Annotated in this window: 156 protein-coding genes, 4 tRNA genes and 1 riboswitch (1 of these 161 only partly in view); of the genes, 73 read left to right on the top strand and 87 right to left on the bottom strand. The window is 71.7% G+C overall.

The genetic code is table 11. The features are described from left to right. Nucleotides 1-116: 116 nt before the first annotated feature. A complete protein-coding gene (locus AB0F70_RS06175; RefSeq protein WP_357444723.1) occupies nucleotides 117-665 on the top strand; it encodes an MGMT family protein in 549 nt (182 codons plus the stop codon). 215 nt (nucleotides 666-880) lie between these two features. Here the strand turns inward: AB0F70_RS06175 and AB0F70_RS06170 are convergent, their stop codons facing one another. Beyond that, nucleotides 881-3,211 carry a hypothetical protein gene (locus AB0F70_RS06170; RefSeq protein WP_357444720.1) on the bottom strand — a complete coding sequence of 777 codons (2,331 nt, stop codon included), beginning with the start codon at nucleotides 3,209-3,211 and terminating at the stop codon, nucleotides 881-883. Nucleotides 3,212-3,386: 175 nt separating this feature from the next. Between AB0F70_RS06170 and AB0F70_RS06165 the strand changes: the two genes are divergently transcribed. Next, a complete protein-coding gene (locus tag AB0F70_RS06165) occupies nucleotides 3,387-6,038 on the top strand; it encodes a DEAD/DEAH box helicase (protein WP_357444717.1) in 2,652 nt (883 codons plus the stop codon). Between the two features lie 74 nt (nucleotides 6,039-6,112). On the opposite strand, the gene AB0F70_RS06160 is transcribed toward AB0F70_RS06165, so the two are convergent. The 9 genes from AB0F70_RS06160 to AB0F70_RS06120 all read right to left on the bottom strand — a co-directional run bounded on the left by AB0F70_RS06160 (nucleotide 6,113) and on the right by AB0F70_RS06120 (nucleotide 12,444). Next, a complete protein-coding gene (locus AB0F70_RS06160) occupies nucleotides 6,113-6,346 on the bottom strand; it encodes a helix-turn-helix transcriptional regulator (RefSeq protein WP_357444714.1) in 234 nt (77 codons plus the stop codon). Nucleotides 6,347-6,349: 3 nt separating this feature from the next. Next, a complete protein-coding gene (locus tag AB0F70_RS06155) occupies nucleotides 6,350-7,216 on the bottom strand; it encodes an ABC transporter permease (protein WP_357444711.1) in 867 nt (288 codons plus the stop codon). Continuing rightward, complete coding sequence (locus AB0F70_RS06150; protein WP_357444709.1) at nucleotides 7,213-8,196, bottom strand: ABC transporter ATP-binding protein; 984 nt, start codon at nucleotides 8,194-8,196, stop codon at nucleotides 7,213-7,215. The genes AB0F70_RS06155 and AB0F70_RS06150 overlap by 4 nt, the downstream gene beginning before the upstream one ends. 54 nt (nucleotides 8,197-8,250) lie before the next feature. Next, on the bottom strand, nucleotides 8,251-8,640 hold the full coding sequence (locus AB0F70_RS06145) for an Rv3654c family TadE-like protein (RefSeq protein WP_357444706.1): 390 nt from the start codon (nucleotides 8,638-8,640) through the stop codon (nucleotides 8,251-8,253). Further along, complete coding sequence (locus tag AB0F70_RS06140; protein ID WP_357444703.1) at nucleotides 8,637-8,981, bottom strand: TadE family type IV pilus minor pilin; 345 nt, start codon at nucleotides 8,979-8,981, stop codon at nucleotides 8,637-8,639. Before AB0F70_RS06140 ends, AB0F70_RS06145 begins: the two co-directional genes overlap by 4 nt. A gap of 3 nt (nucleotides 8,982-8,984) precedes the next feature. Continuing rightward, nucleotides 8,985-9,206, bottom strand: a complete 222-nt coding sequence (locus tag AB0F70_RS06135; RefSeq protein WP_357444700.1) for a DUF4244 domain-containing protein — start codon at nucleotides 9,204-9,206, stop codon at nucleotides 8,985-8,987. Between the two features lie 150 nt (nucleotides 9,207-9,356). Next, complete coding sequence (locus AB0F70_RS06130; RefSeq protein WP_357444697.1) at nucleotides 9,357-10,505, bottom strand: type II secretion system F family protein; 1,149 nt, start codon at nucleotides 10,503-10,505, stop codon at nucleotides 9,357-9,359. Further along, the gene (locus AB0F70_RS06125) at nucleotides 10,499-11,659 is read right to left on the bottom strand and encodes a TadA family conjugal transfer-associated ATPase (protein ID WP_357444694.1); all 1,161 of its coding nucleotides are present in this window, start codon (nucleotides 11,657-11,659) and stop codon (nucleotides 10,499-10,501) included. Before AB0F70_RS06125 ends, AB0F70_RS06130 begins: the two co-directional genes overlap by 7 nt. Further along, nucleotides 11,656-12,444, bottom strand: a complete 789-nt coding sequence (locus AB0F70_RS06120; RefSeq protein WP_357444691.1) for a pilus assembly protein FlpE — start codon at nucleotides 12,442-12,444, stop codon at nucleotides 11,656-11,658. Before AB0F70_RS06120 ends, AB0F70_RS06125 begins: the two co-directional genes overlap by 4 nt. A gap of 290 nt (nucleotides 12,445-12,734) precedes the next feature. Between AB0F70_RS06120 and AB0F70_RS06115 the strand changes: the two genes are divergently transcribed. After that, a complete protein-coding gene (locus AB0F70_RS06115) occupies nucleotides 12,735-13,565 on the top strand; it encodes an HAD family hydrolase (RefSeq protein WP_357444688.1) in 831 nt (276 codons plus the stop codon). Nucleotides 13,566-14,106: 541 nt separating this feature from the next. Here the strand turns inward: AB0F70_RS06115 and AB0F70_RS06110 are convergent. Next, nucleotides 14,107-15,198, bottom strand: a complete 1,092-nt coding sequence (locus tag AB0F70_RS06110; RefSeq protein WP_357444686.1) for an NADH:flavin oxidoreductase/NADH oxidase — start codon at nucleotides 15,196-15,198, stop codon at nucleotides 14,107-14,109. Between the two features lie 193 nt (nucleotides 15,199-15,391). Between AB0F70_RS06110 and acs the strand changes: the two genes are divergently transcribed. The 10 genes from acs (at nucleotide 15,392) to AB0F70_RS06060 (ending at nucleotide 28,561) form a co-directional block, all read left to right on the top strand. Beyond that, nucleotides 15,392-17,422, top strand: a complete 2,031-nt coding sequence (gene acs, locus AB0F70_RS06105; RefSeq protein ID WP_357444683.1) for an acetate--CoA ligase — start codon at nucleotides 15,392-15,394, stop codon at nucleotides 17,420-17,422. A gap of 105 nt (nucleotides 17,423-17,527) precedes the next feature. After that, nucleotides 17,528-18,535, top strand: coding sequence for a mycothiol synthase (gene mshD / locus AB0F70_RS06100; RefSeq protein WP_357444680.1), 1,008 nt, complete (start codon nucleotides 17,528-17,530; stop codon nucleotides 18,533-18,535). Nucleotides 18,536-18,823: 288 nt separating this feature from the next. Next, on the top strand, nucleotides 18,824-21,076 hold the full coding sequence (locus tag AB0F70_RS06095; RefSeq protein ID WP_357444752.1) for an RNA degradosome polyphosphate kinase: 2,253 nt from the start codon (nucleotides 18,824-18,826) through the stop codon (nucleotides 21,074-21,076). Nucleotides 21,077-21,093: 17 nt separating this feature from the next. Then, complete coding sequence (locus AB0F70_RS06090; protein ID WP_357444676.1) at nucleotides 21,094-22,107, top strand: NUDIX hydrolase; 1,014 nt, start codon at nucleotides 21,094-21,096, stop codon at nucleotides 22,105-22,107. Nucleotides 22,108-22,190: 83 nt separating this feature from the next. After that, nucleotides 22,191-22,790, top strand: coding sequence for a hypothetical protein (locus AB0F70_RS06085; protein WP_357444749.1), 600 nt, complete (start codon nucleotides 22,191-22,193; stop codon nucleotides 22,788-22,790). Nucleotides 22,791-23,124: 334 nt separating this feature from the next. Next, complete coding sequence (locus AB0F70_RS06080; RefSeq protein ID WP_116673298.1) at nucleotides 23,125-23,742, top strand: DUF47 family protein; 618 nt, start codon at nucleotides 23,125-23,127, stop codon at nucleotides 23,740-23,742. A gap of 1 nt (nucleotide 23,743) precedes the next feature. Beyond that, nucleotides 23,744-24,748, top strand: a complete 1,005-nt coding sequence (locus AB0F70_RS06075; protein WP_357444672.1) for an inorganic phosphate transporter — start codon at nucleotides 23,744-23,746, stop codon at nucleotides 24,746-24,748. 52 nt (nucleotides 24,749-24,800) lie between these two features. Next, nucleotides 24,801-26,243: a sugar porter family MFS transporter gene (locus AB0F70_RS06070; protein WP_357444669.1), complete on the top strand. Its 1,443-nt coding sequence runs from the start codon at nucleotides 24,801-24,803 to the stop codon at nucleotides 26,241-26,243. Nucleotides 26,244-26,444: 201 nt separating this feature from the next. After that, nucleotides 26,445-26,948, top strand: coding sequence for a MarR family winged helix-turn-helix transcriptional regulator (locus AB0F70_RS06065; protein ID WP_357444666.1), 504 nt, complete (start codon nucleotides 26,445-26,447; stop codon nucleotides 26,946-26,948). Continuing rightward, nucleotides 26,945-28,561 (top strand): MDR family MFS transporter, encoded by a 1,617-nt coding sequence (locus AB0F70_RS06060; protein WP_357444663.1) that lies wholly within the window; start codon nucleotides 26,945-26,947, stop codon nucleotides 28,559-28,561. Before AB0F70_RS06065 ends, AB0F70_RS06060 begins: the two co-directional genes overlap by 4 nt. A 66-nt stretch (nucleotides 28,562-28,627) precedes the next feature. On the opposite strand, the gene AB0F70_RS06055 is transcribed toward AB0F70_RS06060, so the two are convergent. Then, nucleotides 28,628-29,641: a zinc-binding dehydrogenase gene (locus AB0F70_RS06055; RefSeq protein WP_357444660.1), complete on the bottom strand. Its 1,014-nt coding sequence runs from the start codon at nucleotides 29,639-29,641 to the stop codon at nucleotides 28,628-28,630. Between the two features lie 118 nt (nucleotides 29,642-29,759). On the opposite strand from AB0F70_RS06055, the gene AB0F70_RS06050 reads away from it, so the two are divergent. After that, on the top strand, nucleotides 29,760-30,713 hold the full coding sequence (locus AB0F70_RS06050; protein ID WP_357444657.1) for a LacI family DNA-binding transcriptional regulator: 954 nt from the start codon (nucleotides 29,760-29,762) through the stop codon (nucleotides 30,711-30,713). Nucleotides 30,714-30,792: 79 nt separating this feature from the next. After that, nucleotides 30,793-31,350 (top strand): MarR family winged helix-turn-helix transcriptional regulator, encoded by a 558-nt coding sequence (locus AB0F70_RS06045; RefSeq protein WP_357444654.1) that lies wholly within the window; start codon nucleotides 30,793-30,795, stop codon nucleotides 31,348-31,350. A gap of 15 nt (nucleotides 31,351-31,365) precedes the next feature. Here the strand turns inward: AB0F70_RS06045 and msrB are convergent, their stop codons facing one another. Beyond that, nucleotides 31,366-31,764: a peptide-methionine (R)-S-oxide reductase MsrB gene (gene msrB / locus AB0F70_RS06040; RefSeq protein ID WP_357444651.1), complete on the bottom strand. Its 399-nt coding sequence runs from the start codon at nucleotides 31,762-31,764 to the stop codon at nucleotides 31,366-31,368. 145 nt (nucleotides 31,765-31,909) lie between these two features. Next, nucleotides 31,910-33,427, bottom strand: coding sequence for a DEAD/DEAH box helicase (locus tag AB0F70_RS06035; protein ID WP_357444648.1), 1,518 nt, complete (start codon nucleotides 33,425-33,427; stop codon nucleotides 31,910-31,912). A 192-nt stretch (nucleotides 33,428-33,619) separates the two neighbouring features. Between AB0F70_RS06035 and AB0F70_RS06030 the strand changes: the two genes are divergently transcribed. Next, a complete protein-coding gene (locus AB0F70_RS06030) occupies nucleotides 33,620-34,387 on the top strand; it encodes a M50 family metallopeptidase (RefSeq protein ID WP_357444645.1) in 768 nt (255 codons plus the stop codon). Between the two features lie 135 nt (nucleotides 34,388-34,522). Here the strand turns inward: AB0F70_RS06030 and AB0F70_RS06025 are convergent, their stop codons facing one another. After that, nucleotides 34,523-34,807, bottom strand: coding sequence for an iron-sulfur cluster biosynthesis family protein (locus AB0F70_RS06025; protein WP_116677444.1), 285 nt, complete (start codon nucleotides 34,805-34,807; stop codon nucleotides 34,523-34,525). Between the two features lie 222 nt (nucleotides 34,808-35,029). Between AB0F70_RS06025 and AB0F70_RS06020 the strand changes: the two genes are divergently transcribed. From AB0F70_RS06020 to AB0F70_RS06000, 5 genes are all read left to right on the top strand, one after another. Next, a tRNA-Lys gene (locus tag AB0F70_RS06020) sits at nucleotides 35,030-35,105 on the top strand. Between the two features lie 109 nt (nucleotides 35,106-35,214). Next, complete coding sequence (locus AB0F70_RS06015) at nucleotides 35,215-35,544, top strand: metalloregulator ArsR/SmtB family transcription factor (RefSeq protein WP_357444642.1); 330 nt, start codon at nucleotides 35,215-35,217, stop codon at nucleotides 35,542-35,544. Continuing rightward, nucleotides 35,541-36,017 carry an SRPBCC domain-containing protein gene (locus tag AB0F70_RS06010; RefSeq protein WP_357444639.1) on the top strand — a complete coding sequence of 159 codons (477 nt, stop codon included), beginning with the start codon at nucleotides 35,541-35,543 and terminating at the stop codon, nucleotides 36,015-36,017. The genes AB0F70_RS06015 and AB0F70_RS06010 overlap by 4 nt, the downstream gene beginning before the upstream one ends. Nucleotides 36,018-36,052: 35 nt before the next feature. After that, nucleotides 36,053-36,277: a TrmH family RNA methyltransferase gene (locus AB0F70_RS06005; RefSeq protein ID WP_357444636.1), complete on the top strand. Its 225-nt coding sequence runs from the start codon at nucleotides 36,053-36,055 to the stop codon at nucleotides 36,275-36,277. 79 nt (nucleotides 36,278-36,356) lie between these two features. Next, complete coding sequence (locus tag AB0F70_RS06000) at nucleotides 36,357-37,805, top strand: FAD-binding protein (protein WP_357444633.1); 1,449 nt, start codon at nucleotides 36,357-36,359, stop codon at nucleotides 37,803-37,805. Here the strand turns inward: AB0F70_RS06000 and AB0F70_RS05995 are convergent. Then, entirely contained in the window at nucleotides 37,780-38,274 is a 495-nt protein-coding gene (locus tag AB0F70_RS05995; RefSeq protein ID WP_357444630.1) for a hypothetical protein, read from the bottom strand. The genes AB0F70_RS06000 and AB0F70_RS05995 overlap by 26 nt on opposite strands. Before the next feature lie 190 nt (nucleotides 38,275-38,464). On the opposite strand from AB0F70_RS05995, the gene AB0F70_RS05990 reads away from it, so the two are divergent. Further along, entirely contained in the window at nucleotides 38,465-39,313 is an 849-nt protein-coding gene (locus tag AB0F70_RS05990; RefSeq protein ID WP_357444627.1) for a glycerophosphodiester phosphodiesterase, read from the top strand. Between the two features lie 56 nt (nucleotides 39,314-39,369). On the opposite strand, the gene AB0F70_RS05985 is transcribed toward AB0F70_RS05990, so the two are convergent. Further along, nucleotides 39,370-39,981, bottom strand: coding sequence for an antibiotic biosynthesis monooxygenase (locus tag AB0F70_RS05985; RefSeq protein ID WP_357444624.1), 612 nt, complete (start codon nucleotides 39,979-39,981; stop codon nucleotides 39,370-39,372). A 412-nt stretch (nucleotides 39,982-40,393) separates the two neighbouring features. On the opposite strand from AB0F70_RS05985, the gene AB0F70_RS05980 reads away from it, so the two are divergent. Continuing rightward, entirely contained in the window at nucleotides 40,394-41,770 is a 1,377-nt protein-coding gene (locus AB0F70_RS05980; protein ID WP_357444621.1) for a M15 family metallopeptidase, read from the top strand. A gap of 95 nt (nucleotides 41,771-41,865) precedes the next feature. Here the strand turns inward: AB0F70_RS05980 and AB0F70_RS05975 are convergent, their stop codons facing one another. Further along, nucleotides 41,866-42,210: a metallopeptidase family protein gene (locus AB0F70_RS05975; RefSeq protein WP_357444746.1), complete on the bottom strand. Its 345-nt coding sequence runs from the start codon at nucleotides 42,208-42,210 to the stop codon at nucleotides 41,866-41,868. Nucleotides 42,211-42,310: 100 nt separating this feature from the next. Between AB0F70_RS05975 and AB0F70_RS05970 the strand changes: the two genes are divergently transcribed. The 3 genes from AB0F70_RS05970 to AB0F70_RS05960 all read left to right on the top strand — a co-directional run bounded on the left by AB0F70_RS05970 (nucleotide 42,311) and on the right by AB0F70_RS05960 (nucleotide 42,728). Beyond that, a tRNA-Glu gene (locus AB0F70_RS05970) sits at nucleotides 42,311-42,383 on the top strand. Between the two features lie 144 nt (nucleotides 42,384-42,527). Beyond that, nucleotides 42,528-42,601 (top strand) — tRNA-Asp (locus tag AB0F70_RS05965). A 54-nt stretch (nucleotides 42,602-42,655) separates the two neighbouring features. Further along, nucleotides 42,656-42,728 (top strand) — tRNA-Phe (locus AB0F70_RS05960). Nucleotides 42,729-42,849: 121 nt separating this feature from the next. On the opposite strand, the gene AB0F70_RS05955 is transcribed toward AB0F70_RS05960, so the two are convergent. Next, nucleotides 42,850-43,092 (bottom strand): hypothetical protein, encoded by a 243-nt coding sequence (locus AB0F70_RS05955; RefSeq protein WP_357444618.1) that lies wholly within the window; start codon nucleotides 43,090-43,092, stop codon nucleotides 42,850-42,852. Between the two features lie 230 nt (nucleotides 43,093-43,322). Here AB0F70_RS05955 and AB0F70_RS05950 point away from each other — a divergent pair, with 230 nt between their 5' ends. Continuing rightward, nucleotides 43,323-43,775, top strand: coding sequence for a phage holin family protein (locus AB0F70_RS05950; RefSeq protein ID WP_357444615.1), 453 nt, complete (start codon nucleotides 43,323-43,325; stop codon nucleotides 43,773-43,775). Then, nucleotides 43,772-44,095, top strand: a complete 324-nt coding sequence (locus tag AB0F70_RS05945; RefSeq protein ID WP_357444612.1) for a DUF3618 domain-containing protein — start codon at nucleotides 43,772-43,774, stop codon at nucleotides 44,093-44,095. The genes AB0F70_RS05950 and AB0F70_RS05945 overlap by 4 nt, the downstream gene beginning before the upstream one ends. 64 nt (nucleotides 44,096-44,159) lie before the next feature. Here AB0F70_RS05945 and AB0F70_RS05940 read toward each other — a convergent pair whose 3' ends face one another. Beyond that, complete coding sequence (locus AB0F70_RS05940; protein ID WP_108495333.1) at nucleotides 44,160-44,369, bottom strand: BldC family transcriptional regulator; 210 nt, start codon at nucleotides 44,367-44,369, stop codon at nucleotides 44,160-44,162. A 595-nt stretch (nucleotides 44,370-44,964) separates the two neighbouring features. Here AB0F70_RS05940 and AB0F70_RS05935 point away from each other — a divergent pair. Next, nucleotides 44,965-45,183, top strand: coding sequence for a DUF3073 domain-containing protein (locus AB0F70_RS05935; RefSeq protein WP_357444607.1), 219 nt, complete (start codon nucleotides 44,965-44,967; stop codon nucleotides 45,181-45,183). A gap of 63 nt (nucleotides 45,184-45,246) precedes the next feature. On the opposite strand, the gene purM is transcribed toward AB0F70_RS05935, so the two are convergent. The 9 genes from purM to AB0F70_RS05890 form a co-directional block, all read right to left on the bottom strand. Continuing rightward, complete coding sequence (gene purM / locus AB0F70_RS05930) at nucleotides 45,247-46,353, bottom strand: phosphoribosylformylglycinamidine cyclo-ligase (RefSeq protein WP_357444604.1); 1,107 nt, start codon at nucleotides 46,351-46,353, stop codon at nucleotides 45,247-45,249. A gap of 59 nt (nucleotides 46,354-46,412) precedes the next feature. Continuing rightward, nucleotides 46,413-47,960 carry an amidophosphoribosyltransferase gene (gene purF, locus AB0F70_RS05925; RefSeq protein ID WP_357444601.1) on the bottom strand — a complete coding sequence of 516 codons (1,548 nt, stop codon included), beginning with the start codon at nucleotides 47,958-47,960 and terminating at the stop codon, nucleotides 46,413-46,415. Nucleotides 47,961-48,048: 88 nt separating this feature from the next. After that, nucleotides 48,049-48,348, bottom strand: coding sequence for a hypothetical protein (locus AB0F70_RS05920; RefSeq protein WP_357444598.1), 300 nt, complete (start codon nucleotides 48,346-48,348; stop codon nucleotides 48,049-48,051). 75 nt (nucleotides 48,349-48,423) lie between these two features. After that, on the bottom strand, nucleotides 48,424-52,977 hold the full coding sequence (locus AB0F70_RS05915) for an ExeM/NucH family extracellular endonuclease (protein ID WP_357444595.1): 4,554 nt from the start codon (nucleotides 52,975-52,977) through the stop codon (nucleotides 48,424-48,426). 351 nt (nucleotides 52,978-53,328) lie between these two features. Beyond that, nucleotides 53,329-53,745, bottom strand: coding sequence for a sterol carrier family protein (locus AB0F70_RS05910; protein WP_357444592.1), 417 nt, complete (start codon nucleotides 53,743-53,745; stop codon nucleotides 53,329-53,331). A 97-nt stretch (nucleotides 53,746-53,842) separates the two neighbouring features. Further along, complete coding sequence (locus AB0F70_RS05905; protein WP_357444589.1) at nucleotides 53,843-55,942, bottom strand: RNB domain-containing ribonuclease; 2,100 nt, start codon at nucleotides 55,940-55,942, stop codon at nucleotides 53,843-53,845. 84 nt (nucleotides 55,943-56,026) lie between these two features. Then, nucleotides 56,027-56,986 (bottom strand): endonuclease/exonuclease/phosphatase family protein, encoded by a 960-nt coding sequence (locus AB0F70_RS05900; RefSeq protein WP_357444586.1) that lies wholly within the window; start codon nucleotides 56,984-56,986, stop codon nucleotides 56,027-56,029. Nucleotides 56,987-57,110: 124 nt separating this feature from the next. Further along, on the bottom strand, nucleotides 57,111-59,450 hold the full coding sequence (purL, locus tag AB0F70_RS05895) for a phosphoribosylformylglycinamidine synthase subunit PurL (protein ID WP_357444583.1): 2,340 nt from the start codon (nucleotides 59,448-59,450) through the stop codon (nucleotides 57,111-57,113). Between the two features lie 93 nt (nucleotides 59,451-59,543). After that, a complete protein-coding gene (locus AB0F70_RS05890; RefSeq protein WP_357444580.1) occupies nucleotides 59,544-60,434 on the bottom strand; it encodes a glycoside hydrolase family 16 protein in 891 nt (296 codons plus the stop codon). 226 nt (nucleotides 60,435-60,660) lie between these two features. Between AB0F70_RS05890 and AB0F70_RS05885 the strand changes: the two genes are divergently transcribed. Together AB0F70_RS05885 and AB0F70_RS05880 are read left to right on the top strand one after the other, a co-directional pair. Beyond that, nucleotides 60,661-60,792 (top strand): hypothetical protein, encoded by a 132-nt coding sequence (locus AB0F70_RS05885; protein ID WP_357444577.1) that lies wholly within the window; start codon nucleotides 60,661-60,663, stop codon nucleotides 60,790-60,792. After that, nucleotides 60,756-61,580: an EamA family transporter gene (locus AB0F70_RS05880; protein ID WP_357444574.1), complete on the top strand. Its 825-nt coding sequence runs from the start codon at nucleotides 60,756-60,758 to the stop codon at nucleotides 61,578-61,580. Before AB0F70_RS05885 ends, AB0F70_RS05880 begins: the two co-directional genes overlap by 37 nt. On the opposite strand, the gene AB0F70_RS05875 is transcribed toward AB0F70_RS05880, so the two are convergent. Beyond that, nucleotides 61,581-62,693, bottom strand: coding sequence for a GNAT family N-acetyltransferase (locus AB0F70_RS05875; RefSeq protein ID WP_357444571.1), 1,113 nt, complete (start codon nucleotides 62,691-62,693; stop codon nucleotides 61,581-61,583). Next, a complete protein-coding gene (locus tag AB0F70_RS05870) occupies nucleotides 62,690-63,064 on the bottom strand; it encodes a hypothetical protein (RefSeq protein ID WP_357444568.1) in 375 nt (124 codons plus the stop codon). Before AB0F70_RS05870 ends, AB0F70_RS05875 begins: the two co-directional genes overlap by 4 nt. Between AB0F70_RS05870 and AB0F70_RS05865 the strand changes: the two genes are divergently transcribed. The 3 genes from AB0F70_RS05865 to AB0F70_RS05855 all read left to right on the top strand — a co-directional run bounded on the left by AB0F70_RS05865 (nucleotide 63,063) and on the right by AB0F70_RS05855 (nucleotide 66,278). After that, nucleotides 63,063-64,400, top strand: a complete 1,338-nt coding sequence (locus tag AB0F70_RS05865; RefSeq protein WP_357444565.1) for a histidine kinase — start codon at nucleotides 63,063-63,065, stop codon at nucleotides 64,398-64,400. The two genes, AB0F70_RS05870 and AB0F70_RS05865, sit on opposite strands and share 2 nt — an antisense overlap. Further along, nucleotides 64,397-65,047 (top strand): response regulator transcription factor, encoded by a 651-nt coding sequence (locus AB0F70_RS05860; protein WP_357444562.1) that lies wholly within the window; start codon nucleotides 64,397-64,399, stop codon nucleotides 65,045-65,047. Before AB0F70_RS05865 ends, AB0F70_RS05860 begins: the two co-directional genes overlap by 4 nt. A 106-nt stretch (nucleotides 65,048-65,153) precedes the next feature. Then, nucleotides 65,154-66,278 carry a hypothetical protein gene (locus AB0F70_RS05855; protein WP_357444559.1) on the top strand — a complete coding sequence of 375 codons (1,125 nt, stop codon included), beginning with the start codon at nucleotides 65,154-65,156 and terminating at the stop codon, nucleotides 66,276-66,278. On the opposite strand, the gene AB0F70_RS05850 is transcribed toward AB0F70_RS05855, so the two are convergent. Beyond that, nucleotides 66,244-66,900: a hypothetical protein gene (locus AB0F70_RS05850; protein ID WP_357444556.1), complete on the bottom strand. Its 657-nt coding sequence runs from the start codon at nucleotides 66,898-66,900 to the stop codon at nucleotides 66,244-66,246. The two genes, AB0F70_RS05855 and AB0F70_RS05850, sit on opposite strands and share 35 nt — an antisense overlap. Before the next feature lie 95 nt (nucleotides 66,901-66,995). Here AB0F70_RS05850 and AB0F70_RS05845 point away from each other — a divergent pair, with 95 nt between their 5' ends. Then, nucleotides 66,996-67,871 (top strand): DUF2599 domain-containing protein, encoded by an 876-nt coding sequence (locus AB0F70_RS05845; RefSeq protein WP_357444553.1) that lies wholly within the window; start codon nucleotides 66,996-66,998, stop codon nucleotides 67,869-67,871. 276 nt (nucleotides 67,872-68,147) lie between these two features. Next, nucleotides 68,148-68,450, top strand: coding sequence for a hypothetical protein (locus AB0F70_RS05840; protein WP_357444550.1), 303 nt, complete (start codon nucleotides 68,148-68,150; stop codon nucleotides 68,448-68,450). 92 nt (nucleotides 68,451-68,542) lie between these two features. Here AB0F70_RS05840 and AB0F70_RS05835 read toward each other — a convergent pair whose 3' ends face one another. Beyond that, nucleotides 68,543-70,657, bottom strand: coding sequence for an acyl-CoA dehydrogenase (locus AB0F70_RS05835; RefSeq protein WP_357444547.1), 2,115 nt, complete (start codon nucleotides 70,655-70,657; stop codon nucleotides 68,543-68,545). Nucleotides 70,658-70,740: 83 nt separating this feature from the next. Then, nucleotides 70,741-71,481 (bottom strand): TetR/AcrR family transcriptional regulator, encoded by a 741-nt coding sequence (locus tag AB0F70_RS05830; RefSeq protein WP_357444544.1) that lies wholly within the window; start codon nucleotides 71,479-71,481, stop codon nucleotides 70,741-70,743. Nucleotides 71,482-71,666: 185 nt separating this feature from the next. On the opposite strand from AB0F70_RS05830, the gene AB0F70_RS05825 reads away from it, so the two are divergent. The 3 genes from AB0F70_RS05825 to AB0F70_RS05815 are packed head-to-tail and all read left to right on the top strand — an operon-like array spanning nucleotide 71,667 to nucleotide 75,323. Next, nucleotides 71,667-72,989, top strand: a complete 1,323-nt coding sequence (locus AB0F70_RS05825) for an acetyl-CoA C-acetyltransferase (RefSeq protein WP_357444541.1) — start codon at nucleotides 71,667-71,669, stop codon at nucleotides 72,987-72,989. Nucleotides 72,990-73,017: 28 nt separating this feature from the next. Next, nucleotides 73,018-74,385: a 3-oxoacyl-ACP reductase gene (locus AB0F70_RS05820; protein ID WP_357444538.1), complete on the top strand. Its 1,368-nt coding sequence runs from the start codon at nucleotides 73,018-73,020 to the stop codon at nucleotides 74,383-74,385. Next, nucleotides 74,382-75,323 (top strand): MaoC/PaaZ C-terminal domain-containing protein, encoded by a 942-nt coding sequence (locus tag AB0F70_RS05815; protein WP_357444535.1) that lies wholly within the window; start codon nucleotides 74,382-74,384, stop codon nucleotides 75,321-75,323. The genes AB0F70_RS05820 and AB0F70_RS05815 overlap by 4 nt, the downstream gene beginning before the upstream one ends. A gap of 36 nt (nucleotides 75,324-75,359) precedes the next feature. On the opposite strand, the gene AB0F70_RS05810 is transcribed toward AB0F70_RS05815, so the two are convergent. Next, the gene (locus tag AB0F70_RS05810) at nucleotides 75,360-76,223 is read right to left on the bottom strand and encodes an alpha/beta hydrolase (RefSeq protein WP_357444532.1); all 864 of its coding nucleotides are present in this window, start codon (nucleotides 76,221-76,223) and stop codon (nucleotides 75,360-75,362) included. Between the two features lie 62 nt (nucleotides 76,224-76,285). On the opposite strand from AB0F70_RS05810, the gene AB0F70_RS05805 reads away from it, so the two are divergent. The 3 genes from AB0F70_RS05805 (at nucleotide 76,286) to AB0F70_RS05795 (ending at nucleotide 78,573) form a co-directional block, all read left to right on the top strand. Further along, complete coding sequence (locus tag AB0F70_RS05805; protein ID WP_357444529.1) at nucleotides 76,286-77,287, top strand: helix-turn-helix domain-containing protein; 1,002 nt, start codon at nucleotides 76,286-76,288, stop codon at nucleotides 77,285-77,287. Nucleotides 77,288-77,314: 27 nt separating this feature from the next. Continuing rightward, nucleotides 77,315-78,211, top strand: coding sequence for an LLM class flavin-dependent oxidoreductase (locus AB0F70_RS05800; protein ID WP_357444526.1), 897 nt, complete (start codon nucleotides 77,315-77,317; stop codon nucleotides 78,209-78,211). 122 nt (nucleotides 78,212-78,333) lie between these two features. Beyond that, nucleotides 78,334-78,573 carry a hypothetical protein gene (locus AB0F70_RS05795; protein WP_357444523.1) on the top strand — a complete coding sequence of 80 codons (240 nt, stop codon included), beginning with the start codon at nucleotides 78,334-78,336 and terminating at the stop codon, nucleotides 78,571-78,573. Between the two features lie 81 nt (nucleotides 78,574-78,654). On the opposite strand, the gene AB0F70_RS05790 is transcribed toward AB0F70_RS05795, so the two are convergent. Next, entirely contained in the window at nucleotides 78,655-79,452 is a 798-nt protein-coding gene (locus tag AB0F70_RS05790) for a hypothetical protein (protein ID WP_357444521.1), read from the bottom strand. Between the two features lie 212 nt (nucleotides 79,453-79,664). On the opposite strand from AB0F70_RS05790, the gene AB0F70_RS05785 reads away from it, so the two are divergent. Continuing rightward, nucleotides 79,665-81,176 carry an amidase gene (locus AB0F70_RS05785; protein ID WP_357444518.1) on the top strand — a complete coding sequence of 504 codons (1,512 nt, stop codon included), beginning with the start codon at nucleotides 79,665-79,667 and terminating at the stop codon, nucleotides 81,174-81,176. Nucleotides 81,177-81,190: 14 nt separating this feature from the next. Here the strand turns inward: AB0F70_RS05785 and AB0F70_RS05780 are convergent, their stop codons facing one another. Next, on the bottom strand, nucleotides 81,191-82,612 hold the full coding sequence (locus AB0F70_RS05780) for an aminotransferase class V-fold PLP-dependent enzyme (RefSeq protein ID WP_357444515.1): 1,422 nt from the start codon (nucleotides 82,610-82,612) through the stop codon (nucleotides 81,191-81,193). A 31-nt stretch (nucleotides 82,613-82,643) separates the two neighbouring features. Continuing rightward, a riboswitch (SAM riboswitch) is annotated at nucleotides 82,644-82,757 on the bottom strand. Nucleotides 82,758-82,801: 44 nt separating this feature from the next. Further along, nucleotides 82,802-83,596 (bottom strand): aminoglycoside phosphotransferase family protein, encoded by a 795-nt coding sequence (locus tag AB0F70_RS05775; protein ID WP_357444512.1) that lies wholly within the window; start codon nucleotides 83,594-83,596, stop codon nucleotides 82,802-82,804. Nucleotides 83,597-83,867: 271 nt separating this feature from the next. Here AB0F70_RS05775 and AB0F70_RS05770 point away from each other — a divergent pair, with 271 nt between their 5' ends. Continuing rightward, nucleotides 83,868-84,317 (top strand): rhodanese-like domain-containing protein, encoded by a 450-nt coding sequence (locus AB0F70_RS05770; protein WP_357444509.1) that lies wholly within the window; start codon nucleotides 83,868-83,870, stop codon nucleotides 84,315-84,317. Beyond that, on the top strand, nucleotides 84,314-85,579 hold the full coding sequence (locus AB0F70_RS05765; RefSeq protein WP_357444506.1) for an O-succinylhomoserine sulfhydrylase: 1,266 nt from the start codon (nucleotides 84,314-84,316) through the stop codon (nucleotides 85,577-85,579). Before AB0F70_RS05770 ends, AB0F70_RS05765 begins: the two co-directional genes overlap by 4 nt. A gap of 146 nt (nucleotides 85,580-85,725) precedes the next feature. On the opposite strand, the gene AB0F70_RS05760 is transcribed toward AB0F70_RS05765, so the two are convergent. Further along, the gene (locus tag AB0F70_RS05760; protein WP_357444503.1) at nucleotides 85,726-88,212 is read right to left on the bottom strand and encodes a glycoside hydrolase family 3 N-terminal domain-containing protein; all 2,487 of its coding nucleotides are present in this window, start codon (nucleotides 88,210-88,212) and stop codon (nucleotides 85,726-85,728) included. Between the two features lie 123 nt (nucleotides 88,213-88,335). On the opposite strand from AB0F70_RS05760, the gene AB0F70_RS05755 reads away from it, so the two are divergent. Next, complete coding sequence (locus tag AB0F70_RS05755; RefSeq protein WP_357444743.1) at nucleotides 88,336-89,145, top strand: MBL fold metallo-hydrolase; 810 nt, start codon at nucleotides 88,336-88,338, stop codon at nucleotides 89,143-89,145. A 44-nt stretch (nucleotides 89,146-89,189) separates the two neighbouring features. On the opposite strand, the gene AB0F70_RS05750 is transcribed toward AB0F70_RS05755, so the two are convergent. The 6 genes from AB0F70_RS05750 to AB0F70_RS05725 all read right to left on the bottom strand — a co-directional run bounded on the left by AB0F70_RS05750 (nucleotide 89,190) and on the right by AB0F70_RS05725 (nucleotide 95,304). Next, nucleotides 89,190-90,332 (bottom strand): GNAT family N-acetyltransferase, encoded by a 1,143-nt coding sequence (locus AB0F70_RS05750; RefSeq protein WP_357444500.1) that lies wholly within the window; start codon nucleotides 90,330-90,332, stop codon nucleotides 89,190-89,192. 27 nt (nucleotides 90,333-90,359) lie between these two features. Next, on the bottom strand, nucleotides 90,360-91,109 hold the full coding sequence (purQ, locus tag AB0F70_RS05745) for a phosphoribosylformylglycinamidine synthase subunit PurQ (RefSeq protein ID WP_357444497.1): 750 nt from the start codon (nucleotides 91,107-91,109) through the stop codon (nucleotides 90,360-90,362). Continuing rightward, nucleotides 91,109-91,405: a phosphoribosylformylglycinamidine synthase subunit PurS gene (gene purS / locus AB0F70_RS05740; RefSeq protein ID WP_357444494.1), complete on the bottom strand. Its 297-nt coding sequence runs from the start codon at nucleotides 91,403-91,405 to the stop codon at nucleotides 91,109-91,111. The genes purQ and purS overlap by 1 nt, the downstream gene beginning before the upstream one ends. Nucleotides 91,406-91,509: 104 nt before the next feature. Further along, nucleotides 91,510-92,268, bottom strand: coding sequence for an alpha/beta hydrolase (locus tag AB0F70_RS05735; protein ID WP_357444491.1), 759 nt, complete (start codon nucleotides 92,266-92,268; stop codon nucleotides 91,510-91,512). A gap of 143 nt (nucleotides 92,269-92,411) precedes the next feature. Next, entirely contained in the window at nucleotides 92,412-93,965 is a 1,554-nt protein-coding gene (locus AB0F70_RS05730; RefSeq protein WP_357444488.1) for a glycoside hydrolase family 6 protein, read from the bottom strand. A 226-nt stretch (nucleotides 93,966-94,191) separates the two neighbouring features. Beyond that, complete coding sequence (locus tag AB0F70_RS05725; RefSeq protein ID WP_357444740.1) at nucleotides 94,192-95,304, bottom strand: LacI family DNA-binding transcriptional regulator; 1,113 nt, start codon at nucleotides 95,302-95,304, stop codon at nucleotides 94,192-94,194. 63 nt (nucleotides 95,305-95,367) lie between these two features. On the opposite strand from AB0F70_RS05725, the gene AB0F70_RS05720 reads away from it, so the two are divergent. Both AB0F70_RS05720 and AB0F70_RS05715 read left to right on the top strand, forming a co-directional pair. After that, complete coding sequence (locus tag AB0F70_RS05720) at nucleotides 95,368-97,686, top strand: substrate-binding domain-containing protein (RefSeq protein WP_357444485.1); 2,319 nt, start codon at nucleotides 95,368-95,370, stop codon at nucleotides 97,684-97,686. A gap of 168 nt (nucleotides 97,687-97,854) precedes the next feature. Further along, nucleotides 97,855-99,276, top strand: a complete 1,422-nt coding sequence (locus AB0F70_RS05715; RefSeq protein WP_357444482.1) for a ricin-type beta-trefoil lectin domain protein — start codon at nucleotides 97,855-97,857, stop codon at nucleotides 99,274-99,276. An 84-nt stretch (nucleotides 99,277-99,360) separates the two neighbouring features. On the opposite strand, the gene purD is transcribed toward AB0F70_RS05715, so the two are convergent. The 3 genes from purD to AB0F70_RS05700 all read right to left on the bottom strand — a co-directional run bounded on the left by purD (nucleotide 99,361) and on the right by AB0F70_RS05700 (nucleotide 102,490). Then, on the bottom strand, nucleotides 99,361-100,647 hold the full coding sequence (purD, locus tag AB0F70_RS05710) for a phosphoribosylamine--glycine ligase (protein ID WP_357444479.1): 1,287 nt from the start codon (nucleotides 100,645-100,647) through the stop codon (nucleotides 99,361-99,363). A 31-nt stretch (nucleotides 100,648-100,678) separates the two neighbouring features. Continuing rightward, entirely contained in the window at nucleotides 100,679-101,971 is a 1,293-nt protein-coding gene (locus AB0F70_RS05705; RefSeq protein ID WP_357444476.1) for an adenylosuccinate synthase, read from the bottom strand. A gap of 75 nt (nucleotides 101,972-102,046) precedes the next feature. Then, entirely contained in the window at nucleotides 102,047-102,490 is a 444-nt protein-coding gene (locus tag AB0F70_RS05700) for a DUF3151 domain-containing protein (RefSeq protein ID WP_357444473.1), read from the bottom strand. 140 nt (nucleotides 102,491-102,630) lie between these two features. Here AB0F70_RS05700 and AB0F70_RS05695 point away from each other — a divergent pair, with 140 nt between their 5' ends. Then, nucleotides 102,631-103,035, top strand: a complete 405-nt coding sequence (locus AB0F70_RS05695; protein ID WP_357444470.1) for an STAS domain-containing protein — start codon at nucleotides 102,631-102,633, stop codon at nucleotides 103,033-103,035. 101 nt (nucleotides 103,036-103,136) lie between these two features. On the opposite strand, the gene AB0F70_RS05690 is transcribed toward AB0F70_RS05695, so the two are convergent. Beyond that, on the bottom strand, nucleotides 103,137-105,491 hold the full coding sequence (locus tag AB0F70_RS05690) for a SpoIIE family protein phosphatase (protein ID WP_357444467.1): 2,355 nt from the start codon (nucleotides 105,489-105,491) through the stop codon (nucleotides 103,137-103,139). Between the two features lie 258 nt (nucleotides 105,492-105,749). On the opposite strand from AB0F70_RS05690, the gene AB0F70_RS05685 reads away from it, so the two are divergent. Beyond that, nucleotides 105,750-106,208: an STAS domain-containing protein gene (locus AB0F70_RS05685; RefSeq protein WP_357444464.1), complete on the top strand. Its 459-nt coding sequence runs from the start codon at nucleotides 105,750-105,752 to the stop codon at nucleotides 106,206-106,208. A 93-nt stretch (nucleotides 106,209-106,301) separates the two neighbouring features. Here AB0F70_RS05685 and fbaA read toward each other — a convergent pair whose 3' ends face one another. From fbaA to AB0F70_RS05660, 5 genes are all read right to left on the bottom strand, one after another. Continuing rightward, the gene (fbaA, locus tag AB0F70_RS05680; protein ID WP_357444461.1) at nucleotides 106,302-107,321 is read right to left on the bottom strand and encodes a class II fructose-bisphosphate aldolase; all 1,020 of its coding nucleotides are present in this window, start codon (nucleotides 107,319-107,321) and stop codon (nucleotides 106,302-106,304) included. A gap of 279 nt (nucleotides 107,322-107,600) precedes the next feature. Then, entirely contained in the window at nucleotides 107,601-108,224 is a 624-nt protein-coding gene (locus AB0F70_RS05675; RefSeq protein ID WP_357444458.1) for a TrmH family RNA methyltransferase, read from the bottom strand. Then, nucleotides 108,224-109,000, bottom strand: a complete 777-nt coding sequence (locus AB0F70_RS05670) for an HAD-IIA family hydrolase (protein ID WP_357444455.1) — start codon at nucleotides 108,998-109,000, stop codon at nucleotides 108,224-108,226. The genes AB0F70_RS05675 and AB0F70_RS05670 overlap by 1 nt, the downstream gene beginning before the upstream one ends. Before the next feature lie 93 nt (nucleotides 109,001-109,093). Further along, nucleotides 109,094-109,402, bottom strand: coding sequence for a hypothetical protein (locus tag AB0F70_RS05665; RefSeq protein WP_357444452.1), 309 nt, complete (start codon nucleotides 109,400-109,402; stop codon nucleotides 109,094-109,096). After that, nucleotides 109,399-110,289, bottom strand: coding sequence for an HAD family hydrolase (locus AB0F70_RS05660; RefSeq protein WP_357444449.1), 891 nt, complete (start codon nucleotides 110,287-110,289; stop codon nucleotides 109,399-109,401). The genes AB0F70_RS05665 and AB0F70_RS05660 overlap by 4 nt, the downstream gene beginning before the upstream one ends. Before the next feature lie 152 nt (nucleotides 110,290-110,441). Here AB0F70_RS05660 and AB0F70_RS05655 point away from each other — a divergent pair, with 152 nt between their 5' ends. Genes AB0F70_RS05655 through AB0F70_RS05640 form a run of 4 tightly spaced genes read left to right on the top strand, consistent with a single transcriptional unit; the run spans nucleotide 110,442 to nucleotide 112,210 of the window. Next, nucleotides 110,442-110,642, top strand: coding sequence for a hypothetical protein (locus tag AB0F70_RS05655; protein WP_357444755.1), 201 nt, complete (start codon nucleotides 110,442-110,444; stop codon nucleotides 110,640-110,642). Then, complete coding sequence (locus AB0F70_RS05650; RefSeq protein WP_357444737.1) at nucleotides 110,558-111,160, top strand: DUF6879 family protein; 603 nt, start codon at nucleotides 110,558-110,560, stop codon at nucleotides 111,158-111,160. Before AB0F70_RS05655 ends, AB0F70_RS05650 begins: the two co-directional genes overlap by 85 nt. Nucleotide 111,161: 1 nt before the next feature. Then, complete coding sequence (locus tag AB0F70_RS05645) at nucleotides 111,162-111,986, top strand: helix-turn-helix transcriptional regulator (RefSeq protein ID WP_357444446.1); 825 nt, start codon at nucleotides 111,162-111,164, stop codon at nucleotides 111,984-111,986. Next, nucleotides 111,983-112,210 (top strand): hypothetical protein, encoded by a 228-nt coding sequence (locus AB0F70_RS05640; protein ID WP_357444734.1) that lies wholly within the window; start codon nucleotides 111,983-111,985, stop codon nucleotides 112,208-112,210. The genes AB0F70_RS05645 and AB0F70_RS05640 overlap by 4 nt, the downstream gene beginning before the upstream one ends. 17 nt (nucleotides 112,211-112,227) lie before the next feature. Here the strand turns inward: AB0F70_RS05640 and AB0F70_RS05635 are convergent, their stop codons facing one another. Both AB0F70_RS05635 and pyrE read right to left on the bottom strand, forming a co-directional pair. Next, nucleotides 112,228-112,956 carry a hypothetical protein gene (locus AB0F70_RS05635; RefSeq protein WP_357444443.1) on the bottom strand — a complete coding sequence of 243 codons (729 nt, stop codon included), beginning with the start codon at nucleotides 112,954-112,956 and terminating at the stop codon, nucleotides 112,228-112,230. A gap of 129 nt (nucleotides 112,957-113,085) precedes the next feature. Beyond that, the gene (pyrE, locus tag AB0F70_RS05630; protein WP_357444440.1) at nucleotides 113,086-113,661 is read right to left on the bottom strand and encodes an orotate phosphoribosyltransferase; all 576 of its coding nucleotides are present in this window, start codon (nucleotides 113,659-113,661) and stop codon (nucleotides 113,086-113,088) included. 65 nt (nucleotides 113,662-113,726) lie between these two features. On the opposite strand from pyrE, the gene AB0F70_RS05625 reads away from it, so the two are divergent. Next, complete coding sequence (locus AB0F70_RS05625) at nucleotides 113,727-114,782, top strand: magnesium and cobalt transport protein CorA (RefSeq protein ID WP_357444437.1); 1,056 nt, start codon at nucleotides 113,727-113,729, stop codon at nucleotides 114,780-114,782. A gap of 55 nt (nucleotides 114,783-114,837) precedes the next feature. On the opposite strand, the gene AB0F70_RS05620 is transcribed toward AB0F70_RS05625, so the two are convergent. From AB0F70_RS05620 to AB0F70_RS05605, 4 genes are read right to left on the bottom strand one after another with little or no spacing between them, the layout of a single operon-like run. Next, nucleotides 114,838-115,614, bottom strand: coding sequence for an SDR family NAD(P)-dependent oxidoreductase (locus AB0F70_RS05620; RefSeq protein WP_357444434.1), 777 nt, complete (start codon nucleotides 115,612-115,614; stop codon nucleotides 114,838-114,840). Between the two features lie 9 nt (nucleotides 115,615-115,623). Continuing rightward, on the bottom strand, nucleotides 115,624-117,126 hold the full coding sequence (locus tag AB0F70_RS05615; protein ID WP_357444431.1) for a tripartite tricarboxylate transporter permease: 1,503 nt from the start codon (nucleotides 117,124-117,126) through the stop codon (nucleotides 115,624-115,626). Next, nucleotides 117,119-117,724, bottom strand: a complete 606-nt coding sequence (locus AB0F70_RS05610) for a tripartite tricarboxylate transporter TctB family protein (protein WP_357444428.1) — start codon at nucleotides 117,722-117,724, stop codon at nucleotides 117,119-117,121. The genes AB0F70_RS05615 and AB0F70_RS05610 overlap by 8 nt, the downstream gene beginning before the upstream one ends. Next, entirely contained in the window at nucleotides 117,721-118,725 is a 1,005-nt protein-coding gene (locus AB0F70_RS05605; protein ID WP_357444425.1) for a tripartite tricarboxylate transporter substrate-binding protein, read from the bottom strand. Before AB0F70_RS05605 ends, AB0F70_RS05610 begins: the two co-directional genes overlap by 4 nt. 208 nt (nucleotides 118,726-118,933) lie before the next feature. Here AB0F70_RS05605 and AB0F70_RS05600 point away from each other — a divergent pair, with 208 nt between their 5' ends. Continuing rightward, nucleotides 118,934-120,289, top strand: coding sequence for an ATP-binding protein (locus AB0F70_RS05600; protein WP_357444422.1), 1,356 nt, complete (start codon nucleotides 118,934-118,936; stop codon nucleotides 120,287-120,289). Then, nucleotides 120,286-120,975 (top strand): response regulator, encoded by a 690-nt coding sequence (locus AB0F70_RS05595; RefSeq protein ID WP_357444419.1) that lies wholly within the window; start codon nucleotides 120,286-120,288, stop codon nucleotides 120,973-120,975. The genes AB0F70_RS05600 and AB0F70_RS05595 overlap by 4 nt, the downstream gene beginning before the upstream one ends. 13 nt (nucleotides 120,976-120,988) lie before the next feature. Here AB0F70_RS05595 and AB0F70_RS05590 read toward each other — a convergent pair whose 3' ends face one another. From AB0F70_RS05590 to AB0F70_RS05555, 8 genes are all read right to left on the bottom strand, one after another. After that, the gene (locus AB0F70_RS05590; protein ID WP_357444416.1) at nucleotides 120,989-121,408 is read right to left on the bottom strand and encodes a rhodanese-like domain-containing protein; all 420 of its coding nucleotides are present in this window, start codon (nucleotides 121,406-121,408) and stop codon (nucleotides 120,989-120,991) included. Between the two features lie 187 nt (nucleotides 121,409-121,595). Continuing rightward, nucleotides 121,596-122,600, bottom strand: a complete 1,005-nt coding sequence (locus AB0F70_RS05585) for a 2-oxoglutarate and iron-dependent oxygenase domain-containing protein (protein ID WP_357444413.1) — start codon at nucleotides 122,598-122,600, stop codon at nucleotides 121,596-121,598. Nucleotides 122,601-122,885: 285 nt separating this feature from the next. Next, nucleotides 122,886-123,563: a hypothetical protein gene (locus tag AB0F70_RS05580; protein ID WP_357444410.1), complete on the bottom strand. Its 678-nt coding sequence runs from the start codon at nucleotides 123,561-123,563 to the stop codon at nucleotides 122,886-122,888. 85 nt (nucleotides 123,564-123,648) lie between these two features. Beyond that, complete coding sequence (locus AB0F70_RS05575) at nucleotides 123,649-127,080, bottom strand: S8 family serine peptidase (protein ID WP_357444407.1); 3,432 nt, start codon at nucleotides 127,078-127,080, stop codon at nucleotides 123,649-123,651. Nucleotides 127,081-127,266: 186 nt separating this feature from the next. After that, the gene (locus tag AB0F70_RS05570; RefSeq protein WP_357444404.1) at nucleotides 127,267-130,701 is read right to left on the bottom strand and encodes a S8 family peptidase; all 3,435 of its coding nucleotides are present in this window, start codon (nucleotides 130,699-130,701) and stop codon (nucleotides 127,267-127,269) included. 91 nt (nucleotides 130,702-130,792) lie between these two features. Beyond that, complete coding sequence (locus AB0F70_RS05565) at nucleotides 130,793-133,333, bottom strand: dipeptide ABC transporter ATP-binding protein (RefSeq protein ID WP_357444401.1); 2,541 nt, start codon at nucleotides 133,331-133,333, stop codon at nucleotides 130,793-130,795. Next, nucleotides 133,330-134,277, bottom strand: coding sequence for an ABC transporter permease (locus tag AB0F70_RS05560; protein WP_357444398.1), 948 nt, complete (start codon nucleotides 134,275-134,277; stop codon nucleotides 133,330-133,332). Before AB0F70_RS05560 ends, AB0F70_RS05565 begins: the two co-directional genes overlap by 4 nt. Before the next feature lie 24 nt (nucleotides 134,278-134,301). After that, on the bottom strand, nucleotides 134,302-135,819 hold the full coding sequence (locus tag AB0F70_RS05555; protein WP_357444395.1) for an ABC transporter substrate-binding protein: 1,518 nt from the start codon (nucleotides 135,817-135,819) through the stop codon (nucleotides 134,302-134,304). 36 nt (nucleotides 135,820-135,855) lie between these two features. On the opposite strand from AB0F70_RS05555, the gene AB0F70_RS05550 reads away from it, so the two are divergent. After that, complete coding sequence (locus tag AB0F70_RS05550; RefSeq protein ID WP_357444392.1) at nucleotides 135,856-136,680, top strand: exodeoxyribonuclease III; 825 nt, start codon at nucleotides 135,856-135,858, stop codon at nucleotides 136,678-136,680. Nucleotides 136,681-136,825: 145 nt separating this feature from the next. Beyond that, a complete protein-coding gene (locus AB0F70_RS05545) occupies nucleotides 136,826-138,742 on the top strand; it encodes a septum formation family protein (protein ID WP_357444389.1) in 1,917 nt (638 codons plus the stop codon). Here the strand turns inward: AB0F70_RS05545 and AB0F70_RS05540 are convergent. Together AB0F70_RS05540 and clpB are read right to left on the bottom strand one after the other, a co-directional pair. After that, nucleotides 138,720-139,649, bottom strand: a complete 930-nt coding sequence (locus AB0F70_RS05540; protein ID WP_357444386.1) for a winged helix-turn-helix domain-containing protein — start codon at nucleotides 139,647-139,649, stop codon at nucleotides 138,720-138,722. The genes AB0F70_RS05545 and AB0F70_RS05540 overlap by 23 nt on opposite strands. 477 nt (nucleotides 139,650-140,126) lie before the next feature. Further along, nucleotides 140,127-142,754, bottom strand: a complete 2,628-nt coding sequence (gene clpB, locus AB0F70_RS05535; protein WP_357444383.1) for an ATP-dependent chaperone ClpB — start codon at nucleotides 142,752-142,754, stop codon at nucleotides 140,127-140,129. Nucleotides 142,755-142,873: 119 nt separating this feature from the next. On the opposite strand from clpB, the gene cpt reads away from it, so the two are divergent. Both cpt and AB0F70_RS05525 read left to right on the top strand, forming a co-directional pair. Further along, complete coding sequence (gene cpt / locus AB0F70_RS05530) at nucleotides 142,874-143,431, top strand: chloramphenicol phosphotransferase CPT (RefSeq protein ID WP_357444380.1); 558 nt, start codon at nucleotides 142,874-142,876, stop codon at nucleotides 143,429-143,431. Beyond that, nucleotides 143,415-144,215: a sulfite exporter TauE/SafE family protein gene (locus AB0F70_RS05525; protein WP_357444377.1), complete on the top strand. Its 801-nt coding sequence runs from the start codon at nucleotides 143,415-143,417 to the stop codon at nucleotides 144,213-144,215. Before cpt ends, AB0F70_RS05525 begins: the two co-directional genes overlap by 17 nt. Before the next feature lie 64 nt (nucleotides 144,216-144,279). Here the strand turns inward: AB0F70_RS05525 and AB0F70_RS05520 are convergent, their stop codons facing one another. Genes AB0F70_RS05520 through AB0F70_RS05510 form a run of 3 tightly spaced genes read right to left on the bottom strand, consistent with a single transcriptional unit; the run spans nucleotide 144,280 to nucleotide 148,261 of the window. Continuing rightward, on the bottom strand, nucleotides 144,280-145,734 hold the full coding sequence (locus AB0F70_RS05520) for a carboxyl transferase domain-containing protein (protein WP_357444374.1): 1,455 nt from the start codon (nucleotides 145,732-145,734) through the stop codon (nucleotides 144,280-144,282). Beyond that, a complete protein-coding gene (locus tag AB0F70_RS05515) occupies nucleotides 145,731-146,933 on the bottom strand; it encodes a CoA transferase (RefSeq protein WP_357444371.1) in 1,203 nt (400 codons plus the stop codon). The genes AB0F70_RS05520 and AB0F70_RS05515 overlap by 4 nt, the downstream gene beginning before the upstream one ends. 5 nt (nucleotides 146,934-146,938) lie before the next feature. Continuing rightward, nucleotides 146,939-148,261, bottom strand: coding sequence for an SLC13 family permease (locus tag AB0F70_RS05510; RefSeq protein WP_357444368.1), 1,323 nt, complete (start codon nucleotides 148,259-148,261; stop codon nucleotides 146,939-146,941). A gap of 106 nt (nucleotides 148,262-148,367) precedes the next feature. Between AB0F70_RS05510 and AB0F70_RS05505 the strand changes: the two genes are divergently transcribed. The 6 genes from AB0F70_RS05505 (at nucleotide 148,368) to AB0F70_RS05480 (ending at nucleotide 153,514) form a co-directional block, all read left to right on the top strand. Beyond that, on the top strand, nucleotides 148,368-149,096 hold the full coding sequence (locus AB0F70_RS05505; protein WP_357444365.1) for an FCD domain-containing protein: 729 nt from the start codon (nucleotides 148,368-148,370) through the stop codon (nucleotides 149,094-149,096). Next, nucleotides 149,093-149,857 (top strand): sulfite exporter TauE/SafE family protein, encoded by a 765-nt coding sequence (locus AB0F70_RS05500; RefSeq protein WP_357444362.1) that lies wholly within the window; start codon nucleotides 149,093-149,095, stop codon nucleotides 149,855-149,857. Before AB0F70_RS05505 ends, AB0F70_RS05500 begins: the two co-directional genes overlap by 4 nt. 72 nt (nucleotides 149,858-149,929) lie before the next feature. Further along, nucleotides 149,930-150,547, top strand: coding sequence for a helix-turn-helix domain-containing protein (locus tag AB0F70_RS05495; protein WP_357444359.1), 618 nt, complete (start codon nucleotides 149,930-149,932; stop codon nucleotides 150,545-150,547). Continuing rightward, nucleotides 150,544-151,830, top strand: a complete 1,287-nt coding sequence (locus tag AB0F70_RS05490; RefSeq protein ID WP_357444356.1) for an MFS transporter — start codon at nucleotides 150,544-150,546, stop codon at nucleotides 151,828-151,830. Before AB0F70_RS05495 ends, AB0F70_RS05490 begins: the two co-directional genes overlap by 4 nt. A gap of 91 nt (nucleotides 151,831-151,921) precedes the next feature. Next, nucleotides 151,922-152,884, top strand: coding sequence for an alpha/beta hydrolase (locus AB0F70_RS05485; RefSeq protein ID WP_357444353.1), 963 nt, complete (start codon nucleotides 151,922-151,924; stop codon nucleotides 152,882-152,884). Nucleotides 152,885-152,920: 36 nt separating this feature from the next. Continuing rightward, nucleotides 152,921-153,514: a GNAT family protein gene (locus tag AB0F70_RS05480; RefSeq protein WP_357444350.1), complete on the top strand. Its 594-nt coding sequence runs from the start codon at nucleotides 152,921-152,923 to the stop codon at nucleotides 153,512-153,514. A 41-nt stretch (nucleotides 153,515-153,555) separates the two neighbouring features. On the opposite strand, the gene AB0F70_RS05475 is transcribed toward AB0F70_RS05480, so the two are convergent. Further along, on the bottom strand, nucleotides 153,556-159,309 hold the full coding sequence (locus tag AB0F70_RS05475; RefSeq protein ID WP_357444347.1) for a hypothetical protein: 5,754 nt from the start codon (nucleotides 159,307-159,309) through the stop codon (nucleotides 153,556-153,558). A 149-nt stretch (nucleotides 159,310-159,458) separates the two neighbouring features. Between AB0F70_RS05475 and AB0F70_RS05470 the strand changes: the two genes are divergently transcribed. Both AB0F70_RS05470 and AB0F70_RS05465 read left to right on the top strand, forming a co-directional pair. After that, a complete protein-coding gene (locus tag AB0F70_RS05470; protein WP_357444344.1) occupies nucleotides 159,459-161,114 on the top strand; it encodes an AlkA N-terminal domain-containing protein in 1,656 nt (551 codons plus the stop codon). A gap of 25 nt (nucleotides 161,115-161,139) precedes the next feature. Continuing rightward, nucleotides 161,140-161,712: a methylated-DNA--[protein]-cysteine S-methyltransferase gene (locus AB0F70_RS05465; protein WP_357444341.1), complete on the top strand. Its 573-nt coding sequence runs from the start codon at nucleotides 161,140-161,142 to the stop codon at nucleotides 161,710-161,712. Between the two features lie 56 nt (nucleotides 161,713-161,768). Here the strand turns inward: AB0F70_RS05465 and AB0F70_RS05460 are convergent, their stop codons facing one another. The 3 genes from AB0F70_RS05460 to AB0F70_RS05450 form a co-directional block, all read right to left on the bottom strand. Next, nucleotides 161,769-162,698, bottom strand: coding sequence for a carbohydrate ABC transporter permease (locus tag AB0F70_RS05460; RefSeq protein WP_357444338.1), 930 nt, complete (start codon nucleotides 162,696-162,698; stop codon nucleotides 161,769-161,771). Continuing rightward, entirely contained in the window at nucleotides 162,695-163,681 is a 987-nt protein-coding gene (locus AB0F70_RS05455) for a sugar ABC transporter permease (protein ID WP_357444336.1), read from the bottom strand. Before AB0F70_RS05455 ends, AB0F70_RS05460 begins: the two co-directional genes overlap by 4 nt. Before the next feature lie 131 nt (nucleotides 163,682-163,812). Further along, entirely contained in the window at nucleotides 163,813-165,207 is a 1,395-nt protein-coding gene (locus AB0F70_RS05450; protein ID WP_357444332.1) for an ABC transporter substrate-binding protein, read from the bottom strand. A gap of 289 nt (nucleotides 165,208-165,496) precedes the next feature. Here AB0F70_RS05450 and map point away from each other — a divergent pair, with 289 nt between their 5' ends. Further along, nucleotides 165,497-166,276 (top strand): type I methionyl aminopeptidase, encoded by a 780-nt coding sequence (map, locus tag AB0F70_RS05445; RefSeq protein WP_357444329.1) that lies wholly within the window; start codon nucleotides 165,497-165,499, stop codon nucleotides 166,274-166,276. A gap of 106 nt (nucleotides 166,277-166,382) precedes the next feature. Here map and AB0F70_RS05440 read toward each other — a convergent pair whose 3' ends face one another. The 7 genes from AB0F70_RS05440 to AB0F70_RS05410 all read right to left on the bottom strand — a co-directional run bounded on the left by AB0F70_RS05440 (nucleotide 166,383) and on the right by AB0F70_RS05410 (nucleotide 176,808). Continuing rightward, on the bottom strand, nucleotides 166,383-167,234 hold the full coding sequence (locus tag AB0F70_RS05440) for an HAD family hydrolase (protein WP_357444326.1): 852 nt from the start codon (nucleotides 167,232-167,234) through the stop codon (nucleotides 166,383-166,385). 103 nt (nucleotides 167,235-167,337) lie between these two features. Beyond that, entirely contained in the window at nucleotides 167,338-168,141 is an 804-nt protein-coding gene (locus AB0F70_RS05435; protein ID WP_357444323.1) for an HAD family hydrolase, read from the bottom strand. 61 nt (nucleotides 168,142-168,202) lie between these two features. Continuing rightward, nucleotides 168,203-169,474 (bottom strand): serine--tRNA ligase, encoded by a 1,272-nt coding sequence (gene serS / locus AB0F70_RS05430; RefSeq protein ID WP_357444320.1) that lies wholly within the window; start codon nucleotides 169,472-169,474, stop codon nucleotides 168,203-168,205. Nucleotides 169,475-169,483: 9 nt separating this feature from the next. Continuing rightward, nucleotides 169,484-173,806, bottom strand: coding sequence for a hypothetical protein (locus tag AB0F70_RS05425; protein ID WP_357444317.1), 4,323 nt, complete (start codon nucleotides 173,804-173,806; stop codon nucleotides 169,484-169,486). A gap of 26 nt (nucleotides 173,807-173,832) precedes the next feature. After that, nucleotides 173,833-174,951: a diacylglycerol kinase family protein gene (locus AB0F70_RS05420; RefSeq protein ID WP_357444314.1), complete on the bottom strand. Its 1,119-nt coding sequence runs from the start codon at nucleotides 174,949-174,951 to the stop codon at nucleotides 173,833-173,835. Nucleotides 174,952-174,990: 39 nt separating this feature from the next. Then, complete coding sequence (locus AB0F70_RS05415; protein WP_357444731.1) at nucleotides 174,991-175,719, bottom strand: glycosyltransferase; 729 nt, start codon at nucleotides 175,717-175,719, stop codon at nucleotides 174,991-174,993. A gap of 264 nt (nucleotides 175,720-175,983) precedes the next feature. Beyond that, a complete protein-coding gene (locus AB0F70_RS05410) occupies nucleotides 175,984-176,808 on the bottom strand; it encodes a DUF5926 family protein (RefSeq protein WP_357444311.1) in 825 nt (274 codons plus the stop codon). Nucleotides 176,809-176,896: 88 nt separating this feature from the next. Here AB0F70_RS05410 and AB0F70_RS05405 point away from each other — a divergent pair, with 88 nt between their 5' ends. Further along, entirely contained in the window at nucleotides 176,897-178,237 is a 1,341-nt protein-coding gene (locus tag AB0F70_RS05405) for a CoA transferase (protein WP_357444308.1), read from the top strand. Between the two features lie 20 nt (nucleotides 178,238-178,257). Here the strand turns inward: AB0F70_RS05405 and AB0F70_RS05400 are convergent, their stop codons facing one another. The 3 genes from AB0F70_RS05400 to AB0F70_RS05390 all read right to left on the bottom strand — a co-directional run bounded on the left by AB0F70_RS05400 (nucleotide 178,258) and on the right by AB0F70_RS05390 (nucleotide 182,401). Beyond that, entirely contained in the window at nucleotides 178,258-179,115 is an 858-nt protein-coding gene (locus AB0F70_RS05400) for a hypothetical protein (RefSeq protein WP_357444305.1), read from the bottom strand. A 246-nt stretch (nucleotides 179,116-179,361) separates the two neighbouring features. Then, the gene (locus AB0F70_RS05395) at nucleotides 179,362-180,750 is read right to left on the bottom strand and encodes a hypothetical protein (protein ID WP_357444303.1); all 1,389 of its coding nucleotides are present in this window, start codon (nucleotides 180,748-180,750) and stop codon (nucleotides 179,362-179,364) included. A gap of 172 nt (nucleotides 180,751-180,922) precedes the next feature. Continuing rightward, entirely contained in the window at nucleotides 180,923-182,401 is a 1,479-nt protein-coding gene (locus tag AB0F70_RS05390) for a glutamyl-tRNA reductase (protein WP_357444300.1), read from the bottom strand. Between the two features lie 49 nt (nucleotides 182,402-182,450). Between AB0F70_RS05390 and hemE the strand changes: the two genes are divergently transcribed. Together hemE and AB0F70_RS05380 are read left to right on the top strand one after the other, a co-directional pair. Further along, a complete protein-coding gene (gene hemE / locus AB0F70_RS05385) occupies nucleotides 182,451-183,536 on the top strand; it encodes a uroporphyrinogen decarboxylase (protein WP_357444297.1) in 1,086 nt (361 codons plus the stop codon). Continuing rightward, nucleotides 183,533-184,361: the 5' portion of an FAD-dependent oxidoreductase gene (locus AB0F70_RS05380; RefSeq protein WP_357444294.1), read on the top strand. Its footprint extends 575 nt past the window's final position; only the first 829 of its 1,404 coding nucleotides appear in the window; it begins with the start codon at nucleotides 183,533-183,535; the stop codon falls past the right edge of the window. The genes hemE and AB0F70_RS05380 overlap by 4 nt, the downstream gene beginning before the upstream one ends.

The raw sequence follows: 184,361 nt of genomic DNA, 5'->3' as shown, positions 1-184,361 counted from the left end.
CAGGCCGACAGATCACTCCAAAGACAGCCCGGAGACGTCAGTCAGTGTCAGGGTCAGACCCGCTGAACGAGGCGAGTACATCATCAACGTCAGTGTGCCCGCCTATCGTGTGGCGCATGGACCGGAACAGGCTCGAGTTCGCGGTGATCCCGACCGCGATCGGTGAGTGCGCGCTCGTCTGGAACGAGGACGCGGAGATCGTCGGCTCGGCGCTGCCCCACGGCGGCGCCGAGCAGGTGCGGGGTGCCGTGCGCAGCTGGTACCCGGGCGCCGTCGAGGCCTCGCCCGCGGCGGTGGCACCGGCCGCCGCGGCGCTCGTCCGGCTGCTCGGCGACGGCGTCGGCGACCTCGCGGAGGTTCCCCTGAACATGAGCGCCGTGCCCGACTTCGACCGTCGGGTCTACGAGGTGGTACGCGCCATCCCCCCGGGCGAGACCCGCACGTACGGCGAGGTCGCGGCCGAGCTCGGCGCGCCCGGAGCCGCCCAGGCCGTCGGGCAGGCCATGGGCCGCAACCCGTTCCCGCCCATCGTGCCGTGCCACCGCGTGCTGGCAGCGGGCCGCCGTGTCGGCGGGTTCTCGGCGCGTGGCGGGCCCCGCACCAAGGTCCGGATGCTGGAGACGGAAGGCGTCTACCTGGAGCAGCCCACGCTCTTCGATCTCTGATCGGTCGAGCCCAGGTCGAACTGCTCGTGGCCGAGCCCGACCAGGCTCGGCGGTGGATCGGCCCGCGTGGTGTGACCGACGGGGTCCTGACCTCGTTCGCCGAACCGAACGGCCGGGTCAGCCGCTGACCTGGACCCCGGAGTGAACGGAGCGGCCGGCACGTCGAGGACGTGCCGGCCGCTCAGTGTGTCAACCGGCGGTGAGTGAGCCGGCTGTCAGCGGATGGGGCCGCTCAGCGGGCTGTAGACCGTCTTGTTCGCGTAGCCCGCGCGTGATCCGGTCACCACTACGGTCACCTGCTTGCCCCGGGCCGACGCCGGAACCCGGAACCGGTAGTAGGTGGCACCCGGCACCGCGACGCCCCCGACCTTCCACTGGTACCGCACGGTGGTCGGCAGCGGGGACCAGGTGCCGCGCACCGCCTGCAGCGTGTAGCCCACCTGCCGGGTGCCGCTGATCGTCGGACGCGGCGCCGAGAACGTGCCGACCTTCACCGGGTCGGTAGCGGGGCTCCGGACGCTCAGGGTCGCGTAGCCGTTCGCGGCGCCCGTGATGGTCACCGATGCCTTCTTGCCCGCCGCCGACGCCGGTACGGTCCACGTCCGCGACGTCGCCCCGGCGACGGCGGCGCCGTTCAGCCGCCACTGGTAGGTGACGGTCGTGGGCGTCGGGGTCCAGGGCCAGCGCTGCGCGGTGAGGGTCCGGCCCACCTGGGCGATGCCGTCGATCGAGGCCGGGCGGGACGTGACGAAGGTCAGCGGCCGCACCGTGACGGTCCGCTGGGTGCTCCATTCCGGAGCGCCAGGGTACGACTGGTACGTGAACGTCAGCGTCTTGGTACCAGCTCCGAGTGCGGGGCCGTCGAGCTCGAGCTCCTCGGTGCGCTCGTCGAACGCCGCGCCGCCGACGACCGTCGAGCCCGACTTCACCGTCACCTTGCCGTACGGGGTGACGGCGTCCTCGCTGAGCGTCACGGACGCCGTGGGCACGTCCCCGAACGTGTACGACGTCGGGCCGGTCACCGTGATGGCGGGCAGGGTGGGAGTCACGCCACCGCCCCCGACGTAGATGGAATAGCTCGTCGTCGAGCTGCGGTTGCCCGCCGCGTCGAGCGCCTCGACCGTCAGGTGGTTCGGCCCCCACCTGGTCGGCGTGACGTTGATGACCGTGTTCTCGGTGGCCGCGACCTCCTGCAGCTGGAGGTCCGAGCTGAGGCCGTACCGGTACTTGACGACATCGTCCGACGAGCTCTTGACGAGGAAGGACCCAAGCTCTCCCACCGCACCGCGCTCGGTGTTCTCGAGATAGAAGGCGTCACCGCCTACCAGTGGTGCCACCACGGGGGCCGCCGGAGCCTCGAGGTCGATGGCGAACGTGCAGGTGGCTGTCGGACTGACCAGGCCGCTGCTGTCCGTACCGAAGACCGACCAGATGTACCGGCCGCTCGTAAGCGTCTCGGACGGTACGTCGACGTAGTGCTCGCCGCTGCGCGGGGACGACTCAGAGCCCTCCCACACCGTGACATCGGGAGACTCCGCCCGGGTGATCCGGAACGTCGCGGTAACCGGGGCGCCCGACGGATTCTGGGGGTCGTTGCTGTTCGGGTCGGGATCCACGATGTGCGCCATGAGTCGCGGCGTTGTGATCCGGAGGATGGGTTCCTGGCTACATGACTCGTTCGAGCCCCGGTAACCGACCCTGAGATCCGTAGGCATGGCCGGCACTCTGTTGAAGCGGACCACGAGCTGGGCGCGCGGCTTGAACGAGTTCCAGCCGCACGACATGCACGTCTCGTCCGCCGCCCTCACGCCCGCCGTCACCGACGACCGGTTGTCCCGCGCGGCGTTGATCGCGAGCTGCGTCGCATCGAAGTCGAAGAAGCCCGTGTATCCGGGCGTCAGCCCGCACTCCGGCCAGTAGAACCTGATGTCGCCGACGCGTCGGTCCGCCGTCCAGGCGGTGGTACTCGCCCAGGTCGTGCCGGCCGAGATCCGGGGCACGTCGTAGAGCTCCAGGTGATTCGGCGTGCAATTTACGTCGTCAAGCCAGGCGTCGTCGCCGTACGCGAAGAGTTCGGCGGAGGTGATGTCCTGGGGCTCCAGGTCAGCGAGGTACTTGATTCCGTCGAACTGCCAGACGAGCCGCTGCACACCCGGCACAGCGCACCCCTCTGCGTACTCGGCGGGGTCGCAGTGACCGACCCACTGGGTACCGGTCCAGTTGTAGCTCGACGGACCGCCCTCGCGAAGAGCGGTCCAGGCAGTCGCCAGCCTCTCGACAGACGAATCGTTCGCCGTCGCCTCCAGCCGCATCCCGCCGTTCGGCTCCGCGAACACCTCCGCGCCGGCACCGGCCGCGCCGAGCACCTCGACGTCGTCGCCGCACGCCGAGGCGAGCTCCAGCGCGGCCGCTTCGCTCTCGGCCGCGCCGTCGCACTCGACCGCTGACGGTGGCGGTACCTCTGCGGACGCCGCGACCGTGGGTGTGACGAACCCCGCGAGCACCAACCCGACCGCTGTAGCTCCGGCTATCAGGGAGCGCTTCATCGTTTCCTCCTGCAGCAACCATTCGACCTGGCGTAACGGCGTGAACCTACCGGCGCGGCGGCGCACCAACCCGCCATTTCGCGGGTGAACTCGGCGGACTTGGGCAAGTTGGTACCGCACGCCACAGGCCGCTCGACCACATCTTGGGGATCAAGCCGGTGCGAGACTGTCCACCGTGTCCGACGCCTCCACCCATCCCCTCCTCGACGTGCTGCTCGCCGGTGGCGCGCGCGCCGAGCGGCTGACGGCGTCGCGCATCTTCCCGGAACGCACCGCCGAGCATGCCGACTGGCCGCGCTGGGCCGACGCCACGGTCGTGCAGGGGTACCGGAAGCTCGGCGTCGAGCGGCCGTGGACGCACCAGGCAGTCGCCGCCGACCTCGTCCACCAGGGCCGGCATACCGCCCTGGCCACCTCTACCGGATCAGGCAAGTCGCTGGCGTTCTGGCTCCCCGCGCTGTCCGCCGTCCGGACCGCTGCCGCTGCCGCCACGCTCGATCCCGGAAACATCGAGTCGGCGCACGTCCGCCCCACGACGATCTACCTCAGCCCCACGAAGGCCCTGGCCGCCGACCAGCTGAACGCGCTCGAACGCATCCTCGAAGCGGCGGGCACGCGCGACGTCCGCGTCGCGACGTGCGACGGCGACACCTCACGCGAGGAACGCTCCTGGGTGCAGGACCACGCCGACGTCGTCCTGACGAACCCCGACTTCCTCCACTACGCCCTCCTGCCGAACCATCGCCGCTGGTCACGCCTGCTCAAGGGGCTGCGCTACGTGGTGGTCGACGAGGGACACGCGTACCGCGGCGTCTTCGGCGCGCACGTCTCCCTGGTGCTGCGGCGGCTCGCGAGGCTCGCGGCGCGGTACGGGGAGGGTTCGCCGACGTTCGTCGTCGCCTCGGCCACGACCGCGCAGCCGGCGGTCAGCGCGGCCCGCCTCATCGGCGTCGCGCCCGACGACGTCACCGCCGTCACCGAGGACGCCTCACCCTCCGGGCGGCGCACCGTCGTGCTCTGGCAGCCGCCGGAGATCGTCGGCTGGCGGCCCGCCGCCGCCGACGGCGCGGACGGCGCAAGGGCGGACGCCGAACCCGAGACCGGCGGATCCCGGCGCGAGCTGTCCGTCGAGGAGCAGACATCGATGCGCCGGGTCGCCGTCGCAGAGCCCGACCCGTGGGCGCTGCCGGCCGACCCGGATCCGCGGCCGACCCCGGAACCCGACCCGGAGGCCGAGCCGGTGGCGACCGAGGCCCCGCCGGAGCATCCGCGCCGGTCCGCGACCTCGGAGGTCGCCGACCTGCTCGCCGACCTGTCCGCGGCCGGCGCTCGCACCCTCGCGTTCACCCGGTCCCGGCGCGGTGCGGAGTCGGTGGCTCAGCAGGCCCGTGACCACCTGCGGCATGCGGCCCCGGACGCCGCCCGGCGGATCGCGGCGTACCGCGGCGGCTACCTCCCGGAGGAGCGCCGCGAGCTGGAGCAGGCACTACGCACCGGCGACCTGCTCGGCCTCGCGACGACCAACGCACTCGAGCTCGGCGTGGACATCTCCGGCCTCGACGCGGTGCTGATCGCCGGCTGGCCTGGCACGCGGATGTCGCTCTGGCAGCAGGCGGGCCGCGCCGGGCGGGCGGGCGCGGACGGCCTTGTCGCGTTCGTCGCGCGCGAGGACCCGCTCGACACCTACCTCGTGACGCATCCAGAGGCGGTGTTCGACGCCCCGCTCGAGGCCACGGTGTTCGACCCCGCGAACCCGCACGTGCTCGCGCCGCACCTGTGCGCGGCGGCCCAGGAGGCACCGCTCCGGTCCGAGGACCTCGCGGCGTTCGGACACCCCGACCACGTCCGCGGGATCCTGGACGTGCTGGTCGCCCGGGGTGCGCTCCGGCGTCGGACGTCCGGGTGGTACTGGACGCACGCCCAGGGTGCCGCGGGCCTCACCGATCTGCGCGGGGCGGGCGGCACGCCGGTGCGTGTGGTGGAGCAGGGCACCGGCCGCATGCTCGGCACGGTCGACGCGGCGTCGGCGGACGGCCAGGTGCACGACGGCGCCGTCTACGTGCACCAGGGCACCACCTACGTGGTGGCGCACCTCGACCTGGCCGACCACACCGCCGTCGTGCAGCGGCGCAGGCTCGACTACGGCACGTGGTCCCGCTCGGTGATGTCAGTGTCCATCGAGGGCTGGGACGAGGTCGCCGAGGCGGCCGGCGACCCGGCCTCCGAGGGCGAGAGCGGGCGTGCGGACGGCCCGGGCCATGACCTGGTCACCCGGGAGTGGGGACCGATCACGTGGGGCCTCGGCCCGGTCGAGGTGACGTCGCAGGTGGTGAGCTTCCAGCGGCGGCGCGTCCCGGACATGCAGGTGCTGGGGACCGAACAGCTGGAGCTGCCCGAGCACACCCTCGGCACCGTCGCCGTCTGGTGGTCGGTGCCCGAGTTCGTGCTGCGGGCCGCCGACATCACCCCCGAGCAGGCGCCGGGTGCGCTGCACGCCGCCGAGCACGCCTCGATCGGCCTGCTGCCGCTGCTCGCGACGTGCGACCGGTGGGACCTCGGCGGGGTGTCGACGGAGCTGCACCCGGACACCGGCGAGGCGACGGTGTTCGTCTACGACGCCTATCCGGGCGGCGCCGGCTTCGCCGAGCGGGCCTACGACCTGGGCGCGACGTGGCTCCGGGCCACCCGTGACGCGATAGCTGCTTGCCCCTGCTCCGACGGGTGCCCGGCGTGCGTCCAGTCGCCGAAGTGCGGCTCCTACAACGCGCCGCTCGACAAGGCGGCGGCCGTACGCCTCCTGGACGCGGTGCTCTCGCACGCCCCCTGACCCCTGCTCGTGAGCGCGACCGTCGCGCCTGGAACGGACGCAAAAGGCGCGACGGTCGCGCTCACAGCCGACACCTACTCGCCGAGGCGTTTGAACGGGGCGGTCGAGAAGACCACCTCCACCGCAACCCCGAAGTACTGCGCGATCCGCAGCGCGAGGTGCAGCGACGGGCTGTACTCGCCACGTTCGAGATACCCGATGGTCTGGTAGTGCACCCCGAGATCCTCGGCGAGCTCCCGCCTGGAGACGCCGCGTTCGGCACGCAGCATCGCTATGCGGTTATGGACGATGTCGGACTGCTCTGCCACTACTCAGTACCCCTGGCTCATGTGACGCTCCCGTGCCGCCGCCACCGTGGAGCCCGACTCCCGACGAGCCATCCTGCGAAGCACGATCGGCGCGAGCACCATACCTACGACAGCCCAGACGCCGAGCACCGCGAACATCTCGAGCGTGCGCCACGACTCACCGACCTCCGCCGACGCCATGGCCTCCGGGAGCATCGCCGACCGGGCGCCCAGCCCGAGCCAGTAGTACGGGAACGCCTGCCCCACCCACTGCAGCCACTCGGGCAGTGCGGTGATCGGATAGAAGATCCCGGACGGGACGATGAGGAGCATCGACCCCAGGAACAGCAGCCCGGTCTGCGACGCCCGCTTGATCAGCGAGCCGAGCGCGACGCTGATCGGGACGGTGGCGACCATCCCGACGAGGAAGATCAGGATCAGCAGCACCCAGGTGCGCGCGTCCAGCCGCAGGTCCCCCGCGACGCTGAACGCCGGGATGACGAGCGCGACCAGGCTCGCCAGCGTGGTCAGCGCGAACATCAGAATCTTGCCGACGAGGTAGCCAACCATCCCGTTGGGCGTCGCCTTCGCCCGGAGGAGTGTGCCGTCCTCCCGGTCGACGGCGATCGTGCTGGCCGGTCCCGTCATCCCACCGAACCCGATCGACATGCCGACCAGGCCCGGCAGCACGCTGGCCCCCAGCGCGAACTCCGTGCCCGGCACGGTACTGCCCCGCATGAACAGCAGGACCACCAGATAGATGACCGGGAAGGCCAGCGTCCAGATGAGGTCGCCCGGTTCCCGCAAGGAGTACTTGGTCTCGAGCCAGCCCCTGGACAGCCCGGCGCGCACGGCCACCCATCGTGCGTCGGTTCGCGTAGTAGTGGTCATGACTGCACCTCCTCGGTCTGCCCGGACGGAGCCTGCTCGGGCTGGTTCGTCTCGGCGCGGTTCGTCTCGGGACTGTTCGTCTCGGCGCGGTGGACGAGCGACATGTACGTGTCCTCGAGGCTGGCCCGCTTGACCTCGAGATCCGTGATGTCCGGGTCGCGAGCCAGCAGCCCGCGGACAAAATTGGTGGGGTCTCCCTCGGTCACGGCGTGCACGTGGCGCCGCCCTTCGGACATCCAGCGCACCTCCGCCTGGGTGGTCAGCTCGCGGGCGAGCTGTTCCGCGGAACCGTTGGCGACGATGGTGCCCTCGTCGAGCACGAGGATCCGGTCGGCCAGCTTCTCGGCCTCGTCCAGGTCGTGCGTGGTGAGCAGGACCGTCGTGTTCTCGAAGTCGGCAAGGCGGTGCACCAGGTCGTGGAACTCCCGGCGGGCGTGCGGGTCGAAGCCCGCCGTCGGCTCGTCGAGAAAGACGAGCTCAGGGCGACCGACGATGCCGATCGCCACGTCCAGGCGGCGGCGCTGCCCACCGGACAGGTTCTGCACCTTCGCGTTGGCGTGCTCCGCGAGGCCGACCATACCGATCAGCTCCTCGACGTCCCACGGCCGCTTGACCTCGGGGGTCGAGTACGGGCCGTAGAACCGCGCGAGATACCCGAGCAGGTCCCGTACCCGCCACCGGCCGTGGTCCCGCCACGACTGGAGCACCACACCCAGCCGCGCACGCCATGCCTCGCCGGCGTGCGCCGGATCCTGTCCGAGTACCGACACCTCGCCGGCCGACCGCATGCGGAAGCCCTCGAGGATCTCGATGGTGGTGGTCTTGCCCGCGCCGTTGGGGCCGAGCAGGGCGAGGACCTCGCCCCGGTGCGCCTCGAACGAGACCCCCGTGAGCACGTCTTTCGTCCCGTATCGCATTCGTAGGTCGCGCACGTCGAGCGCCACATCGCCCGACGGCGGAGGTGGCTTCTGCGCACTCATCGCATCTTCCGTACTTCTCATAGCAGGAATACTACGAGTCGTACTGAACACATGTCACTCCATTTCCGCATCGGATTGGCCAGCATCACCCGCTCGAGGTCCGGCCCGTGCGCTTGCCCGTGCCTCGCCGAGCGCACCACCCGGGCCCGCCGCCGCCCGGGTCGCGACCACCCGCACCACGCCTCCGCCGAGCTCCTCGCAGGTGGCGACCGCCGCCCCGTTGCGCGCCACGGCGGTCCTCGCCGTCCCGCACGGATCAAAGCCGTCCCGCAGCGCGGTCGCGCCGGCGAGTGCGCCGAGATCCGCTGCGGTCTGTGCCGCCCCGCGCGCGTTCTGGGCAGCGCCGAGCGCGGCGATCCCGAACGCGAGCACCAGGACCGCCGCGATGACTCCGAGCACCAGTACCGTTCCGGCCCCGCGCTCGGAGCCCTGTTCGGCGCTCACGGTTCCACCCATGCCGTCGCCGCCCCCGTGGCCTGCAGCGTCCCCGACAGCCAGCCGCCTGCCACCGGCCGCGTCACGGTCACCCGTACCCATCCGCCCTCGTGCGCGAGCGCCAGCTCCGCCTCAGGACCGCCGACCCTGGCCACTACCGCACTCACCGCCGGCCCCTGCTCCCCGATCGCCAGCGCCCGCGCGCCCGCGCGGGCCGCGTCCATAGCGCGCATCTGCGCCGTGGACGCGGCCGCGAGGGTGAGCACGGCGACGAGCACGAGGACCACGACGGGTAGCCCGATGGCCAGCTCCGCCGTCACCGTGCCCCGCTCCGACTCACGCTCCGTCATGGGTCAGCCGATCGTGAGCGCCGACTGGACCAGCGACGTGAGCATCGACTTCACGTCTCCGCCCCTCAGGATGACCATCAGGACACCCGCGAATCCGGCCGCCGCGATCGTCGCGATGGCGTACTCAGCGGTAGCCAGCCCGCGCTCCGACTCACGGTCGTCGATCTCCGCCTGCGCCCGGTCGTCCGGTTCGGGGCAGGCCACCGCTGTCTTTGTCGTTGTCATGTCTTCTCCGTCTCCGCCCGTTTCCGGGCAACCCGGCCCGCACGCGGGCCATCTCTCCATGACCCGCGTAGCGGGTCCCGCCCGCCGTGCGGCGGACGGCATCGGCGCCCCTGAGCGCGCCGAAGCTTTTGATCCCTGCCTGACGTCGGCTCAGCCGGCGAGCAGGTCGATCCCGAGCGCCAGCAGTACGGGAACGAGGCCCACCAGCACGAACGCGGGGAGGTAGCAGGTGCCCAGCGGGAGCACGAGCCGCACCCCGAGCCGTGCGGCTGCGGTCCGCGCGTCGGCTCTCCGTTCGTGCCGTACCTCCTCACCGGCGGCCCGGAGTGCCTCGCCCGGTGCGGCGCCGTCCAGCCAGGCACCGCGCAGCGCCCGGACCATCGGGTCCAGCTCCCCGGAGACTCCGGTCCAGGCGCGTTCCCAGGCCGCTCCGAGCACGAGGGCGTGCCCGGCCCTGGTGAGCACCACCCCGTCGGCCCCACCGACAGCCGCGCCGGTGGCCTTCAGCGCCCGTGGCACGCCGGCCCCGGACCGCAGAGCGGCGGCCACCAGCTCCAGCACGACCTGGACGTCCACGCCTGGCGGGTCGGCACCGCAGGCAGCGGCCACGAGCCGGTCCGACCAGATCCGGCCGGCCACGAGCAGCGCCAGCCCCGCACCCACCGCCAGGCTGCCGATGCCGCCGTCCGTGGCAGTACCCACGGGGTCGGCGCCGAGTGCCCAGCCGAGGAGCCCGCCGACGATCGGCAGCCACATGAGCAGCCGCCCCGTCGTCCGGGGGCCGGCGAGGGCCGCTTCCCGCTCAGCTCTCGACTCGGCCTCCGCGACGAGCGTCCCTGCGACCTGTTCGAGGACCCGGCCGAGCGGCGCGCCGACGTCGAGCGCGAGCCGCGTCGCCGCGACCACCGCCACCGCATGCCGCGCGCCGAGCACCTGGGTGAGGCCGTCGACGTCGGGCACACCCGTGAGGTCCGCGCCCACGCCTACCGCGCGCGACCACGACGCCCCTGGCGACGCCCCCGCCCGCAGGAGCGCCACCACCTGCATCACCACCACCCGGACGTCACCGCCCGGGCCGCGTTCGGCTCGGAGCCTGCGGCCCTGTCGCGCCGCGGACGTCACGTCCCGCGCGGGCCCGACGCCGGCGAGCGTTCCGGTGCGGCCGTCGGTGTCCGGTTCAGCTCCTGGGGCCGGGGTGACGAGGACCTCGCGCACCCGGCGACCGCCGCGCGCCAGCACCAGCCAGGCACCGAGTGCGACGAGCAGCCCCACGCCGAGGGACTCCACGACGCTCACCACGGCCCGTACCTGCCCATCAGTTCGCGCCACGCGCCCGGCTCGACCGCACAGCCACCGTTGCCGTCCCATCGTGCGACCGTCCGGACCTCCAGCTCGCCGCTCGGGCCGCGACCCACCAGCCCGATCTCCGCCAGGTACCGAGCGCCGGTCGACCGACGGAGGTGCAGCACCACGTCCAAGGCGCCGGCGGCCTGCGCGGCCACCGCCTCACGGGTCATCCCCGCGAGGCCCGCGAGCGCCTCCAGCCGGGCGGGCACCACTGCCACGGCGTTGGCGTGCAGCGTCGCGAAGCCGCCGTCGTGCCCCGTGTTCATGGCCATGAGGACCTCGCGGACCTCGGCTCCGCGGCACTCGCCGAGCACTATGCGGTCCGGCCGCATGCGCAGCGCGTTTCGCACGAGGTCGGCGAGGTCCACGACGCCCGCCCCCTCGACGTTGGCGCGACGAGCGGCCAGGTGCACCACGTGCGGGTGCGTCGGCCGCAGCTCGCGGGCCTCCTCGACGGTCACCACGCGCTCGTCGTGGGGCACGAGGGAGAGCAGAGCCGCGAGCAGCGTGGTCTTTCCCGTGCCCGTGCCGCCGCTGATCAGTACGTTCGCTCGCCGCAGCACGAGGGCGCGCAGCAGGCAAGCCCACTGGCTCGGCAGGGCACCGGCGGCCACCAGCTCGTCGAGCGTGAACGCGCGGGTGCGCAGCACTCGCAGGGAGATCACCGCGCCGGCCTCGGCGAGCGGTTCCAGCACGGCGTGCAAGCGGGTGCCGTCCGGCAGGCGCGCGTCCACGGTGGGGCAGGCGTCGTCGAGCCGTTGGCCGCCGAGAGCGGCGAGCCGGACCGCCAGTCCTCGTACCGCGGCAGCCGTACCGAGGTTCACAGTGGCCTGCTCGAGGCCCACCCCCCTGTCGACCCATACGTCGTCCGGCCCGTTGACGAGCACGTCGGTGACGTCGGGTGCGTCGAGGAGTTCCTGCAGCGGCCCCGCTCCGGTGAGCTCGGCGCGGGCGGCGTGCTCCAGGTCCCGGAGCGCGTCGGACCCCAGCACTCGCCCGGAGTCCCGCACGGCGTCGCGGACGGCAGCTCCGGCACCGGTACGACCGGTCGCGAGGCGCGCGCGGACGTCGTCGAGCAGGGAGAGCTCAGCGACGGGCGCGTTCACAGTGCGCCCGCCACGTCGGCAGCGAACCTGCCGAGCGTGGCCCGGTGCGACATCGCCGGCCCCTCGCCCCGTTCGATCGCCCGGGCCAGCCCCGCGTCGCGACTCATCGCCGCCGCTACGGGCAGCCCCAGCGCGGCTGACACGTCTTCCTCGTCGACCGAGCCAGGCGCCGGACCCCGCACCACTACCCGCACATCGGGTACGCCCGCGCCCCGCAGCGCGTCGCGCACTCGCCCCGCGCCCATGATCGCGGGCAGCGTCAGCGGCACCACGAGCAGCGCCGTGTCGCAGCCGGCCAGCAGGGTGCGCACGGCCAGGCCGTCGCTGCCCGGCGCCTCGGCGGCGGCTCCCCTGCCCCGCCGGGTGGCCGAGCCCCAGGCGCCCGGCCGCGGCAGGTCGAGCACCAGGGACTCGCCCGCCCGCACCAGCCCGCGGCAGACGTCGAGCACCACGTCGTCCTCGGGCGGCGCGCCCGAGGCCGTACCGCTCAGCACCGGCACCGTGCCCCAGCGCGGCAGGGCGGCCACCACTCCAGCGCCCTCGACCTCCCCACGCGCCTCGACCAGGTCCGGCCAGCGGGCGCCGCGCCCGCCGTCAACCCCCAGAAGCAGGTCCGTGCCCGGTCCGTGCGCATCGAGGTCGACGAGCGTTGCTCGCTCCCCGCCCCGGCGCAGGCCGTGGGCCACGCACGCGGCCACGACTGACGCGCCCGCTCCACCACACGCGCCGACCACGCCGATCACACGCCCCGGCTCCGGCACCACGCCGCCCACTGTGCTGACCATCGCCGCCTCCTCTGTCCGGGCCGTCCCGGGCTTCCGCCGGGCAGGTGACCCCGTCCTCGCTCCGGGCTGACTGCCCGGGCTCCGGAATCAGGTTGGGCGTTCGGCCCCGGGCCGACGTGCCCCGGTCGGCTCGGCTGTGCACAGGTGGAGGGAATCCATGCTTGTGGTCGGGCTCGCTCCCCCGTCCCGTCGTGACCAGGGTCCGCAGGTCGGGCTGACGAGTTTCATCCGAACAGCGGCACGCGCCGCTGGTGGCCGCCCCGGACGGACGGCGCCGCTAGGCTCGTCGCGTGACCGAGCAGGTTCCCCAGATCGCCACCCGACCGACGTCGCGCGCCCCGCGTACGGCCGCGTTCTTCGATCTCGACAAGACGATCATCGCGACGAGCTCGTCGGCGGCGTTCTCCAAGCCGTTCCTGGCGGGCGGGCTGCTCTCGCACGCCGACGTGCTGCGCAGCGCCTACGCCCACTTCGTCTTCATGATCGGCAACGCCGACGCAGACCAGACCGAGCGGATGCGCTCACATCTGTCGTCGCTCGTGACCGGCTGGAACGTGGAAAAGGTCCGGCAGATAGTCACCGAGACGGTGCACGAGCTCATCGACCCGTACGTCTACGCGGAGGCGGTCGAGCTCATCGCCGAGCATCACGCGGCGGGCAGGGACGTGGTCGTGGTGTCGGCGTCGGCGGCCGTGCTGGTCGAGCCCATCGCCGCCGCTCTCGGCGCGGACCACGTGCTCTCCACCCAGATGACCGTCGCGGACGGGCGATTCACCGGCAAGATCGACTTCTACAACTACGGCGACAACAAGGCGGTGGGCATTCGCCGGCTCGCCGCGCGAGAGCAGTACGACCTCGCCGGAAGCTTCGCCTACTCCGACTCCATCACGGACGCCCCGATGCTGGCCGCCGTCGGCCACGCCTACGTGGTCAACCCGGACCGCGTCCTGAAGCGGCGCGCGGCCCAGTCCGGCTGGGGTGTCCTCGCGTTCACACGGCCGATCGCGCTGCGCCCGCGCATCGAGCCCGTCCCTGTCATCGCGGTGGTCGGCGTGGCGGTCGTGGGTGTCGCCGTCTGGCTGATCTGGCGCGCGGCCCGACGCCGGTCCCGACGCGGCTGAACGCCCGGGGCATGCGCCTCTGACGGCAGCGGCGACCGAGCGACGAGTCAAGGTCGTCCGGACCACCACATCAGGTCAAGCCATGGCAAGGCCAATTATTTTCGCGACCAATTGCCAACATGACAGGAATTGGCAATTGTGAAGATGAGTCCGCTCCGGTTGCTTTTGTTAGCCGAAGGCAGTGTGATTGTGTTCACAGCAAGCATTCAGGGCGGAAGGGACCGTGCTCTGGGTTCCGAAAGGGTGTTGACCCGATCGGACAGCAAGCGAAGAGCACGGTCACCCCGCCCAGCTGGTGAGAGCGACATCCGGCTTGAGGATGCTCCCGGACGTCGTACTCGTAGACCGAGATCTCGCCACCGCAGTGGCCGGGCCCTCGCACTTCCGGATCGCGAACGGAAATTGCGAGGAGCCCGGCCGCACGGCGAATCGTTTCGCGGAATGCACACTCGCTGAAAAAGAATCACCACGCTCACATTCCTCCCGGCGTTGAAACGCCGCAGGCACGGGAATCGCGTTCACCACACAGCCCCGCAGCAGGTCACCGCCACTGCCCGCGTGCATACTGCGGCTGCATTCCCACCCCGGACTCCACCGGCTGGACCCCGATCTTCGCGCCCAGGGTGTGCGCCGCTCGCAGCGGCCAGTACGGATCCCGCAGCGCCTCGCGACCGAGCATGACGGCGTCCGCCGATCCCTCCACGAGGATCTGCTCGGCCTGCACGGGATCGCTGATGAGCCCGACGGCACTCACCGGCAGCCCGGAGACCTCCCGTACGCGGCGCGCGTACGGGACCTGGTAACCCGGCCCGACGGCGATGTTCGCCGGTGCCGCGCCACCCGTCGACACGTCGATCAGGTCCGCACCCAGCGCGCCCAGTCGACCGGCGACCGCCGCGACGTCGTCGACCCCGAGGCCGTCGTCGCGCCAGTCCGTCGCGGACAGCCGCACCAGCACCGGCAGCTCGTCCGGCCAGACGGACCGCACCGCACCGACTGCCTCCTCGACGAGCCGCGAGCGCCCGGCCGGTGAGCCGCCGTACTCGTCGGTACGGGAGTTCGCGAGCGGCGACAGGAACTGGTGGAGCAGGTATCCGTGTGCCGCGTGCACCTCTACCGTGTCGAAACCCGCCTCGCGTGCGCGGCGCGCGGCCGCGGCGAACTGCTCAGGGATATCGGCCACCTGCTCGGCGGACATCTCCGCCGGGGTGTCGAGCCCGGGGAACGGTGCGGGCGACGGGGCGAGGGTCGGCCAGCCGCCGTCGGCCGCCGGCGCCGTGCCCTGCAGCGGGGACCAGGGGCGGAAGGTCGATGCCTTACGCCCCGCGTGCGCGAGCTGGATGCCGATGCGCGCCCCGCGTTCGTGCACGAAGTCGACTGTGCGCTTCCAGGCGACCGCCTGCTCGTCGTTCCAGATGCCCGTGTCCTGCGGCGAGATCCGACCCTCCGGCACGACGGCGGTCGCCTCGGTCAGCACCAGCCCGAACCCACCGGCCGCGCGACTGCCCAGGTGCACGAGGTGCCAGTCGTTCGGCATCCCGTCCGACGCGGAGTACTCGCACATCGGCGACAGCCATACCCGATTCGGGACCGACAGGTCGCGGAGGGTGATCGGTTCGAAGAGGAGGCTCACGCCAGCCTCCAACGTGGCCGGTCCCCGGGCCATTCCGGGTGCCATTCCGGGTGGCCCGACCGGTGTCTCAGGTGGTGACACCGGATTGTGAGGACTGTCACCGTCCGGGACTACACTCACCGACCAGAGAGACGTCAAGGCAGCGCCAAGCACCTGCCTGCAACGAACGCGAAGACGCGCACCGGAGGTCACCGTGACAGACACCAACCCGACGTCGGGCTCGGCAGCCAGCCCCAGCCTCGAGAACCTGCTGCACGAGACCCGGAGCTTCCCGCCCAGCGAGGAGTTCGCGGCTCAGGCGAACGCGAAGGCCGACATCTACGAGAAGGCGTCGGCGGACCGCCTCGAGTTCTGGGCCGAGCAGGCCCGGGAGCTCGTGACCTGGAAGACGCCGTTCACCGAGACCCTCGACTGGAGCGGCGCCCCTGTCGCGCGCTGGTTCGCGGACGGCACGCTGAACGCCGCGTACAACGCGGTGGACCGGCACGTCGAGGCGGGCAACGGCGACCGCGTCGCCATCCACTTCGAGGGCGAGCCCGGCGACACCCGCACGGTCACGTACGCCGACCTGCAGCAGGAGGTGTCCCGCGCGGCGAACGCCCTGACCACGCTCGGCGTGCAGACCGGCGACCGCGTGGTCATCTACCTGCCGATGCTCGTCGAGTCCGTGGTGGCCATGCTGGCCTGCGCCCGCATCGGTGCCGCGCACTCCGTGGTGTTCGGCGGCTTCTCGGCGGACGCCCTCCGTAGCCGCATCGCCGACGCGGAGGCCACGCTGGTCATCACCGCCGACGGCGGTTTCCGCCGCGGCGCGCCGTCGGCCCTCAAGCCCGCCGTCGACGACGCGCTCGCGCCCAAGGACGGCGCCGAGGCGACCACCGTCCAGAAGGTGCTCGTCGTCCAGCGCACCAAGCAGGATGTCGAGTGGGTAGAGGGCCGCGACGTGTGGTGGCACGAGGCGCTGGCCGCCGCCGACCCGGTGCACGAGCCCGTGGCCGTCGAGGCCGAGCACCCGCTGTTCATCCTGTACACGAGCGGCACGACCGGGAAGCCGAAGGGCATCCTGCACACCACCGGCGGCTACATCACGCAGACCGCGTACACCCACAAGAACGTCTTCGACCTCAAGCCGGAGACCGACGTCTACTGGTGCACTGCCGACGTCGGCTGGGTCACCGGCCACTCCTACGTGGTCTACGGGCCGCTCGTGAACGGCGCGACCCAGGTCCTGTACGAGGGCACGCCCGACACCCCGCACCGCGGGCGCTGGTGGGAGCTCATCGAGAAGTACAAGGTGTCGATCCTGTACACCGCGCCGACGGCGATCCGCACCTGCATGAAGTGGGGCGACGACATCCCCGGCGGGTTCGACCTCTCCTCCCTGCGCGTGCTCGGCTCGGTGGGCGAGCCCATCAACCCCGAGGCGTGGATGTGGTACCGCCGCGTCATCGGCGGCGACCGGACCCCGATCGTCGACACCTGGTGGCAGACCGAGACCGGCGCCATCATGATCAGCCCGCTCCCGGGCGTCACGGCGGCCAAGCCGGGTTCGGCCCAGGTCCCGCTGCCGGGCATCGTCGCGACGGTCGTCGACGACGAGGCAAAGCCCGTGCCCGACGGCGGTGGCGGCTACCTCGTGCTGTCCGAGCCGTGGCCGTCCATGCTCCGCGGCATCTGGGGCGACCTGGAGCGCTACAAGGAGACGTACTGGTCGCGGTTCGAGAACCTGTACTTCGCCGGTGACGGCGCCAAGAAGGACGACGACGGCGACATCTGGCTGCTGGGCCGCGTGGACGACGTCATGAACGTGTCCGGCCACCGACTGTCGACCACGGAGATCGAGTCGGCGCTCGTGTCGAACCCCATCGTGGCGGAGGCCGCCGTCGTCGGCGCGAACGACGAGACGACCGGACAGGCCGTCGTCGCGTTCGTGATCCTGCGCGGCACCCACGCGAGCCGGGCGTCGACGCAGGAGGGCGCGGCCGAGGTGCAGAAGGAGCTGCGCGACCACGTGGGCAAGGAGATCGGCCCGATCGCGAAGCCGAAGAAGATCCTCGTGGTGCAGGAGCTGCCCAAGACCCGGTCCGGCAAGATCATGCGCCGCCTGCTGCGCGACGTCGCCGAGGACCGGGCGGTGGGCGACGCCACCACCCTCGCCGACTCCTCGGTGATGGACCTGATCACGGCGGGCCTGGCCGCGCCGTCGGCCGCCTCGGAGGACTGACCCTCGTCCGCTGGTCGAGCCTGTCGAGGCCACGTTCTCGACAGGCTCGGCCAACGGCAAGAGACCTGGTCTCGACAAGTTCGACCAGCGGGAGAAGATGGGCGTATGCGTATCGCTGCCCCCATCGAGATCGGCCCGCTCGACGCCGACGCCCAGCAGGCCGTCCGAGACCTGGCGGCCGCAGCCGAGTCCCACGACGGCGTAGCGCCGCTCTCCGAGCAGCCGCTGCTCAACCTGGGGACGGACGCCGAGTGGATCACGCACGTCGTGGCCCACACCACGTCGGGCAGCACCATCGGCTACGTCCAGGTCGACCGCTCGGGCGAGACCGCGAGCGCCGAGCTGGTGATCCATCCGGAGCACCGGCTGGGCGGGCGAGGCCGCATGCTCCTCAAGACCGCCGAGCGTGACGCGACGCTCCCGTCCCGCTCGGGCGAGCCCGGCCAGCACGGCAAGCAGCTGCGTGTCTGGGCGCACGGTGACCTGGAGGCTGCCCGCGGCTTCGCCCGGGCGGCGGGCCTGCGCCCGGTGCGTGAGCTTCTCTTCCTCACCCGCCCAACCACCCCGACCCGCCCAACCACCCCAGCACGGCCCCTCGAGCAGCCCGCAGCGCCTGAGCTGCCCGCGGCGCCCGCCGGCTATCGCCTGCGCACGTTCCGCCCCGGGGTCGACGACGACGCCTGGCTCCGCGTCAACGCCCGCGCGTTCGCCACCCATCCGGAGCAGGGCCGGATGACCCTCGACGACCTGCGCGCGCGCCAGGCCGAGGAGTGGTTCGACCCCGAGGGCTTCTTCCTGCTGGTACCCGAGGGCGAGGACGCCGCCGAGGGTACGGCCGGCGCCGATCCGGCGGCATTCCAGTGGACCAAGGTCGAGCCGGGCGGGACGGACGGCGCCCGCGACGGCGAGATCTACGCCCTCGGTGTGGACCCGGACCACCAGGGCAAGGGCCTGGGCCGGCTGATGACGGATGTCGGGCTGGCGCACCTCGCACGTACCGGCGCGACGCGCGCCGTGCTGTACGTCGAAGGGGACAACACGCCCGCTCTCGCGACGTACGAACGGGCCGGGTTCACGCGGGCCGCCGTACACGTTCAGTATGCCCGCCCGTGACGAACGCTCTCCGAGAGCGTCACCCACTGTGTACCGAACGGTGACACCATGAACGACATGAAGGACAGCGCTGGGAACACCTCCGCCAGGACCAGGGACAAGAACGGCCGATTCATGAAGCAGAGCCCTCGTACGACAAGCACCGAGAGCATGAACGGTGGACCCGACGGACACCGGGACCGCCCGGGGAAGAGCGCCGACAGGCTGGCGACCGCCGAGGTGGCGGAGAAGACCAAGCAGGCCGCCGGGCCGTCGCCCCTGCCGGTAGGCGCCTCGGCGGAGGACATCATGGATCCGCACGCCGACGCGAGCCTGGCCGCGCACATCGCCGAGCACATCGCGGAGAGCCCGGAGGGGACCAGGCTGCTGGACCCCGTGCTCAGCGGGCCGCTGCCCGTCGACCGGTTCGCGGACCGCGAGCTGAGCTGGCTCGCCTTCAACCAGCGTGTGCTGGAGCTCGCGGAGGACCCGCGCATCCCGCTGCTGGAGCGCGTCCGCTTCCTGGCGATCTTCGCGTCCAACCTGGACGAGTTCTTCATGGTGCGAGTGGCCGGCCTGAAGCGCCGCATCGCTACGGGCATCGCCGTCACGAGTGCGTCCGGGCTCGGCCCGCGCCAAGCGCTGTCGCGTATCTCGGACGAGGCGCACAAACTCATGGAGCGCCACGCCCGCGTGTTCGAGAACGACGTGCAGCCCGCGCTGGCCGGCGAGGGCATCACCCTGGTGCACTGGGGTGAGCTCGACACCAAGGAGCAGGAGCGCCTGCACAAGTTCTTCCGCAAGCAGATCTTCCCGGTGCTCACCCCGCTCGCGGTGGACCCTGCCCACCCGTTCCCCTACATCTCCGGGCTGAGCCTGAACCTCGCAGTGGTGGTAGCGAACCCGGCGACGGGCAAGGAGCACTTCGCGCGCGTCAAGGTGCCGCCGCTGCTGCCGCGCTTCATCGCGGTGGACGCGTCGGGCAAGCCGCGGCGCCCCGGCACCAAGAAGGCCGACCCGCAGCGCGGACCGCTCTCGTTCGTGCCGCTCGAAGAGGTCATCGCGCAGCACCTCGACTACCTGTTCCCCGGTATGGAGGTGCGGGAGAACCACACGTTCCGCGTCACCCGCAACGAGGACGTGGACGTCGAGGAGGACGACGCCGAGAACCTCCTCCAGGCCATGGAGAAGGAGCTGCTCCGGCGCCGGTTCGGGCCGCCCGTACGCCTGGAGATCGCGAAGGACATCAGCCCGCGCATCCGCGACCTGATCGTCCGCGAGCTGGGGGTCAAGGACGAGGAGGTCTACGAGCTGCCCGCACTGCTGGACCTGACGGGCCTCAACCTCATCGCCGACCTCGACCTGACGTCGCTGCACTACCCGCCGTTCGTGCCCTCCACGCACCGCCACCTCGCGGAGGTCGAGAGCTCCAAGCCGACCGACGTGTTCGCCGCGATCCGTCGTCGGGACATCCTGCTGCACCACCCGTACGACAGCTTCTCGACGAGCGTGCAGACGTTCCTCGAACAGGCGGCCGCCGACCCGCACGTGCTGGCGATCAAGCAGACCCTGTACCGGACGTCGGGCGACTCGCCGATCGTGGACGCGCTGATCGACGCCGCCGAGGCCGGCAAGCAGGTACTGGCGCTGGTCGAGATCAAGGCGCGGTTCGACGAGGAGGCCAACATCTCCTGGGCGCGCAAGCTCGAGGAGGCGGGCGTGCACGTCGTCTACGGGATCGTGGGCCTCAAGACGCACTGCAAGCTGTCGCTCGTGGTGCGCCAGGAGCCGGACGGCTCACTGCTGCGCTACTGCCACGTCGGCACGGGCAACTACCACCCCAAGACGGCGCGCCTGTACACCGACCACGGCCTGCTGACCTGCAACTCGGACGTCGGCCAGGACCTGACCCGGCTCTTCAACCAGCTCTCCGGGTACGCCCCGAAGTCGACGTTCCACCGCCTCCTCGTGGCGCCCCGCGCCGTCCGCTCGGGCCTGGTGGAGCGCATCGAGCGCGAGGCCACCGCGGCCCGCGCCGGCCACGAGGCGTGGGTCAAGATGAAGATCAACTCGGTGGTCGACGAGACGGTGATCGACGCCCTCTACCGCGCCTCCCAGGCGGGGGTGCAGGTCGACCTCGTGGTGCGCGGCATCTGCGCGATCCGCGTGGGCGTGCCCGGGCTGAGCGAGAACATCCGGGTGCGCTCCATCCTGGGCCGCTTCCTCGAGCACTCACGGCTCTTCGCGTTCGCCAACTCGGTGGGCCCAGCCCTCGCCGAGGGGCCGGAGTCCGGCCCCGAGGTGTTCATCGGCTCGGCAGACCTGATGCACCGCAACCTCGACCGCCGGGTCGAGACGCTCATCCGGATCTCCGACCCGAACCACGTGGGCGAGCTGCTCGGCCTGCTGGACGAGTCCATGGCCGACACGACGGCGTCGTGGCACCTCCTGCCCGACGGCAGCTGGGAACGTCCGAGCCCGGGTGCGGAGAGCACCGGCCTCCGCGACCTGCAGGCGGTCCTGATCCAGCGGCAGCGCCGTCGGCTCGAGCCTGTCCGGTGACCGGACGGCGGTCCGTGGTGGGCACAGGTCCGACGACGGCGGCCTCCCCCGCCGCGGCTCTGCACACCCCGGTCGTCATGACCGCCGGGGGGCTCGTCTGGCGCCGTCGCTCCGGCGCGCTCCAGGTGCAGCTGGTGCACCGCCCGCGGTACGACGACTGGTCGTGGCCCAAGGGCAAGCTCGAGATCGGGGAGTCCTTCCAGGGCGCCGCGATCCGCGAGGTCGGTGAGGAGACGGGCAAGGAGATAGTGCTCGGCCGGCCCTTGCCGGGCCTCCAGTACCTGACTCCCGACGGCACGGTGAAGCGCGTGCACTACTGGGCGTCGCGCCGCGTCCGCAAGGGACGCGACAGCGCGTCGCTCACGGCGCGTGCTCCCCTGGCGCCGGTCGACCGGGACGAGGTCGACCGTACCGAGTGGTTCGACGTGGACGAGGCCGAGCAGCGCCTCACGCGGACGTCGGACCGGGGCCCGCTGAACGCCCTGGTCGCCGCCGAGTCCGAGGGTGTGCTGCAGACCCGGACGCTCGTCATCGCGCGGCACGGCCGGGCCGTTCCGCGCACCGGCTGGCACGGCGCGGAGCGGGACCGCCCGCTCACCCCGCTCGGGCACGGCCAGGCGGCGGCACTGGTCCCCGTGCTGGCGGCCTACGGCGTCGAGCACGTGATCAGCTCCCGGTGGGAGCGGTGCGCCACCACCATCGACCCGTACGTGAGGGCCGCGAGCCTGCGGCCGAGCTACAGCGAGTACCTCACCGAGGCCCAGCACGAGCGGTCACCGTCGCGCGTCGCGGCGACCGTGCGCGCCCTTCTGGAGGAGACCACCGAGTCCTCGGTCATCTGCACCCATCGCCCGGTCCTCCCGACAGTGCTCGACGTGCTGGGCAGGCACGCGTCGCGCGCGGTGGCGGACGGGCTGCCGTCGAGCGACCCGTTCCTCGAGCCCGGGGAGCTGCTCGTGGCGCACGTCGCCGACACCACCTCTGGACCCCTGGTGGTGGCCACCGAGAAGGTGACTCCGCTGGTCTGGTGACCGTGGTGGTGGACACACGTGCTACTTCGGGCGCACTATCGGTCACCATGAGCAGCGACAAACGACCGCCCAGACGGCCGGCCATGCTGGACCCCCGGGACGCCGACGCGCTTCCCGGGGAGGTGGACCCCGCGATGCGCGACGAGGTGGCGCACGCGACCGCACGCGCGCTGGTGGACCGGGCGCGCACCACCGAGGACCCGGCTGTGGTGCAACGGCTCATCCACCTGGTCGAGAACGAGGGCCTCGACACTGTGGCGGGCCTGTGGGCGGACGCCGCCGCCGTCTCGCTGCCCGGCGCGCTCTGGCGCCTCTACGTGCTGCGCGAGTGGGTGCGCCGCGACATGCCTACCGTCATGCTCCGGTATCGGCTGGGTGTGGAAGCCGCCCCGGTCCAGGAGGCCGTCGCGGGCGTCCCGAGCCCTCCGGAACCGGGCGACCTGCAGATCCTTGCCGACGCGGTGCTCTCCGGCGTCTTCACCGGCGACCTCGCCGTCGCCCTCGAACGGGCCGGCGCGTTCTGCCGCATCCTGTCGACCGGAGCCGCGTTCGACGCGGACTCCCGCGAGGTCGCCGACCCCACCGGCGCCACCCGGATGACCCGCAGTGCGAGCTCCCTGCTGCGCACCGCCGAGGAGCTGGAACGGGCCGGAGGCCTGTGGCGCACCGGCTCTCTCGAGTAGGCCGACAGCCTGTCAAGTGGCGTTCGCCCTCAGCGCTGTGACGTCAGACCCCCTTGGCAGATCCCCGCACGCGATTAGGATGGTGCAAGCGACGCCGGGCTGCGGATGCCCCGGGCTCCACCTCAAGCCGCTACGAGCGGCCCCGCGCCGAGAGGCGCTCCCGGTTCGGCGTCGCTCCAGCTTCCCTTCCCGGCCGACAACGCAGTCGACGGAATCCTGCCCGCACATCTGTGCCCTTTGTCACGGGCTACCAAAGCGCAACCTTGCAAATTGGCGATAGTCGGCAAGCGCTCTACGCTGAGCCTGTTCCAGAGCCCTTAGAACGGGAGCCCTCGTGCGCCTTACTCCGCGCGATACCAAGTACTTCGATCTTCTTGCCGACCTGGCCCAGCATCTGGTCCGGGGCTCGTCCCTCTTGGCGGAGCTGCTCGGTGCGGACCGGGCCGGACGGGAGAAGCTCGCCGACGAGATGCACGAGGTCGAACATCTCGCCGACGACGCTACGCACTCGATCATGCGCCGCCTGAACCAGACGTTCGTCACGCCGTTCGACCGCGAGGACATCTCCGGTCTGGCCTCGGCGCTGGACGACTGCATGGACGAGATGGACGAGGCAGCGGAGCTCATCGTCCTGTACAAGGTCGAAGGTCTGCCCGACCGCGTGTCCGAGCAGGTCCAGGTGCTCCAGCGGTGCGCGGAGCTCACGGCGGAGGCCATGCCACGCCTACGCTCGATGGACAAGCTCGCCGACTACTGGGTGGAGGTGAACCGCCTCGAGAACCAGGCGGACAAGCTGCACCGCAAGCTGCTCGCCCAGCTCTTCGACGACTTCGCCGGCGACCCGGTCCTGCTCATGAAGCTGAAGGAGATCGTGGAGGTTCTCGAGAACGCCGCGGACAGCTTCGAGAAGGTCGCGAACATGGTCGAGACCATCGCCCTCAAGGAGTCCTGAGTTGGAGGTCGCTCTCGTCGTCCTCGTGGTGGCGCTCGCCCTGAGCTTCGACTTCACCAACGGCTTCCACGACGCCGCCAACGCCATCGCGACGTCGGTGTCGACGCGGGCCCTGACCCCGCGGGTCGCGCTCGTCATGGCGGCAGTCATGAACTTCGCCGGAGCGTTGCTGGGCACGGAGGTCGCGGAGACGATCGCGACGTCGATCGTGAACCTCGAGGGCGCGGGCACGCACGCCGAGCTCGCCGTCGTGCTGTGCGCGCTGCTCGGGGCGATCGTGTGGAACCTGATCACGTGGTGGTTCGGCCTGCCGTCATCGTCCACGCACGCCCTGATCGGCGGACTCGTCGGCGCGGGCATCGCGGGCGGCATGAGCGTCTACTGGTCCGCGATCGTGGACAAGGTGGTCCTGCCCATGATCATCTCGCCGCTGGTGGGCTTCGGCCTCGCCTTCGCGGTGATGGTCGGCGTCATGTGGATCTTCCGCTACGCGGCACCGGCCAGGACGAACCGCCGCTTCCGGATCGCGCAGACGGCGTCGGCGGCCGCCATGGCGCTGGGCCACGGCCTGCAGGACGCGCAGAAGACGATGGGCGTCATCTACCTGGCCCTGCTGACCGTGGGCTGGGCCAACGCGGACCAGGGCATCCCCCTGTGGGTCAAGCTCTCCGCTGCGGCCGCCATCTCCGCGGGCACCTACTCGGGCGGCTGGCGGATCATGCGCACGCTCGGCCGCAGGATCATCGAGCTCGACCCCGCACGCGGCTTCGTCGCCGAGTCCGTCTCGGCCCTCGTGCTGTACGTCAACGCGTTCATGCTGCACGCACCCGTCTCCACGACGCACACCATCACCTCGGCGATCATGGGCGTCGGCGCCACCCGCAGGCTCTCCGCCGTGCGCTGGGGCGTCGCCAAGAACATCGCCGTCGCGTGGGTGCTCACCATCCCGGCCGCCGCCCTCGTGGCAGCGCTCGCGACGTGGGCGCTCTTCCCGTTCCTGACCTGATCAGGACGGCTCCCCGCGCGACTCGCACAGGGTGAGACTTAGCATCGATCGTATGAGCACCGCCTCCACGGCCCCGACTGCGGGCGCCAGATCAGCCCACCGCAAAGCAACGGCCCTCGCCATCGCCGCAGCGGTGGGCGGCTTCTTGTTCGGCTTCGACAGCTCCGTGATCAACGGCGCGGTGAACGCCATCGAAGGCCAGTTCTCCCTGGACCCCTCGGTCACCGGACTCGTGGTGGCCGTCGCGCTGCTCGGCTGCGCGCTCGGTGCGTGGGCCGGCGGGCGGCTGGCCGATCGCTGGGGCCGCACCCACGTCATGGTGCTCGGCGCGATCCTGTTCTTCGTGTCGTCGATCCTGTCCGCCATCGCGTTCTCCGCGTGGGACCTGGCCGTCTGGCGCTTCATGGCCGGCGTGGGCATCGGCATCGCGTCCGTGATCGCGCCCGCGTACATCGCGGAGATCGCGCCCGCTGCCATGCGGGGCCGCCTGGGCTCGCTGCAGCAGCTCGCGATCACCGTCGGTATCTTCGCCGCGCTGCTCTCGGACCAGATCCTCGCCGAGTCTGCCGGCGGCGCCGCCAACGTGCTCTGGCTCGGCTGGGAGGCCTGGCGCTGGATGTTCCTGGTGGCAGTGGTCCCGGCCGCCGTCTACGGCATCCTCGCGCTGCGCATCCCGGAGTCGCCGCGCTACCTCGCCGCCAAGGGGCGCGACGACGACGCGCGGGCCGTCCTGGCCAGCGTGCTGGGCCCCGACGAGGACGTCGACGACCGCCTCGCCCAGATCCACCACAGCATCGCGGTCGACGAGGCCAACACCAACCAGGCGTCGCTCCGCGGCAGCGCCCTCGGGCTCAAGCCGATCGTCTGGGTGGGCATCCTGCTGTCGGTGTTCCAGCAGTTCGTCGGCATCAACGTGATCTTCTACTACTCGAGCACGCTGTGGCAGGCCGTCGGGTTCGACGAGAGCCAGGCCTTCCTGGTCTCCACCATCACGTCGATCACCAACGTCGCGGTCACGTTCATCGCCATCGCCCTCATCGACAAGGTGGGCCGCCGCCCGCTGCTGCTCATCGGGTCGGCAGGCATGGCGGTGTCGCTGGGCCTCATGGCCATCGCGTTCACCCAGGCGACCGGCTCGGGCGACGACATCTCGCTCAGCGGCCCCTGGGGCGTCATCGCCCTGATCTGCGCCAACGCGTTCGTCGTCTTCTTCGGCGCCTCGTGGGGCCCGCTCGTCTGGGTGCTGCTCGGCGAGATGTTCCCCAACCGCATCCGGGCCGCCGCCCTGGGCGTCGCAGCGGCCATGCAGTGGATCGCCAACTTCGCCATCACCCTGACGTTCCCGCCGATGCTCGCCGCCTTCGGCGCCAGCGTCCCGTACCTGATGTACGCGGCCTTCGCGGCGCTGAGCTTCTTCTTCGTGCTCACCAAGGTGCCCGAGACCAAGGGCATGGAGCTCGAGGACATGGGCGAGGAGAGCCGCACCAGGGCCTGACCCGAGCGCACCACCCGGCCGACCGACGACGGCGCCGTCCCCACCACGTGGGGGCGGCGCCGTTCTCATGCCCCCGCCGCCCGTCCGACCGAGCGTGTCGCGCAGGTCACATACCGGCTGACCAGCCGACACCCGCAGAACGCTTGCGTTGGGCAACCAATCTTCATATAGTTGCTCTAAGCAATCAATTGTGAGGCACTGATGACTTCCCCACCCAGCCGGACGCCGTCCGGCACAGAAGTTCCGGCCGTCACCCTGATCTCCGCGCTCCAGAGTCTTTCGCGCGCCCAGCGGGAAGCGGCGGCACGCGTCGCTCACGAGCTCGACTGGCCCCGGTCCGGCGTCGCCGTGCTGCACCTGCTCGCCAAGTGCGGCCCGGCCTCCCTGACCGATCTCGCGGCGCACCTGCGCGTCGACCTCTCGGTAGCGAGCCGTCAGGTCAGCACGCTGGCCGACGCCGGATACGTGGTCCGCACGGTCGACGCCGAGGACCGCCGGGTGCGCACGGTCGAGCTGACCGACGCAGGGCGAGCCCTGGCGGCCGAGGCCGCCCAGCAGTACACGAACCTGATCGACCGGGCGTTCGCCGCCTGGTCGCCCGAAGACCTCGCCGAGGCGACCCGCACGCTGCACCGCCTCGTCGACACCATCAGTGCGGACACGGCGCACCGGAGAACACCCCAGAACCAGCAGGAGTTTGCATGACCAGCCCCACCACCCAGTCCACCGTGGTCGAGCCCGACCACCTCCAGGGCGAACCACCCGCCATGACGCACAGCGAGGTCCTCCGGGCCCTGTCCGGGATCCTGCTGGGCATGTTCGTCTCGGTCCTGGCGATGTCGGTGGTCTCGTCGTCGCTGCCGAAGATCATCACCGACCTCGACGGCAACCAGTCGGCCTTCACCTGGGTCGTCACCGCCACCCTGCTCACCTCGACGATCTCCACCCCGATCTGGGGCAAGCTCGCCGACCTCACGAACCGCAAGACGCTGATCCAGATAGCGCTGGTCATCTCCGTGCTCTCCGCGGCCGCCGCCGGGTTCGCGCAGGACACCGGCCAGCTCATCACCTTCCGCGCCTTCCAGGGCATCGGCGCCGGCGGTCTGCAGGCCCTGTCCGCCGTGCTCATCGCCGACATCATCAGCCCGCGTCAGCGCGGCAGGTACATGGGCCTCATGGGCTCGATCATGGGCATCGGCATGGTCGGCGGCCCGATCCTCGGCGGCTTCCTCACCGACGCCCTCAGCTGGCGCTGGAACTTCTTCGTTGGCCTGCCGTTCGCGGTGGCCTCGATCATCGTGCTGCAGATGACGCTCAAGCTCCCGAAGCGCCCGCGCGGCTCGGCGAGGATCGACATCATCGGCGCCACGCTGATCTCCGTCGGTATCGCCACCCTGCTGCTGTGGATCACGTTCGCCGGCACCGAGTTCGACTGGCTCTCCTGGCAGACGGCGGCCATGCTCGGCGGTTCCCTGCTGATCCTGGCGATCGCCGTGCTCGTGGAGCTGCGGGTCAAGAACCCGCTCATCCCGATGTACCTGTTCAAGAACCGCACGCTGGTGCTCTCTGTCATCGGATCGGTCTCCGTCGGCGTCGCGATGTTCGGCTCGTCGGTGTTCCTCAGCCAGTACATGCAGCTCTCGCGCGGCAAGACGCCTACCGAGTCGGGCCTGTACACGATCCCGATGGTCGTCGGCCTGTTCCTGTCGTCAACGGTCAGCGGACAGCTGATCTCCAAGACGGGCAGGTACAAGCCGTACATGGTGACCGGCGGCGTGCTCCTGACAGTCGGCCTGCTGCTCCTGTCGACGCTGGACTACCACACGTCGTTCGTCCTGGTCTCGATCTACCTGTTCATCCTCGGCGCGGGCGTCGGCCTGCTCATGCAGAACATGGTGCTGGCCACGCAGAACACGCTGCACATCAAGGACTCGGGCTCGGGTACGTCGACCGTGACGTTCTTCCGGTCGCTCGGCGGCGCCATCGGCGTCTCGGCGCTCGGCGCGATCCTGGGGCACAGCGTGAAGACCAGCCTGCAGGACGGCATCACCGAGATCGCCCCGCAGCTCGCGGAGCAGGGCATCGACCCGTCCGCTCTCGCCTCCGGGGGCGGCACCCTGCCCGACCTGGCGACACTCCCGCACATCCTGGTGGAGGTCGTCGAGAAGGCGTACGCGAACGGCATCGCGGACATCTTCCTCGCCGCCGTGCCGCTGGCCCTGATCGCGCTGCTCTGCGTCTCCCTCATCAAGGAGGTCCCGCTGGGCCACCGCTCGGGCATCGACCAGCTCAAGGACCTGGAACCCGCCGGGAACTGACCCGTTCGGTGGTCGAGCTTTGTCGAGACCCTCGGCAAAGCCCGACCACCGGTTCGACCCTCCGCGTCAGGGGATCGTGACCACCACCTTGTCGGCGGCGCCCGGCGTCGCCGCCGTCTCCAGGGCCCGCTGCGCGTCCTCGAACGCGAAGCGGTCGCTGATGATCACCGCGAACTTCTCCCAGTGGTCGGCGATCTCCTTGGTCACCTCGAAGATCTCCGTCGGGTACCCCATGGACGTCACGATGTTGACCTCCGCGTCGAGGATCGCGCCGAAGTCGACCTCGACGGGCTTCTTGTGGACGGCGACGACGCAGATCGTTGCGTGGTGCTTCGCGTTCGCCAGCGCCGTCTGGAGCACGATCGGGGCGCCTGCCGCGTCGAGGTAGACGTCGGTGCCCGCGCGCGGCTTGCCGAACGCCGTGACGCCCGCCCCGTGCAGCTCGGTGAGCCGGGTGGCCACGTCCTCCTCCGCGGAGTTGATGACGGCGTCGGCGCCGACGGCGAGAGCCTTCTCCAGGCGCGAGGGAAGCAGGTCGACCACGACGACGCTCGCGGCGCCGCTGAGCTTGAACCCGATGGTCGCGCCCAGCCCGATAGGGCCCGCGCCGAACACCACCACCTTGTCACCGGGCCGCACGCCTGTGCGGTTGACGGCGTGCCGGGCCACCGCCATCGGCTCGTTGAGGGCTGCGACGTCGAACGGCACCTCGTCCGGGATGATCGCGAGGCTCGTGCCGAGCACCGCGTTCTCGACCAGGAGGTACTCCGACAACGTGCCCTGCGGGCCGCCGCTGCCGATCATGCCGCTGCCCGGTGCGATCGGGTTGATCACCACGTGATCGCCGACGGCGAGGCCTTCCACCTCGGACCCGACCTCGACCACCTCGCCGGCGCCCTCGTGGCCGAGCGGCGTCTCGCCCTGCCGCGGCGGGATACCACCGATCGACACGTAGTAGCCGTCCGAGCCGCAGATGCCGCTCGCCCGCATCCGTACGAGCACGTCCTTGGGGCCGGCCGACGGTGTCGGCACCTCCTTGATCCCGGTGGTCCCAGGGCCTGTGACGATAACCGTCTTCATGGCGACGGCCTCCCTCCGTGTTGTCGTTCGCTCCCGATCCACTATGATCACTAAATCGAATTAGTGCAACGGGTGGGCCGCACAGGGCCGGCGCACCAGGCCAGAAGGGGAGCACCGGATGGGCACACGCCGGGTAACCATGCGGGACGTCGCCGAGGCCAGCGGGGTCTCGCCCGCCACCGTCAGCTTCGTGCTCAACGACGTCACCGAGCAGCACATCCTGCCGGCAACCCAGGAGCGCGTCCGGGCGGCGGCGCGGGAGCTCGGCTACGTGCCCCACGCCATCGCCAAGGCGCTGCGCGAGGGCAGCTCGCGCATAGTGCTGCTCGCCCTGCCGCAGGGCATCCGTGGCCCAGGCCTCGACGCCTACACCCGCGGTCTCGACGACGAGCTCGCCCGGCACGGTCACGTGCTCCTGGTGCGGCACGGGTCCCCGCTGCACGGTGGGCTCGAGTCGGTGGTCGCGTCGGTCGCGCCCCGCGCCGTCATCGACCTCTCGGGGCTGTACCAGCACGAGGCGGCGGACGCCGCTGCAGGCCCCGTCACCACCAACGACGGCGGCTGGGTCGACGGCCTGGCCGCGCACACCCTCGTCCAGCTCCTCCATCTGGTCCGCGCCGGGCACGCCTCCGTCGCGGTCGCCCTGCCCGAGGATCCGGGCTGGGCCCGCCTGGCCGCGGTACGGCTCGGCTTCGCCAGGCAGGCGTCCGTCCGGCTCGGCCTGGCCGAGCCGGTGGTCCTGACGGTCCCGCGGGACAAGGCGGCAGCGATCCAGGCGGTACGCGACCTCCGCCGCGATCACCCGGGCGTGAGCGCGGTGGCCGCGTTCGACGACGCGGTGGCGATGCAGCTGCTCGCCGCTCTGCACGGGCTCGGCGTCACGGTGCCGGACGAGCTCGCCGTGATCGGCTTCGACGCCGTCGAGTACGGCTCGTTCGCGACGCCCGCGCTCACCAGCGTGCACATCGACGCCGGGGCGTACGGCCAGCGCGCGGCACGCACCGTGCTCGGCCTCGAGCCGCCGGCCGATCCCCCGGCGGGCGCGACCGTCGTCGTGCGGGAGTCGGCCTGACCGGCCGCCGGTGAGCCACATCGGGGGATTTCGTGCCCGCGGACTGTGCGCCGAGGGCCTGACGCGTCATCATTGGCGGATGTTCCCGAGCACAGACAGGTCCAGCACGGACGCTCCCGACGACCAGGTCGCCGCCGGCAACGGTGCCGACGACGCGGTCGTCGACGGCGCGGTCGCTGATGACGGCACCGACCTGGGACCGTTCGAGGGTCTGGAGCGGGAGATCCGGCTGCTGATCCGCCGCGCGCAGTCCTCCGGGACGTCGATCGCACGCCGGGTCCATCCCGAGCTGGATGCCAGCGCGTACCCGCTCCTGGCACATGTCGCCGAACGGCCGGGCGCGCGGGGCTCGGACCTCGCCACCTTCTTCGGGGTCGGCCGTGCCACCGTGTCCCGGCAGCTCAGCCGTCTGGCCGAGCTCGGCCTCGTCGAACGGACGGTCGACCCGGAGGACAGCCGCGGACAGCGCATCACCCTCACGCCCGACGGCGCCGCCCGGCTGGACCGGGCGCGCTCCAGCCGGGTGGCGATGCTGGAGGGGGCACTGGCCACCTGGGAGACCGAAGAGGTCAGCCAGCTGGCCAGGCTCCTCAACCGCTACTCGGCGGACATCGTCGCGTGGAAGCAGAGCCACTGACCCGTCCGCCGGTGGTCAGCTCTCCTCGAACGTGAGGCTCACCGAGTTCATGCAGAACCGGTCGCCGGTCGGCGTCTGCGGCGCGTCGTCGAAGACGTGCCCCAGGTGCGAGCCGCACGCGGCGCAGCGCACCTCGGTGCGGACCATGCCGAGCGAACGATCCTCGATCAGCTCTACCGAGTCCCCCGCGAGCGGGCTGTAGAACGACGGCCAGCCGCAGTGCGAGTCGAACTTGGTGTCCGAGCGGAACAGCTCGGCGTCACACGCGCGACACCGGTAGACACCCGTGCGCTTCTCGTCGAGCAGCTCGCCCGTCCACGCCCGTTCAGTGCCCGCCCTCCGCAGCACCGCGTATTCCTCTGACGAGAGCTCCTTGCGCCACTCCTCGTCGGACTTCGAGACCTTGTACGTCATGTAGACACCTCCGCGCATACCAACCTTGCTCCGGCCCGCGGTGTTCCCACCCGGCTCGGAACAGGCGAGAGCCCCCGGGCCCTGACGGGTCCGGGGGCTCTGGCTACTGTAATGAACCGGCGTTATGAACCGGCGCTACGAGGCGTCAGCTCGCGGCCGAGGCGTTCGGGTTGCCCGCACCGCGGCCACGGCCGCCACGCCGACGGCTGCGGGGAGCACCCGCGGCGCCCGTCCGCGGGAAGTGGTCGGCTGCGGTACGTCCGCCGCCCGACGCCGGACGACCAGCACTGCGCTGGCCGGTCGACTGGCCGGCGCCCTGGCTGCGCGGCTGGCTCTGCCGGCCGCCACCCTGACCGCCGCCCTGACCACCGGTCTGACCGGTGCTCTGCGCGCCGGAGCGCGAGCGTCCACCCTGCTTGCGCGGCTGGCCCTGGCGACCCTGCGGCTGCGGGGCGGGCTCCACGTACTCCACGTACGGCGCGACCTCGCCGACCAGGCTGGTCACCGTCGCGTCGCCGGGACGGACGTCCTGCGGGCGGGCGGTGATCTTCGCCTTGCGGGTCAGGTCACGCACGTCGCTGCGCTCCTCGGGCAGCATGATGGTCACGACGTCGCCGCCGGAACCGGCACGCGCCGTCCGCCCTGAGCGGTGGAGGTACGCCTTGTGCTCTGCGGGCGGGTCCACGTGCACCACGAGCTCGACGTCGTCCACGTGGATGCCACGCGCGGCGATGTCCGTCGCGACGAGCACCCGGACCTCGCCGGACGAGAACGCGGCGAGGTTGCGCTCACGCGCGCCCTGGCCGAGGTTGCCGTGCAGGTCGACTGCGGGCACGCCCGCGGCGGTGAGCTGCTTGGCGAGCTTCTTGGCCTGGTGCTTGGTCCGCATGAAGAGGACGCGGCGGCCTTTGCCCTGTGCGAGCTGGTGCACCACGTTCTTCTTCACGTCCTTGTCGGCCACGGCAAGGATGTGGTGCGTCATCTGCGGGGGCGGCGCGGAGGCGTCGTCCACGGAGTGGGTGACCGGCTGGTTCAGGTAGCGCTTGACCAGCACGTCCACGCCGTTGTCCAGCGTGGCCGAGAACAGCAGGCGCTGGGTCTTCGCGGACGTCCGGTCCAGGATGCGCTTCACGCCGGGCAGGAACCCGAGGTCGGCCATGTGGTCGGCCTCGTCGAGCACGGTGATCTCGACGTCCTCGAGCGTGAGGTGCCGCTGGCCGAGCAGGTCCTCGAGCCGGCCGGGGCAGGCGATGACGATGTCGACGCCGGCGTTGAGCGCGGTGACCTGGCGCGACTGCGCCACGCCGCCGAAGATGGTGGTGGTCTTCAGACCCAGGGTCTGCGCCAGCGGAGCGATCGACTCGTCGATCTGGTTCGCGAGCTCACGCGTCGGGGCCAGGATCAGTGCGCGGGGGCGGCCCCCCGCACGGCGCGTCTGTCCGGCAGCGGCCGAACGAGCGCCGGACGTCGCGAGACGCGTCACGACCGGAAGGGCGAACGCGAGGGTCTTGCCGGAGCCGGTGCGGCCGCGGCCGAGCACGTCGCGACCGGCGAGGGAGTCCGGCAGGGACGCCGTCTGAATGGGGAACGGCGAAGTGATGCCGCGGTCTGTCAGAACGCGCAGGATGGGCGCGGGCAGACCGAGGTCGGCAAACGTAGTCAAAGGAGATGGGCCTCTCGGGCTCGGTGGCGGCGCGGATCGCGCCGGTTGTCCGCCGTGCTCTCACACCGGGCGGCGGGGTGCTAACCCGGGCCGGGGCCACGACGTCGGGCGGCTGAAGCCGCCCACGACCACCCACTATCTCACGTCATCGTCGCCGATGGCTGCGGCGAACGTCACGTTCCGTGTGGTTCTATGTGGCGCATGATTCCCGCAGCGACCAGCTCGGCCGGACCGTTCGCCGCCATCGGCGACGTGATCGGCACCATCTGGACCAACGCGGTCACCCCGGTGGACCCGCCGTCGAACCTGATGGTGCTCGGCATGTGCGCGGTCGCCCTGATCGTCGTCCTGTACAGGCCTCTGTGGCACGTGACGCGGCACGTCATCACCATCGCCCACGAGGCGTCGCACGGCCTCGGCGCCCTGCTCACGGGCCGCAAGCTCGAAGGCATCCGGCTGCACTCCGACACCTCCGGCCTGACCGTGTCGCGCGGCAAGCCGCGCGGTCCGGGCATGGTCATCACCGCGTTCGCCGGCTACGTGGGGCCGGGCCTCATCGGCCTCGGGGCCGCGTGGCTCCTCAAGCTCGGCTACGCCGTCGGGCTGCTGTGGCTGCTCGTGGTGCTCCTCGCGCTGCTGCTCCTGCAGATCCGTAACTGGTTCGGGCTCTGGTCGATCCTCGTCAGCGGCACCGCGCTCGTGTTCGTGACCTGGTTCCTGGAGCCCGAGGTGCAGAGCGCCGTCGCCTACGCGGTGACGTGGTTCCTCCTGCTCGGCGCGGTGCGCCCGGTGTTCGAGCTCCAGATCCAGCGCTCCCGCGGCCAGGCCCGGACGTCGGACGCCGACATGCTCGCTCGCCTGACCGGCGTCGGCGGCCTGTTCTGGGTGGCGATGTTCCTGCTCGTCACCCTGGGTGCGCTGGCGCTCGGCGGCGCGTGGATCCTCGGTGTCGCGCTCTGACGAGCTGCCGACCGCAAGAAGGTCCGCTCGTACCAAGCGATGGGGCCCAGAACTCACGTGAGTTCTGGGCCCCATCGCTTGGTACGAGCGGACTTCAACTTGCTTGGGTCGGCGCCCGGTCAGGGGCGCCAGGGGTCACGCCGTGGGCGTGAGCACAAATCCCGGGCCCTCAGCACCTGGGTCGGTGTCCAGGGTCAGCGTGTCCAGGGCAGGAGCAGCCTCCGCCTCGACGAACACGTTGGTGGCACCAGAGGCGTCGACGACCTGGTCGTCGGGCTGCGGGGCCGGAACCAGCGCGAGCTCGAAGTTGCCGGGCTGGCCGGACGCCTGCGCGATGCGCAGTCCGCCTTCGACCGGCACACCAGCCTGCTGAGCAAGGTCCTGGACGGCCGTACGGGCATTGTCGGTCACGGTGAGCACGTTGAGCTCCTCAGATTGGTTCTCCGCGGTCTCGTCCACCGAACCAAGCCCACCGGTACAACGCAAGCGTGAGACGCATTTAACCCGATATCTCCCGGTGGGTGAGACAGCGCGTGACAGACGCCACTTGAAGACGTACGGTGCCCCGCTCGGCGGCGTCTACGACCTCACCGCACCTGACCGGTAGGCTTTCTACTCGCGCCGCCCGGATGCCGGGCACGCGGGCCTCTAGCTCAACTGGCAGAGCAGCGGACTTTTAATCCGCGGGTTCCGGGTTCGATCCCCGGGGGGCCCACCATCGCGACAGCGACCAGTCCTTCTCCTTCCCGGCACGCCATGCCGCCTGCCTGCCCGGGCAAAACACTTAGCCCTTGCGCTAAGTGTTCTGCGCGCTAATATTTAGCCACATGGCTCAGCATTCAGCAGTGCTCGACGGCGTCTTCGTGGCCCTCGCGGACCCCACCAGGCGCGCGGTGGTCCGGCGGCTCGGTCGCGGGCCCGCGAGCGTCGGCGATCTCGCCAAGGACGCCCCGATGACGTTGCCCTCTTTCATGAAGCACGTGCGGGTGCTCGAGTCGAACGGCCTGATCCGCACCGCGAAGTCGGGCCGGGTACGCACCTGCGAGCTCAACAAGGAGCAGTTCGCGCTCGTCGAGGACTGGCTCGCCGAGCAGCGCAGGATCTGGACAGGCCGCACCGACCGCCTGGAGCAGTTCGTCACCGAGGAGAACGCATGAACCCCGAGCTCGACCTCAGCATCGACCGCATCATCCGCGCGCCCCGCAAGCAGGTGTGGGACGCCTGGACGCAGCCCGCCAAGCTGGCACAGTGGTGGATCCCCGCCCCTACCCACTGCCGCGTCGAGCGCCTCGACGTCCACGCCGGGGGCGGCTTCGTCACGCTGATGAGCGACGACGGCGAGGCGTTCGTCCCGCACCTGGACGCCTGCTTCCTCGCCGTCGACGAGTACGAGCGCCTGGTGTTCACCAACGCGATCAACAGCGAGTGGCGCCCGACGAGCCCGGCGCCGGTCCCGATGACCGCGGAGGTCGTCCTGCGGGACCACCCGGACGGCACCGACTACCGGGTCACCGTGCGGCACGGCGATCCGGCCGACCGCGCCCGGCACGCCGAGCTGGGCTTCGCCGAGGGCTGGGGCTCGACCACCGCCCAGCTCGCGCGGCTGGCCGAGGGCGACGCCGCGAACTGACGCCCAGCTCCGACATCCCGCTGTACCGCCGAGCGGTGCCGACCACGCGAGAGCGCTGGTCAGCACCGCTCTCGTCGTACCGCGAGGAAGCGCTGGCCAGGGTCGACACCCCGCGCGGGCACGAGCACCAGGGCGTGCCGGACGACGTGCTCGCGGACGTCGACGAGTGCGTCGAGATCCCGATGACCGGCTGGGGTGCGAGCCTGAATGTCGCGGTCGCGGGCAGCCTCGTCGTCTACCGGCTCGCGGGCCTGTCCTGACAGCTCGTCCACGGAATGCGCACCACCGTGCGCTCCGCGACCGGTACCGTGGACGCCCACCCGATGCTGAGGGGCTCACATGACACAGCTCGACCGCCGCACAACTCTGGCAGGCGCTGCCGTCGTCGCGTTCGATCCGATGACGTCACAGTGGCTCACCAGCTTCCCGGAGAACACCGGGGCGGTCCCGAGTCCTCGCCTCGACGGCGAGCTCGTCACGGACGACGCATCCCTCACCGAGGCGGCCACCGACTACGGGCACCTGGTCCACCGGCGCCCGCGTGCGGTGCTGCGGCCCGGTTCGGTCAGCGACGTCGTCACCGTGGTGCGCTTCGCGAACGAGCACGGCCTCACGGTCGCCGTGCGCGGGCAGGGCCACTCGACGTTCGGCCAGGCGCAGGCCGACTGCGGCATCGTCATCGACTCCCGCACGCTCGCCACGATCCACGAGATCAAGCCTGACCGGGCGGTGGTCGACGCCGGCGTGCAGTGGCTCGACCTGGTCCGCGCGGGCCTGGCCGTCGGCCTCGCGCCGCCCGTCACCACCGACTACCTCGGCCTCTCGGTCGGCGGCACGCTGTGCGTCGGTGGGATCGGTGGCACCTCGCAGCACTTCGGACTGCTCGTGGACAACACGTTCGAGCTCGAGGTGGTCACGGGCGACGGCCGGCTCGTCACGTGCTCCGCCGACCACGAGCGCGAGCTGTTCGAGGCGGTGCTCGGCGGGCTCGGCCAGTTCGCCGTCATCGTGCGCGCAACCGTCCGGCTCGTGCCGGCCCCGGCCATGGCCCGCGTCTACACGCTGACGTACCCGCAGGTCACCGACCTGACGGCCGCCCAGCGCACGGCCCTGGCCGACGGCCGCTTCGACTACCTGGAGGGTCAGCTCGTCCCCACCGACGACGACGGCTTCGTCTTCGTCCTGGAGGGCGGGGCCTGGTTCACGAGCGAGCCGCCCGACGACGACGCCCTGCTCGCCGGCCTCGCTCCCTCCGGCGTCGACGTCGCCGACCTGCCGTACCTCGAATGGCTGAACCGGATCTACGAGACCGTCGAGCAGATCGAGGCGCTCCGGCTGCCAGGGCCCTGGCTCAACCTGTTCGTCCCGGACTCGGCGACCGACGACGTGGTCACCGAGCTCCTGACCACCCTCACCCCCGCCGACGCCGGCGGCGTCGCCCTGCTCTACCCGACCACCCGGTCACTGATCACCCGCCCGCAGGTGATGGTCCCCGAGGGCCAGGTGTTCTTCCTGCTCGCGCTGCTCCGCGCGGTGAGCCCACCCGACGACGCCGAGGCGGAGCGCCTCATCGCCGAGAACGACGCGCTGTACGCCAAGGTCCGTGCCGTCGGCGGCACCAGCTACCCGGTGAACGCCCTGCGCCTGACCCCTGCCGACTGGCGCACCCACTACGGCGAGCGCTGGCCCGCCGTGCGCAGCGCCAAGGAGCGGTACGACCCCCGCCGGGTGCTCACGCCCGGTCAGGGCGTCTTCGAGGACGTCAGCAGAGCTCCTGGTACTCCTTGAGGCCCTCGACCGTCGAGGCGACGTCGAGCTCCACCTGCTCGCCCTCCGCCAGGTCGAGCGCCTCCTGCAGCTGCAGGAACGGCACCCGGATCTTCTCGACCGGGCCCCTGAACTCCTCGGGCACACGCGTCTCGAGCCGGCCGAGCTCCACCGCCGTCGCGTGCATCTGGTCGGCCGCCTGGCCGTCGAGCCCGTCGCTCGCGCCGACAAGGGCTGTGCCGATCCGCTCCTCGAGCGTTTTGTCGTTGTCGACGTACATCGCGGCGCACGCCTGATTCGCGTCCAGCGGCGCATCCGGGTCTGGCCGTGCGGAGGGTGCGGCGCTCACGCTGCCCGACGGCGAAGCGCTCGCCCCGGCGTCGGCATCGCCGTCGGCCGAGCAGCCGGCGAGCAGGACGAGCGTGGCGAGTGCGACAAGGGACCCGCGGGCCCGGAAGCCGGCCGGGGCGGTGATGACAGGTCGGACCATGGCGGACATGAAACCACCAGGCGCTGGGAATTCGCGCATCCGGCGGGTTTCGCCCGGGTGGCCGACACGGCGGTCTCAGGGCCGGGCGGTGAACTGTCCCGGAACACCTCCGGAATTCGCCCGCCTCCCACTGGGAAGCCGCGCGGGAGCGGCCTAGCGTTGAGAGCGAACCGCAGACCCGGAGGTCAGCATGGCCGTCGCCAGTCCCGCAGTCATCGCCCACCGCGGATACTCCGCGGTCGCCCCGCAGAACACGCTCGCCGCGGTCGAGGCCGCGTGCCGCGCGGGCGCGGACGCCGTCGAGATCGATCTTCAGCCCACCGCCGACGGCGTGGGCGCCGTGATCCACGACGAGACCGTCGACGCCACCACCGACGGCACGGGCAAGGTCTCCGCCCTGACCTCGCACGAGGTGCTCGGGCTCGACGCCGGCGCACGTTTCTCCCCCGCGTTCAGAGGACAGCGCGTGCCCACGCTCGCCGACGTGCTGGGCGTGCTCGCGCGGCACCCGGACACGGACCTGCTGCTGGAGCTCAAGGGCTCGTGGACCACGGAGCAGGTCGAGCGGGTCACCGCCACGATCGCCGACGCCGGGTTCGACCACCGCGTCCTCGTCCAGAGCTTCTGGCCGGGCACCGTGGCCACGGTGCGCGACGTCGCGCCGCACCTGCCGGGCGGCCTGCTCGTCTCGTTCGACCCGCCCGGGCTGCTGCGCCTCTGCGAGCGCCTTCGTGTGGTCGCCTGCAACCCGTCGGTCGCGACGGTCGCTGGCAGCCCGCGCCTGGTGTCCCGGCTGCACGCGGCCGGCCTGCGGGTCATGTCCTGGACGGCGAACGACCCCGCCGCGTGGACCACGCTCGTCGACACCGACGACGGCACGGGTGTCGACGCCGTCATCACCGACCGGCCGGAGCGGTTCGCCGGCTGGCTCGCCGGCCTGAACGCCCAGCAGGCCGCGCCACCGTTGCCGGGCCGGGGCGGGATCCGGTTGCGGCGGCGCAGGGTCCCGGCGCAGCGGGTCGTGGCCGGTACCGCCTGACGCCTGTCCCGTGCGGTGTGGGGCTCCGTCCGGTGCGGGGCTCCGTCCGGTGCGGGCTACGTCCGGTGCAGCCAGCCGTGCAGGCTGCGGGTCACCCACGGGAGCACCCAGTACGCCATGATCGGCGTCAGGATCAGCGTCGAGATCAGCACCTTGAGCACCAGCGCGACGTCGTCCCACCCGGGCACCAGGTAGGTGAACAGGGCGGTGAAGAGCAGGTTCACCGGGAAGAAGCCGAGCCAGATGCTCGTCGCCTGCTTCCACCGGGGCGGCACGACGACGGCTGCGACGTCGGCCGGCTCGTCAGTGCGTGTCGGGTCCTCGAACCAGCCCTCGATGCCCGTCCGCTGCTGGTAGCGCAGCTCCTCGACGAGGCCAGTGCCCTGCGCCAGCCAGTCCCGGCGTTCGGCGGACTGCTCCCAGGCGGCGAGCCGGTCTGCGTCGGCGAAGCGGTAGAGCATGTGCCAGTCGCGGGAGCCCTCGGCGGCGCGGATCCAGCCCGAGCCGAGAAAGCCGTCCCAGCGGTTGGCGAGGTTGACGCCCGACTGCACCCAGCGGGTGACCTCGGGGATGTGGTCGGGGTTGACGATGCGGTGGATGGACACGGTGACGGGTTGTCCGGCGGGGGTGGGCACGGATCCGTTCGCGGCCTGGTCGTGATGGGCCATGCTCGAAGTGTCACGCATGGCCCTGCGCCCTTCAATGTGAGCGCGCACACCCCAGGTTGTCGGCCCTTCACGTCCGCACCACCATCTGCGCCCAGTTTTTGTGAGGCACGCCTCCGCGGAGGGGGTTCCATAACTCTTGGACAGTCGTCCAGCATTGAATGTCGCCGCATGGAACCAACCCCCTGGCCTCCCGGCCTGGTTCCACGCGGCGACAGCCATGACCTCCGCGACCCGTCGCGCGCCGTGGCCAGACAGCAGCAGGCGCACCCGTCACCGTCCGCCAGAGGGATCAGCCCCTCACGGTGCCAGCGTGCCCAGCCGCAGAACGGAAGCTCAGCGTGCCCCAGACGCCGAACCCCGTCGCGCCCCGCACGGCGCGCCTTGTCCCTGTCCCCGAGCGTCAGGACCGTCCTTGACGCGCGGCGACCACGCACTCGTGCCCCGTCGTACGCGACGCCCGGGCACCCGCGGAGCACATGCGGCAGCCGTGCTGCCCTCGGGCCACCCCATGGTGCGCCGCTCGTCCTTCGCGATAGCCGCCGCACTCACCTCGGTCGCCCTGACCACCACAGCGGCGGTCAGCCTCACCGGGAACGACGGCGACGCCGTCGGCTCCGCGGGTAGCGCGGCAGCCCAGGGTGCCGCACAGGCCGGCCGTGTCGTCGTCGGCAGCGCGCTGGTCACCGACCCGGCGATGCGGTCAGCCTCCGAGAAGGCGACCGCCGTCCTGACCGACGCCGACTACGTGACCCGCGAGGGCGACCTCGACCGCAAGGAGCGCAAGCAGCTCCGGGCGGCCGCTCGGAACCTGCGGTCCATGCTGGAGCAGGCCGGCGTCGGCTCGGGTACCGGCTTCGCCGGTGCGCGGCAGGCGCCTGCGGCCTCCCGGGACGGCGGCCGTGCCCCGCTCGCCGAGCGTGCGGCGGACGTCCCCACCACCGGTGAGCCGACCGCGGACGCCTCCCCGAGCGCGGCTGCCACCGAGCCGACCAACCTGGCCGGCACCGTCACAGGGGTCGCACCGCTCAGCGTGCGGGGGACCACCGGGCGCCCCGTCCTCGACACCCCGCTCGCGGCCTCGGTCGACCTGACCGCGGGGGCTCAGCAGGCGGACGCCGGGACCGGCGCCGCCACGGCGACGCCGTCGGCCACCCGCATCGAGAAGGTGACGGCTTCGCTCCAGCGGCTCATCACGAAGGCCGACGGCGACGCGGTCGTGTCCGTCAAGGCGGGCCCGACGCCGGAGGAGATCGCCGCCGCGAAGAAGGCCGCCGAGGAGCGGCGCGAGGCCCGCGCGGCCCGCGCCGCCGAACGCGAGGCCGCCAGGGCCCGGGCGGCAGCCGCCGCCAGGGTCGCCGAGGCCAAGGAGATGGCCGAGGCCGCGCAGAGCTACGGCAACGGGCAGATCCCGTCGAGCGTGCTCTGCGGCCTGGGCTGGGCCCCGGACCAGCTGCTGCGGTGCGACGCCGCAGCAGAGCTCGAGAACCTGAACAGCGCCTTCCGTGCGGCGTTCGGCCGGAACCTGGACGTGACCGACGGGTACCGCTCCTACGCGGAGCAGCTGTCGGTCGCGGCGTCGAAGGGCGCCCTCGCGGCAGTGCCCGGCACCTCGAACCACGGTTGGGGGCAGGCGGTCGACCTGTCCGGCGGCATCGAGTCGTTCGGCACCACGGAACACGCCTGGATGGTCGCCAACGCCGGGAAGTACGGCTGGACGCACCCCGCCTGGGCCCAGGCTGGCGGCAGCAAGCCGGAAGCCTGGCACTGGGAGTACGGCACCTCGTACTGACCGGTGCGCACCAACCGGTGCGTACCGGCCCGTGCCACGAAGCCGGCCCCGCGAAGCTCAGCTCCTGTCGGAGCCGGCTCTCGGGGCCGGCTTCGTCATGCCCAGCCGAGCTCGTGGAGCCGTTCGTCGTCGATCCCGAAGTGGTGGGCGATCTCGTGGACCACCGTCACCGCCACCTCCTCGACGACGTCCTCACGCGTCGCGCAGAACGCGAGCGTCGGGTTGCGGAAGATGGTGATGCGGTCGGGGAGCGCGCCGGCGGCCCACATGTGGTCCCGCTCCGTGAGCGGCACTCCCTCGTAGAGCCCCAGCAGGTCCGGCTCGTCGGCGGGCGCGTCGTCCTCGACGAGCACCACCACGTTGTCCATCTGCGCCGCGAGATCCGGCGGAACGAGGTCCAACCCCTCGCTGACCGCTGCCTCGAAGTCCTCTCGCGTCATCTCCACCACGCACCCATCATCCCTGACCGGAGCCCGTCCGAGACCATTTGGTGGACGGTGCAGCGGGACCGCCGACCGACTGTAGACTTGCCAGGTCCCAGCCCCCATCGTCTAGCGGCCTAGGACCCCGCCCTTTCACGGCGGTAGCACGGGTTCGAATCCCGTTGGGGGTACGAAGGGGCTCGTCAGAGCCAAGTTCGAACCTTGTGAGGCAGGTCATCCGGCCGGAGTCCGAATCTGATTTCAGGTTCGGACCCCGGATGGGTTAAGGTTCTCACGGTTCGGAAAGAGCCCCCCGGATGCGGGTAAGCATCCAAGGCCCTGTAGCGCAGCTGGTTAGCGCGCCGCCCTGTCACGGCGGAGGTCGCGGGTTCAAGTCCCGTCAGGGTCGCGCGAGGTACGCCCGGGTTGTCGGTTGTCTCGACTATCCGGGCGTTCGCGCTAGGGCTCTGTAGCTCAGTTGGTAGAGCGTTCGACTGAAAATCGAAAGGTCACCGGATCGACGCCGGTCGGAGCCACCGCGAAAACCCCCGGAACCGTTGAGGTCCGGGGGTTCTTCATTTGTCTCGACCAGTCCGCGCACTCCCGACTCGAGATCCGGCGGTTCACCGCGCGCGGTGGTCGGCCCGGCGGGCGGGCTCAGCCGGAGTGGCGCTTCCGGATCGCGGCCCCTGCGACTGCCATCGCCGTCGCCAGCACGGCCACGATCATGGCCATCGTCAGGATCACCGCATCGTCCGGGAGCATCGGGCAGCCAGCAGGCGCATCGTCGTCAGGGCAGGTGCGCCAGGGCTGCAGCAAGTAGATGAACGACACCGCCGCTCCGATCACCGCGAGCGTCGAACCGCCAACGATCAACGCCAACGATGTTCGTGTCCTCATCCGGCGAGGGTAGGGCATGGCGAGGTTCGTGGTCGCTTTCCGGCGCGGTGAAGCGGTGATCGTCTTCAGGCAGTTCCAAGGCAATTCCTTTCAGTGAACGCCCATTCGCGCGCAGTTCCCTTCATCGCTTTTCCTCGGAGCCACGCCGCGCCAGGAATTGCCCCATGCGCACATGACCTGTTGAGTTGTCTTCAGCGGCGCAGTCCGAAAACGGCGGCACGGGAGGGCAGATGATCGAGAACGTGAAGATCGACAGCCAGACAGGGGCAGCAGGCGGCGCCCCGACAGGTACGCCGGAACCCGAGCGGCCCGCATCGCTGGGGAAGCTCGTCGAGCAGATCTCCGACCAGGCGTCCCGGCTCGTACGTGCGGAGATCGCGCTCGCCAAGGCGGAGCTGGCCGAGAAGGCGAAGAAGTCCGGCATCGGTATCGGACTACTGGTCTTCGCGCTACTGATCCTGGTCTACGCCGTGGGTGTGCTGCTCCTGGCCGCCGTGCACGGCCTGGGGACCGTGTGGCCGCTCTGGCTGTCCGCGCTCGCCATAGGCGGCTTCATGCTGCTCGTCACGGCCGTCCTGGCACTGGTGGGCGTGCAGCTCCTGAAGAAGGGCACCACCCCGCCGGAGAGCGTCCAGCGTGTGAAGGACGATATCGCGTCGATCAAGGAGGGGATGCACCGATGAGCACTCCGACAACACCGCCGCCCAGCAGCCATGAGCTCGAGGCCGAGGTTCTCCGCACCCGTGCGGAGCTCGCTGCGGCCATCGACGAGCTGACCACCCGCCTGAGCCCCAGCTATCAGGCCTCTCGTATCGCGCGCGAGGCCAAGCAGGCCGCCAGCGACGCCGGCGCGATGGCCACGGGCGCGTTCGGCAACAAGAATGGCCCGGCGCAAGATCCGCGCCGGGCCCGCAACGCCAAGCTCCTGATAGGAGCCACGCTAGTGGTAGTCCTCGGTACGGCAGTTGCCGTGACCGCTGTACTCAGGCGCGCGCGGGGCTGAGCTGGGGGGCAGCACCCGGCGCGCCTTCGTTCTGCTTGCCGACCAATCCGTCAACGACGCCTGACTAGTTGTCAGAGTCGCCCGAGCTGTCCGCTGCCGCACCGAGCAGCGCTCGTACCTCGGACTCCTTGTAGCGGCGGTGACCGCCAAGTGTCCGGATCGACGAGAGCTTTCCCGCTTTTGCCCAACGCGTTACTGTCTTGGGGTCAACACGGAACAAGCTCGCTACCTCGGCGGGCGTGAGCAGGACCTCGGATTCTCCGTGGATGGACATCCCCGCACCTCCTCCGGAACGGTGTCGGCCTGGCCGTACCAGGCGGTTGACGACACCCTCTCTTGCACCATTGTTAGCAGCAAACGGGATTTAGGCGACTTGGGGGAGCGGTTTATTTCCTCACTTTCTCCAGGCCTCGCCACGCGCGCCCGTTTCGGGCGTGTCTCGGACACGTGCGACACGCCAATGCCACTATCCGACCGCACCTCGTCGCCGCGTACGGCCGGTCGCGAGGGTAGGACCGGCCGACAACCGCCCGTCAGCCAGGAGTCGGTAAAGCGTCAGGGAAAGACGCCCCGGTCTCGCGAGCGGGAATCCGCCGGCAGGTGGCGCCGGTACTGACCAACGAGCGGCCATGGCAATGTGTCAGTCTGGTATCGGGAACGTATCAGTCAAGGCGGATGCCGGGTCCGAGCTGGGCGTCCGGGACGGGGTGATCCCAATGTCACATCAGGCGATCGGACGAATCACGTCCACGGACTGGAAGAAACGTCGTACCAGCATGTAACGTTGGAACCTGGACAGACGAAACGCTACGGGGCCGCACGTCCATGCACGGTGCCGCCCCGCTCCTACGTTGAGGGGGGTCGGAGCCATGGGCCGCGGCCGTCAGAAGGCTAAGCAGACCAAGGTTGCTCGCGAGCTGAAGTACTACAGCCCGGACACCAATTATCACGCCCTCGAGCAGGAGCTCAGCGGAGGCTCCCGCACGGATGTTGCGACTGCGACACAGTCGCGGTGGGACGCCCCGGAGGACGAGGAGTACGACAATAGGTACTCCGACTGGGTAGAGCAGGACGGCAACGCGCGTTAAAGGTGCCGGCGCCTTAGCGCCGGCACCGCGCTCAGCCTTAGATCAGGTCTCGGCTCCGCATCATCAGCGGTAGTCGTTCACGAGCCTGACAGCGCCGCCGGAAACACCCTTTGTCCCTGCGACCAGATCTTCCTGTGCCGCAGAGGCATCCAGGGTCTCGACGCTCCCGAGCGTCCACGCGGGCACGCCCAGCGTGGACAGGCGGGAGAGGGCCGCGGCGGCGCCGTCAGCGCCCACTACCGCCACCATGCCCACGCCCAGGTTGAGGGTGTTCTCCAGGTCGCGGTTCGGCACACCACCCAGATCGCGCACCATGCGGAACACCACCGGCACGTCCCAGGACGCACGGTCGACCGTGGCGACCAGCCCTGCGGGCAGCACGCGCGCCAGGTTCGCGGCGAGGCCGCCGCCGGTCACGTGCGTGAACGCGTGGACCTGTGCCGCCTCGTCCGCGGCAAGGGCCAGACAGTCGGTCGCATAGACGCGCGTCGGCTCCAGAAGCTCTTCGCCCAGTGTCCGGCCCAGGTCGTCCACGTGCCGGTCGAGCGACCAGCCCGCGTGCTTGATCACCGCGCGTACGAGGGAGTACCCGTTGGAGTGCAGACCGCTGGACGCCATGCCGATCAGCACGTCACCGGGCTGGACCCGGTCCGGGCCGAGGACCTTGTCGGCCTCCACGATGCCTGTGGCGGCCCCCGCGACGTCGTACTCGTCCGGCTTCAGGAGGCCGGGGTGCTCGGCGGTCTCGCCACCGACCAGCGCGGTGTCGGCCACCTCGCAGGCCTGCGCGATGCCGCGGACGATGTCCGCGATCCGCTCCGGCACCACCTTGCCCGTCGCGATGTAGTCGGTCATGAACAGGGGCTTGGCGCCGATCACGACGATGTCGTCCACGACCATGCCCACCAGGTCGAACCCGATGGTGTCGTGCTTGTCCATCGCCTGTGCGATAGCGACCTTGGTGCCGACGCCGTCGGTGGACGTCGCCAGCAGAGGTGCACGGTAGCCCTTGAACGCCGACAGGTCGTAGAGGCCGGCGAAGCCGCCCACGCCGCCGAGCACGGCCGGACCCTGCGTGCGGCGCACGGCGTCCTTCATGAGCTCGACGGCCTTGTCGCCCGCCTCGGTGTCGACGCCGGCGGCGGCGTAGGTCAGGCCTTCGGATGTCACTGGTGCTCCATGAGGGTGGTCGGGGCGGGTGAAGCGGTGTTGCTGGTGAAGCGGCGTGGTCACGGGTGTTCGAGCGCGGTCGAGCCGCCCCTGCTCACGGCGAGCTGCTTGAGCCCGTCCTCGGGCGGGCCGAGCGGCAGCTCCGCCTGCTCGAGCAGGTGCTTGCCGAGCTGGTCGTCCGGCGGCAGCTCGATCGGGTACTTGCCGGTGAAGCACGCGGCGCAGAGCTGCGAGCTGGGCTGCTCGGTCGCGGCGATCATGCCCTCGGTAGTGATGTAGCCGAGGCTGTCGGCGCCGAGGGACTGCCCGATCTCGTCGACCCCCAGGCCGTTCGCGATCAGTTCCGCACGCGACGCGAAGTCGATGCCGTAGAAGCAGGGCCACTTCACCGGCGGCGACGAGATGCGCACGTGCACCTCGGCGGCGCCCGCCTCGCGCAGCATCCGGATCAGTGCCCGCTGGGTGTTGCCGCGCACGATCGAGTCGTCCACGACCACGAGGCGCTTGCCCTTGATGACCTCGCGCAGCGGGTTGAGCTTCAGGCGGATGCCGAGCTGCCGCAGCGTGTCGGACGGCTGGATGAACGTGCGGCCCACGTACGCGTTCTTCGTGAGGCCCTGCCCGAACGGGATGCCGGACTCCGCCGCGTAGCCGACGGCGGCCGGCGTGCCGGACTCCGGCGTCGGGATGACGAGGTCGGCGTCCACGGGGTGCTCACGGGCCAGCTGGCGGCCCATCTCGACGCGCGCGGCGTGCACCGAGCGGCCGTTGATGGTGTTGTCGGGACGAGCCAGGTAGACGTACTCGAAGACGCAGGCGGCCCGCTCGACCTCAGCGAAGCGCACGGAGCGCATGCCGTCGGCGTCGATGCAGATCAGCTCGCCCGGCTCGACGTCGCGCACGTAGGACGCACCCACGATGTCCAGGGCAGGGGTCTCGCTGGCGACCACCCAGCCACGGTCGAGACGACCGAGGACGAGCGGGCGTACACCCTGCGGGTCGCGTGCCGCGTACAGGGTGTTCTCGTCCATGAAGACGAGGGAGAAGGCGCCGCGCAGACGCGGGAGCACCTCCAGCGCCGTGGCCTCAAGGGTGCGGTCCGCGTCGCCTGCGAACAGGGCGGTGATGAGCGCGGTGTCGGTAGTGTTGCCGCGGGCGAGCTCGCCGCGGCGCTGCGCGCCGTAGCGCTCGGCCACGAGGTTGACGAGGTCCGCCGAGTTGGTCAGGTTGCCGTTGTGGCCGAGGGCCACCGTGCCGGACGCCGTCGCGCCGAGCGTGGGCTGGGCGTTCTCCCAGGTCACGCCACCAGTGGTGGAGTAACGGCAGTGCCCGACGGCGATGTGGCCGGTCAGGGCGTTCAGGGCTGTCTCGTCGAAGACCTGGGAGACGAGTCCCATGTCCTTGTAGACGAGGATCTGCTCACCGTTGCTGGTGGCGATGCCCGCGGACTCCTGTCCGCGGTGCTGCAAGGCGTACAGACCGAAGTACGCGAGCTTGGCGACCTCCTCGCCGGGTGCCCAGACCCCGAAGACGCCGCATGCGTCCTGGGGGCCCTTCTCGCCGGGCATGAGGTCGTGGTTGAGTCGGCCATCTCCGCGCAGAGGCATGCCCCGAGTATCCCATGCGGTCGGATCGAAGTCGTCAGGCCGACCTGTGACCTCCGCGTCAGCGCCCTTCGGATCAGCGACCGCCGATTCAGCGACCGCGCAGGCTCCGGCGGTCCGCGATCACGGCGAACAGGCCGGCCAGCAGCGTGGTCACCATCGTGACGAAGCCGGTCAGCACCGTGACGTACACGCCGGGCTTCATCATTCCGGTGCCGGAGGGAGAGTTCACCAGATAGATGGACAGGCCCAGCCCGAGAACTATCCCGATCAGCGCGCCGGTCCAGAAGAACGCCTTGTACCGCGGAGCCCGGCGCACGCTGCCCGGATCGATGACGTCGCGCACCTCCACGTCGTCGGCGGAGTCGCTCGGTGCCTGTGTTTCACTCACGAAACCAGGGTACGCGCCGCCCGGAGTGCCGAGGTAGACAGCCGACCGGCTGTCTACCTCGGCGGAGGGAGTGGGTCAGTCGACCAGCTGCCAGGGGCTGCGCTTTCCGACGCCAGGGATCTGGAGGATCGTCGGGCGGGTCGCCTCGTAGACCGAGCCCTTGTAGGTCACCAGGTCGCCCCACCAGTAGAGCTTGAACGGCCGCCACGCGGGAGCGGCGGGCACCTCGGGCTCCGCTGCCTCGACGGTCAGCGGCAGTCGCGCGGTGGTGCCGGACGGCGATGCATGCACCAGGAGCTGGTACGCCCCGGGTGCCGTGCCTGCCGGGACGGTGACCGTCGCCGACGTCGCGCCGCCGGTGACCGTGCTGGTACCGAGCGAGACGCCGTCGGCCGCTGTGCCGCCCGACGGGACCAGGAAGGTCTCGACGGCGGTGTTCTGCGGGGAACCGAGCGAGGTCAGGTCCAGGCCGGACAGGCTGACGCCGGTCGAGGCACCAGCCTTGACCGTGCCCGGCAGGGTCGCGGTGACCGTGCGGGTGCGGGCAAAGCTCGGCGTGATCGGCGAGGAGCTCTTCAGGTACGAGATCCACGCCTCACGGTCGACCAGGCCCGAGTCCCGGCCGTCCGTACCCTCGGTGAAGGCCCGGAAGTTGTCGCCCCCGGAGACCAGGAACGAGAAGGTCGCCACGCGGTACTCGGCGGCCGGGTCCACCGGCGCACCGTTGATGGTGATCGACGAGACGTTGTCGCCCGGTGTCGCGTTCGGGTCGGCCGTCCGAGCCGTGTACGAGACGTTGTCCGACAGCCCCAGCGCCAGGAACGGGCGCGAGGGGCGGTTGCCGTTGGCGTCCGTCTGCCACTGCTGCTCCAGCAGCGCGTCGAGCTGTGCGCCGGTGAGCGTGATCGTCCACAGGTTGTTGACGAAAGGCAGCACCGCGTTGGCCTCGGCGTACGTGATCACGCCGTCCTCGCCGCGGTAGAGCTCGTTGCGCAGGCCGCCCGGGTTCACCACGCCGATGTCGGCGCCGCCCCGCTCCTCGGCGGCGAGCGACTCGCGCAGCGAGTTCGCCACCAGGTTGCCGAGCGCCGACTCCGACGAACGGTCGTCACGGTTGCCGCCGGTGTAGACGCCGTCCGTGTAGGAGCCGCCCGCGAACGCCGTCGTCACGTCGGCGGTCACCTCGCCGATCGGCTGCGCGCCGATCTCCTGAGCCTCGGCCAGCGCGGCGTCGACGATCGAGTCCACCTCGGCGACCGCCGGGTAGTCGGCGATGAGGTCGGCCGCCGGGGTGCTGGTGCGTGCGACGTTCTCGGCGGTGTAGCCGGTGACGTCGAACGTCGCCGTGTCCACCGTGAGGGAGACATGGCCCAGGAACTCGCCGTAGTTGCCGGTCTGGATGATCGGGCGGGTCTCCCCCGCCGCGCCCGGGACCGGAGCGTCCCACGCGTACTGCTTGTGCGTGTGGCCGGTGAAGATGGCCGCGATGCGCGGGTCGGTGTTCTGCACCAGGTCGGCGAAGGGGCCGCCGGCGGCGATCTCCTCCTCGAGCGTGGCACCGTCGGGCGTGCCCGCGCTGGCGCCGTCGTGCGCGAGGGCCACCACCACGTCGGCCTCGCCGTTCGCGGCGTCGCCGTCGAGCAGGTCGTCCGTGACGCGGTTGAGCGCCTCGACCGGGTCGCCGAACTCGAGGCCCTCGATACCCGTGGGCGTTACCAGCGTCGGAGTCTCCTGCGTGACGACACCGACGAAGCCGACGTCGACACCGTTCACCGCCACGACGTCGTACTCCGGCAGCGCGGGCTCGCCCGTCGCCTCGTCGAAGACGTTCGCGCCGAGGATGCTGAAGTCGGAGGCGGGCACCACACGACCGGTGAGATCCGCCATGCCCTGGTCGAACTCGTGGTTGCCGACCGCGGAGGTCTTCAGGCCCAGCGCGTTCAGCACGTCGAGGGTCGGCTGGTCCTGCTGCAGCGCGGACGCGAACAGCGAGGCGCCGATGTTGTCGCCGGCCGAGACGAAGGCCGTGCCCTCGGGGTTCTGCGCCCGGATCTCCTCCACCGTGCCCGCGAAGTTGACGGTGTTCTGGTCGATGCGGCCGTGGAAGTCGTTGATGGCAACGAGGTCCAGGTCGACCGAACCGGGCTCGGAGGCGCCCAGGTCGAGCCCGACGATCGCGGGGTCGTGGTCCGAGGACCGGAACGGCGTCTCGTCGTAGAGGATCGACGCGTTGTAGTTGTAGCGGCTGTACTCGTTCGCCACCGGCTCGTACGCGTTGATGTTCCAGATGTCGACGCCGGTGACCAGCTCCGCCGCTGCGGGCGAGGCCAGCTCGTGGTCGAGCGAGCCGACCATGCCACCGAAGTTGTAGGAGTACTCGCCGGTCTCAGCGGCGAGGTCGACGTAGCCGGCCTCGGCCAGGACGTGGATCGGGTCCTCGTGCTCGTAGGCGTTGAAGTCGCCCACCAGCAGGACCTTGTCCGTCCCGGCGGCCTGCGCCCGGGCGTCCGCGAAGGCGACGAGGTCGTTCGCCTGACGCACACGCGACTCGTTCGAGGCGCCCTGGCCGTCGCCCTGGTCGGCGTCGCCCGGCCACGGGCCTGCCGAGCCCTTCGACTTGAAGTGGTTCGACACCACGAGGAGGTCGTCGCCTGCGTCGGTCGCGCCGCCGGCGGGCTGGAAGACCTGCGCCAGCGGACGCCGGGCGTTGTCGAAGGCGTCGCCAGTCAGCAGGATGTGCGACTCGCCCACCGGCTCGGCAGAGGCCGTGCGGTAGATGAACGCGTTGCGGATCACGTCCTCGTCGGCCGGCACCTCGGCGGGCGAGGCCACGTAGGCCCACGTCCCCGCACCCGCGGCGGCGTTGAGCGCGTCCACCAGGTCCGACACCGCCTGGTCCCGGGACTTGTCCAGGAAGTAGCGCGAGTTCTCGACCTCGAGCAGCGAGACGACGTCCGCGCCGAGCGCGTTGATCGCCGCGACGATCTTGGTCTGCTGACGCTGCAGGTCCTCCTCCTCGGCCGCGCCGCGAACGTCGCAGCCGCCCGAGACGGTGACCGGGTCACCCGCACGGTCCGTGTAGTAGGTGCAACCCGTGAGCTCGTCACCCGTGGTGCTGAAGTAGTTCAGCACGTTGAACGTCGCGACCTGGAGGTCGCCACCCACCTCTGCGGGGGCGTCCTCGCGCGTGTCCTCGAACGTCGCGGGCTGCACGGCGTCGGCGACGTCGGGCGTCAGCTGCGACATCGGCTGGAAGCCCCACGCGTCGAACCGGTAGTCGAGGACCACCGGACGGGTGAACGTGACCCTGGCGCCCACGCGCAGCGGCGCACCGCCGGTCAGGTAGGGCAGCGGCTTCGACTTGTTGGCGGTCGAGTTGTAGTTCAGCGACGAGCCGTCGTCGAGGAGCACGCCGCGGGCCGCGTTGTCCGCGATCTGCGCGTCGTACTCCGCCGACCCGGGCCGGCCCGCCGTCGTGGGCTGCACGAGCGGGCTGTCACCGGCCGCGAGGCCGATCGTGCCGTAGTAGTTGGTGTCGTAGTTGTCCGTCACCGTGAAGGAGCCCTGCGGGGCGAGCAGCATGCCCTCGAAGGCCTCGCGGTCGGCGGCGGCAGCCGGCCAGGCGGTCACCGTCGGCTCGACCGTCGCGGGCTCGTTCAGCACTGCCCAGCCGCCCGACGGCGGGGTGAGCTCGGTCAGCCCGTTGTGCTCGGAGACCGCGCCGGTCACCTCCACGTGGTCGCCTGCCGAGAGGTCGGCGGCCGCCGCTGCGGAGAACACGAAGATGCCGTCCGACGCACCGGGCGTCGGGTCCTGGCCGCCACCCGTGCCGGCGGTCTGCACGTACAGGCCGTTGAACCCGCCGGTCGGGTAGACAGCGGTGACGACGCCACGGGTCGTCACCGTCTTGCCCACGAACGGTGAGGCGTCGCCGGTGCCCTGGATCTCGGCGATGGGGGTGACCTCGCCGGGCTCGGTCGGCACCGACGGGGTCGGGCTGGGCTCGGGCTCGGAACCCGCTCCGTTGACGGGGGTCACCTCGGTGGAGAACACGAAGTCCACCGAGTTGTCACCGGCGTCGCCGGTGCGCTCGAGGGACCCGGCCACGCCGGTGCCCTGGCCTGCCGGACCCTGAGCGGTCTCGAACGTGTCGGCGGTGCCGTAACCGAGCAGGTCGACGACGCCCGCGGCGCCCTCGGCCGGCACGGCGCCCTTCGCGGGCGTGACGGCGGTGGCCTGCGACGCGAGCGCCACCACGCCGGCCGTGCCGCTCGGGTTGAGGGTGCCGACGGCGTCGGGCGTGGGGAGCGGCTCGCCGTTCGCCGCGTTCGACGCGCCCTGCACGAGGTAGTGGCCGCCGGCGGCGATGGTGCCGCTCAACGCGGTGACGCCGGAGAACGTCGCGCCCGTCGCTGACTTGTACTGGACCGACCAGCCGTCGACGCTGACTGGCTCGTCGGTCGGGTTGTACAGCTCCACGAACTTGTTCCGGTACGGCTGGCCGGTGCTGCCACCGACGAGGTAGGCCTCGCTGATGACGACGTGCCCGGAGTCCGGGCCGTCGGCGGTGGCCGCGGGCGCGGCGAAGGCCGCCGTCGCGGGCACGGCAAGCGCTGCGGAGAGAGCCACTGCGACTGCGGCCCTTCCACGGTGGTGGGGGTGCGGTCGCGGGGACCGGAGCGTGGTGGGTCTCACGCTGACTCCTTCTGCAATAGCCGACCGAAGGCCGGGCTGGGAGTGCACTGCTGCTGGACGTCTTGTTCGGCGGCATCGCCGTGGCCGGGCGCGCATCAGTTGCGCGGGCGGTCCGGCACGAGTGCCACCAAACCAATCACTGCCTCGTGAACCAGCGGTTACGGCTGGACACCCGCGGGGAAAACTGGTGTCCCCGCACCGGGTGAACCCTGCCGCAACAGATACACGAGATCGACGCCGAGGCTAGCGGGTGTCACCGACATCCGTGAGCACGCGCGCCCCGGTTCACCCCGGAGCGACCGGGGACTCCGGCTCTCCGCCCACCCCGGACACGGCACGGCGCCCGACCGTCAGCGGCAGCAGGTCGGAGATGTCGGAGCGCTCGCCCGATGCGTGCACGCGGCCGTCCATGACGGCGTCCGCCCAGGTCACGGAGCCGGTAGCCAGGCCGAGCCAGGTGACAGGATCGGTCTCGACCACGTTGGGCGGCGTGCCGCGCGTGTGCCGTGGCCCGGCCACGGCCTGCACCGCGCCGGCGGGCGGCACGCGCACCTCCACGGAGTTTCCGGGAGCGGTGTCGGCCAGCTCCTCCAGCGTGAACCGGACGGCGGTCGTCACATCACGCCGGTCCGCCTCACCCCGTGCCCATGCGGCAACGGCGGTACGCCCGGCCGCCGGGTCCGTCCGGCGCCGCGGGGGCACTACCGCACCGCCAGGAGGTCGCCGAGCCGCATCGGGGCGGCAGCGGGCGCTGCATGCTTCATGGAGCCAGTATCACGGACCGCGGTGTCAGCAGGTGTCAGTAGCGGTAGACGTCCGAGCCAGGGCCCTCGACGGCGAGCAGGTCCGCCGCAACGACCATCGGCAGCTCGAGCGAGGCCACCGACGGGTAGTCCGCCACGCGCCCGGCGTCCGGGAACGCGTCCCCGCGTACCGCGGGTACGGGCTGCGACGGAGCCGCGAGGCGCCGGGGCGACCCTGCGTGCCGTGGCCAGGGCTCGGACAGCGGCATCTCGTCGCGGACCTGAGGGCGCACGGGCCGCCGCATGGGCGGGTAGGTGATGCCGTGACCCGGGTGCCGCGGAGCCGCCGCCTCCTCGCCGTCCGGCCGCGGCTGCGGGGTCGGCTGGGGATGCTGCGGGACCGGTCGGGGCCGGGGAGTCGGACGTGGCCCGGGGCTCGGGCTCGGCTGCGGAGCCGGCTCGGGGCTGGTCGCGAACGCGGGCTCGACGGTGGACCGGAGGACTCTCCCGTGGGCGGGCACCGGGCCGTCGGCCACGGGGACCGAGAAGGCCGCGGGATCCGCCGCACGTCGTGCCACACCGGCGGCCGAGCGCGGGCCGGTGGTGGAGCGCCGTCCGCCGCCGTCCCACGTGTCGGCCCTGCCCGCTGCGGTCCCGGTACTGGTTCCCGGATCGGCGACCGCGCCGTCGCCGAGCAGCGTGAACGTCACCCGGCGCTCGGACACGTCCGCCTCGGCGAGCTTGACCCGCACCTCGTCGCCCAGCGGGAGCCGCGGACCCGTCACCCGCGCGCGCACGGCGGGGTCGCGCAGCACCACCAGACCGCGCTGCATGTCCTTGGTGTCGTCCTCGACGTCGACCACCACGCCGTCGAACTCCTCGCCGAGCCGGTCGGCGAGGAGGGATGCCTCGACGATGTCCACGCACTCACGCTCGAACGACGCGGTCCGCCGGCCGGTCTCGGCCATCACGGCGGGCAGGTGCGGCAGTGCGTCGAGCACCCACCGCGGGACGGCGGTACCGGCAGAGATCGCGAGGCAGACCTCCGTCGCGTAACGGTCCACCAGGCGACGCAACGGCGCGGTGACGTGCGCGTAGTCGGCCGCGATGGCGGCGTGGCGCGTGTTCTCGGGCGTCGGGACGGGGGCGCCGTCGGGCCCTGGCATGCCGAATGCGACGTAGCCGGCACCACGGAACAGGGTCGTCGCCTCGTTGAGGAACGCCGCGTGCTCCGGGACCCGCGAGACGAGCGTCGGGACGAGGCGCGAGTACGGGACGTTGTCCGCCCAGTCGATCCCGAGCGCGCGGGCCGTGCGGTGCAGGCGGGCCACGTCGCGGGGGTCGGCCTCGGGAAGCGTGCGCAGGATGCCGACGCCCGCCTCGCGCATGAGATGGGCCGCCGCGATGCCCGTGAGCAGGGAGATCTGCGCGTTCCACTCCTCGACCGGCAGGTTGCGGCGGAACGAGAGCGTGTACGTGCCGTCCTCCCGCCGCTCCACCTCCTGCTCGGGCACCTCCAGCGAGACGCCGCCGCGCGCGGCCTCCAGCGACTGGCGCAGGCGCCCGACGTCGGCCAGCAGCTGCAGGGACTCGCTCGCCGTGCCCGCGTCGAGGGCCGACTGGACCTCCGCGTACGTGAGCCGTTCCCGGCTGCGCACCAGCACCCGCTCCAGCGAGGCGCCGGTGATGATGCCGCGCGCGTCCAGCGTGACCGTCCAGAGCACCGCCGGGCGGTCCTCCTCGGGCAGGAGGCTCGCCGCGCCCTCCGACAGGATCTTCGGGTGCAGCGGTGTCCGGGCGTCCGGACCGTAGACGGTCATGCCCCGCTTGCGCACCTCCATGTCGAGCGCGCCGCCGGGTGTCACGAAGGCGCCCAGGTCCGCGATCGCGTAGTGCACCACGTAGCCCTCGCCCGACTGCTCCACGTGCACCGCCTGGTCCAGGTCCTTGGAACCGGGCGGGTCGATGGTCACGAACTCGATGTCGCGGCGGTCGTTCCGGCCGACGGAGAGCTCCCGGTCGGCTGCGGCCCGAGCCTCCTCGAGAACGTCCTGCGGGAACATCGCGGGCAGGCCGACCTCGGCGCGGAGCGCCGCGAGGGCACTGCTCACGTCGTCGGGGGCGGCGGGCGCGAGGCGCATCTGACGAGTCGGCACATCTGCGAACATAGGCTGATTCCGCGCTCGCCGCGCGGTGTCGCTGTGTTGTCGGCCGTGCGGTCCGCCGCGCGGGCGGCCGTGCTACTCGACGACGACGGTGGCCAGGACCGCCCGATGGTCGGTGCCCGGCACCTGCATGGTGACGACGTCGGAGACCGGCATGTCCCGCTCCACCACCACGTGGTCCAGGGCGAACAGCGGGGGCACCTGCCTGCCCTCCGGCCAGGTCACGGTGGGTCCTGCACCCCACTCACGTGTGGCGTCGGAGAAGCGCGAGCCGAGCAGGTCACGGAACCCGGCGTGGTCGTACGTGGCGTTGAAGTCGCCGGCCAGGATCTGCGGTGCGTCGTCCGCGTGGACGTGCTCGGTGAGCTGGACCAGCTCGGTACGCCAGGCGGTGATGTCCGTGGGCATCGGCGGGTGCGGATGCACCACCGTGACGCGAACGTCGGTGCCGCCCACGCCGACGAGCGCCGACGGCATGGCGAAGCTCGTGCCGGGCAGCTCTTCCTCCTCGCTCAGCGGCGTGGCGGACCAGAGGCCGCTCCCCGCGGCGCTCTCGGCGGGCACCGTGAAGCTGTGCGGCAGCAGCTCGTCGAGGCCTGCGTCCGTCAGCGCCTCCTCGAAGGCGGGCGTCAGCTCCTGGACCGAGAGCACCTCGACGTGCTGGGACCTCACGAGGCCGACGACGCTCTCGGCGTCGGCCTGCCCGTACAGGACGTTGACCGTCATGACCCGGAGCGTGCCGGAGTTGGCAGGGTCGGCCGGCGACGACGTGCTCGGCGACACGAAGAAGGGCGCCAGCCAGTACACGTAGCCGGCCAGCGCGGCCGCGAGCAGCACCGCCAGCACCTTGCGCCGGGCGAAGAGCGCGACGATCAGCAACGGCAGCGTCGCCAGCGTCGCCCACGGCGTGAACGCCACGAGGTGCGGCAGCGGGACCACGCCGTCGAACGGCAGGAGCCGCGCGATGGCTATGAGGAGCAGGGGGATCGCGATGATCCAGAGCACTGACGAGATGAAGCCATGGACAAATCGCACTCCCGGACCATACCGGCAAACCGGTCTCGACAGGCTCGACCACCGTGGGCCGAGCCTGTCGAGACCTGGTACTCAGGCGCTCAGCCGCTACTCATATCGGCCGAGCCTGCGGTTCCGCTTCGGCTCAGCCGAAGATCCTCGGCAGCGTCCCCTCGAACGCCTCGCGGGCCTCGGCCAGCGGGATCTCGAACTGCCCCTCGATCACCACGGCGTCGCCGCCGGTGGTGCCGAGGCGGAGCACCGGCACGCCGGCGTCCTCGGCGAGGTGCGTCAGCTCGCCCTCGTGCTCGGGGTCGACCGCGAGGATCACACGCCCCGTCGACTCGGCGAACAGCGCCACGAACGGGTCAACCTTGTCGCGGCCGGTCACACCCTCGAGCGCGACCGACGCGCCGACGCCGAAGCGCAGCGACGCCTCGAGCAGCGCCTGGACCAGGCCGCCCTCGGACAGGTCGTGCGCGGCGGCGGCGAGGCCGGTCTTCCGCGCCTCCACGAGCGCGGAGGCCAGCGCCTTCTCGGCCGCCAGGTCCACGCGCGGCGGCAGGCCACCGAGGTGCGAGTGGACGACGTCGGCCCACGCCGAGCCGTCGAGCTCGTCCCGCGTGGTGCCGAGCAGGAGGAGCGACAGCCCCTCGGTCCGCCAGCCGGACGAGAGCGCCGTGCTGACGTCGTCGAGCACGCCCAGCACGCCCACCACGGGAGTGGGGTGGATCGACGAGTCGATCTGGCCGGGCTCGCCCGTGCCGTTGTAGAGCGAGACGTTGCCACCGGTCACCGGGACACCGAGCTCCTGGCAGGCGTCGGCGAGGCCCTCGATCGCCTCGACGAGCTGCCACATGGAGTCGGGGTGCTCCGGCGAGCCGAAGTTGAGGCAGTCCGTCACGGCGAGCGGCTCGGCGCCCGACGTGGCGACGTTGCGGTACGCCTCCGCGAGGGCCAGCGCGGCGCCCGTACGCGGGTCGAGCTTGCCGTAGCGGCCGTTGGCGTCGGTCGCGAGCGCGACACCAAGCCCGGTGGTCTCGTCGACACGGATGACGCCGCTGTCGTCGGGCTGGGCGAGCGCAGTGTTGCCCTGGACGAACCGGTCGTACTGGTTGGTCACCCACGCCTTGGAGGCGAGGTTGGGCGAAGCCAGCAGCGTCAGCGCGGTCTCCCGCAGCTCCTCGCCCGACGCCGGACGGGCGAGGCCCGCCGCCGCCGTCGAGTCGGCCTGGAGCGCGTCCTGCCACTCCGGACGCGCGTAGGGCCGGTGGTACACGGGCCCCTCGTGCGCCACGGTCTTCGGGTCGACGTCCACGATCCGCTGGCCGTGGTGGTCGATAGTGAGGCGGCCGGAGTCGTTGACCTCGCCGATGACGGCGGTCTCGACGTCCCACTTGCCGGTGATCGCGAGGAACGCGTCGAGCTGGTCCGGCCGGACGACGGCCATCATGCGCTCCTGCGACTCCGACATGAGGATCTCGCCGGCGTTCAGCGTGGGGTCGCGCAGGAGGACGTCGTCGAGCTCGACGTGCATGCCGCCGTCACCGTTGGAGGCGAGCTCCGAGGTGGCGCAGGAGATGCCGGCGGCGCCGAGGTCCTGGATACCCTCGACGACCTTGGCCGCGAACAGCTCCAGGCAGCACTCGATGAGCACCTTCTCCATGAAGGGGTCGCCCACCTGCACGCTCGGACGCTTGGCGGGAACGCCGTCCTCGAACGTCTCGGACGCGAGGATCGAGGCGCCGCCGATGCCGTCGCCGCCCGTGCGGGCGCCGAACAGCACCACCTTGTTGCCGAGGCCGGTGGCGTTGGCGAGGTGGATGTCCTCGTGCCGCAGCACGCCGAGGCAGAGCGCGTTGACCAGCGGGTTGCCCTGGTAGGAGCCGTCGAAGACGAGCTCGCCGCCGATGTTCGGCAGGCCGAGGGAGTTGCCGTAGCCGCCCACGCCCGAGACGACGCCGTGGACGACGCGCGCGGTGTCGGGGTGGTCGACGTCGCCGAACCGCAGCTGGTCCATGATCGCCACGGGGCGCGCACCCATCGAGATGATGTCGCGGACGATACCGCCCACACCGGTCGCGGCGCCCTGGTAGGGCTCCACGAACGACGGGTGGTTGTGCGACTCGACCTTGAAGGTGACTGCCCAGCCGTCGCCGATGTCGACGACGCCTGCGTTCTCACCGATGCCGACGAGGAGGTGCTCCTTCATCTCGTCGGTCACCTTCTCGCCGAACTTGCTCAGGTGCACCTTCGACGACTTGTAGGAGCAGTGTTCGCTCCACATCACCGAGTACATCGCGAGCTCGGCCGCTGTGGGGCGGCGGCCCAGGATGTCCTTGATGCGCTGGTACTCGTCCTCCTTGAGGCCGAGCTCTCCGTAGGGCTGCACCTCATCAGGGGTGGCCGCGGCGGTCTCCACCGTGTCCAGTCTCGGGACGGCGGGAGTCGTGCGGGAGGGTGCCTGGGACGCGGGCGCGGTCATGTAGTTCCTCGCGTGCGGGGTAGGTTTCTGGGCGCCGGAGCGCCCCGCCAGTCTACGACGGGTCGCGCACCGAGGCGGTCGCGGCCGGTGCGGTCAGAGCTGGGAGTCGTGGACGCGGACGTAGTCGACCACCATCTGCTGCGGGAACTGCGTGGTCCCGTCGGGGTAGCCGGGCCAGTTGCCGCCCACCGCGACGTTCAGCAGGAAGAAGAACGGCTGGTCGAAGACCCACTGGTTGCCGCCCGTGTCGGCGGTGGTGCGGGTCTGGTACACGGTGCTGTCCACCGACCAGGTGATCCGGCCGGGCGCCCAGTCGATCGCGAAGGTGTGGAAGTCGTCGGCGAAGGACCAGCCCTGCGGGTGCGTGTACGCCGCGCCGATGCCCGCGCCGCCGGAGTAGCCGGGCCCGTGCAGGGTGCCGTGCACCATGTGGGGCTCGTAGCCGACGTTCTCCATGATGTCGATCTCGCCCGAGTTGGGCCACGGGACGCCGTTGCCGATCTGGCCACCGAGCATCCAGAACGCCGGCCAGATGCCCTGGCCGCGCGGGATCTTGATCCGGGCCTCGAGGTGTCCGAACTTCGGCTGCACCTTGCCCTGTGTGGTCAGCCGGGCCGAGGTGTAACCGCCGTTACCGTCCCGGCGTGCGGTGATGACGAGGTTCCCGTTGCCGTCCAGCGCGGAGTTCTCACGAGAGCTGGTGTAGTTCTGCAGCTCGTTGTTGCCCCAGCCACCCGCGCCCGTCTCCAGGTTCCAGTTCGCGGCGTTCGGGGCGCTGCCCGCGGCGCCGTCGAACTCGTCGGACCAGCTCAGCGCGCCGACGGCGGCGGGAGCGGCGGGAGCGGCGGCGGACGCCGGCGCCGAACCGGCGTCGGGCGCCTTGGGCGCAGCCGCGGAGGCCACCAGCGACGCCGACAGGACGAGCGTCAGGACAGCGGCGGCCGTGGCCGTGGTGCGGATGGTGCGGTGTCTCGTGCTACGCATCGGACGCTCCTTCGCGAAGATGTGTTTCCGTCCGCCGCACACGGGCGGGACGGGCATGCGGCCGATCGCACCGGCATGGTGGGGCGACGTTACTTTTCACCCGGTGGATGGGACAAGATGGTGAAACTACGTAGCCGGGGCCGCTCACCGACCCTTCAGTCCTGCTGAACAGTCAGCCAGTGATATGCGATGGACGTGCAGGGTTGCTCCGATCGACGATGGCCGTATGCCCCTGCGCCACTCGCTCCTCGCCGTGCTCGTCATGATCATCTGGGGCGTCAACTTCCTCGCCATCGACTTCGGCTCGACGACGTACCGCCCGTGCTGTTCGTCGCGATCCGCTTCGTCGTGGTGCTGATCCCGGCGATCTTTCTGGTGCCCCGCCCTGCGGCCTCGTGGAAGGACGTGCTGGTGGTCGGGCTGTTCCTCAGCCTCGGCCAGTTCGCTCTCCTGTACACCGCGATGTCGCTCGACCTGCCGCCCGGCCTGGCCTCGCTCGTGCTCCAGGCACAGGTGGTTCTCACCGTCCTGTTCGCGAGCGTCGCGCTCCGCGAACGCCCCACGACACCGCAGCTCGTCGGCGTCCTGCTCGGCGCGGTGGGCCTGGTGATCGTCGGTGTCGGCCGGTCGGCGGCGACGCCTGCGCTCGCGTTCCTGCTCGCCATCGCGGCCGCGGCGTCGTGGGCGACCGGCAACGTGATCGTGCGGCGGCTGGGCACGGCGACGCAGGCGGCGGGCGGCAGGCAGAGCCCGCTGGCCGGCCTGTCGATGACGGTGTGGTCGGCGCTCGTGGTGCCGGTGCCGATGTTCGCCCTCGCCCTGGTGCTGGACGGGCCGGCCGCCGTCGGCCACTCCCTCACGCACCCCACGTGGCCCGCCGTGCTGTCCACGCTCTACACCGCGTGGCTCGCGAGCCTGGTCGGCTACGGCATCTGGAACACGCTGCTGGACCGCCACCGGGCGAGCGCGGTGGTGCCCTTCACCATGCTGGTACCGGTCGTCGGGATGACGGCCGCCTGGTTCGTGCAGGGCGAGGTGCCGAACCTCGCCGAGGCGGGGGGCGGCCTGCTCCTCCTGCTGGGCGTGGCGATCACGTCGGGGCTGCTGCGGTGGCCTAGCCGACGGCGCTACAGCCCCGGCACGTAGCTACAGCTCCAGCACGTAGACGAGCAGGTCCACGCCCGGCACGGGCGCCCAGTCCCGGCTGGGCTCGCGCACGAACCCGAGCCGCTCGTAGAGCCGGTGCGAGCCGCGCGCGACGGGCTGGGTGGACAGGACGATCCGGCGCGTCCCCGCGGACCGCGCCATGCACTCGCGCATCAGCGCGGTTCCGGCTCCCCTGCCCTGGGCGTCCGGCGCGACACCCAGCATGCGGACCTCTGCCTCGCCGTCCCGGGCGATGTCGGCCATGGGACCGCCGTGCGGCACGAACGTCACGCCGCCGACCACCACGCCGTCGTCCAGCGCCACGATGATCTCTGCGGCGTCCGCCCGGCTCGCGACGTCGCGCAGGACGTCGGCGTAGAACTCGGAGCCGGGGGCGTCGAGCTGTCCGTCCGCGAAGAACGCCTCCGCGACGATCTTGCCGACCGCCTCGTACTCCGCCGGCACGGCGTTTCGCACCTCGATGGGCCGCCGCTCGCCGGCCCGCACCTCGCCGGTCCGCGCCTCGATCGCCTGTCCCTCGTCGCTCATGCGACAAAGGTAGGCCGCGCCTCTGACAGTGTCCGCCGCATACCCGGTGCGGCGTCCCTGGAGGCGTTGCGGGGCGGGTCCTGCGAGCGCCGCCGCACCCGGCTTGTACACGGAGAGCAGGGTCGCGACCGCGAGCATGGTGAGCGACACCGCGGGCGGGTATACGAGGAACGAGATGTCGGACGCCGGGAGCCGGCCGGCCTCCAGCGCGACGCCGGCGGCACCGACATCCGCCATGCCCGGCTGCAGCGCCACGACGATCAGGACGCACAGCAGCACGTTCAGGACCAGCTTGACCGCGACCCACCAGTAGCGCACCAGACCCCACTTGGTCGCGAGACCGAGCAGCACGCCCGAGCCGAGGCAGACCAGTGCCGAGACCAGCATCGGGGTCACCACGAACTCGGCGAGGGCCCGCAGGGCGAGCCCTCGGACGGCGTCCGAGCCGCCGCCCAGCCCTACTCCGACGAGCACGGCCACCAGCACGTCGATGCCGATCCACGCCCCGGCGGCCACGAGGTGCACGGTGAGCACGGCCTTGCGTGCGCGCGGCGCCAGCCTCATGACGCCACCTTCCCCGTGCGGGGCGCGGGATCCGGCCGAACCGGCCGTACCACCAGCAGCGTCCCCGTCAGGAGCACGACCAGGACGCCGATGACCCGAAGCGCGGTACCCGCACCGAGCAGCGGCTCGGCGAAGCCGAGGTTGCCGAGACTCCCGGTCAGGAGCACGCCTGCGGCCTCGGCGACCGCCACGACCACTGCGACGACCGCCGGCCAGGTCCGGGTGCGGAACGCGGCGAGCAGTACTGCTGCGACGACCATCAGCACGACGGCCGGCGGCACGATCGGCACCGGCGCCCCGCCGGCCCGCACGACGTAGATGCCGATCGTCGCGACGACGAGGCCGGCGATGGCGGCTCCCCTGAGACTCATGATCCTGTCCCTCCTCTGGCGCCGGGCGGCGCCCCTGCGTCTCAGCCTCCCGGCCAGGGCACCGCACGGGATCGGCCGTGGGGCGGCACTCGCGCTGCGCCGTCCGACGTGGGAGCGGCGGCCCGTCTACGCTCCCGGACGTACAGCGGTGTACGGCGCGCAGGGGGTGACGTCCGGTCCGCCGTCGGACACAGTGGGGCGGGAGGTGAGGAACATGGGGAAGCCGCGTCTCGTGGACGGAGGAGTGACTGCCGCGCTGACGGCGCTCACGCTGGTGTCGTTGCCGTTCCTGGAGGCGCCGGCCGGGGTGCCCCCGGTCGATGCGCTCGCGTACACGCTGGCGGTCACCGCGGCGGTGGGGACGCTGTTCCGCACCCGCTGGCCGGTGGTGACGCTCGGCGTGGTCACCCTCGCGACGGTCACCTACCTGCTCCTCGACTACCCGTACGGCCCGGTGATGGTGTGCGTGGTGGTCGCGGTCTACTCCGTGGCCCGACGGCGTCCGCTCCGCGCCGCTCTCCTGTGGGGCACTGCGACGCTGGCCCTCCTCCTGCTGCATGTCTTCACGCATCCGGGCGCGCTCCCCCTGCCGACCGGGCTGATACCGGCGAGCGCCATCGTGGCGGTTCCGTTCAGCATCGGCGTGGCCCGGCGGATGTGGCACGAGGCCCGGTCCGCCGAACGGGACGCGGCGGAGCAGCAGGCGCGCGACGACGAACGGCTGCAGCTCGCGCACGAGGTGCACGACGTCGTCGGGCACGGGCTGGCCGCCATCCAGATGCAGGCGGACATCGCGCTCCATCTGGGCCGGCCGGAGGACGCAACGACCGCGCTGGAGGCCATCTCGAAGGCGGCGAACGAGGCGCTGACCGAGCTGCGCACCACGCTTGCGGAGATCCGCCCCGGTACCGCGCCCGGCGCGGGCCCCGAGCGTGCTCCGACGGCCGGGCTCGCCAACCTGGCGGTGCTGGCGCAGCGGGTGCGTTCGGCGGGCGTCGCTGTCGACCTCACGGTCGGCGGCACGTCCCGGCCGCTGCCCGACGCCGTGGACCTCGCCGCCTACCGCGTGCTCCAGGAGTCGCTGACCAACGTGGTCAAGCACGGCGCCGGGGCGGCGGCGCGCGTCGAGGTGGGTTACGAGCCGGACCTGGTCCGGCTGCGCGTCCGCAACGTGCGCGTCCGTGACCCGCGCGGCGCCGACGGCGGCTTCGTCGCCGGTTTCGGCATCACCGGGATGCGGCATCGGGTCGAGTCCCTGGGCGGACGGCTCGACGCCGGCCCCGCCGACGAGTACTTCGAGGTGCGGGCGGTACTGCCCGCCGGAGGTGTCGCATGATCTCCGTGCTGCTCGTGGACGACCAGGACCTGGTGCGGATGGGCCTGCGCGCCCTGATCTCCGGGGAGGCGGACGTCACGGTCGCCGGTGAGGCCGCCGACGGCATAGCCGCCGTCGCGGAGGCCCGTCGCCTGCGGCCCGACGTCGTGCTCATGGACATCCGGATGCCCGGCATCGACGGCATCGAGGCGACCCGGCGGATCGCCGAGGATCCCGCCCTGACCGCGACGCGCGTAGTGGTGCTCACGACGTTCGAGCACGACCAGTACGTGGTCGACGGCCTGCGGGCGGGGGCCAGCGGCTTCCTCCTGAAGAACACCCCGCCGGCGGACCTCGTCACCGCGATCCGCACGGTGCACGACGGCGGCGCGCTGCTGGCGCCGTCGGCCACACGCACGCTGATCAGGGAGTTCACCGCCGCATCGCCGCGCGCGCTCGTGCCGCACCCCCGGATCGGGGACCTGACCGATCGCGAGCACGAGGTGGTCTGCCTCGTGGCCCAGGGGATGAACAACCACGAGATCGCCGAGCACCTCGTCCTGAGCCCGGCGACCGCGCGGACGCACGTGTCGCGCGCGATGATCAAGCTCTCCGCGCGCGACCGCGCCCAGCTCGTCGTGTTCGCCTATCAGTCGGGACTCGCGTGAGCCCGCACCGCTGCCACGGCGCCGCCGCACCGCTATTGAGTAATCGCGTAACAAAGATGTCATCGGGGGGTTCCCGGCGTTTACCCGACAGTGGTTTCATTCGGACATGAAGCTGCTTCGAACTTTTCCGAAGGTTTCCTTCGAGTTCGGGCTTTCCTCATGGCAGTGGTTGGGGCTTCGCGAGCAGACCCCGCGCTTCGCGACCTGTTTCGGCGACATCTTCCTCGAGTCGCTGGACGGATGGTGGTTCCTGGACACGGTCGAGGGCACGCTCGAGCTCCGCTGGGCCTCGGCCGTCACCATGTATGCCGAGCTCGAGTCGGCAGAGGGCCGCGCCACCTATCTCATGGACGACCTGGTCCGCGACGCCCGGAGCCGCGGCATCCACCTCGGCGAGGAGGACGTCTACGCCTTCAACCCGCACCCGGCCGTCGGCGGTGAGCTCGGCGTGAACGGGCTCAGTGCCATGCGTTTCGAGCTGGCGGTCAACTGGGTCGGGCAGATGCACGACCAGCTGCTGCACAGCTCGGGCGAGATCCGCCTCCCCCCGATGCCCGATGACGGCCGCCGCGCCGGCGCGTCCCGGGCCACCGCGGCCTGGGACGGCGCGTGGTCCGAGGACGAGACCTTCGCCGTCCCGTTCGAGCAGTACCTCGCCACCACCACCTTCGCCGCGGTCGCCGCGCCCGGACAGAGCGCCGACACCCGGACCGACGGCACCCGGCCGTACAAGGCCAAGAGATATGCGGCACCTGCCGAGCCGGAACAGCCGGCACCGGTCCTTTCCCCGCCCACGCCGTCCTGGTCGGGACAGAGCGGGTCCGCCGCCTGGTCGGGGCAGACCGAGACGGCGCAGCAGTGGCCGGAGCCGAGCCAGGCTCCCGAGCCCGCGACGCCGCTCGACGGGTACGCGGCGGAGTACGACCCCTCGTACCCCACCGCATACCCCGCTGCCGAGCAGTACGGAACGGGACCGGGCGATCAGTGGGCCGGCGGCTCCGACGCACCTCAGGACTGGCTCCCGTACAGCGACGACCAGGGCGGCGGTAGCCAGGATCACCGCGGCCAGGCCGCCCCGACCTGGAACAGCCCCGGCTGGGGCAGCCCCACGCGGGCCGGCCCCACGTGGGACAGCCAATCACCGGCCGTGGCGGCCGGTGGCAGCCCGCAGCAGGCGCCACGGACCGACGACGCGTTCACCGCGTGGGACGACCTGTGGGGGAAGCGCTGAGCCGCTGCCGCCGGACGGCCGCCGCCTGACGTACCACCGGTGCCGCCGTCGGCCGTTCCGGACGTAGCCGACGCTCGCGCTCGACCCGTGCGACAAGGCTCAGCTCGCCCGGGGTGGTGCTGCGCGCGTGCTTCAGCAGGCGGGTCTCCAGCGCCACCCGGTTGGTCCGCCCCAGCCCGTCCGTGTAGCCGAGGATGGTCTGCGCATGGGCGTGGGTGATATGCCCGCCGCGCAGTGCGGCGAGCGTGCGGGGATGCTCGTGCACCAGCGCACGGGACTCCTCGATGAGCGCGACCGCCGAGCTCTCCGGCATCCGCAGGACCCTGGCCAGCCGCTCGACGAGCTCGGGTGCCAGCCCGTCCGGCTCCTCCGCTTCGGCCTCGGGAGCGTCGAACAGCTCGGGCTGGTCGGCCACCCACTCCCGGACCGATTCCATGAGCACTGCCCGTGAGGCCGCGAGCGACGCAAGGAGCGCGTCGACCGCGGCCACGGCGTCGACCGCCTCCGTAAGATCCGCGAAACCGCTCGCGAACCCTGACTCGCGCGGTGCGGCAGCACCACGCGGAGACTGGCCCGGCACATCGGCGGGACCACGAGTCACCAGCACCTTGTTCGAACGCATGTTCTAAAGATAGGGGCTGACGGCGACGCGCGCCACCCAGCGCGCCGACCCGTGTCGATCACCCGCACACTGTCGATTGCCCACACAATGGGGTGGTGCCGATCCGACGAGCCGCCCAGTCGCCCCTCGCGGCGTGCGCCGCACTGGCCGCGCTCCTCGCCCTGAGCGGGTGCGGCCTGGCCGAACGGACCGAGGGCGCGCGGGCAGCGGACGCAGAGCCGACACCCACCGCGGCACGTTCGGCGCAGCCACCCGGAAAATCGCAGACTCCCACCAGCAGTCGGCCCAAGCAGCGCACCAGCACGGTCACCCTGGACGACGTGGTCCTCCAGATCGTCACCCGGAAAGCCGCCGACGTACGGACGGACGAGGACGGACCCGGCACCCGGACGGTCACGCTCACGCTCGCCCCGGGGGGCTCCGCACGCCTCGCGCTCGCCTCCCCCGGCTCGTTCGACGTCGACACGGACGGCAGCATCACCGTGCTGGACGACGGAGGTGACCCCGTCGCGGCGATCGGCCCGCCCGCACCGCCGTCGGGCACCGAGGACGACGCGCCGCGCATCGAGGTCACCGAGGTCGACGCCACCCACGCAGTCGTGGAGGTCGAGCAGCCCCAGCCGCTCCAGGGGTCGGCGCCCCCGGTACCCACGGACCGGGCCGAGCCGCTGCCCGTCACGTTCATCGTCGGCGCACAGGCGATCGAGAGCGCGACCTGGGGTGAGAGCGAGGGCGGACGCTCGCTCGCCGTCGACCCGACGGACTGGGCGCGGTACGCCGGCCAGGCCGGACTGGACCTGATCCGCACCCAGCTGGTGGCCGCCGAGCCGGAAGCGGACACCTCGACGATGGGCGACCAGCTCGTGTGCCACGCGGTGGGCGCGCCCGACAAGTCCACGTGGAACCTCGAGCCATGGCGGCCCGACGTCGGACTGATCCTCACCGCCACCGCCCAGTGCAACCCCGTGTGAGCTAGACGGGCCACCAGCCCGGGCACTCCACGCCGTGACCTGTTCGTGACCTTCGGGGCCGCGGTTCGACGTGCGAAGGCGCTCACCTTGAGGTTTCCTGGAAACGAAGGCGAGGCAGGCTCGCCATATCTGATGAGCCCCAGCTCAGCCGGACCCCAGCTCATGTGGTCGTGCGCACCAGGCGTCGACCGCCGTCCGCAGGCGCCCAGCGAACCACGAGATTCCCCTGGGGTCAGGCATTTGCTCCTCGGAGATACCTTGGCAGGGAGGCTCCTGATGACCCGTGTACTAGTCCGTGGATCAGCCGTCGCGGTAGGTTGCGGCGCACTGCTCGGATTCACCGTCGCGTACCAGCTCGTACCGCTCGCCGTGCTCGCCGCCCTCCTCGGGCTGGCGGGCACCTTTTTCGCCGTGCGGGCGACACCCGAGCCGGCGACGGACCCGGGCGCCCCGGTGACGCTCGGCGGGCCGCTGGCGCGCGCGGCCGACGACGACGAGGAGTCCACGAGCGAGCCCGTCCAGGTTCCCGTGCAGCAGCTCCCGGTGCCCGTCGTGGCCGCGGTCCCCGACGCCGCATAACCCTGCCCGGAACATGACGAGGGGTCTCGACGGGCCCGACCACCGGTGGTCGAGCCCGTCGGGACCCCTCGCCTGCTGCGGCCGTACCGCCGTCAGGCGCTCTTCGCCTCGCGCTTGCGCAGCTCCTTCTCGCTGACCGGTGCCGTGCCGCTCGCGCGCAGCGTGCGGTAGTAGGCGGCCGCCTCGTCCTGGCGGACCTTCTCGGAGCCGTCGGCGATCGGGGCGCGGAGGTGCTCCTGCGTGAAGCCCCAGGCGTCGATGACGTCGAGCACGTGCGGACGGAGCTCCTTGAGCATCCGGTCGATCGTCGACGTCACTGCCTTCGCGCGGCCCGTCGAGAGGCGGCCGTTGGTCAGGTGCCAGTCGAGGTGACGCTCGATGGTCGTGAGCCCGTAGATGTCGCGGAGCAGGGTGAGGACCTTGCGGGTGCCGGCGTCGGACACCTTGCCGATCGCCTTCGTGAACGCGTCCCAGCGCACCAGCTCTGCCCACGCGGCGGCGGACCCGATGAGGCTCACCTGGTTGTCGTCGAAGATCTCCTGCGCGCGGATCGAGTCGGCCTTGAGCGCGGGGCGCATGCCCATCGCGGTCGAGGCGACCATGCCCTCGAAGCGTCCGGCGATCAGCTCGCGCTGCACCTCCGCGTCCAGCAGGCGGCCCGCGGAGCGTGCACGGCCGCCGTCGGCAACGGTCTGGCCGAGCCGCTTCAGCGGGAGCTTGTGCAGCACCGCGTCCTTGGCCTGCCCGGCGACGATGCTCGCCATGCCGCCCGGCGACTTCGCCGCCTCGGCCATCCGCTTGCCGTGGTCGCCCACGAGGCGCTTGGCCGCGAGCTGCAGCAGCACGTGGTTGTCGCCCTCGAAGGTGGTGTAGATGTCGAGGTCGGCACGCAGGCTGGTGAAGCGGTTCTCCGAGAGGAAGCCGGCGCCGCCGCAGGCCTCGCGGCACTCCTGCAGCGTGTCCAGCGAGTACCAGGTGGAGGTCGCCTTGAGCGCGGCGGCCGTTGTCTCGAGGTCCTCGCGCATGGCGGGGGTGTCCTCGCGGCCGGAGAACACGGCGTCGAACATGTCGAGCAGCTCGTCGTGCGCGAAGTGCATGGCGTACGCCTCGGCGATACGCGGGAAGAGACGGCGACGGTGCGTGGCGTAGTCGAGCAGCGTCAGCTCGTCGGCGCCCGCGGACGGCGAGAACTGGCGCCGCTGGTCGGCGTACTTCGTGGCGATCGCCAGACCGATCTTCGCCGCGGAGATCGCCGCGCCGTCGAGCGAGACACGGCCCTGCACCAGGGCGCCCAGCATGGTGAAGAACCGGCGGCCGGGGCTGTCGATGGTGGACGTGTAGGTGCCGTCAGGGGCCACCTGGCCGTAGCGGGCGAGCAGGTCCAGCCGCGGCACGCGCACGTTCGTGAAGTGCAGCTTGCCGTTGTCGATGCCGTTGAGGCCACCCTTCTGACCGTCGTCCTCGCCACCGACGCCCGGCAGGAACTCCATGGTCCGCGGGTCGCGGATCGGTACGTAGAAGCAGTGCACACCGTGGTCGACGCCGTTGGTGATCAGCTGGGCGAACACCGTCGCAGCGACGCCGTGCTTCGCCGCGTTGCCGAGGTACTGCTTCCACGCCCCGCGGAACGGGGTGTTGAGCACGAACTCCTCGGTCTCGGGGTCGTACGTGGCGGTCGTGCCGATCGAGGCGACGTCGGAGCCGTGACCGGTCTCCGTCATCGCGAACGCGCCGGGCACGCTCAGGTCCATCGCTCCGGGAAGCAGCCGGTCCTGCTGCTCCTCGGTACCGAGGTGCAGGATGGCGGAGCCGAACAGACCCCACTGCACGCCCGCCTTGATCTGCAGCGACGGGTCGGCGGCGACCAGCTCCTCGAACCCCACGAGGTTGGCACCCGCCTGCGCGCGGCCACCGAGGCGCTCCGGGAAAGCCCGCAGGACGTGGCCGTAGGGCACCATCTGCTTCATCTGCGCGAGGGCGATCTCCCGGTGCTCCTCCTTGGTGATCCCCTCCCGCTTCCAGAGCTCTGGGTGCGTGGCAACCATGTGACGAGCCTCGGCACGCTCCTCGGCCCAGCGGCCGAGCAGCATCTGCTCCAGGGCGGGCACGTCCACGCGGGCGCCCGACGCCGGCCGGGGCGCCGCGGGTGCGGGCGCTGCGGCCTCGCTGGCCGTGGGGGTCGTCACGGACTCGGAGGTGGTCGTCATCGGGTTCTCCTCGGTATTTCGGCCGGCAGGCCAGGTACTGGGTCTCGGGAGGGTGGGTCGAAGAGTGTTCGGGGTCGGGCGGGTCAGGCAGTGGCGGGTGCGGAACCGGGGCGGTTCTGGTGCAGCACGCCTACTGGGCCGGTCCAGAGCCAGAGCGTCACGCGCTCGGTGAGCTCTTCCCGGGTCAGCGGGCTCGACTCGACGTTGCGGTGGCCGAGCCACCACTCGCCGGAGCCCCGCACGAAGCCCACGGCGCCGGCCGCCCAGGCGGCCGCATCGGCCTGGGGGACGTCGGTGGCCCGCGCGAACGGCTCGGCGACGAGCTCGATCACGGAGTCGAGGTAGGCGCCCAGCGGGTGCAGGTCGACCGGCGTGCTCGGGACGGCGGCGTCCGCCGCCTCCTCGGCTGCCGTGGCGCGGCGGCCACGACGTCCGCTCTCGACCGGTGCCGGCTCGTTGCCGCCGATCGCGGTGCGGGTGACGAACCAGTAGACGTTGGGCGAGCTCTCGATCATCTCGAGGTAGACCCGTACCATCTCGCGCAGCGCCATCTCGGGGTTGTCCGCGCGCTGCGCCGCGGCGCGCAGCGCGTCGTGCATCTGCATCACCACGGTCTCGGCGACGGCGAGCCGCAGGCCCGCCTTGTCGTCGAAGTACCGGTAGACGATTGACTTCGACGTACCCGCCGCGGCGGCGATCTCGTCCATCGAGACCGCGGGCCCGAGGCGGTGCACAGCCTTGCGCGCGGCCCGGACGAGCTCTGCCCGGCGTGCCGTGCGGTGGTCGTCCCAGCGGGTCGAACGACCGTCGACTCCGATGCTCATCGGTCCGCCTCCCCACCGTGACTCGCTAGAGGTCTTGTGATTCGTCTCACGAGACTGAGAGTATCAGGTACTGTGAGTCCTGGGCACCACCCCGGGTGCGAACCGGGTAGCGGCCTGTCCCGGCCTCGACGAGGCTCGATCTACGAAGCCACTTGCCCGACGACGAAGTGAGAAGGAACAGCGACGTGTCCACTACCCCCTCCCCCGTCCCGTCCACGCGTGAAGCCGTGATCATCGGCGGCAACCGCATCCCGTTCTCCCGCGCCGGCAAGAAGTACGTCCGGACCAGCAACCAGGACATGTTCACCGCAGCGCTCGAGGGCCTCGTCGCCCGGTTCGGCCTGCAGGGCGAGCGCCTGGGCGAGGTCGCCGGTGGCGCCGTCCTCAAGCACAGCAAGAACTTCAACCTGATCCGCGAGTCGGTGCTGGGCTCCTCGCTGTCGCCCACGACGCCCGCCTACGACGTACAGCAGGCGTGCGCCACCGGTCTCGAGGCCGCCATCGCGGTGACCAACAAGATCAAGCTGGGCCAGATCGAGTCCGCGATCGCCGGCGGCACGGACACCGTGTCGGACGCGCCGATCGTCGTCAGCGACCGCCTGCGGGCCGCGCTCCTCGACGCGAACCACGCCAAGACGACCAGCGCGAAGATCAAGGCGCTGCTCAAGGTCCGCCCCAAGGACCTGGCCCCGGCCACCCCCGGTACCGGCGAGCCGCGTACGCACCTCTCCATGGGCGAGCACCAGGCGATCACCACCGCCAAGTGGGGCGTCTCGCGCGAGGCGCAGGACGAGATCGCGTTCAACTCGCACCAGAACCTCGCCCGCGCCTGGGAGTCCGGCTTCTTCGACGACCTGGTCACCCCGTACAAGGGCCTGACCCGCGACGACAACCTGCGTCCCGACACGTCCCTCGAGAAGCTCGCGAAGCTCAAGCCGGTCTTCGGCACCAAGCTCGGCGAGCCGGCGAGCATGACGGCCGGCAACTCCACGCCGCTGACCGACGGCGCCTCCGCCGTCCTGTTCTCCTCGCGCGAGTGGGCGGAGGAGCGCGACCTCCCGATCCTCGCGAAGTTCGTGGACGCCGAGACGGCCGCCGTCGACTTCGTGCACGGCCACGAGGGGCTCCTCATGGCGCCGGCCGCCGCCGTGCCGCGCCTGCTGGCCCGCAACGGCCTGACCCTCGAGGACATCGACTTCTTCGAGATCCACGAGGCGTTCGCCTCTACGGTGCTGACCACGCTCGCCGCGTGGGAGGACGAGGAGTACTGCCGCACCGAGCTCGGTCTCGACGGCGCGCTCGGCAAGATCGACCGCAGCAAGCTCAACGTGAACGGCTCCTCGCTCGCGGCGGGCCACCCGTTCGCCGCGACCGGCGGACGCATCATCGCCACCGCCGCGAAGCTGGTGGCCGCCAAGGCTGCCGAGACCGGCCGTCCGGCACGCGCGCTCATCTCGGTCTGCGCGGCGGGTGGCCTCGGCGCCGTCGCCGTCGTCGAGTCCGTCTGAGCCTCTCCCCAGAACCGGAAGGAATTTCGTGGCTGTCCAGTCCGCCCCGTCAGACAAGTACACAGTGGCCGTGAACCGCGGCTTCACCAAGACCGTCGCCAAGAAGCTGGGCCTCCCCCGCCCGGCGATCCTGCGCCGCTACGCCGCCGACGCCCCCCTCACCGTGGGTCCGGTGCTCGTCGTGTCGGACGGCGCCTCGGCCGGCGACGCCGACGCGATCGCCAAGGCCCTCGGGTCGTGGGAGGTCGACGTGCGTCGCTCCACCGAGGGCGCCGACGACGTCCGCTGGGGTGGCGTCGTGCTGGTCGGCACGGCCGCCGAGTCCCCTGAGTCCGTCTCGGAGGCGGTGCTCACCCTCGGCGGCACGCTTCGCAGGCTCGCCGGCAACGGCCGGGTAGTAGTCGTCTCCCGCGCGCCGACGGCCGGCGACTCGCCGGCCGTCGCCGCGACCAGGGCCGGCTTCGAGGGCTTCACGCGTTCGGTGGGCAAGGAGCTGCGCGCCGGCGCCACCGCGAACGGTGTGCAGCTCACCGGTGGCGCCGCCGCCGACTCGACCTCCGCGCTCGGCACGCTCCGCTTCTTCCTGTCCGCCAAGTCGGCGTACGTCGACGGTCAGGTACTGCCCGTCGGTCCGGCGGACGCGCTCGACGACGTCGACTGGCAGCAGCCGCTGGCCGGCAAGGTTGCCGTCGTCACGGGTGCCGCACGCGGGATCGGGGCGGCTATCGCGCGCACCCTGGCCCGGGACGGCGCCAAGGTAGTGGTCGTGGACGTGCCGGCCGCCGGTGAGTCGCTGGCCGCCGTCGCGAACGAGATCAAGGGCACCGCCGTGCAGCTCGACGTGACCGCCGCCGATGCGGGCACGAAGATCCTGGAGGCGACCCGGCACCTCGGCGGCCTCGACATCCTGGTGCACAACGCGGGCATCCTGCGCGACAAGCTGCTCGCGAACATGAAGCCCGCCCAGTGGGACGCCGTCATCGCGGTGAACCTCGCCTCGCAGCTGCGGATCAACGAGCAGCTGCTGGCCGCAGGGGTCGAGGGGCTGCGCATCGTGTCGCTCGCCTCGACGTCGGGCATCGCGGGCAACAAGGGCCAGACCAACTACGCGTACTCGAAGTCCGGCGTGATCGGCCACACGGCCGCCACCGCGCCGCTCGTGGCGGAGCTGGGCGGCACGGCCAACGCCGTGGCGCCGGGCTTCATCGAGACGGAGATGACCCGGTCGATCCCGTTCGCGACGCGCGAGGTGGGCCGGCGCATCATCCCGTCGCTCCAGCAGGGCGGCCTGCCGATCGACGTCGCCGAGGCCATCGCCTTCCTGTCGTCGCCGGTTGCCCGCGGTGTGAACGGACAGGTGCTGCGCGTCTGCGGCCAGTCCATGCTGGGCAAATGACAGAGCTGACAGTGCCGGGAGCACCGGCGTCGTACGACGTGACAGAGCTGGCCCAGCTGCCGAGGCTGGGCGGCCTGTTCGCCAAGGGCCTCGCCGGCTCCGCGAGCAAACGCCCGAAGGGCGCTGTCGAGCTGCCCAGGCTGGCCTATCAGGTGGCAGACGTCGACACCGCGGGCGAGGCGGCGCACCTCGCGGCGTACCAGCGGCTGCTCGGTGAGCCGTCGTCCGAGGTGCTGCCTGCCGGGTTCCTGCACGTGCTCGCGTTCCCGCTGGCGACCGCCGTCATGGTGCGTGGGGACTTCCCGCTGCCGCTGCTCGGCATGGTGCACCTGCGCAACACCGCGCGGGTGCTCCGGCCGGTGCGGCTCGGCGACGCGCTGACGGTGCGGGCCTGGGCGCAGGACGCCCGGGCGCACCGCCGCGGCGTCCAGGTGGACCTGGTCGCCGAGGTGCTGGTCGGCGGCGAGCTCGCCTACCAGAGCGTGTCGACGTACCTCGCCAAGGGCTTCACGGCCTCTGACGGCGACGCACCCGAGGCCGATGCGCCGCGCGAGGAGTGGCCGGCGCCCCTGCCGACCGCACGCTGGAAGCTCGGCGCCGGCACGGGCCGGGCGTACGGCGCGGTGTCGGGCGACCAGAACCCGATCCACACCTCCGGCCTGGGCGCCAAGGCGTTCGGGTTCCCCCGGGCGATCGCGCACGGGATGTACACCGCCGCACGGGCGCTGGCCGAGGTGGGGCCGGCGCGCCGGGGCGAGACGTACGAGTGGACCGTCGAGTTCTTCAAGCCGGTCCTGCTCCCGAGCACGGTGGACGTGTCGATCCGATACACGGCCGAGGCCTCGACGGGCTCGACCAACGGACAGGGCTTCGTCTACGAAGGCTGGCGTTCGGGCAAGAACACCCGCCACTTCCGAGGCACCGTCACCCCCCTCTGACCTCGTCCGTCTACCCAGCGATCTGGCCCGAACCACTTACTGTTCTCGGGCCGAATCGCTGGGTAGACGCGGCAGCAGCACCTCTTCCCAGAGGATCGCGCGCTTCGGACGGAAGAAGCCCGAGTGCCCGATCCGGCTCAGGCCGTGGTCGGCGGCGCGCAGCTCGACGAACTCGATCGGCGCGTTCGGGAACTCCTTGCTCCAGTACCGGATCGACTCCGGGGAGATGAGCTCGTCGTCGGCGGTCCAGAGGGCGGTGACCGGCGTCTGCACCTTCGCGAAACGGTCCCGCAGCTCGGGGTGCTCGCTGAACAGGTAGTCCCGGTGCAGGCACCAGCGACCCCACTGGCGCATGACGCCGGCCGGCAGGTCGTCGAGGATCCGGAGTCGGCGGCCGGGGTAGTAGCCGACCGCGGCGATCGCGACGGGCGCTATGGCGCGCCACAGGAGCGGCGACCAGCGCTTGATCATCGGCACCGCCTTGCCCCGCCAGCCAGTCCCCGAGGCGACCATGACGCAGCTGTCCACGCCGACGTCGGACAGGAAGCCCAGGCTCTGGCCGCCGAACGAGTGGCCCACCCAGGTGAACGGGACGCCGGCGGCGTCCGCCCGGGCGCGGGCGTGCCCGGCCGCCAGCTCCGCGTCGTGGTACCAGTCCAGGGCGGTCGCCGACGAGTCCCGCATCGGGCCGTAGAGTTCGGGCTCCGAACCGCGGTACGAGAAGGTCAGCACCGCGAAGCCGCGTTCCGCGAGCCAGGCCGCGAGATGCCGGTAGAACCGCATGGGCATGGCCATCGCCGGCGCGATCGCCACGACGCCGACCGGGTCGCCGTCCGGCAGGAACCAGCGGCCGGCGACCGACTCGCCGTCGGCGGGAAAGCTCACGTCCTCGGTGCTCACGTGCCGGAGGGTATCCCGTATCCTCGCCAGGGCCCTGCGAACTTCATCCGGCGGAGGATCCCATGCTCGGCGACGTGCTCGGCCTGACGAAGTCGCAGTCCCTCGCGTACCGCGACCTCGTGGCTTCTCCGTCCCTCGACGCGGCGGAGCTGGGGCGCAGGCTCGACTGCGACCCCGGCGACGCGCTGGACGTGCTCCGCGCGCTGGAGAGCCACGGCCTGGCGACCCGGCAGAGCGCCGACGACTCCCGCTTCCAGGCCGCGCCGCCCGAGATCGCGCTGGGCGCGCTGCTCGCCCGGCGCAAGGACGAGATCCGCGCCGCGCAGGTAGAGCTGATCGAGCTCGAGGAAGAGTTCCGGCGCTCGTCCGCGCTGCGGCCGGCCACCGACGTCGTCGACGTCGTGCGCGGGGCCGACGCCGTGAAGCACCGCATCATCCAGCTCCAGCTCGGCGCACGCGAGACCGTCGAATCGTTCACCAAGCCACCGGTGTTCGTGATGCCCGCCGACGAGAACACCGCCGAGGACCAGGCGGTCGCCCGCGGCGTGCGGTACCGGGTGGTGATCGACCGCGTCTTCCTCGACACCGGGGCGCTGCGGGTGGACGACGTCGCCGAGGCCATCGAGAACGGCGAGGACGTCCGCTTCTCGGAGCGGGTGCCGATCAAGCTGTTCATCATCGACCGCCGGCTCGCGTTCGTACCGATCCAGACCGTCGTCGAGGCGGGCACCGAAGGTTCCGACCTCGCCCCCGACCTGGTGGGCGCACTGATCATCCATCCGTCCGGGCTGCTGGACGCCCTGATCGCCCTGTTCGAGAGCGTGTGGCGGGACGCTACGCCCTTCGCTCCGCCGGGCGAACGCGCCGAGACCTCGGAGCTCGACGAGGAGGACAGCCGGATCCTCGCCCTGATGCTTGCCGGTCTCACCGACCAGTCGGTGGCCAACCAGCTCGGTCTCTCCCTTCGCACCGTGCAGCGGCGCGTCAAGGTGCTGATGGGCGTCGCCGGCGTCTCGACCCGCATCCAGCTCGGCTGGCACGCCGCACGTAAGGGCTGGATCTGACGGCCCGCTCCATGACAGCGTGAGTCCATGACCACACTGGCGTGCATCATCCGCCCCTCGACCCTGCCGTCTCGCATCATCCCGCTCGCGCGCGCTGTCGAGTCGGCGGGCATCAAGGAGATCTGGCTGTGGGAGGACTGCTTCCAGACCGGTGGCATCTCCGCTGCCAGCGCGATCCTGTCCGCCACCGACCACGTCCGCGTCGGAATCGGCGTCATGCCGACGCCCCTGCGGAACGTGGCGCTCACCGCGATGGAGGTGGCGACGGTCGAGGGGATGTTCCCGGGCCGGCTCATCCCCGGCATCGGGCACGGCGTGCAGTCGTGGATGGCGCAGGTCGGCGCCAAGGCCGCATCGCCCCTGACCCTCATGCGGGAGTACTCGACGGCGCTGCGTGCGCTGCTCGCCGGTGAGCGGGTCACGACGTCTGGCCGGTACGTGTCCCTCGACGACGTCGCGCTCGACTGGCCGCCCACCCGGCCCGTCCCGGTTCCGGTGGCGGCCACCGGACCGAAGTCGCTGCGCCTCGCCGGCGAGATCGGCGACGGCGTGGTCCTCGAGGGGTCCGTCGGTCTGGCCGGGCTGCCGGGCGTGCTCGAGCGGATCGCCGAGGGCCGGGCCGCCGCCGGCCACGACGCCGCCGCACCGTTCCCGGTCATCCAGAACGTGTCCGCCGCGACCGGCCCCGACGCGACCACGCGCCTGCGCGCCGAGCTCACCGCCTGGGGCATGGACGTGGCCGACGACGACGGCCTCGGCTCCTACGCCCTGTGGGGCGACGCGGAGGCGCTCGCCGACGGCGTGCAGCGGTACGGCAAGGCGGGCGCGAGCACCGTTGCCCTCCAGCCGACGGAGGACGAGCCGGACCTGGAGCGGTTCATCGAGGTGGTGGGCGCGGCCCAGGAGCTGCTGAGCAACGCCTAGCACACCGGCGCCGGCGAGGCCCGCACATTCGGCGTCAACCAAAAGTCGTTGAGTCGCGGGGCGCCTTGCCTCAACGTGGTCGCGCCGGGGGACCGCCCTTCCGGCAACGAAGGAGGCGCACCATGAAGAAGTCCGCACGAATCGCTGCCGCCGGCGCCGCAGCTGTCCTCACCGCGGCCGTCGGCGTCCTGGGTGCTGCATCAGCCTCGGCCGACAACCGGGACATGGGCGACAACCGGGAGTTCGGGACCGATGGCACGCGCGTGACGTCGGTAGAGGACAACCGGGAGTGGGGGGACAACCGGGAGTTCGGTACGGACGGCACGCGCGTGACGTCGGTACAGGACAACCGCGACTTCTGAGTCGCACACGACACGACGCCGGTGTCGCACCGTCCAGGACGGTGCGACACCGGCGTCGTGGTTTGCTGACCGGCCAGGCGATCAGATGTCGCGCGGCGGCGGAGCGAACGAACCCGACGTACCGGGGGCCGCTCCGGGCGCGGCACCCGGGGCGGCAACGGGCTGGGCGACAGGGGTGGCAGCGGCGCCACCACCCGACAGGTTGTCGAGGACACCTTCGACACGCGAACGCATCGGGCCGATCAGCGCACCACCGACACCGACGATCAGAATTCCCGCCACGGTAGCCAGGAATGCCACGAGCACAGGCATTGTCACAGTGGTGCCGATGCCTATCTGGTTCACCGCCGCGATAACACCGAGCGCGATGATGAAGAACGAGACCACCTTCGCGACGAGCGGGCCGTAGGAAACACCGCCCATGGAGTTGAGAATGAGGTCCTTCACCGCATTCGCGATGGCACCGGCGATGACCACGATCACGATCGCGACAACCAGGCTCGGGAGCCAGGCGACTATGTCGTTCACGATCGCGCTCACCGGGTTGGTGGGCCCGAACGCGCTCAGCGCGAGCTGCAGCGTGATCAGCAGGATGAAGTAGTAGATGATCTTCGTGAGCAGCGAGATCGGCTCGATGCCCGAGCCGGCGAGGAGCCTGTTGGCCCCTGCCTTCTCCAGCACCCTGTTGAAGCCGATCCGCGTCAGGATCATCCCGACGAACCGGGCGACCGCCTTGGCGATGAAGTACCCGATGAGGAATACGACCAGGAACACGAGCAGCTTCGGGATGAAGCTTGCGATCGCACCGAGAGCGCTCGTGAGCGGCTCCAGCCAGTCGACCGCGCTCGGCACAACGAGACCTGTATTCAGGAATTGCATAGTTCTCTCCCCCTTCGAGATCTTTCTCGTCACCTCCCGCACACCGCTGTGGTGCGTCTTAAAGGTGACAGCACTCCTCGAACATATGCCGGAGAAGCGCATTCTGCGCGACGGAATTTGCCGCCGTGGCGCACCATCAAGACATTCTGGATCTTTCTCCGTGCCGCAACCGAGCGCCCGGCCGGCGGTGGCGGAACACATAACCTGGCCGGATGGATGCCCTGCATGAGCGGACCGCCGTCGAGCTCCGCGACCTCCTCGCCGCCGGAGAGCTCACGCCCGCCGAGGTCACCGACCACTTCCTCGAGCGGGTGGAACGGCTGAACCCCAGCGTCGGGGCCTTCGCCACGGTCACCCCGGGGCTCGCCAGGGAGCGGGCGGCAGCGCTCCAGCGGGACGGCGACGGGTCGCGCGGTGACACGCCCCCGGCGTCGGGCAGCCTGTGGGGACTGCCCACGGGCGACAAGGACCTGTGGAACCGCGCGGGTGTGCCCACCGGGTTCGGGTCGCGCGCGTTCGCGGACCTGCCGCCGGCCCAGGAGAGCGACGAGATAGTCCGGATCCTCGACGCCGCGGGCATCGTCAGCCTCGGTAAGACCGCCGCGCCCGAGCTCGGCTTCCCTGCCTACACCGAGCCGGTCCACACCCCGCCCGCGCGCACGCCGTGGGACCTGACCCGCGGTGCCGGCGGTTCGAGCGGCGGGGCGGCCGCGGCGGTGGCGGCCGGCATGCTGCCGTTCGCTCCCGGGTCCGACGGCGGCGGATCGATCCGGATCCCGGCGGCCGCCTGCGGCGTCGTCGGGCTCAAGCCGTCGCGAGGGCTCCTGCCCGCTGGCAGCGGCGTCGACTCGCTGGGCGGGCTGGTCGTGAACGGACCGATCGCACGCACGGTCGCCGACACCGCCCTACTGCTCGAGGCGATGCTGCCGAGGCGCGCCGGGGGCGGCGTCGCGCACCCGTACTCGCTGCGGGCGCCGTCCTACGAGGCGGGGTCCTACCTGGCTGCGGCCCAGCGCGCGGCGCTGCCCGCGCCGGGAACGGGCGGACGCGGGCCGGGAGGCAGCCGCGCACGCATCGGCGTGACCACCTCGTCGGCCTGGGACGGGTTCTACGACATCAGCGTGTCACCCGAGGCCCGGGCGGCGCTGGACGTGGGCGTGCGGGCCCTGTCCGGGCTCGGGCACGACGTCGAGGAGACCGTGCTGGCGCAGGCCCCCGAGTACGCGCCGGCGTTCCGGACGCTGTGGATGGGCGGCGCCTCCGCAGTGCCGATCGACGACCCGGAGACGCTCGGCAGGCTGGAGCCGCTGACGCAGTGGTTGATCCGGTCGGGTCGCGAGGTGCCCGCGCGGCAGCTCGCCGAGGCGGTGCGCACGCTCACCGCCTTCGAACGGTCCCTGGTGGCGCAGGTCAGCGTGTACGACGCCGTAGTGACGCCCGCGCTCGCCCTCACGCCCCGGCCCATCGGGTGGTACGACGCCGAGGACCCCGAGCGGAACTTCGAGCAGCAGTGCCAGTACACGCCGTTCACGTCGATGCTCAACGTCGCGGGGCTGCCGGCGATCACCGTGCCGACCCACTGGACCGAGCCCACCGCGGACGCGCCTGCGGGGCTGCCGATGGGCGTGCAGATCATCGGCAGGCCAGGCGGGGAGCTCACCCTGCTGGCGCTGGCGGCCCAGCTGGAGGCGGAGCTTCCCCGCCCGCACGCGTTCCCGCTCTGACGCCGAACCGCAGGTCAGTCCGCGTCCGGGAGGCAGCCGAAGTCCTCGTCGAAGCCCAGGGCGGCCGTGGCCAGCAGACCCGCGAGACCTGAGCCCTCCGGGACGGGGCGCGGGTCGTCGGTCACTACCCAGAGCCCGTCGACGACGTCGTACCCGGCCTGCGGGCCGTCGGCCACCAGGCGGCCCACCGCCGCGATCAGGCGCTCGACCTCCTCGCCCGCGGTGCCGACGCCGACCGAGGCGCGCACCGCACCGGCGTCGAACCCGAGGCGGCCGAGCAGCGGGTGGGCGCAGAACCGGCCGTCGCGCACGCCGATCCCGTGCTCGGCGGACAGGTAGGCGGCAACGAGGCCGGGGTCGTAGCCCGTCACGGTGAACGTCACGACGCCTACCGGGTCGACGGCGTCGGCCCACACGCGCACGACCTCGACGCGGTCGATCGCCTCGAGCCCCGACACGAGACGACGGCGGAGCGCGTTCTCGTGCGCCGCGACGTCGGCTGGGGCAAGTGCGGCGAGCTCCTCGCACGCCGCGGCGAGCGCCACCGCACCGATGACGTTCGGGGAACCGGCCTCGTGCCTGGCGGGACCTTCGTGCCATTCGGTGCCCCCGACGCGCACGCGCCGCACGGCGCCGCCGCCCGCGAGGTAGGGCGTGCCGGCGTCGAGCCAGTCACGGCGGCCCACCAGCGCGCCCGCGCCGAACGGGGCGTAGGTCTTGTGCCCGGAGAAGGCGAGGTAGTCGACGCCGGTGTTCTCCAGGGAGATGCGGCGGTGGGGCACGAGCTGGGCGCCGTCGAGCACCACGCGGGCGCCGAGCTCGTGGGCGATGGCGACGATCTTGTCGACCGGCAGCGACTCCCCCGTCACGTTGGAGGCGCCGGTGAGGGCGAGCAGGGCGAACGGCCGGTTCACGGCGGCGGCGTCCGTCAGCTCCTCGCGGATCTGGTCGAGCGTCTCGGCAACTGTCGCGCCACCGGTCAGCACGGTCGCGTCCGTGCCGCGCTGCCAGGGCAGCAGGTTCGCGTGGTGCTCGACGTCGAGGACGAGCACGCGGCCGGGCTCGCCGTCGGGCTGCGCCGGGACGCAGCCGGCGAGCAGGTTCAGGGAGTCGGTGGTGTTTCGCGTGATGATCGTCAGGTCGTCCTCGCGGGCGCCCACGAACGCTCCGATGGTGCGGCGGGCGGTCTCGTAGAGCGCGGTGCTCACCTGGGAGAGGTACCCGGCGCCGCGATGCACGCTGGCGTACAGGGGCAGCACCTGGGTGACGCGGTCGGCGACGGCCTGCAGGGCAGGCGCTGACGCGGCGACGTCGAGGTTCGCATACGGGACGAGACTGCCGTCCACCAGCGGGACGAGCGTCTGGCCGCCGACGACGGGCCGCAGCGGGGCGACGCCGGCGACCGCGTCGTCACGGGTGAGGGTGGTTGCAGACATGACGTCCTCCAGCACAGTCCTGGGGGAGGTTCCCCCGCGCTTGCCACGCGCGGCTGCGCGCGGCCAGGTCGTCACCCGGGGCACCCCACCGCGGTAGGAGGGTTGCCGACCAGCGAGCCGGGGCTTGACGCTGGCACTCATGACCTGACGTCATCCTGTGCTGCGGCAAAATTCCTGTCAACGCTCGTCTCAGATACTGGTCTCACGATTCGGTCGCTCAGACTGAGAGATGAGCGCGGCGATCCGGTCGGCGTCGGCCCGGTACATCGCGGCGTGCTCGCGCAGCTCGGCCGGCCCGTCGCCGTCCGCCCGGGCCGCCGACCAGCCGGCCAGGTCGTGAAGCTTGTCGACCATCGCAGCCAGCACCTCCGCACGCCGGAACGGAGTCCCGTACGCCTCGGTCAGCGTGTCGAGCCGCTCCATCGGATCCAGGTGCCCGACGTCGTAGGCGGCGCCCGCGAAGGCGTCTGAAGAGAACGGCGCGATCCGGTAGGCGAGGTACGCCAGGTCACGGACCCGCGGGCCGGGCGAAGCGGTGTCGAGGTCGAACAGGCCCGTGAGGCGGCCGTCGCGGAAGACCATGTTGTACGGCGCGGCGTCGTTGTGGCAGATCACCTCGGCGGGTTCGGCCGCGGGGAGGCGCCAGACGGCGTCCGACCGAGGGAACCCCGCGGTCGCGTCGTGGAAGCGCCGCAGGAGGCGGCCCGCCTCGACCAGGACGCCCTCGGACCAGAGCCACGCCGGAGCGGGCCAGCCGGGGACGTCGCCGGGCAGGTACGAGACGATCTCCCGGCCCTGGTCGTCGAGGCCGAGCGGTTCGGGGACCTCGGTCATCCCGGCGGCGCGGACGTGGGCGAGCAGCCGCTGGACGGTGGGCGTCCAGGGGCCCGCCTCGCGGTGGACCGTGTCGCCGATCCGTACGACGCCGGTGATGTTCCCGCCGGTCAACTCCTGCTCGTCCGGGGCGTCGGCCCCGCTGTCCACAGCACTATCCACAGCACTTTCCACAACATTGTCCACAGGGTTGTCCACAAGTCCCTCGTCCACAGATCCGCCGTTCGCCGTATCCACCCCGGGACGATATCCCGACCAGTGTGCGAGACGGCATCCCACCCACCGGACGTCGTGTCGTAGGATCACAGCGACCATCCCGAGCGGCCGAGTGACGTGGCACGACGACGCCGCAGCAACCCAGCGTTCCCGCCCCTGGCGAGAACGGACGAGGGTGCTACCGCCACGACCGATGGAGGAGCACATGAGCGTCCCCGCGCACATCGAAGCCCACCCCGCCGACGGCTACGCCGGCGACATCACGCCCCAGCAGGCCTGGGACCTGCTCGCCGCCGACCCGGCCGCCACCCTCGTGGACGTCCGCACCGAGGGCGAGTGGCGCGCGATAGGCATCCCCGACACGGCATCCCTCGAGAAGCAGCCGGTGTTCAGCGAGTGGGTGCGGGCCGGCGGCCGCCCCAACCAGCAGTTCCTGGAGGAGCTCAAGGCCGCGGGCGTCACCGGTGGCCCCGTCGTCTTCCTGTGCCGCTCCGGCCAGCGTTCGATCGGCGCGGCACGGCTCGCCACGGCGGCCGGCATCGCGCCGTCGTACAACGTGCTGGAGGGCTTCGAGGGCGCGCCGGGAGCCGACGGCGTCCGCGACCAGCAGGGCTGGAAGGTCGCGGGGCTGCCCTGGACGGAGGGCGCTCAGTGACGGTCACCGGAGCCTTCCCGGCCGACGCGACCCCCGGCGGGTCCGGCCGCAAGCCGCTGCCCCGGAACGTCCGGCCCGCGACGCTCGCCGTGCGCGGCGGACACCAGCGGACCGAGTTCCAGGAGACGGGCGAGGCGCTGTTCCTCACCCAGGGCTACGTCTACGACTCGGCGGCCGAGGCGGAGGCCGCGTTCGCCGGCGACATCGACCGCTTCGTCTACTCGCGCTACGGCAACCCGACGGTCCACACGTTCGAGGAGCGCCTGCGCCTGCTGGAGGGCGCCGAGGCCTGCTACGCGACGGCGACCGGGATGTCCGCGGTGTTCACGTCGCTCGCCGCGCTCGTGCAGTCCGGATCGCGGATCGTCGCGGCCCGGGCACTGTTCGGGTCCAGCGTCGTGATCTTCGAGGAGATCTTCAAGAAGTGGGGTGTGCGCACCGACTACGTGGACGGGCACGTGCTCTCCCAGTGGGAGGAGGCGCTCTCGACGCCTGCCGACGTCGTGTTCTTCGAGACGCCGTCCAACCCGATGCAGGACATCGTGGACGTGCGCGCCGTCGCCGACCTCGCGCACGCCGCCGGGGCGACCGTCGTGCTCGACAACGTGTTCGCCACCCCGCTGCTGCAGCGACCGCTGGAGCTGGGCGCCGACGTCGTCGTCTACTCGGCGACCAAGCACATAGACGGCCAGGGCAGGGTGCTCGGCGGGGCCATCCTCGGCACCACCGAGTACGTGACCGGGCCCGTCCAGACGTTCATCCGCAACACCGGGCCGTCGCTCTCGCCCTTCAACGCGTGGACGCTGCTCAAGGGGCTGGAGACGCTGCCGGTGCGGCTCGCGGCGCAGGGCGCGGGCGCGCTCGCCGTCGCGCACGCCCTGGAGGCGCTGCCAGGGGTGGGCGCAGTGCGCTACCCGTTCCTCGACTCCCACCCGCAGGCCGAGCTGGCGCGCTCGCAGATGAGCGGCGGCGGCACGGTCGTCACGTTCGACCTCGCGGTGCCGGAGGGCACGGACGCCGAGACCGCGAAGAAGCGGACCTTCGGGTTCCTCGACGCGCTCCAGGTGATCGACATCTCGAACAACCTCGGTGACGCGAAGTCGCTCATCACGCATCCCGCGACGACCACGCACCGCAAGCTCGGCGCGGTGGGCCGGGGCGCCGTGGGCATCGCGGAGACGACTGTGCGACTGTCGATCGGCCTGGAGGACACGCGGGACCTGATCGAGGACGTGGAACAGGCGTTGGCTTCGGCGCGCTGAGTTCTTGGTTCCGTTCCCTGGTTCCGTCCGGGGTGGGGGAAGGAAAGGTGCGGCCGGCCTCGCTCACGGGCCCCAGGGGGCCCTCCGCTACGGCTTGACGGCCGGCCGCACCTTTCCTTCCCCCACCCCTCTGCGGTGAGGTCACGTCAGTCTTCGCGCGCCTCTGTCAGGAGGCGGAGGGCTTGGGCTTTTTTGCCCTCTAACTGTGCCACGTCGGACTTGGCTATCGCCTTTGCTGCTTCCGGCGGGACGCCGTGGACCGGGTGGAGCACATCGTCCTGGAGGTCTAGGCGGTGGTCGTCCAGGGTCGACGTGCGGCCGCCTGTGGACAGGCCCCAGCCGAACGGGAAGAGCGGGGCGTAGTCCTTGTCGCCGACGTTCACTACCGGGTCGTCTGCTGAGCGGGGCCAGGAGACCGGGAGCTTGCCCGTGAACCGGCGCTCGCCGAACAGCACGTCAGAGACGCCGTCGCCCTCTGTGCCCGGCAGCCAGGAGGCGACCAGGGCGTCGATCGAACCGAGCTGTTCGGTGATCACCTGCGGCCGCCCCGACACGATGAGGACCACGCAGGTCGTGATCTCGGCGCAGACCTTCTCGACGATCTCGACGTCGCCGGGCTGGAGCGACATCGACTTCTCCTCGCGGGGTACCCCGCCGTCGGCCGGGTCCCAGGCCCACTCGGGCCCGCCGACGTCGCCGAACCCCTCCGCGTACGGCGTCTCGCCCACGACGACGACGCCGACGTCGGCCCCGTCGGTCGGCGCGGAGGCGTCCTCGCTGAAGGTGACGTCGTCGGCCGCGGCCTCGATGCCCTCCAGGATCGTGGTGCCCTCGGTCACGTCGCCCGAGAAACCCTGCCAGGTACCGGTCCAGCCGCCGGCCTGGTTGCCGAGGTCGTCGGCGTTGCGGCCGGCCACGTAGATGCTGTCGTCGTCGTCCAGCGGCAGCGCGCGCCGGCTGTTCTTGAGCAGCACCTGCGACTCCGCCACCGCCTTGCGGGCGATCGCCCGGTGCGCTAGCGAGCCGATGTCGTCCGCGTGGGACCGGTCCGCGAAGGGCTCCTCGAACAGCCCCAGCTCGAACTTGGCGGCGAGGATCCGGGACACGGCGTCGTCGATGCGCTCCGGTGTCACCGCGCCGTCCTGCACCGCCGCCACCAGCCGCGTGTGGAACCGCTCGAACTGCGACGGCTCCATGAACATGTCCACGCCCGCGTTCACGCTGGTGACGATCTGGTGGGTGGTGGGAGAGTCCGCAGCGAGCGGCGGGATCTGATGGATTCCCTGGTAGTCGCTGATGACGAACCCGTCGAAGCCGTGGTCCTGCTTGAGCCACCCGTTGATCAGCTCGTCGTGGGCGTGCATCTTCACGGGGTTGCCGAGGCCGTCGTCGGTCCAGTCCATGCTGGAGTAGCTGGGCATGACCGAGCCGACGCCGGCCGCGATCGCCGCGGCGTACGGCGGCAGGTCCACGGACTCGACGTGCCCGCGGCTCTGCTCGGTGATGCCCTGGTCCACCGTGTACTCGCCCTCGCCCGTGCCGTAGGCGGTGTCGCCGTCGGCCACGAAGTGCTTGGCCGTCGCGAGGACCGACCGGCTGCTGTCCAGGCGCGTGCCCTGGAACCCGAGCACCGCGGCCGCACCGAGCACGCTCGCCAGCGCCGGGTGCTCCCCGAACGACTCGTAGGTCCGGCCCCAGCGGTCGTCGCGCACGACGCACAGGCAGGGCGCGAACGTCCACGGGATGCCCGTGGCCCGCGTCTCGGTGGCGACCATGCGCTCGGCCCTGGCGACGAGCAGCGGGTCGCGCGTGGCGCCGAGCCCGATGTTGTGGGGCAGGATCGTCGCGCCGGCCAGGTTGCCGTGCCCGTGCACCGAGTCGACGCCGTAGAGCAGCGGGATCTGCAGGCGGGTGGCAAGCGCACGCTCCTGGAAGCCGTCTATCGCGTCGGCCCAGCCCTCCGGTGTGTTGTCGGCGGGCGTGGAGCCACCGCCGCTCAGGATCGAGCCCAGACCGAGCTCAGTGATCACCGCAGGGGAGCCGGCCACGTTGCCGCGCTCCGCCTGCGTCATCTGCCCGACCTTCTCCTTGAGCGTCATCCGGCTCACGAGGTCGGCGACACGCTCGTCGACGGGCAGCCGCTCGTCCAGGTAGGGCAGGCCGTGCGCCCGGACGACGACGGTGGGGTCGGCGGAGACCTCCGCGTCGCGCGACGCCAGTGCCAGGGGGACGGTCTCCGCCGTCTCCCCCGCCTCCGACTCCCTGGTCCGGACGGTGATCGTGCGTTCGGTGCCTGACGGCGTCCCCGCCGCGAACTCGAGGGTGCCCGAACCTGCCTCGTAGTCCGCGTCGGCGGTCGCGGTGCCGGAACCCGTACGCCAGTCGACGCTGACCGGCTGGGCGAGGACCGCGCTGTCCGCCCGGACGGTGACGGTGACGGTCGCGGTGTCGCCGTCCTCCACGAAGACGACCGGGCCCGCGCTCACGACCACCTCGGCGTTCGCGGCGGCGGGCGCCGCACCCGAGACGGGAGTGGGCACGAGCAGGGGCGTCACGGCGAGTGCCGATACTGCGAGGAGTGCGGGAACGCTGCGGGCGCGGGGGTGCCGCGCTGTGCCGTGGATGGCGAACATCCTGGGGTTCCTCTCGACCTTGGGAGGTGATTTACCGATCTCACACCGGAGTTCGTCCTCGCACAACCCCTGTTGACCACTGGATAAGGTGATGCGGTGGACTCCGTTGCCCCCTTCGTGTGGATGCTGCGCGCCGACAACCCCGGCCCGATGACCCTCGACGGCACCCGGTCGTACGTGCTGCGTGCGCCCGGCTCGTCGGGCTGTGTGGTGGTGGACCCCGGGCCACTGCTGGAGCCGCACCTGGCCGCACTGGCCGGGACCGGTCCGGTGGAGCTGGCGCTCGTGACCCACAGGCATCCGGACCACACGGGCGGACTGGCCAGGTTCCGGGAGCTGACCGGGGCACCCTCGCGGGGTGGGCTGCCCGAGTTCAGCGTCGGCGGTGGCGTGGGCGGTGACGATGCCACGGTCGAGCCGCTGGCGGACGGCGAGATCGTCAGCGCGGCGGGCCTGCGCGTGGAGGCGCTTGCCACACCCGGACACACCGCCGACTCCGTGTGCTTCGTGGTCTCCGCGCCGGACCACCCGGCGTCGGGCAGCGTGGTGCTGACCGGCGACACGGTGCTGGGTCGCGGGACCACCGTGCTGGCCGAGCCGGACGGCTCGCTGCGCGACTACCTGGCCTCGCTCGACCGGCTGAGCGCGCTGGATCTGCCGGGTCCTGTCCTTGGCCTCCCCGGGCACGGGCCGGTGATCCAGGACCTCGGCTCGGCGGTGCACGCGTACCGCGAGCACCGCCTGGAGCGGCTGGGGCAGGTGCGTTCGGCGCTCACGGGCCTCGGGGCGGAGCTGCCCGACGCCGGGTCACCGCTCCCGGACACGCTCCTGGACGCGGTGACCGGCGCCGTCTACGCCGACGTCGACCCGTCCGTGCTGATCGCGGCCCGCTCGTCGGTGCGGGCGCAGCTGGAGTATCTCCGGGGGCGGTGAGCATCTCTAGGCTTGTAGCCTAAGACGGGAACTAGCACGAACACTTACGCGAGTTTCCTACCCAGGAAGAGGAGCAACGGGTCCGGGGCGTCGTGCGGCGGGTACGGCAGCACCGGCCGGTAGCCGAGCCCCACGTAGAACCGCAGCGCCTCGGGCTGCCGGACACCCGTCACGAGGTACAGCGCGCGCCCGCCCCGGCGTCGGGCACTCTCCTCGATCTGCCGGACCAGGGCCTTCGCGACGCCCGCCCGCCTGGCGGACGGGTCGACGAACACGCTCCGCATCTCGAAGCCGCTAGGGTCCTCGGCGCCGACGCCGACGCCCGACTGCGCGAGCCCGGCATAACCGATCATCGGGTCCGCCGTGAGGTGAGCCGGCCCCACCTGCGCCGCCGCGAGCGTCGCGCAGCCCACCGGCTGCCCGACGAGCGTCGCCAGGAAGGTCGCCCGCGCGTCGCGCCCACGCTCGGCGTCAACGGCGTCGTACCCGCCGCGCGCCTCGACGTCGCGCACGAGCTCGGGGTAGCGCTCCTGGTGGAAGGCCCACATGCCGCGGCGCAGCGCTGCGGCGGCGGGGTCGTCCCAGGGCACCTCGCGAGTCTCCGGGCGGGTCTCGACAGGCTCGATCAGCGGAGGCCCGTCCGACGAGGGCGAGGGATCCGGCACCAGCCACTTGCCGAAGCACCGCGAGTCGGGCTCGTCCGCGAACACGCCGAACGGCTCGACGGGTTCGTAGCCCAGCCGCAGGTACAGCCCCAGCGACTCGGGCTGCATGAGCCCGCTCTCCAGGATCAGGTGCCGCACGCCCGCGGCGCGGGCCACGTCCTCCGCCGCTCTCATCAGGGTGCGGGACAGCCCGCGACCGCGGAAGTCCGGCGCCACGTACACGCGCTTGACCTCGGCGGTCCCGTCAGGGTGCAGGCCGCCCTGGTGGTCGTCGCGGCCCGACAGGTCGCGCATCGCGGCATGCCCGGCAGGCTCGCCGTCGACACGCAGCAGCAGGGTCGCGAACACGATCGAGGGATCCACCTGGTCGCGCGGGTCCGGCCCGGACGTCACCGAAGGCGTGCCCGGCGGCGCGTACCGTGCGTCGATCTCACGCTGCTGCTCGGTACGCAGCCGGACGGCTTCGCCATGGTCCCAGCCGACATTCTCGATGCTGATCCCCGCGAGGACATCAGCGGTCATGCACGCCTGCCCGGACCGGACCGACGGTCACGCGTGGACCAGCGAGGACAGCACCGACGTGAAGAACGTCAGCCCGTCGACGCCGGCGCGCGGCCCTTCGGCGGACGCCGGACCGAAGCCGGCCTCGACCGCGTGCTCGGGGTGCGGCATGAGCCCCACCACGTTGCCGCGGTCGTTGGTGATGCCCGCGATGTCGCGGCGGGAGCCGTTCGGGTTCTGGCCGTCGTAGCGGAACACGACGCGACCCTCACCCTCGAGCTCGTCGAGCGTGCGCTCGTCCGCGACGAACTGGCCGTCCTGGTTCTTCAGCGGGATCTTGATCTGCTGTCCGCGGCGGAACTCGTTGGTCCAGGCCGTGCGCGCGTTCTCGACGATCAGCGACTGCTCCCGGCACACGAAGTGCAGGTGGTCGTTCTTGACCATCGAGCCGGGCAGCAGGTGCGCCTCGGTCAGTACCTGGAAGCCGTTGCAGATGCCGAGCACCGGCATGCCGCCGTTGGCGGCGTCGACCACCGCGGCCATCGCAGGCGCGAACCGGCTGATCGCGCCTGCGCGCAGGTAGTCGCCGTAGGAGAAGCCGCCGGGCAGCACCACGGCGTCGACGTCCTGCAGCGACGCGTCGGCGTGCCACAGCGACACCGCCTCGGCACCGGCCAGGCGGATGGCGCGCGCCGCGTCACGGTCGTCGAGCGTGCCGGGGAACGTGATGACGCCGATGCGGGCGTCCTCGATCCCGGGCATCGGCGTGGCGGCCGACGTCGGCTCGGTCGCCGACATCAGGCGTTCACCGGCGTGCCGCTCGCCTCACCGGCGACGTCGGCGTCCTCCGTGGCCTCGGTGACGGAGACCACGTCCTCGATCACCGGGTTGGACAGCAGGGTGGCTGCGGCTTCCTGAGCGGCCGCGAGGATCTCGGGCGTCACTTCACCGTCCACCTCGAGCTCGAACCGCTTGCCCTGACGCACACCGGAGAACTGGGTGAAGCCGAGGCGCGGCAGCGCTCCGACCACAGCCTTGCCCTGGGGGTCCAGGATCTCGGGCTTGGGCATGACCTCGACGACAACGCGTCCCACGAAAGCTCCTAGCTGACTGGCGAAAGGCGATGGGAATTCCGGGGAGAGTCTACTTGTGCGGCGGGGCGCCCCGCCGCCCAGGAGCAGTGACCTGCGCCGCGCCGTCAGACCGTCAGGTACTGGTCCGCCCAGGCGCTGATGATGCGGGCAGCACGCTTGGCCTGGCCCGGCGCCGTCAGCAGGTGGTCCGCGCCCTCCAGCGACACGAACGAGCGCGGGTGCCGCGCCTCCCGGAAGATCTCCCCTGCGTTCGAGATGTCGACCGTGCTGTCGGTGGGCGAGTGCATGACCAGCAGCGGTGAGCCCATCTCGCGGATCTTCGAGCGCAGCTCGGCCCGCCGGACGTCCTCGACGAAGTGCCGCTTGAGTGTCAGCGCACGCCCGCCCACCATCCACTGGGCGTGCCCTTCGTCGAAGACGCGGCCCAGGACGGCGTCGTAGTTGTGCTCGGCGTGCCGCGGCTGGACCGGTGCGCCGATCGTCGCGACCGCCTGCACGCCCGGGATGTCGGCGGCCGCGGCGATCGCTGCGGCGCCGCCGAACGAGTGCCCCACCAGGAGGTGGACCGGCCGCCCCTGCTCGGCCATGAACCGGGCCGCCTGCACTGTGTCGGCGACCTTGTGCGTGAAGGACCCGTCACCCCAGTCGCCCTCGGAGTCACCGAGGCCCAGGTTGTCGAAGCGGAGCATCCCGATGCCCTCGACCGCGAGCTGCTTGCAGATCCGGGCGGCGGCCGGCGAGTCCTTGCCCAGCGTGAACCCGTGGGAGAACACTCCCCAGCCGCGCACCTCGCCCTCGGGCAGATCGATGATGCCCGCGAGGCGCGGCCCCGTGGTGCTCTCGAACGTGACGCGCTCAGCCACGACTTCTCCCCTGTCGACAGGCGGCGATATTAACGTCACCCGAGTTTCGTGGAGATGACGCCGACACGCAGCGAGACGGTCTCGGCAGGCTCGACCACCGTTGGTCGAGCCTGCCGAGACCGCTTGTCAGCGAACGTCCCGCGTCAGCAGGCGCCCAGGTCCTGCCACACACCCCACTCGGACGGCGCGGGCGCCTGGTTCTGCGTCCACCACTTGGCGCGCCACTCGTGGCCGTTGTGCGAGACGGTGTTCCCGCCTACGTAGACGGCCGACGCGCTCCAGGCCGCCGCGGTGCACTCCTCGACCGGCGGGTCGGTCGGGTCGGTCGGGTCCGTCGGGTCCGTCGGGTCCGTGGGATCGGTCGGGTTGATGGCCGGGTACGCGTTGGCGACCAGCATCTCGAACTGGGCCTGGAACCAGTGGCCCGACAGCGGCGCGCCCGGCAGAGCGCCCGTGAGCTTCCCGCCCAGCTCGCCGGACTGGTACGTCGGGTCGCACATCCGGTCGAGGCGCTTGCCCTCGTCGTTCGGGATCTCGGTCGAGGCGCCGTCCGACTCACCCGGGGGCTTCACCCAGACGTAGGCGTCGAGGTGGGACTCGGGGTGGCCCGACGGCGTGACGGTCGGCCGCTGACCGATCCCAGCGCCCGATGGGTTGCACCAGGCACCGCGGTGGTTCCGGCGGTCCACCTTGGACTGGTTCACGTAGGTGTTGAGGTCGGTGGACGTGCTGGCCGCCGTCGGACGGGCCGAGCCGCCCCAGCCGTTGCGGCCGGTGTCGATGAGCATGCCGATGCTCGACGGTGCGCCCTGCGCGATCATCAGGTCGTAGAGGTGCGCCGCCCAGTCGACCTCGTCGAAGTCCGGGTTCCACTCGAACCAGCCGGCCGACTTGACCGGGCTGCCGCCGACCTGGAGCTCAGGGTTGGGCAGGAACGTCTCCTCGAGCGGCGTGGTGTTCGCCGTGTTGGTGATGAACCCGGAGACGGCGCTCCAGCCGTAGGTGCCGCCCTCGATGACGTTGGCGAACTCCTGCGCGGCGCCGCTGGAGTTGTTCGGCCAGCCGAGCCAGCCCGAGTGGCCGGCGTCGATGTAGGAGTACACGTTGCCGACCTCGTACAGCTCGGTCAGCGCGTACCGCACGCCCTCGCGGTAGTACGGCGCAGAAGCCGCGCAGTCGGCGTCGGACATGTTGGTCACGAGGTTGGGCAGCGAGTCCGGCTCGATCGTGGCGACGATCCGCAGGTTCTCGTACTCCGGCTGGTTCAGCAGCGCGGCGATCGGGTCGATGTACTCGGTCTTGTACCGCTGCATCCCTGCCGCGGTGGCCGGCAGCTCACCGTTCGAGGCGAGGGCGTGGCAGTCGCGGCCCGGCAGGTCGTAGATGACCACGTTGAACACGAAGGGCGAGCCACCGGACTGGGCATCCGCCTGGTCGAGGTGCCACTCCAGGCCGTGCTGGCGTTCGGTGCCCGCGATCGCCGCTATCCGGTCCATCCAGACCGACGTCGGCTCGTCGGCGATCGCCAGCATGTCAGCGGCGACGCCGGCGTTGCCGACCTGACCCGCGGCCGTCTCGACCAGGTCCGCCCAGTCCTGGTTGACGTACTGGCCGGCCCCGACGAACGGGTTGTCCTCGAGCGCGACGGCCGGCGCACTCCCGGCGACCAGTGCCGGCGCTGCGAGGAGTGCACCCACTGCCGCCGCCACCACAGTGCGGGACCTGCGTGAGCGGGATCTGAGTGGGGACGTGCCGCGCGTGCGGCGTTGTGCTGTAGACACGGTGACCTCCATTGGCCGTACCGAGCGCGTCCGCACCGGCACAGGAGGCCGGATGGCGACACGCGCACCGCGGCGGCTCGTTCCGCCGTGGCATGTCGCTACTTTGCCTACCGTTTGGCTCCGGCAGAACCGCCTTAAACGTTTAGTCGCCGGCCGGAGGCGCGGTCGAGCCTCGTACGACGAGCCTGCCTACCGGCACGGTGCCCGACGGCGGCGCTTCGCCCTCCGTCGGATCGACCCCTACCGCACGCCGGGACACGGCGGTGCCGAGCGCGGTGCGCAGGGCCCAGCCGGTGGCCCGGCCGAGCTCCTCGACGGGGTACGGCACCGCGGTGAGCGACGGCGTCGTCAGGTAGCACGCCGGCGAGTCGGTCCCGGCCACCACCGACAGGTCCCACGGCACGCCGAGACCCAGCCGCCGGGCGACGTCGAGCACCAGCCCGGCGGTGGCGTCGTCGTCGGTCACTATCGCCGTGGGGCGGTCGCTCGCCGAGAGCAGCGGGCGCAGCGCGGCCGACGCCCGCTCGGGGCCGTCACCCGCGACCGTGCGCAGCTCGATGCCGTACCGCACGAGGGACGCCTCCAGGGCGGCGGCACGGCGGACCGGCGCGAGGAGGTGCTCCGAACCGGCGACCATCGCGATCCGCCGGTGCCCCAGCTCGGCGAGGAAGACACCCACCTGCGCGAAGGCGTCCCCGTCGTCCAGCACGACGTGCTGCCAGGTCGCGGGGGCACCGTCGGCGACAGCACCCACCACCACGGTCGGCGCGGGGAGGGTGCGCAGGGCGGCGAGCCGCGCGTCGTCCCTGCGGACACCGGTGACGACGAAGGCCGCGTAGCGGCGCTCGGTCCACCAGCGGTCCATGAGCTGGGCGGCGTCCGCCGGCGACTCCGCGACGTGCACGGCGAGCGTGAGCGTGTCCGGGCCGATGGTCTGGAGCGCGCCCGCCACGAGGTCGAGGGGGAACGCCGCACGGGTGCCGAACGGCTGGTCGTGCACCACGACGAGGGCCGCCGCCGCCGGGCCGCTGCGGAGCGACCTCGCGGCCGTCGCGGGGCGCCAGCCCAGCTCGTCCGCGACCCGGAGCACCCGTTCACGGGTCGTCGGAGAGACCCCGCTGCGCCCGTTCAGGGTGTACGAGACGACCGCCGTGGACACGCCGGCGGCTCTGGCGACGTCAACAATCGTCGGTCGGCGCCGCTGAGTCGAAAATTCTGACAGTTCAGGATCATTCGGTCGCGACGTTGGGACCATAACCACGTAGCATGCACCCTCGGGTGAATTTTGCACAACGTCAACGAAGACGGGTGTATTTGCATGTTTATCGGAAAGCGCAGGTATGTGATCGGGGTGCTGTCCCCGGTGGTCGGCGGTTACTACTTCGGCCGGGTGCTCGCTGGGATCGCGCGCACCGTCCGTCCGGACGGGCACCGCGTGGTCGCGGTGCAGACCTACCCGGCAGACCTGGAACGCGAGCAGTTCCCGGACCGGCCACCGGGCACTGCCTCCGTGAGCCTCGGGCAGGTCGACGGCGTCATAGTCATCACCTCGGCGGTGAACGAGGCGACGCTGCTCCGGATAGAGGCGGACGGCACGCCGGTCGTGCTGATCAGCGGGCGCACCACCAGCATCGACGCCCCGGTGGTGACCCCGGACAACGAGGGCGGCACACGCGCCGCCGTCGAACATCTCATCGCGCACGGGCACCGGCAGATCGGCTTCCTCGGCAGCCTGCGGCAGGCCGACATCGTCCAACGCCACGAGGCCTACCTCGCCACGCTGCTCGCGCACGGCATCACGCCCCGGCCCGAGTGGCTCTACCGCACCGCCGACAACCAGGAGGCGAGCGCCGCCACCGTCGCGCAGGCGGTCGTGGGCGGCCCGGGGCTGCCGACGACGGCGACGTTCGCCGCGACGGACCGCAACGCGATCGGTTTCTCCCGCGCACTGCTCGCCCAGGGCCTGTCGCTCCCGGGTGACCAGGCGATCGTCGGGTTCGACCATTCCGAGGCCGGCGCGCGCGTGCGGCCCCGGCTCGCGTCGGTGGACCCGCACCACGACCAGGTCGGGGAGCTCGCCGTCTCGCTGCTGCTCGCCCGGATCCGGGGCGAGCGCGTAGTGGGCCAGCACCTGTCGCGCTCGACTCTCGTGACGCGCGAGTCGTGCGGCTGTCTCGACGCGCGTACGGGCACGCTCGGCGAAGGGCTGCCCGCGCAGGAGGGCTCGACGGCGTGGCGGCGGCTCGGCGAGGTGGCACGCGCGACCTTCGACGGGGCGGAAGCCCGTCTCGGGCCCGGCGCCGACCTCGACTCGTGGCTGCGCGGCGTGCAGCGTGTGTTCCGCAGCGCGGCAGCCCTGGGCCAGCCACCCACGCAGGCCACGCTCACCAGCCTCGCCGAGAGCACACGTGCGCTGCGGCCCCACCCCGAGGCGATCGAGCAGCTCATCCCCGCGCTGCGGTCGGTAGAGGAGGAGTTCCGCCAGCAGGTCAGACGGGGTGAGGTGCCGACGGTCCCCGGCGAGCGGCCGAGCGCCGCCGGTGGGAGCGGCGCCGCTGGGAGCGCCGCCGGCGGGAGCGGCGACCCCGCGCCGAAGGCGCCCCGCGCCCCCAGCCGTGCCGCCCGCGCCCGCGCGGTCACGCAGACCGGCACCGACGTGCTCGTCGCCTTCAGCGCCGGGTGCACGCAGACCCTGCTGGCCCGGTCCGGCCGGCTCGAACGCACGATCACCGACCAGTACGAGCTCGACCTCGACCTGCTGCACGCCGACGGCCGGGCGATCCGCGCGCTCACCTGGCTCCCGCGCGGGCATCCTGGCCCCGCCACGCTCGCCCTGTGGACAAGCTCCGAGGGTGCGCCGGCACCCGGCTCGTCGCCCGCCTCCGGCCCGGTGAACGGGGCACGGACGCTCGAGATCGTCGGCACCACCGCGGCGTCCCGCAAGGCGACCGCCCTGGTGGGCACGCACGTGCCGGTGAGCAAGTTCCCGCCGCCCGCGCTGGCCGGCGAGGGCGTGGTGTTCGTCGTGCCGGTGACATTCGACCAGAGCGACTGGGGAATGCTCGCGATCGGCGGCGGCGTCGACATCCATGCCACCAGCTCCCGCGACAAGTACGACCACTGGGCGGCGATGGTCGCCGTCGCGCTGGACCGGGAGGACCGCCTCACCTCGCTGCAGCGGCAGCAGGCGGCGCTCGCGGAGGCCGCGTACCGGGAGCGGGCGCTCGTGCTCGACCTGCGCACGGAGGTCGAGCGCAGCGCCCTCGTCCAGGACGTGGCGCTGGAGGGCACCTGGGACTGGGACATCGCGACCGGCCAGGTCTTCTACTCCCGCACCTGGCGTGCCCTGGTCGGCCTGCCCGACGACGCCGCGTGCACCGGCATCGAGGAGTGGACCGGGCGGGTGCACCCCCAGGACGTGCGGACCGTCCAGACGGCCATCGCCCGGCAGCTCGCCGGAGCCGCAGAGCCGCTCGACCTGGAGCACCGGCTGCTCGCCGCCGACGGCCGCGAGATGTGGGTACGCTGCCGCGCCACCACCGTCACCGACGACGCAGGCGTCCGCGCGCGCATGATCGGCGTCCTCATGGACGTCACGGGCATGCCGGCGCGAGAACGCCGGGGGGTGACGCGCTAGGGCCGCACGACCCGCAGAACCGCCGCGCAAGGGAATCGGGAGGACGCACGATCTTGCGCAACTGCGGATCGACGTGCGATGTTTGCGCCAACATAGGCAGCGGGCCGGCACAGCCGCCTCGAGGCCTCGGACGGCGGCGCAGCGAAGCGCCCCCAGATCGGAGTCCCCATGACACGAGCAATCCGGACCGGCGCCCTCGCGACCGCCGGCCTCCTCATAGCTGCGGTGGCGGTGGTTCCCGTTGCCGCCGTCGCCGCCCCCTCGGTCGGTCCGTCCGGCACCAGCGAGTTCCGCGGGGTCAACTGGGCGGACCCGCGCGACAACTACGCGGACGACGAGGTAGTGCCCTCCGGCCTGAGCACGGAGGACGACTACGACACGACCTACGACAAGGCGACCGACATCCTCCTCGAGTTCCGGCACGAGACGCGCGCCAACACGGTGCGGCTGCCGATCAACACCTCGAGCGTCGGCACCGAGTGGTGGGACTCGTACCAGGGCGCCATCGACTCCGCCACGGACCACGGGTTCAAGGTCATCCTCAGCTACTGGGAGGCCGACAACGCCAAGGACGGTCTGGCCGACGACCCCGCCGCCTTCGACGCGATGTGGGACACGGTCGTGGCGGAGTACCGGCGCAACCCGAAGGTGTACTTCGAGCCCATGAACGAGCCGTTCGGTTACACCCTCGACGCGTGGGTGGACCTGACCGCCGGGTGGCTGGACGACCACGACGACGTGCCCCGCCGTCGCGTGATCATCTCGGGGACCGGCTACAACGACGACGTCACCGGTGTCGGCGCGGCCAGGGAGCTGAAGGGGACGCTGCTCTCGCTGCACTTCTACGGCTTCTGGGCCGACCACACGACCGAGGACGAGTGGAAGGCGAACCTGCTCCCCCGCCTCGGCGAGTACGGGTGGCGCACGGTCGTCAGCGAGGCCGGCTCACCGATGACGACAGGCCTCAACTACGGCAACCACGAGGGCGACGTCTACACCTCGTACCTCGGCGCGCTGACCGAGGTCGCACGGGACCAGGGAATCGGGATCGTCTACTGGCCCGGCCTTCGGACGGGCGACGCCTACACGCTGACGGAGGTCGTCGGCGACGGCGACCTCGAGGTCACCAACGCCTCGGGGCTGGCCCAGATCCAGTGGGGCTGGCGACTGCTCAAGAAGGAGGCCCTGAACGACCTGCCGCCCGCACCGCCGGGTGAGCCGCTCGTCAGCGTCCAGCACGACGTGTGCGTCGACGTGCCTGGCTTCTCGACGACGGCGGGCACGCAGCTCGGCCTGTGGAACTGCAACGGCGGCGGCAACCAGTCGTTCGACTGGACCGCGGACCGGCAGCTCACGGTCTACGGCGACATGTGCGTCGCGCCGAGCGGCGCACTCGCCGCCGGTGGCAAGCTCGTCATCGCCGACTGCACGGGTACGCCCGAGCAGCAGTGGGAGCTCAACGCCGACGCGACGATCAGCAGCGTCGTCGACCCGACCCTGTGCTTCGCCACCCCGGCGGACTCCTGGGATCTCGCGCTCGCGAGCTGTGACGCCGCGGCCGCCACCCAGCAGTGGCGGCGCACGGCGTAGCGGAGCCTGACGCGGGTGGCTGCGCCGGACCTCCGGCGCGGCCGCCCACGCGGACCAGCGACCCTGCTACGACCAGCGGTCCTGCTACGGAACCGTGATCTCGCCGCGCTCCGCCTTCAGCGCGATGTCTGTGCGGTGGTGCGAGCCCTTGAGGTCGATCTTCGCGACACCCTCGTAGGCCCGGCGCCGGGCGTCCGCCAGGTCGGTGCCAAGGGCCACGACGGACAGCACGCGGCCGCCGGCGCTGACCAGCTCGTCGGTCTCGGAGAGGCCGGTACCGGCGTGCAGCACGTGCACGCCGGGGAGCGCCTCGGCGTCCTCGATGCCCGTGATCGGGTCACCCGACCGGGCGCGCTCGGGATAACCCTCGGACGCGACGACGACCGTCACCGAGGCCTCCCGGCGCCAGCGGAGCGGCTCCAGCTCGGCGAGCTTGCCGAGGGCCGCCGCGAGCATGACCTCCGAGAGCGGCGTCAGGAGCCGGGCCAGCACGGACTGGGTCTCCGGGTCGCCGAAGCGCGCGTTGAACTCGACCACGCGCGTGCCCCGGCTGGTGAGCGCGAGCCCTACGTACAGGACGCCGGAGAACGGCGTGCCGCGCCGTGCCATCTCGTCGACGGTCGGCTGGGCGACGCGCGCCATCACCTCGTCCACGAGGCCCCGCGGCGCCCAGTCCAGCGGGCTGTAGGCCCCCATGCCGCCGGTGTTGGGACCTTCGTCCTCGTTCCCGACCCGCTTGAAGTCCTGCGCGGGGACCAGGGGGACCACCTTCGCGCCGTCGGACACGCAGAACAGGGAGACCTCGGGTCCGTCGAGGTACTCCTCGACCACCACGGTGCCCCCGCCCGCGAGGCACGCCTCGCCGTGGGCCAGCGCGGCGGCACGGCCGTCGGTGACCACTACGCCCTTGCCCGCCGCCAGGCCGTCGTCCTTGACCACGTAGGGGGCGCCGAAGGCGTCGAGCGCGGCGGCGAGCTCCGTGGCGTCCGTGCAGACGTGCGCCATGGCGGTCGGCACACCGGCGGCGGCCATGACCTCCTTGGCGAACGACTTGGAGCCCTCGAGCCGTGCGGCCTCGCCGGACGGCCCGAACACCGGGATGCCGGCCGCCCGGACGGAGTCCGCGACACCCGCCACCAGTGGCGCCTCGGGGCCGACGACGACCAGCTCCGCACCCACCTGCTCGGCGAGCGCCGCCACGGCCGCCCCGTCCAGCGGGTCGACCTCGTGGAGCGTGGCCAGCCCGGCGATACCCGGGTTGCCGGGCGCCGCGTGCAGCTCATGGGCTGCGGACCCGGACGCGGTCTCCCGGTGCAGGGAGTGGATGATGGCGTGCTCGCGGGCACCGGTCCCGATGACGAGGATCTTCACTGTGCAGAGGGCTCTCTTGGTGGGTGCGGACTCAGCGGCTGTGGATGAGGTCGTGCACGGGGATGATCTCGTCACGCTTGGGGCCGACGCCGATAGCGGAGATCCGGGTACCCGACATCTCCTCGAGCGCCTTCACGTAGGCCTGGGCGTTCGGCGGCAGGTCCTCGAAGGCACGGGCCTTGGAGATGTCCTCCCACCAGCCGTCGAACTCCTCGTAGATCGGCTTCGCGTGGTGGAACGCCGTCTGGTCGGTGGGCATATCGGAGTAGCGGACGCCGTCGACGTCGTACGCCACGCAGACGGGCACCTTCTCCATGCCGGTGAGCACGTCGAGCTTGGTGAGCACGATGTCGGTGAGCCCGTTGATGCGGGTCGCGTAGCGCGCGATGACGGCGTCGTACCACCCGGTGCGGCGCGCGCGGCCCGTGGTGACGCCGTACTCGCCGCCGGTCTTGCGGAGGAACTCGCCCTTGTCGTCGAACAGCTCAGTGGGGAACGGGCCCTCGCCGACGCGCGTCGTGTAGGCCTTGATGACGCCGATCACGGAGTCGATCCGGGTGGGCCCGACGCCGGAGCCGGTGACCGCGCCGCCCGCCGTCGCGCTGGACGACGTGACGAACGGGTAGGTGCCGTGGTCGATGTCGAGCATCGTCGCCTGGCCGGCCTCGAACAGCACGTTCTTGCCGGCGTCGAGCGCCTTGTTCAGCTCGACCGCGGTGTCCGTGACCATCGGCCGGAGCCGCTCGGCGTACTGGAGCAGCTCGTCGAGCGTCTCGTCGACGGTGATGGCGCGCCGGTTGTAGATCTTCACCATCAGGTGGTTCTTCTGGTCGAGCGAGCCCTCGATCTTGGCGCGCAGGATCTTCTCGTCGAACAGGTCCCACATGCGGATGCCGACGCGGTTGATCTTGTCGGCGTACGCCGGACCGATCCCCCGGCCGGTGGTACCGATGCGGCGCTTGCCGAGGAACCGCTCGGTCACCTTGTCGATGGTGCGGTGGTACGGGGCGATGATGTGCGCGCTGCCGGACACGAGCAGCCTGGACACGTCCACACCGCGCGCGATCAGCGCGTCGAGCTCCTGGAACAGGACCTCGATGTCGACCACCACGCCGTTGGCGATGACCGGCACGACACCCGGCGACAGGATCCCGGACGGCAGGAGGTGCAGCGCATACTTCTCGTCGTCGATGACGACCGTGTGCCCCGCGTTGTTCCCACCGTTGAACTTGACCACGTAATCGACGCGGGAGCCCAGGAGGTCCGTCGCCTTTCCCTTGCCCTCATCGCCCCACTGGGCCCCGACGAGCACGACGCCTGGCATGGATCTCCACCTTCTCGGATTGCTCGGGTTGCCCGCGTCGTGCGCCACGATGGCGCCCGCGGGCCGCGCCCGAGTCTACTTCGTAGCGGACGTGAGGGCGCGTACCTCGTCCACGGACGTGCCGGAGTCGACCAGGAACTTCGCGCAGCGCTCCGCCTCGCCCTCCTCGCCGATGCGGTGGGCCGCCTCGGAGAGCGCGAGAAGCGCGCGGAGAAAGCCCTGGTTGGGCACGTGGCTCGCCGGGACCGGGCCCTGCCCGCGCCAGCCGGCGCGACGCAGCACGTCGAGGCCGCGGTGGTAGCCCGTCCGGGCGTAGGCATAGGCCTCGACGTCGCCGGAGGCGCTGCCCGTCGCGAGCGCGCGCTCCGCGAGGACCGCCCAGACGAGGGACGACGCCGGGGCCTCCGCTGCCACGTCCACCGGGTCGTCGCCGCCGGTCAGGCGCTCACGGGCGGCCGGGAAGTCGTCGGGAAGCAGGGTGGGGGCCGGGCCCTGCAGGAGATTGTCGTGGGTGCTCATGCTCAGATCCTCACACTTCCGGACCCTGCTGGGGCGCAGATGGACAAACCGGGCCGCACCGGATTGCCCCGGCAGCCGCGGAGACGGTGAATTTTGCCTTTCATCCGGTGCGATCGGGCAACAGTCGTTACGCTCGACACATGATCGAGATCGCGACGTCTCCCACGACGACGACGCTCGTGATCGCCGGCGACCTCGACCTCGCCGAACGAGACCAGTTCCCGGAGATCGCAGCGCGCGTCGTCGGCCTGCGCCGACAGCTGCTCGTGATCGACATGTGCCGGGTCACGTTCATGGACTCGACAGGCGCCGCGTTCCTCATCTCGCTGGCTGACGCCGGCCGTAAGCGGGGCGGCGCCACGGTGATCCGCGGGGCCGACGAGCGCGACCTGTTCGTGCTCGAGGTGTGCGGGGCGATGGAGCTCTTCCGCATCGACGACGAGCACTCGTGCGAGCCCTCTGCTCCCGACTCGGGTTTCGCGGTGATGACCTCGCGGGACGACGACAGCTCCCCGTTATCCCATCGCGACGTGTCCACCGCATAAAACGTTATCCACCTCGGTGGGTCCGCGAAGTAGAGCGCCTGGCCGAGTCTCCCTCGTGTCACCAAGGGAGACTCGGACAGGCGCTCTACTTCGCGGACCTTCTACTTCGGCGGGGTGGGCTGGCGGCGGAGCTTCGCCCAGACCAGCTTGCCGCTGCCCGACGGGCGCCAGCCCCACTCGGCCAGCCGGTCCACGATCTGCATGCCGAACCCGCCCAGGCGGTTCGGGTGCCCGTCGGTCGCCACGGGCGGCGCCGGGTTGTTGTCCTCGACCTCGATCCGCAGGCCGTCGCCCGTGTCGTACAGGCGCAGCGCGATGTGCCCCCAGCCGTGCAGCACGCCGTTGGCCACCAGCTCCGACACGACGAGCTCGGCCTGCGCCGACTCCTCGATGCCCCACGCCTGGCACGTCCGCAGGACGGCGTGCCGGGCCCGGCCGATCGAGGACGGCTCGCTCGGCAGCATCCAGCGCCGCCACCGCGGTGACAGGGCAGTCTCCCCCGCGTCGCCGGTCGGGTCGGGGATCCGCACCACGACTATCGCGACGTCGTCCTCCGGCGCGTCGGCCAGGCGGGAGAGCAGCTCCTCGCCCACGCCAGCGGCGTCGCGCGCCGTGATGGCCGACGCCGTCTCCAGCAGCGCCTCGAGGCCCAGCCGCAGGGACCGGTCGCGCCGTTCGATCAGGCCGTCCGTGTAGAACAGCAGCGTGTCGCCGGGCTGGAGGCGCGCCTCGCCCGTCGTCCGCTCGCGGGACCCGAAGCCGACGAGCGCGCCACCGCCTTCGTCCAGCTTGATCACCTGCCCAGCACGCAGCAGGAGGGGCGGCAGGTGCCCCGCACGCGAGTAGCCGATGGTCCAGACGTCCGGCTCGTCCTCGCGCTTCAGAGAGGCGTACACCATGCTTGCCGAGCGCGGTATGCCCATGCCCGCCACGAGCTGGTCGACGCGTTCGAGCACGCGGCTCGGCGTCGACAGCTCGAACGCGTACGACCGCACCACGGAACGCAGCTGGCCCATGGTGGCGGCCGCCTCGACGTCGTGCCCGACGACGTCGCCGATCACCAGGCCCACGAGCTCCGGCGAGATCTGCAGCACGTCGTACCAGTCGCCGCCCACCTGCGCGTGCTCCGCGTTCGGGGCGTAGTAGGTCCACACGTCCAGCCCTGCGACGTCCGCCTGCTCGGGGAGCATGGCGCGCTGCAGGGTCTCGGCGAGGCGGTGCTCACGCGCGTACATGCGGGCGTTGTCGATGGCGCTGCCCGCGCGGCGGGCCACGACCTCCACCACGGTACGCAGCGTGTCCGGCTCGTCGGCATCGACGTAGTCGCCGGGCTCGTCCTCGTCCGGGACGATCACCACCAGCCCGAGCACGTCCCGGCGCCCGGCGACGGGGTGCACCACCACCGAGTCGGGTGCCTTGCCGAGCTCGTCGGCGAGGCGCAGCGTGAGGTCGCGCTGCAGCCAGCCCGACGCCGAGTGCGGCGCGTGCGGGATGTCGAGGTGCAGCATGACGGGTCCGTCGAGCACGCCGTCGAGCACGTCCTGCACCGAGTCCACCACCTCGAGGATGGGCATGGGACCGGTGGTCACGGAGTCCCCGAGGGCGTCGACGGACGGGCGGCGGCGCAGGGACTTGTCCGCGATGTTGTCGCCCTCGATGTACCGCGCGTGCCGGCGTCCGCGGCCGCTGGGAGGCGCCGCGACGTCGATGCCCGCTGCGTACTTGAGGCCGTCGTCGTTCACGTAGAAGCCCGCCCAGCGCACCATCGACTGGAGCAGCTCCGCGATGTCGCGCAGGGCGTACGGGTACTCGAGGTCGGTGAGGATCTCGGTGGTCTGCGCGATGAGGTCGAGGTCCTCGCGCTGCTGTCGCTCGACCTCGAGGCTCGCGAGCTGGGCCGCGTGCCGCTCCATGTGGTCGGAGACGTCGACGCTGAACCCGATCCAGTGGGTGATGCGGTCGCTGTGGCCCGCGCGGGCAGGCGTGAGCGTCAGCTGGGCCCAGCCGTGCGTGCCGCCACGCAGGTGGGACTTCACCGTCGCGTGCACCTCCTGGCCCGCGTTCACCAGCTCGGTCATGCGCTCGAGGTCCTGCGGCTCGACGAGCATCTCGCCGAGGCGACGCACCGTGTACCCGGCGAAGTCGCTGAACCGCACGCCCGCGTAGTGCTCGAAGGCGTTGTTCGCCCACAGCATCGGCATGCCGTCCTCGGTGGGCCCGGTCAGGAAGACGGGGATACCCACGTTGACCGCGGCGCGCAGGACCACGTCGCCGACCGACGGCGGCAGGGTGCGCGGGATGCCGGTGCTCGGTGCGTGCCGGCGCGGCTCCGCACCGGACGTCCGGTAGGCGCCGAACGGTGGGTTCGACGGGATGTTCGGGGGCACGCTCGCGGCGGCAGGAGTCGCGGGCAGGCCGGCGTCGAAGCCGTTTCCGTCAGACGTTCCGTTCGACACGCCGTTGGTTCTACCGTTCGTTGTCCCGTCCTGAGTCGGACCGAGGCCGAATACGGAAAGGCCGGGGTGCCGCGGCGGCGGAGAGGACGGTGTTAGACCGGATGAATCGGTCAAAATGCCCTCCCAACGGTATCTCTTGCTCGAGGTGCTGTTCCAGCAGGACATTCAACCGTAGATTGGGACGGTCCGAGATCTGAACCTCAACCTCTATCATCGGACCGACACAGCGCCACGACCACTGCTCCCGGAAGGAGAACCGTGCAGGACGGAACTTACGACCCCCCGCGCGGTCCGCAGGGCGGGAGCCCCCAGGACCCCGGCCACAAGACCCCCGAGATCGGCGACCCCGCCAGTATCCACGTCATCGTGGGTCGCTCGCGTGCGCGGATCGTCCTCTCCGGGGAGATCGACGCCGATATCGGCGGCGATCTGCACGAGGCCACTGCAGCGGCCGAGGAGTCACGACTCCCGGTCGAGATCGACGCGCACCACGTGACCTTCATGGACTCGTCAGGCGTCGCGTTCCTCGCGCGTCTCGCGAGCCGCAGCCCGCACCGGGTACGCGTGCTGCGCGCACCGCCGACGGTGCGCTTCCTGCTGGAGGTCACCCGGATCGGCGACCTCCTCGACATCGTTGACGAGGACCCGGGCTTCGAGCTGGACGACGACGGCCCGTCATCGGGCGGCGCCCCCACTCCGGCGGGCGTGGGCGGCTGACGCCTACCGGGGTGATCGGTAAAAGGTCAGGTGATCGGTAGTTCGAACTACCGATCACCTGACCTTTTACCGATCACCCTAGCGGGCAACCGATCACATCTTGTGGCCGGCCGAACGGAGCTGCTGGCAGGCCTCGATGATACGAGCGGCCATGCCGGCCTCCGCCGCCTTGCCCCATGCGCGCGGGTCGTAGGCCTTCTTGTTGCCGACCTCGCCGTCGATCTTCAGGACGCCGTCGTAGTTCTTGAACATGTGCTCGACGACAGGGCGCGTGTACGCGTACTGCGTGTCGGTGTCGATGTTCATCTTGATGACGCCGTTGTCGACGGCCGCGGAGATCTCCTCCGCCGTCGAACCCGAACCACCGTGGAACACGAGGTCGAACGGGTTCTCCTTGCCGATCTCCGCGCCGACGGCCTTCTGGATGTCGAGCAGGATCTCCGGGCGGAGCTTGACGGCACCCGGCTTGTACACGCCGTGCACGTTGCCGAACGTGAGGGCCGTCAGGTAGCGGCCCTTCTCGCCCGAGCCGAGCGCCTTGACCGTGGCCAGGCCGTCCTCGACGGTCGTGTACAGCTTGTCGTTGATCTCGGCCATGTGGCCGTCCTCCTCGCCACCCACGACGCCGATCTCGATCTCGAGGATCGTGCGCGCGGCCTGCGACAGCTCGAGCAGCTCGGCCGCGATCACGAGGTTCTCCTCGATCGGCACGGTGGAACCGTCGAACATGTGCGACTGGAACGTCGGCAGGCCGCCGTTCTTGACCTGCTCCGCCTCGATCGCGAGCAGCGGCTTGACCCAGGAGTCGAGCTTGTCGGCAGTGCAGTGGTCCGTGTGGATGGCGATGTTGACGCCGTAGCCCTTGGCGACCTCGGTCGCGTAGGCCGCGAGCGCGAGCGAGCCCGAGACGCGGTCCTTCACCGTCGAGCCCGACGCGTACTCGCCGCCGCCCACGGAGACCTGGATGATGCCGTCGGACTCCGCCTCGGCAAAGCCCTGAAGTGCGGCAGTGATGGTCTGCGACGAGGTGATGTTGACGGCGGGGTAGGCGAACTTGCCGGCCTTCGCCCGGTCGATCATCTCGGCGTAGACCTCAGGGGTTGCGATGGGCATCTGCGAAACTCCAAATGAGCTGGTGAGATGGGCGGTCGCAAAGAGTGTCCAAGGCCGCCCGGGTATGCACCTTCGATCTTGCCACGATCCACAGGCCGTTGTGTGCGGTCGTTCGACAGTCGAACGGCCGAAACACTGTGGTTTTCGTCTGTCCGCCGCCTTCGAGCGCCTTGGAAGGCCGCTCTGACCTCAGCCGACGGGGCGGTCCTCGGGGTTGCGTTCGCGGATCGGGGTGAAGACCGCCACGCCGACCACCGCCAGATAGCCTGGTACGACGGCCTACGAGGCGTGCTGCGTCGCCCAGGCGTGCATCGCTATGGCGGCGGCGGCTCCCGCGTTGATCGACCGGGTAGAGCCGTACTGGGTGATGTGCAGGACGACGTCGCAGGCGGCCTGGGCCTCCGCCGTCAGGCCGGTGGACTCCTGGCCGAACAGCAGGACGCACTCCCGCGGGAGCGGGTAGCCCTCGATCGGCACGGAGCCCGGCACGTTGTCGATGCCGACGATCGGCAGACCTCCCGCCCACTCGGCAAGCGCCTCGGCGTCCGGGTGGTGCGTCACGTGCAGGTACCGATCGGTGACCATCGCGCCGCGGCGGTTCCACCGGCGTCTGCCCACTATGTGCACGCCTGCCGCGTTGAACGCGTTGGCGGTACGGACGACCGAGCCGATGTTGAGGTCGTGCGCCCAGTTCTCGATGGCCACGTGGAGCGGGTGCCTGCGCGTGTCCAGGTCGGCGACTATCGCCTCCACGGACCAGTACCGGTAGTGGTCGGCGACGTTCCGGCGGTCGCCGTCTGCGAGGAGCTCCGGGTCGTAGCGCGGGTCGTCGGGCAGCGGTCCGGACCAGGGTCCGACGCCGACCTCGTGCTCAGGGCTGGTCATACCCGTCGTCGCGCCCATCAGACCAGGTCGACGATGTCCGCTATCGAGTTCACCACGTGGCTGGGGCGGAACGGGTACTTGTCGACCTCGTCGGCCGAGGTCGACCCCGTGAGCACCAGGAACGTCTGCAGGCCGGCCTCCATGCCGCCCAGGATGTCCGTATCCATGCGGTCGCCCACCATGTTCGTGGACTCCGAGTGCGCGCCGATCAGGTTGAGCGCCGACCGGAACAGCACCGGGTTGGGCTTGCCCACGTAGTAGGGCTGGCGGCCGGTGGCCGCGGTGATCATCGCGGCCACCGACCCGGCGGCGGGCAGCAGGCCCTCCTGCGAGGGCCCGGTCACGTCGGGGTTGGTGCAGATGAACCGCGCGCCGCCGACGATCAGCCGGATGGCCTTCGTGATGGCCTCGAACGAGTAGGTGCGGGTCTCGCCGAGCACCACGTAGTCCGGGTCGGACTCGGTGAGCGTGTAGCCCGCCTGGTGCAGCGCCGTCGTCAGACCCGCCTCGCCTATCGCGTACGCGCTGCCGCCCGGGATCTGGTCCGCGACGAACTGGGCGGTGGCCAGGGCTGACGTCCAGATGTTCTCTTCAGGCACTTCGATGCCGCTGTAGGCGAGCCGGGCGCGCAGGTCGCGTGGCGTGAAGATCGAGTTGTTCGTCAGGACGAGGAACGGCAGCTCCTTGTCCCGCAACGCCTTGATGAACTCGGGGCCGCCGGGGATGGCGGTGCCCTCGTGCACCAGCACGCCGTCCATGTCCGTGAGCCAGGCTTCGGTGGTCCGCTCGATCATGGCCGTCAGCCTAGCGTCCGGGTCACGAACGCCCGTGCCGTGGTGCCGTCCTCATTGGGTGTGCGTGACACGAGGCGACACACTCGGGTGGGGTCAGGCGGGGACGTGGTAAACGGCAGCGGTAGCACTGTCTGCCCAGTGGTAGGCCGGAAGTGCTGCTTCGCTGCACCAGCGGCCGGGTCGGGCGGCCTCGTTGTCGGGCACCCATTGGAACGTGTGGCGTTTCGTGTCTGATGCGACGCGCTGGAGGGTGACGACACGTCCGCAGTTGACGCAGGTTCCGTGCGGCGTCGGTAGTGCCGGATGGCGCGCAGCCGAGGGCACTCCTGGCGAGGTCATCGTGGTGACGACTTGGGCGGTGATGTCTTCCTGGCCCTCGTGTTCGACGACGGCGGGGTTCATCGCGCGACCCTGATCGAACGCAGCACGCCTACCACGCCGTGCTCGTGCAGTCGTCCGGTGACTTCGTCGGCGGCGGCCCGGACATGTTCGGGTGCGTCGCCCATGGCGACGCCACGGGCTGCCCAGGTCAGGGCTTCGATGTCGTTGACGGAGTCACCTACAGCGACCGTGTTGGCGGGCTCGACGCGTAGGCGTCGGCGAACGGCTTCCAAAGCCGTGGCCTTGGACAGTCCGCCGGCGGTGACGTCCAACCAGTCGACGTCCGCCGGTGTGGCGGTGAGTCCGACAGCCCGTAGTGGATTGATCAGGGTGTGGACTCCTGGTGCGCGCAGGACGATCCGCGGTGAGGCCAGAGCCTGTAGTTCGTGGACCGGCAGCACCGTCTGCTCACCCGGCAGCAGACCAGTGGGAAAGACGGCATCGACGTAGTAGCCGACGCCGATCTCCTCGACGGCGATCTGGAGTCCGGGCAGGCGCCCATTGAGCGCTGCGGTGATGACCAGGCGCGCGTCGAGTGTCTGCACGTCCGTGCCCGCGTCGAAATCGTATCCGCTCTGACCAGGCTCCAGGCGGGCGATCACCGCGCCGTTGGACGCGATGACCCAGCCTGTACGCAGGTCCAGGGCGCGGGCGACAGGCATGATCCCAGCCAGTGACCGACCTGAGGCAAGAACGACGTGATGGCCGGCTGCCCGCACCACAGCGACGGCCGCGGCCGTCTCAGAGGGCACATCCAGGCTGCCACTGGCGGTGATCGTGCCATCGATGTCCAACGCGATCAGGACACCTGGCGATCGTTCGCTGCCGTGCTGCGTCTTCGCTGACTGGGTGATGATCGTGGTCGTCTGTTCGGCCTCTCGTCTCCGGGCCTCAGTCCTGGTCGTCATGTGCACGAGCGTCCCATCGCGTGACGCCGTCCGACACGCAATTGCACCTAGTAAAGCAATTGCGGGCTAGATGTCCTTCCGATGGCGGACATGTGGTGCCACACTTCCCGAGCAAGAGTTCTAACCGCTGCAAACCAACCCGTGGAGGAACGATGGACGTCGAGTTCATGTGGAAGGACGCGGACAGCAAGACCGGCGAGTGCCCGGCGCTGTACAAGGCCGAGGGTGGCTACGTCGTCCAGGGCGTCAAGCTCGACGACGAGACCCGATCCCAGCTGCGTCAGCTCGCCGACGGCGAGGACGGCGTATTCGTCCCTGCGAACGTGCTCGAGCGCTTGCGGGGTGCGCTCTGACTAGCCAGGAGATCACGAGGCAGGAGTTTGGCGAGCTGCTCCGGAGTTTCGAGTCGACGGCGTTCCGGCTGGAGCAGCAGCCGGTGTACGCGGTGGACCTCGACGAGCACTACGAGGCCTTCATTGCTGACCGCATGGAGGACCCGACCGGAGATCCCGCGTTCGTCGACTGGCTCGAGTACGTCAGTGCGTTGACGGCTGCGGGCCGGAGGATGGAGCGGGTTCGGGTGCAGCACGATCCACCCTCGGACTACCACCGTTACGCCCGCTGGGTGGGCGGTTGGAACGTCAAGGCCGGTGAAGTCATCCACTACACGACCCGCGATCGCGCCGCCGAGGTTGGGCTCCTGCCCGCCGCTGGTGCTGACGACTGGTGGCTCCTGGACGACGCGCGCCTGGTCGTCATGGAGTTCGACGCTGCTGGCGTACTGACAAGAATGCACTTGGTCACCGATGATGCGTCTCTAGCACGCGCCCGGGCACATTGGGAGTTGGCATTGCGCGCCGTACCCTCCTGACATGCCTGGTCCCGATCACCTGCAGAACCTCGGCCGGCGTCTGCGTGCGCTGCGCGTGGGCGCCGGTCTAGCAGGCAAGGAACTTGCCGAGACACTCGGCTGGCCGGCTTCGAAGGTCTCTCGCTTGGAGCTGGCCCGGCAGAACGCGTCACCGTCGGACATCACCGCGTGGGTCACGGCGACTCGCGGCAGCGCGGACGAGCGAACTTTGCTCCTCGGCCTGCTCGACCAAGCTCGCGAGGACCTGCGCACCTACCGGCAGCGGACCAAGCACGGCCAAGCGCCCGTCCAGGCCGGGTACAACGCACTGGTCGAGCGATCCAACATCGTGCGGCAGTTTCACAACACCGTCATCCCCGGCATGCTGCAGACCCCGGACTATGCACGCGCGATCCTGACAGCGAGCTCACGAACGCACGAGGTGCCAGTGCCCGACGTCGAGGCCGCCGTCGCCACGCGGATCGAGCGCCAGCGCTATCTGTACACCGCGCGCAGGTTCGAGTTCGTTCTCGCGGAACCGGTGCTGCGCTGGGGCCTGGTCCCGACCGACGTCATGCTCGCTCAGATCGATCGCCTGCAGTCTGCGATCGGGCTGCCGAACGTACGCCTCAGCATCCTCCCGTTCGGCGCTACCGACGATGTCCCGACCCACATGTTCGAGATGTTCGACGACCTCGTCTGCGTCGAGACCGTCAGCCGCGAGCACCGTCACGTCAACCCCGAGGCCCAGGTCTACGTCGAGACCTTCGTCGACCTGCAGAAGGTCTCGCTCACCGGCGAGGACGCCCGCCGCTTCCTGCTGCGCATCTCCGACGAGCTCACCTGACGGCCCCGGCCCTGGCGTGGTCAGCAGACGCCGTCATCGTCATCGGGGGATCCTGGGGCACGCTCTCCGAACTAGCGCTCGCCAAGCGGCGTGGCATCCCCGTCGTCAGCCTCGGCGGCTGGAAGGTGCCCGACGTCGACGGCCGGCCCGTTCCCGATTCACCGCCAGACGCAGCAGCTGCGGAAGACGCTGTTGCCTTCGCTCTGGAGGATGCAGGTTCGTGAAGTGAGGTCGCGACAGGTCAGGTCAGGCCGGGGATCCCGAAGCCGTTGATCGTCCCGCCCGACTCGAAGCGGGGCCCACCCTTCTCCATGGGCAGCACGATCCGTGCGACGTCGGCTACCCGCTTGGCCCGCTCGGTCAGGGTCGTCACGTCGGTGCGGCCGGGCCGCCACAGCATGATCGACGGTCCCTCGATCCGAAGCCTGGAGCCGTGGAAGTCGGGCAGCATCACGATGTTCGCGAGGCGCGCGTCGAGCGCCCTGCGCGCGAAGAACTCGTCAGAGGTGCGCACGAGCCACTGCCCGTCGAAGGCGGGGTTGTCGATCTGGACGTCCTGCGCACCGAAGAGCTTCTGCCACTTCTCGCGGATGCCCTCTGGCGACAGGTCCACCACCGGCTCGCCCGGCAGTGCGTCGAGCGCCACGACGTGGGCCGTGCGGCGCAGACCCGGGCGGCGTGTGTCGGCGCCGGGCGAACCCGTGCGCCAGGTGTAGGTGAACGAGACGATGTCGTGGCCGTCGACGTTTCCCCGCAGCACGTCGCGCGCCTCACGGTCCAGGCCCATGCCGAACGGCCGGCCGCTCCAGCGCTGGGCGAGCATCGGGTCCTTGCCGATGTACTCCCACCCGTTCGCCTCTGCCCATTGGGCGACGTCCTGTGAACGCCCGCGCTTCATCACCCGCACCGCGGCGATGGTGAACACCACCAGTCCGACGACGAGCAGGACTAAAGCGACAAATGGCCCCATGAACCTAAAGATACAGTAGGGCTAGGCAAAAGTCTTCACGGGAAGTGATATCGAGACGCCCGGATTACGGTATTGCCGAGCTCAGGATCTGTTGATCACCCGAGCCTGCGGTTCCGCTCAGGCTCAGGCTCAGGCGAGGCCCAGGTCCTGCAGGCCGTAGAGGTAGTGGTACGGCACGCCGAGCGCCTCGATCTTCTCGCCCGCCCCGGTGGCCCGGTCGACGATCGTGGCCACGCCGAGCACCTCCGCGCCGGCGGCGCGCGCCGCCTCGATCGCGGCGATCGGCGAGCCACCCGTGGTGGTGGTGTCCTCGACGACGACCACCTTGCGGCCCGCGATGTCCGGCCCCTCGATCTGGCGCTGCATGCCGTGCGCCTTCGCCGCCTTGCGCACCACGAATGCGTCCAGGTCCTGGCCGCGTGAGGCAGCGGCGTGCAGCAGCGCGTCCGCGATCGGGTCGGCGCCGAGGGTGAGGCCGCCCACAGCGTCGATCTCGGCGGTGCCGAGCCCCACCTCCTCGAGGTGGTCCAGCAGCACGTGGCCCACGAGCGGGGCCGCCCGGTGGTGCAGCGTGATCCGGCGCAGGTCGACGTAGTAGTCGGCCTCCTTGCCGGAGGACAGGGTCACCTTGCCGTGCACCACGGCGAGCTCCTTGATGAGCTCTGCCAGCTGCTCGCGCGGGGTCGGGGAGAAGTCAGCGTTCACGGTGCAAGGGTACGTCGCGGCGGACGCCGGTCCGGGTTGCCGTGGACCTCTGGGAGGGTTCTGCTGTGAGCATCATGGACAACGCGGTGTACGTGGACGGCAAGCGCACGGCGAACCCGGTGAGCATCGAGGAGACCTGCGAGGTCACCCGCGAGCGGGGCGGGACCGCCTGGGTCGACCTCGCCTGGCCCGAGCCCGACGAGATCCGGGCGGTGGCCGAGGAGTTCTCCCTGCACCACCTCGCCGTCGAGGACGCCATCCACGCGCACCAGCGCCCGAAGATCGAGCACTACGACGACGTCCTGTTCGTGGTGCTGCACCCCGCGCGCAGCGTGGACGACGACGGCGACGGGCACATCGACCGGGTCGAGTTCGGCGAGGTGCACGCCTGGGTGGGGCCGGACTTCGTGGTCACCATCCGGCGGTCCGCCGCACCGGACCTGGCCCAGATGCGGGCCGGGCTGGAGCAGGACCCGGACCTGCTGCGGCTCGGGCCGGTAGCGATCCTCGCGACGCTGCTCGACCAGGTGGTCGACACCTACCGGCCGGTGATCTCGCGGCTCCGCGGCGACATCGACCAGGTAGAGGACCAGCTGTTCTCCCGCGACCCCGAGGTCTCCCTGCGGATCTACGAGGCGACCCGCGAGGTGATCGGGCTGCAGCGGGCCACCAGCCCGCTGGTCGACATCCTGCAGACGCTGCACGACGCGAACGAGGAACGGTCCCCCGCCGCCGAGGCCCAGGAGCACCGCTACGTCGAGCTGCAGCGCAGCCTGCGCAACGTGCTGGACCACGCCGTCAAGCACGCGGAGACGTCGGGTACGTTCCGCGCGCTGCTGACGAACGCGCTGAACGTGCACTCCACCCTGGTGACCCAGGAGCAGAACGAGGAGATGCGGCGCATGTCGGAGATCAGTCTCCAGCAGAGCGAGCAGACCAAGAAGATCTCCGCCTGGGCCGCGATCCTCTTCGCGCCGACGCTGATCGGCACCATCTACGGCATGAACTTCGACTACATGCCAGAGCTGCACTGGGCGCTCGGGTACCCGCTCGCGCTCGCCGGGATGGTCGGCCTGGGCGGGATCTTCTACTGGATCTTCAAGAAGGTCGGCTGGCTCTGACGGCCCGGCGCCGGAGGGCGCCCGGACCGCCCGGCCCGCCGGGCCACGCCGTCCGTCAGCGGTACTTGCCGAGGGCGCGGACGGCCCAGCGCGGCGCGACCCGCAGCGCGGCGGCGGCCACCTTGTACCGCACCGACGGCGTGGACAGGACGACGCCGCGGCGCACGTCCGCGAGTGCCTCCCGGACGACGTGGGAGGCGTCGAGCCAGGCCCACTCCGGGATCGCCGACTTGGGGATGCCTGCCCGGGCGTGGAACTCGGTGTGTGTGAACCCGGGGGCGACCACGGTGGCGGTGACACCGGTGCCCTTGAGCTCGACCGCGAGGGCCTCGGTGAACGTCCGCACGTACGCCTTGGCTGCGGCGTAGGCGCCGCCGGCGGTGAGAGCCGCCACCGAGCCGACGTTGAGGATCGCGCCCTGGTCACGTTCGAGCATCTGCCCGACGGCGGCGTGGGTCAGCTCCACGACCGCCTTCACCATGACGTCGATCCCGCGGCGCTCGGTGCTGACGCGGCCCTTGGCGAAGCTCACGCTCGTGGCAAAGCCCGCGTTGTTGACGAGCAGCCCCACGGGCGGCAGGTCGCCGTCCTCGGGCCTGCCGCCGACGACGGCGAGCCGCTGCGCGACCCGCGCGACGTCGTCGGGCACCGACAGGTCCGCCCGGAGCACCTCTACCGCCACACCGTGGGCGGCGCGGAGCTCCAGGGCGACCTGGTTCAGCCGCTCCTCGTCGCGGGCCACGAGCACCAGGCCGTGTCCCGCCGCCGCGAGCTGCCGTGCGAACTCGAGTCCCAGGCCCGCGGACCCGCCGGTGATCAGTGCTGTACCCATGTCCGCAGCCTAGGCCTGAGCGCGCTCGCGGCGCTTCAGCCAGATGCCGACGGCCACCAGCACGATGATCGCCACATACGCCGAGGCGGCGAACGGGCTCGCGACCAGGTAGCTCAGGTCGCCCTGGCTGATCGCGAGGGACCGGCGCAGCCGGTCCTCCGCCATCGGGCCGAGGATCATGCCGACCACCAGCGGTGCCACGGGGTACCCGTAGCGCCGCATGAAGAACCCTGCCGCGCCGATCAGCACCAGGAGCAGCACGTCGATCGGCGAGAAGTGCAGCGCGTAGGAGCCGAGCGCGCCGAACATGAGGATGCCCGCGTAGAGGTAGTGCCTCGGGATGCGCAGCACCTTCACCCACATGCCGACGAGCGGCAGGTTCAGCACCACGAGCATGAGGTTGCCGATGTACAGGCTCGCGATCAGCGCCCACACCAGCGCGGACTCGTTCAGCATGAGCTGGGGGCCCGGCTGGATGCCGTAGGACTGGAACGCGACGACGATGATGGCCGCGGTCGCCGTCGTGGGCAGGCCGAGGGTGAGCAGCGGGACCAGCACACCCGCCGAAGCGGCGTTGTTGGCGGCTTCCGGACCTGCCACGCCCTCGATCGCGCCCTTGCCGAACTGCTTGCGGCGCTCCTTGCCGGCGAGCCGCTTCTCGGTGGCGTAGGAGAGGAACGTCGCGACGTCGGCCCCGCCTGCCGGGATGGTGCCCACCGGGAAGCCGATGGCCGCTCCGCGCAGCCACGGCTTCCAGGAACGACGCCAGTCGTCCGGCTTCATCCAGGAGCGCCAGCCCTTCTCGATCGGGATGACCTTGATGGGCCCGTGCCGCATCCGCGAGCCCACGTACAGGGCCTCGCCGACGGCGAACAGGCCGACGGCGACCACCACGACGTCGATCCCGTCGGCCAGGTTGGGCACACCGAACGTGAAGCGCTGCTGGCCCGTCAGGGTGTCGGTGCCGACCAGCCCGAGGAACAGGCCGAGGGCGAGCGACGCGAGGCCACGCGGGACCGAGGACCCGATCAGGGCGCCCACGGTGATGAACGCGACCACCATGAGGGCGAAGTAGTCGGGATCGCCCAGCTGGACCGCCACGTCGGCGATCACCGGCGCCAGGAACGTGAGCGCGACCGTTGCGATGGTGCCGGCGACGAACGAGCCGATGGCCGCGGTCGCGAGAGCGGCGGCGCCGCGCCCGGCACGGGCCATCTTGTTGCCCTCGATCGCCGTGACTATCGACGCGGACTCGCCGGGTGTGTTGAGCAGGATCGACGTCGTCGACCCGCCGTACATGCCGCCGTAGTAGATGCCGGCGAAGGCGATGATCGCCGCCGTCGGCTCCAGGGTGTAGGTCAGCGGGAGGAGCAGCGCGATGGCCATGGCCGGGCCGATGCCCGGCAGCACGCCGACCGCCGTGCCGATGAACACGCCGAACAGCGCCCACAACAGGTAGACCGGGTGCAGGACGGTGGTGAACCCCTCGAGCAGCGCGGAGAAGTTATCCATGGAGGAACGGCACCCCTTCGAGCAGCGGGCCGGGCGGGAGCGACAGCCCCAGCAGCCCGCCGAAGATCAGTTGGACTATCAGGCCCAGCACGAGCCCGGTCAGGGCCGCGCGCCACCACGGGCGCGCGCCCAGGATCATCGCGGCAGCCGCGAACAGGACAGCCGCAGCGAACGGCCAGCCGATGATGTTGATCAGGAACACGTGGACGACCAGGGCGACCACGAGCAGGACCACGGTCAGCCAGTCGGTGCGGACGGTGGGATCGACGTCCTCGCCGCCCTCCTCCTCACCGCCCCGGCCGCTCAGGACCAGGAGGACCAGCACCACGCCGACGACGGCGAGCAGCCCGCCCACCAGGTAGGGGAAGGCGCGCGGCCCCAGCGTGTTGGTCGAGCTGGGCACGGTGATGCTCCCAGCGGCGACCAGCACGTACACGCCGAGCGCAGTGGTGGCCAGGGCCAGGACGAGCTCGCCCCACCGACGGCGCGGCGGCTGTGCGGCCCCCGGCTCGAGGCTGTCCGACGGCGGAGGGCCGGCCTCCGCCGTCGGCTCACCAGGTGCTGTGGGCGCCAGGGGCGCCGCGTCGTCGGGCCTCACTGGATGAGACCGATGTCCTGGAGCACCACCTGGATCTCCGCGATGTTGCCCTCGAGGTACGTGTCGAACTCGTCACCGGCGAGGAAGGCGTCGTCCCAGCCCTTCTCCTCGAGCGTGGCCTTCCACGCGTCCGACGCGGCGAGCTCGGTGACGGCAGTGGTCAGCGCCTCCTTGTCGGCCTCCTCGATGTTGCCCGGGGCGACCACGCCGCGCCAGTTGGTGAGGACGACGTCGTACCCGGCCTCGGTGAGGGTCGGGGTGTCGGGCAGGGCGTCGACCCGCTCCTCGCCGGACACCGCGAGCGCACGGAGCTCACCGGCCGCCACCTGCTCGGCGTACTCGCTGATACCCGAGATGCCCGCGCTCACGTTGTTGCCGAGCAGCGCAGCCAGCGACTCGCCACCGCCCGAGTAGGCGATGTAGTTCAGCTTGTTCTGGATGTGCTCCGACGGCATGCCAGAGGCCTGGAGCAGCATCCCCGCGAGGATGTGGTCCGTGCCGCCGGCGGACCCGCCGGTGATCGACACGTCCTTGCCGTTCTTCGTGATGTCCTCGACGAGGTCGTCGACGGTCTTGTACGGCGACTCCGCCGGGACCACGATGACTTCCTGCTCCTCCGTGAGGCGCGCGATCGGGGTGGTGTGCTCGATCCGGGCCTGCGCCTCGTTGGTCTCGACAGCGCCCACCATGACCAGGCCCATCACGAGCAGGGTGTTCGGGTCCGTGGCGTTGGCGATGTTCGCCAGGCCGACCGTGCCGCCCGCACCGTCGACGTTGGTCACCGTAGCGTTGCCGACCAGCCCCGCCTCCTGCATGTCGGCCTGCATGGCACGGCCCGTCTGGTCCCAGCCGCCGCCCGGACCCGCCGGGACCACGATGGCGAGCTCGTCGATGGCCGCGTCGCCGCCGCTACCGCCGCCTGCCTCCAGGGCCGAGCAGCCCGCGAGGGTCAGGGCCAGAAATATCCCGACCGGGGCAGCCCCGGTTCGCATGACGCGCATATCTTCTCCTTTGAGTGGATGCGGCTGAGTGAAAGTCGCGAGATCGTGGACCGGTCCGGCCACGTCGCCGGCACTCGCTCCACCTCGGCGTGAGCGTAGGGAGCACCCCCGCAACGGGCCGGGTTGTGGTCGCAACGAAGGTTGTGGTCGTTTTGTTCACGGCCCCTCGGCTACCGCACCTGCCGCCGCCCGGTGCACACTGGCATCCGTGAGAAGAGCGATGACGCTCCGGGCACAACTGCTGATGCTGCAAGTCGTCATAGTGCTCGTGCTCGTCTGCACCACCGGTTTTGTGGCGTCCACCCTGCAGGAGCGCCAGCTCCGTGATGCCTACGTCGACCGGATGACCGGGGTGGCGCAGTCGGTCGCGCGCCTGCCCGCCATCGTCGACGCGTACGACGACGAGAACCCGTCCGCCACGATCCAGCCGATCGCCGAGGTGATCCGCGAGGCCTCAGAGGTGACCTACGTGGTCGTCACCGACGAGAACGGCGTCCGCTATTCCCACCCCGACCCGGAGCAGATCGGGCGGCGCGTCTCCACCGACCCCTCCGTACCGCTGTCCGGGCAGGTGTGGACCGGTACCCAGACCGGGACGCTCGGCACGTCCTGGCGCGTCAAGGTGCCGGTCTTCGGTCACGCCGCCGACGACGCCGCCCCCGCCCCCGTCATCGGCACCGCCAGCGTCGGCATCCTCGAGTCCGAGCTGCGCGCCGACCTGACCGACGACCGCGGCTGGCTGCTCGGGGCGCTCGCGGTCGCCGCGGCGGTCGGCGTGCTGTGCGCGGCCTGGGTGACCCGCCTCGTCCGTCGCCGGATCTACCTGCTCGAGCCGGAGGACATCGCGGGCCTCCTGGAGACCCGCGGCATCACCGACGCGCTGCGCTCCCAGTCGCACGAGTTCGCCAACACGGTGCACGTGATCTCCGGGCTGCTGGAGCTGGGCCGCACCGAGGAGGCGGTCGCGTTCATCGAGCGGTCGGGCTACGGCGGGCTGCTCACCTCGTCCGCCGTTGCGCCGGGCGTGCGGTCCCCAGAGCTCGCGGCGCTGCTGCTGGTCAAGGCGATCACCGCACGGGAGCGGGGGGTGATCCTCGACGTCGACGACGCGTCCGCGCTCGACCCGCCCACCACGCCGGAGGCCTCGTCCCTGCACGCGGACGCGCTCGTCGTGCTCGGGAACCTCATCGACAACGCGGTCGACGCCGTCGGCCCGGAGGGCCAGGTCCGCGTGCTGCTGCACCTCGACGACGCGCTGCTGCGCCTCCGGGTGGACGACGACGGCCCCGGGATCCCCGCCAACCTGCACCACCAGGTGTTCAAGGCAGGGTTCTCCACGAAGGTGCCAGGCAACCGTGAGCACAGCCGTGGCATCGGCCTGGCGCTGGTCCGGCGCGTGGTGGACCGGCGCGACGGCGAGGCGCTCATCGGGACCGGCGACCTCGGCGGGGCACGGATCACCGTCGAGCTGCCGTTGCCCGCGGCGGCGCCGGCGTCGGCGCCCGCGCCCGCGCCGGCGGAGCGCACCCCGGCCGCCGCGGGAACCAGGGAGACGACTACATGACCGAGCAGGCGCGGACGCTTGTCGTCGAGGACGACCCGGCAGTCGCCGTCGTGCACCGGGGATTCGTGGAGAGCCACCCGCGGTTCGTGGTGGTGGGCGAGGCCCGGAACGGCGCCGATGCGCTGCAGCTGGCCTCCGCCCTGCGCCCCGACCTGGTGCTGCTCGACCTGCACCTGCCGGACATCGGCGGGCTCGACGTGCTCCGGCGGCTACGGCTGCTGCCCGGCCCGCCCGTCGACGTCGTCGCCACCACCGCCGCACGCGAGCTGGACACCGTGCGACAGGCGATGGCCGGCGGCGTCGTCGCCTACCTGGTCAAGCCGTTCACGTCCGCCGCGCTGCGCGAGCGGCTCGACGAGGTCTGGCAGCGGCGCGAGGACGTGCGCCGCGCGCAGACCACTCTCGACCAGGACGAGGTGGACCAGCTCCTGGCCGGGCCGCGGACCGCGACCACCCTGCCGCCCAAGGGGCTCTCCGAGCGGAGCCGCACCCTGGTCCAGGAGGCTCTCGGCCGGCTGTGCGGCACCGCGGAGGACGCGTCGGCGGCAGAGGTCGCCGAGTCGGTCGGGATGTCGCGGGTCAGCGCCCGCCGCTACCTGGAGCACCTGGTCGCGGAGGGACACGCGCAGGTCAGCCCCCGGTACGGCTCGACGGGCCGCCCGGAGAACCGCTACCGCCCGGCCTGATCCCGGCGGACCGTCAGAGCGGGGCGGTCAGCGGGTCCGTGTCCGGCTGGACCGGACCGTTCGACGTGTCGTACGCGAAGCCCTCGCGGACCCAGTACTCGAACCCACCGATCATCTCCTTGACGTCGTAGCCGAGCTTCGCGAACTCGAGCGCGGCCTTGGTCGCCCCGTTGCAGGCAGGGCCCCAGCAGTACACGACGACGGGCTTCGCCCGATCGATGGACTGCTCCGCGCGCAGGCGGACCTTGCCTCCGGGCAGGTGCACCGCGCCGGGGAGGTGGCCCTGGTTCCAGGACTCCGGAGACCGGACGTCGACCAGGGTGAACGGGGTGCCCGCGGCCAGCGCGGAGTGGACGTCGCTGACGTCGGACTCGAAGGCGAGCCGCCCGGCGAAGTGCGCGACGGCGGCGGAGGTGTCCTGGAAGGTCGTCATAGCCAGAGTGTGCGGATCCCAGGGTGTCGGCGACAAGGGGGCGCGTCCCCACGGTCTCTGAAGCGTCCGTAAGTCGCGCTACTCCGAGCCCCAGGGAGAGCCCACGCACCCGGGCTGTGTTGCTGAGAGTAGACATTGTCCACTCTCAGCAACACAGTCCCAGGGGTACCTGTCTCCCTGAGGCCCGTCAGGCGTCCTGCAGCAGGTGCGGGTGCTGCGCCTCCACGACGTTCGGGTGCGCGCGCAGCCGGCTCTTGAGCCAGTTGTCCCCGAACACCGCGTGCAGCGGGTTGGCCGGGTCCCTGGTCACGCCGGGTGCGTCGGCGGCGAGCGCGGGTGGCAGGTCGATCGTCGGGATGGACGCGTCGAGCGCGGGCCCGTGGAAGTACGGGATCGAGATGCGCTCCGTGCCCGGCGCCGGGGAGACCACCCTGTGCAGGGTCGCCTTCAGGTAGCCATCGGTAGCGATCTCGAGCAGCTCGCCGATGTTCACGACGAACGCGCCGGCGGGCGGGACGACGTCGAGCCACTCGCCGTCCTTCTCCACCTGCAGGCCGGCCTTGCCGTCCTCGACGGAGAGGAGCGTGAGCACTCCCAGGTCCTTGTGCGCGCCGACGCCCTGTGCGGGCGCGTCCGCCTCGATCCCCGGGTAGCGGGCGATCTTCAGAGCCGGCGAGGGTCGCTCGAACACGGCGTCGAACGTGTCGGACGGCGCCCCGAGCGCCTCCGCCCACGCCCGCAGCAGGCGCGTGGCGACACCGTCGAGCCGGCTCAGCCACTCCTCGGCGACCTCGCGCAGCGCGGGCAGGGACTCGGGCCAGAGGTTCGGGCCCTCAAGGGTCCAGAAGTCGGGCTTCCCGGGCTCGGCCGGAACCGCAGGGCGCTCGGCGCCGATGTCGATCTGCTCGCGCTGGTCGACGCGGCCGAGGGTGCGTTCGCCGCCCATACGCGTCCAGCCGCGGAAGTGCGGGCTGTTGACGTTCTCGATCGCGCGCTTCTGCTCCTCGGGGAGCTCGAAGAACTCCTTGGCCGTGGCGTAGGCGCGGTCGATCAGCTCGCGCGGGACGCCGTGTCCGACCAGGGAGAAGAAGCCGACCTCGTGGGTGGCACGCCGCAGCTCGTCGCGGAAACGCGCCTGGTCGTCGGGGCCGCCGTCGAGCAGCGAGAGGTCCAGTACGGGGATGCCGGGCATGGGATGGTCCTTTCGAAGGGTGCGTGGGTGCGCCGACGGCGGCGGTCCCGGCATCCGTCGATGGCTCCGCCCCGATCTCCTGGCCGCCCGGAAAGGCGAACGCTGGAGTCAGCACGTGCAGGTGGATGCGGTGTGAGCGCGGACTGCTGTCGGCGGCGCGAGGGATCGCGCCAGGGGGTCGCCTTTCGGCAACCGCTCAGCGGCGACAGCAGGAACAGGTAAAGATGCTCACGATGTGAGACACATTAGCACTCGCCGCGCGGGGGCGGCACGGACTGTGACGTGTCAGTCCGTCATGGTCTCGCGCAGGAACCGGACGACCCTGCGGGCCCGGAACATCAGCGCGTAACCGATGGCGATCACGTGGCCCACGACGCGCATGGTCTCGTTGACGGCGCCCTCCAGCAGCGTGTCCTCGTCGTCGACCACGCCGTCCCTGGCCGACCGCAGGCTGAGGATCTTCGCCCGGTCGTCCGGGCCCAGCTCCTCCAGGAGCTTCGGCACCGTCGAGAGCGACTGCGCGAAGGGCGCGTTGCGCAGGAGGACCGGCTTGATGATGTCCTCGGGTTCGAGGAACTTCCCGGCGATGATGATGACGGCGACCACCGAACGCCGTCGGGCGAAGGCCGCGAGCACCGCGCCCGCGCCGGCGGACGCACCCATGAGCGCCACGCGCTCGCCGCGCTGCTCGTACCGTTCGATCATCTCGTCCAGGCGGTCCAGCCGGTCCTGGAACGAGGCGTCCGAGGACCAGCGGACGCGGAACATGGTGGTGCGCACGCCGAGCGCCCGCCAGGTGCGCAGCGCCTCGCGCTGGAGGTGCACCAGGGGCGGCAGCCGGTCGCCGAGCCCGGGCACGAAGATGACGCGGATCGGCGCCTTACCGGCCGACCCGATCACGCGGCGGGCGGCGGCGTCGAGCCCCGGGAGATCGCTGTCGCCGCTGGTCGTCTGCTCGCTCATGTCGCGCAGAGGCTACACGGCACAGGTACGGGTCAGACCCACAGGTCACCGGAGTGACCTGTGGGCCTGACACTGGGGCCTGGCGTCAGCGGACGCCGTACGCCCGGATCACCGTCTGCTGGACGGTGCCGCCCGACTTGTCCTTCGCGCTGACGCGGACCGAGACGTGCTCGGTGCCGGCCGGCACGTCGAGGCCCGCGGTGTAGACGCCGGCATCGGTCCGGCTCAGCGTGGCCTTGTGCCAGGTGGCACCGTCGTCGGCCGACCACGACAGGCTCGCCCCGGTGACCGGGCTACCGGTGCTGCCTGTCTGGTGGCCGACGGTCACCGTGGCGGTGGTCCGGCGCGGTGCCTCGTTCCTCAGGTCCATGCCCTTGACCGCATAGGCGACGTCGAGGGCCGGCAGGTGTACGGGCTCGGCCGCGGAGCCGCCCGGCTCGGTGTGGAAGTTCCACTCGGTGCGCACCTGCGTGGACCTGTCCCACCAGGACGCTTCCTGCGCCGCGCCGAGCACCACGCGGTAGTCGGCGCCTCCAGCGGGGATGCGCACCTCCGCCGACGGGTACGTGTTGTCGGCGACGGCAGCGCCGTCCTGCCAGACGCGGAGCCGCGTGGTGTCCCCGTCGAACGACTCGAACTGATGCCTGCCGGCGTCGCTCCAGGGGACGAGGCCGAGGTCCAGCGTGCGCCCCGCGGCGGTGATCGCGCCCTCGTCGAGCCGGGTGCTCAGCACCGCGCCGCCAACGGTCGCCCGTGCCTTCTCCTGCGGCGCGTACTCCCGGGGCTCGCTCTTGAAGTAGCCCTCGTCGGGCTCCTCCACACCTGCGTAGACCTCGTGGCCCCACGCGACGCCGTTCGCGCTCACGTACTCCGTGCGCCGGCCAGGGGTCGTGACCGGGCTGGACACCGCCGAGCCCCAGAGGTGATCGGCCGCGAAACCGACCCGCGCGCTCGCACTCCGGTGGTCCGCGCCGAGCGCCGCATAACCGGTGGCGATCGCCGCGGTGTTCCGCTCCGTCGCCCGGAACTTGAACGTGTCCACCACCTCCTGCGTGTACAGGAGGTCGTAGGTGTACGACGGCGGACGGCTCGCGCTCGAAGGTCCGGTCAGGACGAAGTGCGTCTGCAGGTCGTGCTGACCGGTGGTGACCGCAGTCGTGGTGGGCGTCGCGTAGGCCTTCGCTCCGGCGGTGACCATGATCCCGAAACCGTAGGGTTCGCCGTCTGCCGCGGTCCGGGTGTCGTCCAGCGCGAGCCACGTGAGGTCCGCGGGCCGCTGGGTGGTCACCGTCAGCTCCCGCGCCGTCCGCGCGTCGAGGACCAGCGTCGTGTCGTCGGCCACCTCGATCTCGGGGTGCAGCACGGCGGTCGCCTCGGACACCACGAACTCCTCGTCCGCCGTCCACAGGAAGCCCGTGACCGAGTACTTGCCCGGCGGGACCCGCAGGTCGACACCCTCGGCGCCGATCTCCAGGTGCTCACTGAACAGGGCGGGGTCGTCGACATTCACGATACGGACGGTGGACGAACCGGCGTGCGGCTTCCCGTCGCGCCCGACCGCGTCGATGTCGAGGTCGGCCAGGTCGGGCTCCTTATAGTAGCCGAGCGGGGTACGGATCTCCTGGCCGGCCGGCCCGGTGGCGGTGACGGCGCCCGAGTAACGGCGTTCGACGGCGCCGACCGTCGTGTCCACACGGACGTCGACGGACGCGGTGCCCTGCGCCGGGACGGTCAGCGTGCTCGAACCGAGCGTGACGGCGCGGGCCGGCAGGGGCTTGCCGTCCTGGCGGGTCGCCGCGACCGCGAGGTCGAGCGTGACCGCGGCGTCCGTGTCGTTCTCGTAGGTGAGCGTCCGCGTCACGCGGCCCTTCTGCGGAAACTCCAGCCCGCCGAACGACAGCGAGGCGGGAGAAGCCACGACCGGCAGCTCCAGCGCGGCGGGCAGGTAGATGCGCCCGGCGCCCTCGTCGAACACGCCACCGCTCGTGTGCTGGGCGGAGCCCATGAGCACTGCCTTGAGCTGCTGCCCCGACAGGTCGGGGCGTGCCTGCTTGAGGAGCGCCGCTGCGCCCGCCACGTGCGGAGCTGCCATCGACGTGCCGCTGTAGGCGATGTACTTGCCGGTGCCCGAATCTGGCCTCGTGCCGACGGCACGGGCCGCGACGATCTCGACCCCCGGCGCGGTGACGTCCGGCTTGATCGCCTGGTCGAGCGCTCGCGGGCCGCGGCTGGAGAAGGTGGCGACCTTGTCGGCATCGTCCACGGCGCCCACGGTCAGGGCGGAGCTCGCGGCCCCCGGGGTGGCCACCGTCCCGTACTCGCCGTCGTTACCCGCCGCGACGACGAAGAGGGTCCCGTGCCGGGCGCTCAGCGTGTCGAGGGCCACGGAGGTCGGATCGGTGCCGTCCGTGTAGTTCTCGAACTCGCCGAGGCTCAGATTCACGACGTCGGCGCCCTCGCCGGCCGCCCACTCCATGCCGTCGACGACCGAGGACATCTGGCCGCCGCCGAACTCGTCGAGCACCTTGCCGACGAGCAGGTCCGCCCCCGGCGCGACGCCGCGGTTCATGCCGTCCGACGCGTCGCCGGAGCCCAGCGCGATCGAGGTGACGTGCGTGCCGTGACCGTAGAGGTCCTTGGTGTTCCCGGAGCCGGTGAAGTCCTTGGCCCCGACCACCACGTCGTCCAGGTCCGGGTGGGTGCGGTCGAGGCCCGAGTCGAGCACCGCCACCGTCACACCCTCACCGGTGTAGCCCGCTTCCCAGGCCGCGGGGGCACCGATCTGCGGCATCGAGTCCTCGTCGAGCGCCTGGACGGGTGCGTCCAGCCACACCTTGACGTCGGGTGTGGCCGAGCGGGCCGCCGACCCCGACGCATCGCGCCGCAGTCCTGCGAGCAGGTCGGCCGCCGCCGCGCGGTCCAGGTCCGCCGAGATCGCCCCGGCCGACTCGAGCGTCCGCTCAGGCTCCAGGCCGAGCGCCGCCCAGTCGGGCTGCGGCCGGTCCGGTGCCTTGCGCTCGCCCGACGACTGCTGGTCGCCCCGGAGGGACGCGTCCCGCCCCGCGACTGCCTCGTGCGCCACGGCGGCGTCCTGCACGATGACCGGGACGGTGTCCCGGTGCGCGTCGTCGTACCCGGCCGCGACCAGGCCCGAGACGTTGAACAGCGCACGGTCCATCCGGTCGGGCACGAGGCCTGCGACGTCGGCGGGGATCACGTACAGGCGGTCGCCCTCGGTGATCCGCTGGAAGGCGATGCCCTCGCGTCCCGCGCCGGGCGTGACGGCCGCCGAGCTGCGGCCGTCGGCGTGCCGGGTGAGCGTCACCCGGTCGCCGGTGATCAGGGTGACGGACGCGGTGGTCGGGGTGCCTGCTGTTGTCAGGACCTCTGGCCCGACGGCGGCGCCGTCACCGTCCGCTCCCGCCGCGAAGGCGCCGAGCGTCCACGCCGGTACCCCCGCCCCCATCGCGACCGCTACGGCGAACGCCGCTGCTGCTGCGCCTGTTCTGGCACGCATCTGCTGTCTCCTTCGTGAGAAGCCGGCGGCATGAATGCCACCTCACGGGGGATAACGCGCGAGGAGCGCAGATGGTTGGGCGGCGGATTCGGCGTTGTGCCTGTTCAGCGCGCCAAGAGGAGCGTCACCCGCAGGCGTGCCGCACGACGCCGAGGCCGTGCGGCACGCCCGCTGCGAGGTCTGGTGTCAGCGGACCCCGTAGGCCCGGATCACCGTCTGCTTGATGGTCGTGCCCGCCTTGTCCTTCGCCTCGACGCGGAGCGAGACGTGCTCCGTGCCCTTCGGCACCCGAAGGTCAGCGGTGTAGACGCCCGCACCGGTCCGGCGCAGCGTGGCCTTGCGCCAGGTAGCGCCGTCGTCGGGTGACCACGAGAGGCGGGCCCCCGTGACCGTGCCGCCCGCGCTGCCCACCTGGTGGCCGACGGTCACCGTGGCGGTGGTCCGCCGCGGCGCCTTGTTGGCCAGGTCCATGCCCGCGACGTCGTAGGCGACGTCGAGCACGGGCAGCTTGACCGACGCGCCGGAACCAGCCTGCTCGGCGTGGAAGGCCCACTCCGTGCTCACTCGCGTGGACCGGTTCCACCAGGGGGTGGCCCGTTCGGCGTCGAGGACGACGCGGTAGTCGGCGCCCTCGACCGGGACGGGGACGTCGGCCCCGTAACCGTCGACATCGGTCACCTGGGTGCCGTCCTGCCACACCCGCAGGTGCTCGGACTGGTCCTCCCCCGAGGACGCGTGCCCCTCGCCGTCGGTCCACCCGGGGAGGACCAGGGCGAGCCCCTCACCCTGGGTCTGGAACAGGCCGTCCTCGCGGAGCCTGGTGTTGAGCACCGCGCTACCGAGGGTCTCCGCTCCTTCCTCGCCCGGTGCGAACAGGTGGCGCTTGCCGTAGAAGTACGCCGGTTCCGATCCGTCGTCCGGCGCAAGCCTGCTGTTGCGGGCCCATTCCACGCCCGGGCTGAGGTACGCGGTGTGGACGCTGCCCGGCTCGACCGGGCGGTGGTAACCGTTCGTCTGGATCCACCACCTGTTGGGGGCCTCACCCGACCATCGGGCACTCACGTCCGTGCCAGGGCCGAGATCGGCGTGGCCGGCCTCGACCGCCGCCGTGTTCTGAGACGTCGCCTCGAACGCGAGCTGTTCGACGGAGTCCTGGACGTACAGCAGGTCGTACGTGTACTCGGGGGCCTGCTCGCCGGTGGTCGGCGCCGCCAGGGCGAACCCGGCGCTGAAGGTGAGGGTGCCCTCGGTGACCCCCTCGGTAGGTGTCGCGTACACGTCGGTGGTGCCGGGGACCCTGGTGTTGGCCGTGTAGAGATACTCGTCGGGCGCGTCGGTCCGGAAGACACCGAGAGTGGTCACCCGGAGGTCCGCCGGCCGCTCCGTGGTAATGGTGACCGGCTCTGCCCGGCGCGCGTCGAGGACCACGGTGGTGTCCCCGGTCACCTCGACCTCGGGGTGGACGGACGACGTGAGCTCGGTGATCTCTTCAGCGGCGTCCTCTGCCCACAGGTCGCCGGCTATCGAGTAGGTCCCGGCAGGGACGCGCACGGTCTGCGTGCCGTCGTGCAGCCGGACGACCTCGCCGAAGATCGAGCCGTCGTCGACGTTCAGCACGCCCGCCTGGGCGTAGCGCGTGTCTCCGCCGTACGGCTCGCCGTCCCGGCCGACGGCCTGGATCGTCAGGTCGTAGACCTCGGACTCCTTGAACCAGCCGAGAGGGGTGCGGATCTCGCCTCCGCCGTCAGTGGTCGCGACGACGGCCCCTGAGTGGGCCCCGAACTCGCCGGTGGTGCGGTCCACCGTGACGTCAACGGTGGCGCTGCCCTGCGCGGGCACGGTCACCGATGCCGCCGAGAGTGTGGCGGCGCCGTCCGGCAGCGGTTCGCCGTCCAGACCGGTCACGTCGACCGCGAGGTCGAGCGTGACCTGCGCGTCCGTCGGGTTCTCGTACGTGAGGGTCTGGGTCTCCGACCCCGCCTGCGGGAACTCGAAGGTGTTGAAGGAGAGCGACGACGGCGTTGCCTCGACCCGCTGCTCCAGGGCGGTCGGCAGGTAGATCCGGCCGGCGCCCTCGTCCCACACCGTCCCGGGCGTGTCCTGGGCGGAACCCATGAGGATCGACTTGAGCTCCTGACCCGTGAGCTCCGGCCGGGCCTGCTTGAGCACTGCCGCGGCACCCGCGACGTGCGGGGTGGCCATCGAGGTGCCCGAGGCCGAGACGTGGAGGTCGTCGACGACGGGGCCCATCGTCGTCCCGGCCGCACGGGCCGCGACGATAGCGTCGCCGGGGGCGGCCACGTCAGGCTTGAGGGCGTTGTCCCCGCCGCGCGGGCCCCGGCTGGAGAACCAGGTGACCTCGTCGGCGTCATCCACGGCGCCCACGGTCAGCGCGGAGTCGGCGGACCCGGGGGCGGTCACCGTGCCGTTGCCGTCCTCCCCCTCGTTGCCCGCGGCGATGACGAACAGCGTGCTGTGCTCGGTGCTCAGCGCGTCCACCGCCAGGGACGACGGATCCGTCCCGTCGCTGTAGAACCCGGGCTGACCGAGGCTCAGGTTGACGATGTCGGCGCCCTCGTTCGCCGCCCACTCCATCCCTTCGATCATCCAGGATGTCCGGCCGTAGCCGTCGTCGGCCAGAACCTTGCCGACCAGGAGGTCCGCGCCGGGCGCGACACCGCGGTTCACGCCGTCGGACGCCTCGCCCGAGCCGAGGGCGATCGAGGCGACGTGCGTGCCGTGACCGAAGCCATCGGTGGTGCTTCCCGAACCGGTGAAGTCACGCGACCCGATCGTCACGTCGTCCAGGTCGGGGTGGGTGGTGTCCACGCCGGTGTCGAGCACCGCGACGGTGACGCCCTCGCCCGTGTAGCCCGCTTCCCAGGCCTGGGGTGCGCCGATCTGAGGCGACGAGTCCACGTCGAGCGCCTCGACGGGGGCGTCGAGCCAGACCTTGAGGTCTGCCGGAGCAGCGGCTGCCGTCCGGGCGTTCGCCGGCTGGTCCTTCGCCGGTCGGGCCTGCAGGGCGGCCAGCAGGTCGGTCGCGGCGTCGGCGTCCAGATCCGCGGAGACCGCGCCAACCGACTCCAGCTTGCGTTCGGGCTCGATACCCAGCCCCGCCCAGTCGGGCTCGGTCGACGCCGACCGCGCGCCCTTCGCCGCCGCACCGCCGGACGCGGTGGCCTGAACGATGACGGGGACGGTGCCCTGATCGGACTTGCCGTTGCCGGCGTCGGCCAGGCCCGCGATGTCGAAGAGCGCCTGGTCGAGGCGATCCGGCACCAGGCCGGACACGTCCGTCGGAATGACGAGCAAGCGGCCGTTCTCGGTCCGCTGGAAGAACCCGACGCCTTCGCGGCCCGCTCCGGGCTCGATCCCGACCACCTGGGTGTGGCCGCCCGACTGCGTGACCGTGACCCGGTCGCCCGTGATCAGCGTGACGGTCGAGGTAGCGGTACCTGGTGTGCCGGACCGGGTGGCGGCCGTGCCGAACGTCGCGCTGGACGTCGTGCCGGCCGTCGTGGCGGCGGGCGGATCGCCGGGCCCAGCGGCCGAGGCCACCGTTCCCCCGCCCACCAGGACTGCGGCGAGCATCGCCGCTGCACCTGCTCTGACGCGCATCTGCTGTCTCCTTCGTGAGGAATGGGCGGCATGTGCCGCCCGCACGAGGGCAGACGAACGAAGAGCTCAGGCGGTTGGGGCTGCCCAGCTGTCAGAAGAGGAGGAGGGGGGTCGCGTCGCGGAGGCGGCGCGTGTACTCGTGATGGGGGGTGTCGTAGACCTGGTCGGTGGGCCCCTGCTCCACGATCAGGCCGTCGCGCATCACCGCCACGTGGTCGCAGACGTGCCGCACCACGCCCAGGTCGTGCGACACGAGCAGCAGCGTCAGGGCGTGCTCGTCCGCGAGCCGCGCGAGCAGGTCCAGCACCTGCCGCCGGACGGAGACGTCGAGCGCGCTGACCGGCTCGTCCGCCACGAGGATGCGCGGCCTGCACACGAGCGCCCGCGCGATGGCGATGCGCTGGCGCTGCCCGCCCGAGAACTGGTGCGGGTACCGCTCGGTCGCGTCGAGCGGCAGGCCGACGGCGTCCAGCATCTCCCGCACCGCGTCCCGGCGGGCCAACGCCGTGCGCGGGCCGCCGGCCCGGACGTTCGCGGGGTTGAGGAGCGGCTCCGCCACGATGTCGCCCACCGTCATACGGGGGTCGAGCGAGCTGTACGGGTCCTGGAACACGACCTGCAGCGCCGCCCGCAGGTCGCCCAGCCCGGGAGCACCAGCACCGCTGGTCGAGCCTGTCGAGACCCCGTCCGCGCCGATCCGCACCCCGGCGCTCGTCACGTGCCCCGACGTCGGCCGGTCCAGCCCGGCCACGATCCGCAGCAGGGTCGACTTGCCCGACCCGGACTCGCCCACTATCCCGAACCGCTGCCCCTCCTGGACCTCCAGCGAGACGCCCCGCAGCGCGTGCACCACCTCGCCGCGGCTCGGATAGGTACGGGTCACGTCCGCGACGCGGATCAGCGGTTCCCGGGTCTCCCGGGGTGCGGCCGGCAGCCGGGGCTCCAGGGCCGACGCCGCCAGCAGCCGCTTCGTGTACTCGTGCCGCGGGTGCGCGAACACCTCGGCGACGGGGCCCTCCTCGACCACCACACCCTCGAGCAGCACCACCACCCGCTCACAGACCTGGGACACCACCGCCAGGTCGTGCGTGATGAACAGCAGCCCCGCGCCCCGGTCCTCGACGAGCCGCACCATCAGGTCCAGCACCTGGCGCTGCACGGTGACGTCGAGGGCCGTCGTCGGCTCGTCCGCCACGAGTACTGCCGGGTCGTTGGCCAGCGCCATCGCCAGCCCCACCCGCTGGCGCTGCCCGCCGGACAGCTCGTGCGGGTAGCGCCGGGCGGCGCCGCCGGGCAGGCCCACCTCGGCGAGCAGCTCGGCGGCGCGCCGCGTCGCCGTCCGGCTCGTCGTCCCGTGGAGCGTCATCGCCTCGGCGACCTGGCGGCCCACGCGCATCAGCGGGTTCAGCGCTGTCATCGGCTCCTGGAAGACCATCGACAGCGCCTCGCCGCGCAGCCGGGCCATGGCTTGCTCGCCCCGGTCCAGGAGGTTCCCGGGCACGCCGGCGAGCCGCACCTGACCGGTGGCCGCGACGCCGTCGGGCAGCAGGCCGAGCGCCGCGAGCGCCGTCATGGTCTTGCCGGAGCCGGACTCGCCGATCAGGCCGACGCGCTCGCCGGGGCCGACCCGGAGGGAGACGTGGGACAGGAGCGGGCGGCCGCTGTTGGTGCGGACCGTGAGGTCGTGGATGTCGAGGGCGGCGGGCTGCTGGGGGTCGCCGGGCGGTTGGGGGGTCTCGACTGGCTCGACCAACGTATCGGGCTCGACCACCGGGTTCGGCTCGACGGCCCGGGCCTGGGGGGCGACCGCGGAGAGGCGGGGGTCGAAGACGTCGCGCAGGCCGTCACCCAGCAGGTTGAACCCGAGCACGGCCACCGCTATCGCGACGCCTGGCACTATCGCGAGGTGGTCGGCGACCCCGAGGAACTGCTGCGACTCCTGCAGCATGCGGCCCCACGACGGCGTCGGCGGGGGTGTGCCCAGGCCGAGGAAGGACAGCCCTGCCTCGGCGAGCACGGCGGTCGCGAAGTTCACGGAGCACTGCACCATCACCATGCCGCCGATGTTGGGCAGCACGTGCCGTGCGGCGATCGCGAGCTCGCCGCGGTTCGCGGCCCGGGCGGCCAGCACGTAGTCGGACCGGACGACCTGGAGCGTCCCGCCGCGTGCGACGCGTGCGAAGGCCGGGATCGAGCCGATGCCGAGCGCGACCATCGCCGTCACGGTGCCCGCGCCGTAGACGGCGCCGAGGACTATCGCGAGCAGCAGTCCGGGGAACGCGAGCAGGATGTCGCTGCCCCGCATCAGGAGGGCGCCGAGCCGCCCGCCGCGCATCCCAGCGAGCACACCGAGCGGCACGCCGACCACCGCCGCGATGCCCACCGCCACCAGGCCGACCAGCAGGGTGACCTGCGCGCCCGCCATGACCTGGGAGAGCACGTCACGGCCGAACCGGTCCGTACCGAGCCAGTGCTCGGCCCCCGGCGGGAGGAGGCGTTCGGCGCCCGCGTGCTCGGGGTCGTACGGCGTCCAGACGAGCGAGACCAGGGCCGTGACGACGACCAGCCCGACCAGCACCGCGCCGATCGCGAGCTGGGGGTGCACGCGTGCGCGGCGGGCCGGGCCGGTCATGACGCCCTCCTGAGCCGGGGGTCCAGCAGGGTGTAGGCGAGGTCGACCAGGAAGTTCAGCAGCACCACGAGCACGACGAGCACCGCAACTATCGACTGCACGGCGAGCAGGTCGCGGTTGCCCACCGAGTCCAGCAGCAGGCTGCCGAGGCCAGGCACGGCGAACACCCGCTCGATGACCACCGCGCCGATCAGCATCGACGCGATCTGCACACCCACGACGGTCACTATCGGCACGCCGGCGTTCCGCAGCCCGTGCCGCACCAGCGCGCCGGTGAACGTGAGCCCCTTGGCACGGGCGGTCCGCAGGAAGTCCTCGCGCATGATCTCCAGCACGGCGCTGCGTACGTATCGCGTGATGATCGCGGCCTGCACGGAGCCCAGCGCGACGGCGGGCAGCAGCACGTGCCGCCAGAACTCCCCGAACCCCTCGACGGGCGCCACCCAGCCACCCGACGGCAGCCAGCCGAGCCGCACCGCGAACAGCGCCACGAGCAGCACGCCCACGAGGAAGTTCGGCACCGCCACGCCCACCTGGCTCACCGCGGACAGCGTCACGCCACCCACGTTCCGGTGCCAGACGGCGGCCAGCGTGCCGACCGGTATCGCCACCACCAGGGCGATCAGCATGCCGAGCAGCACGAGGATGCCCGTCACCTGCACCCGGTCAGCGACCAGGGGCGTGAGGTCCTGCGCCGTCACGTAGCTCGTGCCGAGGTTCCCCGTGAGCAGGCCGCCCACCCACTCGAGGTACTGGGACACGAGCGGCCCGTCGGTGCCGTGCTCCGCCCGCCAGGCCACGAGCGCCTCGGGGGACGCCTCGATCCCGAGCGCGACGATCGCGGGGTCACCGGGCAGCACGCGCAGCAGCAGGAAGATCGCCGCCGTCGCCACCAGGAGCGTGGCGACGAGCTGGGCGACGTGCGAGGCGAGTTGTCTGGCCACGTGCGGTGTCCGGCGCCGGCCGGATCAGCTGTCGGACCAGCGCAGGCCGGTCAGGTCCATCGACTCGGTGGTCGCGTTCGCGGCGATGCCCGCCAGTCCGGCGTCGGCCACCACGGTGTTGGGGAAGAGGAACAGCGGGTCGCTCGCGGCGTCGTCGACGATCATCCGGGCGACCTCCTGCATACCCGCTACGTACTGGTCCGGGCTGCTCCGGTCGGCCTCCTCCGCGACCTCGGCGACCCGCGGGTTGTCATAGCCGATGTAGTAGTCCGGGTCGCCGAAGATCGTCAGCATGTCCCGGGCCTCGGTGTGGAGGATCACGGACATCTGGTAGTCGTGCTCGGTGAACACCTTGTCCAGCCAGACCGCCGGAAACTCCGCGGGGACGATCTTCGCGTCGATGCCGACGTCCTTCAGCTGCGACACCACCACCTGGGCGACCGCCTCGGCGTAGGGACGGGTCGGGACGTCGAACGTGATGCTCAGGTCCTCGGCGCCGGCCTCCGCCAGCAGCTCGCGCGCCCGGTCCGGGTCGTACGCGTAGGCGTCGGTCAGGTCCTGGTAGTACGGGTCGGTGGGCGGCACCATCGAGCCGATGAGCTCGCCGTGCCCCGCCCATGCGGTGTCGAGCACCGCCTTGCGGTCGATCGCGTGCATGACCGCGCGGCGCACCCGCAGGTCGTCGAAGGGCGGTTCGGTGTTGTTCAGCGCGAGCAGCACCTCGCCCGTCGACGTGCCGTCGAGGACCGTCAGGTCCTCGTCCCGCTCGAGGCCGGCCAGCAGGTCGGGCGCCTGCAGGTTGTACGCCATGTCGATGTCACCGGCGCGGACGGCGTTGGCCTGGGCGTTGGCGTCGGCGAAGTAGCGGACGGTGACGTCCTGGATCGCCGGCGCCTCGCCCCAGTAGTCGTCGCGGGCGGCGAGCGTGATGCGGTCGCCGGTGGCGACCTCCTCGACCGTGTAGGGGCCGGTGCCGACCGCCTCGGTCGCCAGGTCGGCGGACAGGTCGTCGGGGAACATGGCGCCCACCGACGTGCCCATGTCGAACAGCCAGGAGTTGCTCGGGTGCTCGAGGGTGACGGCGACCTCCGTGTCGCTCGTCGCCTCCGCCTTCCGCACGACGTCCATCTTGGACTTGAGGCTCAGCGTCCAGTCGTCCTTGACCCGGCCGATCGAGGAGACGACGTCGTCCGCGGTGAAGGGCGAGCCGTCGGAGAACTGCACGCCCTCGTGCAGCGTGAACGTGTAGACGGTGCGGTCCCCGTTGACCTCCCACGACTCGGCGAGCTGCGGCTGCACCTCGCCCTCCTGGTCGATGGTCACCAGGCCCTCATACACGTTGTTCATCAGCAGCTGCGGGATCGCCGAGCCCGACGTCGTGGTGAGGTCGAGGTTGGTGGGCTCCCCGGTCAGTCCGACGACGACGTCCGTACGCGCTCCTCCGGTGCCCTCGCCGGAGCCGGCCGAGCAGGCCGCGACCAGGGCCGCGGTGGTCAGAGCGACGACGACGCCGACGGCGCGGCGCCTGGTGAGGATCTGCACGAAGCCAGCGTAGTCGCGTGACCATAGGCTGGGACCGTGCGCCTCGTCACCTGGAACGTCAACTCCATCCGCACGCGCGTCGACCGCGTGCTCGCCTTCCTCGACCGGTCCGGGACCGACGTCCTGGCCATCCAAGAAACCAAGTGCCGGGACGACCAGTTCCCGACCGCGGCGTTCGAGGCCGCCGGTTACGAGGTGGCGCACTTCGGGCTGTCGCAGTGGAACGGCGTCGCGATCGTGTCGCGGGTCGGCCTGGCCGACGTCGCCACCGAGTTCCCCGACCAGCCGGGCTTCGCCAAGGCGATCATCGAGGACGGGCCGGACCCGCTGCTCGACGTCGTCCCGCCGCTCGAGGCGCGAGCGATCGGCGCGACCTGCGGCGGCGTCCGCGTGTGGAGCCTGTACGTGCCCCACGGCCGGGGGCTCGGCGACCCGCACTACACCTACAAGCTTGCCTGGCTGGAGGCCCTGCGCGTCTCCGCGCAGACCTGGGGGGACGCAGGGGACGCCGTCGCGCTCATGGGCGACTGGAACGTGATCCCGCTCGACACCGACGTGTACAACGCGGCGGACTTCGCCGGGAAGACGCACGTCTCCCAGCCGGAGCGAGACGCGTTCGAGGCATTCGGCAAGGCCGGGTACACGGAGCTGACGCGGCAGTTCATCCCCGAGGAGCACACGTACACCTACTGGGACTATCAGCAGCTCGCGTTCCCGCGGAACAAGGGGCTGCGGATCGACTTCTGCTGGGCGTCGCCCGCCCTCGCCGGCCGCGCATCGGGTGCCGTCATCGACCGGGACGAGCGCAAGGGCAAGGGCGCCTCCGACCATGTCCCCGTGATCGTCGACCTGGCCGACTGACGCTCCCGCCCACGGCGCAGGAGGCGCCGAGGTTCCACCGGCGATGGGGAAATCGGCGGGTGAAATTGTCCATAAAGAGGGTGCACCCGAAGCGTGCATCGTCCTGGTGACAAGGTCCTCGTCGAATGTCGGTAAGTTAACCTGCATGACGTCGACGCCCGACCACCTCCCGGCCGCCACCGAAGTCGCCGAGGTCCCTGCCACGGATCCTGTCGAGACGGCGTCCGCGGACGAGGCGGAGCGGGATCCCGCGGGCGACGGCGCGGTAGTTGACAGCCCTTCCGAGGACGACGACGCCGCGCCCGAGCAGGCGGACGACGACGGGTCGGACGCCGCTGGTGCGTCGGCCACGAACGGCGAGCCCAAGGGCGACGGGGCCCAGGGCCGGGTAGCGGTGGCTGAGTCCGGGGTTGCCTTGTCCGGGGAAGCCGAGCGTGCGGAGGCCGGCTCGACGAAGGCCGAGACCGCGGAGGCGTCCACCGACGGGCCGATGGCGGTCGCCGCGCCGGACGCGGAGTCGTCGGCTGCTGCGGGCACACCGGACGACGTCGAGCCGGCCGCGAAGGCCGACCCTGTCGCGGATGTTGAGCCCGCTGCGGACGTCAAGCCTGCTCCGCGGCCTGCCCGACCTGCCCGACCTGCCCGACCTGCCCGCAAGCCTGCGGCGGGTACCGGCTCGAAGCGGGCAGCACTCACCGAGGAGATCAGCGTCGTGCCCGCCGCCGCACTACCGAAGCGGGTGCCGGCGGCTCCCACCGCCTCCCCCGTCGAGCCGACGCCGCCGCCGACGCCGCCGTCCACCAAGAGCGTGGACCCTGCGGCCACTGCGCAGGCGGAGGAGCCGGCCGAGGCCGACAGCGCCGCAGGCGCCGCCGTCAGCACCAGCCTCGCTGCTGACACCGACGCGGACGTCGACACCGACGCATCCGGCGATGACGCTGCCCCAGCCGACTCGACCGATGCGCCCGACTCACCCGCCGCACCTGGTTCGCCCGCCGCAGCCGACGGCAAGCCGGCCATGTCGAAGGCCGCCGGTACGGACAAGGCCAAGCCCGGGACGCCGTCCGACAGCGCGGCTGCGCCGGCCGTCGACGAGACGTTCGACTTCAAGGCGCTCTCCTTCGCCGCGATCGCCGCGGCGCACAAGAAGGAGCTCGGGCCGCGCACCATCGCCGCGGAGGCCGGGACGTCCGAGGAGCAGAAGTCCGCGGGCCAGACCAGCGCGGACGCGCCGGCCGCGGACCCGAAGGAGGTCCCCCGCGAGACGGAGACGCCCGCAGAGGAGCTGCCCGCCGCCGCGGACGACGCTCCCACCGAGGAGCTCTTCGCATCGCCCGCTACGCGCATCCCGCCGGCCGTCGCGCCGCCGAGCCCGTTCCCGACGCCCGCGGCCCCGCCGCAGCATCAGCCCGGCGCCCCGCGCCAGGACCAGGGCGCCGGCCGGCAGCAGCCGCCGTCGCCGTTCCCCTCCGCGCGCGGCGGTTCCGCGCACCCGTTCCCCGCCGTACACGGCTATGCGCCCGAGCCCTCCTATGCCGGCTGGCGCCCGCCGACTGCGGCCGACGACGCCGCCAAGCGACGCCGGTTCGCGATGATCGGCGGGGCCGCCGTCGCAGTAGTCGCCCTGGTGGCGGTGGTCGTCCTTGTCGTGAACATGGTCAGCAAGCAGCAGTGGGAGCCGATCGAAGCGATGATCGCGGAGCCACGCGAGGTGCATCCGCTGCAGCTCGTGCTCGGTTCGTGCGTGGAGACCGTCCCCGAGGACGGCGAGGTCTCCGAGGTGCTCGCCGTTCCCTGCGACGCCTCGCACACCGCGCAGGTCGTCGGCCGCACCGACTTCGCCGACGCCGCCGTCTGGCCCGGCCGTGACGAGGTGGACAAGCGCGTGGCCCTGGTGTGCGGCACCAAGCAGCTCGGTCCGATCGCCCGTACCAGCCAGCTCGCCAACTCCGTGAGCTACGTGGTCTGGGGCCCCAGCGAGGAGTCGTGGAGCGACGGCGACCGGGTCGGCCTGTGCCTCGCCACCACCGCCGAGCCGATCACACAGGATCTCCTGCAGTAGCGGACTGTGTCGCCGCCGGACCCTGTCCGGTGCAGCCGTCGAGCAGGGTCTGGCCCAGCGGGGTCAGCGCGTGGATCACGGTGTTGCGCTCGCGCCCGCTGGCGATCAGACCGGCGTTGCGCAGCACCGTCGCATGCTCCGACGCCGATGCCGGGGAGATCGCCAGACGATTCGCGATCTCGCTGGTCGTCGCACCAGTGCCGAGCACTCGCAGCACCGCCGCTCGGGTCCGGCCGAGAAGCGCGGTGAGCTGCCGTCCGCTGTCGGACCGGACCTCGAAGCTGCGGTCCAGCCCGGCAGGCTCGTGCACGATCGGGTAGAGCAGCACCGGCGGCAGGTCGGCATCCGCGAGCGTGATCGGGGCCCGGACGCAGAAGTACGACGGGATGATCAACAGGCCACGACCGCCCAGATGGATGTCCCGCTCGGCGGTTGTCGACACCGACAGGACCGGATGCTCCCAACGCACCGACGGGTGCAGCGTCCGCAGCGCGTTCTCCGTCCCGCCCTCCACCCAGGCGCGGGTGCGCGCCGCGCGGTCGACGTCCACGGCGGCCCGGATACCGCTCCAGTACGGCCCCACCGCATGCTCGTAGTAGGAGCGCACGGCGACGCCGAGCCCGCGCATGGCGGGTCCGGTGCCCGCGGCGAGATCACGCATCCAGAGGTGCGGCCTGTGCCCGCCCGCGAGTAGCTCGATGTCCTTGCGAAGCTGGGCCCTGGGGGTGGACAGCATCGCGTCCAGCCCGGTCTCGAAGGTGTCGGAGCCGGTGACCGGCGTGAGGAAGTCCGGCGAGTAGCCCCGTGGCGGAGCCAGCCGTAGCAGCATGCGGGCTGCCGGCGGCAAGCCGGAGAGCGCTCGCTGCCGCCAGCGCCCGAACAGCACAGCGCCCGAAGGCTGGTTCACCACATGTGCGCTGAGCAGCACCTCCCACATAGGGTCCGGGCCCGGAGCGATCCGAACCCGGGCAAGATCATCCGAAGTGAAGTGGAACCGCAGCACCAAGCCTCCCTGACCGTCTGCCCTCTCCCATGGCCCCCGCCGACTCGCCCCCGCGCGCCCCTGACCGTGCGGGACCGTACACGGCATTCCGCACACGACTTTCACCCCGCGCAGAGAGGGACGGTCGAGCACCCAAGTTTTGGGCGAGCAGGCACTCACCTTCACAACACCGACACACACGATGCTGCTCGGGCACCGCTCACCCCGCCTGTCCCGCAGATCGCGCGGTCGTTCCTCCTGGCACCAGGATGGCAGGCGGGGCCTCCCCGCACATCGATCAATAGTCGTAGTCCGATGTACACAGATCGACGTACACGGGGTCCCTTGGTCCTCATCGGGCGGTCAGCACAGCGTCTTGATCAGGCGGTAGGCGGCGTCTCGTCAGGTGGTCAGCACCCCGCGCTCGAGGACCAGGCCCTCGCCGTCCGCGCGGTCCACGACCACGATGTCGCCGTCGGACACCTCGCCCGCGAGCAGCAGCCGTGCCAGGCGGTCGCCGATCTCGCGCTGCACGAGGCGGCGCAACGGCCGGGCGCCGTACGCCGGGTCGAACCCCTCCAGCGCTAGCCACTCGCGCGCCGCCTCCGTGACGGAGAGCGTGATCCGGCGGTCCTCCAGCCGCTTGGCGAAGGCCCCTACCTGCAGCTCCACGATGCTGCCGAGCTCGGCCAGCGTCAGCGCGTCGAAGACGACCACGTCATCCAGGCGGTTGAGGAACTCCGGCTTGAACGAGGCACGCACGGCAGTCATCACGGACTCGCGCCGTTCCTCGTCCGACAGCATCGGTTCCACGAGGAACTGCGAGCCGAGGTTCGAGGTCAGCACCAGGATCGTGTTGCGGAAGTCGACGGTACGACCCTGGCCGTCCGTGAGCCGGCCGTCGTCGAGCACCTGGAGCAGGACGTCGAAGACCTCCGGGTGCGCCTTCTCCACCTCGTCCAGCAGCACCACCGAGTAGGGCCGCCGCCGGACCGCTTCGGTGAGCTGGCCGCCCTCCTCGTACCCGACGTAGCCCGGAGGCGCACCGACGAGCCGGGCGACGGAGTGCTTCTCGCCGTACTCCGACATGTCGATGCGCACCATGGCGCGCTCATCGTCGAACAGGAAGTCGGCCAATGCCTTGGCGAGCTCGGTCTTGCCGACACCCGTGGGGCCGAGGAACAGGAAGGAGCCGGTGGGCCGGTCGGGGTCGGAGACGCCCGCCCTGGTCCGGCGCACCGCGTCGGACACCGCGGCCACAGCAGTCTTCTGGCCGATGAGGCGCTGCCCGAGGACGTCCTCCATGTGCAGGAGCTTCTCGGACTCGCCCTGCAGCAGCCGCCCGGCCGGGATGCCGGTCCACGCCGCGACCACCTCGGCGATCTCGTCGGCGCCCACCTTGTCGGCGATCATCGGCGGCTCAGCGTGCTCGGGAGCCAGGCCCGGCGTCGTGTCCTCTGAACCGGCCTCCGCTTCCTCCGCCGCCACGAGCTCCCTCTCGACCACAGGGATCTCGCCGTACTGGATGCGTGCCGCACCCTCCAGGTCACCCTCGCGGAGCTTGCGCTCGGCATCGGTGCGCAGCTCGTCGAGGCGGGCACGCAGGTCACCGACGCGGTTGTGCCCCGCCTTCTCGGACTCCCAGCGCGCGGTGAGCGCTGCGAGGGCCTCGCGACGGTCCGCCAGGTCGGCGCGGAGACGCTGCAGGCGCTCCTTGGAGGCCGCGTCCTCGGACTCGGACAGCACCACCTCCTCCATCTCGAGGCGCGTGACCGCGCGCTGGAGCTCGTCGACCTCCACCGGGGAGGAGTCGAGCTCCATGCGCAGCCGCGACGCGGCCTCGTCGACCAGGTCGATCGCCTTGTCGGGCAGCTGCCGCCCGGAGATGTAGCGGTCGGAGAGCGATGCGGCGGCTACGAGGGCCGAGTCCGCGATCGTCACCTTGTGGTGCGCCTCGTAACGCTCCTTGAGCCCGCGCAGGATCGCCACGGTGTCCTCCACGGAGGGCTCCCCCACGAAGACCTGCTGGAACCGGCGCTCCAGTGCGGGGTCCTTCTCGATGTGCTTGCGGTACTCGTCGAGCGTGGTGGCACCCACCATGCGCAGCTCACCGCGCGCGAGCATCGGCTTGAGCATGTTGCCCGCGTCCATGGCACCCTCGCCGCCGGCACCCGCGCCGACCACCGTGTGCAGTTCGTCGATGAAGGTGACCACCTCGCCGTCCGACGCCGTGATCTCCTCCAGGACCGCCTTGAGGCGCTCCTCGAACTCTCCGCGGTACTTCGCTCCGGCGACCATGCTCGCCAGGTCGAGCGCGACGAGCCGCTTGCCCTTGAGGGACTCGGGCACGTCACCCGCCACGACCCGCTGAGCCAGCCCTTCGACCACCGCCGTCTTGCCGACGCCCGGCTCACCGATGAGCACCGGGTTGTTCTTGGTTCGCCGGCTCAGCACCTGGATCACGCGGCGGATCTCCGAGTCACGGCCGATGACCGGGTCGAGCTTGCCGTCGCGGGCACGCTGCGTCAGGTCGGTGCCGTACTGCTCGAGCGCCTTGTACGTGCCCTCCGGGTTGGGGCTCGTGACCCGGCCGGACCCACGGACGGTCGGCAGCGCGGCGCGCAGGGCGTCGGCAGTGGCTCCGGCGTCGGACAGGATCTGGGCCGCGGGCGACTGCCCGGCCGCGACGGCGATGAGCAGGTGCTCGGTGGAGACGTACTCGTCGCCCAGCCCCTGTGCTTCCTTGGACGCCAGGTCGAGGACCGTGGCCATGGCCCGGCTGGCGCTCGGCTGGGCCGTGCTCGCACCACTGGCCTGGGGCAACGCGACCAAAGCCGAGCGCACACGCTGGCCGATGATCTGTGCGCTGGCCCCGACCGCATCGAGCAGGCCGACGGCGACGCCGCGCTCCTGCTGGAGCAGCGACGCCAGCAGGTGGACCGGCTCGAGCTGCGGGTTGCCGGCGGCCGATGCCGACTGGATCGCGTCGCCGATCGCCTGCTGCGACATGGTCGTGAACTTGGTGTCCATGAGGCCTCCCAGGATGGTGCTGAAGTCTGCGCGGCAAGGCCGCCTTCAAAGTTGAGTCTACTCCGCTCAACCCTGGAATCCACTGTAGCGTGCGCCACCCACACTCGTACCGTTGCGGCATGAACACCCAGGTGATCGTCCTCAACGGCGGTTCGAGCTCCGGGAAGTCCGGCCTCGCGCGCAACCTGCAGGCGGTCCTGCCCGAGGCCTGGCTGTCCCTCAGCATCGACACCCTCGTCGACGCGATGCCCGCCCGCCTGACCACCGGCGGCGACGGGATCGGTTTCGCGGACGACGGCGGCGTCGACGTCGGGCAGGAGTTCATGGCGCTGCAGGACGCCTGGATCGCCGGGCTGGTCGCCATGGCACGCGCCGGCGCACACATCGTCGTCGACGACGTGTTCCTCGGGGGCGCCGCGTCCCAGCGGCGCTGGCTCGACGCCCTGGGGCACGTCCCGACACTGTGGGTCGGCGTGCGCTGCGACGCGGCGGTGGCGGAGGCGCGCGAGGCAGCCCGTGGCGACCGCGTCGCGGGCATGGCCGCCAAGCAGGCAGACGTCGTCCACGAGGGGGTCACCTACGACCTCGAGGTCGACACGACGCACACCGGGTCGATGGACTGCGCACGAACCATCGCGACACACCTGAGATCATCGCTGGGTGAGCGAGCAGACTGACGAGTCCCTGACACCTCCCCGCGCCGTCCTCGTCGGGGTCGTCGGCGGCACCTTCTCCGGGCTGTTCGGCCTGGGTGGCGGCATCGTCATGGTGCCGCTCCTGACGTCGCTCGGCGGCCTCACGCAGCGCCGGGCCAGCGCGTACTCGCTCGCGGCGATCCTGCCGGCGGCGATCGTCGGGTCCATCCCGTACCTGACCCACGACGCCGTCGACCTGATCGCCGCCGGACTGCTCGTCGTGGGCGCGGTGATCGGCGCCGTCGTCGGAGCGCGGCTGCTCGCCCGCGTACCGGAGACCCTGCTGCGCTGGCTCTTCGTCGGCGTGCTGGTCGCGGGGATCGTGCGGTCCGTGATGGACGCGTTCGGGGAGCCGCCGTCCGTCGACACCGCCCAAGGGCTGCCCAGCGTGCTCGACGGCGCGGGAATGATCGGGCTCGGCCTCGTCATGGGCGTCGCGTCCGGCCTGCTCGGTATCGGCGGCGGTCAGCTCGCCGTCCCCGGCCTGTCCGCGCTGTTCGACTTCGCACCCGCGCTGGCCAAGGGCACGTCGCTGGTCGCGATGATCCCGACCGCCATCTCGGGCACCTGGGTCAACGCTCGCAACCGGCTGGTCCACCTGAAGATGGCCGCGCTCATCGGCCTCGTGGCGTCGGGCTTCTCGTTCGGCGGCGCGAGCCTGTCGGTGGTCATGCCCGACGACGTCGCGTCGATCGCCTTCGCCGCGCTCCTCGTCTTCGCCTTGATCCAGCAGATCCGCAAGGCCCTGGAGAAGCAGCGGCACTAGGCAATGCGCGCGCCCCTCTGAGGTCTAAGGTGCTTCGTTCTGAAACGGTTCAGAGCGGAGAAACTTAGGCCTCGAAGGAGTGAGCATCCGCGGGAGGCGCGGCCAGCTCCCGCAGCATCACCGCGCACTCCGCCGCGACCGCCACCGCGACGTCTCGGACGGTGTCGGCCTCGTGCTCCGGGACCACGCGCTGCACGGCGCCCTCGGCGAGCAGGTCGACGGCCCGGATGTGCTGGGCCTCGGCCATCTCCGCCGCGTGCGTGGTGTCCCCGTGCACGATGACGCTCGCGCCCTCGGGCGGTAGCGGCGACAGCCAGGCGTGCTCCGCTGCGATCACGACCTGCGCGGGCAGCAGCGCGAGCGCCCCGCCGCCGCAGCCCTGGCCGAGGATCACCGACAGCGTCGGCACCGTCATCCGGGTGAGCGCTGCCATGCAGCGCGCGATCTCGCCGGCGAGCGCACCCTCCTCGGCGGCCTGCGAGAGCTCGGCACCCGGGGTGTCGATCACCGCGACCAGGGGCAACCGCAGCTCCTCGGCGAGCCCCATCGCGCGCCGTGCCACCCGCAGCGCGGCGGGGCCCATCGGGGTGCTCTCGGCCTGCCGGGTCCGGTCCTGCCCGACGACGAGGCACGGCCGCCCGTCCAGCCGCGTGAGCGCCACCAGCATCGACTCGTCTCGCTCGCCCTCTTCCGTGCCGGAGAGCCGCACGGTCCCCGAGGCTCCGTAGCGCAACAGGTCCCGCACCCCCACACGGCCCTCGGCGCGGGTCCGGAGCACGGAGTCCCAGGCAGACGCGTCCGCCGCCGGCTCCCCGGAACGACGGGGCAGGGACGGCGCCGACGGCGGGTCCACCAGCACCGCGAGCGCGCGCTCCACGAGCGCGGGCAGGTTCTCGGGCGCGACGACGCCGTCGAGCACGCCCTTGGCGGCGAGGTTCTCGGCGGACTGGACGCCATCGGGCAGGGCCTCGCCCGTCAGGGCCTCGACCACGCGTGGACCAAGGAACCCGATGAGCGCACCGGGCTCGGCGACCGTGAGGTGCGCGAGCGAGCCCCAGGACGCGTAGACGCCGCCGGTCGTGGGGTGCCGCAGGTACACGAGGTAGGGCAGGCCTGCGTCGCGGTGGTCCATGACGGCGCGGGAGATCTCGACCATGCGCAGGAACGCGGGGGTGCCCTCCTGCATCCGAGTGCCGCCCGACGCCGTCGTCGCCAGGAGGGGCAGGCGCTCCGCCGTCGCGCGCCGGATCGCGGCGGTGATCCGGTGGGCCGCGGCCCGGCCGATGGAACCGCCGAGGAACCGGAACTCGTTGACCACCACGACCACTGGCCGCCCCCGGACCCGGCCGCGGCCGGTGAGCACCGACTCGTCGGTGCCCGCCTTCTCCGCTGCCGCCGCCAGGACGGCGCGGTACTCCGCCGAGTGCCCCGACGTGTCGACCGGCTCGTCCCAGGACTCGAAGCTGCCCGGGTCGAGGACCAGGTCGAGCAGCTCGCGCGCCGTCCAGCGGCGGGTCACCGGCCCGCCTCCGGACCAGGCCCCTCCGACCGGGGCGTGTCGAGCCAGGCCCGGATCCCGGCGGCGTGCTCGTCCAGCACGGGCGGCGCCTGGTGGTCACGCCGGGTCACCTCGGCGCCGTCGGGGTCGAAGAACCGCAACGGCGGGCCGGGCAGCGTCACCGTGCCGAGGCTCGTGTGCTCGACGTCGACGAGCAGGCCCTGGCTCGCCGTCTGCTCCCATGCGTACACCTCGTCGAGGGTACGCACCCGGCCCGCCGGGATGCCCGCATCGGCGAGCCTGGTCAGCAGCGGGTCTGAGTCGAGGTCGGCGAACGCCGTCTCGACGAGCTCGATCACCTCGTCGCGGCGGGCGACCCGCTCGGGGTTGCTCCGCAGGCCCTCCGCGGAGGCGTCGAGCTCGAAGGCCAGGCAGAACTTCTGCCACAGCACCTCGGACCCGACCGCGATCTGGACGGCGCCGTCACGGCAGCGGAACAGGCCGTACGGCGCTATCGAAGGGTGGTGGTTGCCCTGCGCGTGCCCCACCTCCCCGGCGACGGTCCACCGCGTGCCCTGGAACGCGTGCACGCCGGTGACCGCCGCGAGCAGGGACGTCCTGACCACCTGTCCGACGCCGGTGGTGTGCCGCTCGTGCAGCGCCGCGAGCACGCCGTACGCGCCGTAGATCCCCGCGAGCAGGTCGCCGATCGGGACGCCGACGCGCTGCGGGTCGTCGGGACCGGAGCCCGTCAGCGACATCAGGCCTGCCTCGCCCTGGGCGATCTGGTCGTAGCCGGCGCGCCCGCCCTCGGGGCCGTCGTGCCCGAAGCCGGTGATCGAGAGCACCACCAGGCGCGGGTTGCGCTCGAGCAGCATGTCGACGCCGATCCCGAGCCGGTCCAGCACCCCGGGCCGGAAGTTCTCGACGAGCACGTCCGCCCGGTCGACGAGCGCGAGGAGCGTGGCCCGGCCGTCGGGGGCCTTGAGGTCGAGCGCTATCGACTCCTTGTTGCGGTTCGCGGAAAGGAAGTACGTCGACTCGCGCGCGCCCTCCTCGCCGACGAACGGCGGGCCCCAGCCGCGCGTGTCGTCGCCCCGCTCGGGGACCTCCACCTTGACGACGCGCGCGCCCAGGTCGCCCAGCATCATCGTGGCGTGCGGCCCGGCGAGGGCCCGGGAGAGGTCGACGACGACTACGTCGTCCAGCGGTCCGGTCATGGTGCTCACCAGCCCGGCAGCACGAGGATGGCCCAGACGAGCAGCGGCCCCGCGAGGGTGACGATGATTGCGTAGTTGAGGATCTGCTTGTAGTACGCCTGCTCCGAGATCGTGTCCGGGCGGTTGGCGAGCATCAGGGCTCCGTTCGTGGAGAAGGGGCTGACATCGACGATGGTCGACGAGACCGCGAGGGCCGCCGCCATGGCCCACGGGCTCACGCCGCCGGCCGCGATGAGGGGCACGGCGATCGGGATGATGACCGGCAGGAGCGCCGTCGACGACGCGAAGGCCGAGACGATGCCGCCGACGTAGCAGAGGACGAGCGCACCGATCGCGGCGATGCCAAGGCCCGCGGCCCAGGTGCCGATGTACTCGGGCGACCCGGCCTCGTTGAGGATCGTCGCGTAGGTGCTCACGCCCGCCACCAGCAGCACGGTGGGCCAGGCGATCTGCTTGACGGCGTCCTTGTGCTGCTGCGGGGACAGCATCGCGAGGACGACGGCGGCGGTGATCGAGACGAAGCCGATGTTCTGGTCGAACGCGAGAGCGGTGGTGGCGACCGCGGCGAAGGCGACGAGCGTCAGCACGTGGTCCCTGCGCACGCCGAGCGCGCGGGTGGTGGTCGAGACGCCCGCGCCCTGGCCGCTGACGGTCACCGAGTTCCCGCCGGTGTGCAGGTCGTCGGCGATGTGGCCGGCCGCCTCGGCGGGGTCGACCCGCTCGCGCATGAGCTGGCGGCCGCCGAGCGCGAGGAACAGGATCACGGCCATCGCGGTGTTGATGGCGAGCGACGCGACGAAGACGGCGATCTCGGTGCCCTCGTAGCCGACGTCGGTCATCACCGAGTTGGTGATCGTGCCGTAGATGCTGATCGGCGAGAACCCGCCGCCCTGGGCGCCGTGCACCACGAACATGCCCATCATCAGCGGGTTGATCTTGTAGCGGCGGGCGAAGCCGAGGGCCACCGGGCCGATGATGGCGCAGGCCGCTGGGCTGGCCGCGCCCATGGCGGTGAGCAGTGCGGTCACGGCGAACATGACCCACGGGATCAGCGCCACCCTGCCCCCCACCGCCTGGACGGCTTTGGAGACGATGAGGTCGACGGTGCCGTTGTTCTTGGCGATGGAGAACAGGTAGGTGACGCCGATCAGGGTGAGCACGAGGTCGGCGCTGATACCGCCGAGAACCTCCTTCTCGTCCATGTTCAGCGCGAAGACGCCGACGAACCAGGCCGCGACGTAAGCCAGCGCCCCCATGTTGATCGGCAGCACCGTCCCGGCGACGAACAACGCGACGAGCGCGATGATCGCGATCCACTCAGGACCCATGACAACTCCTCTTCCCATCGCGGCGGACACCTTTGACCGACGAGACACGATGGATCAGTGGCCTAGCCAATAGTCCAATGCCTCTTCTGTCAAGTATTCTCGGCTCGTGACCCCCAAGGCTTCCGCCGAACTGCCGGCACCGCTGGCCCGCACCCGCCTCTACGAGCAGGTCGCGGAGCAGATCACCGCCTGGATCCGCCAGAACGGCCTGCAGGCCGGGGACCGGCTGCCGCCCGAGCGGGAGCTCGCGGCACGTCTCGGCGTCAGCCGCGCGACCCTCAGCCAGGCGCTGGTCGCGATGGAGGTGGTCGGCGTCGTCGTGGTGCGGCACGGGGACGGGACCGTGCTGACCGGCAAGCACACCGAGAGCCGCATCGTCGAGGCCATCCGCGCGCACGCCGACCGGATGCCCGAGATCATCGACATCCGGGACGCGCTGGAGACCAAGATCGCCGCGCTGGCCGCGCAGCGCCGCACGGAGGACGATCTCGTGGCGATCGACGCGGCGCTGGACATGATGGAGGACGCCATCACGCACGGCGACCGGGGCGTCGAGGCCGACGAGCACTTCCACGCGGCGGTGACCGCCGCCGCGCACTCCGACCTCCTGGCCCAGACCATGCGGGAGATCGCCAGCCTGATCCGGGAGAGCCGGATCGAGTCCCTCTCGCAGCCGGGCCGGCCGCGCAACTCCCTCAACGGGCACCGGGCCATCGCCGACGCCATCCGGAGCAGTGACCCGGAGGCCGCCGCGGCCGCTATGCACGCGCACGTCGAGATGGTGAGCGACGTGGCCCTCCTGCGAGACCAGGACCGGGACCAGGACCGCCGATGACCGGCTGGGAACAGCTCGCGGTCCTCGGCGCCGGGCTCGGCGCGGGAATCCTCTCGTCGACGGTCGGCGTCGCATCGCTGCTGAGCTTCCCGGTGCTGCTCGCCGTCGGACTGCCGCCCGTCGTCGCGAATGCGTCGAACACGGCGGGCCTGGTGGCCGCGGGGGTGAGCGGCTCGTTCGGCTACCGCCAGGAGCTGCGCGCACATCCCGCCGTCACGCTGGCCGTCCTCGTGACGTGCGCGGTGGGCTCCGTGGGCGGGGCCATCCTGCTGCTCGCGCTCCCGCCGGGCGTGTTCGAGGCAGTGGTGCCGTGGCTGATCCTGATCTCCTGCCTGCTGGTCGGCGCGCAGCCGTGGATCAGCAGGTGGCTGCGCCGCACCCGCGACGAGCCGGCCCGGCTGCGCCACCACCTGTCCCCGGCGACCGTCGTCTTCTCGGTGCTGACGGGCGCGTACGGCGGCTACTTCGGGGCGGGGGCCGGGGTCATGATGGCCGCGGTGCTGGGGCTCGGCACCGACCTGCCGGTGCACGTCGTGAACGCGCTGCGGACCGTGTCGCTGCTCGCCGCGAACGTCGTCGCCACGCTCATCTTCGTGTTCGTCGCCGACGTCGACTGGCTCGCGATCGGCCTGCTCGCCGCCGGCTCCGTGGTGGGCGGCTACGTCGGCGCCCGCATAGGCCGCAAGATGCCGCCGACGGTCTTCCGCGTGCTGGTCGTCATCGCGGGAGTGGTCACCGCCGTCGTCATGCTGTTCTTCTGACCCTCTGAACGCGCGCACAACTTTTATGCATGAGTCTTGTGCACAGAGTTTGTGCATGGGTATTGTGCACGCATGCCCGCTGCTCACGATAACTTCCGCCTCACTCCCGAGGCCGTCAAGGTGCTCGCCCACCCGCTCCGCTCGCGCCTGCTCGGCACCCTGCGGCGCGGCGGCCCTGCGACGGCGACCACGCTCGCGACGGCGCTGAACACCAACTCGGGCGCCACCAGCTATCACCTGCGCAAGCTCGAGTCCGTGGGCCTGGTCGCGGACACGGGCGAGGGCGCGGGCAAACAGCGCCTCTGGCGCGCCGCCACGAGCTCCCACAGCTGGGAGCGCACGGAGCTCGCCCACGACGAGGACGCCGCGACCGCGCTCGGCTGGCTGGAGCGGGACTACCTGCGCCTGTTCAGCAACGACTTCGGCCACTGGCTCGACGTCGCCGAGGCGTGGCCCGGCGAGTGGCAGGACGCGACGGGTATGGGGGACGCGTGGGTCACCGTGAACCCCGAACAGCTCCAGAGCCTGCGCCGCGAGCTGGACGAGGTCATCGAGCGGTACCGCGACGCTGAGCCCGCCCCGGGTGCGCGCCGGGTGACCTTCTGGCAGGCGGCCTACCCCCTGGATCCGGACGAGCTCCCCGACGGCGAGCGGGATGCCACCGGGGCCAACGAGACGGAGACGTCATGACGCCGCTGACGCCGGCCCGAGCCCGGCAGGTGTTCCTGCTGCTGACCCTTACGCGGTGGTTCCCTGTCGGGCTGATCGTCACGGTGACCACCCTGCTGCCCATCGAACGCGGCCTGTCGGTGCCCGAGACGCTCACGGCGCTGACCCTCACCGGGTTCACGGTGCTCCTGCTGGAACTGCCGACGAGCGGTCTCGCCGACTCCCTCGGCCGCCGTCCGATGCTCATCGCGGCGGCGGTGGTGCAGGTAGTGGCGGCAGTCCTGTTCCTCACCGCTGAGACGTTCTGGGCGTTCGCGCTGGCCGCGGCGGCCACCGGCGTCTTCCGGGCGCTCGACTCCGGCCCGATGGAGGCGTGGTTCGTCGACACGGTGCACGCCACCGAGCCAGGGGCCGACGTCGACCGGCCGCTGGCCGCGCACAGCACGGTGCTGGGTGTCTCGATCGCCGCCGGCGCCCTCCTCTCGGGTGTGCTCGTCTGGTGGCACCCGTTCGAAGCCTGGTCAGCGCTCGCCTTCCCCTACGCGGTGTACGCGGTGCTCTCGGCGGTTCACCTGGTCGCCGTCACGATCCTGGTCCGCGAGGTGCCACGCACCCTGCCGCCGTCGGACGGCCGGACCGCTGGGGTGGCCGGCCGGGTGCTGGAGTCCGCGCGCCAGGCGCCCGGCGTGATCCGCGACGGCCTGCGGCTGGCGCGCGACAACCGGGTGCTGCGCTGGCTGCTGCTGGTCGAGGTGTTCTGGAGCGTCGGGATGGTGGTGTACGAGACGTTCCAGCCCATCCGCCTGGCCGAGCTGCTCGGCGGGACCGCCGACGGCGCCGCGGTGGCGGGCCCCGCCGCGGCGGCCGGATGGGCGGTGTTCGCCGGCGGGGCGGCGCTCAGCGGGCTGGCCACGCCCCGCATCGGGGTAGCACGCACGGCGATCGTCGCGCGTGCCCTCAACGGTCTCGGGGCAGTCTGGATGGGACTTGCGCTCGGCCCGGTCGGCCTGGTCGCCGCCTACCTCGTGACCTTGGGGATGCACGGTGCGAACGGGCCCACCTACCAGGCGCTGCTGCACCGCGAGGCCGAGTCCCGGAACCGTTCGACGGTGCTCTCCATGGCATCGATGGTGTCGTTCGCGGCCTACTCCCTGGGTGCCCCCGCGCTCGGCTGGGCGGCGGGCGTCCTGTCCATCCAGGCCGCCATGGTGATCGGGGGAGTGTTCAGCACCCTGGGTGCGGTCTGCTTCCTCCCGGCGCTTCGGCGGGAACGGACGCTCGCTACCGCCGTCGCCCCCCTGTAGGCGCTCGGTTACCTATATCGTCAGCCGACGGCAGCACACACGGCAGACCACACGGTGGGCCGGCCAGGCAGGCATGACGCACAGGAGCGACATGGACGACAGCGGGAACGACTGGACCGAGGACGTGCTGGGCGAGGGCTTCGCGGCCCGCACGCTACGGCTCCCGGGCGGTGCCGAGGCGACGCTGGTCCGCTACACGCCCGAGGACGGGCCAGGCGTCGGGCGACCGCCAGTGCTGTACGTGCACGGGTACACCGACTACTTCTTCCAGCGCAATCTCGCGGAGGCGGTCGCCGGGCGGGGCTACCCGTTCTACGCGATAGACCTGCGCGCCCACGGGCGGTCCATCGACGCGTGGACGACGGCGGGCGGTGCCCCCAACATGGTGAACGACCTGCGGCTCTACGAGCAGGACCTGGACGCGGCCGCGGAGGTCGTCGCCGCCGACGGGCACGCCGGGCTGGTGCTCCTGGGGCACTCGACGGGCGGGCTGATCATCTCGCTGTACGCGGACGCGCGCCCCGACCGGGTAACGGCCCTCGTGCTGAACAGCCCGTGGTTCGACCTGCGAGGAAGCTGGTCCGACCGGACGCTGCTCACCCAGGCCCTGTACCTGCTCGGGCGGATCGCGCCCCGGACCATCGTGAACAAGCAGCCGAGCGAGGACTACGGGCGGGCACTGCACCAGGCCACGAACGGCGAGTGGGACTACGACCTGCGCTGGAAGCCGCACGGTGGGTTCCCCGTCCACGCGGGCTGGAGCGCCGCGATCCGGCGCGGTCACCGCCAGGTCGGCCGGGGGCTGGCGGTGCGCTGCCCGGTGCTCATGTGCACCAGCGACAAGACCGGGCCCGACGGCGGCGAGGCGGCTGTGATGCTCAGCACCGACGCGGTCCTCGACGTCGCGCACATGCACGCTCGCGCCCCGAAGCTGGGCGGGAAGGTCGATGTGGCGATCATCGACGGCGGCGCCCACGACCTGGCCCTGTCCCCCAGGCCGGCCCGCGAGAAGTACCTGGACACGGTCCTGGACTGGCTCGACGCGACGGTCTGAGCTCGTGGTGGTTCGAGCTCGTGGTGGGATAGCCGCATGCAGCACGATCTCCACCTCGCCGCCCACGGCGTCCGTCTCGAACCGCTGTCCCACGACCATGCCCCGGCTCTGGCCGGCCTCGTCGACGCGCGGCTCTGGGCGGGTATGACCAGCGCTCTCCCGGACACCACCCCGGCGATGGAGGCGTACGTGGACGCCGCCCTCGCGGCGCAGGACCACCTTGCCTTCGCCGTGCTCGGGCCCGACGGCGAGGTGCGCGGCTCGACGCGGTTCTACGAGCTGAGCGCCCGGCAGCGCCGGGTCGAGATCGGCTCCACGTTCTACGGCCGGGACTGGTGGGCGGGGGTGACGAACCCGGCGTGCAAGCTGATGCTGCTGCGGCACGCCTTCGACGAGCTGGGGCTGCGCCGCGTCGCGCTGCGCTGCGACGCGCGGAACGAACGGTCACGCGCCGCGATCCTGAAGCTCGGCGCCCGGGAGGAGGGCAGGCTGCGAGCGCACCGCATCGCGCCCGACGGCTCGGTGGGCGACACCCTGTACTTCTCGATCCTCTCGGAGGAGTGGCCGGACGTCCGCGACCGCCTCGAGGCGCGCCTCACGGCCGGCGCCGGCGTGCCCGAACCTCGCTGACCCCGCCGCCGCGGACGGCGGCGGGGTCACACCTGGCGGCGTCAGCGCAGGTCGCGCAGATAGGCCGCGGTGCCTCCGGAGGCCGCCGTCCTGCGCTCGTCGAGCGTCGCGATGATGAGCAGCACGACGGCGGCGGGGACGAGGGTGAGGATCCACGGCAGCGGTGAGACGCCGACGCCCAGCTTCGCGAACACGATGACTACCTCGACGGCCAGCGTCCACACGCCGAGCCAGAACGGCGCCGACAGGCGCAGACGCGACCCGACGAGGACCGACGCCAGCGCGGCCAGCACCACCCAGGACGCCCGGATCGTCAGCGGGTCGGTGGCGGTGGACAGCACCGAGGGACCGACGAGGGCCGCGATGCCGAGGCCGATGGTGCGCCAGGAACCGCCGTGACCGAGTGGCCAGGTCATGAGGCCTACCGAGACGTCCTTCGGTTCGCCCGCCGCCACCCAGCGACGCAGCGCCGTCGCGCCCGACCAGATCAGGCCGGCGCCCAGCATCACCGAGAACGCCTCGACGCGCAGCTCGCGCGGCGCCCAGGCGGCGATCGCGACGGCGGCGGCGCACAGCCAGACCAGCCACGGTGGTGCGCCGACTCCCGGTCGGCCCGCCCGCCGCGTGACCAGCACGAGCAGCGCGAGCAGCCCGAGCTCCACCACCAGCAGCGACACTATCGAGCCCCATACCGGGCGGGTGTTCACCACCGCGCCGAGCGTCCCGAGCACCAGGCCCGGCGCCATGCCCCAGCGGTCGAGCCACGACGCCGTCCGGCCGTGTGCCGACCGGCGAGCAAGGACGGCCGCCGTGACCAGGAGCGCGCCCGCAAGGAGCGCCCACCCGAGACCGGCGGCGAACACCCAGTCGGCCCCGACCTGCGTTCCGAACGGGGAGCCGTCGTACCAGGTCAGCGGGGGCAGACCGGGCGCAGGTCCCCCGGCGGACCCGATCCAGTACACCGGCTCGCCCGCGACGTGGAGCGACTCGACCACCCCGCTCAGCGCGGCCAGGGTGCCAACGGCCACCAGGCCGCGCCGCACCGGACGCGTCCACGAGTCGCGCAGGACGGCGAGTCGCTCGCGTACGGGCCGCAGGCCCAGGGCGTACGCCGTCGCCAGGGCGATCACCGCGCCGCCCACCAGGGCGAACGGCCGCCAGTCGGCGGGTTCGGTGCGGGTCAGGTGCACCACGAGGCTCGGCACCACGGTGAGCCCGGCGCCGACGGCGGCGAGCCGCCACGCGTGCGTCGCGGCGGTGACCGGCGCGGTGCCGGTGCCGGTCGTCGTGCCGGCGGCCGTCGTGGCCGCACCCCCGGCGTCGGGCTCCGCGCCGGGCTCGGAACGTCCCCTCCGCCAGGCGACGAATGCACCGACGGCCACGGCGGCCAGTGCCGGCGGGAGCGTGTAGGCCTCGACCAGCTGCACCTCGCCGCCACCCAGCGCCGTCCAGAGCGCCGCGAGCCCCAGCGCACCGACCAGCGGCCAGACGCCCCGCCGCCCGGGCTCGCGGGCCACGAGCACGGCGCCCGCCATGAGCAGCAGCAGCACGGCGACCGCGACGTCCGGCCCTGCCGCCGGCCGCGCGTAGGCGAGGAAGACGGTGATGGCGCCCGTGAGAAGTACCGACCGCTCCAGGCTCCGGCGTACGGCTGCCGCGAGCAGCGGCCCGCCGTCGGGCACGCGGGTGGCTATCCGTTCCGCGATGCGAGCCGCCCCGCCCGCGACCGCCGACACGAACAGCGCGACGGCAGGCAGGACGTACGGGGACCCGGAGACCTCCAGGACCATGGCCCCCACGCTCGTGACCATGACGGACGCCGTGGGAAGCAGCAGGAAGGCGGCTCCGGCCCGGACGACGTGCGCCAGGCCCACGCGGGCGGTGAGCAGCAGCACGAGCTCGAGCGCCAGCATCGCCGCCGCGGCGCCCGCCGACCACCAGGTGCGTTCGAGCACCACCGTGACGACGCCCGCCGCGAACGGCCCGGCGGTGACGCCGAGGACCACGTACCACTCGTTGCGCGAGGTGCGTCCGCCGAGCGTCACCGCGATGGCGACGAGCGAGGCGACCGCCGAGACCGTGCAGATGGCCGCGACGGTGGACAGATCGAGCCAGCTCAGCACGACGCCGAGCACGGCCAGCGGGTACGCGTACCCGGCGCCGACCAGCCACGGGTGCGTCGTCGGCCGCAGCACGGCGCGCAGGGAGAGCAGCAGCGCGCAGACCACGAGCGCGCCGGCGGCCGCCGTCGGGCGCGACGCCCACGAGAAGGCGAGCAGCATGCCGGTCGCGACGAACGCTCCGGTGAGTGCGGTGGCGCGGGCGAGACGCAGGTCGGCGCCGGTGACGCCGGTCCCGCCGATCGAACGCAGCCGCCCCGACGCGCGGACCAGCCCCCGGACCGCCCCCTGCACGGCGATGACGGCCGGGCGCAGCGTGCGCCAGGCCGCCGACCGGTCGGCCGTCGCCGCGACGAGCACGAACGCGAGCACCGCTACGGCCGTGACCGAGACCGCGGTCATGAGCCGAGGGTCGAGCACGAGGCCGAACGCGGTCAGCAGCACGGCCACCGGAGCGACCACTGCCTCGACCCGCCGCCCACGCCGCGCGAGCCTGGCGGCCAGCAGCGTGACGACCACGAGCGCGACGGTCCCCAGGTGCGCCCACGGGAGGTTCAGGCTCATGAGGCTCTCGGCGTCTCTGACAGTCGGGTCAGCCGATGCCGGGGGAATCAGCGCGCCGGTGGGCAGCGACCAGCTGGTGCCCCGCACCGACCAGGCAGCTACCCACGCGTCCGTCACGCGTACCAGGACCAGCCCCACGGCCGGAGCCGCGGCGGCCGCCGTGACGATCCAGCCGCTCAGCAGCAGGTCGTCCCGGGTAGCCGGGGCCAGCGCCCCGCGGACGGAGCCGAGGCCCGCCATCCGCAGCAGACGCGGTGCGGTCAGGAGCGCGAGCGCCGTCCACACGCAGGCCGCCCCGAACGGGACCCAGCCGGCTCCCGACCACTGGCCGATCCCGCCCAGCAGGCCACCCGCAGAGACCGCGAGCACACCGCCGACGACCGTCCAGTGCCGGTGGTGGGTGGCCCGCCGCATGACCGCGACAGTCACGGCCGCCAGGGCGACGAGCAGCGCGGTGCCGCCGAGGCCCGGCAGCGCCTCCGGCTGGTCGACGAAGAACGACAGGAGCACGGCGAGCGGGACCGTCACGAGCGCGACGACGTCGAGCACAGCGATCTCTGCCCGTAGCCGCGACCTGATGCGCGGCCCGGAGGCGAGGCGGGCGGCACGCCCGAGGAGCGTGGTGAGCGCGGCGGCGAGGAGCGCCACAGCGGGCAGCCACGAGCCGTCGGCCGGGTCGACGACGCCGAGCAGCAGCAGCGGGATGCCCGGAACCGCGAGGACCCCGACGGACGTCCACGCCCTGACCCGGAGCACATGGCCGAGCACCGCCCCCGTGAGGACCACAGCGGACCACAGGACCGCGGTCGTTCCCAGCCTGGTCAGGGGTGCGACGGGCACCGTGAACACCGCCAGGAGCGAGGCGACGAGAGCGGCGGGCAGCCCGGCGGCGCGCACCACCCGCAGAACCCGCGACTCCACCACGAACAGCGACCCGCCACGCGCGTCGAGGCGCCGGGCGAGCGCCGGAAGCAGCCGCATCCCCGTCCACGCGACCACGGCGACCAGCACCAGGGCGAGCACCCACCACCAGACCGACCACGCCGACCCCGCGGTGTCGGGCAGGCTCAGCGCCACGAGCACCGGCACCACCGGCGCGGCGAGGACCGCCGTCGTCAGCCAGGACCGGACGCGGAGCCGGTAGCCCAGCGCGACCGCGAGCAGCACCACACCGGACCACAGCACGGTGGTCGCGCCCAGCCTCGTCAGGGACGGCAGGGCCTCCACTGTGCAGGACGCCGCCAGCGCGAGCGGGAAGGCCGCCGCGCGCATCACCCGTAGCGTCGTCGCCTCGATGGCGAAGACCGCGCCGTGCCGCTCCGAGAGCCTCGGCAACGCGCGGCCTGCCGCCCAGCCGACGAGCCCGACCAGCACCAGGGCAAGCACCCACCACCACATCGACCACACCGAGGCGGGCAGGCTCAGCGCGACGAGCACCGGCACCAACGGTGCGGCGACCAGTGCCGTCGTCGTCCAGGACCGGACGCGCAGCCGGTACCCGAGCACCGCGGACAGGACGACCACGGCGGACCACAGGACGGCCGTCGAGCCCGGCCCCGTGAGCGGCGGCAACGCTTCGGCACCCCGTGCGGTGAGCAGGGCGAGCGGCAGTCCGGCGCCACGGAGGATGCGCAGCATTCCCGCCTCGAGGTCGAACGTGACGGCACCGCCGAGCCGCCGCGCGAGCTTCGGGAGCTGCAGCATCGCCGCCCAGGCGAGCACCGCGACGAGGACGAACGCGAGCACCCACCACCACACGGACGCCTCGGGGCCGGGGAAGGCGAGCAGGACCAGCACCGGCACGAGCGGCGCCGACAGCAGACCAACCGATGCCCAGGAGCGCACCCGCAGCCATGTCCCGAGCACCACGGAGAACAGCGCGACGCCGGACCACAGGATCGCCGTCGTGCCCGTCACGGCATCCGGCGTCACCACCTGGGCCCCGAGCGCGGCCAGCAGGGCGAGCGGCGGACCGGCAGCGCGGATGACCCGCAGCACCCACGTCTCGGCGGTCAGCCGGGTGCCGGACCGCTCGCCGGCCAGCGGCGCCACGCGCATCGCCGCCCACGCCACGACGCCGACCAGCAGCAGCCCGAGCGCCCACCACCACAGCGACCACACGGTGAACGGCAGGCCTGCGGCGACCAGTACCGGAACCACCGGCGCCGACACCAGTCCGGCCGAGACCCACGACCGCACCCGCAGCCATGCGCCCAGCGCGACGAAGCCGGGGGCCAGCACCGCGAGCACCGTGGCCCGGGCGAGCGCCGGATCGACCTGTCCGAGCAGGCCCGCCTGCATGCCCAGCTCGACGTCCACCCAGGCGAGCACCACCGCGAGCGCGGCGACTGCCTCGCTGGTCGTGCGCAGCCCGGCCCGGCGCAGCAGGGCCCCGACCGTGACGGCGGTGGCAGTGACGATCCCCGTGACGACCGCCCGCAGCAGCAGGTTGTCGCCGAACGTGAAGAACACGAAGACCACCGCTGAGACCGCGAGCAGCGCGGCTCCCGCGCCTGCCAGGATCGGCTGCAGCGAGATACCCGGGCCGGACGGTCGCGGCGCCGCTTCCCGGCCGGCGGCGACGGGCGTCGCGGCAGGCTGCCGCGGGCTGGTCACCGCCGGAGGCGCCGCCTCCGCCTGGCGCACCGGCGGCGCGGACGGCACCTGCGAGATGAACGGCAACGGCAACGGTTCTTCGAGCGCCGGCGCACGGGGCGCCAGCGGTGCGGGTGCCGGCGGTGCGAACGATGTAGGCGCGGTCGGTGCCGGCTGCGTTGGTACCGGCTGCGTCGGTGCCGGTGGCGCGGGGACCGGCACGGTACCGACGACGGGCGCCTGACGTGCCACGCCGTCCGCGGCCCGCGCGCCGGTGCCGACCTCGCCGCCCGTCCTGATGCCCTGTGCCCGCCGCATCGCGTCGAGCACCGCCTCGCGGTCCCGGAGGTTGCCCGCCGCGGAGACGGACAGCCGCCACACCTCCTGCGCCTGCCCACCCGAGACGTTCAGCCCGCAGGCAGCACAGACGACGGACGCGAGGTGTTCACCGCAGGCAGGACACCGCGTGGTGTCGGTGAGGCGGGCGACGACGTCGCCGGCCCAGGTCGGAGGCATGCCGGACATCCTGTCTGAGTTGTCAGCAAACGCGCCATCTATCCACAGGGTGAGTCGACCGGAGTGAAGATCACCCGCGGTCGGCGCGGGCACCGCCGTGTCCGAAACCCGCTAGCCGCGAGGTCCGGGCGCGGCGCAGGATGGTGGCCATGACCGACGTCGAGCTCCGCGATCCAGCGTTCACCGAGCGTTACCGCGCCATCGCCGCGCGTGACTCCCGCTTCGACGGGCAGTTCTACACGGCGGTCCGCACCACGGGCATCTACTGCCGGCCGTCCTGTCCGGCGCGTACGCCGAAGGCGGAGAACGTCGCCTTCTACCTGACGTCGGCCGCCGCGCACGAGGCCGGGTTCCGCGCCTGCAAGCGCTGCCTCCCCGAGGCTGCCCCCGGCACACCCGCCTGGGACCTGCGCCGGGACCTCACGGGCCGGGCCATGCGCCTCGTCGCCGACGGCGTCGTGGACCGCGAGGGTGTGTCCGGGCTGGCCACGCGGCTGGGGTATTCGGAGCGGCAGCTCCACCGCCTCCTGGTCGGCGAGCTGGGGGCGGGGCCGCTGGCCCTGGCCCGGGCCCAGCGCGCGCAGACCGCGCGTGCGCTCCTGGTCGGTACGTCCCTGCGGCTCGCCGACGTCGCCTTCGCGGCCGGCTTCGGCTCGATCCGGCAGTTCAACGACACGGTCGCCGAGGTCTTCGGCGCGACGCCGTCCGAGGTGCGCGCGCGGGCCCGGCGCTCTGGGCGTGGCGCGGCGGGCACCAGGGGCCGAGCACGTCCGAGTAGCGCCGAGGTCGGCAGCTCGCTTCGGGCCGACGCCGAGTTCGGCAGTCCGCACCGAGGTCGGTCCAGGCCTGTGCCGACCTCGGTGCAGGGTGCCGACCTCGCGGACTCAGCTCAGGAGACTGCGGACGAACCCGTACGAATCTCGCTCACCCTGCCCGTCCGGGAACCGTTCGACGCGCAGGGGGTGCTGGAGTTTCTAGCCGTCCGCTCGATCGAGGGCGTGGAGACGTCGGACGTGAGCGCCCTGCGGTACGCCCGGACCTTCGCCCTGCCGCACGGTCCCGGTGCGTTCGAGGTGCGCGTGCCGCGCCCGGGCAGCGGCCGGGTCGACCTGGACCTCGAGCTCGCCGACCTGGCCGACGCGCCGGTCGCCGTCGCGCGCGTGCGGCGCCTGCTGGACCTCGACGCCGACCCGGTCGCGGTCGACTCGGCCCTCGCCTCCGACCCAGTGCTCGCGCCGTCGGTCGCCGCGGTACCCGGCATCCGGGTACCCGGGACTCTCGACCCGGCCGAGCTGCTGGTCCGCGCCATAGTGGGTCAGCAGATCAGCGTCGCCGCGGCCCGCACGCACCTGTCCCGCCTCGCGCAGGGTGTCGGCACGCCGTACGCCTCCGCGTTCGAGGGCCTCACCCGCCTCTTCCCCAGCCCCGCCCAGGTGGCGGACGGCGCCCCCACGCACCTCCGCCTGCCCGCCCGGACCCTGGCGACGGTGGTCGGCGCCGGCCGCGACCTCGCGGACGGCACGCTCGCCCTCAGCGTCGGCGACGACCCCGAGGACCTGCGCCGACGTCTGGTCGCCCGACCCGGCATCGGCCCCTGGACGGCCGGCTACGTGGCGCTGCGCGTGCTCGGCGACCCGGACGTCCTCATGGACGGCGACGTCGCGCTGCTCGCCGGGGCGCGCAACCTCGGCCTTGTCTCCGCGGAGGCACCCCGGCCCCACCAGTTCAAGGAGCTCGCCCGACGCGGCGCGGTGTGGGCGCCCTGGCGCTCGTACGCCGCCATGCACCTCTGGCGCTCCGCCTGACATGTCATCCCACGGAAGGAACACCATGTACGCAACCACTCTCACCACCCCGGACGGCCCGTTCAGCATCCTCGTCGGCGCGGCGACCGGCACGATGACCGGCGCGGCCGGCCCTGCGGGCGGTCCCGCCCAGGAGGCGGTCCTGGCCGGCGGCTGGACCGACGACGTCGACTCGCTGCTCGCCCTCGTCCACCCCACCCTGCGGCTGGGCACGGGTCCGGGGCAGGTCGCCCTGCCGTCATCGCCGGACGGGATGCTCGCCGAGGCCGCGGACGCCGTCCGCGCCTACTACGACGGCGACCACGGGGCGCCCGGCCGCGTGCCCGTGCGGCAGGCGAGCGGACCGTTCCGGACGCACGCGTGGGACACGCTCCGCGAGGTGAAGGCCGGCGAACGCCTGACCTACACCGAGTACGCCGCCCGGGCGGGTCGGCCCGCTGCGGTGCGGGCGGCCGCCGGGGCCTGCGCGATGAACGCGGCAGCCCTCTTCGTGCCGTGCCACCGCATCCTGCGCACCGACGGCACCCTCGGCGGGTTCCGCTACGGCCTGCCGATCAAGGAGAGCCTGCTCGCCCGCGAAACTCCCTCGCTGGGGTAGTCGTCCGGCGAGGTAGTAAGCACTACCTCGCCGGACGACTACCTCAGCGGGGTGGGTCAGCCCTTGACCGAACCCGCCAGCAGGCCGCGCACGAAGTAGCGCTGGAGCGAGAGGAACACGATCAGCGGGACGATGATCGCGATGAACGCGCCGGCAGACAGCACGTGCCAGTCACCGCCTCGCGAACCCGCCATCTCGGCGATGCGCACCGTCAGCGGGAACGTGTCGGGGCCGCCCATGACCAGGGCGACGAGCAGGTCGTTCCACACCCACAGGAACTGGAAGATCCCGAACGCCGCGATCGCCGGCGTGAGCAGGGGAAGCATCACGGAGAAGAAGATCTTCACGTGCCCTGCCCCGTCCACGCGTGCCGCCTCGACGAGGGACGCAGGGATGTCCTTCATGAAGTTGTGCAGCAGGAAGATCGCCAGGGGCAGCGCGAACATCGAGTGCGACAACCAGATGGGCCAGAACGTGCCGTTGATGTCGATGTCCACGTAGGCGGACAGCAGCGGGATCAGCGTGATCTGGATCGGCACGATCTGCAGCGCGAACACCGAGACGAACAGGATGTCGCGGCCCTTGAAGTCGATCCACGCGAACGCGTAGGCCGCCAGCAGCGCGATGGTGATCGGGATGAACACCGCTGGCAGCGTGATCACGAACGAGTTCACGAAGTAGCTGGCGAGGTTGCTCGAGCTGTCGAACAGTGCGGACTCGTAGTTGCGCAACGAGAACACACCCTCGCCCGCGAACGCGTCGCCGAAGACCGTCCACCAGCCGCTGAGCCGGATGTCCAGCTCGGGCCGGAACGACGTGACCAGCAGCCCGAAGGTGGGCACTGTCCAGGCGACCGCGATCACCAGGGCGATCCCGCTCGCCCACGGCGAGGTGAGCTTCTTCTTCGCCTTGCGCGCCCGGTCGCTGACGGTCGACGGCGGGGGTGTCACCTTGGGGGGCGTCACCGCCGGCTGTGTCGTACTCATCGGACCTCCTCGGCCAGGCGCATCTGGCGCACGTTGTAGATGATCACCGGGATGACGATGACGAACAGCAGCACGGCGAGCGAGGCGCCCAGGCCCGCGTTCTGCTGCCTGAAGCTCTGCTCGTAGAACTCGTTCGCCACGACCGAGGTGCCGTACCGGCCGGCGGTCATGGTGCGCACGATGTCGAACGCCTTGAGCGTGGTCATCGCGATGGTGGTCAGCACGACGACGAGCGCCGGGCGGATGCTCGGGATGGTGATCCGCCAGAACATCCCGAAGCCGGACAGGCCGTCCAGGCGGGCCGCCTCGACGATGTCGGTCGGGATCGCGCGGATCGACGCCGAGAGCAGCGTCATCGAGAAGCCGGTCTGGATCCAGATCAGCACCACCATCAGCAGGAAGGTGTTGAGCGGCCGCTCCAGCAGGAACTGGACCGGCTGGCCGCCCAGCCAGACGATGAGCTGGTTCAGGAGGCCTGTCTGTTCGACGCCCTCTGGCCTGAACTCGTAGACGAACTTCCAGATGATGCTCGCGCCCACCATCGAGATGGCCATGGGCAGGAACACGAGCGCCTTGGCGAACTTCTCGAACCGGCTGTGGTCCACCACCACCGCGTAGACCAGGCCGACGAACGTGGCCAGCGCCGGGGCCACGAGCACCCACAGTGCGGTGTTCCCCAGGACGAGCAGGAACGCGGGCTCGCTGAAGGCCCTCATGTAGTTGTCGAAGCCGATGAAGTCGGGGGTCGTGCCCCTCTGGAACGAGTTCACGATGGTGCCGAAGGCCGGGTAGAGCAGCCCGACCGCCAGGAGGATCAGCGCGGGCCCTACGAATCCCGCGGCCACGAACCACTTCGACGGGTTCCGCCGCCGGTCCACCACGTAGAGGATCAGCGCCATCACCACGATGAACAGCGCGATCGCGATGATCATCAGCAAGAACTTGTGTACCGGGTCGTCCCCGGCATGCAGAAACCAGTCCATGGATCCTCCAGATCCTGGTCGTCAGGTCCGGTCGTCATCGTCCGGGCCGAATGCCTGGCCCCAGTGCCCACGGAGGCGCGGGACGTGATGTCCCGCGCCTCCGCACGTCACTCAGGGCCGAGAGCCTTGCGTCACTTGGGCCAGGACTGCTCGATGTCGTCCGCGACCTCCTGGCTGCTGGCGTCAGAGGCGAACCACTCGGTGATCCCACCCCAGAAGGAGCCGGTGCCGACAGCGGACGGCATCAGGTCGGATGCGTCGAACCGGGCGACCGTGGCCGGGTCGGCCAGGATCTCGGCGGACAGCTTGTCGAAGTCCGTGGCCAGCAGCTCCGGGTCCAGGCCGCTGTTCGCACTCACCCAGCCGCCGGCCGGCGTCGCCGCCGCCTTGGAGTTGGCCCAGTCCGAGCTCGACAGGTAGGTCTGGAACGCCTGCACCTCGGGGCGGTCCGCGAAGGCCGCGATGAACTCACCGGCCACCAGGGTCGGGCGCTCGTCGGTGGTCTCGGCCGGCAGGTAGAACGCGTAGACGTCGCCGTCCGGCGCCACCACGGTGTCCTCGGGCCACTGCGTCTGGTAGAAGTTCGCCGCGCGGTGCATCCAGCAGCTTCCCTGGAGGATCTGGAAGCCCGCGTCCGTCCAGGGCGCCGTCGCGATCGAGTCGACCCCGCCCAGGCCGCCGTTGACGTAGTCCGGGTTCTTGAGGATCTCGCCGGCAGTGTCGAACGCGTCGACGATCTGCGGGTCGTTGAACGGGATCTCGTGGGTGTACCACTGGTCGTAGACCTCAGGGCCGGCGGTGCGGAGCACCACGTCCTCGATCCAGTCGGTGCCCGGCCAGCCCGTGGCGTCACCCGACTCGACACCCGCGCACCAGGGCCGCGTGGCGCCATCGTTGTTCGCGGCGATCTCCTCGGTGAGCGCCATCATGTCGTCCCAGGTCTCCGGGATCTCGTAGCCGGCCTCCTCGAACATGGAGGGCGAGTACCAGACGTACGACTTCACGTTCGAGCCCAGCGGTGCGGCGTAGAACGTACCGTCGACGGTGCCGTACTCCTTCCAGTCCTCGGACCAGCCCTCGTCGACGTTGGCCTCTACCTGCGCAGGAGCCGGGAGGACGGCGTCGTACTCCGTCACCAGGGTGTTCAGCAGGCCCGGCTGCGGCAGGATCGCGATGTCCGGCGGGTTGCCGGCCTGGACGCGTACCGGGAGCTGGGCCTCCATCTCTCGGGATGCCTCGTACTCGACGGTGACGCCGGTGCATTCCTCGAACGGCTTGTAGGAGTTCTGCTGCGTCTCCGCCTCGGGCTCGACGATCGTGGTGTAGACGGTGACCGCGGTGCCGTCGAGGTCACCGAACTCTTCGTAGGCGGCGCAGTCGATCTCGAAGGGTTCCGCCGCGCCGCCTCCACCACCGTCACCGCCACCGTCATCTGTGTCGGCACAGGCCGACAGGATCAGGGCCAGGCTCGCGCCGGTCGCCGCTAGGGCGACCGCTCGGCGCTTTGAAGCCATCCGGATAGTCATCTCGTGCTCCTCCACTGCTTCGTGGGCTGAGAACCCTCTGACGTGCGGGTACGGCCCGGCAGACTGCCAGGTTGCCCTTCCTCCACGCAACCGTGGTTCACGATCCAATGCAAGCCCATACAGCACCGCCTTGCATTACGAAATCGTTGCAATCGCCCGTTCGGCCCAAGGCGGGTGAAACCGGAGGTCGCCTTCGCGCAAGGCGACAAACCGCGCAGCGGATCGACGATTCCCGGCGGGACGTAGGCTTGTGCCGCCAGATCCCTGGTGCACCTACGGAAGGACGGTCATGATCGAGCTGAGGACGCCGCGGGAGATCGAGGAGATGCGCCCGGCGGGACGCTTCGTCGCGGACGTGCTGCTCGCCGTCCGCGAGGCCGCGGGGGTGGGTGTGAACCTGCTCGAGCTGGACGAGGTCGCGCACAAGATGATCCGCGACCAGGGCGCGGAGTCGTGCTACATCGACTACCACCCGTCCTTCGGCGCCATGCCGTTCGGCAAGACCATCTGCACCTCGGTGAACGACGCCGTGCTGCACGGCCTGCCGTTCGACTACACGCTCCAGGACGGCGACCTGCTGTCCATCGACTTCGCCGCGTCCGTGAACGGCTGGGTCTCCGACTCCGCGCTGTCGATAGTGGTGGGCACGCCCGCCCCCGGTCGTGCCGAGGCCGACTCGAAGCTGATCCGCACCACCGAGGTCGCCCTGGAGGCCGGCATCGCCGCCGCGCAGCCCGGCAAGAAGATCGGTGACATCTCCGCGGCGATCGCTGAGGTCGCGCACGCCGCCGGGTACTCGATCAACACCGACTTCGGTGGGCACGGCGTGGGCCGCACCATGCACGGCGACCCGCACGTGCCGAACAACGGGCGCGCCGGCCGTGGCTTCCCGCTCAAGCCGGGCCTCGTCATCGCCGTCGAGCCGTGGTTCCTCGAGACGACCGACGAGATCTTCACCGACCCCGACGGCTGGACGCTGCGGTCGAAGGACGGGTCCCGCGGGGCGCACTCGGAGCACACGATCGCGATCACGGAGGACGGCCCGCTGATCCTCACGGCCCGCGGCTGACCCACCCCGCCGAGATAGAACCCTGGCGAGATAGAAGTGGGGCGAGGTAGAACTGCAGCAACCTGCGGTTCTATCTCGCCCTGGTTCTATCTCGGCGAACGCTTCGTCAGAGCAGGGTCTTGAGGGCCTGGATCACGCCGTGCTGCGAGATGTCGCCCACCGTCTCGTGGGCGATCGCCTTCACCGCTTCGGGGGCATGCCCCATCGCCACGGCGCGCGCCGCCCAGGTCAGCATCTCGATGTCGTTGATGCCGTCGCCGACGGCGAACGTGTTGTGCTGCGGAACGCCGAGCGTGGCGCGGATGGTCTCCAGCGACGTCGCCTTGCTCAGGTGCCGAGGTGTCACGTCGATCCAGTCCGGACCGGCCTGCGTGGCGGTGACGCCGTGCCGGCGCAGCGGATCGAGCAGGTCCAGCACGTCCGGGCCGCGCAGGATCGCGCGTGACGCGGGCAGCCCGCCCAGCTCGGCCACCGGGACCACGCGCTGCGCGCCGTTGACCTCGTGCGGTTCGAAGGCCCGGTTGACGCGGTAGCCGATGCCGATCTCCTCGACGCCGATCTGCACGTCCGGGAACCGGCTCAGCGCCATCTGCGCCACCGGTCCGACGTCGAACGTGAGGACGTCCTCGAGCATGTAGCCGTCGGCGCAGGTGTCGCACAGGCGTGCCGTGACGGCTCCGTTGGAGGCGACCACCCACCCGTCGGTGATCCCCAGCTGCTTGGCCACGGGCAGGATTCCCGTCAACGACCGACCCGACGCCAGGACCACGTGGTGCTTCCGGCCACGCACGAGCTGCACGGCCAGAACCGTCGGTTCGGGCACCAGCTGCCCGGTGACCAACAGGGTCCCGTCGATGTCGAGAGCGACCAGGTGAGGCGCGTCGTTACGCACTCGCATGGACACCGGCTGGTCGTCCAGGATCATCACGTACCCCCATGGCACCGTGAGCGCCGTCACCCCTCGACGGATCGCGCCCAAATGTACAGGCTCTCGGCCAGTGATCCATACCTATGCACGGATACCTTTCACCCGTGGCAAGAGCAGTTGGCTATTTTTACCATCAAAGTAGGGATCTGAGCACTTTCACAACACCGTCGTCCTCGATCGATGCCGTCACTTCGTTCGCCGCGGCCTGCACCGCGTCCGCCGCATGGCCCATGGCCACGCCTCGAGCAGCCCAGCGCAGCATGTCGATGTCGTTGCTGCCGTCGCCCACGGCGACGGTGTTCTCGGGTGCCACACCGAGCGCCTTGCGTACCTCCTCCAGGGCGGACGCCTTGGTCACCCCCTGGGGTGCGATGTCCATCCACGCGGACCAGCCGACGGCGTAGGTCACGTCGTCGAACCCGAGGCGCGCGGCGATCTCGTGGAACTCCGCGCTGGTCTCTCCGGGACTGCGCACGACCACCCTGGTGACGTGCCCCGCCCAGAGCTCCTCGAAGTCGACGACGCGGTGCTCACCGTTGAGCTCCCCGTCGGGGAAGAGCTCGGTCATCCGGAAGCCCACGCCGACGTCCTCGACCGCGTAGCGGGCGTGCGGTAGCTCCTCCTTGAGCATGCGGAGCACCGGCTGCGGGTCGAACGTCTCCACCCGTTCCAGGGTGTAGCCCATGTCGGCGGACGGGTCGAGACGAGCGGTCACGGCGCCGTTCGACGCGACGATCCAGGACTCCTCGATCTTCAGCTCCGCCGCGATGGGCGTCATGGCGATGAGCGACCGTCCCGAGGCGAGCACCACGTGGTGCCCCGCCGCGCGGACCGCGGCGACGGCGTCCCGCGCGGCGTCGGACAGCACTTCGTCATAGGTGACGAGCGTGCCGTCGATGTCGAGGGCTACGAGCTTTCGGTCGATGTCGAGGGGCACACCCGCAGCCTACCGACCCGCACGTGAACACCAGCCGACCAGAGACGGAAGACCTTCCGGGCTACTTGGTGGGTTCCAGGAGCTCCAGGCCGCCCAGGTAGGGGCGCAGGGCCTCCGGGACGTAGACCGAGCCGTCCGGCTGCTGGTGGTTCTCCAGGATGGCGACGATCCAGCGCGTGGTGCCCAGCGTGCCGTTCAGCGTGGCGACGTTCCGGGTGGAGCCGTCCTCGGTGCGCTCGCGCACGCCCAGGCGGCGGGCCTGGAACGTGGTGCAGTTCGAGGTCGACGTGAGCTCAAGCCAGCGCTCCTGGGTGGGCAGCCACGCCTCGCAGTCGAACTTGCGGGCCGCCGACGAGCCGAGGTCGCCCGCAGCCGTGTCGATGACGCGGTAGGGCAGCTCGACCTTGGCCATCATGGCCTCTTCCCAGCCCAGCAGGCGCTGGTGCTCGGCCGCCGCGTCCTCCGGGCTGCAGTAGCTGAACATCTCGACCTTGTGGAACTGGTGCACGCGGATGATGCCGCGCGTGTCGCGGCCCGCCGAACCCGCCTCGCGGCGGTAGCACGCGCTCCAGCCGGCGTAGCGCATGGGGCCGTCGGAGAGGTCGACTATCTCGTCGCTGTGGTAGCCGGCGAGGGCCACCTCCGAGGTGCCGACCAGGTACAGGTCGTCCTTCTCGAGGCGGTAGATCTCGTCGGCGTGCGCGCCGAGGAAGCCCGTGCCCTGCATGGTCTCCGGCTTGACGAGGGTGGGCGTGATCATGGGCGTGAAGCCCTCCTGCACGGCCTGGTCCATCGCCATGTTCAGGAGCGCCAGCTCCAGGCGCGCGCCGATGCCGGTGAGGAAGTAGAACCGCGCACCGGACACCTTGGCCCCGCGCTTGGTGTCGATCGCGCGCAGGCCCTCGCCCAGCTCCAGGTGGTCCTTGGGCTCGAAGCCCTCGGCCGCGAAGTCGCGGCGCTGACCCACCTGCTTGAGCTCGACGAAGTCCTCCTCGCCGCCCGCCGGCGCACCCTCGATCACGTTGGCGATGGAGTACAGCACGCGGTCGAGCTCCTGCTCGGCCTCGGTGGCCGTCGCCTGGTGCTGCTTGACGTCCTGGGCGACCTGCTTGGTGAGGGCCAGCAGGTCCTGCTTCTCGTCGCCCTGTGCCTGAGCCACCTTCTTGCCCAGGGACTTCTGCTCCGCGCGCAGGTTCTCGAACTCCGCCAGGGAGGAGCGACGGCGCGCGTCGGCGTCGAGTGCTGTGTCCACGAGGGCGGGGTCGTCGCCGCGGGCCACCTGGCTCGCGCGGACGACGTCTGGGTTGTCGCGCAGAAGTCGGAGATCGATCATGCGCTGAGCCTATCGGGGCTTTCCCGCCGATTTTGTCCGCAGCGCGACAAGCGTCAGCAGCGGCACGGCCGGGATGAGCGCGATCATCGCGATCCGCAGGCCGAAGTCGTTGACCAGGGAGCCCAGCACGGCCATCACCCACATCGCCACGAGCGCGGGCCGCAGGAACTCCCAACGCTCCTGCGCACGCTCGAACCAGGCGGGAGTCAGCCGCTTCCGCCATGTCGTCGGGCCGTACAGCGCGAGCCCGACCAGCACGAGCACGATCACCGTCACCCAGACCGCCGGCCCGCCGGTGATCGAGTTCAGCGCGTACAGGGCCTTGCGCAGCACCGTCGACACCGCCTCGCCGTCGAGCACCTGGCCCACGAACCTGCCGAGGTGCGAACGGGACTCGGGTGGCCGCAGCCAGTCCAGCAGACCGACGAGCGCCACCACACCGACTCCCGCGGCGCCCACCCAGACGAACCGCCACAGGGTGAGGCGCAGCCCGGAGGCGGCGGTGCCGATCACCACGAACGCCGGGACGAGCACCAGCCCGCCGCCGAGGTCCGCGCCGAGCGTCGGCCACACGTCGACCGCCATCGCGATCACTCCCACGACGGTCACGGCCAGGGTGGCCAGCACCCGCCGCCCGCGGGTGACGAACAGCTGGGCCAGCGCGGCCGCCAGCACTATCGCCGCCACCGCGTACACGGAGAAGGTGGGGTTGCCGAAGCCGTAGAACCGCGCGCCGAACGTCGGGGCCGAGCCGAGGGGGGCCGCTCGGTTCAGCGGCGTGCCGAACAGCGCGTCGACGGTCAGCGCGACGAACGTGATGCCTGCGACGACCCCCGGGGCCGCCCACAAGGGCCTGCGCGGGGCGAGCAGGCTGAGCCCGGCCACTGCCGCCGTCACGAGCGCGGTGGCGCCAAGCATCGCGAGCACCGGGAGATCGAACCGCCACCAGCCCGTCAGCGAGACGAGGAACCCGCCCGCCGGGAGGGCGGCCAGCGCGGTCGCGGCGACCTCGGCCGCACGCTGCCACCTGCCCGGGCCCGCGCCCGCGCCGGACCCACGTAGCAGCCCCTTCGCCGGGCTCAGGGCGGCCCGCCGTCGCGTCGCCCACCAGCACGCCCCGGCGAGCGCGAGGCCCAGCCAGAACGGCACGTCCACGAGCCAGAGGTACGCGTCGCGGCGCACGTGGTCGCGGGCCGTCATGTCCGCGAGCTCGTCGGCGGTGAGCCAGGCCGAGGCGGGACGCTCGCCGCCACGCAGCAGCGGCGTCGGGTCGACGTCGGCGGGCAGGTCGACGCCGACGGCACCGAGCACCGCCGCCGGGACGTCCATCAGGCGCGCCACGCCCTCCGTACGCGTGGCCGTGCTGGCCAGGTACCGCGGGAGGCCCTCGTTCGCCGCGGACGGGCGCATCATCGCCAGGCCGAGCTCCAGCGGGTGCTCCGGCACCGTCGCCACGTCGATGACCAGCACCGTCGTGTCCGCCGGAGCGGCGTCGAGGACGCGCCACACCGCGAGGTCGACGTCGGAGACCAGGCCGGCGCGGAGCGCCGCCACCTGCTGGCGGCCGTCCGGCTCCTGCTCCAGCTGCGCACGCTCCGCGACGTCGAGCAGCGCGGACCCGGCGTCCACGAAGGTGACCGGGCAGTCCCAGGCGCCGGATCCCTCGTCCATCGCCGTCTCGAAGTCGAAGTACCTGCCGACGGTGCCGTCCCGTCCGGCGAGCGCCACCGCCGCGCCCGTGCCGACCGCCGTCGTGCACTCGCCCGCCAGGGCCTCACCGAGCGTGCCGGGGTGCGCCGCGTAGCCGGACCCGCGCTGCAGCTCCAGGAACCGTTCCCACTGGTCGACGACGGCGGGGCTGTCGCCCCGCGCCGGGGTCACCGAGACGTCGTCGCAGATCCAGTGGTTGTCGGCGCCGCGATCGTCGGCCACCTCGGCGAGCCGGCCCGCCGACAGGCTGAGCCATCCGCTGTCCGGGCAGCGCGCCGCGCGCCCGTTGGGCAGGGTGAGGCCTGCGGCGTCCGCGCCGTCCGTCAGGAGGCCGTACAGGGTGGGCGCGGGCGCCTGGCCGGTGTCAAGGGACGGCTGGACGTCGGTCCAGCGCAGGCCCTGGGTGCCGATCACGACGACGCTGCCGCCAGGCGGCACGACGGGCGCAGCGGTGCTGAGCGAGCCGGACTCCTCGCCCGCGGCGTCGGCGCCGGGCACCGGGAGCACCGCAGCGGCGAACAGCAGGCTGAGCAGCAGCGCGCCGGACAGGCCGAGGACCGCTGACGGCACGCGGCGCACCGGCTCGGTGTGCCTGCCTGAGGGCAGCCAGCCGCGCGCGTCGAGGAACCGGGTGAGCAGGTCGGACCGCGCCGCGAGCAGCGCGACGAGCGCGAACGGTACGAACAGGAACAGCCCGCGCAGGCGGTCGCCGAGGAAGGGGGCGGCGTCCACCCCGATGGTCACCAGCGCGACCAGGGTCACGGCGCCCACCGCACGCCACGCCGGCCGGGACGTCCGCTCGCTGGTGCCGCGCCGGACGCCGTCGCCCAGCACCGCTTCGGCACGCGGCCGGGTGCGAGCGCGCACCGCGTAGGCCGCGAGGCCGCCGGCGAGCACGAGGCCGGACGCCGCGTAGACCACGAACGCCACGTCGGAGAACCCGTAGAACCGGTCGGCGGTGGCGAGCGACGAGCCGAGCAGCGAACCCTGCAGCAGCGTGAAGCCGGTGCTGCCGTCGACGGTGAGCACCAGCCAGGTGATCCCCGCCGCCGCGACCGCGTTACGCCACGGGGCGGGCGGGAGCAGGCGGGACACCGCGCGGACGGTGAGCGCTACGAGCACCGTCGCCGCGGTCAGCGAGAGAGCCAGGCCGAACTCGGGCGCCGGCCACACCCACCAGCGCGTGAGGGTGGCGAGGGCGGCGGCGGCCGGGGCGGACACGGCGAGCAGCACGGCCCCGAGCGCGAGGCGTTGCCGGTAGGGACCGGGGTCGCGGCGCGGCCGCCCCGTCCGGCGGGGCAGCACCAGCACCAGCACTGCGATGAGCAGGAACAGGACTATCGCGCCCGCGAACGCCGGAACCTGCGCCGGGATCGTGTCCGCGAGCACGTTGATGTACTGCCGGTTCTCGACCGTGCGGGCGACGGTGGTGCGGCGCGGCTCGCCCACCACGACGGGCATGCCGTCGATCTCCGGCTCCTCGACCGCCGGGCCCGGAGCGAGCTCCACCTCAGGGTCCGGGAGCGCGTTGCCGGCCTCGGCCGCGGTCGCGGTCAGGTCGGTGAGCTGGACGAACCCGGTGCTGCGCGAGGCGTCCGACGTCAGCCAGCGCACTCGCGGCACGTCGACCACCCAGTCGACGACGACCTGCAGCCCCTGCTGCGTGAGCGGGGTGTCCGCGATACCCGCAACGAGCACGCGCGTACCGCTCGGCAGGCCGGTCCGCAGCGTGCTGAGGGTGCTGTCCAGCACGTCGAGCGCCGCTGCCCGCTCGGGGCCCTCGGGAAGGCTGCCCGCGTCGATGACGGTCACCGGGCACTCGGCGAGGACGTCGCTCCAGGCGGGGTTCCCCGTGCCCGCGGCACCCGGCTCCGCTGTCTCCGAGGCACTGTCCGGGGCGGTATCCGGGGCGCTGTCCGGGGTCGCGGCCAACAGCGCGTCCAGCGAGGGGACGTACCGGCTCACCCTCCCGTCCTCGCGGGCGAGCATCACGGCGGCGCCCGGTCCGACCGCCGTCGAGCAGGCGTCCGCGTCGGCGAGCAGCTCGCCGAGGAGGCCGGGTGCCGGGGTCTCGGCGGTCTCGGCCGGCTCCTCCTCGTCAGTACCTTCCTCCTGCTCGGGAAGCGCGTCCCAGCCGTCGACCGTCGCGGCGGTCGGCTCGGCGCCGCCTCCGCCGAGGGCCTGCGGTACGGGCGTGCACGACGTCGCCCCGCGCGCCTCGGGCGTCCGGCCGTCCTGTTCGCGGGTGGGCTCCTCCGCCCGTTCCGCGCTGCCCGCCGAGACCGTCCGGCTGCCCGCGGAAAGGGTGAGCCACGCGTCCAGGGGGCACGTCGCGGGATCCGCGGTGCGGACGTTGATCGAGGCGACCGAGCCGCCGCCGATCATGTGCCACAGGTTCGGGGTGGTGCTGCGGGACACGTCGGTCCAGCGCAGGCCGGCCACCCCGACCACGACCACCGGCGCGGCGGGCTTCGGGGTGCTGGAGGCGGCCGCTGACCCTCCCGCGGTGCCGCCCCCTGAGGCGGCCGAGGCGGCAGTCGGGCTCAGCAGACCGAGCAGGACCGCCACGAGCATGACCAGGACTGCGGGCACGGCCAGAGCTCGCGTGGAACTGGGATTCACCCGCCCAGGGTAGATGGCCCGAGCGGTCACGGTGCCCGGACCAGCAGGGCGCCCGCCTGGACGTGGACGTCGATCTCGACCGCCCGCCCGAGCGGGTCGCCGTCGACCTGGGCCTCCTCGCCCGCCGGCACGCGGATCCGCGCCCGGCGCGCCTTGGTGTGGTCGATACGGCCCAGCTTCTCCGGCAGGTCGTTGCGCACCCCTACACCCTGCATGGCGATCTCGAACGTCAGCTGTGCCCACCCGAACACCCCACCACGGACGTCGACGGCGGCCACGTCGAGCACCCCGTCGTCGAGCACGGCGTCCGGCAGCAGGGTGACGCCACCGGGGAGCAGGCCGCAGTTGCCGACCATGATCGACCGGGCGCGGGCCTCGACCGGCGGGCTCTCGTCGAGCTGCAGGGTGGCGCGCATACGCCGGGCCTGCAGGTGCGAGAGCCCGGCCACGAAGTAGGCGACCCAGCCCACCCGCTTCTTCAGGTCCGCGTCCGCTGTGGCGACCATCGCCGCGTCGAACCCCAGGCCTGCGATCACCAGGAAGATGTGCTCGCGCTCCGTGTCCGGCTCGTGGTCGGGCTGGTTGGGATGGTCCCCGTTGCGCGGTGCCTCCGCGAACTCGGTCACCCGCAGCCAGCCGACGTCGATGGGGCGCGTGCGGCCGTGCACGATCACGTCGAGCGCGTGGTCCACGTTCGTCAGCGGTAGCTCGAGGTTCCGGGCCAGGAGGTTGCCGGTGCCGACGGGCAGCACGCCCATCGGCTTGTCGGAGGCGACCATGGTCTCGGCGACGGCCCGGACCGTCCCGTCACCGCCCGCTGCGATGACTATGTCGGCGCCGTCGTCGAGCGCCTGCCGGGCCTGGCCCTTGCCCGGGTCCTCCACCGTCGTCTCGTACCAGAGCGGTTCCGGGAGACCGTGGGTCCTGCAGTGGGCGCGGACCTCGAGTGCCAGGCCGCTCGCGCCGTGCTTGGACGGGTTCACGATCACCGCGAGCTGCGGTGCGGCCTGCACGCTCTGCGGCGTCGCCCGGTGCGGGTCGCGGCGCCGCATCCGTGCCTGCTGCGTCCAGACCCCGATGGCGACGGCAAGTGCCAGCACGGCGACGCCGATCGCGGCAATCCCTAGCCAGACCTGCCACCCCATGGGATCAGCGTACGGGGCACGCGCGGTGGCGCCCGCCCATCAGCTGCGGACGTTCGAGCCCGCGTGCCGCACCGCGTCCACCGCGCCGCGCATCTTGCGCGCGTTCACGGCCAGCAGGACGTCGCGGTACTGCGCGGCCCGGTGGATCTGTCCCTTGAGGTCGTTCGTCGAGGCGCGGTGCTTGAGGTCGCAGGGCACCTCGACGGCGACGTACCCCTTGCGCAGCAGGTCGATGGTCATGCCCGTCTCGACACCCCAGCCACGCGCCAGCGGGGTGGCCGCCTCGAAGGCCTCACGGGTGAGGCAGCGCATGCCGGACAGCGGCTGCGACGGACTCCAGCCCGTCATCGCCTCGATCGCCCGGCGGGCCGCGCCGACGACCATGCCCCGTCCGCCCGCACCCGCCTGCTTGGGCAGCAGCGCGATCGCGAGATCGGCCACGCCCTCGCGGACCGGACGGACCAGCGGTGCCGTGTTCACGGCGGTGTCGCCGAGGTCGCCGTCGATGAACATGAGCAGGCGCGGCGGGCGACCGTCCGCGTCGCGCATCGCGACGACTGCCGCACCCGTCTCCATCGCGGCGGCCTTGCCGCGATTGTGCGAGTGGCGCACGACGACGGCACCGGCGGCACGCGCAACGTGCTGCGTGTCGTCCTCGGAGCCGTCGTCGACCACGAGCACGAGGTCGACATGAGGGATCGCGCGCGCAGAGCGCACGGTCGCGGCAATGCGCTCGGCTTCGTCCTTGGCGGGGATGACCGCCGCCACCCGCTGGACGTTCTTACCTGCCTGAGCATTGCCGGGACGCGTGGTCTTCGCGACCGGGAGAGCGTTCACACCTGTCCTGCCTGAAGCGTCGATTTGCCTTGGTGGGTGACCGGATAGTCCTTTGCTTGGTGAGTGCAAAGGTTTACCCCTGGAATCCTACTCCCTTGGTCCGCTAGTTGCCGAAACCTGGACCGCTCGTGGCGATCTTCGGTGACTGCCGACGCGTTCCGGGCCGCTCGCGAACGACCGGCCAGGGGGTCCGGACTAACGCAGGGTGACCTGCCGGGAGACGATACCTGCTCTGGCGCGTCGCTCGTTCGCATCAAGCGGCTCCTTGATGGAAAGTGCTTTCGCGAGCTTCTCGCCGAGCTCCGTCGCCGGGCCCTCGAGATCGGCCGCCTCGGTGCCCTTCGGCAGCTCCCAGACGGGTACGACCAGGCCTGACGCACGAAACGCTCCCACGAACTTCCCACCCGCTAGCCCTGACTCGCGCTTTGCGTGCAGACGAGAGAGCGCGTCGATCAGGTCGTCCTCCGGTTCGGGACGTGCCCAGCGCAGGAACTCGCGCGTCATGCTGCACCAGTAGGCCGACTCGACGGAGGACACCTTGACCGTGGGGATCGCGCCGTCGGCGGCGTCCTCCAGGCTCTCCTTGAGCTCCGGCGTGATCTCGGCGCTCGGGTCGAGCCAGAAGTCGAACGTCTCGTGCACGGCGACCTCGAACGGGACGCTCAGGTCGAGCACGTCCTGCAGGCGCGGGCCCTCACCCGGCAGCTCGCCCGACTCGACCGCCGTGCCCGGCTCCAGCTCCAGCGCCTCGAGGAGGGCCGCCGCGAGGTCGCGGCTCACGTCGCCGGTGCTCAGGATTCCCTGCACGGCGAGCAGGATCGCGCCGTCGGCACGGTGCAGAGCGGTCCACGCCCCCGGCAGCAGCGTCACGATCGTGACGTCGCGCGAGCCGTACTCGGCGGTGGTGCGAGCCGTCGCGGTCGCTGACGGGACGATCTCACGCATCGCCACCCAGTCGGTCTCCCCAGGGAGACCTTCGAAGGGCCGGAGCACGAAGTCGGAGGAGGGGTTCTTGGCCATGCGGCGAGTGTATCCGCGCGCATGCTCCCAGATCTGTCCGGCCGGTGATGTTTTCGGAAACTGGTCGGGCGCGGCTGATGATGGAGCGGTGGAACCCTGGCTCGCCGCACACCTGCCCGTGCTCGACCTCGCGCTCGACGCCGTCCGAGCCGTCCAGCGTGCGTCCGCCCGCCGGACGAACGGGCAGGTCGCGCCGGGTCCTGTCCACCCCGATCCGGTCCATCCCGGTCCTGTCCACCCCGATCCAGCAAGAGTCGCCGCGGCCTTCGCCTCCGACCGGGTCCTCGCGCTCGACGGACGACCCGTTGACGCGTTCGCCCCGCTCTCCGGCTTCTTCCGCACCTCGGACGGCTGGGTCCGCACCCACGCGAACTATCCGCACCACCGGTCACGCCTGACCGCCCTCGTCGGCCTGCCCGACGACGTCGGGCGCCCCGCCTTCGCCCAGCGGCTCGCCGAGCTCGCGGGGCAGGAGCTGGAGGACCGTGCGGCGCGCCCGGCGACGGGCTCGGGACAGGGCGGCGGCGCGATAGTGGCGCGCGTACGGACCGAGCAGGAGTGGCGGACGTCAGCGCCGGGACGCGCGGCGTCGTCGGGCCCGCTGGTACGAACCGCGCTGCGGGCCGAGCCCACGGCTGCCCGACGGCGCCGCGTGGCGAGGGCCCCACTGACCGGAACGGCACCCCTCGCCGGCGTCCGGGTGCTCGACCTCACCCGCGTGATAGCGGGCCCCGTCGCCACGCGGACGCTCGCCCTGCTCGGTGCGGACGTCCTGCGTGTCGACCCGCCGGTCCCCGCGGAGATCGAGTGGCAGCACCTCGACACGGGGCAGGGCAAGCGCAGCACCGTCCTGGACCTCCGGGACGGCAGCGACCGCCGCACCGCTCAGGAGCTGCTGGACGCGGCCGACGTGCTGGTCACCGGCTATCGGCCGGGTGCCATCGAGGGGCTCGGGCTCGAGGCACCGCGCGGTGTCGTGACGGGCAGGGTCTCCGCATGGGGCGACACCGGACCGTGGGCCGGCCGCCGGGGGTTCGACTCGATAGTGCAGGCAGCGAGCGGTATAGCGCTGCTGGAGGGCCGGGACGGGGCGCCGGGGGCGCTGCCCGCCCAGGCTCTCGACCACGCCTCCGGCTACCTGCTCGCGGCGGGGATCGTGGACGCGCTCACCCGCGAGGGCGACGGGCCGGGCGTCGACGTCACGGTCTCGCTCGCGCGCACCGCGGCCTGGCTGCTGGACCTGCCGGGGCGGGACCCGCTGCACCCGGCCGCCGCGCGTGCGTCCGCGAGCGCGACCGTGACCGTGACCGTGACCCACGCTGGGGTCACCACGGCGCGGCCGGCCCTCCCGGAACACGACGACTACCCGCACCCCGCACACCCGTGGGGCACCGACGCACCGACCTGGCGCCCCGCCCCGCCGAGGTAGAACCCTGGCGAGGTAGCAGGTCAGACGCGGACGTGGCTGCGGCGCGCGACCAGGAGCGAGCCCGCGCCGCCGACCACCAGGGCGCCGGCCGCCGCCGTCAGCGCGGCCGCCTCGGCACCGGTGGTGGAGAGCCGGACGGGGGCGTCCAGCGTGACCTCGGCGAGCGCCGACGCCTCCTGCTCGATGGCACCGGTGTTCCCGGACGGGACGTAGGAGGTGAGCTCGGCCCCCGCGGTGTCGGCCGCCGTCGGCCTCCCCTGCCACTGCTGACCGGGGGCCTGGACGGCCGCCGGCTCGAGGCTCGCGGACACGTCGGGCGCTGCGTCCTGCACGGGGGCGGCGACCTCGGCCACCACCGGCTCCGCCTTCTCGACGGGGGCGGCCTCGGTGGCGGTGGGCGGCGCGGCCTCCGGCTTCGGCGCGGACGCGGCGGCCTCGTTCAGGCGCTCTCGGACGGCCTCGCGAACCTGCTCGCGGTCCTGCTCGTCCCAGCCGCCCTGCCAGTCGTCCTGGCCCTGCGAGTCGGTCTGGCCCATGGTCTCGGCGCCGCGGTCGGTCTCGGCACCGCGGTCGCAGTCGCCCCGCTGGGACTCGTACTGCGGCACGTCGTAGTTCGGCTCCGAGTAGGTGGAGGGCTCGTACGAGCGCGGGGCTCCGGCGTCCTGCCCGTGGCCACGGTCGTAGCCATGGTGCTGGCCCCCGTCATCACCACGGCCGTTGTCGGCGGAGTGGCCGTTGTGACCGTCGTGGCCACCGCCGTCGTGCGCCATCGCCGGGCTGGCGACGGCGGTCGCCGCGGTGGCGAGCGCGATCGTCGCCACGACACGGGAGGCCGTCGTCTTGGCGACGGACGAAGGCTTGACGGCGGCGTGCTTCATGAGAGCTGCTCCAGCTGGTCGACTACAACTGCCCGGAACCCGGGGACGCGACGACGTTACCGGATGGGCATAGAAGGAAAAAGGGGTGCATCGGAAAAACCGGTAGAGAAGGTAACGATCCGATAACAACGGACAGAAGAATGGAACCTTGGCAAAGTCCCAGAAAACGTAAACAGGGTGGAGCGCCAATGGCGCTCCACCCTGCTACGTCAAGGTCGAAGAGGCTGGGGTCCTCTTGTTCTCAGCTCAGGAGTTGCCTCCCAGCAGGCCACCGGTGAGGCCGCTCACGACACCGCCGGTCAGGCCGTCCACGACGCCCGTGACGCCACCGACGGTGTCCTTCACGGCACCGCCGGCGACACCCTCCACGGTGTCCGTGACGGGCTTGGCGACGCTGCCAACGGTGTCCACGACGGGCTTGGCGACGCCGTCCACGACGACGTCCTTGACGATCGGCTTGGCGACACCGTCGACGACGGTGTCCTTGACGACGGGCTCCACCACGCCGCCGACCGCGTCGTCCTTGACGACACCCTCGACCACGCCGCCGAGGACGACGTCCCCGACGACCGGCTTCGCGACGTCGTTCACGACGCCCGGAACCACGTCACCCGTCACGGCGCCGACGGCACCAGGGACGACGGAGCCCGCCACGTTGCCGACGGCCGCAGTGGCGCCCGGGACGACGCTGCCCTGCACGGAACCGACCGTGCCCGGGACGACCTCGGTGGCGACCGGACGGACGATGCCGTCGACCGCGACGTCGCCCACGACGCTCTCGAACACACCGGCGGCGGGGGTGGTGACCTTGGCCACGACGCCCGGAACGCCGGCGACCACGCCGGGAACCTGCGACACGACGCTGTTCACCACGCCGCCCACGCCACCGAGCACGCCCGGCAGGTTGGCGGTGAGGCCGGCGATCGGAGCGGTCACGCCGCCCAGGACGTTCGGCAGGTTACGGATCACGTCGGCGACGGTGGACGGCACGCCGTCGACCGTGCTGGTGGCGGTGTCGACGGCCCCGCCGGCGACACCGGTGGCGGTGTTGACCACGCCGCCGGCCACACCCGTGGCGGTACCCGCGACGTCACCCTGCAGCGCACCGCCCGCGACTCCACCGACGACGCCGGTAGCGGTGCCGACGGCACCCTTGGCGGTGCCGACGACGTCGCCGCCGAGCACGTTGGAGAGAGCCGACTGGGCGGTGCCCGTCACGCCGGTCACTCCGGAGACGGCGGAGACGGCGGAGCCGTTGGTCACGCCACCCACGACGCTCGAGACGACCTGGGGTGCGGCGCCCTTGAGGGCACCCGACACGTACTGGGCCGGCTCGTAGTTCGGCGCGAGGGCGGTGCTGGGGGCGATCGAGGCCGGCAGCTCCTTGACCACGGCGTCGGCCACCGGCGCGGCCTTCGTGAGCTCGCTCAGGTCGATCGACGTCGACGAGAGGGCGGGGAGGTTCGACTTGAGGCCCTCCGTGGTGGTCCCGAGGTCACCGAGCGAGTCGAGCGGCGAGGCCTCTGCGGCCATTGCCGGGGCGGCCATGCTCGTGGCCGCCGTTGCGATGGCGACGGTCGCGATGGTCCGCGCACCCGCCGATACGGTCTTCTTCTTGTGTGCTGCGTGCTTCAAGAGTTGCTCCAGCATCTCGTTGCGCATAAGCGCGTTCGGTCCTTGAGCCACCGAACTTAGCCCTCACCCCCGGGTGAATAAAATCACCCTTGTTACGGTTTGGTAACGATGGCCGAATTGGACCCTAGAAACCGGTCCGTCCCGCTTGTTCCGCCAGTTATCGCCTGAAGCGTTATCGGCGGCGCGAGGGATCGGCGTCTCGGTGGGCGGACGCTTCCATCGTCAGCGCCTCAGCACCCTGGACCAGAGCGGCCTCGGCGGCCCGTGCCTCGGCGGTGGCCTTCGCCCGGACGTCGACGATCTTGTCGTGGAGCTCGGCGTGCACGCGCTTGCGCACCTCGCGGGCGATGACGTCGACGTCGGCCTCGTCCGGGGTGGGCTCCCCGTGTGCGGCCAGCTCGTCGGTGAGCCGGGCGACGGAGTCGGCGATCTCGGCGACCACCCGGACCTCCGCCTCGTCCAGGAGGGCGATCACCGCGGCGTCGGCCTCCCGGCCCAGCCGGGTCTCCTCGAAGCGCCGGGCGGCCGTGTCCACTATCCGCTGTGCCTGCGCGACGACGTCGTGCGCCACTGCGGGCGCGTGCGCCTTCAGGGTGGCGAGGTCGAAGAGCAGCACACCCTCGACATCGGCGACACTCGGGTCGACGTCGCGGTGCAGCGCGAGATCCAGGATGACCAGCGGCCGGGGCTCCGGTTCGTCGCCCGCGCGGTCAGCGGCCCGCTCCCGCGCGCGGACCAGTGCGGCGGCGTCCAGGACGTGACCGAGGCTCGCCTCCGGCCCGTTCTCGGTCACCAGGCCGGGGAGCGCCGTCGAGCCGCCGAGGTTCCCGGCAACCATGGCGCTGAGCCGCTCGTCCTGGGACTCCGCCTGCGCGGCGGCCGCGCGTCCGCGAGCGCCGCTGCAGCTGACCACGAGGTCGGCGTCGGCCAGCGCCTCGACGAGCGAGTCCACCGGCTGCACGCCGTGCGACTCGGCGAACGTCTCGGCGCGGCCCGACTGCGAGTAGACGCGGATGTCGTCGCAGCCGCGCGCCCGGAGGGCCGCGACGGACGCGCCCGCGTACGAACCGGTGCCGATGAGCACGGCGCGGGTGCCGTCCCACGGCGGCAGCTCGCGCTCGGCGAGGTCGAGCGCGAGCGCGACGACGGACCTGCCCGCCGCGCCGAGCTCCGTGTCGGTGCCGACGCGCTTGGAGGTGCGTGACGCCGTCTGGAAGAGCAGCTCGAGAGTCTTGGAGGTGGTCTCCTGCTCGCGGGCCTCCGCGAGCGAACGCTTCACCTGGCCGGCGATCTCGCGCTCGCCCACGACCATCGCGTCCAGGCCCGCCGCCACGGCGAACAGGTGCTCGGTGACCTCCGGCCCGGTGCGGACCGTGAAGCTGCGGGCGGCGACGTCGCCCGTCACACCGGAGGAGCGCGCCACCAGCTCGGCGACATGCCGCGTCGCGTGCCGCACGCTGTCGCCGCTGAGCGGCGCGTCGACGTCGAGGTAGAGCTCGAAGCGGTTGCAGGTCGAGATCACGACGGCGCCCGCGACGGGGCCGCACGAACCCACGACGACGCGACCCACTGACGACGAACCCGTGGACAGGCGTTCCAGCGCGTCGAGGTCGAGCTCGCGGTGGCTGGCGGTGAGGGAGAGGAGAACCACAGTGCTCCAACTTTATGCACCCCGGCGCGGCAGGGCAGAATCGGTAAGCGTGAAGTCCACCACGATTGCCCCTGCTCATCCGCTCGCTGACGGGCGGACCTCTGCCGCACCCCTGGTGCAGGCCCTCCGGGGTGATCGTCCTGGCCGCACGCCCGTCTGGTTCATGCGCCAGGCCGGCCGGTCCCTCCCCGAGTACCGCGAGGTCCGCAAGGGCACGGGCATGCTCGAGTCGTGCCTGCGGCCGGAGCTCGCGTCGGAGATCACGCTGCAGCCCGTCCGCCGGCACGGCGTGGACGCCGCCGTCTTCTTCTCCGACATCGTGGTGCCGCTCAAGCTCGCCGGGGTGGGCGTGGACATCAAGGCAGGGGTGGGCCCGGTCATGGACCAGCCCTACCGCACGGCGGACGACGTCGCCCGCCTCACCTCCCGCACGCTCGACGACGCGGCCCTGGACCCGATCCGGGAGGCCGTCACGCTGACCGTCGCAGAGCTGGGCACCACGCCGCTCCTCGGCTTCGGCGGGGCACCGTTCACACTCGCCGCGTACCTCGTCGAGGGCCGGCCGTCGCGTGACCACCTGGCCGCGCGCACCCTGATGCACGCCGACCCCGCGACCTGGGACGCGCTCGTGACCTGGACCGCCGACCTCACCGGGGCGTTCCTCCGGGCGCAGGTCGAGGCGGGAGCGAGCGCCGTGCAGCTGTTCGACTCCTGGGCGGGCTCGCTCTCGCTCGCGGACTACACGTCGCGCGTCGCGCCGTCGTCGACCAGGGCGCTGGCCTACGTGGCGGACGCCGGGGTGCCTGCCATCCACTTCGGCACCGGCACCGGGCACCTGCTGCCCGCCATGCGCGACGTGCTGGTCGCCGCGGAGATCACCGACCACGCCGTCGGCATCGACTACCGGACGCCGCTCGACGAGGCCGCCGCCCTGCTGCCCGGCGTGCCCCTGCAGGGCAACATCGATCCTGCCCTGCTGGCCGCACCCTGGGCGGTGCTGGAGGCGCACGTGCGCGACGTGGTCGCCCGCGGGGCAGCGGCGCCAGGGCACGTGGTCAACCTCGGGCACGGCGTGCCGCCCGAGACGGACCCGACGGTGCTGACCCGCGTGGTCGAGCTGGTGCACTCGTTGTGATCGAGACCGCCGACGCCGTAGTCGTCGGCGCCGGGATCGGCGGGCTCGTCGCCGCGCACACGCTCACGGCGCGGGGGCTGCGCGTCGTCGTGCTGGAGGCGGCCGACCAGGCCGGCGGACCGATCCGGGGCGGGGCCTTCGCCTCGCTGCCGGACGTCCCGCTGGACCTCGGCGCCGAGTCGTTCGCGGTACGGGGCGGCGCCGTCGAGGAGCTGGCGGAGGAGCTGGGGCTCACCGTCGAGGCACCAGCCGGGCTCACCGCCTGGGGTTACGCCGCCGGGCGGGCGTTCCCGCTGCCCGCCGCCGGGGTGCTCGGGATCCCCGCGCGGCCGTGGGCCGCGGACGTGCGGCGCGCGATCGGCTGGCCGGGCGTGCTCCGCGGGACGCTGGACCGGGTGCTGCCAGCTCGGTTCGTGGACACGACCGACCTCGGGACGTTCGCCCGGTCGCGGCTCGGGTCCCGGGTGGCGGACCGGCTCGTGACGCCGGTCGCGGCAGGCGTGCACTCGGCGCCGCTCGACCGGCTCGACGTCGCCGCCGTCGCGCCCGGGCTGCTGGACGCCTACGCGCGGACCGGGTCCCTCTCGCGGGCGGTGGCGTCGCTGCGGGCCGCCGCACCCCCCGGTTCGGCGGTGCGCGGGATCGACGGCGGTGTCCACGCGCTGGTGGAAGCCCTCGTGGGGCGCCTGGACGTGCGGCTGGGGACGCGGGTGGTCGGAGTGGAGCGGGCGGACGTCGACCGGCTGGTCCGCACCCAGAACGGCCAGGTGCTGCGCACGCCGCGCCTGGTGCTCGCGACCCGTGCCGAGTTCGGACCGTTTCCCG

The organism is Promicromonospora sp. NPDC023805 (assembly GCF_040639635.1).
In the GTDB taxonomy this organism is placed as follows: domain Bacteria; phylum Actinomycetota; class Actinomycetes; order Actinomycetales; family Cellulomonadaceae; genus Promicromonospora.
Note: the sequence above shows the minus strand (reverse complement) of the source record. Positions and strands in the feature narration are given on the sequence as shown.

Excerpts from the sequence above, each read along its gene's own strand:
- AB0F70_RS05850 (WP_357444556.1), bottom strand. The coding sequence starts at position 66,900 with ATGCGTTCGAACAAGGTGCTGGTGACTCGTGGTCCCGCCGATGTGCCG.
- AB0F70_RS06120 (WP_357444691.1), bottom strand. The coding sequence starts at position 12,444 with ATGGTCAGCACAGTGGGCGGCGTGGTGCCGGAGCCGGGGCGTGTGATC.
- AB0F70_RS05480 (WP_357444350.1), top strand. The coding sequence starts at position 152,921 with ATGCAGCACGATCTCCACCTCGCCGCCCACGGCGTCCGTCTCGAACCG.
- AB0F70_RS06150 (WP_357444709.1), bottom strand. The coding sequence starts at position 8,196 with ATGAGTGCGCAGAAGCCACCTCCGCCGTCGGGCGATGTGGCGCTCGAC.
- AB0F70_RS06095 (WP_357444752.1), top strand. The coding sequence starts at position 18,824 with ATGGATCCGCACGCCGACGCGAGCCTGGCCGCGCACATCGCCGAGCAC.
- AB0F70_RS05770 (WP_357444509.1), top strand. The coding sequence starts at position 83,868 with ATGAGCGTCCCCGCGCACATCGAAGCCCACCCCGCCGACGGCTACGCC.
- AB0F70_RS05945 (WP_357444612.1), top strand. The coding sequence starts at position 43,772 with ATGAGCACTCCGACAACACCGCCGCCCAGCAGCCATGAGCTCGAGGCC.
- purF (WP_357444601.1), bottom strand. The coding sequence starts at position 47,960 with ATGCCTCTGCGCGGAGATGGCCGACTCAACCACGACCTCATGCCCGGC.
- mshD (WP_357444680.1), top strand. The coding sequence starts at position 17,528 with ATGCGTATCGCTGCCCCCATCGAGATCGGCCCGCTCGACGCCGACGCC.
- AB0F70_RS05755 (WP_357444743.1), top strand. The coding sequence starts at position 88,336 with ATGCTGCGCGCCGACAACCCCGGCCCGATGACCCTCGACGGCACCCGG.
- clpB (WP_357444383.1), bottom strand. The coding sequence starts at position 142,754 with ATGGACACCAAGTTCACGACCATGTCGCAGCAGGCGATCGGCGACGCG.
- AB0F70_RS05465 (WP_357444341.1), top strand. The coding sequence starts at position 161,140 with ATGTACGCAACCACTCTCACCACCCCGGACGGCCCGTTCAGCATCCTC.
- AB0F70_RS05485 (WP_357444353.1), top strand. The coding sequence starts at position 151,922 with ATGGACGACAGCGGGAACGACTGGACCGAGGACGTGCTGGGCGAGGGC.
- AB0F70_RS06030 (WP_357444645.1), top strand. The coding sequence starts at position 33,620 with ATGTGGCGCATGATTCCCGCAGCGACCAGCTCGGCCGGACCGTTCGCC.
- AB0F70_RS05675 (WP_357444458.1), bottom strand. The coding sequence starts at position 108,224 with ATGGGCGCGACGACGGGTATGACCAGCCCTGAGCACGAGGTCGGCGTC.
- AB0F70_RS06000 (WP_357444633.1), top strand. The coding sequence starts at position 36,357 with ATGACACAGCTCGACCGCCGCACAACTCTGGCAGGCGCTGCCGTCGTC.
- AB0F70_RS06015 (WP_357444642.1), top strand. The coding sequence starts at position 35,215 with ATGGCTCAGCATTCAGCAGTGCTCGACGGCGTCTTCGTGGCCCTCGCG.
- AB0F70_RS05805 (WP_357444529.1), top strand. The coding sequence starts at position 76,286 with ATGCTCGGCGACGTGCTCGGCCTGACGAAGTCGCAGTCCCTCGCGTAC.
- AB0F70_RS05715 (WP_357444482.1), top strand. The coding sequence starts at position 97,855 with ATGACACGAGCAATCCGGACCGGCGCCCTCGCGACCGCCGGCCTCCTC.
- AB0F70_RS05705 (WP_357444476.1), bottom strand. The coding sequence starts at position 101,971 with ATGCCAGGCGTCGTGCTCGTCGGGGCCCAGTGGGGCGATGAGGGCAAG.
- cpt (WP_357444380.1), top strand. The coding sequence starts at position 142,874 with ATGAACACCCAGGTGATCGTCCTCAACGGCGGTTCGAGCTCCGGGAAG.
- AB0F70_RS05875 (WP_357444571.1), bottom strand. The coding sequence starts at position 62,693 with ATGAGGCTGGCGCCGCGCGCACGCAAGGCCGTGCTCACCGTGCACCTC.
- AB0F70_RS05870 (WP_357444568.1), bottom strand. The coding sequence starts at position 63,064 with ATGAGTCTCAGGGGAGCCGCCATCGCCGGCCTCGTCGTCGCGACGATC.
- AB0F70_RS05935 (WP_357444607.1), top strand. The coding sequence starts at position 44,965 with ATGGGCCGCGGCCGTCAGAAGGCTAAGCAGACCAAGGTTGCTCGCGAG.
- serS (WP_357444320.1), bottom strand. The coding sequence starts at position 169,474 with ATGATCGATCTCCGACTTCTGCGCGACAACCCAGACGTCGTCCGCGCG.
- fbaA (WP_357444461.1), bottom strand. The coding sequence starts at position 107,321 with ATGCCCATCGCAACCCCTGAGGTCTACGCCGAGATGATCGACCGGGCG.
- AB0F70_RS05620 (WP_357444434.1), bottom strand. The coding sequence starts at position 115,614 with ATGGGTACAGCACTGATCACCGGCGGGTCCGCGGGCCTGGGACTCGAG.
- AB0F70_RS06155 (WP_357444711.1), bottom strand. The coding sequence starts at position 7,216 with ATGACCACTACTACGCGAACCGACGCACGATGGGTGGCCGTGCGCGCC.
- AB0F70_RS05570 (WP_357444404.1), bottom strand. The coding sequence starts at position 130,701 with ATGCGCGTCAGAGCAGGTGCAGCGGCGATGCTCGCCGCAGTCCTGGTG.
- AB0F70_RS06085 (WP_357444749.1), top strand. The coding sequence starts at position 22,191 with ATGCTGGACCCCCGGGACGCCGACGCGCTTCCCGGGGAGGTGGACCCC.
- AB0F70_RS05815 (WP_357444535.1), top strand. The coding sequence starts at position 74,382 with ATGACAGAGCTGACAGTGCCGGGAGCACCGGCGTCGTACGACGTGACA.
- AB0F70_RS05585 (WP_357444413.1), bottom strand. The coding sequence starts at position 122,600 with ATGCCCGGCATCCCCGTACTGGACCTCTCGCTGCTCGACGGCGGCCCC.
- AB0F70_RS05940 (WP_108495333.1), bottom strand. The coding sequence starts at position 44,369 with ATGTCCATCCACGGAGAATCCGAGGTCCTGCTCACGCCCGCCGAGGTA.
- AB0F70_RS05725 (WP_357444740.1), bottom strand. The coding sequence starts at position 95,304 with ATGGTCCCAACGTCGCGACCGAATGATCCTGAACTGTCAGAATTTTCG.
- AB0F70_RS06170 (WP_357444720.1), bottom strand. The coding sequence starts at position 3,211 with ATGAAGCGCTCCCTGATAGCCGGAGCTACAGCGGTCGGGTTGGTGCTC.
- AB0F70_RS06055 (WP_357444660.1), bottom strand. The coding sequence starts at position 29,641 with ATGAAGACGGTTATCGTCACAGGCCCTGGGACCACCGGGATCAAGGAG.
- AB0F70_RS05750 (WP_357444500.1), bottom strand. The coding sequence starts at position 90,332 with ATGACCGCTGATGTCCTCGCGGGGATCAGCATCGAGAATGTCGGCTGG.
- AB0F70_RS05975 (WP_357444746.1), bottom strand. The coding sequence starts at position 42,210 with ATGACGCGAGAGGACTTCGAGGCAGCGGTCAGCGAGGGGTTGGACCTC.
- purL (WP_357444583.1), bottom strand. The coding sequence starts at position 59,450 with ATGACCGCGCCCGCGTCCCAGGCACCCTCCCGCACGACTCCCGCCGTC.
- AB0F70_RS06050 (WP_357444657.1), top strand. The coding sequence starts at position 29,760 with ATGGGCACACGCCGGGTAACCATGCGGGACGTCGCCGAGGCCAGCGGG.
- AB0F70_RS06175 (WP_357444723.1), top strand. The coding sequence starts at position 117 with ATGGACCGGAACAGGCTCGAGTTCGCGGTGATCCCGACCGCGATCGGT.
- AB0F70_RS05700 (WP_357444473.1), bottom strand. The coding sequence starts at position 102,490 with ATGAGCACCCACGACAATCTCCTGCAGGGCCCGGCCCCCACCCTGCTT.
- AB0F70_RS05885 (WP_357444577.1), top strand. The coding sequence starts at position 60,661 with ATGCCCCTGCGCCACTCGCTCCTCGCCGTGCTCGTCATGATCATCTGG.
- AB0F70_RS05780 (WP_357444515.1), bottom strand. The coding sequence starts at position 82,612 with ATGTCTGCAACCACCCTCACCCGTGACGACGCGGTCGCCGGCGTCGCC.
- AB0F70_RS05655 (WP_357444755.1), top strand. The coding sequence starts at position 110,442 with ATGGACGTCGAGTTCATGTGGAAGGACGCGGACAGCAAGACCGGCGAG.
- AB0F70_RS05985 (WP_357444624.1), bottom strand. The coding sequence starts at position 39,981 with ATGGCCCATCACGACCAGGCCGCGAACGGATCCGTGCCCACCCCCGCC.
- AB0F70_RS05455 (WP_357444336.1), bottom strand. The coding sequence starts at position 163,681 with ATGGACTGGTTTCTGCATGCCGGGGACGACCCGGTACACAAGTTCTTG.
- AB0F70_RS05790 (WP_357444521.1), bottom strand. The coding sequence starts at position 79,452 with ATGCAATTCCTGAATACAGGTCTCGTTGTGCCGAGCGCGGTCGACTGG.
- AB0F70_RS05955 (WP_357444618.1), bottom strand. The coding sequence starts at position 43,092 with ATGAGGACACGAACATCGTTGGCGTTGATCGTTGGCGGTTCGACGCTC.
- AB0F70_RS05760 (WP_357444503.1), bottom strand. The coding sequence starts at position 88,212 with ATGTTCGCCATCCACGGCACAGCGCGGCACCCCCGCGCCCGCAGCGTT.
- AB0F70_RS05420 (WP_357444314.1), bottom strand. The coding sequence starts at position 174,951 with ATGGGGTGGCAGGTCTGGCTAGGGATTGCCGCGATCGGCGTCGCCGTG.
- AB0F70_RS05860 (WP_357444562.1), top strand. The coding sequence starts at position 64,397 with ATGATCTCCGTGCTGCTCGTGGACGACCAGGACCTGGTGCGGATGGGC.
- AB0F70_RS05830 (WP_357444544.1), bottom strand. The coding sequence starts at position 71,481 with ATGAGCATCGGAGTCGACGGTCGTTCGACCCGCTGGGACGACCACCGC.
- AB0F70_RS06135 (WP_357444700.1), bottom strand. The coding sequence starts at position 9,206 with ATGACAACGACAAAGACAGCGGTGGCCTGCCCCGAACCGGACGACCGG.
- AB0F70_RS05460 (WP_357444338.1), bottom strand. The coding sequence starts at position 162,698 with ATGAGTACGACACAGCCGGCGGTGACGCCCCCCAAGGTGACACCCCCG.
- map (WP_357444329.1), top strand. The coding sequence starts at position 165,497 with ATGATCGAGCTGAGGACGCCGCGGGAGATCGAGGAGATGCGCCCGGCG.
- msrB (WP_357444651.1), bottom strand. The coding sequence starts at position 31,764 with ATGACGTACAAGGTCTCGAAGTCCGACGAGGAGTGGCGCAAGGAGCTC.
- AB0F70_RS05835 (WP_357444547.1), bottom strand. The coding sequence starts at position 70,657 with ATGACGACCACCTCCGAGTCCGTGACGACCCCCACGGCCAGCGAGGCC.
- purQ (WP_357444497.1), bottom strand. The coding sequence starts at position 91,109 with ATGTCGGCGACCGAGCCGACGTCGGCCGCCACGCCGATGCCCGGGATC.
- AB0F70_RS05475 (WP_357444347.1), bottom strand. The coding sequence starts at position 159,309 with ATGCCTCCGACCTGGGCCGGCGACGTCGTCGCCCGCCTCACCGACACC.
- AB0F70_RS05545 (WP_357444389.1), top strand. The coding sequence starts at position 136,826 with ATGACGTCGACGCCCGACCACCTCCCGGCCGCCACCGAAGTCGCCGAG.
- AB0F70_RS05950 (WP_357444615.1), top strand. The coding sequence starts at position 43,323 with ATGATCGAGAACGTGAAGATCGACAGCCAGACAGGGGCAGCAGGCGGC.
- AB0F70_RS05605 (WP_357444425.1), bottom strand. The coding sequence starts at position 118,725 with ATGCGCGTCATGCGAACCGGGGCTGCCCCGGTCGGGATATTTCTGGCC.
- AB0F70_RS06140 (WP_357444703.1), bottom strand. The coding sequence starts at position 8,981 with ATGACGGAGCGTGAGTCGGAGCGGGGCACGGTGACGGCGGAGCTGGCC.
- AB0F70_RS05410 (WP_357444311.1), bottom strand. The coding sequence starts at position 176,808 with ATGGCCAAGAACCCCTCCTCCGACTTCGTGCTCCGGCCCTTCGAAGGT.
- AB0F70_RS05665 (WP_357444452.1), bottom strand. The coding sequence starts at position 109,402 with ATGAACCCCGCCGTCGTCGAACACGAGGGCCAGGAAGACATCACCGCC.
- AB0F70_RS05580 (WP_357444410.1), bottom strand. The coding sequence starts at position 123,563 with ATGAGCGAGCAGACGACCAGCGGCGACAGCGATCTCCCGGGGCTCGAC.
- AB0F70_RS05595 (WP_357444419.1), top strand. The coding sequence starts at position 120,286 with ATGACCGAGCAGGCGCGGACGCTTGTCGTCGAGGACGACCCGGCAGTC.
- AB0F70_RS05495 (WP_357444359.1), top strand. The coding sequence starts at position 149,930 with ATGCCCGCTGCTCACGATAACTTCCGCCTCACTCCCGAGGCCGTCAAG.
- AB0F70_RS05590 (WP_357444416.1), bottom strand. The coding sequence starts at position 121,408 with ATGACGACCTTCCAGGACACCTCCGCCGCCGTCGCGCACTTCGCCGGG.
- AB0F70_RS05645 (WP_357444446.1), top strand. The coding sequence starts at position 111,162 with ATGCCTGGTCCCGATCACCTGCAGAACCTCGGCCGGCGTCTGCGTGCG.
- AB0F70_RS05695 (WP_357444470.1), top strand. The coding sequence starts at position 102,631 with ATGATCGAGATCGCGACGTCTCCCACGACGACGACGCTCGTGATCGCC.
- AB0F70_RS05865 (WP_357444565.1), top strand. The coding sequence starts at position 63,063 with ATGATCCTGTCCCTCCTCTGGCGCCGGGCGGCGCCCCTGCGTCTCAGC.
- AB0F70_RS05670 (WP_357444455.1), bottom strand. The coding sequence starts at position 109,000 with ATGATCGAGCGGACCACCGAAGCCTGGCTCACGGACATGGACGGCGTG.
- AB0F70_RS05890 (WP_357444580.1), bottom strand. The coding sequence starts at position 60,434 with ATGCGTAGCACGAGACACCGCACCATCCGCACCACGGCCACGGCCGCC.
- AB0F70_RS06010 (WP_357444639.1), top strand. The coding sequence starts at position 35,541 with ATGAACCCCGAGCTCGACCTCAGCATCGACCGCATCATCCGCGCGCCC.
- AB0F70_RS05855 (WP_357444559.1), top strand. The coding sequence starts at position 65,154 with ATGAAGCTGCTTCGAACTTTTCCGAAGGTTTCCTTCGAGTTCGGGCTT.
- AB0F70_RS05450 (WP_357444332.1), bottom strand. The coding sequence starts at position 165,207 with ATGACTATCCGGATGGCTTCAAAGCGCCGAGCGGTCGCCCTAGCGGCG.
- AB0F70_RS05615 (WP_357444431.1), bottom strand. The coding sequence starts at position 117,126 with ATGGATAACTTCTCCGCGCTGCTCGAGGGGTTCACCACCGTCCTGCAC.
- AB0F70_RS05565 (WP_357444401.1), bottom strand. The coding sequence starts at position 133,333 with ATGACCGGCCCGGCCCGCCGCGCACGCGTGCACCCCCAGCTCGCGATC.
- AB0F70_RS05800 (WP_357444526.1), top strand. The coding sequence starts at position 77,315 with ATGACCACACTGGCGTGCATCATCCGCCCCTCGACCCTGCCGTCTCGC.
- AB0F70_RS05515 (WP_357444371.1), bottom strand. The coding sequence starts at position 146,933 with ATGACCGGACCGCTGGACGACGTAGTCGTCGTCGACCTCTCCCGGGCC.
- AB0F70_RS05400 (WP_357444305.1), bottom strand. The coding sequence starts at position 179,115 with ATGAAGCACGCCGCCGTCAAGCCTTCGTCCGTCGCCAAGACGACGGCC.
- AB0F70_RS06065 (WP_357444666.1), top strand. The coding sequence starts at position 26,445 with ATGACTTCCCCACCCAGCCGGACGCCGTCCGGCACAGAAGTTCCGGCC.
- AB0F70_RS06045 (WP_357444654.1), top strand. The coding sequence starts at position 30,793 with ATGTTCCCGAGCACAGACAGGTCCAGCACGGACGCTCCCGACGACCAG.
- AB0F70_RS06070 (WP_357444669.1), top strand. The coding sequence starts at position 24,801 with ATGAGCACCGCCTCCACGGCCCCGACTGCGGGCGCCAGATCAGCCCAC.
- AB0F70_RS05510 (WP_357444368.1), bottom strand. The coding sequence starts at position 148,261 with ATGGGTCCTGAGTGGATCGCGATCATCGCGCTCGTCGCGTTGTTCGTC.
- AB0F70_RS05660 (WP_357444449.1), bottom strand. The coding sequence starts at position 110,289 with ATGACGACCAGGACTGAGGCCCGGAGACGAGAGGCCGAACAGACGACC.
- AB0F70_RS05840 (WP_357444550.1), top strand. The coding sequence starts at position 68,148 with ATGACCCGTGTACTAGTCCGTGGATCAGCCGTCGCGGTAGGTTGCGGC.
- AB0F70_RS05500 (WP_357444362.1), top strand. The coding sequence starts at position 149,093 with ATGACCGGCTGGGAACAGCTCGCGGTCCTCGGCGCCGGGCTCGGCGCG.
- AB0F70_RS05990 (WP_357444627.1), top strand. The coding sequence starts at position 38,465 with ATGGCCGTCGCCAGTCCCGCAGTCATCGCCCACCGCGGATACTCCGCG.
- AB0F70_RS06060 (WP_357444663.1), top strand. The coding sequence starts at position 26,945 with ATGACCAGCCCCACCACCCAGTCCACCGTGGTCGAGCCCGACCACCTC.
- AB0F70_RS05795 (WP_357444523.1), top strand. The coding sequence starts at position 78,334 with ATGAAGAAGTCCGCACGAATCGCTGCCGCCGGCGCCGCAGCTGTCCTC.
- AB0F70_RS05470 (WP_357444344.1), top strand. The coding sequence starts at position 159,459 with ATGACCGACGTCGAGCTCCGCGATCCAGCGTTCACCGAGCGTTACCGC.
- AB0F70_RS05490 (WP_357444356.1), top strand. The coding sequence starts at position 150,544 with ATGACGCCGCTGACGCCGGCCCGAGCCCGGCAGGTGTTCCTGCTGCTG.
- AB0F70_RS05575 (WP_357444407.1), bottom strand. The coding sequence starts at position 127,080 with ATGCGTGCCAGAACAGGCGCAGCAGCAGCGGCGTTCGCCGTAGCGGTC.
- AB0F70_RS05785 (WP_357444518.1), top strand. The coding sequence starts at position 79,665 with ATGGATGCCCTGCATGAGCGGACCGCCGTCGAGCTCCGCGACCTCCTC.
- AB0F70_RS05720 (WP_357444485.1), top strand. The coding sequence starts at position 95,368 with ATGTTTATCGGAAAGCGCAGGTATGTGATCGGGGTGCTGTCCCCGGTG.
- AB0F70_RS05995 (WP_357444630.1), bottom strand. The coding sequence starts at position 38,274 with ATGGTCCGACCTGTCATCACCGCCCCGGCCGGCTTCCGGGCCCGCGGG.
- AB0F70_RS05635 (WP_357444443.1), bottom strand. The coding sequence starts at position 112,956 with ATGGGGCCATTTGTCGCTTTAGTCCTGCTCGTCGTCGGACTGGTGGTG.